Source organism: Mesorhizobium sp. C268A, from assembly GCF_040324475.1.
Classification (GTDB): Bacteria; Pseudomonadota; Alphaproteobacteria; order Rhizobiales; family Rhizobiaceae; genus Mesorhizobium.
The window spans coordinates 1,238,115-1,468,800 of sequence record NZ_JAMYVX010000001.1 but is presented as its reverse complement, the minus strand read 5'-3'; the positions used below and the strand labels follow the sequence as shown (position 1 = coordinate 1,468,800).

Below are 230,686 nucleotides of genomic sequence, written 5' to 3'. Positions count from 1 at the left end.
CGCTCGCCGGGCGTGCGTCGGTGCTCGCCAAGGCCGATCTTACGACCGAAGCAGTGGGCGAGTTTCCGGAACTGCAAGGCGCCATGGGGCGCAAATACGCGCTGCTGCAGGGCGAGCATCCGTCCGTGGCCGCGGCGATCGAGGAACACTACAAACCGCAAGGTCCGTCGGATAGCGTGCCGACCAATCCGGTGTCGATTGCCGTCGCGCTGGCCGACAAAATCGATACGCTGGTCGGCTTCTGGGCAATAGATGAAAAGCCGACGGGATCAAAAGACCCCTATGCGCTGCGCCGGGCGGCGTTGGGCGTGGTTAGAATATTGATTGAGAATCGTATCCGGTTGGCGCTGACACCCATCTTTGGGAGCGCTTACGAGTGGGCGAACTATCTCGATAAGAATGCTGCTTCAACGCTGGAAGTGAGGGCGGAGCAGATTTATCGCTCCGACCTCCTCGCCTTCTTCCACGATCGCCTGAAGGTCTATCTCCGCGACCAGGGCGCCCGCCATGATCTCATCGACGCGGTGATCACTCCGCAGTCGGACGACCTCCTGCAGATCGTCCGCCGCGTCGAAGCGTTGGGCTCCTTCCTCGACACCGAGAATGGCAAGAACCTGCTCGCCGGCACCAAGCGCGCGGCCAACATTCTGGCCGCCGAGGAGAAGAAGAAAACGCTCGTCGCCGAGACTGTTGAGCCGGCGCTGTTTCGCGAGGAGGCCGAGAAATCGCTGTTTGCAGCGGTGAATCAGGCGGAGAGAGAAGCCGGCGAAGCGATTCAAAACGAAGACTTTTCCGCCGCCATGCTGGCCCTTAGCGTGTTGCGTGAACCGGTTGATTCATTCTTTGAACGCGTTCTCGTGAATGATGAGGACCAGGCCGTGCGCGCCAACCGCCTGGCGCTGCTCGCTCGCATCCGCACGGCCACCGATCAGGTCGCGGATTTTTCCAGAATAGCTGGCTAAGGGACGGACAAGCCCGAACACGGGCGGCGTTCACACGCCGCCCGTCTTGTTTTCAGTCCTCCCGAGGCTGACTCCGTCAGTCCTCCAAAATGCTGACATGCACGCTGTCTGAATAGACGTCGACCTGGATCAGCGGCTCGCCATTGACGATGGCGTTCCGTGTCGAGGAGCTCATCGCGCCACCGCGCTTCAGCATGCGTTCCAGATACGCGCGATCATCGTTGCTGCGGAACCAGTCATCGCCCTGGTCGTCGGCATCGCGTCGGTGGAACTTGTGCCAGTTGGCGCGGTCCTGCCGCACCATCTGTGCTGCGCTGCTCAGCTCATAGCCGTCGCTGGCATGGTGGTCGCGATCGGAAATGCGCGCGACGTAGGACCCTAGCTCGTCACCGGCCTGCGCGCCGCCGACACCTATAGGTGACGCCAGCAACAGGCCGGCAATAGTCAAAGATTTCGTCATGTTCATGATAACCCCTCGCTCTCCTAGAACCCGGCGCGCTCATGCCAAACCCGATTGGCGAAATTGGGGCCGCCGCCGCCAAGCCGATGGTGCGCCGGGGCGTCGATCGGCGTCAAGCGGCATGGATCGGCCGACTGTCTTGGCCGACTGTTTTGGCTGAATGGCCTACTCGGCTTTGCCGACGCCCTCGATCGGCTGCTGCGGTGTTGTTGCCGGCTGCGGCGCTGCCGGTTGCGACTCGGGCTTGCCGTTCGATGCCGTTGCAGTTCCGGCTGGTGCGGTCTCTGCTGTCGGCTCAGTTGCCGGCGCCGCGGCGCTCGCCCTGGCCGGAGCCGGCGCGGCGAAGGCGCCGCCGACGACGCCGCCGCGAATGATCATCGGGTCCTGGCCGTGCCTAGGCTTTTCGGGGATCGCCGCGACCTTTTCATAAGTCACATCGGGCTGGGCATCGCCGAGTGCGACGATCGATGGCGACGAGGCGATCCTGACCGGTCCGGATCCGCCAACCTTGATGACCGATGGCGTCGAGGTCGAGACGCCGAGAAAGACGATCGACGAGGCGTGCGCCCCACCGGTCATCGCCGCCAGGGTGAAACCAAGCGCTCCAAGCACACGCATCGACATCGAAACCGTCCCCTTGCCCAACAAGCCGCCAGCCCTAACCCAAGTAGCCTAACCCCAGTGGATTGATGCCGGCTTGCAGGGAAACATAGCATTTTAGGCATTGATAATTCGCCAACGCCGGCTTGCCCGAAAACCACTGCCGTATTAGAGCAATTCCAGGAAAAGTGAGTAGCGGTTTTCCGTCCGGAATTGCGCAAAAACAAATACTTAGAGCGTTTCAGCGAACCGCTGAACCGCTCTAATGCATGTCGCTCAAAAGTGGCCCCGGTTTTGAGAGAACGACATGCATCAAAACAAAGACCTAAAGCGCGTCGCATGAATCGGTTCAGCGCGACGCGATTTAGGGGGTGCCTGTGAGGTGAAGCGAGTGGCTGAGATACTATCCGTCGGCGAAGCGATGGAGCAGGCGTTGGCGCTGCTCGAGGGCGGTGACGTCGTCGCCATCCCGACGGAGACCGTCTATGGACTGGCCAGCGACGCGACCAATGGCGTCGGCGTCGCCCGCATTTTCGAAGCCAAGGGCCGGCCGCGCTTCAACCCGCTGATCGCCCATGTCGCCGATCTCGCGATGGCCGAGCGCATTGCGATCTTCGACCCGCTTTCGAAGCGGCTGGCCGAGGCGTTCTGGCCGGGGCCGCTGACGCTGGTGCTGCCGCTCCGACCCGGCAACGGCATCCATCCGCTGGTCACCGCCGGGCTCGATACGATCGCGCTGCGCATGCCGAGGGGCTTCGGCGGCGAGCTGATCGCCAGGCTCGGCCGGCCGCTGGCCGCGCCCAGCGCGAACTCTTCGGGCAAGATAAGCGCCACGACAGCGCAAGCCGTGGCGGCCGATCTCGGCGCCAAAATCCGGCTGGTGGTCGATGGCGGCGCCACCCCGGTCGGGCTGGAATCGACCATCGTCAAGGTCGAAGGCAACAGCGTGCGGCTGCTGAGGCCAGGCGGCATCGCTGCCGCCGATATCGAGGCCGTCACCGGCATTAAGCTGCAGCGCGGCGCGACAGCCGGCATCGAGGCGCCCGGCATGCTGGCGTCGCATTATGCGCCGCGCGCATCGGTGCGGCTCGATGCACAGAGTGTGGCTGAAGGCGAGGCCTTGCTGGCCTTTGGTGGCGACCGCGCCGAAGGCTGGCAAGCGGCGGCCGCCTTGCGCAACCTGTCTGCGTCAGGCGATTTGCGCGAAGCCGCAAGCAATCTGTTCGCGTATTTGCAGGAACTCGACCGCAGCGGTGCGGCGACGATCGCCGTCGAGCCGATCCCGTTCGACGGGCTCGGCGAGGCGATCAACGATCGGCTGTTTCGTGCCGCTGCCCCCCGTGACAAGCTCGATTGAGCGCCATAGTTTGCGCCCATGAACGACTCCCCCTTCGACCTCGATCCCGCTCTCATCGCCCGCTTCGCGGCAATCGTCGGCGACAAATATGCGCTGCGCGACCAGGCCGATATTGCGCCGTATCTGACCGAGCGGCGCGGCCTATGGCACGGCAGGACCGCCTTGGTGCTGCGTCCCGGCAGCGTCGACGAGGTCAGCCGGATCATGCGGCTGGCGAGCGAGACGGGAACGCCGGTCGTGCCGCAAAGCGGCAACACCGGGCTGGTCGGCGCCCAGGTGCCGGATGCCTCCGGCCGCGAGATCGTGCTGTCGCTGTCGCGGCTGAACCGCATTCGCGAGATCGACGTCTTCTCGAACACGGTGACCGTCGAAGCCGGCGTCATCCTGCAGACGCTGCAGGAAGCCGCCGACGCCGCCGACCGGCTGTTTCCGCTGTCGCTTGCCGCGCAGGGCTCCTGCCAGATCGGCGGCAATCTCTCGTCCAATGCCGGCGGCACCGGCGTGCTTGCCTATGGTAATGCGCGCGAACTCTGCCTTGGTGTCGAAGTCGTGCTGCCGACCGGCGAGGTGTTCGACGATCTGCGCAAACTGAAGAAGGACAACACCGGTTACGATCTGAAGAACCTGTTCGTCGGCGCCGAAGGCACGCTCGGCATCATCACCGCGGCGGTGCTGAAGCTGTTTCCCAAGCCCAAGGGGCGCGAAGTCGCCTTTGCCGGCCTGTCGTCGCCGGAAGCAGCCCTTTCGCTGTTCAGCTTGGCGATGGACCGGGCAGGGGCCGCACTCACCGCCTTCGAACTGATCGGCCAGCGCCCTTATGATTTCACGCTGCGCCATGCGCAGGGCGTCACGCGGCCGCTGGCGCAGGATTGGCCATGGTATGTGTTGATGCAGGTGTCGTCGGGCCGTTCGGCCGAGGACGCCAGGGGGCTGATCGAAGAAGTGCTGTCGGCAGGCCTCCAGCAAGGCATCGTCGGCGACGCGGTGATCGCGGCCAGCCTGGCGCAGGGCGACGCGTTCTGGAACTTCCGCGAGGTGCTGCCGGATTCGCAAAAGCCCGAAGGCGCTTCGATCAAGCATGATATTTCGGTACCGGTGGCATCCATCCCGGCGTTTATCGAAAAGGCGGCCGGTGCAGTGGCTTCGGTCAGTCCGCAGGCGCGCGTGGTCTGCTTCGGCCATATGGGCGACGGCAATCTCCACTACAACATCTCCCGGCCGGAGGGCGGTGACGACGAAGCGTTTCTCGGCCTCTACCACGCCATGAACCATGCCGTGCACGATGTCGTGCGCTCCTTCCACGGCTCGATCTCGGCCGAGCACGGCATCGGCCAGTTGAAGCGCGACGAGCTGATCGCCACCGCGCCGCCAATGGCGATCGAGCTGATGCGCCGGGTGAAGGCCGTCTTCGATCCGGCCGGCATCATGAATCCCGGTAAGGTTATCTGATCCTTTCAACATTTTGTGGCTGGTCTCATTCCGATAACCATCGCCTGAGATCAGCAAAATTTAACTGACTTTCTTAAGCCGGGCGGCAGAAGCTCGCGCTAATGTTTCACACAACGAGGCCGGGAAAACCGGCCCGGAGAGACCCGCAAAACGGCTCTCAGGAGAAACACAGGAAGGCAGCAGATGAACAGTGTATTGAAGCCCGTCTGGGCCGGGCGCAACATGCGCCTCGACCCATTCCGCCTGCCGCAAGTGGTGAGCTATGCCACGCGCGACGACTATGGCGACGTTACCTTCACCATCGACCAGCGCGGCGCCGTCATCCGCCGCACGCTCGAGATGAGCGGCGTGCCGGCGATCATCGCGCTGCCCGCCAACGCGTTTCGCGGCGTCGCCGCCCGCGCGATGGAGGATGCGCAAGGCAATGTCACGGTAACCCTCGAACTCCTGCACAACGACCCGATGCTGTCGGTGCCGCTGCTGGTGGCCGACGATCTCGACGACGTCGCCGCCGACTGGCGCGCCTGGGCCGATGCTTACCGGCTGCAGATGCTGCTGATCGAATCCGACGGCATTGCCCGCACGCTTGAGGAATCGCTCGGCGCCGCCATCAAGGCGCTGCCGGCCAAGGATCGCCGCAAGGGCCGGGTCTCGACCACGCGCCGCCCGCGCTTCCTCGCCCGCCGCAGGGCCGGCAATCTCGGGCTGAGACTGGTGATCGACGGCCAGGAGATTATTTCGAGAGAGTAGCTTGACCGGCGATTGGCGAAACCGCCGACGACAGCCTTCTTCTCCCCGTCACTATACGGGGGTTGAGGAGCGGTCCGCGTAGCGGACGAAAAGCCAATTGCTTGGCTTTTCGAGTGACCAACGCCCGGCAGGGCGATGAGGGGCGGCGCTGACCGAGGCATTTCTCGCAATATCGCCGCTGTGCATCTCACCTCAACTGCAAAGATTGGCGCTGCCCCTCATCCGGCTGCCGCCACCTTTTCCCCGTGTAGTGACGGGGAGAAGGAGATTAAACCAGCGGCTTTAGCGCCACCCACAGCGCACCGCCGATCAGGCCGATGAAGATCAACCAGCCGACCTGGTTGTTGGATTTGAACAGCCGCAGGCATTGATCGGGATCGTCGATATCCAGAACCGCTATCTGCCGCGCCATATGGGCGCCGGCGGCGATCAGCCCGGCCAGCGCCACCACCGGCGCCTGCGCCGAGGCGAAGGCGATTGCGAAGCAGACCAGCGTGCCGCCATAAAGCCCGACCAGCCAGGTCTTGGTGTTGTCGCCGAACAGCCGCGCCGTCGAGCGCACGCCGACGATGGCGTCGTCTTCCTTGTCCTGATGTGCATAGATGGTGTCGTAGCCGATCACCCACAGGATCGAGCCGATATAGAGCATGACGGCCGGGCCATCGAGATCGCCGAACTCGACCGCCCAGCCCATCAGCGCACCCCAGGAGAAGGCGAGCCCGAGCACCAATTGCGGCCAGTTGGTGAAGCGCTTCATGAAGGGATAGACGGCAACGATGACCAGCGAGACGATGCCGAGCGGAATGGCGAAGTCGTTGAACTGCAACAGCACGACCAGCCCCAGCAACGCCTGGATGACCAGGAATATCCAGGCTTGGCGGCGCGTCACCTTGCCGGCCGGCAGCGGCCGCGAGCGCGTGCGCTCGACCTTGTTGTCGATGTCCTGGTCGACAATGTCGTTATAGGTGCAGCCGGCGCCACGCATGGCGACGGCGCCGACAAAGAACAGGAACAGGAACCACGGCGACGGCAGTAATGTCAGCAACGGGTCTGCCGGGCGGGGATAGGCGCTGGCCGCAAGCGCTGCCGACCACCAGCAGGGCCACAGCAGCAATTGCCAGCCGATCGGCCGGTCCCAGCGCGCAAGCTGCGCGTAAGGCCACAGCCAGCGCGGCAATATCTTGTAGACCCAATGGCCGCTCGGCGCGTCGGCGACGCGGCCCTGTGCGGCTTTCGACTGGATGGTTTCCATCGTGCTGGAGTGGCAGCAGCGGCGTGCCCCGTCAAGCGGCCGCATTGTCGCTCAGGCGGTGAAAATATCGTGGCTGGCAAACCATTCCTTCGCCACCTCCGTGAAGGCCAGCGCCGCCTTCGACAGCCTTTGCCTTGTGTCATGGGTGAGGATGATGCGCTGCATAGGCAGCGGATCGGACAGCGGCTTGCAGACCAGCGGCAGCCCGTCATAACTCCTGTCGCCATAAGGCCTGGTGTAGCTCACCGCGACGCCGAAGCCGTTGGCGACCATGCTGCGCTGCAGTTCGAACGAACTCGCCGTCGATTGCGAGACCGGCGACAGGCCGCGGCTGAGGAACAGGTCCAGCATATGCTGCCAGCTGTGCGGCTGGTCGGTGGTGATCAAGGGATGGGTCGCCAGCTCCGCCAGGCTGACGCTGGCCTGGCTGGCCAGCGCGTGGCCTTGCGGCAGAAGCGCGTGTGGCCGCAGCTCATGCAGCAGGATGCGGGCGAAGTGCGAGGGCAGGCCGAGATCGTAGGTCAGGCCGAGATCGATTGCCGCATCGCCGAGCCGCCGGCCGAGCGTCTCGAAGGTCTCGTCGCGGACCACCACGGTGACCGCCGGGCAGCGTTGCGAAAAAGCGCGGATCAGCGCCGGCGCGAAATAAGGCGCCAGATCCTCGAAACAGCCGAGCACAAGTTCGCCCCCGACATCGGCGTCGCGCGTCCCGAGCCCAACCAGTTCGTCCGCTTCGGCCAGCACCTGCTTTGCCTTCGCCACCGCGCTGCGGCCGAACGAGGTCAGCGCGATGCCGCTGCCGCGCTGGCGCACGAACAGTTTCTGGCCGAGCGTCGCTTCGACATTGTCGATCGCCACCGAGATCGAGGGCTGCGAGACGTTCAGCATCCGGGCGGCCACGGTGACGCTGCCGTGACGGGCAACAGTGACGAGGTAGCGCAACTGGGTGAGGGTCAGGTTCATAGGGTAAAGCTATAAGAGGGATGAGAAGTTATTATTTTACGCGATGTGCGGCGGCCGCGATAGTCGGTCATCGAAACAGGAGAGACATGACATGGCCGCCAGACATATCGATGCCGCAGCGATTGCCGACTACCAGCGCGACGGCGCGGTCTGCATACGCGGCGCCTTCAAGGACTGGGTCGGCACCATCGCCGCCGGCATCGAGCGCAACATGCAAAACCGCAGCGCCGCGGCGTCGGACATCGCCAACGGCAAGGGCAGCTTCTTCGACGATTACTGCAACTGGGAGCGCATTCCCGAATTCGTCGACGTGGTGCGCAATTCCCCGGCCGCGGAACTCGCGGCAGCGGCGATGCAGTCGCGCAGCGCCCAGTTCTTCCACGACCATGTGCTGGTCAAGGAACCGGGCACGCAAAAGCCGACGCCCTGGCACCAGGACATCCCGTATTACTTCGTCGATGGCACCCAGACCGTCAGCTTCTGGATCCCGATCGATCCGGTCAAGGAAGCGACGCTGCGGCTGATCGCCGGCTCGCACAAATGGGACAAGATGATCCTGCCGGTGCGCTGGCTCGATGACAGCAATTTCTATGCCGGCGAGGGCGACTACCTCCCCGTGCCGGATCCAGACAAGGACCCGTCGCTGAAGGTGCTCGAATGGGAGATGGAGCCGGGCGACGCCATCCTGTTCGACTTCCGCACCGCGCATGGTGCGCGCGGCAATCCGACCGCGGCGCGTCGCCGGGCGCTGTCGCTGCGCTGGGTCGGCGACGATGCGCGCTATGTCGAGCGCCCCGGCCGTACCTCGCCGCCCTATCCCGGCCATGACATGAAGCCCGGCCAGAAACTGCGCGAGGACTGGTTCCCGGTCGTCTTCCAGAGCTGATACCGGCCGGGGACGCCGTGCTCTCGGCGCGACGTTCCCGTGCGCAACCGGTATGGCGCAAGGTAAAACTCTTGACCCGCGCCGCCCGGGGCAATAGCGCAGTCCCTGTCGTGAAATGACAAGGGACATCGGCATGCGCGTTTTGTTGATCGGCTCCGGCGGCCGCGAACATGCCCTGGCCTGGAAGATCGCGGCCTCGCCGCTTTTGACCAGGCTCTATGCCGCGCCCGGCAATCCGGGCATCGCCCACGAGGCCGAACTGGTCAAGCTCGACATCGCCGACCATGCCGCTGTTGCCAGCTTCTGCAAGGACAACGCGATCGACCTCGTCGTCGTCGGGCCGGAAGGCCCGCTGGTCGCCGGCATTGCCGATGACCTGCGCGGCGAAGGCATCCGCGTCTTCGGACCGTCGAAGCGCGCCGCAAGGCTCGAAGGCTCGAAAGGTTTTACCAAGGACCTCTGCGCCAAATACGATATCCCGACCGCTGCCTATGGCCGCTTCACCGATCTGACCGCGGCAAAGGCCTACGTCGAAAAGATGGGAGCGCCGATCGTCATCAAGGCCGATGGGCTCGCTGCCGGCAAGGGCGTCACCATCGCCATGACGCTGGACGAGGCGCGCGCCGCCCTCGATGCTTGTTTCGACGGCGCATTCGGTGACGCCGGCGCTGAGGTCGTGGTCGAGGAATTCATGACCGGCGAGGAGGCGAGTTTCTTCTGCCTGTGCGACGGCACGACCGCACTTCCCTTTGGCACCGCGCAGGACCACAAGCGCGTCGGCGATGGCGATACCGGCCCCAACACCGGCGGCATGGGCGCCTATTCGCCGGCGCCGGTGATGAGCCCCGAAATTGTCGAGCGCACCATGCGCGAGATCGTCGAGCCGACCATGCGCGGCATGGCCGAGCTTGGCGCGCCGTTCGCCGGTATTCTGTTTGCCGGGCTGATGATCACCGACAAGGGGCCGAAGCTGATCGAATACAATACCCGCTTCGGCGATCCCGAGTGTCAGGTGCTGATGATGCGGCTGAAGGACGATCTGCTGGTGCTGCTCAACGCCGCCGTCGACGGCCAGTTGGCGCACAGTTCGATCCGCTGGCGCGACGATGCCGCGCTGACCGTGGTGATGGCGGCACAGGGCTATCCCGGGACGCCGGAAAAAGGCTCGGTCATCCGCGGGCTGGAAGAGGCGGCCGGCGATGGTGTTGAGATTTTCCACGCCGGCACCGCCATCAATGGCGGCGCGCTGGTCGCCAATGGCGGCCGCGTGCTCAACGTCACCGCGTCAGGCAAGACGGTCGGCGAAGCGCAGAGCCGCGCCTACGCCGCGCTCGACCGCATCGACTGGCCGCGAGGCTTCTGCCGCCGCGACATAGGCTGGCAGGCGGTGGCGCGGGAGAAAGCCAGCGCCACCTGAGCCTCAGCGCTCGCGAACGAGTTCCGTCGAAGCGGTGCTGACCGGGTCGGCGGCCTGCGAGAAGGCGGCCTCGAGCAGAGCCTCCGAACGATACGCAGTCCGCTTCCAGGCGACATACTCGGCAATGCCGAAGCGCGCGCGGCGCGGCACCGTCTTGACCACCGGCATGCGGAAGGCGGCGCGGAATGTCTGCCAGCGCGCGCCGAGCACCGCCACCATCTCCTCGACCGTCGGTGGCGTCGCCACATCGGCGTATGTGATGGTGACTTTGCCGGCGAGCCCGGCCGCGCGCGACACCGGCACCGGTATCGAGGCGAGGTAGTCGGGCGGCACGTCGATCAGGCCGCCGAAGGGCCATTGCTGGCGCAGTGCCGCCGCGTCCATCGGCGCGACGTTGACGTCGATGTCGTTGGGCGTGCCGGCGACGCGGTAGGGGCAGCGCAGGCGCCCGCAATTGGCCTGCGCCGAGAACTGCCACAGCGCATAGCCCTGCCAGTTGCCCATCGGAAAATGCACGTCGATGTCGGGCTTGTAGCGCGCATACCAGAGCGGCAGCCGCGACAGCAGACGGTATCGATAGCGGTTGTCGGCGATGTACTGGGCGGTCTTGCCGTTGGTGTAGAGGATCGGGAAACGGCCGAGCCGCCGGTGCACCTGGCGCACGAATTCCTCGGCATCCTCGAGCGACATCCATTGCGAGGGGTCGTTGCCTTCGAGATCGAGGGCGAGCAGATCGTCAGGGGCTGGCTCGGCGAAATCGATGAAACTGTTGGCCTGCTCGAGCGGATTGCCGGGGCGGGCAAGATGATACGCGCCCCATTTCAGGCCGAGCGCCTTGGCCACCACCTTGCGCGTCTGAAACAGCTCGCGCGTCACCGCAAAGCGTTTCCACAATGTCTTGCAGAGTTTGACCGCAGGCTCGTCGCCGTAGCAGAAATAGGGCGGCGGCAGCCCGTCGGAGGCCTTGTTGATGAAGCCGACAATGCGCTTGTCGGTGGCAAGCTGCGCCCAGTCGATGGAATTGTATTCATAGGCGTCGACCACCAGCGCGCGGTCGCCATCCCGCCAAGGCTCGGAAAAGTCCGAGGCTGTAGCCGCTGACGTCAGCGCCATTATCGCCGCGAGAGCGATCGCTGAGCGGCGAAGAAGATGCGCCGGCGTTTTCAAACAGGGGATCCCCGCTGACCAAACACCGATGGTGGACCGGTATGGTTAAGGAAGTGCTTTCGGGCAGGAGTCCTGTCGCTCTCGCGATTTCGTCATTCTATGGCGAAGCAAGGAGCGAAGCGACGCGGCGCGGACCATAGTATGCATTCCGCGACTTCGAAGCGTTGCCACGGCGCGGAATTCTGCACCGTTGCGCCCCTAGCGCGAGGTCGCGACATGGTACTCGGCGTCCGCTACGCTCCCGCTCCACCTGTGGACGACGAAGTTCGATGAAAATCCGCGTGACAAAGTTTGACGTTTACGTAAAAAGAAGGTCGGAGGCCGCCCAGAGGCGGATGGTTTTGCATCGGCCCGGGTCCTAGGATCGAGCGATCGGAGCAGCGGAGGAGAAGCGGCATGTACAAGGCCCCGGTCGACGACATTTCGTTCACGCTCAAGCATGTCGCCGGGCTCAAGCCGGCACTCGACAGCGGCGCGTTCGGGGACCTCGGCGAAGACCTTGTCGACGCCATCCTGGGCGAGGCCGGCCGCTTCGCCAGCGAGGAGGTGGCGCCGCTCTACAAGATCGGCGACCAGCACGGTGCGGTGCTGAAGGATGCAGCCGTGACCATGCCGCCCGGTTGGAAGGCGCTTTACCGCAGCTGGATCGACGGCGGCTGGAACGCGCTGTCGGGACCGGAAGAATTCGGTGGCCAGGGCCTGCCGACCATGCTCGGCGTTGCCGCGCTCGAAATGTGGAACTCCGCCGCCATGGCCTTCGGCATCGGCCCGACGCTGACCATGGGCGCGGTCGAGGCGCTCGACAAGCATGCTTCCCAGGCGCTCAAAGCAAGGTATCTGGCGAAGCTCGTTTCCGGCGAATGGATGGGGACGATGAACCTGACCGAGCCGCAGGCCGGTTCCGATCTCGCCGCTCTGCGCACCCGCGCCGAGCCTGCCGGCGACGGCACCTACCGCATCTTCGGCCAGAAGATCTTCATCACCTATGGCGAGCACGATTTCACCGACAACATCGTCCATCTGGTGCTGGCGCGGCTGCCCGATGCGCCGGCCGGCACGCGCGGCATTTCGTTGTTTTTTGTGCCGAAATTCCTGGTCAATGATGACGGCTCGCTCGGCGCCCGCAACGACGTCTTCTGTTCGGGCCTCGAGCACAAGCTCGGCATCCATGCCTCGCCGACCTGCACCATGATCTATGGCGACGGGTTCCAGGGTGCTGCGCCCGGCGCCATCGGTTGGCTGATCGGCGAGGAGAACAAGGGGCTCGCCTGCATGTTCACCATGATGAACAACGCGAGGCTTTGCGTCGGCATGCAGGGCGTGGCAGTGGCCGAAGCCGCGACGCAGAAGGCGATCGCCTATGCCAATGAGCGCCGCCAGGGCAAGGCATCGGACTTTTCAGGCGCCGGGATGGCGCCGATCGTCCATCACCCCGACGTGCAGCGCAATCTCTTGACCATGAAGGCTTTGACCCAGATCGCCCGCGCCATCTCGTATTCCTGCGCCCATGCCATCGACCTCGCGCGAGTCTCGCCCGGCGATCAGGCCGCGCATTGGCGCGACCGCGCCAATCTCCTGACGCCGCTGGCCAAGGCCTTTTCCACCGATATAGGCGTCGACGTTGCGTCGCTGGGTGTCCAGGTCCACGGCGGCACGGGCTTCATCGAGGAGACGGGCGCGGCCGCGCTCTATCGCGACGCTCGCATCGCGCCGATCTATGAAGGCACCAACGGCATCCAGGCGATCGACCTTGTAGTCCGCAAATTGCCGCTTGCCGGCGGCGAGCATGTGCATGGCTATATCGCCGAATTGAAGGCCATCGCCGACGAGGTGCGGACCTCGAGCCTGCAGGGCTTCGGCCGCACCGCCGAAGCGCTTGACCAGGCGTTCGACGATCTCACCGAGGCGACGCGCTTCCTGCAGAAGCTGCTGGCCGACGGCCGTCTGGACGAAGCGCAAGCCGGTGCGACCCCCTATCTCAGGCTGATCTCGCTTGCTGCCGGCGGCGCTTATCTGGCGCGTGGCGGACTTGCCCAGCAGAGCCGCATCGCCCTTTGCCGCTTTTTCGCCGAAAACCTGCTCGGCGAAGTCAGCGCCTTGAAGGAACGCGTCATCGATGGCGCCGAGAGCCTCGCTACCGCCGGCAAGGCGCTGATAACGGCCTGAATACCAGAGCGCTCACCAGGGAAGAATGACCGTGACAGACCATATTCTCGTCGAGCGCCAGGGCGCCATCCAGATCATCCGCATGAACCGTCCCGACAAGAAGAACGCACTGACGCGCACCATGTACGCGACAATGTCCAAGGCGCTGGCCGATGGCGATGCCGATCCGGCGGTTCGCGTCCATGTCTTCCTCGGTGTTTCAGGCGCCTTCTCTTCCGGCAACGATCTCGCCGATTTCCTGGTCATCGCCACCGGCGGTGAGGGCGGCAACGAGGTCTGGGACTTCCTGATGGCGCTGGCCAAAACGGAGAAGCCGATGGTCTCCGGCGTCGACGGCATTGCGGTCGGCATCGGCACCACGCTCAATTTGCATTGCGACCTGACTTTCGCCACGCCGCGCACGGTGTTCCGCACACCCTTCGTCGACCTCGGCCTGGTGCCGGAGGCGGGCTCCAGCCTGCTGGCGCCGCTCATCCTCGGCAAGCAGGGCGCCTTCGCCCTGCTTGGGCTCGGCGAAGGTTTTTCCGCCGAGCGCGCCAAGGCCGCCGGCCTGATCTATGAAGTGGTCGAGGAGGACGGGCTAGAAGCCGCGGTACTCGCAGCGGCCGGCGAGATCGCCGCCAAGCCGCCGCAGGCGCTGAAGATCGCGCGTGACCTGATGCGCGCCCCGCGCCACGAGCTTGTCGCCCGCATCAAGGTGGAGAGCGAGCATTTCTCCGAGCGGCTGAAGTCCGACGAAGCGCGCGCCGCGTTGACGGCCTTCATGACGCGCAAGAAGGCCTGAACCTCTCCTCAGGGATAAAGCCGTGTCTTGTCCCAGCCGCCTTCGGCGTTGCGCGAAAAGACCAGCCGATCGTGCAGCCGGAATGGCCGGTCGTGCCAGAACTCGATCGCCTGCGGCACGATGCGGAAGCCCGACCAGTGCTTGGGCCGCGGGATTTCGCCGATAGGGTAGCGCGCCGTGTATTCGGCCACCGCCTTCTCCAGGGCAAAGCGGCTTTCCAGCGGCCGCGACTGTTTCGAAGCCCATGCGCCGATCCGGCTGCCGCGCGGCCGCGTCGCGTAATAGGCGTCGGCTTCAGCGTCGCTGACGATCTCCACCGGACCGCGTATGCGCACCTGGCGGCGCAGCGATTTCCAGTGGAAGCACATCGCCGCCTTCATGCTGCCAAGAATCTCGCGGCCCTTGGCGCTCTCGAAATTCGTGTAGAAGACAAAGCCGCTTTCATCGAAACCCTTGAGCAGCACCATCCGCACATCCGGCATGCCGTCGGCATCGACGGTTGCAAGTGCTACGCCGTTGGCGTCGTTGATTTCGCTTTTCTTGGCGTCCTCCAGCCACTCAGCAAAGAGCCGGAACGGCTCGGCGGCTTCGGTAAAGTCACTACTTGTTAACTCAGTGTCACTCATAGTTTTTCTCAAATTGTCTCGAGCTTCAGGAGGTTGCCGATTGTCGCGTATCGCGCAAGCTTTTGACAGCGGGCAATGGAGCGTTATCGCTTCGGCCAGTTCGAAAGCCGTGATCGTGATTATCGCACTGCCGCTTGCCGCCTGCGGCGCCGGCGGCTTCAGCCTGGAAAAGGCCGAGGTCGACCGTTCCATCGTCACCTCAAGCGCGCCGGCGAGGGTGACATCGACGGACGCCGACAGCGCTTCCGACCAGACCACGATCGGCAATGCGGTGTCTTCGGCCGACATCGAGGAGCTTCGCGGCCAGGCCGTGCCGTGGGCGAATGCCGACACCGGCTCGCGGGGCTCCATCACCGAACTCGCCGAAGTGCAGGACAACGGCCAGGCCTGCCGCAGCTTTACCGCCTCGCGCGAAAGCTTCGACGGCGTCGCTTTGTTCAAGGGGCAATTGTGCATCGCCGCGGCCGGCGGCTGGCACATGCAGGACTTCAAACCGCTCTGATTTTCGAGGTTTGCGGGCATCGCAATTTCAACCCTCGATAAGCCTGCGCGCCACTGGAATTTCTTCCTATGGGAGCGCATATAAGGGCCAACGTGGATTTAACTCATTTTCCAGGGCAGGACGCATGCGCGACCCCTATGAGGTGCTGGGCGTTGCCAAGAACGCATCGGCCAAGGACATAAAATCGGCTTACCGCAAGCTCGCCAAGAAGTATCATCCGGACCAGAATCCGAATGATCCCAAGGCCAAGGACCGTTTTGCCGCCGCCAATCAGGCCTATGAGGTCGTCGGCGACGAGAAGAACCGTGCGGCCTTCGACCGCGGCGAGATCGACGCCGACGGCAAGCCGAAATTCCAGGGCTTCGAGGGCGCAGCCGGCGGCGGCGATCCGTTCGGTGGCTTCCGCCGCCAGCAGGGCGCCGGCGGCTCGCGCTTCGAATTCCGATCGGGGCGTCCGGGCGGCGATCCGTTCGACGGCAACAGCGACATTTTCAGCCAGATCTTCGGCGACGCCTTTTCCGGCGCGCGCGGCGCCGGAACAGGCGACCGCCGCCAGCAGGCGACCGCCGCCGATCTGAACGTCACGCTCGACGTCACCATCGAGGAGATAGCGACCGCCGAAAAGGTGACGGCGATGTTTCCCGACGGCCGCAAGATTGCGGTCAAGCTGCCGGTCTATGTCGAGGACGGACAGACCATCCGGCTGAAGGGCCAGGGCGAGCAGGGGCCGGGACAGCCGGGCGATGCGCTGGTCAAGATCCGTATCCGCAGGCACCCGCGCTACCGCATCGAGGGCCGTGACCTGCATGCCGATCTGGAGGTAGCGTTGGCCGACGCGGTGCTGGGCGCCAAGGTGCCGGTCGACACGCCGACCGGCAGGCTGGCGGTCAACATTCCGGCTTGGTCGAGCTCCGATAAGGTGCTGCGCCTGAAGGGCAGGGGCTTGCCGGAAAAGGCGGGTGGCCATGGCGATCTCTACGCCCATGTCCGCATCATGCTGCCGGAAGGCGGCGACAGCGAACTCGAAGCGCTGATGCGCAGCCGCAAAGGCTGACGCGGCCCGACTTGGCTGGCTAGCTGCCGGGCGCTGCTTCCTCCATCCGCCGGATGGTTTCGCCGAAGCGGCGCAACGCCTGCCGCACCGGGACATGCGGGCTCTCGATCTCAAGCAGGATCATCGTCTCGCTGCCGAGGAATGCGGCGCTGACCAGGCTGGTTACTTCGGCGGCGGAGAATGGCCCGAGGCCGCCGAACCGACGCTCCGCCTCTTGCGCCAGTCCGTCCAGCAGTTCGAACCAGCCGCGCAGGTCGCGGCGCACCGCCTTGGCGATCTCGGGGCTCGACAGGCTTGCCGCGATCATCTCGTGCAGGATCCGGACATAGCCGGACGCCAGATCATCGTCGAGGAAATCGCAAGCGCGCTCCCAGCGTTGCCACAGCGGCATCGGTGCCGCAAAGGTCTCCGCCTGGCGCTTCAGCAGGCCCTCGTTTAGATGGTCCAGCAGGGCCAGGAACAGCCGTTCCTTGGAGCCGAAATGGTAATGGATCTGGCTGAGCGGAACGCCGGCGATCTCGGCAACGCGGCGCGTCGACAGATCGGCATAACCGCCTCGATGGAGGCATAACTCGGCGGCCGAAATCAGTTCGGCGCGCGTGTCGCGCTTTTGCTTGTTCTGCGGCGGGGTAACGGCTTCGGCAGCGTCCGTCATGCGGCGTGGCTGCCGCTGTTAGCGGTGCAATCTGGGCGGATCATAGCTTCTCCTGTCCGGGGCTGGACGTCCCTCCACTCTATCTCGGTCGAGCGACCGATCAAGTTGACTCGCTAGAAAATTTATGGTTTTTGACGCTGAATTCGGTCGACCGACCGAATCCTGATGCTTGCATGGAGGGGCAGTCATGGCGGGCGTAATAACCCTTATCTACGGCGTTGCCGCATACCTGATTTTTCTCGGTTCGTTTCTCTATGCGGTCGGTTTCGTCGGCAACCTGGTCGTGCCGAAATCCATCGATTCCGGCGTCGCTGGAAGTCCGGTCGAAGCCGTCATCGTCAATGCGCTGCTGCTCGGCCTTTTCGCCGCCCAGCACAGCATCATGGCGCGGCCGGTTTTCAAGCGCTGGTGGACACGGATTGTCCCGCACGCGGCCGAACGCAGCACCTATGTGCTTTTGGCCAGCCTCATCCTGCTGCTGCTCTACTGGCAATGGCGGCCCATCCCCGGTCTCGTCTGGACGGTCGAGAACCCGGTCTGGGTCGCCGTCATCCATGGCGTGTTCTGGCTCGGCTGGGCGGTATTGTTGACCAGCACCTTTCTGATCAACCATTTCGAACTGTTCGGCCTGCGCCAGGTTCTCGCGGCTTTGCGCAAGAGCGAACCGGCGCCGCCCGTGTTCAGGACGCCGCTGTTCTACAAATGGGTCCGGCACCCGCTCTATGTCGGCTTTCTCCTGGCCTTCTGGGCGACGCCGTCCATGACATGGGGCCATCTTCTGTTCGCGGCGGGTAGCACCGGCTACATCCTGCTCGGCATCTTCCTCGAGGAACGCGATCTCGTCGCGATGTTCGGTGACCAGTACCGCCTCTACCGCAAGCAGGTGGGAATGCTTATTCCCTGGCGCAAAATGGCTGGATAGGGCCGATGCGTTGCCGACCAGCCGATTCGGCTGGTCGGCCGGGCCTGGGCCATCAAGGCGCGCTGGCCGCAGTGAGGCGTTCAAATCTCACAACAACGTTATTATCCCCCATTCGTTGTCACGCCGAGTGTCTGAATTGAACGCGCGCCCCGTCTGCGCTTGATGCGCCTTTCTGCCTGTGCGATAGGCACTCCAAAGCAGAAAATCTTTCGGAGAGCGCTGACATGGCGGGTGGACAGGGCCTTATGGCCGGCAAGCGCGGCCTTATACTGGGCGTCGCCAACAACAGATCGATTGCCTACGGCATCGCCAAGGCCTGCGTCGACCATGGCGCCGAGATCGCGCTGACCTATCAGGGCGAGGCGTTCAAGAAGCGCGTCGAGCCGCTGGCTGCGGAATTGGGCGCCTTTGTCGCCGGTCATTGCGATGTCACTGATCCGGCGAGCCTCGACGAGGTGTTTGCCAATGTCGCCAGGCATTGGGGCGGCAAGCTCGACTTCCTCGTCCATGCCATCGCCTTTTCCGACAAGGACGAGCTGACCGGACGCTATGTCGAGACGACGCGCGACAATTTCCTGCGCACCATGGACATTTCGGTCTATTCCTTCACCACCATCGCCAAGCGCGCCGAAGCGCTGATGACCGACGGCGGCTCGCTGCTGACGCTGACATATTACGGCGCCGAAAAGGTCATGCCGCATTACAACGTCATGGGTGTCGCCAAGGCCGCGCTCGAAGCCAGCGTGCGCTATCTCGCCGTCGACCTCGGCGGCAAGAAGATCCGCGTCAACGCCATCTCGGCCGGGCCGATCAAGACCTTGGCTGCTTCGGGCATCGGCGACTTCCGCTACATCCTCAAGTGGAACGAATACAATTCGCCGCTGAAGCAGACCGTCACCCAGGAAGAAGTCGGCGATTCCGCCGTCTATTTCCTGTCGGACCTGTCGCGTGGCGTCACCGGCGAGGTGCACCATGTCGATTCCGGCTATCACGTCGTCGGCATGAAGGCGGTCGACGCGCCGGATATTTCGACCGTCAAGGAATAGTTCTGCCGCGGTTTCCGCCCGCCTGTCCTGATTTCCGGAAGACCTGATGGTTCCGCTCGTCTACATCGTGCGCCATGGCCAGACGCAGTGGAATGCCGAGTCGCGGCTGCAGGGCCAGGCCGACACCGATCTCAACGCGCTCGGCCGCGAGCAGGCGACCCGCAATGGACGGCGGCTGGCCGAACTGATCCAGAACCCTGAGGATTTCGACTTTGTCGCCAGCCCGATGAAGCGGACGCGCGAGACGATGCAGCGGCTGCGCTTGGCGATGCAGCTCGATCCCGATGGCTACCGCACCGACCCGCGTCTGGTCGAGGTGCACTTTGGCGACTGGCAGGGCTTTACCTATGCCGAACTCGATGCGCGGATGCCGGGCTCGGCGAAGGCGCGACGACGCAACAAATGGAATTTCCAGCCGCCGGGCGAGGGCGCCGAAAGCTACCAGATGCTGCTCGAACGGGTGAAGCCGTGGTTCGACGCGCTCGACCACCAGACGGTCTGCGTCACGCATGGTGGCGTCGTGCGGACCCTGTTTCGGATGGTCAAGGGTGTTTCCGAACACGAAGCGGCAAACCTGGAAGTGCGGCAGGACCGGGTGCTCAGGCTGCAGGACGGGCGTCTGGATTGGCTTTAGGTTCGAGCAGATAAACAGGACGACTGTCCTGTTTATCCGTGCAGGGCTCCGCCGAGCGGCAAGACCCTGTTCGGCGTCGGTCTTATTCGGTGTCGGGCAGTTCCATGTCGGTGACGACGTTCTCGCCATTCGTCACGTCATAGGCAATCACGACATCCATGCCCGGCTTCAGCGAATCGAGATCGGTCTCGGCGTTGAGCTTGAAGGACTTGCCGTCCTCCAGCGTCAGCGTCAGTGCGTCCTTGTCGACCTTCTTGATCAGGCCTTCGGTCTGGCCGGCATAGGCGGCGGTGGAAATCAGCAACATGGCGGCAGCAGCGCCAATCAGGGTACGCATCGTCGTCCTCTTTGTCATTGCGCCTGCACGGATGGCGGCGAGCTTTCAACGGGCGGATGGAAGAGAGCAGAAACCAACCGAATGTGTCAAAACTAAAACCGCCGGATCACAGTTTGACCGCTGTGGAAAACGCCAATAGAACGCACCTTTGATCCGGTCCGCTGCCGGGCAGGGCTAAAATTCATGTCTCACAACACGTTCGGCCATCTCTTCCGCGTCACCACCTGGGGCGAAAGCCATGGCCCGTCGCTCGGCTGTGTCGTCGACGGCTGCCCGCCCGGCATCCGCTTCACACGGGCCGAAATTCAGGCCGAACTCGACAAGCGCCGCCCCGGCCAGTCACGTTTTGTGACGCAGCGCCGCGAACCGGACGAGGTGAAGGTGCTGTCCGGCTTCATCCTCGACGAGGACGGCGAGTCGATGATCACCACCGGCACGCCCGTCTCGATGCTGATCGAGAATGTCGACCAGCGCTCCAAGGACTATGGCGAGATCGCCCGCCAGTACCGTCCCGGCCACGCCGACTACACCTATGACGTCAAATACGGCCTGCGCGACCATCGCGGCGGCGGCCGTTCTTCGGCCCGCGAGACCGCCGCTCGCGTGGCGGCCGGCGCCTTGGCGCGCAAGGTGGTGCCCGGAATGGTGGTGCGCGGCGCGCTGGTCTCGATGGGCGAAAAATCGATCGACCGCGCCAACTGGAACTGGAATTTCATCGGTGACGCCGAAAACCCGTTCTTCACCCCCGATCCGGCCTCGGTTCCGGTCTTCACCAGCTATCTCGACGGCATCCGCAAATCCGGCTCCTCGGTGGGCGCGGTTATTGAAATCATCGCCGACGGCGTGCCAGCCGGCCTTGGCGCGCCGATCTATGCCAAGCTCGACCAGGACATCGCGTCCGGCCTGATGTCGATCAACGCCGTCAAGGGCGTCGAGATCGGCAACGGTTTCGAAGCCGCGCGCATCACCGGCGAACAGAATGCCGACGAGATGCGCATCGGCAATGACGGCAAGCCGGTCTTCCTGTCCAACAATGCCGGCGGCATTCTGGGCGGCATCTCGACCGGCCAGGCGATCGTCGCCCGCTTCGCCGTCAAGCCGACCTCGTCGATCCTGACGCCGCGAAAATCCATCGACAAGGACGGCAACGACGTCGACGTCATGACCAAGGGCCGCCACGACCCCTGCGTCGGCATCCGCGCCGTGCCGATCGGCGAAGCCATGGTTGCCTGCGCCATCGCCGACCATTATCTGCGGCACCGGGGACAGACAGGCCGGGGATTAGGCAGTAGGGATTAGGCAATAAGCCAGCCCGTACTTCCTTCCCTAACTCCTACTGCCCAACCCCTATTCCCTGCGAGCGAAGCGAGCCAATGCCATACGATCAGAAGAAAATCGTCGAAGCCATCCGCGCCTTCGAGCGCGGCGAGATCGTCGTCGTCATGGACGATGACGGGCGTGAGAACGAGGGCGACCTGATCGTTGCCGCCGTGCATTGCAGCCCGGAGAAAATGGCCTTCATCATCCGTCACACCTCCGGCATCGTCTGCACGCCGATGCCGCGCGAGGAGGCCAAGCGGCTCAATCTGCAGCCAATGGTCGCCGACAATGATTCCGCCCACACCACGGCCTTTACCGTCAGCGTCGATTTCAAGCATGGCACCACCACCGGCATTTCGGCCGAGGACCGCACGCTGACCGTGCGCAACCTGGCCAACGGCAATGTCGGCGGTTCGGATTTCGTTCGCCCCGGCCACATCTTCCCGCTGATCGCTAGGGAAGGCGGCGTGCTGATGCGTTCGGGCCATACCGAAGCCGCGGTCGATCTCTGCAAGCTTGCCGGCCTGCCGCCGGTTGGCGTGATCTCGGAGTTGGTCAATGACGACGGCACCGTCAAGCGCGGCCCGCAGGTGGCGAGCTTTGCCGAGGAACATGGCCTCAAGCAGGTTTCGGTCGCCGACCTCATCGCCTACCGGCAGCGCAAGGAAACGCTGGTCGAACGCGTCGCCTGCTCCGAAATCGACACACTCGGCGGCAAGGCACAGGTCTTCACCTACACGCTGCCCTGGGATTCCATGCACCATGTCGCGGTCGTTTTCGGCGACATCCGTGACGGCGAGGACGTGCCGGTGCGGCTGCATTCGGAGGATGTGGTGACCGACGTGTTCGGCACCAGCCACCGGCTCGACGCCATTATGAAGGCGATGGGCGAACGCAAGCGCGGCGTCATCGTTTACCTCCGAGAGGGTTCGGTCGGCGTCGCCCATCAGGAGCGCAACCGGCCGATGAGTGCCGACCGTGAGGACCACGAAGAGGCCCGCCGCCGTGAGAACGAGTGGCGAGAAATCGGCCTCGGCGCGCAGATTCTCAAGGATCTCGGCATCTCCTCGATCAATTTGATCGCCTCGCGCGAACGCCACTATGTCGGGCTTGAGGGCTTTGGCATTCATATCGCCAAGACCGAGATTTTCTAGGGGACAGGGGGCGGTCGGATGAGCTTCGAGGCCTATCTCAATTGCTTTGAAGATGGCGAAGAGAGCTACTTCCCCACATCGATCGTCGAGGATGCCTTCGCGCCGTTCGTCACCAGGCGTGAACCTGAATTCACCTGCTGGGTCGTCGCCTATGACGATGCGTCGTCGGCCGACCTCTATCTCAATTTCGACCCCGGCGATGCCTCGCGATGTTCAGGCTTCACCGTCGCGCGGCCGCCCGACGATCCGCGCCTCTACGAAGCGCTGTGGAAAATCCTGCGTGTCACCAGCTCGGTCGTGTATTGCGCCGGAGAATGTCCGCCGATGGTCGGGCGCGCTGAAACAATACCCCATCTGAACCCGGATATGGTCGAGACACTGGGAAGTCCCGTCGTCGTTGTTGATGGGGACGAGATTCGCAACAGGTTTGAACACTCCTAGGAAGCCCGGCTTCTTCAAGGTGAACGGCGTCCGTTCCGTGAGCTGAACCGGACGCTTGTGCTCCTATTCCGCGGGAACGGCGGCCGCGTCGCATCCGTCCAGCTCGCATTCATGGGTGGCCAGGCTGCGCTGGCCGGCGAGCACCGTGACCAGTGCGATAGTGCCGGCCGCCACCGAGACCCAGAACCCGTTCTGAGCTCCAAAGGCGTCCACGACGGCGCCGGCGGCAAACGAGCCCAGCGCCATGCCGATGCCAATCCCGGTCATCACCCAGGTGATCCCCTCGGTCAGCATCGCTTCCGGCACGTGCCGCTCGATCAGGCCGAAGGCGGTGATGAAGGTCGGCGAAATCGCCACGCCGCTGATGAACACGGCCAGCGCCAAGAGCGGCACGGTGCCGGCCGTTAGGGGCAGCAATGTGCCGAGCGCGACAAGAGCGACCGCGATGGCCAGTTGGCGCTGCAACGGTGCTTTCAGATTGAGCGCGCCGACAACGAGGCCGAGCACGAACGATCCCAGCGCATAGACCCCGATAACGAGGCTGGCGGCGCCCGGTTGGCCGAGTTCCTTGGTGATCGCCACCGTGCTCACTTCCGTCGTCGCGAAGGTGGTGCCGACGAAGATCAGGGCGAAGGTGATGATCTGCACTGGGCGCAGCCGGATTGCCGAGCCGCTTGTGACACGATCCACCGGCCGCACTTGCGGCTCGGTCGAGCGCTGCAGGATGAAAGCTGTCGAGCCGATGGCGAGGAACAGCGTGCTCACCAGAACACCAGCTTCGGGGAAGAGGGCGGCGCTCAAGCCCACCGACAGCGATGCGCCTGCGATGTAGACGAGTTCGTCCGCAGCCGACTCGAAGGCGAAAGCGGTGTTCATCTGCGGCCGGCCGCGGAAAATCTCGGTCCAACGCGCGCGCACCATGGCCGGCATGCTGGGCATGGCGGCAGCCGCCAATGCCGACACGAACAATGTCCATAGCGGCCAGTCCTGATTGGCTGCCGCAATCAGCACCGCAAAGGCGATCACGGTGACAATGGTGGTGGGAACAACGATACGCGTCTGGCCGAGCCGGTCGACCAGCCTTGAGATTTGCGGCGCCACGAAAGCATTGCTCAGCGCGAAGGTCGCCGCGACGGCGCCGGCCAGCCAGTATTCGCCATGCGTTTGCGACAGCATCGCCACGAGTCCGATCGGCGCCATGGCGATCGGCAGGCGCGCCAGGAAGCCGGCGCTGGCAAAGCCCTTGGCTCCGGGGGCACGAAAGATTTCGGCGTAGGGGTTTTGCATTGCGGGCTCCTCGACAAAGGCCAATTCAACAATTACATACGATGCGTATGATTGTAAGATAGTGCATACGCGGCGTATGTCAATTGGCATACGATGCGTATGTGAATAAGGCCAGAACCATGCACAGACCCCGCAAGGAGATGATCGCCGAAACGCGCGCCAAGCTGATCACGGCGGCCCGCCATGCCTTCGGTACGATCGGCTATGCCGAGGCGTCGATGGACGATTTCACCGCCTCGGCCGGGCTGACGCGCGGCGCGCTCTACCATCATTTCGGCGACAAGAAGGGGCTGCTGCAGGCGGTCATCGCCGAAATCGATGGCGAGATGGCGGTTCGCATAAATGAGATCGCGTCGAAAGCGCCGACCCGCTGGCAGCATTTCGTCGACGAATGCACGACCTATATCGAAATGGCGCTGGAGCCCGAAATCCAGCGCATCATGTTCAGGGATGGCCCGGCCGTGCTGGGGGATCCGGCGCAATGGCCGAATGCCAATGCCTGCGTCGGTTCAATGACCGATCATCTGACCGCTCTGCAGCAGGAGGGGGTGGTCGTCCCCGGTGTCGACCCCGAAACCGCCGCGCGGCTGATCAACGGCGCCAGCAGCCAGGCGGCGCAGCGCATCGCCAATTCGAGCGACCCCGAAGCGACGTCGAAGACCGTGGTGGCGGCCTTCAAACAGTTGCTCGAAGGGTTGCTGAAGAAGCAGGGTCCTCAGCCGGTCTGAAATCTCACCGCCGAGACCCGGCATTTTGGCAGTGGATCAGTTTGAGATTGCGGACATCGTTGCGCTGATCGAGGCGAAGGAAGCTGAGAAGCCGATGGTGCGGGCACCTATAGAAAGCGTGGAGAATTGCCCCTATGAGAGCACAATACAAGGGTCACCGAGTTGTAGAGACCAAAGCTGGCACATTCGCCCTTGACACGTGGAAGCCGCGCGATCCCACCGACTTTTCCATTACTATAGATTTCTACGCGGGCCCAGAAGGAGATGCGAGCGCCGACGCATTTACGGCGACAGTCTGCTCTCCGAACTATTTTCTTCGCTCGCAAAGCGGCAACGTGTTTTCTGGAGACAGCGTAATTTTCATGCTCAGATTCGACTACGCTGAACTGGAAAAGTTTCTCATAGATCGTTGCGCAGCTACCGAGGGCGATACATGGGACGCGATAGCTGCGCAACTAACGAGGCTGGGACGCTGGGAGTTCGACTATCACCTTCAGATTTCAAACTGACCCACGACTCGGGATTTGCCGATGTTGACAATTCCAGGCCCGGGATCATCCTCGCCGTCCATTCTCTGAGGGGAGATTCGGGCGCATGTGGGATTTCGAAATCGGCAGGTCGGTGTCCATCATGATCAGGACATGGCCGTTCATCGTCTTTCGCATGATCGTCTATTTCGGCATCACGCTGGCTTATATCGTGGCGACCGGCAGCGGCGCCTCGGTCGGCTATGGCGTCGGCCACATCTCCACCGATCCCGACGGGCCGCTGTCCTTTGCACTCTGGGGCGGCATCGTCGGCATTGGCGTCGTTTCGATCGCGCTTTACTGGATCCGCGAATACATCCTCTACGTCGTCAAAGCCGGCCATATCGCCGTCATGGTCCATCTGATCGACGGTAGGGACGTTCCCAATGGCCAGGACCAGATCGCCTACGCCAAGGATGTTGTGAAGGAGCGTTTCGCCGAGGCCAACATCCTTTTCGTGCTCGACCAGCTGGTCAAGGGCGCCATCCGCGCCATCACCGGCCTGATCGGCGGCATCGCCGCCTTCCTGCCCATTCCGGGCCTCGGCGGCCTGGTCGCTTTCATCAACACAGTCATCCGCCTGTCGCTGACCTATGTCGACGAGATCATCCTCGGCTACAACATCCGCATCAACTCGTCCTCGCCCTTCGAGACGGCGCGGCAAGGCGTCGTGCTCTATGCCCAGAACGGCAAGACCATGGTCAAGAACGCCGTCTGGCTGGCGGTGATCATGTGGGGCGTGTCCTTCGTCATCTTCCTGCTGATGCTGGCGCCGGCCGCCGCCATCATGTGGTTCATCCCGGGGCAGCTCGGCGGCTGGGCCTTCGTGCTGGCGATCCTGCTGGCCTGGGCCTTCAAGGCGGCATTCATCGAACCCTTCGCCATCGCCTGCCTGATGCAGGTCTATTTTAGGACGATTGAAGGCCAGGTGCCGAACGCCGAATGGGACCAGCGGCTGGCCGAGGCGTCGTCCAAGTTCCGGGAGCTCAGGGACAAGGCGCTGGCCTCATTCGGCGGCTCGCGCTGGACGCAGCCGAGCACCTAAACCCTGTTGAACGTCGGGGCGGCGCGGCGTCAAACCATGGTCAAAGCGGCCGGGCGCGCCTATATCGGGTCATGGTCACAAGGCTCTACACCCATCCGATCTTCCTCGAACATCTGACGCCGCCCGGTCATCCGGAGCGACCCGACCGCTTGCGCGCCATCGAGCGCGTGCTCGATGACGAGGCCTTTGCGGCGCTCGATCGGGTCACGGCGCCGCAAGGCGACGAGGCGACGATCCTCTATGCCCACCCTGAGGATTTCGTGGCTCGGGTCCGCGCCGCGATCCCTGAAAGCGGCATTGCCCCGATCGACGCCGACACCAGCGCCAGCCCGAAAAGCTGGCAGGCGGTGGTGACCGCCATCGGCGCGGCCAATGCCGCCGTAGACGATGTCTTCGAGGGCCGTGTCGCCAACGCCTTCGTCGCCGCGCGTCCGCCCGGCCACCATGCCGAAAAGACCACGGCGATGGGCTTTTGCCTGTTCAACACCGCGGCCATCGCCGCGCGTTATGCGCAGAAGAAACACGGCGCTGAGCGCGTCGCCATCGTCGACTGGGACGTCCATCACGGCAACGGCACGCAGGACATCTTCTGGGACGATCCGTCGGTGCTCTATTGTTCGACGCACCAGATGCCGCTCTATCCCGGCACGGGGGCCAAGACCGAAACCGGCGCCGGTAACATCGTCAACGCGCCGCTGGCGCCACAGACCGGCTCAGAGGTCTTTCGCGATGCCTTGCTGTCGCGCGTCCTGCCGGCGCTCGACAATTTCGCGCCCGATCTGATCATCATTTCCGCCGGTTTCGACGCCCACCATCGCGATCCGCTGGCCGAGATCAACCTCAACGAGGGCGATTTCGACTGGGCGACCGGCCAACTGCTGGAGCGCGCCGGGCGCCACAGCGGCAACCGGCTCGTCAGCCTGCTCGAGGGCGGCTACGATCTGCAAGGACTGGCATTTTCGGTGGCCGCCCATGTCGGGCGGCTGATGAAGGGGTAAAGTATGGCTGGCGAAGCAAATGAAGACGTCAAGGCGATGAGCTTCGAGCAGGCACTCGACGCGCTGGAGAAGATCGTCGATGATCTCGAACGCGGCGACGTGCCGCTCGACCAGTCGATCAAGATCTATGAGCGCGGCGAGGCGCTGAAGGCCCATTGCGACCGGCTGCTGAAGGCGGCCGAAGACAAGGTCGAGAAGATCAGGCTGTCGCGTGATGGCAAACCGGTGGGAACGGAGCCGCTCGACGCGGAGTAGTGGAATGGGGCGGGCATAAAGCAGATAGGAGTTCAAGCATGTGCAGAAACATCAAGACCCTGTTCAATTTCGAGCCGCCGGCGACCCATGACGAGATCCGCGACGCCGCCCTTCAATTCGTGCGCAAACTGAGCGGAACGACGCGCCCCTCGCAGCGCAACCAGGCAGCCTTCGACCGCGCCGTCGAGGCGATCGCCGAATCGGCGCATGAATTGCTGCATTCGCTGGAAACCACGCATCATCCGCGCAATCGCGAAGAGGTGGCGGCCAAGGCAAAAGCCAAATCGGCGCTCCGCTTCGCCTGAAGACATCCAGATGAGTTTCTTCCCCGGCAAGGACCCTGAGCCTGGCGATGCCTTCGCCAGCGACCAGATCGAGCTCATGGTCATTCCAAACGCCAAGGACATTGGCGGCTTCCAGGTTCGCCGCGCTCTGCCGACGGCAAAGCGGCGGCTGGTTGGTCCCTTCATCTTCTTCGACCGCATGGGGCCGGCCATCTTGCGCGCCGGGCAGGCGATGGATGTGCGCCCGCACCCGCATATCGGGCTTTCCACCGTCACCTATCTGTTCGACGGCAATATCAGGCACCGCGATTCGCTCGGCACCGAGATGGTCATCCAGCCCGGCGACGTGAATTTGATGACCGCCGGCCGCGGCATTGTCCATTCCGAGCGCACGCCCGAAGAACTGCGCGGCGCGCCGATGTCGGTCTCCGGCCTGCAGACATGGCTGGCTTTGCCCGACGGCAAGGAGGAAGTGGCGCCGGTGTTCGAGAACACGGCCGCGCTCCTTCTGCCCGAGATCGACGCCGAAGGTGTTTCCGGCCGCGTGGTGATCGGCGATTTCCAGGGACTGCGCTCGCCGGTAAGAGCCGACACCGAGACGCTCTACGCCGATCTGAGGCTGGCGCCCGGCGCCAGCGTCAAAATTCCCGCCGACGCCGAGGAACGCGCCATCTACACGCTGGACGGCGATGTCTCAATCTCGGGCGACCGTTTTCCGGCCGAACGGCTGCTGGTGTTCCGGCCTGGCGACGAGATCGTCGTGTCGTCCGAGCGCGGCGCCCATTTCATGCTCTTCGGCGGCGCTTCGCTCGGCTCTCCGCGCCACATCTGGTGGAACTTCGTCTCGTCGTCGAAGGAACGCATCGAACAGGCCAAGCAGGAATGGAAGACGGGCCGCTTCGATATCGTTCCTGGAGATGAGGAAGAGTTCATTCCGTTACCGGACAATTAACGTCAGCATCACCCGCGTCACTGACACGCATTTACATTCGGGCGACGCAGGCATATTTCGCCATGATCGACGCGCATCATAGCTGAGCAGGCCCTTAACAGTGAACGCAACGCTGCATACGCCGCTTCTCGACAAGGTCCGCATTCCAGCCGACCTGAAGAAGCTTGACGAAAGCGAGCTGCCGCAGCTGGCCTCGGAGCTGCGCGCCGAGCTGATCGATGCCGTCTCGCATACGGGCGGGCATCTCGGCGCTGGCCTCGGTGTCGTCGAACTGACGGTGGCGCTGCACTATGTCTTCAACACGCCGGAAGACCGCGTGATCTGGGATGTCGGCCACCAGGCCTATCCACACAAGATCCTGACCGGCCGCCGCGACCGCATCCGAACGCTCAGGCAAGAAGGCGGCCTGTCTGGCTTCACCCGTCGCGCCGAGAGCGAATACGACCCGTTCGGCGCCGCGCACTCCTCGACCTCCATTTCCGCTGGCCTCGGCATGGCCATGGCGCGCGACCTCTCCGGCGGCCACAACAATGTCATTGCCGTCATTGGCGACGGCGCCATGTCTGCCGGCATGGCCTATGAAGCCATGAACAATGCCGGCGCGCTCGATGCTCGCCTGATCGTCATTCTCAACGACAACGACATGTCGATCGCGCCGCCGACCGGCGCCATGAGCGCCTATCTGGCGCGGCTTGCCTCTGGCAAGACCTATCTTGGCCTGCGCGACTTCGGCAAGAAACTGACCTCCTATCTCGGCAAGCGTGCCGATCGCGCCATCAAGCGGGCGGTCGAGCATGCGCGCGGCTACGTCACCGGCGGCACGCTGTTCGAGGAGCTTGGCTTCTACCATATCGGCCCGATCGACGGCCACAATCTCGAGCATCTGATCCCGGTGCTGAAGAACGTCCGCGACCATGCCGACGGTCCGGTGCTGATCCATGTCGTGACCCAGAAGGGCAAGGGCTACGCGCCGGCCGAGGCTGCGGCCGACAAATATCATGGCGTGAACAAGTTCGACGTCATCACCGGCGCGCAGACCAAGGCCCCGGCCAATGCGCCGGCCTACACCAAGGTGTTTGCCGAAAGCCTGGTCCAGGAAGCCCGCCTGGACGAACGTATCGTCGCCGTCACCGCCGCCATGCCGAACGGCACCGGCCTCGATTTGTTCGGCGAAGCGTTTCCGACCCGGACCTTCGATGTCGGCATTGCCGAGCAACATGCCGTGACCTTCGCCGCCGGCCTCGCCAGCGAGGGCTACAAGCCCTTCGCCGCCATCTATTCGACCTTCCTGCAGCGCGCCTACGATCAGGTCGTCCATGATGTGGCGATCCAGAAACTGCCGGTGCGTTTCCCGATCGACCGCGCCGGTTTCGTCGGCGCCGACGGCGCCACTCATTGCGGCGCCTTCGACACCACCTTCCTGGCGACGCTGCCGGGCTTCGTGGTGATGGCGGCCGCCGACGAGGCGGAGCTTCGCCACATGGTGCGCACCGCCGCCTATTATGACGAAGGCCCGATCGCCTTCCGCTATCCGCGCGGCAATGGCGTCGGCGTCGACATGCCGGAGCGCGGCTCGGTGCTCGAAATTGGCAAGGGCCGCATCGTCAGGGAAGGCACCAAGGTGGCGCTTCTGTCCTTTGGCACAAGACTGCAGGACTGTCTGCTGGCGGCCGAGGAACTCGGCGCGGCAGGGCTTTCGACGACGGTTGCGGACGCCCGTTTCGCCAAGCCGCTGGACGAGGATTTGATCCGCCGTCTCGCCCGCTCGCACGAAGTGCTGGTGACGGTGGAAGAGGGCGCTGTCGGCGGTTTCGCCAGCCACGTGCTGCAGTTCCTCGCCCATGAAGGCTTGCTGGAAAGCGGTCTGAAAGTTCGGCCGCTTGTGCTGCCGGACGAGTTCACCGACCACGCCAAGCCGGAAAAAATGTATGCCGATGCCGGGCTTGACGCGGCCGGCATCGTGCGCACCGTGTTCGTCGCGCTCGGCCATTCCGCGCGCGCGCAGCGCGCCTGAATCAAACCTCACGCAGCTGAAGCAGGTGCCTGTGCAAGCCTGACACTTTGTTAACGCTTCTCTTTGGCGTTTCGCTCACCGTCTCTTTTGGCCGTTTTTCAACGCCGCCCTGCTAGAACTGCCTCCAGGCAGGGAGTTAAAAACAATGCGAACGCTTCTGTGCGGCGCGGCCCTTTTGGCCGTCATCGCCGCGCCGGCCATGGCCGAGACGCGCTATGACCGCAAGCTCGAACAGGCGGTGGCAGGCATCGTCGCCCGCAAGATGGGCGATATCAGGGGCGCTTTTTCCTACAAGCAGGTTCCGCAGCTTGTCGTCGTGCCGGACGCACCAGTCGTTGCTGTCGAGCGCCCGCGCAAGCAGGCTTCAGATGACGGAAGCGACGGCCTGATGCCGGCCGTTGAACGGCAGGTCTCACGCACGATCTTCTAAAACCACATATCGCGCACGCAGCGCCCATCGCGCGGCAGGTCGTCATAAGTGTCCAGCCCGTCGAAATGGTCGATCGGCAGGTCGGCGACCGCCTCCGGCGGTGCCAGCCTGACATTGACGGCGATCCGCGTGCGGCCGCTGTCGCTGCGGCGCAAACCGCGCCAGGCAAGCACACAGGCACATGTCGGGCAAAACAGTATTTCCAGCGACGGCGTCTCCTTGCCAGCGCGGGTGTAGGACTGCACAGGCCCCACAAGCCGGATACGCTCGTCGACAAAGTCATAGGCCCAGAGTGTGCCATAGCGGCGGCAAAGCGTGCAATTGCAGGCCGTGATCGGGCCGGGATCGCCTTCCAGGGTCCAGTGGGCGGCGCCGCAATGGCAGGTTCCCGTCAGCATTCGTCTTCCTCCGCATTGCCTGAGCCTCTACATCTTGCCGGACTGGCTGCGCTATTCAACCGGGCGGACTGGCTTGCGGCCCGGGTCTCGACGTCCTCCTATGCCAATGTCCTTGCCTTCGCGGCCGGCTTTCGCCATGAAGGCCGATGAACTCCCCTCTGCCAGCCAGCACACGCCAGCGGCTCGACGAATTGCTCGTCCAGCGCGGCCTGTTTGCGAGCCGCTCGCGCGCCCGCGACGCGGTCGAGCGCGGCACCGTGACGGTCGACGGCGTGGTCGCCCGCAAGCCCGGCCGGACGGTTCTGCCGCACTGTCTCATCGTCATCGACGACCCGGCGCAGGGTTATGTCTCACGCGCGGCGCTGAAGCTGATCGCCGGGCTCGACCATTTCAGTCTCGATCCCGCGGGCAGTGAAGCCCTCGATATCGGCGCCTCGACAGGCGGCTTCACGCAGGTGCTGCTCGAACGCGGCGCGGCCCATGTCACTGCCATCGATGTCGGCCACGGCCAGATGCATCCCGACATTGCGGGCGACCCGCGCGTGACGGTTATCGAGGGCCTCAACGCTCGCGAGCTCGCGGCTGCCGATCTCGGCGGCCGTATCCCCGATTTCATCGTCTCCGACGTCAGCTTCATCTCGTTGAAACTGGCGATGCCACCGGCGTTGGCATTGGCACGGGACGGCGCTCGTGCGGTGTTTCTGGTCAAGCCGCAATTCGAGGCCGGCCGCGAGGCGATCGGCAAGGGCGGTCTTTTGAAAGACCCTTATGACGCCGCCCGTGTGGCCGGCTTGCTGCAGGAATGGCTCGAAGGCGTCCCTGGCTGGCGTACATTGGGCTTGCACATGTCGCCGATCGAAGGCGGGGACGGCAACCGCGAATTCCTGCTTGCCGGGATCAAGGATGCCGGGATCAAGGATGCCGGGACCAAGGATGCCGGGATCAAGGACCGATGAGCACGGGCTTCACCATCAAGAGACTGGGTTCGCAGGGCGACGGCGTCGCCGAGACGGAAACCGGCGAGCTGTTCATTCCCTTCACCCTGCCCGGCGAGACCGTCACCGCCGCGCGCGAGAGGGATCGCGCCATGCTGATGGCGGTATTGGAGACGTCGCCGCTGCGTATCGATCCGGCCTGCCGGCATTTCACCGAATGTGGCGGCTGCGCCGTCCAGCATCTGCAAGCCGACGCTTACCAGCAATGGAAACGCGACAAGGTCGTGCACGCTTTGAAAGGCATTGCCGGCGACATCGGCGCCCTGGTGCCGTGTGCGCCACACACACGCCGCCGCGTCGTGCTTGCCGCCAGGCGCGCCGACACAGGCATGCTGCTTGGCTTCCATCGCCATCTTTCGCCGGAAATCATCCCCATCGAGGAATGTCCGATCTCGCTGCCGGAGATCGTTGCCGCGCTCGATCGCTTGAGGTCGGTCGCCGACCTGGTTTGTGCCACCACCAAATCGTTCCGGATGGCGGTCACTGTGACGGGCTCGGGGCTTGACGTCGCTGTCTATGAGTCGGGCAAGCTGGGCGAGAACCAGCGCCGGGTCGCCTCCAACTTCATCATGGCCAATGGCTTTGCCCGGCTTTCGATCGACGACGAGATCGTCATCGAGCCGAAAAAGCCGGTGGTCATGTTCGGCACCGTCGCTGTCGCCATACCGCCTGGCGCCTTCCTGCAGGCAACGCAAGCCGCCGAGCAGACGATGGCCGATCTCGTTGGCGGACATCTGAAGCGGGCCAGGAAAGTCGCGGATCTTTTCGCCGGCTGCGGCAGCTTTGCGCTTCGGCTGGCGGCCAAATCCGAAGTCCACGCGGTCGAAGGCGACGCGGCAGCCCTTTCGGCGCTCGACCGCGGATCGCGCTTCGCCACCGGCCTGAAGCGGGTAACCGGCGAACGCCGCGACCTGTTCCGGCGGCCGCTGACGTTCAAGGAGCTGAATGCTTTCGATGGCGTCGTCTTCGACCCGCCGCGCGCCGGTGCCGAGGACCAGTCGAAGCAGATCGCCCGCTCGGATGTGCCGTTCGTCGCCGCCGTCTCCTGCAATCCGGTGACGCTGGCACGCGACCTGCGCATCCTGATTGACGGCGGCTACATCTTGAAGAGCGTCACGCCCATCGACCAGTTCCTGTGGTCGCCGCATGTCGAGGCCGTGGCGCTGCTGGAGAAGCCGAAACGGCGACGTTAATCCGCCGATTTTCACAAGGCCGTGCTTGAGTTTGCCGCCCCCCGCAAGACGTAGCCGGCTGGTAAACTAGCCTTCGCGAACGCTTTCGTACCCGGCCGCTTGTGCGGCCTTGATGAACTTACGGTCGAAGGACACAAATGCTGAGCAGTGCGAGGACTTGCCCAGATGGAGCGCATCGGCGAAATCCATTCCCGTCTCGGCTAGATCGACCGCGGAAGAGACGATCGCAGCATCCTCTATCTCGACAGTGGGAAGCCCGCCGAACACCCGCAGTGCATTGACGATCGAGGCCTGATCATAACCATAGCCGCTGCGCAGCACCCACTCAGCCTCCAGGATCACCGTGACGGCGACGAAAACGGGCTGACCGTCGATCAGCCGCCGGGCTCGCGGGGACTGCTCGGGATCGTCGTTCGTCAGATACCTGACGACAACGTTGGTATCAATCGCGAGCATGGCGCCGCCGTGCTTCAGCAAGGACGGCCGCGTCCATCTCCTCCAAGGTCTTCGGTCTGCCACTGTGCGGCAGGACACCAAAGACATCTTCTGGTCGTGTCGGGGCAAAGGCAGGCGCCGGTCTCAAAAGTACACCGTCCGGTGTGTCTTCGACCTGCAGGCGCGTGCCCGCGCCCCAGTCCCTCCGTTTGCGGATAGCGCTGGGCAGGATGACTTGTCCCTTGGTCGAGACGGTCGTTATAAGCTTTTCTATTGCACCCATTGCGGTATTACCCTTGTGTAAGACAAAGGTAAGATATCCCTGTGAGGGGAACTATTCAAGCCCGCCGACGTCTCCTCGCTCAAACCCTGGTGCCGCCGACGGTCATCTGGTTCATCCTGAGATGCGGCTGGCCGACGCCGACCGGCACGCCTTGTCCGGCCTTGCCGCACATGCCGATGCCGGTGTCGAGTTTCATGTCGTTGCCGATCATCGAAACGCGGTGCATGGCGTCCGGTCCGTTGCCGATCAGCATGGCGCCCTTGATCGGCTGCGTCACCTTGCCGTTTTCGATCATGTAGGCCTCGGTGCAGCCGAACACGAACTTGCCCGAGGTGATGTCGACCTGGCCGCCGCCGAAGGATACGGCATAGATGCCGTTCTTGACCGAGGCGATGATCTCGTCCGGCTCCATGTCGCCTGCCGTCATATAGGTGTTGGTCATGCGCGGCATCGGCTGGTGCGCATAGCCTTCGCGCCGGCCGTTTCCCGTGGCTTTCATGCCCATCAGCCGGGCGTTCTGGCGGTCCTGCATGTAGCCGACAAGCTTGCCGTCCTCGATCAGCACATTGCGGGCCGAAGGCGTGCCTTCATCGTCGACGGTCAGCGAACCCCGCCGCTCGGGCATGGTGCCGTCATCGACCACGGTAACGCCCTTGGCGGCGACCTGCTGGCCGAGCAGGCCGGCAAAGGCGGAGGTCTTCTTGCGGTTGAAGTCGCCCTCCAGCCCGTGGCCGACGGCTTCGTGCAGCATCACGCCCGGCCAGCCGCTGGACAAAACGATGTCGAACGTTCCGGCCGGCGCGGGAATGGCTTCGAGATTGACCAGCGCCTGCCTGAGCGCCTCCCTGGCCGCCTGCTTCCAGGCGTCCTCGACCAGGAACTCGCCGAACGCCTTGCGCCCGCCCATGCCATAGGAGCCGCTTTCCTGGCGGTCGCCGTCGCCGACGACGACGGAAACGTTGATGCGGACCAGCGGGCGGATGTCGCGCACGATCTGGCCGTCGGCGCGCACGATCTCGACATGCTGCCAGGACGCCGCGAGCGAGGCCGTCACCTGGCGCACGCGCGGATCCTCGGCACGCAGCCATGCGTCGATTTCCTGCAACAGCTTGGCCTTGACCTCGAAGGAGGGCGAGGGGATCGGGTTCTCCTCGCCATAGAGATGGCGGTTGGTGCGCGCGGGCGCCGCGGCAAGCGTGCCGGAATAGCCGCCCTTGACGGTCGAGACAGCGTCCGCCGCGCGCAGCAGCGACGCCTCGGAAAGATCGCTGGAATGGGCGTAGCCGCTGGCCTCGCCGGCCACGGCGCGCAGGCCAAAACCCTGGTCGGTGTTGAAATTGGCGGTCTTCAGCCGGCCATTGTCGAACATCAGCGCTTCGCTCTCGCTGTATTCGAGGAACAGTTCGCCGTCATCGGCGCCGTTCAGTGTGTCGGCGACGATCCGCTTGATGCGATCATCTGAAATGTCGAATTGGCCGGTCAGGCTGTTCATGGCAGGTCCGCTCACAGGAGGAATGGTGTTGCCACGATGTAGGCGCGAAGACGCGCCTGCACAATCCGCAATGACGATCCGCAGCCGGTAGGAGCGGGTAGCCCCGCCCCTGAACATGACGTCCATCTTGAAGTTCGACCCGTCACCCGAAAAGGCCTTCACCCAGCGATATTTCTTGTTCCATTCATTGGCCTGGTCGGCCGTGAAGGGGTCGGTATAGCCCGAGGAGAACTGGATCGACTTGCACTTCTCATGGTTTTCGCAGCCATAGAAGTAGATGACATATTTCATGCCCTGAAGCCGGCCCGAGACCATCGGATCGCCCCGTCGTCCTTGTCCATCTTGGCCGAGCCATAGCCTTTCGCAAGCTCGAAAATGACGGCCGGATCGGGCGCCGTGATGATTTCGGAATCCTCGGCAAAGGCGACGGAAACGGCGCCGGTCAGGATTAGACCGGTCGACAAAAGCAAAGAACAAGCACGCATGATGACCCCCACAGCCAAAGATCAAACCCGTGGGAATTGTGAGGAAAGACGGTTTCGCAAGCATCAAGCTCAGGGCAGGGCGGCAAAACCGTCGGCGAAGCCCTTGAGGTCGACGGGGATGCCGATGCCTTCTTCCGGCGTCTGGAAGACGATGAAGGTGGCCGACGTCCCGGTCTTCAGCGTATCGAGCAGCGGCTTTTCGAGAATGACCTCGGCATAGCAGCCGTCTTGGAAGCAGCGCACGAAATAGGCGCGGCCAATATCCTTGCCGTCGACATTGAGGCCCAGGCCATTGGGCAGCAGAACGCCGAGCGGGGCCAGCACGCGCAGGATCTCGGCCTTGTTGTCGGCGGTGCGCAGGACGACGACGGACAGTCCCATTTCCGGGCGATCCTCGGCAACGACGTTCTGCATCATCACGCATTGTTCCGAGGTGGCGCCGGCCGGCGTGTCGCAGATGATCGACCACGCGCCATGCGTTGACTTGACCGTGCCGCTGGGCTGCGCTGCATTGGCGACGCCGGTTGCGGACGAGCCGATACCGATCAGGGCGGCGAGAAAAACGACCTTCGCCCCGCTTCTCGAAAGCCAAGCGCTTTTCGAATGCCAGGCGCTCTTCGAATGCCAGGCGTTTCTCGAAAGCCAAGAGGTCATGACGGCTCCATTGCGAATCACGGCACTTTAAGCCGCGCCAAGGCCAAGTAAAGGATAGGGCGACCGCCGGTCAGCCCCGGCAGGCGCAATAATGAGCTTTTCCCTAGCAAATTCGCCCGAATTGCGACCGTCGGGCGCATTCCGGACACAAGCCCGCATAGCCTGTCTGTCGACGACCCGCGCGGGCCACGAGGCCGTCGAAACAGCGCGGCAGCACTTGCGCGCAAAAATGCCGCACGGTTTCGCCCGCTCCTTTCTTGCGGAGGGAAATAGAGTATGGTTTGAACCACCCTTGGGACTGTCCGGGATTCCCATCCCGGCATTGTTCGATATTCTTGCGTCGCGATCGCGAGGAACCGGGAGATGAAGAGGGCGATGAGAAAATTCCCAGCAAGCGCCAAATTGATGGCAACGGCAGGCGCCGCCGCCGCATTTTTCGCCGGTGCCTCCGCCCATGCGGCCCAGCCGCAGCCGTGGGAGATGACTTTTCAGCCGCCGGCGACAGACATGATGCGGCAGATCGAGTGGTTCGGGAACTACACGATGTGGTTCGTCGTCCCGATCACTGCTTTGGTTCTGGCGCTTCTCGCCTGGTGCATCTTCAGGTTCCGCGCCAGCAAAAACCCGGTTCCGTCCAAGACCAGCCACAACACGCTGATCGAGATCATCTGGACAGTCGGGCCGGTCGTCGTCCTGCTGTTCATCGCCATTCCCTCGTTCCAGTTGCTGACGGCGCAGTACACGCCGCCGGAAGAGGCCAAGCTGACCGTCAAGGTAACGGGCAATCAGTGGAACTGGGACTATGAGTACCAGACCGAGAACACGCTCTCCTTCAACTCGGCCATTCTGCAGGACGCCGACCGCGCCGCGATCGGCAAGGAAGACCGCAAGGTCTATCCGCGCCTGCTGGCGGTCGACAACGAGCTGGTCGTGCCGGTCAACACCATGACGCGCGTCCTGGTTACCGCAGCCGACGTGATCCATTCCTTTGCCGTTCCGGCCTTCGGCATCAAGATGGACGCGGTTCCCGGCCGCACCAACGAGACGTGGTTCAAGGCGGAAAAGGAAGGCATCTATTACGGCCAGTGCTCGCAGCTCTGCGGCAAGGACCATGCCTTCATGCCGATCGCCGTCCGCGTCGTATCCGATGCGCAGTACAAGACCTGGCTGGCAGCAGCCAAGACCGACCTCCCCGGCGCCAACAAGGCGCTGATGGCCGAGGTCGACGGTACCAACAAGGTAGCGGCCGCCGGCAATTGATGCCGCGGGTTAGCAAGAATTAGGGAACGGAGCCGACCATGGCAGAAGCTGCAGCTCACGACGACCACGACCACAAGCCCTATCATGGCTGGGTCCGGTGGGTGTACTCCACCAACCACAAGGACATCGGCACGCTCTACCTGATCTTCGCGATCTTCGCGGGCATCGTCGGCGGCGCGCTTTCGGTCGTCATCCGCATGGAGCTGCAGGAGCCGGGCATCCAGATCTTCACCGGTCTGGCGCAGATGGTCTATGGCATGAACGGCGATGCCGCCATCGACGGCGGCAAGAGCATGTACAACGCCTTCGGCACCGCGCACGCGCTGATCATGATCTTCTTCATGGTCATGCCGGCGCTGATCGGCGGCTTCGCCAACTGGATGGTGCCGATCATGATCGGCGCGCCTGACATGGCCTTCCCGCGCATGAACAACATCTCGTTCTGGCTGCTGCCGCCGGCCTTCCTGCTGCTCATCGCTTCGGCTTTCATGCCGAGCGCGCCCGGCGCCTATGGCGTTGGCGGCGGCTGGACGCTCTATCCGCCGCTGTCGACCTCCGGCCAGCCCGGGCCGGCCATGGATCTGGCGATCCTGTCGATCCACATTGCCGGCGCGTCCTCGATCCTCGGCGCCATCAACTTCATCACCACCATTTTCAACATGCGCGCGCCGGGCATGACGCTGCACAAAATGCCGCTATTTGCCTGGTCGGTTCTGATCACCGCCTTCCTGCTGCTCTTGTCGCTTCCGGTTCTGGCCGGTGGCATCACCATGCTGCTTACCGACCGCAATTTCGGCACCACCTTCTTCGCCCCGGATGGCGGCGGCGATCCGATCCTGTTCCAGCATCTGTTCTGGTTCTTTGGTCACCCCGAAGTGTACATCCTGATCCTGCCGGGCTTCGGCATCATCAGCCACATCGTCTCGACCTTCTCGAAGAAGCCGGTGTTCGGCTATCTCGGCATGGCCTACGCCATGGTCGCGATCGGCGCCGTCGGCTTCATCGTCTGGGCGCACCACATGTACACGACCGGCCTGTCGCTCGACACGCAGCGCTACTTCGTCTTCGCCACCATGGTCATCGCCGTACCGACAGGCGTGAAGATCTTCTCCTGGATCGCGACGATGTGGGGCGGCTCGATCTCGTTCAAGACGCCGATGCTGTGGGCGCTGGGCTTCATCTTCCTGTTCACGGTCGGCGGCGTCACCGGCGTCCAGCTCGCCAATGCGGGCCTCGACCGCTCGCTGCATGACACCTATTTCGTCATTGCCCACTTCCACTATGTGCTGTCGCTGGGTGCGGTCTTCGCCATCTTCGCCGGCTGGTACTACTGGTTCCCCAAGATGACCGGCTACATGTACTCGCCGGTGATCGCCAACACCCACTTCTGGGTCACCTTCGTCGGCGTCAATTTGATCTTCTTCCCGCAGCATTTCCTCGGCCTGGCCGGCATGCCGCGCCGCACCATCGACTATCCCGACGCGTTCGCCGGCTGGAACATGGTGTCGTCCTACGGCTCCTATATATCGGCCGTCGGCGTGGTGATCTTCCTCTATGGCGTGTTCGAGGCCTTCCAGAAGAAGCGCGTCGCCGGCGCCAATCCGTGGGGCGAGGGTGCAACGACGCTCGAATGGCAGCTGCCTTCGCCGCCGCCCTTCCACCAGTGGGAACAGCTGCCGAAGATCAAGTAAGGCAGCCCGAATACGAAACCGCCGGCCCGCCGGCGGTTTCGGCCAACGGAATGATTGGACTTATGTACGCATGGCCCTTGTCGACGACCCAATGATTGACGAAGCGGGCTTTCGCATGTCGGAAGCCACGTCGGGCGATTTCTTCGCCCTGCTGAAGCCGCGCGTCATGTCGCTGGTGGTGTTCACGGCCTTTGTCGGCATGGTCGCTGCACCCGTGACCATCAACCCGCTGCTGGCGGTGATCGCCATCCTGGCCATTGCCATCGGCGCCGGCGCCTCTGGTGCGCTCAACATGTGGTACGACGCCGACATCGACGCAGTAATGAGCCGGACCGCCGGCCGCCCGGTACCCTCCGGCCGCATCCTGCCCGGCGAAGCCCTGAGCTTCGGCCTTGTGCTTTCGGTGCTGTCGGTGATGACGCTGGGCGTGCTGGTCAACTGGCTGTCGGCGGCGCTGCTTGCCTTCACCATCTTCTTCTACGCCGTCGTCTACACGATGTGGCTGAAGCGCTCGACGCCGCAGAACATCGTCATCGGCGGCGCCGCCGGCGCCATCCCGCCGGTCATCGGCTGGGCCGCGGTGACCGGAACGGTGAGCCTGGAAAGCCTCGTCCTGTTCCTGATCATCTTCCTGTGGACGCCGCCGCACTTCTGGGCGCTGGCGCTGTTCAAGTCCGACGACTACGCCAAGGCTGGCATCCCGATGATGCCGAACGTTGCCGGCCAGGCCTCGACCCGCCGCCAGATCTTTGCCTACGCCCTGATCCTGGCGCCGATCGGCGTGCTGCCCTGGTTGCTCGGTTTCACCACCGCCATCTATGGTGTCGCATCAGTGGCTCTCGGCGCCGGCTTCGTCTGGTATGCCTGGAAAGTGCTGTGCATGACCGATAGCGACCGCGTCATGAAGCCGGCCAAGGCTCTGTTCGCCTATTCGCTGCTCTACCTCTTCGCCATCTTCGCCATCTATCTTGCCGACTGTGTCGTCGGTCGCGCTTTGGCCATCGGTGGAGCATGACCATGATCGACAAGAAGCTTGAACTGGTCACGCTGACCGAAAGCCAGAAGAAGGCGCGGCGCAACCGTTCGGCGGCGATCGGCGTCGCGCTGGCGATTCTGGTCGTCATCTTCTACGTCGCGACCATCGTGAAATTCGGCCATACCGGATGAGGCCGATGATGACCCGCCAGACCGTGACCGATCCCAGGAAGAAGAACACCAACCGCGTCGTCGCCGCCGTCTGCGTCGCCTTCTTCGGCGGCATGATCGGCATGGCCTACGCCGCGGTGCCGCTCTACAAGATGTTCTGCCAGGCCACCGGCTATGGCGGCACGACGCAGCGCGCCGAAAAGCAATATGCCGGCCGCATCCTCGACCGCGACATCACCGTGCGCTTCGACGCCAACACCAACGGCATTCCGTGGCAGTTCCAGCCGGTCGCCCGTTCGGTCACCATCAAGATCGGCGAGACCACGCAGGCGCATTACAGCGCCACCAACAAGTTCGACCGCGCCGTTACCGGCCGCGCCACCTTCAACGTGCAGCCGGAACTGGCAGGCCCCTACTTCAACAAGGTCGAGTGTTTCTGCTTCACCGACACGACGCTGAAGCCCGGCGAGACGCTGGACATGCCGGTCGTGTTCTATGTGGATCCCGATATCGTCAACGTGCCGGAACTGAAGGACTTGAAGACGATCACCCTGTCCTACACGATGTTCCCGGTCCAAAAGAACAAGCCGGTGGCGTCATCGACGCCGGACAGCAGCAGCAAAGTTTCAGATACCGAAGCAAATCTCGGGGGTTGATATGGCAGACGCGCACGCAAAACCACAACACGACTACCATCTCGTCAACCCGAGCCCGTGGCCCTTCCTGGGGTCGATCGGCGCGCTGGTGACTGCAGTCGGCGGCGTCGCCCTGATGCAGTATCTCAAGAACGGCGATTTTCCGATTTTCGGCCACAACATCGCGAACCCATGGCTGTTCTTCATCGGCCTGGTCATCGTCCTCTACACGATGTTTGCCTGGTGGTCGGACACCATCAAGGAAGCGCATGAGGGCCACCACACGCGCGTCGTGTCGCTGCATCTGCGCTACGGCATGATCATGTTCATCGCTTCGGAAGTGATGTTCTTCGTTGCCTGGTTCTGGGCCTATTTCGATGCCAGCCTGTTTCCGAGCGAAGTGCAGAATTACGCCCGCACCGCTTTCACTGGCGGCGTCTGGCCGCCGAAGGGTCTCGAAGTCCTCGATCCCTTCCATCTGCCGCTCTACAACACCATCATCCTGCTTCTGTCGGGCACCACGGTGACATGGGCGCACCATTCGCTCATCCATGGCGACCGCAAGGGCCTGATCAACGGCCTGGTGCTGACCGTCGGCCTCGGCATGCTGTTCACCATGGTGCAGGCCTACGAGTACATGCACGCTCCGTTCGGCTTCAAGGATTCCATCTACGGCGCCACCTTCTTCATGGCGACCGGCTTCCATGGCTTCCACGTCATCATCGGCACCATCTTCCTGCTGGTCTGCCTGATCCGCGCCTGGAAAGGCGACTTCACGCCCAAGCAGCATTTCGGCTTCGAGGCGGCTGCCTGGTACTGGCACTTCGTCGACGTGGTCTGGCTGTTCCTGTTCGCATCGATCTACGTCTGGGGATCGGTCGGCGCGGTGATCGAAGGCCACTGACGGCTTTCACCGAACCGACAAATCAGAAGGGCGGTCGCGGCAACGCGGTCGCCTTTCTTCTTTTCGGCGCCCCATCAATGGCCAACGGATTCGGCTGGTCGGGCTGGCTGCTTCAATTGGTCGACTGGACCGATGGCTGCATTGGGGTTACCGACTGCGACATGGACGAAATCTGGACTATGGTGCCGGATGGAACGCTGATCGAAATCGAGCCGTAAAGCATGACTATCCATGAGTGAAGATAGGGCGATCTGGCCACCCATTGAGCCGATCTCGGCCGGCCTGCACGGACGCTGCCCGCGCTGCGGCGAAGGACGGCTGTTTTCCGGCTTCCTCACCGTCGGCAAGCGCTGCAACAATTGCGGCCTCGACTATTCCTACGCCGATGCCGGCGACGGCCCGGCGGTGTTCGTCATCCTGATCATCGGCTTCATCGTCGTGGGGCTGGCGCTGTGGGTGGAGGTCACGCTGAGCCCGCCGCTCTGGCTGCATTTCATCATCTGGATACCGCTGGCCGTGGGACTGTGCCTGACGGCGCTGAGGTTGATCAAGGGGGTGCTGCTGACGCTTCAATACGCCAACAAGGCGGCCGAAGGCCGCCTGGACCAGGGGCAATGAGCGAGGCGCTGACCAAGCCCGCCGGCCGCTCGCGGCCGAAGACGGCATTGCTGCTCGGCCTCGGCCTGGTGGTGTTCGTCATCCTGCTCGGGCTTGGCACATGGCAGGTGCAGCGCCTGTACTGGAAGGAAGCCCTTCTGCAGACCATCGACCAGCGCACCCATTCAGCGCCGCAGCCGCTGGCGGACGTCGAGAAGGAATTCGCCGCCACCGGTGATGTCGACTACACGCCGGTCACCGTCAGCGGGACGTTCCTGCACTCCGGCGAGCGGCATTTCTACGCCACATGGGACGGCGACGCCGGCTTCAACGTCTATACCCCGCTGGCCCTCGACGATGGCCGCTATGTCCTGATCAACCGCGGCTTCGTTCCCTATGATGTCAAGGATGCCGCCAAGCGCCCGCAAGGGCAGGTGACCGGCAAGGTCACGGTCACCGGCCTGGCGCGCAACCCGCTGCCGGCCAAGCCGTCGATGATGCTGCCCGACAATGACGTGGCCAAGAACATCTTCTATTGGAAGGATCGTGACGTCATGGCGGCGAGTGCCGGCCTGCCGGCCGGTGCCGTGCTGGTGCCGATCTTCATCGACGCCGACAAGACGCCGAACCCGGGCGGGCTGCCGGTCGGCGGCGTCACCATCATCGACCTGCCGAATTCTCATCTGCAATATGCCTTCACCTGGTATGGCCTGGCGGCGGCTCTTGCCGCGGTTCTGATCATCAGGCTGCGCCGTCCGGCAAAGACTGAATGATCCAGAGCATGATCCCGAAAAGTGGGAACCGGTTTCGGACAAGATCATGCTCCAACAAAGAGTTAGATCAGGTTGACCATTCAACCTGATCCAACTGCCCTTGACAGGGCAGGGGTGCACACCTCATTTCGCCAAACGATACGATCAACCGATCTGGAATCATGCTGCAGACCGCCACAAAACCACCGCTGACGATCCGGCTCTGCCAGCCGCGCGGCTTTTGCGCCGGTGTCGACCGCGCGATCCAGATCGTCGTGCTGGCGTTGAAGAAATACGGCGCGCCGGTCTATGTCCGCCACGAGATCGTGCACAACCGCTATGTCGTCGAGGGCCTGCAAAGCCTTGGCGCGGTTTTCATCGAGGAACTCTCGGAAATCCCGGCCGAGCACCGCAAGTCGCCGGTTGTCTTCTCAGCCCACGGCGTGCCGAAATCGGTGCCGGCCGACGCCAAGGCACGCGAGCTCTTCTATCTCGACGCCACCTGCCCGCTGGTGTCCAAGGTGCACAAGCAGGCGATGCGCCATCAGCGGCTCGGCCGCCATGTGCTTCTGATCGGCCATGCCGGCCATCCCGAAGTGATCGGCACCATGGGCCAACTGGCTGAAGGCGCCGTCACGCTGATCGAGACCGAAGCCGACGCTGGGACCTTTGCCCCCGCCGACCCGGAAGCGCTCGGCTTCGTAAGCCAGACAACGTTGTCGGTCGAAGACACTGCCGGCATATTGCGGGTGCTGCAGGAGCGCTTCCCGCAACTGCATGCACCGGCCGCCGAATCGATCTGCTACGCCACCACCAACCGCCAGGAAGCGGTCAAGGAAACCGCCGCCGGCGCCGATCTCTATCTGATCGTCGGTGCGCCCAATTCCTCCAATTCGCGCCGTCTTGTCGAAGTGGCGGAGCGCGCCGGCGCCACCATGTCGCTTCTCGTACAGCGCGCCGCCGAAATTCCGTGGAATGACATCACGAATATCTCGACGCTCGGCCTGTCTGCCGGCGCGTCGGCGCCGGAGATCATCGTCGACGAGATCATCGACGCCTTCCGCCAGCGCTTCGAGGTGAACATCGACCTGGCGATCACGGCCACCGAAACGGAGGATTTTCCAGTCATGCGGGTTCTGCGCGATGTCGAACTGACGCGGGCCGACATGGCCTTCGTCAACGGAGCCGCGTGAACAGCCCATGGCGGTCTACACCGACGTCAATGAGGGCGAACTCGGCGCGTTCCTGAGGGCATATCCAGTCGGCGAACTCTTGTCCTACAAGGGTATCGCCGAAGGCACGGAGAATTCGAATTTCCTGCTGCACACCTCAAGCGGCTCTTACATACTGACGCTCTACGAGAAGCGCGTCGACAAGGCCGACCTGCCGTTCTTCCTCGGCCTGATGGGCCATCTCGCCCGCAAAGGCATTTCCTGCCCGCTGCCGGTGACCGCGCATGACGGCACCGTCATCGGCACGCTGGCCGGCCGTCCCGCGGTCATCATCACCTTCCTCGAAGGCCTGTCGCTGCGGCGGCCGACAGCGGCGCATTGCGCCGAGGTCGGCAAGGCGCTCGCCGCCCTGCATTTGGCCGGGCAGGATTTTGCGATGACGCGTGACAACGCACTGGCCATCGAGGGCTGGCGCAAATTGTGGAACGCCTCGCGCGACCGAGCCGACGAGGTCGAGCCGGGACTGGCGGCCGAGGTCGACGCCGATTTCGCGGATTTCGAACGCCATTGGCCGCAGGGCCTTCCTGCCGGCATCATCCATGCCGATCTGTTTCCCGACAATGTCTTCTTCCTCGGCGAGAAACTGTCCGGCCTCATCGACTTCTATTTCGCCTGCCACGACCTCTACGCCTATGATGTCGCCACCTGTCTCAACGCCTGGTGTTTCGAGAAGGATTTCTCCTTCAACCTGACCAAAGGCACGGCGCTGCTGGCCGGCTATCAGAGCGTGCGGCCTTTGAGCGATGGCGAGAAAGCAGCGCTGCCGATGCTTTCGCGCGGTTCGGCGCTGCGCTTCATGCTGACCCGGCTCTATGACTGGCTGACGGTTCCAGAGGGCGGGCTGGTCATGAAGCGCGATCCGACCGAATATATCCGCCGCATGCGCTTCCACCGCGCGATCAGGTCGCCTTCGGAATACGGACTGACATGACCAAGCAGGTTGAAATCTTCACCGACGGCGCCTGCTCGGGCAATCCCGGTCCCGGCGGCTGGGGCGCCATCCTGCGCTTCAACGGCAAGACCAGGGAATTGTCGGGCGGCGAGGCCGAGACGACCAATAACCGTATGGAGCTGCTGGCCGCCATCTCGGCGCTGAATGCGCTGAAGGAGCCGTGCGCCGTCGAGCTTCACACCGACAGCAAATATGTCATGGACGGTATCTCCAAATGGATCCACGGCTGGAAGAAAAACGGCTGGAAGACCGCTGACAAGAAGCCGGTCAAGAACGGTGAACTGTGGCAGGCGCTGGATGAGGCCAATCGGCGCCACAAGGTGACCTGGAACTGGGTCAAGGGCCATGCCGGCCACACCGAGAACGAACGCGCCGACGAACTCGCAAGGGAAGGTATGGCGCCGTTCAAGAGGGGCTCAGCCAAACCTGCGGCGCCGAAAGTGGCGCTGAAGCCGGCGGCATCCGAGAAGCAGCCGGCGCCACGGGCACGGCGCTCGACCCAAAGCTATTGAGCTCAAGCTATCGGCAGGGGATCTCACTCATGCCGATCGTATACTACATCACCCATCCCCAGGTTCAGATCGATGCCAACGTTCCCGTGCCGCACTGGGGGCTATCCGAGATCGGACGAGCGCGAGCATCAGCCATGCTCGATCAGCCATGGGTCGGATCGATCCGCCGTGTCGTCTCGTCGGCCGAGCGCAAGGCGATCGAAACCGCCGAGATTCTTGGCAAACACCTCGGCCTCGCGGTCGAGGTGAGGGAGCGCATGCATGAGAACGATCGGTCGGCAACCGGCTTCCTGCCGCCGCCGGAGTTCGAGGCGGTCGCCGACCAGTTCTTCGCCGACCCGCACAAAAGCATCCGCGGCTGGGAGCGGGCCATCGATGCCCAGCAACGCATTGTCAGCGAGGTCGAAACGGTGCTGGGTGCTGCCGATGGCGGCGACATTGCCTTCGTCGGCCATGGCGGCGTCGGAACATTGCTGCTGCTCTCGCTCAGCGGCCGCGCAATCAGCCGCGCGGCGGACCAGCCGGCCGGCGGTGGTAATTACTTCGCCTATGATGTCGGCACGCGCCGCGTCGTCCACGGATGGCGGCCGATAGACAGTCTGGCGCCGCGCTAAAGCGGATGTCAGGAGATCATCGATACCGTAGCCGCGATGAAGCCGCGCGCGACCAGCGGATAGAACCCGTCCTCAGCGGATCAGCAGGGCCGTGCCGTAGAGGCCGAGCGCGAACACCGTGTGCGAGATCACGTTGAAGGCGCGGATCTGTATCGCGTTGGGGCGCTTTGAGGCGGCCCAGCCGGCGCCCATGCCGGGCGCCAGCAGGAACCAGCCGGCGCCGATGGTGACCATGCCGAGGATGAAGGCCGGCAGGAAGGTCGGCGCGTCCAGCCATGCCCTGCCCACCAGCGCCACCAGGATGAAGCCGTAGACGATGCCGGTAACATAGTGGAAAGCCCAGCCCAGCGCCTGCTCATGCGCATAGGGTGCGGCTTGGGCGATATCGTCGTGGAAAACCTTGCCTTCCCTAAGGTGCCAGACCCAGCGGCCGGGCGGCCCCCAGTTCGGCCGCGGCTGGCTGAGCGCCAGATGCAGGAACAGCGCCCAAAGATCCATCAGCACCGTGGCGCCGATGCCAATCGCAATGCTGCGCCAGATGATGTCAAACATCGTCGATGTCCCCCAAAGCAGGCAATCCGGCTGGAAGCGCGTGGTCGTCAGGCCATGGCGCTCATGAGCCGAGGCGGCCGCCGCGGTTTAGAGCTGGCTCAGAATGTGAGCGGCACCCGATGTGTCGACTCCTGGCTTGGTCTCGACATTGAGCGCCGTGACCTTGCCGTTGTCGACGATCATCGAGAAGCGCTTCGAGCGCAATCCCATGCCGCCGCTGGAATAGTCGGAGTCGAGGCCGATCGACTTGGCGAAGTCGCCATTGCCGTCGGCGAGATAGAGGATCTTGCCTTGACCGCCGGTGAAATTGGCCCAGGCGCCCATGACATGGACATCGTTGACGGACACGACGGCGATGGTGTCGACGCCGCGGGCCAGGATGGCATCGTGGTTCTCGAGATAGCCCGGCAGATGATTGTTGCTGCAGGTCGGCGTGAAGGCGCCTGGAACACCGAACAGCACGACCTTCTTGCCCGCGAAAATCTCGGCCGAGGTGATCACCTTGGCGCCGTCGGCGGTCATTTCCTTGAAGGTCGCATCGGGCAGTTTGTCGCCAACGGCAATCGTCATGATGGTCCTCGTGTGAAAAGCAGGGAAGGTTTCTTGCGATAGCGAAATCGGCCATCTCCCGCAACCGCCGACAAGGCCTGGATCAAGGGAAAGCCTGGATCGGGTCGGTATCAGGGAAACGGCAGAACGCCCTCGACCGCGCCTTCGGCACTTGTCAGGGTGTAATACAACCCGCCATCGGTCGGTGTCGTCGACGGCCGGTCGAGGATCGGAATGGTAAACACAAGCCGGCCGTCCTTCTCGTTGCGCGCAGGCGCCCCGAACATATAGTCGCGACCCCCGGCGACGAATAAATCCGCCGCCTCCGGATCGCCGGGAAAAGTCGCCTCGACGATCAGCGTCTCATGGTCGCCCGGCAGCACCTTGATCCCGAAATCGGGCTTGGCAGGCGCGGGCAAGGTGGCGAGTGCCGCCTTCACCAGCGCCGCATCCTCGGCATTGTCGGGATCGGCGGCGGGATCGACGCTCAGTCGCGTCTGCACCGGAATACAGATCGTCTCGCAGATGCCGAGAAAGATGTCGGCATCGATGACGGCCGCATCCCCAGGCGACGACAAAGTGAATGTCACCGGCAGCGAGACCGGATGGTTGTAGCCGGCCCATTTGCCGTAGCCGTCGTCATGGCGTTGCGGCGGCGGGAAGGAAAACGCCGCATCGGTGATGTTGGTGCTGGCCGAAACGTCGATCTGCGGCGGCACGCCGGCGTCGCCCGGATCACGCCAATAGGTCTTCCAGCCGGGCTTGAGCGCGATGTCGAGCACGCCATGGATGCGGCCTGCCTCGTCGGCCTTGCCTGATGTCACCAGCCGCACCTTGCCCCCTTCGCTGTTGTACCAGTCGGAAGACGAGGCGGCGGCGGGAATAGCTGCTCCGCATCCGATGGCGGCGCCGAGCAGCAGGATTTTCAAGCTTTGCATGGCGTTGATTTGATCGTCAGTTCATGGCCGCGCAATGTTTTCATGGCGCTCTGCGTATCATATTTGCGTGACCTTCGGGCAAGGAACAGTTGGATTCAAGCAATCGGCCGAGCAAAGTTCGCAGTCAAGATTCCGTTGTTCCAACCGTTGGGCTTTGGCCGAATCGCACGCGGCGCATCTTTTCGGCGTCCCGGAAACGCGTTACGCTCCCGTCCATGGACTTGTTGCGCCACAAAAAGACGGCCGGTGGACGCGGCTTTCTTGACGACCAGTTTCTGATTGCCATGCCCGGCATGAAGGACGATCGCTTCACGCGCTCGGTCATCTACATCTGTGCGCACAGCGATGAAGGCGCCATGGGCCTGATCATCAACCAGACGCAGCAGATGCTGTTTCCCGATCTTCTGGTGCAGCTCGGCATCATGAACGAGCAGGAGGCGATCAGGCTGCCGGCGCAGGCTCGCGACTTCGTCGTGCGCAATGGCGGCCCCGTCGACCGCAGCCGCGGCTTCGTCCTGCACTCGGGCGACTACCGGGTGGAATCCTCGCTCACCGTCTCCGACGATATCTGCCTGACCGCGACGGTCGACATATTGCGCGCCATCTCGTCCGGCCGCGGCCCGCGGCGCGCATTGATGGCGCTCGGCTATTCCGGCTGGGGCGCCGGCCAGCTGGAAACCGAGATCGCCGAGAATGGCTGGCTGACCTGTCCGGCGACGCCCGAGCTTCTGTTCGACGCCGACATCGAGCGCAAATACGACCGCATCCTGGCATCGATCGGGATTGATCTGGCGCATCTGAGCCTGGCCGCGGGGCACGCCTGAGGCCTCGCATTTGCCGACGTTCCGCCGAACCTTCGCGACTAGCCGAAGCCGCCCGCCACTTTCGTCATCCTAGGGTCTGCGCTGCGTCGCTGCGCTCCTTGCTTCGCCCCAGGATGACGAAGGCGCGGTCGCTTCAGCTAATTTTAGGGGTTCATTCCAATGTAACCACGCGCCTGCACGACGCATGCCTCACCCATCACGCCTGCGTCATCGGGTACTGCTCTTTCAACGCCTTCAGCACCTGGTCGCCTGGCATCGGCGCGCCGAACATGAAGCTTTGCACATATTCGCAGCCCATCTGGCGCAGTTCCAGCGCATCGCTTTCGTCGGAGATGCCCTCGGCCACCACCGACAGGCCGAGTTCATGCGCCATGTTGACCATGGATTTGAGCAGCACCGCCCGCTTCGGCGTCGCGTCGTCGACGAAGCTCTTGTCGATCTTGATGGTGTCGAAGGGGAAGCGGGTCAGATAGGCGAGCGAGGAATAGCCGGTGCCGAAATCGTCCAGCGACAGGCCGATGCCGAGCTGTTTGAGCTTGGTCAGCACATGCGAGGTTTGCTCTGGATTGTCCATGACCAGCGATTCGGTAAGTTCGAGCCGGAAGCAGCGCGGCTTCAGATTGGCGCGCGCGATGACCGAGCGGACATCGCTGACCAGGTCGCGGCGGATCAGCTGGCGGCTGGACAGATTGACCGACACCGACAGCGGCGTGTCGCCGATCTGCTTTTGCCAGCCGGCGAGGTCCTCGGCCGCCTGCTGCATGGCAAACAGCCCAAGCTGCACGATCAGGCCGCAGCTTTCGGCGACCGGAATGAAATCGCCCGGCGGGATCATGCCGCGGCGCGGATGGTCCCAACGCAGCAGCGCTTCGAAGCCGGCAATGCTGCCATCCTCCAGCCGCACGATCGGCTGGTAGGCAAGGGTGAATTCGCGCCGCTCGATGGCGCGGCGCAGATCGGATTCGAATTGCAGCCGGTCGGTGCCGACGGTGCGGAAGGCCGGCCGGAACGGTTCGATCCTGTCGCCGCCGAAGCGCTTGGCCTGGTGCATGGCAAGCTCGGCGTCCTTGACCATGTCTTCTGCCGAAGTCTGCGCCGAGGTCCAGGTGATCAGGCCGATCGAGGCAGTCAGCACGATCTCGCGCTTGGCGAAGGTGATCGGGTTGTTGATGGCGTGCTTGATGGCGTCTGCCACCGCCGCGATGCGGGAGGGTTCCTGTTCGGAGAGCAGCATCAGGGCGAACTGGTCACCGGCAAAGCGCGACAGCGAATCCTTCGGTTTCAACAGCCGGTGCAAGCGGCGCGCAATGGTGAGCAGGATGGTGTCGCCGGCCGAGATGCCAAGCCCGTCATTGACCTGCTTGAAACGGTCGATGTCGATGACGAAGACGGTGGGGCGCACCTTCTCTTCGGTACGCGCGATCGAGATGATGGCTTCCAGCCGGTTCATCAGAAGTTCGCGGTTGGGCAGGCCGGTCAGATTGTCGTGAACGGCATCGTGCAGCAGCCTTTCCTCGGACTTTTTCTGCTCGGTAACGTCGACCATGGTGCCGACGCAGCGAATCACTTCGCCATCCGAGCCGATCACCGGCCGCGCCCGAAGCAAGAACCAGTGGTAGTGCCCGTCGGCGCCGCGCAGGCGGAAATTCTGCGAGACCCGGCCGCGCCGATGTTCGAGCACCACGTCGAGCGTGGTGCGGAACGTGTCGCGGTCGTCGGCATGCAGCACCGGCAGCCAGTTGCGGGCCGCACCCCCCAGGCTGTTGGGCGCCAGGCCAAGCTGGATGCTGACGTCGGGCTTGGTGACGACGCGGTCGCGCAGCACGTCCCAGTCCCACACCGTGTCGCCGGAACCGGCGACGGCCAGCGCCTGGCGCTCGAGATCGGAGAACAGGCCCTGATGCAGCGCGCCGCCGGCAAAGGCATGCTGCATGACGGTGAAGCCGATCAAAAGGATGATCAGGATCAGCCCGCCGCCCAATGCCGGCTGGGCGATGTCGTTGTCGAGCATGCCGGTGATCGCCATCCACGACCCGCACAGCCATAGCAGCACCATCACCCAACTGGGCACCAGCATGATCGCACGGTCGTAACCACGAAGACCGAGCAGGATGATGAGGCCGAGCCCGGTCAGCGCGGTGGCGGCAAAGGACAGCCGGGCAATACCGGCGGCGACGGCCGGATCGATGATGGCCACACCCGCGATCAGCACCAGGCCGAGAATCCAGACCAGCGCGCCATAGCTGAAATGGCCGTGCCATCGGTTGAGGTTGAGATAGGCGAACAGGAACACCACGAAGGTCGCCGCAAGCGCCACCTCCGTTCCCGCCCGCCACATCTGCTCGTTCCCGGGCGATATCTCTATGATCTTGTTTAGAAAGCCGAAATCGACGCAGATATAGGCAAGTACCGCCCACGCAAGTGCGGCTGTCGCCGGAAACATCGAGGTTCCCTTGACCACGAACAGAATTGTCAGGAACAGCGCCAGAAGGCCGGCAATGCCGATGACGATGCCGCGGAACAGCGTATAGGAATTGACCGAGTCCTTGTAGGCTTCCGGCTCCCATAGATAGACCTGCGGCAGCTTCGGCGAGGCGAGTTCGGCGATGAAGGTGATCACCGTTCCCGGGTTCAGCGTCACCCGGAACACGTCGGCGTCGGAGCTTGACTGGCGGTCGAGCGCGAAGCCCTCGCTGGGTGTGATCGCGGCGATGCGGGTGGCGCCGAGATCGGGCCAGAAGATGCCGGAATTCACCAGCCTGAAATGCGGCGCCACGATCAGCCGGTCGAGCTGCTGGTCGGTGGTGTTGGCGAGCGCGAACACCGCCCAGTCGCCGCTCGAGCGCGCGTCATTGGCCTCGACCTCGATGCGCCGCACGATGCCGTCGGGACCGGGCGCGGTCGACACCTGGAAGTTTTCGCCCTGATTGACGTAGATCTGGACGGCGCGCGACAGGTCGAGCGCGACATCGTCGCGGGCAATCTTGATCGGTTCGACGGCGAAGGCCGGGAGCGCCGCGCAAAGCGTGACGACAGCCGCCAGAAAAAAGGCCAACAGCGACCCGTTTCGCAGGAAATTCGTCAAAAATCAGTCCTTCGTTCCAGCGCCCGGCGGATCGTCCGCGATCCGGGCGTAGAGGTAGTGGTCCTGCCAGATGCCGTTGATCCTGAGGTAGGATCGCAGAAGTCCTTCGCGCCGGAATCCGGCTTTTTCAAGCACGCGGATCGACCGGACATTGTCGGGAATACAGGCAGCTTCGATCCGGTGCAACCTCAGCGTATCGAAGGCGAAGCGGCAGACCACCTTGACCGCGTCGGTCATCAGGCCGCGGCCGCCGAACCGCTCCCCGATCCAGTAGCCGACATGGCCGCTTTGCGAGACGCCGTGGCGGATATTGCCGAGCGTAATGCCGCCTGCAAGCTTGCCGCTCGCCTTCTCGAAGATGAAGAAGGCGATGGCGGTTCCCTGCGCATAGTCTTCGCGGTAGCGGCCGATGCGCAGCCGCCAGGCGGTGCGGTCGAGTTCATCGGGCGTCCAGCGCGGCTCCCACGGTTCGAGGAAGGCACGGCTTTCGCCGCGCACCGCCGACCATTCGCGATAGTCGTTGGTGTAGGGCACGCGCAGCATGACCCGGTCGCCTTTCAGTGCCGGCAGGTCACGGCGAAAGAAAGGGAGCGCGAACACCGGCGCTTGAAGGCTTAGACGGCGAGCTTGCGGGCCGTGGTGTGCGTGCCCGCAAGCGAATCGAGAATCGCCTCATAGGGCGCGAGCGTACCCACCGGTCCAACCGCAGTCAGCGTCGGCTTGGTCGAAAACAGCCGTGACGACAGGTCGGTCAGCCGCTCGACGGTCAGCGCCGACAGCCGTTCCATCAACTCCTCCTTGGCGATCGGCCGGCCGAACAGAAGCAACTGCCTGGCGATCTGCGAGGCGCGGCTGGCCGGGCTTTCAGCCGACATGATCAGGCCGGCGCGGTATTGCGCGCGGGCGCGGTCGAGCTCTTCCTGAAGGATATTCTCGCCGGCCTTCTGCAGCTCGTCGATAATGACCGGAACCAGTTCGGCAATGTCGCTCTGCCCGGTCGCGGCATGAACGCCGAAGATGCCGGTATCGGAAAAACCCCAGTGGAAGGCATAGACCGAATAGCACAGGCCACGCTTTTCGCGGACCTCCTGGAACAGCCGGGACGACATGCCGCCGCCGAGGATCATCGACAGCACCTGCGAAGCGTAGAAATCGCGCACATGATAGGCTCGGCCTTCGAAGCCGAGCACGATCTGCGCGTCCATCAGGTCGCGATCTTCGCGGAAATCGCCTCCGACATACTGCGCATATTGGGGCATCGTGCTGTCGGACTTGCTGCGGAAACCGCCGAGCTGTTTTTCGACCTCGCGCACGAAATTGTCATGCTTGATGTCGCCGGCCGCCACGATCACCATCTTCTCGGCGCCATACTGGCGCTCGATGAAATCATGCAGCTGTTTGGAGGTGAAGGATTTGACGGTTTCCGGCGTGCCGAGGATCGAGCGGCCGATCGTCTGGTGGCGGAAGGCGGTCTCGGTGAAACGGTCGAAGACGATGTCGTCGGGCGTGTCGTGCGCGGCGCCGATCTCCTGCAGGATCACATGCTGCTCGCGCTCCAGTTCCTCCGGGTCGAATTCGGACTCCTGCAGGATATCGGCAAGGATATCCACCGCCAGCGGCACATCGTCGGACAGCACCCTGGCGTAATAGGACGTCGTCTCGACTGATGTGGCGGCATTGATCTCGCCGCCGACATCCTCGATTTCCGAGGCGATCTCGAAGGCCGTCCGCCTTTTCGTACCCTTGAAGGCCATATGCTCGAGCAGATGGGCCATTCCGTGCTCGTCGTCACGCTCATTGCGGGCGCCGGACTTGACCCAGGCGCCAAGGGCAACGGATTCGAGGCTTGGAAGGGTTTCGGTGGCGACTGTCAGGCCGTTCGACAGACGGCTTACCTCAACACCCATATAGCAAGTACTCCCTAACGCGCTGCCCTTGAGTGGCTGCTCACGTAATCTTCCACCATTTTCAGGTCGGATGGAAGTACCGTGTACTTTTCGTCGGCTGACATCAAGGACCCCAGCCATGCCGGCAGGGCCGGCGACACGCCGCAGGCGGCTTCGACCGCGGCCGGGAACTTGGCCGGGTGCGCCGTGCCCAGCACCACCATCGGCACTGCACCCTCAGCCTTGCCGGCGGCGACATGCACGGCCGCGGCCGTGTGCGGATCGAGCAGATAATTGCTGGATTCGAGCGTTGAACGGATGGTGGCGGCAACCTCGTCCATATCAGCGCGTCCGGCGTCGAATTCGGACCGCATCCGGTCGATTTCTGCGGTTTCGATGGTGAAGGCGCCGGATTGCTTGAGGCCGGCCATGTAACGCCGCACCGTCTCTGCGTTACGGTCGCAGGCCTCGAACAGCAGTCGCTCGAAGTTCGACGATACCTGGATGTCCATCGATGGCGACGTCGTCGCAAACACACCCTTGGTGCGGTATTCACCGGTCGCGAAAGTGCGCGCCAATATGTCGTTGTCGTTGGTGGCGACGATCAGCCGCTCGATCGGCAGGCCCATCTTCTTGGCGGCGTAACCGGCGAAAATATCGCCGAAATTGCCGGTCGGCACGGTAAAGGAGACCGGCCTGTCCGGCGCGCCGAGCGAAAGCGCCGAGGAAAAATAATAGACGATCTGGGCCATGATGCGGGCCCAGTTGATCGAATTGACGCCCGACAGCGACACGCGATCACGAAAACGATGATCGTTGAACATATCCTTCAGCAGGCCCTGGCAATCGTCGAAATTGCCTTCGATCGCCAGCGCCTGGACGTTGGCGGCAGTCGATGTCGTCATCTGCCGCTGCTGCACCGGCGAGACGCGGCCATGCGGGAACATCACGAAAATGTCAGTTCGGTCGCGGCCGGCGAAGGCATCGATGGCGGCGCCGCCAGTGTCACCCGAGGTCGCGCCGACGATGGTGGCGCGCTGGCCACGCTCAGTCAGTACATGGTCCATCAGCCGGGCAAGCAGCTGCATGGCAACGTCCTTGAAGGCCAGCGTCGGACCGTGGAAGAGCTCGAGGATGAACGTGTTGGCGCCGGTCTGCACCAGCGGGCAGACGGCCCGGTGGCGGAAGTTGGCATAGGCTTCTCGCACCAGGCGCTCGAAGACGGGTGCGGCGATCTCGCCGCCGAGGAAGGGCGTCAGCACGCGGATGGCGAGGTCCGCATAGGGCAGGCCGCGCATGGCGCGGATCTCGGCTGCCGAAAACTGCGGCCATGTCTGCGGCACATAAAGCCCGCCGTCGCGGGCCAGCCCCGCCAGCACCGCATCGGCAAATCCAAGCACGGGCGCATCCCCGCGGGTACTCACATAGCGCATCGTCAAAGGTCCATTGCTGCCGCCGGTTTCATCCACGGCAATTGGTTAATTTTCCGAGCCGCCTCAGTCGCATTTTTGCCGTGGCGTTGCTATACGTCACCAACTTTGCGAGAGGGAAGTGCAGTTTCATGGCGTTTCATAAGTTCAACCGTCGCTTTGTCGCGGGTCTGGCGCTAACCGGCTTTATGCTTGCCGCCGCCGGTTGCCAATCGAGCGACAATGGCATCCTCAATCTCGGTTTCGGCAAGAAGACCGACCCGAATGCGCCAATACCGCCTCAGGATCCCAAGGTTCTCGCCAGCCAGTTGCAGGCCTACTGCCCGAAAGTGACGGTGCGTGACGGCACCGCATACTTCAATACCTACGCCAAGGGCGCGCCGCAGCCGAAAAAGAAAAAGGCTGATGCAACACAGGATGCCGAGGCCGCTGCCGCCGCGCAGACGGCGCCTGACGGCTCCATCGTCGATCCGAACAAGGATCCGGCCAAGATCATCTACCAGGCCTCGATCAGCGATGTGAGCCGCGATTGCAGCCGTGCCAACGGCCAGTTGACGATGAAGGTTGGCGTTGCCGGCAAGATCGTGCCGGGACCGCTGTTCGCCCCCGGCACCATCACCATGCCGATCCGCATTGCCGTCATGCACGGCCCCGACGTACTTTATTCGCAGATCCACCCCTATCAGATCCAGGTCAGCGATCCCTCGACCGCCACCCAGTTCGTGTTCACCGATCCCAACGTCGTCGTGCCCGAACCCTCCGCCCGGGATTACACTGTCTATGCCGGCTATGACGACACCGCGCCGGCGGCGGCGGACAAGAAGTCCGGCAAGAAAAAGAAGCGCGCTCCCGCGACGAACTAAGCGCCTGGGCGCCGTCGCTGCTGCGACGGTGCCGGTCAACTCTTTGAAAGATCCAAACGATCCGATCGTAATCCTGCAGGCGTGCGCCTGCGGCAGGTCGCGTCTGCGCTTTAATCTCGATCCATTCCGCCAGCGCACTTGACTCATCCATATCCCGGCGGTTATACGTCAACCAATAGCTCGCAGGTTATTGATCCCGATGCCGGACGCCCACGATACTTTGTTCAGAACGCTTGCCGACCCGACCCGGCGGGCCATCTTCGAGCGCTTGTGCCGCCAAGGTGAGCAGACCGTGGGGGCGCTGACGGCGCAGTCCGGGGTCTCGCAACCGGCGGTGTCGAAGCATCTCGGCGTCCTGAAGCTGGCCGGCCTGGTGCGTGACCGCCACGCCGGACGCCAGACCCACTACAGCGCGCAGCCCGAGGCACTTGGCCCGCTGACCGACTGGACAGTTCAAATGACTGGATTCTGGGAGAGCCGCTTCGATGATCTCGAGAGCCTGCTGAAAAGGATGGACCAGTGAGCAATCTCGAGCTGCGCACCGTCGTCGTCGAACGTGAAATATCCTGGCCGGCGGAGAAGATCTGGCGCGCGTTGACGCAGCCGCATCTGATTGAGGAATGGCTCATGAAGAACGATTTCAAGCCTGTCGTCGGCCACAGCTTCAATCTTCGCGGCGACTGGGGCGGCGTGCTCGACTGCGAGGTGCTGGCCATCGAGCAAAACAGGACGCTGTCCTACAGCTGGGATTTTGCGCATGAGGATGCCGCCTACAATCTGACGAGCGTGGTGACGTTCACGCTCACACCCACGAGCTCGGGAACCCATCTGCGCGTCGAGCAGTCGGGCTTCCATCCGAGCCAGAAGCAGGCCTATGGCGGCGCCAGGGCCGGGTGGCAGCAATTCCTCACCAAGCTGGAGCAGGTCCTGGCGAAGCCGGATTGAAGCCTGCCGGTACCATGCCCTGATCGCGGGGCACCGAATGCAAAAAGGAGTAAATCGATGAAGATCAAGCTGACCAGCGTCTATGTGGACAACCAGGACAACGCACTGCGCTTCTACACCGACGTGCTGGGCTTTGCCGTGAAGGCCGACTTCAGCAATGGGCCTTTTCGTTGGCTGACCGTCATCTCACCCGATGAGCCCGATGGAGCCGAGCTACAGCTGGCGCTCAACGACAACCCGGCCGCCAAGGCCTACCAGCAGGCCATCTTCAAGCAGGGGCAGCCCGCGCTCATGCTGTTCACCGACGACGTCAAGGGTGATTACGAGCGCATCAAGGGACGCGGCGGTGCGTTCGCCATGGCGCCGACAGAAGTGACCGGCTCGACTATCGCCCAGCTCAACGACAGCTGCGGCAATCTCATCCAGATCACCCAACTGGCGCGTTGGTAGGCGCTGGTTTCAAGAGGAAGTTGCAATGAACTTGAGCAAATGGATACGTCAAACCCATCGTTGGCTGTCGATCATCTTCACGCTGACCGTGGCAGCCAATTTCATCACCATGGCGTTCGGGCAACCTCCGGCCTGGGTGGTCTATTCGCCGCTGCTGCCGCTATTCCTGCTGCTGTTCAGCGGCCTCTACATGTTCGTGCTGCCTTACGTCGCGAGATCGCGTGGCGAGCAGGGCGCGCAAGGGTAGGACATGGCCAAGGCGCCGGGAAAATCGAAGGTCGCAAAACCGGCCCCAGACAAGCCGGAAAAGCCGGTCCTGCTTTCGGGCGGCAACCCGCAGATCCCGAAGGCCTATGGGGACGCTCCGGTGCAGGCATATATTGCTGCCATGCCGGGCTGGAAAAGCGATGTCGGGCGCTGGATCGACGCACTTATCGTCAGCGCCGTCCCCGGCGTCTGCAAGGCGGTGAAGTGGAACTCACCGTTCTATGGCATCGAGGGCGAGGGTTGGTTCCTCAGCCTGCATTGCTTCACCAGATACGTCAAAGTCGCCTACTTTCGCGGCACGTCGCTCGATCCTGTGCCTCCCGGCGGTTCCAGGCAAAAGGAAGTGCGCTATCTCGACATCCATGAAGGCGAAGAGATCGACGAAGCCCGCTTCGCCTCCTGGGTGAAGCAGGCCAGCCGATTGCCCGGCGAGAAGATGTGAACGGAGGCAGACCATGAAGATCAGCATATCGAGCAAGGATGAGGGAGGCGCCTCTGCCTCCGAGCGGATAGATGCCCGAATCCGGGAGCTGGACGATTGGCGGGGCAAGACGTTGGCCAGCCTGCGCAAGACCATCCTCGACGCCGACCCGGAAATCATCGAGGAGTGGAAGTGGATGGGCAGCCCGGTATGGTCACGCGACGGCATGATCGCCGTCGGCAACGCTCACAAGGACAAGGTGAAGCTGACCTTTTCTCACGGCGCCAGCCTGTCGGATCCCGACAGGCTGTTCAACAACGGGCTCAACGGCAAGGTGTGGCGCGCCATCGATGTGTCGGAGGGCGACGTGATCGATGCGGATGCGCTGAAAGCGCTCGTCCGCGCCGCGATTGCCTACAACAGGGCTAAGAAGAAACCGGCCAGGTCGGCCAAAGCCAAGGACTGATCGGTTCAGGCGTCCGACCACTCCGACAGAGCGGCAATCACACTTTTCAGTTCGGCCCAGCGGCGGATGACGGTTTCGGCTCCGGCTTCGGTCAGCACATCGGCATGGCCGGGATAGCTGTGCGCGGCGCCGGTGAAGCCGATCACGCGCATGCCGGCGGCCCTGGCGCCGGTGACGCCGTGCACCGAATCCTCGATGACGAAGGTGTTTGCCGGATTGGCGTTGAGTTGCTCCGCCGCGATCAGGAACACATCCGGCGCGGGCTTGGTTTTCTTGCTTGGTATTTCCAGCGCTGAAAAAATCCGGCCGGCGAAGAACGGCAGCAGGCCCACTTTCTCCAGCATGAACTCGATCCGCTCGGAGCGTGAGTTCGAGCAGACGCAGCGCGGCGCGGTCACCGCCGCGACCGCCTCGCGCACGCCGTCGATGGCGCGCACGTCGCTGCGCAGTTTGCGGTCGACCAGCTCTTCGGCGCGGTCGATCATCGAGGCCTGGAACGGGATCGCGGACTTCGCCTCGACCCGCATCATGATGTCCTTGAAGGTCAGTCCGGCATAGGTTTCGGCGTATTCCTCAGCCGAGATTTCATATCCGGCCAAGGTCAGCAATTCGGCCTCGACGCGGGCTGCGATGATTTCGGAATCGACGAGCACGCCGTCGCAATCGAAGATGACAAGTTCTGGCTGGGGCATGGCAATCCGAACGAGGGAGGGTGATGGAGGCCCGGCAAGGCTCAAGCGGCGCGACATACACCAACGGGCCGGGCTGCGCAAATTGACGACGTCAGGGCTGCCTGGACCGTTGCGTCCTTCACCGAATATTTACGCTGATCGGTAACCATAACGGGGAGTAAACAGTAACGCGTGCCTTGGGTGTAAAAATGTCTGCCGTGCGTCTTCTCGCCGACCTCTCCCACGCCCCCCAGCAATCCGAGTGGCTGGACACGATCCTCAAGGGCGATTGTGTCGCCGCGCTCGACCGGCTGCCGGAAAAATCCATCGACGTCATCTTCGCCGATCCGCCTTACAATCTGCAGCTCGACGGCGATTTGCACCGGCCCGACCAGTCCAAGGTTGACGCCGTCGACGATGATTGGGACCAGTTCGAGAGTTTCGAGGCCTATGACGCCTTCACCCGCGCCTGGCTCCTGGCGGCACGCCGCGTGCTGAAGCCCAATGGCACCATCTGGGTCATCGGCTCCTACCACAACATCTTCCGCGTCGGCGCCAAGATGCAGGATCTCGGCTTCTGGATCCTCAACGATGTCGTCTGGCGCAAGACCAACCCAATGCCGAACTTCCGCGGCCGCCGCTTCCAGAACGCGCATGAGACCATGATCTGGGCCTCGCGCGACCAGAAGGGCAAGGGCTATACCTTCAATTACGAAGCCATGAAGGCATCGAACGACGACATCCAGATGCGCTCCGACTGGCTGTTCCCGATCTGCACTGGCGGCGAGCGGCTGAAGAACGACAATGGCGACAAGCTGCATCCGACGCAGAAGCCGGAAGCGCTGCTCGCCCGCATCATGATGGCCTCAACCAAGCCGGGCGACATCGTGCTCGACCCGTTTTTCGGCTCCGGCACCACCGGCGCCGTGGCCAAGCGGCTTGGCCGTCACTTCGTCGGCATCGAGCGCGAACAGGCCTATATCGACGCCGCCAACGAGCGCATCGATGCGGTGCGGCCGCTGGAAAGCGCCGATCTCGCCGTGCTCACCGGCAAGCGCGCCGAGCCGCGCGTCGCCTTTGTCAGCCTCATCGATACCGGGCTTATGCAGCCCGGCGCTACGCTTTACGATGCCAAGAAGCGCTGGTCGGCCAAGGTACGCGCCGACGGCACGGTGGCGATCGGCGACAGCGCCGGCTCGATCCACAAGATCGGCGCCGAAGTGCAGGGCCTGGACGCCTGCAACGGCTGGACCTTCTGGCACTATGAGCGCTCGGGCGGCCTGACCCCGATCGACGAACTGCGCCGCATCGCCAGGCTCGGCATGGAGCGGGCAGGGGCTTGATCTCAGGGTGTAAAGTCGTAGAGCGCTACCTTCCGGCCTCTGCGCGGCTCATACCGCGATGCCATACCGCTCAAGGTCCGCCTTGAGCGTTTTTGCATCTGTGAACAGCACAGCATTCCAGCCGGCCACCCTGGCGCCATCGATATTTCTGGGGCTGTCGTCGATGAACAGCGTGGCTGACGGTTCGAGACCGAACGCGGCGACGTGATGGTCGTAGATGGCGCGGTCGGGCTTGATCTCACGGATATCGGCCGACACGGTCACGCCGCGCGGGCGGCTAAGGAAATCGAAGCGCAGTCGTGCCTCGGCAAGTGTGTCGGCGGCGAAGTTCGTCAGCATGGTCACGTCGTGGCCGCTCTCGATCAGGCCGAGCATGATGGCGACGCTGTCCTCATAGGCATGCGGCACCATGTCGTTCCAATAGCGTCGGAAATTGCGAATGTTTTCAGCGTGATCCGGGTAATCCGCGATCAGCAGCGCTTCCGCCTCTTCCCACGTCCGGCCACGGTCCTGCTCGATGTTCCAGTCATGCGTGCAGACATTGTCGAAGAACCACTTGCGCTCTTCGGCATCGGGAATGAGGCGGCTGAACGGAATGTTCGGATCGTAGTGGAGCAAGACGCGGCCGATGTCGAACACGATATGGCGGATTTCAGTCATTTCTGGCCTTTCAAAGCGAATGCTAGTCAATCGGGCGGTGTTTTTTGGTTGCGCCCGGTATCGCTGCTTCGATGACCTTTTTCATGACCGTCGGCAGCGCTTCTCCGGAAATGTCATGGGCCAGCGACCAGAAATGCCCTTCCGGCGCATCACTTTTCACTTGAGCGTGAAAGACTTCGAGCTCGAGCGCGAAATGGGTGAAGACATGCGCGATCTCTCCAGCGCGCCGCCAGTCGGCAGGGAAGGGCGCTGCCTCCGAAGTGGTTGCACCGTCGATCCGCGCTGTCCAACCTGTGGTCGGCACCTCGGTCATGCCGCCGAGCAGGCCCTTGTCAGGCCGCTTGCGCAACAGGATGGCGCCGTCGCCGCGCTCGGCGACGAAGGCGGCACCCCGCCTGAGTGGTTTGTCGACCTTGGGCAGGCGGACCGGAAAGCGCTCGGGGTCGCCGGACAGGATGGCGCTGCAATCCTCGCGCACCGGGCACAGCATGCAGCGCGGCCGTCTTGGCGTGCAGATCGTGGCGCCAAGGTCCATCATTGCCTGGGCGAAGTCGCCCGGCCTTGTCTGCGGAACCAGTCTTTCGACGAGCGCGCGGATTTCAGGCTTTGCCTCGCTGAGCGGCGTTGCGATCGAATAGAGCCGCGAGATGACACGTTCGACATTGCCGTCGACGACCGCCGCCGGACGGTCGAAGGCGATCGCCGCGATCGCCGCCGCCGTATAGGCGCCGATCCCCGGCAATTCCCTCAATCCCGTTTCGTTGTCGGGAAAACGGCCGCCCTGGCTCGCAACCAGATCGGCGCAGGCCTTGAGGTTGCGCGCCCGTGAATAATAGCCGAGCCCGGCCCAGGCCTTCATCACATCCTCGGCCGGCGCAGCCGCCAGCGCCTTCACATCAGGCCATTTCTCGACAAAGGCGCGAAAATAGGATTTTACCGCTTCGACCGTGGTCTGCTGCAGCATCACTTCCGAAAGCCAGATGCGATAGGGGTCCGGCCGTGCACCGCCGGCCGCGGCGTGCGGCGTGATCCGCCACGGCAGTTCGCGATGGTGCGCGTCGTACCAGGCAAGCAGACGCGCGGCGATCTCTCCCGATAGAGTTGGTCCGGATGCGGCCTTGCGGGTCTGTTCGTGCAGTGCCATTGATCGCGGGCTGGCTCTAGGCTGGTGAGGAGCGTGGCTGGAGAACGTACATGGCAGGGAGAACGCCTTACGGCAATCCCGTTCCGGTGAGCGATCTCGCGACCGCGATCCTCGACCCCGTGCTGCGCAAGCGGGCCGGCATTTCGATCGGGCTGGTGCAGTCATGGGAAGAGATCGCCGGCCCCAGGCTCGCCGGCCATTCGCGCCCCGAAAAAATCCAGTGGCCGCGCCGCATGCATGAGGACGATCCGTTCGAGCCGGCGGTGCTGGTCATCGCCTGCGAGGGCATGGCCGCGCTGCACCTACAGCACGAGACCGGCGAGATCATCAACCGCGTCAATGCCTTTCTCGGCTTCAACGCGATCGGCAGGATCCGGATCGTGCAAAAGCCGGTGCTGAGGGACAAAGCCCGGCCGAAACCGACGCCGAGAGCACTGACTTCCGTCGAAAAGGCCAAATTGTCCGATACCGTCGGCAAGATCGAGGATGAAGGCTTGCGCGCCTCGCTGGAGCGTCTTGGCGCCACAATTCTTGGCCAAAGGAAGCGGCCAAGGTAATCAACCGGTAATCAGTCGGTCATGAACGCGTCATCTATCTCGCGCATTCGTGATCCTGCATGTAGAGTTTGGCGATTGGAATGGGGACGGCGATGCCTTAATTCCCGCCAACTCTCGCCTTTTCTAGCCTTTGCGTTGCAAAATCAAACCACAGTCAGGTGATTCGCATGAACCGTAGCTTGTCCCGCAGAAACCTCCTGTCTTCGCTGGCCGTCATTCCGGCAGTGGCTATGCTCGCCGCATGCAGCGATTCAGGCGAGGATGCCAAAGCAGCGGATGTGAAGCCTGCGGCTCCCGCGCCTGCTTCGACGCCTGCCACTCCGGCCGCCGTCAAGGTCCCGGAGTCTTCCGGCAATGTCGACATGGCCGAACTGCTGAAGCCCGGCGCTTTGCCCGACAAGCAGCTCGGCAAGGATGACGCCAAGGTCACCATCGTCGAATATGCCTCGATGACCTGCCCGCATTGTGCGCATTTCGCCGCGACCACCTTCCCTGAGTTGAAGACCAAATACATCGACACCGGCAAGGCGCGTTACATCCTGCGCGAATTCCCGTTCGATCCGAGCGCCGAGGCCGGTTTCATGCTGGCGCGGTGTTCGAAGGACAATTATTTCCCGATGGTCGACGTGCTGTTCAAGCAGCAGGCCAACTGGGTCGGCGTCAACAATACCAAGGATGCGCTGCTGCAGATCTCCAAGCTCGCCGGTTTTACACAGGAGTCCTTCGAGGCCTGCTTGACGGACCAGAAACTTCTGGACGATGTGAGATCGGTCCAGAAGCGCGGCGCCGATGAATTCAAGGTCGACTCGACGCCGACCTTCTTCATCAACGGGAAAACCTACAAAGGTGCGATGTCGATTGAGGAAATATCGGCCATCATCGACCCTCTGCTCTGACGTCCAGGCGGCGCCGGAGCGACTGCGCTTCGGCGTCAGCGCACCTTTGTGCCTTCCAGGCAGGCGCGAATGAAGTTTTCGCGCCTTCGCCTCCTCGGCTTCAAGTCCTTCGTCGAACCCGGCGAGTTCGTCATCGAACGCGGCCTGACCGGCATTGTCGGGCCGAATGGCTGCGGCAAGTCGAACCTTGTCGAGGCGATGCGCTGGGTGATGGGCGAAAGCTCATACAAGAACATGCGCGCGTCCGGCATGGACGACGTGATCTTTTCCGGCTCGGGAACGCGCCCGGCCCGCAACACCGCCGAAGTCACGCTGTTCCTCGACAATAGCGACCGGACCGCGCCCGCCGCCTTCAACGACGCCGATGAATTGCAAGTGTCGCGCCGAATCGAGCGCGAAGCCGGCTCGCTCTACCGCATCAACGGCAAGGAAGCCCGCGCCAAGGACGTGCAGCTTCTGTTCGCCGACCAGTCGACCGGCGCGCGCTCGCCATCCATGGTCGGACAGGGCCGCATCGGCGAACTGATCCAGGCCAAGCCGCAGGCGCGCCGCGCGCTGCTCGAAGAAGCCGCCGGCATTTCCGGCCTGCACACGCGCCGTCACGAGGCCGAGCTTCGGCTGAAGGCGGCCGAACAGAATCTGGAACGGCTGGACGATGTCGTCGGCGAACTGGAGAGCCAGATCGAAAGCCTTAAGCGCCAGGCGCGCCAGGCATCGCGCTTCAAGAACCTGTCGGCCGATATCCGCAAGGCGGAAGCCACGCTCTTGCATCTGCGCTGGACGCTGGCCAAGACCCAGGAGGGCGATGCGCGGTCGGCGCTGGCGGTTGCCACAGCTCTGGTCGGCGACCGCGCCGCCGCCCAGATGGCTGCCGCCCGGGAGCAAGGCATCGGCGCCCACCGGCTGCCGGACCTGCGTGACGCCGAGGCCGCGGCTGCCGCCGCCTTCCAGCGCCTGTCGATCGCCAAGGCGCAGATCGAGGAGGAGGCGGGCCGCATCCGCGCCCGCCAGGCCGAACTTGAGCGCCGGCTGCAGCAGCTCGACGGCGACATCGCGCGCGAAGAGCGCATGGTGCGCGACAATGCGGATATTCTTGAGCGCCTGCGCGAGGAAGAAGCCACGCTCAATTCCGAAAATGCCGGCGCCGCCGAGCGCGAGGCCACGACGCGGGCCGCTTTCGAGCAGGCCGGCGCAACGCTGTCGCAGAGCGAAGCCAAGCTCGCTGCGCTAACCGCCGAACGCGCCGAGGCCGCCGCCGCGCGCAATCAGATCGAACGCACGCTGCGCGAAAACGCCGAACGCCGCGATCGCTTTGCCCGCCATCTGGCCGATGTCGACCGCGAATTGTCCGAGATTATGTCGAAGGTTGCGGGCTTGCCCGATCCCGCCGAGAAGCGCGCTCTGGTCGAGGACGCGCTCGCCCGGTTGGAGGAGGCCGAGGCCGGCGCCATTGCTGCCGAACAGGCGGTCGCCGAGGCGCGCGCCACCGAGAGTGCCGCCCGTCCGCCGCTGCAGGATGCCAGGGCCGAACTCGCCGGCATCGAGACCGAAGCCCGCACGCTGGCCAAGATCCTCAATGCCGCCAGCGGCGATCTTTTCCCGTCGGTGCTGGAGCAACTCAGCGTCGAACGCGGCTATGAGACGGCCCTTGGTGCTGCGCTTGGCGAGGATCTCGACGTGCCGCTCGACCGCAGCGCGCCGGTGCACTGGGGCGAAAGCCAGGTTCAACCAGGCGATGCGGCCTTGCCGGAAGGCCTCAAGAGCCTCGCCAGCGTGGTGCGCGCGCCTTCGCAGCTTGCCCGCCGGTTGGCGCAGATCGGCATCGTCGATGCCGCCGACGGCAAACGCCTGCAGACGCTGCTTGCCCCCGGCCAGCGGCTGGTCAGCCGTGACGGCGCGCTGTGGCGCTGGGACGGGCTGACCGCCAGCGCCGATGCACCGACCGCGGCCGCGCAAAGGCTGGCGCAGAAGAACCGGCTGGCCGAGCTCGATGCCGAGGCGGTGCAGGCGACGCAGATCATGCGCGAGGCAGAGGCTGCCCTTGCCCAGGCCGAACATGCACTCCGCCAGGCGAGTGAGGCCGAACGCAATGCCCGCCAGGCCGGGCGCGATGCCCAGCACGGCCTGGACGCCGCCCGCAGCGCGCTGGCCGAGGCCGAAAAGGCCGGTGGCGAGCTGGCAAGCCGCCGCGCCGCCCTGGACGAGGCGCGCGCACGAATCGTCGACAGCCATGAAGAAACGGCCGCCGCCTTCGCCGAGGCCGAAATGCTGCTGCAGGACGCCCCCGATCTCGGCGACCTGCAATTGCAGCTTGAACAATCCGCCGCCAATGTCGGCAGGGACCGCGCAACCTTGGCCGACGCGCGCGCCGTCCATGAAGGCCTGCGCCGCGAAGCCGAGGCGCGCACGCGCCGGCTCGACGCCATCGGCGCCGAGCGCAGCAACTGGTTGCAGCGGGCCGAAAACGCCTCGACGCAGATTGCCTCGCTGGGCGAGCGCAGGGCCGAGGCCGAGGCCGAGCGCGAAACGCTGGCCGACGCCCCCGACGAGATCGACGCCAGGCGGCGCGCGCTGCTGTCGCAGCTGACCGAGGCCGAGACCTTGCGCAAGGCGGCCGCCGACCGTTTGCAGGAGGCCGAGAACAAGCAGGCCGAGCTGGACAAGGCCGCCACTGCGGCCATCCAGTCGCTGGCCGATTCCCGCGAAACCCGCGTCCGCGCCGAAGAGCGATTGACCGCCGCCGATGAGCGCCGGCTCGAGGTCGAGGCGCGCATCCAGGAAACGCTGAACACGCCGCCGCATCTGGTCATTCGCCATACTGGCCTGGAAGCCGACAGCCCGATGCCGGAAATGGCCGAGATCGAGCGCCAGCTCGACCGGCTGAAGGTTGAGCGCGAGCGGCTCGGCGCCGTCAATCTGCGCGCCGAGGAAGAGCAGAAGGAATTGTCGGACCGGCTGGAGACCATCGTCTCCGAGCGCGAGGACATCATCGAGGCGATCCGCAAGCTCAGGCAAGCGATCCAGAGCCTGAACCGCGAAGGCCGCGAACGGCTGCTTGCCGCTTTCGAGGTGGTCAACGGCCATTTCCAGCGGCTGTTCTCGCATCTGTTCGGTGGCGGCACGGCCGAACTGCAGCTGATCGAATCCGACGACCCGCTCGAAGCCGGGCTCGAAATCCTGGCACGTCCGCCCGGCAAGAAGCCGCAGACCATGACGCTGCTGTCCGGCGGCGAGCAGGCACTGACGGCGATGTCGCTGATATTTGCCGTGTTCCTGACCAATCCGGCGCCGATCTGCGTGCTCGACGAAGTCGACGCGCCGCTCGACGATCACAATGTCGAGCGCTTCTGCAACCTTATGGACGAAATGGCCGCGACCACCGAGACGCGCTTCGTCATCATCACCCACAACCCGATCACGATGGCGCGCATGAACCGCCTGTTCGGCGTGACCATGGCCGAGCAGGGCGTCAGCCAACTGGTCTCGGTCGATCTGCAGGCCGCCGAGGCGATGCGCGAGGCGAGCTGACGCAGCATGCTTTGTTGATTTCGTCGGCGATGGCCTCGATCCGACTGTTGCAACAGGACCGTCGCCCTTGCGACCTGCTTGCGACGCGCATTCTGTAAGGTTCGAAGAGAAGGAATTTAAGCGCCACCTGAGAGCGAACGCCAAAGCCCACATGCAAAGCGCCGGCCAACGCGAAAGCGATGCCTACAAGGCGCAGATGGCAATAGGCTCCGACAGCAATTCAGCTGCCACGTTTATCGGAAGCCCAGGAAGCTCAGTATCGCAATCACGATAACGACTGCTCCGATGAGCCAGATTATGTTGTTCACCGTATCTCTCCCGAACTAGTTGCTGGGAGTGAACTCGTAAGAGCCTACTAATGTTCCCGCATTTTCTGCGTCGAAACAAAATGGCGGCCATCGCTTCGTCGATTGCCAGACCAAGGTCCGAACAGGGTATGACTGAAGTCCTGACGTCGGAGCCATAGGCCCGAAGGCGGGCAACCTATGCCCTCCCGATACATTGGAACCCGGCTGCCGAGCATGAGTCCCTTCATCGGTGGTCAATCGGGTGCCCGCCATTCCTGAGAGGTTAGCGGGCACCCGATCGTCGTGACACCGCCAAGCGGTGTTCGTTCAATAGAGAGGCTGACAGTGACCTTTGTCCAGAGATCAGTGCGTGACGGCGCAACCCGACCCGCAAACGACAACGACAGTCCTGCGGAAGTTTCTTCCGTTCTTGACCTCATACCATCGGCTGACGACGACAAGGTCGCTGAGCTTGTCAGGCGAACAGAGCGCCTGGCAATCGCAGTGGTTATCGGAATCGCGGTTCTGCTGATCTTGGCGCCGGTGGTTTACCTTGCACTTTCTTACGGGATCTGAGACGGCCCGACCTATGGGATCTGAAATGGCCTGATTGGTCTCGTAAATCTCACAAATTGTGCCGACGGTCTTCCTCGCAAGACGGGTGTTTTCCGTCACAGATCAGGAGATCGAACGCGACGACATAGAAGGGTCCTGTGCAGCGCTCCTTTGTCGAGTGGCGTAACCCTGGTGGTCGGCTTGAAAGAGCGCCTTTACCAGAAGTTGCCAACAGGAGCTGCTGTCGCAACTTCTTCTTTCGATACGCCGTGTTGCACGGGAGCAGCCGTCACTGATCGCGCCCGTGGACCGACGACGCTACTCGGAACCAAAGGGATGGGACGCGGTTATCCCCGCGAAGGGATAATTAGCAGGTGGAGATATTACAATGAAAACAATGATCGTGAGCGCCTTGGCGCTGTTCATTGCCATGCCGACGATAGCTCCGGCAGCCGAAGCTGACGTGGTCATCACGACCCACCATCGACATCATCACAGGAGCGTAAAGGTCATCAATGACCAGGGTCAACGCCTTCATCACCGCAGACACGGCACGGTTGCCTTCTACGACCACGGCCGCAGACATCATCGCCGGGATACGGTCATCGTGACCGGCTCGATCGAGCGCAGCCATCATCGCTATTATCGACATCATCGGCATCATCCCGTCGTCATCCAGGACGACAACGATTACTGATCCTCTCCGCACGGCCCCGGGTCTGTCAACGGAGTCGGGGTCGCGTGGGAGTCAGATAGCTCCTGACGGCAGCCATCGATAAGGTCGGTAAATCATTGATTCCAAAGGCATGTGATTTGGCTGGGGCGCCAGGATCCTCATTCTGCATTGCCGTGTCCAAATTTATGAGTAATAGCAGATACTTAGCTCAGAGTTCCCCTTGCAGTCAAGAATCATTTGGAGCACCTATGTGGTGTCAGCTTGGCGCCAGGCTGCCGCTGACTCAGTCTTGTTTCTAGCTAGGAACTGCTGTGGGGCTCGGCTCACGGAACGACACCTCTCTGGCAAGCGTGCCAATCTTAGCTGTGCATGGTGGTGTTGTTGTTGAGGATGGCCATTTCAGGTCTCCGTGAGTTAGAAGCCCGGACCATTCCGGCGCTTGTACTGACTGAAGCCCACCATCCTGGCGGGCTGGAGAAGTCGAGGCTTTTGGTTGCCCTGCTGCCACCAACCAATGCGTCGTTGCGGAATGAAGTCCACTCGAAAGTTTCCGAACATAGCGGCAGCTTTGCGCTACAGCGGTCTCCCACGCGGACGTGTTGACTGTGACGATTGACCTCAAACCGTGACCTCCAAGGCCCCTGCGCTTGGCACGAGATCCCACAAGAGCAACTCCGATCAGAGCTGCTCGCCGCAGCCTCCTGCCGCGTTCTGACAGCGATCATTCGTGCAGATCACTGCAAGCTTAACTTAGTTCTGCTTTACGCTAGACAGTTTGCGGTGCCAGTTCTATCGACCACAAAGTCGCAAAAGGTGGACTGCTTTTCGAGAGGACCAAGACTGTGGACAAGATGGAGTGGGCGCTCTGGGGCCTTGAATATATGGCAAAGGCGCGTAGCGCCATCCATGATGACTTCAACGAAGCGATGGGCGAGTTGCGAGGTTACACCGGCGCTCATCGAGCCAGTTGGTACAGCAGCTGCAAGAATATCATCACCACCCTCTACCACTTCTCCATGGAGTTTGTGGGAGACACCCATATCCCCAGCGAGCGGTTCGCCTCGCCGGAGGTCTTCGAAAACGAGCTCACCAACTATCGGGCCTGGGTCCAAACGATGGCGGAAGAACTCGACCGCGAGGATCAAAAGTACCAAGCCGACAACAAGGTGGATGGGCCCCCTTTCCTCGTTACAGTCGCTCGGCGTCAGGTGGGCAGCACAGCGGCTGCCATAGACTACGTCGCGTCGAAGAAGTCGCAAACACCATCCGCAAACCCTATGGAAGCAGATGTCGACCTGGTGCTCGGTCTGGCCCGACGTTTCCACGAGTCAGTTCTCAGCCTAAAGGACCATCCCCATAATGGTACGGTCTTCATCATTAAGGACGAGTGGGATTGCCAGTATCTTTTCCAGGCTATCCTTGCCGCCTACATTCCGGACGTCCGCAACGAGGAATGGAATCCCTCTGTCGCCGGGTCGTCGGCGCGATGCGAATTCTACCTCAAACCCCTGCGCGCGCTGGTTGAGCTGAAGTACGTCCGTAAGGCTACCGACGCCAAAAAGATAAAGTCCGAACTTGCGACGGACTTCCTTGACTATGGCAAGAATCCACAAGTCGACCATGTCATCTGCTTGGTCTACGACCCTGGACACGCCCTAAAGAACCCGGCCGCGGTTCAAGCGGATCTCTCGGGTCCGAAGCATGGGCTCGCACGGGTTGATGTCGTGATCTCGCCGCCGCGCAGCTGACAGTCTTCAGCAGGGTGTCAACCGAGTGATGGAGGGCTGACCATGAAACGCTGTACCGCGGAGTATGTCACTGCCCTCTCGGTAGGTGTGTTGGGCATGCGTGCGGCGACCGGATGCGTCTGACAAATTGGCTTCGGAATTGCGTTTGTAATCAGTGTCGATCTGGGGTGGCGGGCCTGATAGGGATCGTCAATTCTCACATGAATATAGAGGGTAATCTGCGATCCGCGCTTTGCCAGCGTACGCGATGGACGTAGCGTACGCCGAGCGTGATCCTCCTGAGCCGGGTTTTGATTTGCCATTGTGGTCAGGGTCTGGCTGCCTTTCCCATTGCCTTCGCTCAGATCTCGGATTCAAGTCGGTTTGCGAGGCTCCTGTCCGTTTTCATCATGTCCTCGTCTATTTTCTTGTCGTCACTGGTGCCAAGGCTTCCCGAAATCAGGCGGGCCGCGAAATCCGCTTCAGCCTCGGCACGAAGTCGCGCAAGTCACTGTGCGTATGCGACTGTGCGTTGGGTTGGCTCGCCACGGGCGATCTGCGCCTCGACGAGAGTCAGGCCAAGGACGATACGCAGCTCTGGCTCGGCGGCGTTTGACCGCGCGAGTCGCAGGCTATCCAATGCCCGGACGAAGTCCAGTCGGGGCATGGCCGCGAGCTGGCCAACGCCAACCGCCTGCTCGACGCTGCGGTCACGGGCGTCTCGCGGAAATGATCCCAGCCGATTGATCAAGGTCTCGGTAGTGGCGGCAGGGGCAATCGACTCTGCCTGGTGCATAAGCGCCGGCACAATGTCAGCTCTTAGCGCCGGATCGACTACGTGATGGCGAAGGAACGCGATGTCGCGTGCGGGGAGTTCCCTTGTCCGACCGATCTGCGCCAACGCGACGATCCAGGGGCCGGGCCCAACGATGATGGCAATGCCAGGAAACGCCTGGGTGGAGGAACCAGAACCGCCTGTGTAAGGCTCGGCCTTGAAGGCTTGAGCCTCCACCTTTTCCAGTGTGCCCGGGGGATCAAGCCGGAGACTGCCCAGCGCCGCGAACATTTCCGCCGTGGACATCGACATTTCCGTGACGTTTGCGGCGGCACGCTCGATGAGGGCGAACGCAACTTGCCTATCCCCTTCGGGGACGTGGCTCATGGCGTGCGCCAGGACACGGGCCAGTTCGCTATCTTCGAAGTCGAACTCTGATTTCGCCACGCTTTGGCGCGCCGCGACAAGCAACGTATCGACCAACTGCGGCGATAGTGCGCGAGCGTCGGCGGCGAGGATCAGGAAGTGGGTGAAATAGCTATTCTGAGGATTCGCGGATTTGGCGAAAATATCAGCCACTGCGTCGACCAACTGCTTGGCCTGCGGGCTGGCGTCCAGGCTTGCGACGATCGTCTGAAATGCCGCACCCTGAGCCGGATCGTCGGGCTCGCCATGAAACTGCCCCAGCGCCTTAGTGCCAAGCGCGATGCGGTCGGCGCTGTCCAGATCAACCCTGCTCAAGGCGAGGCCAAGAACATCGCCATAGCCCATGTCGGCCAGACCCTGGATGAGGAGGCGATCCTGCGGCTCGAGCGGCGCCAGCCCGCGATCGGTGCGCGCCCGGGTGATGATGCCGAGAACATCCGCGACGCTGTCGCGAACCCTCACTCGTGCGTCTCGACCGCGCTGCGCGTCGGTATTATAGGTAAGCCATTCCTGCGTAACCTTAGAGAAGCCTACATACGCTGGGAACGCGGCGATCGGATCCAGGTCCGCGCCGTAGCCGAGGGCGCGCGCGTAACTCTGCATCGACTCGGCCGTCAGATCCAAAATCTGGAAATCCATACTGTTGATGGGGAATGGTGTCGGCTGCGGCGAAATCCGGTCTTGGCCTGGAATGTGCTTCAGAACGTCTGAAGGCGCGTCGGATTGGGAATCTGCCAAGGCCATCCAGGCCGACTGCTCCACCGCGGCCGGCCCAGGATCTTCGCCCAGGGGTGGGACCGGTATTCCGACAAGTGCGGCGTAGCGGGCCGCCGCTGCCGGCTCGAGGCCGGCTGCAACGGCGTCAAACCAGCCGCGATAGCCTTCTGAGGCTACGTGCGTCCAAATACCGGTCGTATAGCCTGACTGCAAAGGGGCGGCTGCCGCAGCGTTTGCCGATATCTCGGCGATGTCGATCCCGGTGTCGACCCGATTCAGTGGCAGGAGTTTAAGCACCGGTTGCAGCCACCGGGTGCCGTGAAGGACGATGAAGGTACCGCTTTGGCCCGGTTCTACGTAGTAGAGAAGCGTGTAGGCGACCAGGATCATGGCGACGCCCGCGACCGCGAGCCCGGTAGCGAGCTGCCGCAGCCGCCTGAGGGCAGTGCCGAGAGGGGTCCGTTCCCGCAGCCCTCGCGCCAGGCTGGACACCGGCAAGCTCACGGCAGAGATTGAGACACCGCCCTTGACGGGTTCCTGATGGGCTCCACCCTTGTGATCGAGCACATAGAGCGGCACCTGTTCGCACAAAACGGGAAAGAGCTCTGAGTCAACATCCAGCCGGTCCTTGCGGCCGCCTAGTTGAACAGCATTGCCGGTCTTGAGGAGATCAAGCAGATGCGCCGTGAAGACGCCGTGTCCAATCTCATCGTCCTCCCACGTGAGCTGCCGCTCGCGGGAGGAGGCGATGTAGAGACGTGCGGCGCTGTCACCCAAGGCTGAGAAATAGTGCATCTTGCGAACGATGCCCTCGGCGAAGCAACAATCCAGGATCAGGATCGATCTTTCCGCGCGGACCGAGCCAATGCAGCTGTCGAGCGCTGTCGCGTCGAACAACGCCAAGCCTTGTCCATTTGGCTGAACCATGAATCCGGCGTTGGATTCATCGACCAGGCCGTGGCCAGAAAGAAACACGAAGCAGAGCTCAAGGCGACCGAGGGCCGCCAAGCTGTCGAAAGCTTGCCTAATTGCATCCGCAGTCGCCCCGGCCTCCGGAACCCTGGCGACCCTGAGGTCGCCAGGGCGCGGCCAGCAGGTGGTCAGATAGCGCTCAACCTCATCTGCATCGGCCGGCGCATATTTGAGCGGTGGAAGTGTGGTTCCGGCACCCGCTCGGTAGGCGCCAATGCCGACGATCACCGCGCCGATCACTGCGGTGCTACCAGGTGAAGAAGTTACGGATGCTGGCGCTGGGTTTGACCACGACGTTCTTGGCGCCTGCAGCTTGCGGCACGCTGGTCACCAGCTTTTGCAGGATCAGCGGCGTGGAGATACCGACGTGAAAGGCGATTATGCCTTCCGCGTGGCCACCAAAATAGAGCCAAGCAACGAACCCGCCGGCAATGGTCATGGCGACGGTGACGGCCCAGTAGAACGGGCTGCTTCCGTAGGTAGGCAGCTGAGCAGCCTCGCGCAAATTCCACCAATGCAGCAATTCCGCGATGACTCCGCCGGCGCAACCAATGCCAAATACGGTCCAGTCCCCATCGATGACCATCTATCCCCCCTTTGCTCGACTGTCGTCATAGTGCCATAATTTTACAGTTCAGCGCTAGTATCTGATTAAGAAAATCCACCTGCCTAAAGAACGCACGCCGCCCTGGAAAGTTCGAAAAGCGTCATTGCTAACACGGCAGTTTTGCGCGATTATAGCAACAAGGCGGGGAGGGCTTAATAGCCAAGTAAATAATAGGTAAGGGACGCTCTCATAATGTTGTGAGCGCAGCCTTTCGCTTGAGCAGTCGGTGCATGCAAAGAGGAATTGGCATCCTTGCCGGCTCCTCTTGCAGAGCCATCGGGGCAGGACCTGACACTGTGCTGGTTATGTGAGGGACCAACCGGTTCCAGGCTTGAGGGGAATTGGAACGGTCTTCCGATGGAACGGCGGATGGAGGGGAAACATGACAACTCCGGTGAGATGGCCAGTTCTCGATGACGACACGTTACGTCGCTTCGTGATCCAGACGTTTGGTCACGCGCGACGAACTCAGGATAGCCCCATAGCTCCGGATGTCTGGATTGCGCTCATCCGTCGTGCCGAACGCGTTGCAAAGGCGCGTCATGCGGACAAATCACTGCCCGACGACAAGGTCGACATCCTTATTACGCCATGGCGAGGCGCCTCACCGGGGGAAATAGCATCTTATTTGCGCGAGGCACCTCGTGACCGCCATGATATTCACGTCGAAATGGTCGCCCTAAACAGCGGGTTTGTCGTCGCGGCTGTCGATCTTGGTACGGTCATCCAGCTCGTCATACCCATGACGGATTGGTGGCAAGGTCTGTCGGAGCGGTTCTGGACCAACTTGACCGACTACAAATCCTATTCGGATCTAGAAAAATCTGGCGACCCATTGTCCAGGATCCTTAGCAAGTGCCGCAACGACGGCATTCAATATTTCCGGCTGGCAGCAGTCGCCGGCTTCGCTCAGGCTTTGAAGGGAGCCAACGCTGCCGATGCGAGAAAGCTGATCGGCATCATCCGAAAATTCGCGGCGTTGTCGAGACACGGGGGGGCGAGTGAGTTTGAAAATCTCGGTCAGGATCGTTTCGATTTCGCCAGCGTAAAAGAGCCCATGGCCGAGGATCTCATGAGCCTGATCTGGCCGTTTGAGTATGCCTTCGCTGCACCGCTGAGCGGCCGCGCTCAACTACGAGATGACCGCGATTTCGAGTCGTTGTCGCCGTCGAGCGAAAGCCTCAGCCGGAAAGTCAAAAAGGTTTTGAGAGAACCCCAGGTTTACGCCGTCAATCTCAATCGCCCCGCCGCGCCGATGCTGTTCGACTCGAGACGAACTGTAAAGGCGGATGCGGCGCAGAGATTGTTTGAGATCGACACCAGCGCCATGACTTACGCGGTTATCGATGGTGGCATAGATGCGCTTCATCCAGCGTTTCTCAATTGGAACGACCCAGACCTCGAAAAAGGCATTGCGGACGCCAAAGCTAAGGATGCGGTTGAAGAATTTATTCCGACGATCGATCAAACGTGTGGTCCATCCGAGAAGTATGAAAGGCTTAAGCGCTCGCGGATCATCAAGACATACGATTTCACACGTCTGAGGGTCATCCAGAATGCGGCCTATATGCCAAATAACCCCAATCTGCCGCCCGACATCCTCGCGATCCTGAACAATCCGGCATTTGCAGATAATATTGACCATCTACGCAAGCGGGGTGACTTCGCCAGGGATCTCGACTGGGCGATCATCGAACCGTTGATCGAAATTCCACACGATACTGCTGAGGCCTACAAGGTGCCGTTGAGCAGTCATGGTACGCATGTCGCGGGCATCCTAGCCGCGAGACTCGAGAAACCCGAAGACATCAGAACGCCGCTGATTGGCATGTGCCCTGACCTTAGGATTTTGGACCTTCGGGTATTTGACGACGAGGGGCGTAGCGAGGAATTCACCATTCTGAGCGCTGTCGAATTTGTGGGATGGCTGAACCGGAACCGGGACTATCCGGTCGTACATGGCGCCAACCTGTCTCTGGCGTTGCGCCACTACGTCGACAGCTATGCTTGCGGACGGACGCCCATTTGCGAAGCATGTAACCGGCTGGCCGATTCCGGCACTGTGGTCGTGGTAGCGGCTGGCAACACCGGATTCGACAGCGAAGCCAAGCAACAAAGCATGGGTCGTGGATATCGCCAGATAACCATTACTGATCCTGGCAATGCCGACGGCGTGATCACCGTCGGCTCGACCCATCGACGCGATCCGCATGCTTACGGCGTCAGCTATTTTTCAAGCCGCGGACCGACCGGGGACGGTCGCCGCAAGCCTGATCTCGTCGCACCGGGTGAAAAGATCACCTCCAGCGTCCCTGGGGGTAAGACTGAGAGCATGGACGGCACCTCGATGGCAGCTCCGCATGTCAGCGGGGCTGCAGTACTGCTGATGGCACGAAATCCGGAACTCATAGGCCGGCCAGCGCGAATCAAAGAGATACTGATGCGCACGGCAACTGATCTCGGTCGGGAGCGCGACTTCCAAGGCGCTGGGCTGGTCGACGTCCTGCGCGCTCTCCAGTCCATCTGAAAAGGGAAACGCCAAATGGTCATTTTCGAAGCACTCAACGCCCTCTATGGCGACTGCCTGATCTTGCGTTACGACGATCCCAAAAAAGCGAAGCGTGTATGGATTATCGACGGGGGTCCGCGCAACACAGCTGTTGGCGGCAAGACGGTGTCCGTCTGGAAAGATGTTCTTTTGCCACGTCTGCAGCAGATCAGCTCCACCAAGCCCTTCACTGTCGACCTCGGTATGGTTAGTCACATTGACGACGACCATATCAACGGGATTGAAAGGCTTACCGATGAACTCGTACATGCCTTGCCCCACCCTGGGGACGTGGCGTTTCGCCGCTTTTGGTTCAACTCGTTCGACGAAATAGTTGGACCCGCGCCGGCCGGGCAGGTTGAGTCAAGCGGTGCGCTTGCGTTGCAGCTTTCCACTGCGGCGGCAGGCTTATTTCCGGGGGGCGCGTTCAGCCCTGACGGGGAGGCTGTCATCCAGAGTATTCCCCAGGGCAACAAGCTGGCAGCTAGTCTGCGTTCGCTCAAACTGCAGGGCAACGATCCCCTTGGTGGGTTGATCGCTGCGCGTGCGGGACAGATCGGGATCGACATCGACGGGGCGACTGTCACGATCATCGGCCCGCTTCAGAACCGGCTAGATGCTCTGCGCGATGCATGGCGCAAGGCTCTCGAGGCGACCACCGAGTCGGCGCGAGTTGCCGCGCTTCAAGGGCTTTTCGCGACACAATTGGATATCTCTGTTCCCAACCTGTCCTCGATCGTTGTTCTCGTCGAAGTCTCCGGAAAAAGCCTGTTGCTGACAGGCGACGCACGCGGCGATGACATTGTGTCCGGATGGAAGCAACTCAACCTGCCGGATTCGGCTCGAAAGCTCGATCTGATAAAAATGCCGCATCACGGCAGTTTCGCGAATAGCCCGCAGGAGTTCCTACAATTCTTCGAAGCGGAGCATTATGTCTTTTCAGCTGACGGGCACTATGAAAATCCGGATCCACCGGTTGTAGAAGGTCTAATCAGTATTCATTCGAAGCGTAGCGTTGTGCTCTATTTCACAAATTCGAATATCACCTGGAAGAAGCCCTACAAACTCGCAAAAGGTGGTGCAAAAGTATCAACCCTAACTGACCTGCTTGTCGAGCTTCAAGCTGCATATCCCGGTCCCTGGAAGTGGCAATTTAGGCCATCTAACAGTCTTTCCGTCGAGATTCCGATCGAGTAACGCGATAATCGATGCGCGCTGTGGACTTAGGCATGCGAGCGTCGTTTGGCGGCCATTTACCGGCGCCCAGGCGGCCAAGATCATGCACTCACAGATCGCTCGGCATGTACCGTCCTTCGCGCCGGTCTTGCGAACGTTCGCGACGGAGGCAATGAGCCCGGGCCACCGGAATGGCAATCGGCACGGCGGTGGTAGCGCGTCCGTGCGGCGCGGGCGCACAAACGAAGCGCGGAGGCTCGGGCGTGTCGCATTGGCTTGTGGCCAGAGAGGGGCAGCGCCCCTTGGCTCCCTGGGGCACGCGCACCTCTAGGAATGCAGTTTAGGGCAGCCCGAAACACCATAGTTGTGAAAGGGTATCGCTCTAGTCACAGCGACAATTTCATGTCATGCTATCCTAGAAATAGATTGAATATAGCGCGCTAGCACTTGCAGCATGACATATGCCAGTGTCTGCCGGAGTGCCCAGAAAATACATCCTAGTTTTCTCGTGCAGATGGAGGCGCATTGTGAACAAGTCGTGGTTCGTATCCAACGCTTTTTCACGGGTTGTATATTCGGCTGCCGTGCTTGCGTTCCTTTGCACCTCGGCACATACCCAACAAGATGACCCCGTTGCTTATGTTGGGCATGGCGGGTTTTTCAATAGTCAAGGTCACCAGATATACATCACGAAGTCCTTCATCGATGAGAGCTTGCGCTATTACGAGGAACAGCTGACCAAGATCGCTGGCAGCGATACCGTTGCAAAAATCCAAACATTAAAGAATGAAGTCGACAATATCCCTGCCTCGACACCCCAGGACAAACTGTTACTGCGTACTGCATTCTTGTCATCAATTGCTTCAGCATTGAGCGGTACGGATGCCAAGAAAATAAGAGTCAAATTGCAAGCGTTGAGCGACGCTATGGCCGTCATCGTCCCGGACGCGGATCTGCGTGACGCCAATAAGGGGGTTCTGCCGCCAGTCAGGAGGTTTGTGCCGGACAAGGCTGTCGGCGACTTCCTGAAGCGTCAAGCGCTGCTGTCAAGTCCGATTTCCGGCTTCTCCATAAGCGCGAGTTCTGGTCAAAAGTATCTGGACGAATGTAGTGCCAATGGCGTGCCCATACCTCCTCCTATTGGGAAAATAGATCCGGATGGCAAGATCGGGTGGAAAAGCTTGGGCTTTATACCACCCAATTTACAGTTTATCGTGGGAACGCCGGCAGAGGTGCGGGTTTATAGCGCTGGCAATCCGGAAGGAATGTGCTTTGCGCTTCCGCGCTATAGGGACGATAGCCTCCAAGAGATCATCTTGGACGGTGCAATCTGTATGGGGCAGTTGTCGTCCAAGGTATGCATTTGGGACAACCAAATGCCCATGCTCGACGAGAGCGGAAATACCATCGTACGCGGATTTCCGTTCTCGACTACGGATATGATCCCGATAGGCGTTCCGGATTTGGCCGTGGATCCCCAGGGACGGTTTCAGGCAGGTGGTGCAGAGATTGAGTTCGGCACCGGCGGTACATGCACAAGTTGCCACGCCGGCGAGAACCCTTTTATTGTCCATCCCAAGGTAGATCTCGGTGGAGGTTTGCTTATGGGACGGCTCAACAAGCCTCCGCTCAATCTGCCAACGTTTTCCACCAACCGGTACGATCCCTTGGTTGGTGCGTCGTGGCCCCAGAACAGCGTCTCGATGGCTGCAGCAAAAGTTCCGGGCGATTGTTCCGGCTGCCACGAAAAGGACGGGGCAGCGGGTCGATTGCCTCTGTTGTCCCTTGAGCTAAATGAATACTGCGGAATTCTGAAACTCGCCATTGAGAAGACAATGCCTCCGTCGGCACCGGGTAGTCTGAAAGATTCACCAGATGTTGTCCAACTCCTAAAGCACTGTGACCTCCCGCCGGATACGGCTAATGCGGATCCCACACCGTAAATACCGTGTCATTACGTGCTGAGGGTTGCCTCTTGCGGGATAAACGCCATGGGGCTTAAGGGGGGCTCTTCGACGAGTCGGTGCCCCCGGGGCAATGCCGGAGGCCGTTGCCGTTAATACGATAAGGGCCGCGGCTTTCAGGGGCACCGGCAGGTGGCGCTGTCCTCGGCGGCGGCCTGAATGCATCAACGTCAAAGACCGGCCAATCCTCACATTCACCAGCCACCTGCTGCTCAGCCAGTAAGGCGATGCTCGACTGGGCGCCCATCGCATGGACCCTCGCCAACCTGTGGGACGCGATGCTGGATGCCGGCGACACGACCAGCGATGTGTGTTTCCGGGCGAAAAAGGGCGAGGCAATTCCTTTGAGATCAGCATAACCGCAGTCGAGGATGCCAAGGGCGACATTTCCATCCGGCTTGCCCCCGCGACCCTGAACGCGAACGGCGAGCTGAAAAGCATCAGGGGCAACACCATTGCGGTGACGTTCGTCCCGCACAACTTCGCGAAGCCGTTTCCGCGCCGCCCGCCGGCACCCAAGCCCGGCGACCCCGATGACCAAAACATTTACCGCCGCGGGGCTCAGAAGAGCGGTTAGCCGCCCCGACCACCTCGACGACATTCATTCAAGTTTGCCGGGCGAGAAGACGATCACCGTGCCCGCTCGTAGTTGGGCGTTCTAGCCGATTTCCGGTTCTCCCTCAGGACGCGCATGAGCACGTCTGCTTTTTGGGATGATGGTCTGGTTATCAAACATCTGCGATGAGGCGCAAAGCTCCGAAATCACTTGGTATGAGCGAGGCCCGGAACGTTACGCGACTGTCGATGGATCGATCGGCCGGAGGGTGGCCACGGTGACATGGGGCCAGCTCAGCCCATTAAAGTCCAGGATCACGCGCTGCGTGTACTGTAGCTGCAACAGAGGCTTGCCATCCTTGTCGGCGCCCCTCTCGATCCAGAAGACCGCGCTAACGCGGGGTGTGTTGGCATTGGGTCCGCCGGCGGGCGGCACACCCTTGCCGGCCAGGAAGGCAATATTGGCGGTGCCGCCGCCGACATCCGGCACGGAGCCTGGCAATGTCGAGTCGCTCGACAGGACCAGAACCACGGTTTCGGTAATGGTTTGATCCGCCAACACGTCGGTCAGGAAAAGGTTTGGGTTGTCGAGGTGGGCCTGATCTAGCTCGGCCACCCGCGTCAGATCAGTTCGCGAGTCCGTCGGCGTCGACAGATCCTGCTCGGCAAACGGGAGCAAGTCAGTGACGCCGTCATCGACGCTTCCGATCCGGAATGGCACGATAGAGGTCGGTTCGATCCTCGGCTCCGGTGCGGTGAACGAACGACCCTGCATGTTGATCGTGGTGCCGTGTGGAATAGAACCCATGCGCACTACGGTTTCAGATTCCCCGGGATTTTCTGTCTCGGGCACGTTGTTAAACACGCCGGGTTCGAAATGCTGACCAGTGTTGTCGAAACTATCATTGATCGTCTGCAAATAAGCTACCCCACCCAGGAATATATCTTTCTGCAGCAACCCTCTGTTGGCGATGCCCGTCGGACCGCTTATGTCGGTAAAGGACAGCGTCTCGTCGGTCATGTTTAGCTGCAGAAAGTGCGGCTGGTTGCCAAAGCCGGGGGTCACGTCGGGCTTGTTCGGCCGCCAGATCATGTTGAACCCCGGTCCCTTCCAAGTACGCTGGGCGTTTCCTGCTGGTTCGTCGCCACACAGTTCTCGCAGCAGGCCCAGGAAGTCGACTTCCGATATCGCTTTGGCAGTGGTCTTGGGTACTGCAGGCGCGCCGGAGTGCTTCTGATTGAACTTGAAATCCGTCTGTATGGGCATCTCAACTCCTCATGACACAGCAGGCCAATTTTTTCATAAAGCAGCTTCAGTAGTCGCCTTGTAGACCACTATAGGCTTGGTCAACTTTAATCGAAATGGACCGCTTTTCCCCTAGCGGTAGTCCATAAAATGACAGTAGATTTACGGTACGTCAACAAGATCTCATAAATATTTATCGCGTCGTGCCGATGCTCTATGAGCAGCGCGAAAATCTTCATCTCTATTATGTAATGCAAACCCATAAGTTATTGAAATTGTTTGTTTGATGACCCGAAAATGAGTCGCAGGGTGGTTATGAATCGACAGTTTATTTGACTTGTTTCTGAAGCGGCTGGAGACGCCAACCTGAACACGTGCCGGCAGATAGCGGTCCCGGTTCGCCAAGTCGCTGAAGTCGCTGAAGTCGCAGATGCCGTTGAGCTCCGGTAAGTTCAATCGACGTGCGGTTGCCGAGCTTGTTCACGGCTTCCAGCGGGTGTCTGCGCGCCGCCGGCGAGAGGGCAGCTGAATGTAACTGTCTATATATGCAATTATAAGAATCATATTAGTAACTTAGCTACATAGAATATGCTGAGCGATCTCGCGACTAGCACTCTAGACACAACGTTTGCTTTTGGCGGTAGGGCATTCCGCTGCTTGAGCCGTCGCAACAGAGGATCGGCTCTTCGGCGGCGATCATGACGAGCCAGATGGGTCAGCCTTAGGGGCCGCCGCGTCGGAACGATCGAATTAATACGCGTCGTGGATGCTCCATCACGCCATCTCAAAGAATAATTGACCTCCTTTTTTTAGTGTGATTTGCTAGATTCAAATACTTTGGTGCCTTAAGGGGGCGCAGAGGCTTGTTTGCCGAGCTGTTACAAGGAGAGCCCACCGACACGAGAGCGACAACGATGCATTGTTTCGGTGAGTTGTCGCTTCAGATGTGTATGTATGTGGCGTCAAAAGTTTTGAAGTGGCCAAGAGACTAGGGTAAGAAAGCTGGCGCAGATGCGCTGCATGGGAGGGTGGCATGTCTGAAGATATCAAGCTCGAGTCCTATTCCATTTCGGAGCTGAGAGAAGAACTTCGTTCGCGAGAAATCTTTGCGAAGCTTGCTCCCGGCGCGCAACCAGACGCAAAGGACGGAGCTACCAAATCGGTGCTAGCTTCTGCAGACTCCAAGGCCGTCGTCGCGACACTGTCCGCGAAGCAGAAGGGCATATATGGCGTCGATGACCGCAAGGACTACTATGAGTTTGTCGATGACCTCGAACGCACGCTTGCCGAAAGCGTGGCGGCGTTGTTTAGGGATGCCGGCGTAACATCCAATGGAGACGGGACGTCCAGTCTGTTTACTATTCCTCTTTCCCGATCACAGGGGGTCTGCGGCGGAGAGCGTTTCGCAGAACAGCCAACGGGAGCATTCTGTACGGGATTTCTCGTGGCACCGGACGTGATGGCCACTGCGGGACATTGCATCAACGAGGCGAACGTCGGCACAGTAAGGTTCGTTTTCGGGTTCCGGATGACCGACGCGAACAACACGACGCTGAACATTCCCGACAAGGATATTTACTCCGGCAAGGAAATGATCGGCTGGATGCTCAATACGGGCTCCGGCGAAGACTGGGCGCTTGTTCGGTTGGATCGGGCCGTTCCGGATCGCGCCGTGCTGGGGCTCCGTACGTCGGGGCGCATCGCTGACGACGCGCCTGTGTTCGTGATGGGACATCCATCGGGCCTGCCGCTGAAGTACGCTGATGGTTCGAACGTGCGCGACAACACAGCGCTTACCTACTTCATAGCGAATCTGGATACGTACGGAGGCAACTCGGGTTCGCCTGTTTTCGGCGCCGATGGTGTCGTCGAGGGGATCTTGGTTCGCGGCGGCACAGATTACGTGGCCAACGGGAACTGCTTCGTGTCGCTGGTTTGCCCGACGAGCGGCTGCCGCGGCGAGGATTGTACGAGAATTACCGAGATCGCCGAGGCGTTGTCGGCCTGAGAATCGCGGCTCGACGGCCCAAACTTCAGAGCCCAGTTCAGATCGATTTCCGCGGCGATCCGAAGGATCGTGCGTATGGGAGGGTGTCAATGACGAACGATATCAGGCGTCTCTTCATAACTCCTCCCATGGTGGTCGCCCGCCTTGGCAGCAGTACCTCTGCCGTGGAGGCCTATGCCTGGGCGGATGTGGACGTGCCCCGATACGACGGCAAGACTACGCTCGTTCCTGAGTGGACGCTCGCGGTCGAACCTGACGGCAGTCTTAGACCTTACATGCCGACGGATATCAGTTTTCGCGACGGCGACCGCATCCGGCCAGTCGCTCCTTTCTTTGAGATTTGGTCGAGCACTGGCGCAGAGGGTTCGGCACCGGACACCTGGGTCGATGCACCGCTCTCGGAGAAAATGCTCGGCGACAACGGATTTCAGCTGGCGGACGTCGTTCTAAGTGTCTCGGCCGCCAACCGTAAGGCCGCGAGGCGCGCGGGAAATCCGGCGCTTGTGTTCGGAACCAATACTCCGATGGAACTGACGGGCGCCGATCACGGCAAGCACTTCATCGAAGGACGCTCGCCTCCGTCCACCCGGCCGATGATTCCCGAAAACAAAAGCATTCCATTGGGCCATGTGCAGTTTCTCAGGGCCACGGGGAATGCGGAAGGACACCCTTGGTTCGGCGACGTCGACTTAGAGACGCTGAGGTTCCGCTTTTGGCCCGCGACGGGCAAATTCTACGGTCCGCCGCAGGCCGCCGAGACCCGGCCCGAACTTGGCCGTGATCAGCCTGCGGTTCGCAAGGAGAATGCGTTCCTGGACGATCAAGCGGGTTGGTACGGTGCGTCTACGCTCCCGATCGTGGCTCCTCCTGACACTTACGACTCGATCGACTCGAACACCGGATCCACTGGACCGTCGCTGGGAGTCGTGGACGACACCTGCGAGGTTCACTTCGAAGTACGGCTTGCTGGAGAAGCCGGGGAAAACATTCGGCCGGGACGTGCGGCTGCATTCGTGGCGCCGCCGGATTTCGCGCCGGACCGCAGGCCCTTTCTTTCGGTCGCCGACGAGTTCAACGACCGCTCGGGAGATTGGAAACGACGAAACGACGATATCAACGGGGAGGAACTGGACGCCTGGATCGAGGATTTCTTCGAACGCGTCTACGAAACCGTCTCTCTTTTCAATCTGGACGACTACGTCCTCAGACGAGCGATCGAGATACCGACGGCGGATCTGAAGCCCGACGACCTGGACAAGGGAAATCGGCCGAGACCGGAGTTTGCGCTCGGGGGAAGAGACCCGTTGCGCAATCCGATCTTTTCCCTCCCCGGTTCCACGCAGCAGCTGCCCCTGCCGCTCACCAGTCACGCCAGAATGCGGCATCGTGACCTGGCCGACCTTCAAGGCCTGGAAAGGCTTGTCGGCTCGACGCCAAATCGCATTCTCGACTTGGTGAGACCTCCGTTTTTCATCGGACCGGACGAGAGCCGGGGCGCTTCGTCCATGCAGATGCCTCCCTTTATGCGGCAGTCGAATGCAGAGCCGCTGACCGTCGTAGGCTGGCAGCATGAGCTCTTGAAGAAATGGGTCGCCTATACGCGGACCAAGCCCAAGGGCGTTCCGGCGCCCGTCACGGAGATCTCGGAGAAATCAGCGCGTCGGAAGGAGGCAGTTCTGGCATCGCTTGAAGGCGGCAAGAAGAAGGGATCACCTAGATGAAGATGCATGCCCAGGCAATTTCCGGCGGCCCCGATTACATGCGGTTCCGGTCGTCGGTCGGAGACCACATCCTGGTGGTCCCTTACTCGCGCTTGTTCGACGTGCCTCCGGAGCTGTCCGCTTCCTGGGATCGCGATGCGGAAGGAATCGACGATGTCGTGTCCGCGATGGGGGAGACAACGCCCCTCGAAGAAGAATTGTCGACGATCCCTTTGCCCGAGCCGCAAAGCATATCCCTGAACGTCTCGTCCTCGTGCAATCTGTCATGCGGCTACTGTTATGCAGACCGAGGAGGGTTTTCGGGCAAGCAGACCTCCAGGATGGATGCGGAAACGGCATTCCGGGCGATCGACGGACTTTTTTCACGCGCCGTCCACGACGCCCCGGTCACCATCGGATTTCTGGGCGGCGAGCCGCTGATGAACCGGAAGCTCGTACGCGATGCAGTGCAATACGCTTCGTTCATCGGCGCGAGCCGTGGTCTGGATGTGCGCTTTTCGATTACCACTAACGGTACATTGGTGACGGACGAGGATGTGGCGATGTTCAGATCTCACAGGTTCGCCGTCACGGTCAGCGTCGACGGGGACCGCGAGCGCCACGACGCGCAACGGCCCGACCCCCGCGGCCGTGGTTCCCACGAGATCCTGGAGCGGAAACTGGCGCCACTTCTCGACAAGCCGGGTCTGGCTCAAGTCGCTGCACGGATGTCGGTTCGCCGGAACGGAACCGATCTGCAGAGCCAGTTCGATTCGGTGTTGGGAATCGGCTTCAAGGAGGTCGGAATATCGCCGTTGCGAAAGACTGCGGACGACAGCGGTTTCGGAGATGCCGACTATGTGGCTTACCTGTCAGATCTCGCTGGCGTTGCTTCAGGCGAGGTGGTTAGAGCGAAGGCCGGAATGCCGATCAGACTGACCAATCTGGTGATCGCTTTGAGGCAGATCCACCGGGGTTGGGCTTCGCCCTTCTCCTGCGGCGCCGGAGGCGGGTATTTCTCTGTAGGTGCCGACGGCAAGTGGTATGCATGTCATCGCGCCATAGGCGACGACGAGTTCGAGCTGGGCGATTCGTCCGGCATCGACCGAGATCGTAGAGCCGGATTTCTTTCGGCGCGTCATGTCCATAATCAGACCGATTGTCGAAGCTGCTGGGCTCGATACCTCTGTTCCGGCGGATGCCATCAGGAAGCGAGCACGCGAACAGTCGCAAGCTGTGACTTCGTGCGCGATTGGCTGACCTTCTGTCTCAAGACGTACTGCGAACTGACCGCCGCTCCTTACACTCGTTTCGAGCCCGCCTCTATTGGCGTAGTGGAGATCTGAATGTCATTCGACGAAGGCAAACTGCTCCCAAGAAATGTCACCGCACATCGGCGGCTCTCGAATCCCGCTACGGGAAAGCATCGAATAGCCGGAAATCCCGCCTCGTCGCGGCTCGAGTCCGGCGTCGGCAACTGTTATCCCGGGCTCGAATGCGATGTGCGAAATCTGGAGCGACGCTTTGTCCCTTTCATGGAGATGGACGCAGTGGCGGTGGTACGCGAAATTCGCCTGGTGAGTGTTGATCTCGGCGCGGCACTCCAGGCGGCACGTGCGGGCGAGATAACGCGCGAGGATTTCGAAGTGTACCAGACACTTTCCGACGACCTGGGGGATGGCGCGGCTGCTGTTGTCAGCAGGCTGGAGGGATCATTCGGGGTACTGGGGGAGTTGGCGTTCGACCTTTCCCAGCTGAATGACAAGAGCAACGGACCGAACAGAAGGCCTCCCGACAGCTGGACCGCGGTCCGGATGCTGACCGAGGGAGCGCCTCTGAAGGTCTCGTTCACGCGGGGCGACGGAACGGGGGTTACGCTTAATACGAAGCGGGAAAGATACCTCGACGACGAAGGCGCGTTGTCATCGATATTCCTGCCGGGCGAGATGAGCCAGTCGCTCTGTAGCCCGTGGACGCACGATTTCCGGGATTGCGGCTGTCATTATTGGGCAAGCAATCATCCAGATATCGTCCAGCCCGTCTATCCCGCCGGAGGGTCTGGTGCGCAGGACCAGAAGTGGACCGTTTCCGTGCCTTGGCAAAGGGCGGATCGCGTGGTCCGCGACGAACCGCCCCCATCGGCGGGCCCGTTCAGGCCCGATGGCGCGCTCGACCATCACGAGATCAACCACCGTTGGGAGGAATTGCATTTTGTCATCAACACGCGCGAGACGACCTCGCCGTTCCGCCCAGGAGTCGTGCATGGAGCTCCGCTTCCGAATAGAGCCGTGCTACTCAGGCACCTGCGGTACGCCGCCGGCGTCGAACTTGCGGTGGCTCACGAGTATCTAGCGGCCGCGTTCTCGTTCAAGCCTGACGGCGATCCGTCGCTCGCCGGAGACGACGCTCTCGCAGACAGCATACGGGCTGCTCGAGCGGAGATCATGCGTATCGCGATCGGGGAGATGAGACATACGCGGGCCGTCAACGACGTCATCCGCGCCATCAGTCCGCCCGGGGCTTTCAAGCCTGCGCTACAGGTCGCCGATGCGCTGCCGCGTCCCGGGGGCGGTCACCGCCCGGTGGTCCCAAGAGTAGCGTCCCGGGCCGCGATAGACGACTTTATCGATATCGAAGCGCCTTCGGCCGGAGTGGACGGCTTATATATGGACATTCTCGCGACACTGGAAAATCCGCCTTCGGACATGCCGGAGGGCGTCGCGAAGGAATGGGCCGAAGCCGTCAGCTCAATAATCGCGGAAGGCGAAGACCACTTCCAGACTTTTCTCGATATCAGGGAATGGCTGGGCGCTTACCAGGAGGCCAAGTACCTCAGGGACCCCGCGGCCACGCAACCTGATGCTGCTCAGCCTGACCATGTCGCTCTGCAAGCCGCGTATCTCGGCGTGCTCGACGACCTCCACACGGGCTATACGAAAGGTCGCTTCCAGGGTGCTACGGAGATCAACGAAGCGCGCCGGGATATGGTCGGCGCAGGCCTCAGTTCGTTGGCATCGGCTGTCGCGGCGGGGGGCTTCATCGTGGTATTCAACGTCGTAGCGGATCCGCGGTTCGCACCGATCTCGCCTCCATGAGCGGGTGACATGGGCACAGCTCGCAAACTGCTTGTGTTGGGCGGCGGGCCGGTAGGCCTGATGGCCACTATCTGCGCTCGTCGGAACGGAATGGAGGCGGAGGTCCGCAGCTCCGTCTGGCCGTCGCAGGGGGATGCAGCGACGCTCGAAAGCGTTCCGTCGCAGACCATGGCGTTGCTTGTCGAAACCGGCGTCTTCCCACGCTCTGTAGGAGTGGACAAGGTATTTACCGAACAGATGCGCCAATGGAACCGGATCGGCCCTTCGCGGAAGATGACGACGGGGCGCGTTCACCTAAGCCGTCCGGAACTCGATATTGCGCTTCTCGAACTAGCAGAAAGTCTCGGGGTCGTACTCACGACGGAACGGGTCGATCGGAATACAGCGCTGGAACACGCAGAAGACGGAGAGACGGTCTTCGACGCCTCGGGGCGGAGCAGCGTCACCGCTTCGGCTGTCAGCAAGCCGCGCAGACCGATCGTGGGTCGCCAATGGCTCTTTGAGACAAACGAGGCGACGGTCGCCACTTTCGGGATCGGCGCGGGGAAAGGCGGATACTTCTACCGCATGGGCAATGCCCATCGGATCTGCCTAGGCGTCGTCGGCAACGGTGCGTTGATGCGCAGCGCCTGGCCGGAAGTTCGCGCCGAAGTGGCCGAGACCGCGGCATGGCTTGTCCACGACCTGCCTGCGGAGTTCGCTGAAATCGGGCGCTCCGGAGCCACGACGATGCAATGGTCGAACGGCCGTCGGGAACCGCTGCAGATCGGCGATGCCGTCATGGCACAGGACGCATTGTCGTCCCAGGGGCTTGCGGTCGGGCTGGTTGACGCGGTCCAGTCAGTGCTTGCCCATCTCGGCCGCCCGGCGACTGCTTTGCCCGCTGACCGCAGCCGAACGATTTCCAGCGGGCGTTCGCTCGTCGCGGAGATCGTAGCGATGTCATCCTTTGCGGGCGATCCGCTCTGGGTCGAATACCTCGAGTTCTTGGACGGCGACGAATGGAAGATCGGTAATCCGACGCGGACCGGTATGAGTGCGGTCTACCCGGGATAAGGCCTTGGCCTGGCCAGCTAGTAGTCTCGGATTCGCGGTCGGTTGCGCCGCTGGGACGCGACGGGCCGGGAGCCCACGGCGATATCAGATAGGGGAGTAGGAAATGGCACCGGTTCACAAGGCGATAGTTTCCAACAATCTAGCCCTTCGGGCCAAATATGGCGCGGCAGGTGCCGCCGCCATCTACATCGCCTTGGGTCGAATGGTCGCTCATGACGCGACGCGGGGACTTACGACGCAAGTCTTTGATATAGACAACCTGGCCCACATGACGGTGGTGCATGGCAAACCGGTCATCGGTCCCAAAGACGAGCGGGGAGCGAAAGAGGCCGTCGATGCCATTCACGGATCTCTCGCGTGCGATTACATCATGCTTCTCGACGGTCCGGACATCATTCCACATATCGAACTCAATCCCATTTCCGGCATCATGGACCGCGACAGAACGATCCCGAGCGACCTGCCGTACGCGTCGCCCAGCCCTTTCAGCAAAGTCGCCGCCAACTTTCTGAACGTGACAAGGGTGGTCGGCCGACTTCCCGCATGTGTCGGCGAAATGAACCATTTGATCCTTGTCGGCCTGATCGACAAATGCATCGCTCACGCGCCTTTGCCCTCACAGACCTTCAGTCCTTTTTTCTCGATAAGTGCAGACATATGGCAGATATCCACCCAACTTAGCCTGAACGCCGTTTTCGGCAGCGCCGCTGGCCTGTACCTGTCCGGACCCAGCGGTCATAACCTTATCGATCCGTCGCTCGTCAGCAAAGCGCACTTCATCAACTGCCATGGAAACTCCGGCGACTTCCGTTTCTACGGCGAAGATGCTGCCGGCGCATTCAGCGATGCGATGGATTCCAGCAAGATACCCCCGGGCGCTATCAGCCCCGGCGCCGTCGCAGCCGCTGAATGCTGTTACGGCGCTCAACTCTACAATTATCTTCTTCTCGGAAGAGCGAAACCGATCTGCATGGATTACATGATGCAGGGGGCCGCTTCCTTTCTCGGTTCGACAAACGTGTCCTACGGGCCCGCTTCGTCGAACGGGCAGGCCGATCTGATTTGCCAGGTCTTTATCCAACGGGTGCTCGGCGGCGCGTCTTCGGGGCGAGCCCTGCTGCAGGCTCGCCAGAATTTCATCCTGACACAAGTGATGTCCATTGCCACCAATCTCAAGACGATCGCACAGTTCCTGCTGCTGGGTGATCCTTCGATATGCCCGGCGACAGCCGAAAAAGCACTGGTGGACGGGGGCGTGGCGGTTCCGAAAACGATGGCCATTCCGGCAGACGAAGCGAGCGAAAGGAAATCGCGCCGGATCGCGCTCGCCAGTCAGGGAGAGTCGATCGCTTCGGCCGCGACCCGCCCCGGAAGACGGTTGAGCGGTTCGTCGCCAGCGGTAGCCCGCTTCACGGAGATCGCGCGCGCACAAGGCATGTCCAATGTCGAGGTCTTCAGCGTCACCGGGGGGCCTGCCTTCCAGGCAGCAAAAGCGGCTATGAAAGGCGACCGTAGAGTCGTCGTGGCGACGAAGGAGACGGTTCACGATGTGAAAGACAAGTTGGACCGAAATTTCGTTACCTATCGCGTGCTCATCGGGCATATAATCGACGACGGCCTATTCAACGTCGAAGAATGCGAAAGCAGGTAGCGATATGAATTTCGAACGCGTGACGATCACTGGGAAAGTGACTTCGGAGCGTACCGATATCGGCTCGAAGAGCGAACGCGACGCCGTCGTTCTGGAGACCGACGAGGGTCAAAAGTTTGTGCTCCAGAGGCAAACCGGGCCTTCTTACGGAGACCACGCACTGGATAAGCTGGTGGGAGAAAAGATTACTACGAATGGCTTCGCCGATGGTGACACGCTTATCATGGAGGATTGGGAGGTGTCGCGTTAGGCCACGTGTCGTCCTAGCTCGAAGCTGGGCGCACTTACGAAGTCGGTCCCGCAATAAGCTTTCGCAGTTCTGCGATACCTGGCGCAAACGCGCAGACTGCGCCGGTGGCATGCACCCAATTGCTGTCAAGCAACGTTCGCACGTGACCTTGATCCGCAACTTTCTCACCAAAGCACGGCCCGGCGCTACACGCACGCCGACCAGAGGATCTATTCTCGGCGACCGCAGCGGAGCGAACGTGGCGTTGTCGTGTAGGAACGGATCGTCGCGCGGATTCACCTTGCGGATATGCGCGAAGTAAGAACAGGAATAGCCTTCTTGATCGCCCGGGCCAGGTCGTTGCTGGCGTAAAGTGGCAACTGGTATTGATGGGCTGCTGCAATTGGATCTACGATGGCGTGACCTTCAACCTCCTTCGCCACACAGGTGGCCGGGGATCGGGTGTGTTGCCTGGCCCCAACCATTAACCGTGAGGCCACTGCCAACAGCAGCTATCATCATCTTACATCAGACAATCGTCTCCTGAGCAGCGGGCGGCAGAGTTGTGAAGACGCAGTTGCCCTTTGCTCCTACTGTGCATAGAAGCCATTTGTGTTGGGGCAAATGTATGAAAATCTGAGTGCGGGGCGCGTGCGGTGGGATCAAAATTCGAAAAACTAAATAAATTGCGAGAGTCTCTGCTGGACGCAAATCACGATTTCCGCGCTACTACCCAATTGTTCAATAGCCTGGATGTCGCGAAAATTGATCGCGAAATGGCTCTCGCAGGTCGTGGAACGCAGCGGGGAGAGGCGAACCAACCTCCGAAGGCGGCCAAGACTTTCGACGATGTTGAGCACATGGTGATCGAGAGGGTCGAGGACGAAAAGAAGGCCGCACACCACACCCTCGAGGACAGCCTACAGCTTCTGTCCGGACGACTGGCTGGCCTCGACTTTGAAGAGCAGTTTGGTCTGATCCGTCAGGCGAACGCCGCCAGTGTTTCCGATTTCAAGGCCTCGATCGCGGTGGGCCTGGACGAACTTCACGGCCTGCGCAAATCGCTCAACGATGCGGAGAAGGAACACGACTGGTTCAAACAGAAGCACGGGCTTGTCCGCGCTGTGAGGGTTCAGCACGGCGCGGCCCATGTTTTCCGAGTCTCCCTGCTAATCTTCCTGTTCCTCATCGAAACGGCGATGAACGGAAACTTCCTTTCGAAAGGAAATGAACAGGGGTTCTTTGGCGGGCTCCTCGAAGCCGCCGCGTTCTCGTTTTTGAACATCGGCGCCGCTCTGCTTTTCGCAATATTCTGTGCACGCCTGGTGACCCACAGATCGTTTTTCGTCAAGCTGATCGGCGCGCTGTCGATAGTGGCCTATATCGGCTTGGCATTGACCATAAACTTGGCGCTTGCGCACTACCGCGAGGTTAGCGGGTCCTTTGTGGACGGAGCTGGCGTCGAGGTCGTGCGCAGCATGCTCGCCAATCCGGCTGGCCTTATGGACGTGAAATCCTGGCTTCTGTTCGGCATCGGTCTCATGTTTTCGATTTTTGCATTTATCGACGGCTGGTTCGTTCTCGACCCATACCCAGGCTATGCGGGTGTCGAAAACAGATTGGTCGCTCGCAGGGAAGACTACATCGAGCGCAAGAGCGAGCTCATCGAGGCTCTGCAAGAGGTGCGCGATGAGCACAACGAGAAGGTGGAGGACATCGTCAAGCGGCTGGGGAGCAGACGCAGGGAGCATCGGGCGATCATCGATCATCGGTCGAGGCTGCTGACGCTCTTTGTGCAGCATCAAGACCAGCTGGAGCGAGCCTGCAACCAGCTTCTCGCAAAGTACAGGGAGGCCAATATCCAGGCCCGCACAGAGCCAGCGCCAAAACATTTTGCCACGCCCTACAGACTCGAGCGCATAAAACCCCTGATATCGTCCGACGATGAATGGAGCGAGAAGGACCTAGGCGCCTCAATTCGTGACGCGCAGGAAGAACTCAACGCTCAGGTGCGGCTCATCGGGCTGGAATGCGAGCGGGGGATCGAACAGTACCGAGATCTCGACAAGCTTCATCCGGACAGCGTGAATGGCTAGGCGGGGCCGCAGAAGAAAGAATGGCAGTGGCGGCACCATTGTGGCAGCAGTTGGATTGGCCGTGCTGTCGGCTGCGATGCTGGCCGGTTTTGTTTGGATGTGGTCGAGATCCGGGAAGGACCAAATCGACGCCAGCACGAATTGCCCGTTGGGCGGTCCTGTAAGCCTGACGGCGGTCTTGATCGACGCCACCGACCCGATTTCGCCAATAACCATGGCCGATTTGAAGAATGAATTCCGTAAGACCATTGGGCGCGTCGAGCCCGGCGGCTATCTGAGGATATTGACGCTGGGCCCGACCCCCGGCGACCTGACTGTCATGTTTGATGGATGCAACCCGGGCGATGGCTCGACGGTCGACAGCTGGACGAACAATCCGTCCCGGCGGCAGAAGAAATGGGAAAATGCATTCGAGGACCCTCTGACGAAGCTTCCCGACCAGATTCCCAATGGAGAATCCGCTAGCCAATCTCCAATCATGGCCGGAATTCAGAAAATAAAACTGTCATTATTCGATAGCGGTTTGGCGAAAGAGAAGACCGCAAAGCGAATAATAGTCGTGTCGGATATGATTGAACATACGGCGCTGTACTCACAATATCGTTCGGGTCTCGATTATCAGAAGTACCTTGATAGTTCGGCTGACAGGACCTACGGGACATCGCTTGATGGCGTGGGGGTTACGATACTCTATGTCGATAGGGCGAAGAAGCCATTTGGCTCTTTCGAACATGCAGAGTTCTGGACCCGGTGGGTTCAAGGTCATCATGGCGAGTTTGAGAAGCTGGTAGGGTTGGAGGGGTTAAACTGATGGCCAAGAAGCGAGGGGAGTCCTTCTTGGGACATCCGAGCCTGCCCCTTGTCGTCTTTGCGACACTAACCCTGGGCGGCTGTGTGTTCATCGCAATAGCCAAGCTGTCGGGCGTAGACCCGATAATGGCGGCGAGCGCACCGGTATGCCTGATGCTCATCTATCTTGCCGCGTCCGTCTTCACCGGCAAGCTGCGGCTCCACGATGAGCAGACTGGCGACAATCTCTACTACATGGGTTTCCTGTTTACGTTGACGAGTCTCGGCGTATCGCTGTTTCAGTTTGGTTCCGAAGGATCCACCGACACAATCGTGAGGAACTTTGGTATCGCGGTGACGTCGACGATCACGGGCATTGCTCTGCGGATCTTTTACAATCAGATGCGCCGCGATCCTGCCGACATCGAACGGACGGCCAGGCACGAACTCGCGGATATGACGCGTCGTGTAAGAGCTGAGATGGAAAGTGTAACCAGGGAATTCGCTGACTTTCGCCGCGTCAGCAATCAGATGTTGGAGGAGGGTTTTGCCGAAATTGCCGTTCAAGCGGAGCGGAACGGAGAGCACATAAGATCGGCGCTGGATAAAATCGCGATGGAATCGATCAAACCGGTTCAGGAAGCCTCGGGAAAGCTCAGCACCGCTTTGAGCGACAATTTTGGGCAGATCGAAAGTCAGTTCTCGTCGATCGCACAGCGGGTCGAGGCGGCAGCCGATCTGCTCGACAAAGCCAACAGCTCAATGTCGTCTTCAGTTGGTAGACTGGGTGAACAGGCCGACAGCGTAGCCACCAAGTTGGAAAAGGTTGTCGTCCCTGATGAGGTCCTTAAGAACGATCTGGCGCCGATGGTAAAACTCCTTGGCAGCGCTGTCGCTCAGTATGCTGTCAAAACAGAGACGGCTTCGCAGGAACAGCAAGCCCGCATGGCTGGCATCGTCGATGCTGTGGCAAAAGTGGCGGCAGGTGTGGAAAGGGCTGTGGCAGCCGCGGAGCAAACAGCGGAGAGCGTCCAAGCGCAACAGCGCTTGACCCAGGCGCTTGCTGCAGTGGTGCAAAAGCAAAGCAAGGACACCGGAGACCTTGTCGCAACCCTGGCAGGAAGAACCCTTCACGCGCCGAAGCCTGCCCCCCCTCTCAACGCACCTATCGCGATAGAACAGCCGCGGACAGATATGGCCGCAAATGACACCGTCGAGAGCGCACCGATCAAGGTCGAGCCTGAGCCCCAACCAGACGCTTTCCAATCTCTGGGAAGCGAGCCTCCTGCAGAACGAACGGAACCGCCTAAGCGAACCAGTTGGTGGGGCAGGTGAGTGACGCTGGCGGGACTTCGGTCGCCTTCGAGCGCAAGGGTTACGGCCGCGGTTTGATACTGGGCCTAACCATGGCCGAGACAATGCTCCTTTTGGTGTTCTGCCTGCTGCTTGCTGCCGGTGCCATCATTGGCAAAAAGCAGAAGGAGACCGATGAGGCGGTGAGAGCAGCTCAATCAAGCAAGGAAAATGCGCAAAAGCTCGATGCTGAAAACAAGCGGCTTCTGGCTCAGATAAAAGCGGTGTTTCAGCCCGCGAGCGGACGAGCCCTTCCCGACGAAGAATGGCGCGAGCTGGTCCTGGCCAAGGATGCTGTTAAGTCGGTCAGGGAAGCAGGGATTTCCCTGGAGGAGGCCGTGCGAAATGCCCCTGTCGCGAAGGTCCTTGCGGACAACGACATAAGCGTTGATCAGGCCAAGGCCATGGTAGATGCGGCGAAGGTCTTGAAAGAATTTGGTTACATTGGCACCGACAAAGGGCTGCAGGATCCTGACTGATGCGCTCAAGAAGGCTGCAAAGCCGGCGCAGGCAGCAAAACCTCACGATTGGCCGCCGATCATTAGTCTCAGCGAACTGGATGGCTATAATTTCGATACCGGAAGCGCAGAGCTCTCGGATCCGTTCAAAACAAAGTTGCGCGATCTTTCAAAGACAATCGCGGGCATTGCAACGTCGTACGGTGTCGACGTGATTGAGGTCATCGGACACACGGATGAGCAGGCAATGGCGGGCGAATTCTCCAACATGGACAAGGGGCTCCAACCGGTTTTGTCGGGCAAAGTGGAAATTGGCTCGCTCCATCCAGCAGACAATGCCGGCCTTGGGCTGGCGCGAGCGATTTCCGTGACGAGCATCCTCAGCGACATGCCCGAATTGAAGGGGTTCACGATTCTGCCGATGTCCGGCGGTCAGCTCATATTGCCCGGCGATCATCTCACTGACGGAGCGCAGATGGGCGATGTGAGGGCTCGAAGACGCATTGAGATTAGGGTGAGGCAGCGGTCCAAATTGGCGCCCGTTGGTGGCGCCAAGCCATGAATGGCGATGGAACACTGGCGCTTTAGCCGGTACGGCAGTTGAGTTGGGGGGATTGGCGCATGGGGTTTTACGTTCGAAAATCGATCAGTGCGGGACCATTCCGCTTTAACTTCTCGTCCGGCGGGGTAGGCGCTTCCGTCGGCGTGAAGGGCCTCCGCATCGGCACTGGGCCACGAGGCCACTATATCCACGCGGGCGTCGGTGGTCTCTATTATCGAGGCACCTTAGGCAAGGCCGGCGCGAAGAAGGTAGCCCAGCTCTCTCAAAACCCGCCTGCACCGCAACCCCGTCCACAATCCTCGCCCCCGGAATACGTCTCTGACGGCGTCGTGATGAGAGAAATCGAGTCCCGCGATGTGGTGGAGATGCGGGACGAGACATTTGCCAGTGTGCTCGATGAAATCAATGCGCGGCAATCGCAGACGCGGCTGTCGGTAGCGCTCGCGGTTCTGTTCGGGATAGGAGGCTTCCTCGTGGGAACCAAGCTCGGAGGTGCCGCACCGGTTCTGGGCATAGGTGCCTTTGTGCCGGGTATGCTTCTTGGCAAATGGTTTGACAGCTACAGCCGGGTGAGCGTCCTCTACTATGATCTGGAGCAAGACGCGGAGGCTGCCTACGGGCGACTTGTCACCGCCTTCGATACCCTCACTCGCTGCGCAGGAAAATGGCATGTCGCTGCTGGTGGCAAAATAGAGGACCTGACGGCTTGGAAGCGCAACGCCGGCGCGACGATGCTGGTCGACAAAAAGTCGACGACGCTCGAGAGCACATTGCCGAAGGTTGTTCGCAGCAACGTGACGCCACCTTCGCTCCATGTCGGCCGGCAAATCCTTTACTTCATGCCTGACCTAGTCCTGGTGAAGGACGGAAACCGATACGGCGCCGTTGGATATGGAGATCTTCGGACGCAATTTGCTCCGACCAATTTTATCGAGACCGGCAAAGTTCCATCTGATGCTGAGATCGTGAGCTACACCTGGGCTCATCCCAACAAAAACGGCGGGCCCGACAAACGCTTCAAGGATAATCGGCAGATCCCTGTCTGCCTCTACGAAGCCTTGCGGCTTTCTAGCTCGTCCGGACTTAACGAGCTGGTGGAATTTTCCAAGACAAACGTCAGTCAGCCATTTTGCCAGGCTCTATCGGCGCTCGCGCAATTGCATCGAAGCTCCGGCCGCCAATCCATATCGCTAAATGCGCATTCAAGGGAGTGATGGTCGGCGATGGCTCAAAGCACGGCAGGTCAGCAAACGCCTTCGCACGGGATCCCATCGCTATCTCGATCCAGCTTGCTCCCCCATGAGCAGTTGTCGAGATACCAACGCGCTTCTTCGCAGGATGAAATCTGCGTGCAAAAGCGGCGAGGTTGGCATGAGTAGCTCTGTGCTACTTGGCGACGGCTGATAAGTCCAAGTGGGCTTTTGGTTGGGTTCGAAGCTTCGGCATGCTTTTCGCGCCAATCCCAAGGGTTGTCGAAAGTCCCAATCCAGATTCCAACCTTAGCAGTTTCAGCATTAGCTTGCTGTTGCGCATAGGCGCCGTGGCTATAGCGGGGCCAGTCCAAGGCTCGGCCATGTTCGACCATCCAGGACGCGACGCTGACACCGTCCGCGCGCCGGCAATCACCGACGAAGCGACGGTACCGATCCCATGAAACAAATGTGCAGTGGACAGGCCGCGAAGCCGCAAGGAAATTCGCCAGTGCTTCGGCGGCCTGGCGCCCGCAGGGGTATTGATGTCCGCTTGCGTCATTGCAGTATTGGCGGCTTTCGGGTGCATCGATGCCGTTGAAGCGGATACGCTGCCCGTGGATCTCTATCGTGTCTCCATCAACCACCGATGCTATGCCGACGATCGGCGCCGGTGTCGACCCGGTCGAGTTTGCTATATCGAGACCATCTAACTGGTCGCCCGGGCCCGTAAAATAGTGCGCGACGTAAGCAGCCAAGGCTACCACGATCATCAGGATCAGGCGCAACGGCACCCTTGAAAAGAAACGTCTGCGAACGGTTGTTCCCTTGCCGCGTCTGGGTCGCGCGCTGCGACGATGAGAATAGCGATCGCTATTCAATTTCTGATCCTTTGTGAAACGCTGGCCGCATGATTTCTAACGTGCCTTTCCCCTCTTTGCGGGCGCTTTCTTCGGCGCCGCCGCTTTGCGACCGAGGCCCATCGACTTTGCTAACTTAGAGCGAGTCGCCGAATAGTTAGGCGCCACCATGGGGTAATCTTTTGGCAGGTCCCATTTTTGACGATAGGCATCGGGTGTCAGGCCAAAATGTGTGCTCAGATGTCTCTTAAGTGACCTGAATCTTTTGCCGTCTTCGAGGCAGATGATGTAGTCCGGCGTGACCGAGCGCTTGGGGTTGGCTGCAGGAACCTGGGTCGGCTTTTCCGGTTCAACTGGCTGACCGATGCGCGTCAAGGATGAATTTATGCTCGCAATGAGGTCGGGCAGGGCAGAGACAGGCACTGGATTTTTGCTTACGTAGGCCGCAACGATGTCGGCGGTAAGCTCGATCAGTGTGCCGGGGGTATTTTGGATTTCGTCAGCCAATTCATAGCTCCGTAATTTGTCAATATAACACCCCTCTATTACTTATCCGTCGAAAAAACCAGCCGCCTCCAACGAATGAAAGCCCTCCGCATTCAGTGCATCGTCTTCATGGACTACCTGAAGCACTTAAGACGCTAAGGACGCCAGTGGTAGCCACCCTTTTCTTGAACCCGGTTGACGACAGGAAGCGTGCCGCGACCAAGGGCAATCAATCCATGCAACACGCGGTGGCGAGGTTCGCCCAATGTTTGAGAGGCGCTTTCTCTGTATGACCGAGAAAGCGGCTTGAGCGTAGCCGATGGATGGATTTAGAGTTGGAGAGAGCAAGGATCGCAGCTATGACATTTTCGAAAGATCCGCCCAAGGGTAAGCCAAAGGGCGGTGTTGCTGACGGGAAAGGTAAGGGATCGGACCGAGCCCCAACTGCAGGGGCCGTGCGATACCGCAACGGATTCTCCATGTCGGACAAAGACATGATCGACGCAGCTATCTATGGCAGCAGGGAGAGAGAACCCTCGTCAGATAGTGATTAACTAGGTGGTCTGGGCCAGAGCATAATAACTTTTCGCCCATATCGAATGTCACAATACTAAACGTTTTACCGCGTTGACCGCAGTCGTTTGAAGTTGAAAACGGCTGTTTTTTCTTGCGCGACCTCTTACGCAGGCTCTAAGTGGTCCGCCTTGTAAGGGGTGTAAGTGTTGGACGTTAAACAGTCAGTCTTCCAAAGCGATCTCCCTCTAAAGGAGAAGCTCGAGCGCGCCAGGATGGAGTTGCTCGATCTTTCCGCCCGAAATCGACTTTTGAATGTGCCGCGGTTTTCCAAGAGCGCGAAGACGATCGACATCGTCGACGAGAAGTCGTCCGAAATCTATCGATTGCTGGTGACCGAAGGAAAAGCTTTTACCTTCCTGGCCGGCAAGCCCGATAGGCCGAAAGCAGGCCACGACGGAAGCAGCCCCACAGACGAGGAAATCGACTATTCCCCCGTCGCTCTCGCTCAGCCTGAGGACGAGGAAGTCGACAATAGAGGGGTATCCGCGCGACACTCAGACACCAAGCTGCAGACGCGGATGACCCCAACTGGGCTGCAGCGGCGGCTCCTTGATCTCTACCATGATGCCCGCACACTCGAGGAAGAGCAGGGCGTCAATATCCTCTTTCTGGCCCTTGGAATGCTGAAGTGGATTGACCCGAACAACAAAGAAAACATCCGTCAGGCTCCGCTCATTTTGGTGCCGGTTCGGCTTGAGCGAGGGGCCGCTGGAGAAAAATTCCGGCTGCGAGCTCGGCCGGAAGATCTTACCGCAAACCTCTCCTTGGAACTCTATCTCGACCGTATACACAAGCTCGCTCTGCCGCGTTTTGAGGTGGGAGACGACTTCGATGTCTCGGCCTATCTCGATGCCGTTGCCGATGCCGTGGCGACCAAAGAGGGTTGGGAGGTGCTTGCCGACGATATGGTGCTCGGCTTCTTCTCGTTTGCGAAGTTCTTGATGTACCGTGACTTGGATCCGGATCTCTGGCCGGATGGCACAAAGATTATCGAACAACCCAAGATCCGCTCGCTTCTTTCAGACGGTTTCGAAACACGCGATCCGCTGATGTCGGACGACATTGCGATTGATCCGCATATCGCGCCCGCCGAAATGTTGCATATCGTCGACAGTGACAGTTCTCAGACACTGGCGATCCATGACGTCAGGAAAGGTCGCGACCTCGTTATCCAGGGTCCGCCCGGGACAGGAAATCGCAAACAATCGCAAACATTATCGGGTCGGCCATTGCCGACGGAAAGACCGTGCTTTTCGTGGCCGAAAAAATGGCCGCACTCGAGGTCGTGAAGCGACGGCTTGACACGGCTGGGGTGGGGGACGCCTGCCTCGAGCTCCATAGCAACAAGGCGAACAAGCGCATGATGCTGGAGGAGTTGCGGCGCACCTGGCAACTCGGCTCGCCTCGGGGACAGCTTCCTTCTTCGCTGACTGAGCGCTTGCTGGAGGCTCGCGATAAACTCAATGCACATGCTGCACGAATGCATGTTGCGTTTGGAACGTCCGAACTCACTCCGTACCAGGTTCTTGGCCAGCTAACCCGACTAAGGCAGAGTGGACAAAAACCAGTTGATATTGAACTTGAGGATGCCACCACTTGGACGAACGACGGTGTTTCGCAACGTCGAAAGCTGCTCGATGAGGTCTCTCAGCGGATCAACGAGATCGGCTTGCCGATCCACCACCCATGGCGGGGAGTTGGCCTGGATGTCGTTCTTCCAACGACCATTGAGAGGCTCGTCGCACGCATTGCGTCGTTGCTGGATCAAGCCAAGGCTCTGCACGCCAAATTGGTCGATATTGCTGAGCGGATCGAGGCCGAGCCCCCGCAAGTTCTCAGCGACAGCGGCGAGATAGAAGATCGCGCGGAACTTCTCGCTTCCGCACCTGGGCTTCCTGCTGAGGCGCTAGTCTCGCCGGTGTGGGATGAACGTCCAAAAGACATTTCATCGCTTCTGTGGACAGGAACGGATTTCGCGCGCAAGTCCGAGGAACTGTCGGAGCAGTTGGCGACGACTGCTGTCGACACGCCAATGGAAGGTCTCGAGACAGAGCTTGCAAAGCTTCCCTCGGAATTTCCGAAAGATGGTTTCCATCGTGCGCGACAGCTGACCGTGCTGCTCCCACGCTTGACGGAAGAAGCTGAGCGCCTGAATCAGGAACTCGGATCGGCGATATTACCAGACACGCTTGCGGGACTTCTCAGGCTAGTGGTCACCGGCGAGAGAGTTGCGGCAGCCCCCGATGCAAGCCCTGAGGCATTCGCAGCCACAGTTTGGGACTCCGGGCTTGAACAGGCAGGCGACCTTGCCGACAGCGTAGCGACGCTTGAGGCTGCCAAAGCCGACCTTCAGGGCAAGGTTGTTGACGCCGCGTGGAGCACCGAGGTGGCCGCGGCACGGCAAGCGCTCGCCACACACACCGGGATATTAAAAGCTTTGAACGGCGACTACCGTCGCGCCACTGCACTTGTGCGGACTATTGTGGTCGACCCTAGTGCGCCTGCGACGCAGATAGTGGGTCTCCTCGACCTTTTGATGAAGGGCCAGGCGGCCGCAGTAAGAGTCCGCGAAGGCGACTCCTTTGGCCGCTCCGCCTTCGGGGCAGATTGGCGTGGGGAGCGATCGGCTTCCGCGCCACTGCTGGCGCTAGTGGAGTGGATGCGCACTTTACGAGGGCTAGGCTCGGAACCTCGGATTATCGCCGGCCGGATGGCGGAACGCTCCGAGGCCGGTGCGCGTGCAGCGCGAGTTCGCAAGGTTATCGAAATCGGTCGGCCGATTATCGAAGGTTTCTGGAACGATCTCGGCCATCTCGCGTCATCCATGCTAGGTGATGTGGCTTCCGCTGAGCGGGCCTCACTGCAACTGATGGAAGCGAAGGCGAGCACTGTAGCTCAAGCCGATGATGCGTCACGACAGGTTCTGACTGACGTTCCGGATCTGATCACTGAGCGGGTGGAGCTACTGCGCCGACTAGGCAGACTACAAGCGCTTGCTCAAGAGATCGATGCCGGGGAAAGCCTTGGTAGGTTCGCATTCGGCTCGTCGTGGTTCGGTCGAGGATCGGATTGGGCCGCTCTCACGCAAGCCGAGCTTTGGCTGAGAGAAAATGGCTCAATCCGACATTTGGCTGCGCGGTTACCTGAAAGAAAAGAGATCGCAAACTCGGCTCGTTCAGCACGGGAAGCGACCCAGGCGGCAGCGCAGGAATTGAAGGCGCTTTCAAGCGATTTGAAGGCCGATGCTCCCTCGTTGTTTGGAGTAGACGATTTTCCAGACATCGCGATAGGTGAGGTCGTTTCTCGACTACAGGGTTGGCTCGATCATCAGGAGCAGCTCTCGAAATGGGTTGCCTATGAAGAGCGATCCGAAACAGCTCGCAAGGCTGGAGTGGGACAGTTGATAGACGGTCTAGCCAACGGCCAGATTACAACAGGATCGGCACGATCAGTTTTTGACATGGCCTACTACGAACGAATGTTTCTGGCGATGGCGACCGATGAGCCGGAGCTGGCAAGGTTCGACGGGGAACTGCATTCCAGGGCTGTACGTGACTTCGCAGATCTGGACCGCCAGCGCATCAAGGCCGGCGCCATCGAAGTGGTGACGGCCCATCACCGGAAAATTCCTTCAAGAGACGGCGGAGCTGGACCTGTCGGACTGCTTCGTTCTGAGATGGCGCGCAGACGAGGCCACATGCCCATTCGGCAATTGATGCAGAAGGCAGGGCCCGCCATTCAGGCACTCAAGCCAGTGTTCATGATGAGCCCGCTTTCGGTGGCGCAATTCCTGTCGCCCGGCCGGATGTCCTTCGATCTGCTCGTGATGGACGAGGCATCTCAGATCCAGCCTGTGGACGCGCTTGGCTCGATCGCCAGGGCCAATCAGGTGGTCGTCGTTGGCGACGAACGCCAACTGCCACCCACGACATTCTTCGCGAAGATGACAGGCTCGCAGTCTGACGATGACGAGGGCGAGGGCGCGCAGGTCGCCGACATTGAAAGCATCCTTGGACTGTTCACGGCCCGCGGCTTGCCGCAGCGTATGCTCCGCTGGCACTACCGTAGCCGTCACCAATCTCTAATCGCCGTATCGAACAGCCAGTTCTACGAGAACCGGCTTTTCATCGTTCCAAGCCCCTATACCCAAGAGGCGGGCATGGGGTTGCGGTTTCATCATGTGCCGGAGGGGGTCTTCGATTCCGGCGGAACAGGAACCAATCCGGTAGAGGCGAGAGCAGTAGCCGAAGCAATCATCCGTCATGCGAAGGTGAACCCGCAAGAGACTCTAGGCGTTGCAACATTTTCGGTTAGCCAACGCCGCGCGATCCAGGATGAACTCGAAGCGCTGCGGCGATTAAATCCCGATACGGAGGAGTTCTTCCACGCTCATCCCAGCGAGCCATTCTTCGTCAAGAACCTCGAGAATGTTCAAGGCGATGAGCGCGACGTGATCATGATCTCAGTGGGGTATGCCAAGAATGCGCAGGGATACATGGCCATGCGTTTCGGCCCTCTTGGTGCGGAAGGCGGCGAGCGTCGGCTCAACGTACTCATAAGCCGCGCCAAGCGCAGCTGTGAGGTATTTGCGTCCATCACAGACGAGGACATCGACCTGGAGCGTGGCAAAGGGAAAGGCATCTTCGCCTTCAAGCTCTTCTTGCACTACGCGAGAACAGGGCGAATTTCGCTTGCCCAAGCCACGGTTCGCGAAATGGATTCAATCTTTGAAGAACAGGTAGCCAAGGCACTGATCGAAAAGGGTTATCAGGTTCATGCTCAGGTGGGCATTGCCGGCTTCTTCATTGACCTCGCGGTTGCGGATCCAGAGAGGCCGGGCCGCTATATACTCGGCATTGAATGCGATGGCGCAGAATATCATTCATCTCGCTCGGCCAGGGATCGTGACCGGCTTCGGCAGTCTGTTCTGGAAGACCATGGTTGGATCATTCATCGCATCTGGAGCGCTGACTGGTTCCAACGACCTCGTGAACAGCTAGAGCGAACGATCTTAGCGATAGAGGCTGCGAGAAAAGAACTCGATGAGCGAGCCGAATTGGGGGTTCAGAGAAATCGTGCTGTTGCTGTGCAGGTTGTTACGGTCGACCGAGGGAACGTCACGGAAATCGGTCTCGAAAGCACAAACGGAACCGAGACACCCAATCGAGCCTACGAGGAGACTCAACTAAGGCGACCGGGACTGTTCGAACTCCACGAGACGCCCAGCGGAATCATGGCCGGACTGGTCGAGCAGGTCGTGGCTACCGAAACACCGATCCATCTCGACGAAATAGTTTCGCGTATTCGGGACGCCTGGGGTCTGCAGCGGGCCGGTGGCAGGATTCAGGATGCAATCGAGCGAGGGGTAAGCATGGCACAGAGAGGTGGTGCAGTAGCCCGTCGAGGCAACTTCTGCTTCAAGCCAGGTGCTCCTGTTCGTCTCAGGGATCGCAGTGGGGTTTTCTCCGCTGGATTGCGCAAGCCCGAAATGATTGCGCAGGACGAAGTCGCCCAAGGCGCCATGGAAGTCGTGAAATCCAACCTCGGTGCGACAGAAGAAGAGATCGCCACAGGCGTTGCGAGGATGCTGGGCTTCAAAGCCACAAGCGCACAATTGAGGCAGTTGATTTCAGCTGGGGTCGCCGATTTGGTTGCCAGGGGATTGTTACGGTCCCAAGACGGCTTGTTGGTGGCCGGCGAATCCGCGAGCGAGAAACTAGCTGAAGTGTAACGGGGCGCTGCAGCGCCCTCGTTGCAATTTCTGTCGAAGCTCGGAACACCTCTTTCCCCGGCGGAGGCCGAATGGCATTTCGATTCGTACACACGGCCGATATTCATCTCGACTCGCCGCTTCGTTCGCTGGCGATGCGAAATCCCGATCTTGCCGGGCTCGTGGGCGACGCCAGCCGCCAGGCATTCGTTTCGATAGTGGATCTCTGCCTTGAGGAACGTGTGGACGCGTTGGTCATTGCTGGCGACCTATACGATGGCGATCAGACCTCGATGAAAACTGCGCGGTTCCTGGCAGCGCAGATGACACGCCTGCACCAGGCCGGCATCAGGGTTTTCAAGATCCGCGGCAATCATGACGCCCTGTCGCGGATTTCCAAACAGCTGGTGTTTCCCGACACCGTTACCATCTTTGGCGGTCGTGCTCAGTCGGTATTGCAGACAGCCGGCGGACTTGACGTCGTTTTCCATGGTTTGAGCTTTGCAAACCCTAAGGCGCCGGACAGCCTGCTGACCAAATACCCGGCGGCTCGTGAAGGGGCCGTCAACATAGGCATCATGCATACCAGTCTGGCGGGATCGCCCGGTCACGACGCTTACGCGCCCTGCAGCATCGCTGACTTGCACGCCCACGGTTTTGACTATTGGGGGCTTGGCCACATTCATGTTCGTCAAGTCTATTCCGGGGCAAGCACGGTGGTGATGCCGGGAATACCGCAGGGGAGGGATATTAACGAGGCCGGTGAGAAATCGGTCACCCTGGTGACGGTGCGCGACGACCGTTCGGTGGAGATCGAGGAAAGGCCGACCAGCGTTGCGCAGTTCGAGCGGGTCAGCGTCGACCTTACCGGAGCAGTGGAGTGGCCCGAGGCAGTCGCGCGTGTTCGCTACGCACTCGAGGAGATGCGGGCCGCCGTCCGCTCGCGTCATGCTGTGGCCCGCATTGGCCTGACAGGAACGTCACCATTGTTATGGGCGCTGATCCGCGACAGGGACCTCCTTCTTGCCGAAGCCGAACAGGCTGCGGAACTGCTAGGCCATACGTGGGTAGAGAAGCTCGAGCTTGACCTCGCGCCTCCTCGGGCGGAGACCGCCGAGGATATTGCTGATCCGATTTTCGAACTCGAGCAATCCATGCGCGCCGATGCCACCTCGGAGGCTTTCCGCGCCGAGGCGAGGGCGTTCGTCCAAAAGATGGTCGCTGACCTGCCGGCCGACGGACGCGATTTTGCGGGGAAGGACGAAGCCGGGCTGGAACGGTTCCTCGATGAGGTGCTTTCCAAGGGCGCGGACTTGGTGACTGCCCGCCTTAAGTCTGGTGGATCGTCATGAGGCTGCGGCGCCTTGACCTCATTCGCTATGGAAAGTTCACCGATGGTACGATCGACTTCGGACCCAAACCGGAATCTGGACCCGACCTGCATATCGTGTTCGGCCTGAATGAGGCCGGCAAATCGACGGCGCTTTCCGCCTATCTAGACTTGCTGTTCGGCATCGAGGAACGAAGCCGCTACAACTTCCTGCACGAATACAGTGCCATGCGGATCGGCGGGGTGCTGGAACTGGCCGGCTCCGAGCACACGTTCACGCGTACGAAACAGCGTACTAATTCGCTACTGAACGCAACGGGTCAACCTGTGAGCGACGTGGCAATCACGGCGCATCTCGCCGGTCTGTCGCGTGACGCCTACACGACGATGTTTTCACTCGACGACGAGACTCTGGAAGCGGGTGGGAAGTCGATCCTGGAGTCGCGGGGCGACCTCGGCAAGCTCCTCTTCACGGCCAGCGCCGGTCTTGGGAACGCAAGTGATACGTTGAACGCCCTCGAGGCCGAAGCAGACACACTGTATCGAAAGCAGGCGCATGGCACCGAACTGGCGCTGCTGAAGAAGCGCCTTGTTGACGTGAAGTCGCGCAGGGATGCGATCGACACCCTTGCATCAACCTATGAGGGCCTGGAGGCCGAACGTCTCGACGCAGCGCAGCAGTACGACGGGACCATCAGCGACCGAGCGGTGCTGGCGACCAGGCTGGATGCCATTGCTCGCTACGTGCGGACGGCGCCGATGCTGGCGGATATCCGGCGCAAGATTGCCCGGCTGAATCAACTGCCGGACATCGCCTCCCCAGCCCGCACATGGACGGGTAGTGTCACCGAACTGATCGATGACGATGCCAGCCTCAGAACGCGGCTGTCCGCAAACATCGACGAGGTCGAGCGCCTGACGGCAAAAGTCACCGCGGTCGATGAGGACGAACGGATTCTGTCGATTTCCGAACGCATTCGCGGGCTGGCGGAGAGCAAGGTGCGTCATACCTCGGCTGGCTTTGACTTGCCCACGCGCAGAATGGAGCTGCGGATCCTCAACAACACCGTGGCAAGCTGCCTTGCCGCCTTGGGCCGATCTTCCGAGCCGGACCCTGCCGCACTGCTTCTGCCTGCCGTCACCGTTGGCGTCGTTCGCGCCATGGTCGAGCAAAGGTCCGGGATTGCTACTGGGGTGCGCGCCGCTCGGGACGAGGCCGCGGCAGCAGTCGATGCGCTGCAGACCGCAAGGCAACGGGTCGGCGAGGAAAGGGCGGTGCCCGAACCCGCCAGGGCAAGGCTGGGCTCGGCTTTGTCGAAAGCGCGAGCAAGCGGACACTTGGCAGAGATCAGGGCGGCTCGCGAGGCGCAAGATGCGGGAACAATTCGATGGGAGGCGTCGCTCGCTCGCTTGCGTCCATGGAGCGGAGATGCCCTTGCTCTCGCCAACGTCGCGGTTCCGAGCGCAGGGCACATTGCCGCCTGGAAGACAGTAGCGTCAGAGCGGGCCAGGAGCACCGCCGTACTTGCCGAACGCCTTGCCGAATACGAGGGCAACCATGAGATGCTCGCCGCACGATTGGATGCCCTTCGTGCCTCGGTCGACGTTGTCGACGATGAAGCGGCTGCCGCCCTCCGCCGTGTCCGCGATGATGCGTGGGCAACGCACCGCGCAGCGCTGACCGGCGAAACCGCTGATGATTTTTCCGTTGCATTAGCGCGCGATGACATTGCCAGCGCAGGCCGGCTGGCCGGCGCGGCTGATCTGGCCGAGATCCGGGCAACCGCTCGCGACCTGGCCGAGGCTGCGGCCAACCTGTCACGCAACCGCATGCAACGCACTCAGCTCGACAAAGACGTGGACACCCAATTGTTGGAAATTCGCTCGGCGACCAGAGAGCTGCTTGGAGACGACGTCGAAGCATCGCCTGAGCGCCTGATCGAAAGGATCGAGGATCAGATCAGGGTGCGTAGCGATGCGCTCGCTGCCTGGGAACAGATCGAACTTGCCCGCAGGAAGGCGGAGCGAGCCGCTGACGCGGGTGAGCAGATGCGCTTGGAAATGAGAGGAGCACTGGAAAGCGTCGGCATAGCATCAGCGCCCAGCGACACCCTCGAAGCAATCATGGCCATCGCCGACCTGTTTCTCGATCGGCAGCGCAAGGTGGATGCAGAATATGCCGAGGCGCTCAGAATGGTGAGCTCCAAAGAAGAGAATCTAGCGGCCCGACGGGTTGCCGTAGGTGTAGCGGAGCGTCGCGAGGAGGAATGGCTGGCCGGCATTACCGAAGCGCTCAAGGGAACGTGGCTCGAAAGCGGGCTCTCCGCATCCGGCGTCGGCACTGTGCTCGATCAATTGGCCGAACTGTCAAGAACTCTGCAGGAACGGGACGCCCTGCAGCTGCGTATCGACAAGATGGAGGCCGACAGGGCGAATTTTCTGGTCGAGGTCATCGCCGTTGCGGCTGAAGCCGTCGAGCCAACGAAGGATGGCGAGCCGGAGCAGTTGGCCATCCGCCTTGCCGAGCGCCTGGAGCGCGCCGAGCGGACACGCGAAACGAAGGCAAGCCTCGGCAACGACCTGAAGCGTCTGAAGGAGACGCGCGACATCCTCGACAACGAGATTTCGGCACACGAACGCCGCAAGAGCGAAGTGCTGGGCGTCTTTGGCGTCGCCACCCTGTCCGAGGTAGTCGAACGCGACGAGCTGCTGCGTGAGCGGGATGGCTTGCGCACTACCGTCGCCGAACTTGAGGAACGGATAGTGGCGGAACTCGCGGTCGACGGGTTCGAGCAGGCACGCTCGATCTTGGACGCGATCGATTTCGACAGCCTCGTGGTCGAGAAGGCGGAGGGCGAGCAGCGGCTTCGCCAGTTCGATGAAATCATCCAGCAACAGCTGATCCGGCAGACGCGCGCGGCCGATAGGCTGGACGCCATCGGCGGCGATAGCGAGGTCGCACGCCTGGATGCCGAACGGCGCACAACTCTGCTGGAAATCGAGGAGAAGGCCGTTCGTTACATCGAGCTGAAGCTTGGCATCATGTCGGCTGGAAATGCCTTGCGGATCTACCGTGAGAGCCATCGCTCCGGGATGATGGCGCGCGCATCAGACGCGTTCAAGCTAATGACGCGTGGCCAGTATTCGGGGCTGACAGCCCAGCCCGCAAAAGGCGGCGAGGTGCTCATCGCTGTGCAGGGTGACGGGCAATCCAAGGTCACCGACGCGCTTTCAAAGGGCGCGCGCTTTCAGCTCTACCTAGCGCTAAGGCTCGCCGGCTATTACGAGTTCGCACAATTCCGGCCCTCGGTGCCCTTCATTGCCGACGACATCATGGAAACCTTCGACCATATTCGATCGGAGGAGGTTTTCAGATTGTTTGGAGAGATGGCGAACAAAGGTCAGGTGATCTACCTGACGCACCATAAGCACCTATGTGAAATCGCCAAGGCAGTTGTGCCGGGGGCCGTCATTCATCAGCTTAATTAGGAATTTGTATTTCCTTCAAAACCACCGTTTTCAACCAATCAACTTTCTGACCACCTGAACTGACGGTCGAGTGCAAGGTGAATTTCGGCCCCGAGCGGTCTGCAAAGCAGGACGTGGAATTCGACGTTATGTTCCTCCCTGCTTCGCAACCGGATTGCCAAGCAGTTGGTCCAACTTGATCCGGAGGCGATCTTGCCGAGCGGTATAAAAGGCCTCGAAACCTTCAAGATCGGCTGGCACGCTGCCGAGCTCGTGATTGGTGCAATAGTGCTGCTGGCCCACAGCATCAGGCAAGTGCGCGGTGAGCCACGCAGCCGGTAGGGTTGCGCGCTTCTCATTATTGATCGCCCCATCAAGGAGCTGAAGGTTCGGTAGCATATCGGCGTGGCGGGCCATGATCTCGGCCTGCGCCTCGCCGAATCCTTGGCGTTGCAGCTTGGCAGCCGTGAATCGGGAGATCGGAAACACGTGATCGAGGTGGAACTGATTGCGAAGGTCGACGAACGGGAACAGGAGCGAGAGCAGCGGGAATGTTCGCTTGTCGCCGTACTCAAGATGGAGCAGATCTTCGATCTCAGCTGGTTCAAAGGCGAGTGACTTACCGCGCTGGCTCATCACTTGCCGAAGTTGATCCACCGGGAAAGCTTGTCCACCACTGGATTGGATCACCTCCCTGAGAGCCGTGAGCAAGGTATCGAGGCCACTTCCCCAAATGCCGGAAGCTTTCACAATTGATCTTGCCAACCAGCCTCTGATTGCATTCCGATCGTCGGCGTACTGGCTGTGGGTCACATAGTTTGAGGGCGCGCCACGCTTGTAAAGATAATATGCGATGGGGAGGAGAGAGCTGTCCGCCTTAAGCGTCTGCCCATTCAGCCCGAAACTGGCGGCAAGCTCTACCGTGCGGACCAGCGCACTACGGATGGCAAGCCAATTAGACTCGAGCGCGAGCATGTTGGCGGTGGTGAAATTCTCGACCTTGAAGCCGACGGAAGCGATATCGGCGAGCATGAGGCCGGCTTTCAGAACAAAGTCCTGGCTGAGCGCAAATCCCGTCCCAATCCTATTGAGCTCATCCACCAACTTGTGAATTTCGGCCCTGGCGTCGACCTGCTTCCATTGGGCGACTGCAATACTAAGCAGCAGGTCAGAATACGACAGGATCGTCCCGCCAGAATTCAAACGGATGAAGATGTTAAGAACTCGCTCCAGGTCCTGGGTTTCTTCTTCGTAGTAGTTGATCAGGTTGTAGGAATTCACCACTCGGTGGAGGCGATCCAATATTTCGTAAGCGCCTTCTAATGGATCGCCATCGATGCCGCGCTTCCGCAACGCGGAGAGCATCGACGGTCCATCCTTCATGCCGAGGATTTCAGGCACTGGAAACCAATGCGCGGATTCGTCCCGCGCTGCCTGCGCATCGTCGAGAAACTTGAATCTATACCGAGCCCCGTCCTCGTCGGGTGAAGGCGGAGATAGCAAATCAAGACGGAGCGTCCGGACAGGAAACGCGTCCGGATTGGTCCACCATTTGTTTGGCTGCTTGATCGCCATCGATCCGCGCAGGCCGATGTTCAGCGCAGTTAGTCGTTGTTGTCCATCCAATACCGCCGTAACGGTTTAATGGAAAAGCTTTGGTAGTTCAGGACAGTGTGCGGCGTCTCGCTGATGATAGTTCAGCACGAAGTCATAGAACTTGAACTTGGAACTGGTGGCGGCTTCTACTTTCCAAAATAGAAAGGTACCGAAGGGATAGCCCTGCATGAGACTATCGAAAAGCCGTTCAATCTGTTCTGGTTTCCAGACGAATTCACGCTGAATGGCTGGAAGAACGTAACTCTTCGTCTGAATTCGAGTGAGTGCTTCGGCAATTGTTCCCCCTGGCTTATACAACGGCTACCCCTCCATGTTGGTATAGTGCCTACTTGGTTCGAATCTTCCGGTCAATGAGAGACAAGAGGATTGTTCAACCATTGATTCGATTACTGAATTGGAGAGTCAGCCCAATGCCGAGCGTCTGCTGTGCGCCGCATTGCGGTCATTGCCGTCATAACGGCCGCTGCCCAGAAGCGGACATGAGCGAGGCAGAGCACCTTCGCGCCAGAACCGGACATTTCCCGGCTATGCGCGCTTCACTATCTTAAAAGTTCGGAATTGGTTGTTTTGGCGCTTTAGCACGATTACAGGATTGAGTTGCAAAAGTTCGAAGTTGCTGTAAGCGAAGCTGTACGGGCTGACGTGATACAATCAGCCTTTCAGCGCCGCAGCACCTTACGAACCGAAGGGCTGCACCCGAAACTACCCTGGGGGGCTAATCGGCTGGCGGGTTGGGCGTTGGTAGACGGACGCTGCCAAGCATGGCGGCTAACGGTTGTCGATTTTCAGGGTGAACATCGGCGGCGCGTCCTTACTCGCAGAATGCTCAACGTCCTGCCGATCCCTCCAGTTCGGAAGCGGTTCTTCATATTGAAGATGTAAGTGGTGGCGTTAAAGTCCTTGCCCATGAAGATGCCGCGTTTGCCAGCTTGTGCTTACCAGGCCTCGGCAAGCTGCCGACCTTCCTTTACGGCTTGCGAAAATTCCGGCTCACGCTCCTGCAAATCGTCCCATAATCCGTTGCTCATGGCGCGGGAGGGCTCGATGGCCAGAGCCACTTTGACCTCCGCATCGCACCCACCTTCGTTATAGATGGCATGCATGATGTCCCGCCAGTTTGGGGCTAAATCGTCAAGGGTAACCAGCGGGCGGCCTACAGAGGTATTCACCCTTATACCCTACGGCATAACAATGAGCCCGCCAACATTTACGTTTGACACCAATAAGGAATAGCGAGACGCTAAACCGCTGAATCAATCGAAAGAGAATACTTTGGGTTTCTTACTAATCGTCGGCGCCATTATCTTTGGCGTGGCCAACATGGGTTTCAACTAGGCCAGGGTCAACCCGAATGCCGAGCACTTCCTCGATTCCAAGTCTACCGCGGTGCAATAGCGCATTTGCGAAATGAAAAGGCCTTTGCGGGGGCCTTTTGTTATGGCGGTTATTGTATTCTACCAGAGCCACTCCCAGTATCGCGCAGGGCAAGTAGGCGCGGATGTTTTTGAATGACCAGTTGGCCAACGACGTACATGCTGGCGGCGAAGGTGGCGCGGCGCCGCCCGATGCCTTCCGGAAGCTTTACGATTGACGGGACCAACGACTACTTCAGCGTCCGACTTATCGACCCCGGTACCAAGCAGCGGTTCATCTCGCTGGGAGCCGTTCCTCAGGGCCTGAAGGGGCTCTGGTTCAACGGCCACAACGAGCCCGGCCTTGAGTGCGTCGTGCTGAAGCGCAACCTGCCTCACTTTGGGTTCCAGGGCGACCATTACTATCGCGGCTCTACTATCCGCACGAACAGCCCTCTGGAATACATCTGGAATTGGTTGTCGAACTACGCCTTGCGCCATGAATGGTGGGATCGGTGGACGCAGGGCCGGTTCAACAAGCGCGGGCTGACACGTCAAGACCGGATGCAAGTGCTACGCCTCTTCGTGAACGAGACGGCCAAGAGTGATGCTTTCAACGTGAGCATTTTTGGTTTGATGGAGCTACTTTATAGCCGTCGGTGGTTTCGCCATCCCGAAGGGGATGCGACCAATAATTACTATGAGCTGGTGCTGAAATCACTGGCGCATTCGGGTGACCTCACGGCCAGTGACCATGGAATGAGCTATGCGCTGAATCCGCAGGGCATCACAACCGTAGCCTCCTATGAGTTGGAGGAACGGCGACACAACGACAGCATCGTTCAGCAGAGCCGCATCGGCAAGCTGACCTGGGTGCTGATCGGTGTTGGGCTCTTGCAGGCGGCAGCAACCTTTTTCGCTCCGCACTGAGCGTTACGCGAGGGAGGTGGCCCGCCGCCGATAGTGCAGCGAGAGGACGACAGGATTAAACTCCGTCACCCGCAGGCAGGAGGTCACGCAAAAACCCTGTCAGTTCGGCGTCAACTTCGCCATCGCGGTAAACGTCACACCCAGTGATACGGTGATTCGGCATGTCGATTATGAGGTGAACGCCAACCTCGTAACCATAATGGTACTCAGGGTTGGAGCTATCACGGAGTGTCATCAAACTGAGTTTGGTGATGTCGTTCGCCCAATGCACGCTCTTTGTGCCAAACCGCTTAGCTTCAATGATAAGCAGATTCTCTTCGGTATGGTAATGATGAACGATGATGTCAGGCTTGACGAGCTTGAGCTGCTCTTCACCCGCGGCATCATCCCACGCAATTTTCTTCTGAACTTGCTCGCGCCTGCTCCATTCGGCACTGACGTCCCAATCTGGAAAGCGTTCGACCATCAGCGCCGAAAGGTGCGTGGTTAGCGAATCCTCGTGCGGATTGGCCTTCGCCAGGTTGTTGTTGGCGCACATTTCGCACACGGCGTCGGCGAACTGCAAAAGGGTGTCATAATTGTCAGCCATAGGCCTACTTACTACGGTGCAATTATCTGACGAGCGGCCACTGCAACGTCCTTGCCCGCCGGCATTTGGCTAGTTCGCATAGCTGAAGGGAACACCTACAGGCAGTCCATCGGGCCGCGTTTTTGTCGGCAGGGCGTTTGCGGGTAGTCGCCTACAAGTATAGGCTCCACCGCTTCAATCAGGCAACGAATATCCACCAGGGGGGCGGAGATGGCTACAGGCCTTGAAAACGAACAGAAGCGTCCGCAGCGAGGCTTAACCGGGATAGCTTTCGCTTTGGGGTTCATGACTCTTGGTGTCGTCTTTGCCTGCAGCTCGACTCTATGGGTGGCGCGTGAGCCAGGCAGCAGAGGGCAGATCATCGCACTTCTCGATCGGGCGCTTACCGCAGCTGAGAAGAGTCAGGAGATGATAAGTCTGATCAACGCCCAGAACGACAGCCTGATCAATAACATAACGGATATATCGAAAAAGGTGTCTTCGCTGACCGTGGATGACAAGCAGAAGCAGGATATCCTCGCTGATCTGGCAGCCACCGTATCTAAGGTTCAGGAGTTGAACAAAGGGCCGAAAGAATTCCTTGAAAATCACGACCTTACGTTCAATGCGCCCGCTGTCCCGTTCACGTTTATATCGACGGCCGAGGCTGCCACGACAAACAAGGTGAAGAATCCACCAGCCCCACCGCTTACGCTCCTGGACCAGATCAATGATCCCTCGCACCGCATGCTCTTTGTGATCATGGGCGCGCTGCTTGTCGGCGGGATATTCACGATCCTCCACGCCATCAGCGGGGTCCCGGCGAAGCAGAAGTTCTATCAGACCGTCATTATCAACGTGGGGACGTTCCTGGCGGGCCTTGGCGGTGGCGCGTTCATCGCAGGATAGGTTTTAGCTAGTTTGAACACGCTAAGCGGTAACCATCAGAACAGGTTCTTTTTACGCCCGTCTTCAATCAATCCGAGCGTTTCTGCGGTCGCTGTTCGCATCAAAGCTACGGCCTTTTCAGACTCGTCCACTCGGGCCTCGATACCGCTGAGGTCGCTTGTCCCCAATATCGCCCGACTTGCCGTCCCGTCGCGAATGAGCGCCTTCAACTGGTCCGTAACCACTTGCAAGTCATCGCCTACCGTTGTGGCGCGCAAACTACTGTCCTCAATGGTCCGCACATAGCGGGCGATGGAAACCGTCCTGATCAAAGAGTATGCGCCGAAGAGAATTACGGCGAAGGAAACGAACGGCCACAGCGCGTTCGTCAACATCCCGTACAGGCTCACGCCTTCTACCGTATTTGTAGAAAACTGGTAGGCGCTCCACAACATGCTCCCGATATAGGTGAGACCAAGCGCGGCGGCGCCAAGGACCGAGATTACGCCACCCCCGACAACCACCTCCATTACCGAAGTGCTCGCGCACCTTCTCCAAACCCAGAATGTCCACGGCAGCCTCCTCTATCGAGACAAGATATAGTCACTATTGAAGGGCAAAAAAGATCGGGCAGGTGGGACGCCGCCTGCCTCGCTAGAAGCAGGCGGCCCTGAAGTGTTTTTAGCCTCCTGTTGCCGCATTGAACACGACAGACAGAAGGCTAGACAGAACCGTCACGAGGACGATTTGCATACCTGGACTTAGCTTCGGGAAGAAAATCAGCGACCAGGATATTGCAGCTGAAAGAGCAATCAGAAGCGGGGGTGAAGTAGCATTGTAAGCTCCGTAGGGGCGGAGCGAGTGCTGGCGTTGCGCGCGAGGACCCGCTCAACCCAATTGAGGTTGATGCAGTCCTCGGCGGCTTCCCCGTTGGTCACCCTTATGGGTGTCTCGTGCTGCCGAAGTTCATTTGCCAAAACGTGTCCAGAATTCAATCGATCCAGGTCCACTTTTGGCGAATGACTCGCATAGGACGACGCATAGAGCCTTATCGGGATACGGGGCGACCCGGGCTCGCAGTCTTTCTGTAGCGAGAAATCGTGGAGTTCAGGTAGGTATGGGCGAAATCACTTTCAAGCTGTGCAGCACACCTCCAGCTCTTTTTTCTCACCAGCGCCTACAGTGCTGGCGATGAGCCACAGGACGGCCAGAGCGATCCCGGTGGCGAGCAGCACGAAGCTGCCCAGGATAACGGCGTCGTTCATTTCGCACCCCCGCGCACTTTGGTTCGACGTTGGGTTGATACCCGGACCAGAAATGCAAGCGGTGAGTAAAGACTACTCGACGAACGAAAACAAGAATCCAGGGCCGTGGGACACCTACGCAAAGCCGAATCCGTTCGACAACTGCTGGTACTCATTGCCCGTCTTTAGAAAGCTTTGGCCAGAGTACGGCGATCTCTCCGATGACGCATTGGTTCAGAGTCTTTACGCTAAAATCGGGCGCAATCTGGAGACTATCGATCCGCTGGCCGCGACAAAAAGATTTGGGTTGTTGGGAGTCCTACCGCCTGCCGTGTTTTCTTTTTGGGCCTTCTAATCGTTTGGGTGGTCTCCGGCTTCGTTCGATCAAAAGACCACGGCGCACTTTGAACACTCAATAAGCAAGCCGCGGGTGCGCTGAAGCAACTCCGCTTCGGTCCCATAAATCGCCTCGAACGATTTCTGACCCTTGTGGATCGCGTGGCCCAACGGCAGCGGGGATTGCGCCGAGTGGTGCGCGAAACACAGCGGAATCGCCTGGGAATGGTCTGCACGTTGCCCCATCCCCTGACCGGCACGGGGATGATGAATTTCGGCTGGGGAGCAACACCGCTCACCGATATCTGGAAACACTAGCACGCAGCCTAAGGCGGCTACGCGGGAGAGGTAGGCACGGTCGGCGGCATTCACCCCTAGAGTCTGACAGAGCTGTGAGTAGCTGCCAAGCAAATGGTGCTGTGCTTCGTCTCTATGCTAAAACGTTCTTTGGGTTTCCGGGGGAATCATGGCCGACCAGCTGCACATCCGCAAAATAATGGAAGAATTGGTCGCCGGACGCATGCGGGTGCCGAACTTTCAGCGAGGATTTGTCTGGGACCCGGAGCGCGTAGCCTACCTCATGGATAGCATTTACAAGGGCTATCCCTTCGGCTCTATCCTGCTATGGCGGACCAAACAGGAGCTAACCCACGAGCGGGACTTGGGACCGTTCAAGCTACCACAGAATGATCCGACCTATCCCACCGACTACATTCTGGACGGCCAGCAGCGCATCACTTCGATATTCGGGGTCTTTCAGACCGACATCAAGCTGGAGAAGCGGCCCTTGTGGTCGAACATTTATTACGACCTGGACGCTACCTTTAACGCGCAAGATTCCCTGTTCATGGCGCTGCCAGACGAGGATGTGGATGAGGGGCGGCACTTCCCCATCAAGTGCCTCTTTGACCCGGTGGCTTATCGCCGGGAGACCGACGGTTATAACCCTGACCAGATTGCCGTCATCGACAACCTGCAATCCAAATTCAAGGAAGCGTTGATACCGGTCCAGACCATCGACACCGAGGACAAGACCGCCGTCGCCATCGTGTTCGAGCGGGTGAACCAACGCGGTGTTGAGCTGGACACGGTTCAGCTCCTCAGCGCTTGGACGTGGAGCGGTGATTTTGACCTAAATCAAAAGTTCGAGGAGTTGGCCCAGGAGCTTGCCCCGTTCGGTTTCAAGGACATGGGTGCCGACAAGGACCTGTTGCTGCGGTGTTGCAGCGCGATCCTCGCCAACGATCCGTCGATCGAGGCGCTGATCGGATTGAACGGCAAGCAGGTGCGCGAATCCTTCGACCTGGTGACCACCGGCATCAAGGGTGCCATCGACTTTCTGCGCAAGAACCTTGGTGTCGCCAGTCTCAGCAACCTACCGTACGACAACCTGCTTGTGCCCCTGTCCGTGTTCTTCTCCGGGGAGCCGAAGCGGCAACACCAGATGACGGATGCCCAGCGCCAGCAGATCCTCAAGTGGTTTTGGCGCACCTGCTTTGGTCGCCGGCTAAACAGCCAGCCCATCAAGACGCTGCGCGAGGACGTGCTGGCGTTTGAAAACCTTAGGACCGGCGCCCTCAAGGTCCTCAACACGCCTCCGGTTCACCTGGACCACGAATTCTTCCTGAAAATCATCTTTAGGTTGAATTCGGTGTTTTCCAAAACCTTCATCCTCATGCTGGCCCAGCACGAGCCACGCTCATTCGTCAGTGGCAATAAAATCACCCTGTCAGCCGTGCTGAAGGAATACAACCGCAACGAATTCCATCACATCTACCCGCGCAACTTCATCAAATCGACGATGCCGATAGAGGATGATTCCGAGGAGTCTTGCCTCGCCAACATGTGCTTCCTGTCACGGTCGGACAACAACGCCATATCCGGGGCGGCGCCCAGCGAATATCGGTCCAAGATGCCGGACAACGTGGAATCCATCCTGAAGAGCAACCTCATCCCGGCTTCCATCTTCAAGGACATGTACCCACTGTTTCTCATGCACCGCGCTGCGCTGCTCTACAGCGCTGCCAATGTGTTGCTTGAGGAAGAGGACAGCGTGTTCAGCTAGGCTCAGTTTCGCTCGAGGACGCCCACCAGCACCTTGTTGCCCGTCTTGTTGCCACATCGCAAAGCATCTTGCCGCTCAGGTTGTGCTGGTACTGGTTGCCGTACTGGCGCATCACCTTCGCCGTATCCAGTCAGCCGATATGGCCGCATTTCGCGCATTTGGCGCCCAGCACTTCCCACTCCCTCAGGCCCTTCACGGTCGTGTAAACGCCGGTCGCGGCCTCATACTCATGGTGGCGCACGGGAGGGATGGGAGCGACTAAATCAATACCGCGCCGGTGTCTCATGGGGCTTGCTCAGCTTTCAGGATAGGAATATGTTCCCGTTTCGTTCCGCCAGAGTCAACGGCGCTCACCATCAAATTTTATTTTGAAGCTCCCAGGCCGTTTGGTTGCCCCGGATGATGAGAGCGCCGAAATGGCAGACCATTCGGGACACGGGCAGGCAGCAGTTCCGATTGAACGGGTATCGAGTTTTGCTTACCCGCGCACGCGCCGGCTGCGTCATTTATGTTCCTCGGGGCAATGCAGAAGATCCCACACGTTCACCGCGAGAGCTCGACGGCATTTCCGAGGTGCTCCTTGCTGCTGGCTGTAATCGCCTCTGAAGACATCGCCGAGCCGGGGCGCCAACTCCCAGCAAACTCCTTCGCGAGGGATTGCGGCGATAGAGGCCGGCCAGAGTCGTTGAAGCGCTCGTTAGTGTAAAATACGATTTTCACACTATTGGACATGCCCAACGAGTTTTCGACGTAGCTCATGGGCAACAGCGGAGCGGCCGCTCCTGGACATCATCATGCTGTAAGCTGCCAGTCCGCTATCGGCCCATTTCCGTCTCTCCGGTGATGTCATGGAAGGGCAAAAAGTCCTTCGGCTGGCCAGTAGCTTGGGATCCCCGCTGAAATGCTTGATCTGGGAGCAACCCACCAATGCGACGAGGGCCCCGAGCGCGGGACCTGTTAGCCTTCGAACCGGCTCGCGCTAGTTTTCAATGAAATCTGATATCACGAGCGTTTGAAGCTCGTGGATAAATGAAGTGGATGAATTTGCGCGAACTCTGGTTTTCGGAAGTAGTTCGCTAAATTTATCAATGCCTCTTTCTTGGATAGGTGGTGCGCCGTCTTTGGTAATTCTGCCCGTTGTGGGATAGAAATTATAGGGACCCACCTTGAGTTGATAGGCAGATTTCCTCGCTAGTTTATGGCCCTTAGCAGCGAGATGCTCGATGGCGAGCCTCATCTCCATCGTGTCGTCGGGCCGGTGAAGTGTATTGCCCAATATTCTGCTCCATTGCTGGTTGAGTGATGGTTTCTGGGATGGAAGGTGAGAGAGAGATGGTGGTGGATTGACTGATGGGATCTTTGAGAGAGTGATAGAGGGAAGTGCTATAATTTAGTGTCCGGAACACGGGTTAAGCACCTTATTCGACGCCAAGTGGTGGAGCGATCTTGGCATAGCGAATGTTTAGCGATCTGTGACGCGCTCGCCTTCGTACTGGATTATCGCAACAGCTCTGAACGGGGCGAGTCCGTAAGCGACGCTGCAAGCTGCGGCTGGAAACCTGTTGAAGCTCAGTCCCGTGGCTCAGACGGTATGGTAACTTATGCGTTCGACACCCTGATGATCTTGGTATGGACCCGAGCTGTAGCGAAAGTATCTGCAGGGAGGATTTCGAGCGTCTCAGCTTGCGGGTGGTCGAACGTAATAGGCACCAGCGCAACAAGCACCGCGGGATGCTCGTGGCCGCCACGGCCCAGAAGCGACAGAGCGGCCGCGAGGTGTCTATGGACCTCACTGAAAGGCGGGTTCATGATGATGCGCGGGTATTCGACACGCTGTGTGACTTCAGCCGCCCATTCCAGAAAACACCGGTTGATCACTGGACCGAATTTGTGCAGTCCGCTGGCAAGTTGTAGGTGGCGTTCAACCTGGGTGAGCTCGTGCCGACTATGACCGGAGGCAAGCAGCGCTTTCGTGAGTTGCCCCGTGCCGGCACTGGGTTCAAGCGTGAGGAAATCGCCTGGCGGTCCCAAGTAAGCAACCATTCGGGCCGCCACGTCGTCGGGCGTCAGATGGCATTCGGTGGCCTTGTCCACGAAGACGGGTTCCGCAACCTGGACGGGTTCTAACTTGTCAAAGCCGGTGCGTCTTCTGACGGGAATTCGCAGGGGCTTGTCGGAGCGAGTATAGACAGCGCGTTTCATTGCGCCTCCGAATCTTGTGCGAGCGCAATGCTTTCAGGCAGCGGATGGGCCTTGGCGTCGGTCAAGAAGACGGCGACAAAACGGGCCAAATAGCGCGGTCCGTCATGCTTCGGATTAATGCAGATCCGAAACCGGAATCCGCCACAAAGCGAGAGCCGTCGTCCACGTTGTTCGCAATGGAAACGCGCATATTCTGACTTGGTCATTTCGACAACGGGGAACGTTTCGATCTGATCGCGGTGGTAGCGATGCCGCGACTGCAGTTCCTGCGTCCGGAGATTTAGTGTGGGCGGCAGGGCATCCCTGTCTTCCGGCACCTCGTATCCAACAGCCTGCATAAGGTCGCGCCATTCGTCGGCAGACAACGACAGCTTTATATCGTTGGCGAGGTGCAGGGGTAACGTCACTTCGCCTTCGATCACGAAGGTGTCGGAACCGACAGCCGATGCCCGCGGCTTATGCGAGCCATGCTCGCGCGCGAAGGCCTGGAGGATTACGGGTGTTAGTTCGCCTAGATACCGGCGCACCGGCCCGAGCAATTCACGCTCGTAGCTCAATCGGTTAAGGGCGTGTTCGATATAGCGGCGTCGTGTGTCACTGCAGATAGCCTTGTTTGCAGCGTCAATGCATTGTTGGCGCGCCGCCTGCGGCGAGATTTCACCTTTCTCGACCTTTCCCCACAGATCCCAAGGTGCCAACGCGCCGGTTGCAATGCTTCGCCCGATCGCGATTTTTATCGCCTCGTCCTGGCTGATCTTCTCCCAGACGGCGATTGTCATGTGCGCGTGATTGATCTCGCGTTGGATATCGCGCAGTTCGGCCAACAACGTTTTGATGCGGTTTGCTCGCACGCGCGGGTCATTTTTGTAGTTGGCATGCAACTGCACGCTGTCAGCGCGATATAGCCAGTAATTCGCGGCCTTCTGTGCATTGTTGGCATTTGTCATTGCTGAGTGAAGGCGTTCTTGCGTCTTTCGGGCTTTCCGCTCCGAATGATGGCCCACCAGAATGGGCTGGCCGAAAGCAAACGCCTCTGAGAGCTCATTGGCGGCGCGCTGGAAGGCATTGGCCTGTCGGTGGCGCTTGTTGGCAAGTTCGTCGAGCCGATCGGCTTTGGCTTGAGCACGCTCAGCCAGCGTCATTTCCTCCGGTTCGATCTCGCCAGCTAACTCGATGGCTAGATCTTCGCGGCTCGGCGACCATTTTGGGGCCACAAATAGCCCTTGTTTGGGCGCCCAGACGAACCCATCATTTTTGACGCGCTGGTAAGTCTCGTTATCAAGGCGAGCGGCTGGGTAGAGCCGAAGCTTGTTGTCTTCCGGGCTGTAGGTGGCGCTAATCATCATGGTCGACAGCTCCTCTTCGCGCTTGGAGTTTGTTCGCTGAGCCGGTGGTCGGCTGCCGTTCCTTAAACCGGCAACGGACGAGTTCTGCTGCTGGTCAGCGAGTACGATCGGTGAGAGGTCTTGTTCGTTCCAGCGGCAGCGATGTTGCTGCGTGCAGTCGCCTCGGGAGCGGCTTAGATGCGCGCGATGGTCAGCAAGCCATCGGCTAGGCGGATCGCAGGCAAATGAGCTCGCCCTGTATAGGCAAGTTGGTGATGTGGGGTCAGGACGGGCTTCTGGCTTGACGAAGCAGTGCGCTGAGACGTGGAATGCCAAGACGTAGGTAACCGGCGTGATGAAGGCAGGTTGAGCGCATAAGCGCTACTGCGTCGAGAAATTCAACGAGCTGAACATGAGCGTTGCCTGTTGGCAGGTGGAATAAAGTCCGTTTGGGTCGGCCAGCAGATAATCCTTCACTCGCGTGTCGTTGGTGACTTGTCCCACCCCCGTTACGATAGTTTGCATCGCTTCCTCGGAAAGCATCCCAACTTGCACTTGTGCGCGGCTGACGAGATCAAGCCTGCGCCGCGCTTCGTCGGCTTGTCCGGAGAAGTCATCCCATCTCTCCTCGCATAAATCCAAGGCGAGTATCTGTATCAGGTAGTATCTGTAAATTTGAGGATAGCTTTCCAAGTCGGACGCCGTGAACCGAGTCTGCGGACTGAACATGGCCGGATTGTTGCGAATCAAGACTTCCACGTCAGGATCCAAATTAGGAGGGGCGTCTTGTTCTTGATCTTGCGAAAAAGCGGGCGCGATCAGCGCGGGCAAGGCCGGGAACCCTACAAGGACGGCAATCACTGAGGCAGTTCGGACAGACTTCGAGAACGCGGCGCAAAACAGCTTCAAAATTTTAGCCATGGTCTGGTTTCCAATGATCATGAAGGGAGCAGTGAGGGCTTAATTAGATGCCTATAGCCAGTGGTTTTAAGGACATCAAGATGCGCCTTTATTCTTATGAAGGGACGTCAGCTTTTGGCTTGGAACTTGCGCCAGATGCGCGTTGCCAGGCAGTTGTCGCAGGAGCGCTTGGCGGCTGATGCCGAGATCGATCGAGCCTATTTGGGCGGCATCGAGCGACAGACTGAAAATCCATCGCTCGACGTGTTGGACCGCCTGGCTCATACGCTGGATATTGGGCTGGCTGAGCTTTTCAGGCAGCCAGAACCCGGCGAGGAACCGCCGAAGCCCTTACGAAGCGGCCGCCGCCCTAGGAGCACTTGAGCGCCGTTTAGAAGCGGCCGGTGCTTTGACCTTGGCACCGGGTGATGGGTCGGACTTGCGACGGTCGAAGGCGGTGCCCGAAGGTGTCGTAACGAGCGACTCCATCACGTGGCGGACAACGCGATGAAAATCGCAATATCGACTCCAGAGTGCCGACGCATACTCTGTTGCACCGTTGTCCGCGATCGCTCGCACAACAGTCTCGAGAGTGAATGCCTGGAAGCCGACGCGCGGCGCGTCCATTACCATGTGGCGTGTCGCCCGTGGCGTCCTGCAGTTCGGCCGCGTACATCGTATTAGATGCGACGGCGCGTCGGTTCAGTCGCGGCACGATGGTGATGAACTTGCCGCGTGAGGCCAGCCCCTTGTCGACCATAAGTTGCGCCATCACGTGTTCGCGGCGAAGCTGTTCGAAGCCTGAGCGTCTGAGAATCGCGTCTTCAGGGTCTATGAACAGGCCGCAGTCGCGCGTCGTCTCGTCGTAGCGGTCTCGGTGTCGTGCCGGGGTTGCCAGCATCTCCTCGACGTATTTGACCTCGACCGCGACGAGGCCTGGTTCACCGTCGGGCGTAACGATATCCACCAGAACATCGAATGCGGTGCCGTCTCCGAAATAGTTGTCTTGGAACCGGCCAGGGCTGTGTTCAAATCGGACACGCGTGACGCTTTCGACGAAGCCGGGCAGGAGGCCGCGCCAAACTGCGGTGGCCAAGTTTAGGTCATATGCCATCGGCGCCCAGAGGTTGATGGTGAGGCACTGCGACGAAAGCAGGTTAGTCCATAGGCGCTCCTCGTCCCAAACAGATCCCGGTTCTCGGAACAGCAGCTCGGCCTTGGCCAGTGCCGTGACGCCGTGATCCATGAAGTTGGCTCCGGCACGGGCGGCTGGCCCTGAAATTCGCGAGCCGAGTTTGATGCGTCGTGTTTCGCCTCGTGGGCCGACAATGAAGGCGCCGATGGGGATTTTTCGTTCCTCGCGCCACAGGGTGCTGAGCAGCCTTGCGGCAGCGCCAAAGCGAGCGTCGGTGGCGATGAAGGCGTTGTTGGCCCGCAGCACGAATTCCGGAATGAGGGGGGCGTGCACGAGAGGCCGTTCAAATACTGAGCGGGCTCGGTCGGAGTCGGCAGCGGTGTGGTCCGACCTTGTTACAGTAAGCGTATTTTCCATCATTGGCTCCTGTCATTGACGCTGCAAGGTTCAATGAACGGGGCCAGCGATTTGCAGGGAGAGGACCGAGCAAGATCGAGGGAGTCAAAACACTTCTTGAGTTAAATCTGCCCCGGCTCTGGCAGCTAAGAGGTGTAGGGGAAGGTGGTGTAGGGGAAGGTGGTGTAGGGGAAGGTGGTGTAGGGGAAGGTGGTGTAGGGGAAGGTGGTGTAGGGGAAGGTGGTGTAGGGGAAGGTGGTGTAGGGGAAGGTGGTCTGGAGATGGTGTTGGTTTATAGTATGTAGTGGTTTGACCACGCCTGCCACAGCGCTTGATGCGTCACGGGTACAGCGATGCGAGACCGGTTAAGTCCGGAAGTGTTTCAAGCCGAACATCCGTCGCGAGCTTGTCGTCACGCAACCCCATGAAGCTGGCACCACGCACGCAGCCTTTTGAACTGAACTCCAAGAATTCTATCTCGGCGACCAGTTCCGGCCGCAAGAACCACACGCCGTCGCTGTTATCAGTTCGGGATGGCATAGCGCCAACTGATAAAGCCGCTTGTGCGAAAAGCTTGGCAAATTGCTCGCGCTGCTTTCTAGAAAAACCGCTGCCAACACTGCCGCGGAGTGTCAAGTCCCCATTGTCTATCGTTGCCAGAACGATCGACTTGACGTGAGCGGTTGTTTGATCAGGTCGCCAGCCGGCAATAATGAATTCTTGGCGGCGCGTAAACTTGAATTTCCGCCAGGTCGGGGACCGCACGCCTGGCTGATACGGCGCGTGGCCATCCTTTGCCATTACGCCCTCCCACCCCCCAATTCGCAGAGACTCGGACAGAGCTTGGCCATCGCTCGTGTGTTCCACCAGATTGACGTGCTCGATGTCCAACGCGGAGACCACATCACGGAGCAGTTGCTTTCGAGCGAACAGGGGGAGGGCAGTTAGTCTGTTGCCAGAGCTAGCGATAAGATCGAACGCGAAAAATGACAGCTGAGCGTTGCGGTCTGAGAGACTTTTGCAAAGCAGGCCGAAATCGGGCCGACCGTTGGGATCGAGCACACAGATCTCGCCGTCCAAGACGCAGTCGTGCTGATGTGCTACCTCGGCGGGCAGCGAACGGCCCAAACGGTCCGTCCAATCGATACCATTGCGGGTGAAGACCTGTAGTTTGCCCTCCCGAACCACAAGCTGACACCGGTATCCATCGTATTTTGGCTCGAAAAGCCAATTCGGCGCAGAGGGCAGGATACTCGCAGCTGTTGCGAGTTGGCACGGCGTGAAATCAGGCATTGGATACCTCTGAATTGTCTCTCAGGATGTTCAAGGGTCCTCGGTGTTTGTTGCCGACATGGTGCAGGGCGTCCCACAGTGAGCGTGTGGCAACGGGCTTTGCGCGGTGCCTGTCACTCCACTCTGTCGATGTCGGCGAGCACGTCATCCGTCATCTTCACAGCAGCATCGAACGCGGCTTGGTCGCTGTCGTCATCCCGAACGGCAACGGCCCTAAGTGCCCGCAATGCCTTCTCCAGGTCGGAAGCTTTCCAGATGGCGCCTTCTGTGCACTCGATCAGGCGGCCATAGCCGTCTGTCTCTCGGTCGTCGTCGCCGGCGCTATCGGCCATCAAGGTGCGTACCATAGCCTCGGCGTCATCCGCGTTCGCCGCCCGCACCGTTGCGGCATAGTCGCCTTGCTCGAGGTCATTGTCGGACCACGCGATGAGCACTGAAAAGGATTTCAAGCTCTCCGCCATATTCATGCCTCCTCATCTTCCAGATGGTCAGACGAAACCGGGCTGTAGTTAGCCCCGCATCCTGGGCATTCATCGTCGCACTGACAGTCCCATTCGTCGGACCAATCCGCGTCGCACCGATCGCAACGGTAGTGGTTGAGGAAACGCGCCATCAGTGCACCGCGTTTCTGGCTTCGTCGTAGCCGGCAGGGCCTGCCGATTTGCCATCGACGTCCCGCACCAAGCTGGGCGCCGGCATCTCACTCTTGGCGCCTCGCGATGTGACCTCGAAAAGCCACTCGACAGCCCGAGAGGCCTGAGCCGCGGCGACGAAGATTGCGCGCGGGTCTTCCCGTAAAAGGGGCAACCAGCTGGCAACATACGCAGCATGATTGGGGTGAGGTGTGCTGGCCAATCCAAGCCCGGCCAGAAGGAACGCGGACCCGAGTTCGGCAATCAGTTCCTCGGCAGCATATGCTTGCTTCCCGAACCGTCCCGAGAGATCGCGCCATAACCTTGGTTTTGCGCCGGTCCAGTGCACGAGTTCGTGCCCCAACGTGGCGGCAAATCCTTCGGCCGTCTTGAAATGCTCTCGCTGCGGGAGATGAATTTCGTCGAGTGTTGGACTGTAGAACGCCTGGCTGCCGCCGAAGCGGACGACAGCCCCGGTCATAGCGACAAAGTCGTCGAAGTTTTCCGTCGTCCAGGTTTCACCGGTTGTCGGCTCGAGCCCACGAGACACACCGTCGACCTGGTCGGCATTAAATACGACGGAAGCGCGCATAATGTATCGGCGGTCTGCCGTTGCGTCTCCGTTTTCAGCTGCCGCACCGTCTTTGTGACCATTGGTCTCTTTGTAGAAGAAGACGAGGCTGCCCTTTTCGCCACGTCGCACTTGAGTGCCCTGGGCGTGCCACTGCCGATAGGTTGCCCACCGATTATCGGTAAAACCAAGGCGTTGGGCAGCGCACCAGAGGTTCAAGATGTTGATTCCGCGATATCGTTGCCCAGTCTTGCCGTTTGTAGGCACGCTTCCAGCCGATCGATGCCAGGGACAGACCCAGGCATGCGCCTTGGTATGATCGAGTTGCGCCAGCAGCGCTTCGGTCACTTGTCGGTGGATGCTTCCCCTCATGATCAACTCTCCAATAACTTTCGTTGGCGAGAGATTCGATCATGCGCCCCCACAGTTGCTTCTAAGGCAGACGGCAATCGAGCCGCGCGAAAACGGTTGACGGCACCGGCAGCTTATGAAAACATATGTTTTGACCGAACGAGCAGATGGCGTCAGATATGGTGGAAGGCGACAACCAAAAATGGCGCCGCGTCTTTCGCTCGGCCGGCGCCGACTCGGATCTCCGCACGCTTGCCGAAGATATTCGGTTCAAGCATCGAGAGCGTTTGATCTCATTGGCGCTACAAGACATGGCCCCGGTCGAAGGGCTTAGTGCAACAATGCGGGAGAGCCTTTCAGCCGAGATTTTGACAAAAAAATCGACCCGCCAATTCGTCGGCCTCGCCGTCGGTGCGCTGATGGCCGAACAGGGGTTCGAACCCGCTGGCATAAAGCGCATCAAAGGGGATGCTGTATTTTCGTCGGGCACCCTGTTCCGACGGGGTCAAAGCTCCGCGACCGCGAGCGGATCGCCGCAGTTTTTGGAGCGCCTAGTCTCGGTGCTGACGACTGAAGAGAAGGATCTCCTCCGCGCAATTCTTTCCCGTCAGAAAGATTGAGCGTCGACCTAGCCGCGGCGTGCGCAACGACTGCAATTATGGAACTTCAACAACCAAAAACGAGGTGACTATGGAAAAACTGAGAGCGGCAGCCGAAATCGCTGCCATGATAGCTGCAGACGCGCCACCCGAGATTCGGACGCCTACCACAATGCAGGTGATCTTGCCTTTCGTGGCTGAGTGTCTTCCCGACGATCAGATTCCAGATGACTGTGATCTGGAGGCGCTGGCGTTGCCGATTGCGATCCTGAGTTGGCAACGACTCGTGGTCGATCTCCCAGGATGTTGCGGCGACGACGATGCTGACTGTGACGATGCCCAAGCCTATCTGCGCGGGTGCGCCGCGGTGGTGTTCCAAACCTATTCATTCAAGCGACTGTCAAAGATGGCGCCGAACGACATCTTAGCGGAGGTCCCAATCGCGGAAACTGAACTGCCTGACCAAGAACAAGTAGGCGTCGACGCAGAGGCGGTGATGGTTGACGAGTTCTACAAGCGTGCGGGCGACAATCCTTTTGTGACCCTCCTACGCTCCGATGATCTAGGCCGCTGCCTCGCGGACGGGGCGGCGGAGAACCTGCTGCCATCGAATCTGCCTGCCGAGTCCGTGTTGTTCGTGGATGAGATGTCCGATCCTCCTTTTGGGAAGATTCGGTTACCTACCTTGTCGGAGCTGGAAAAGATCACGGATCTTGAGGAGCGCGCATGGGCGATACATGCCGTGCGATTGAATGCCACATGCGAGCGTTCGCAGGCATTGATTGAGTCCGTCATAGATGCCGGTGTCGTAGGCCTCATGGTGCAAGCTGGTTTCTCTGCGGTAGATGACGAGGCCGACGAACCCCGGCACCGATTTTACAGCCGACGCCGCTCATCCGCTTTGTCCAATGGCAACCTTTTTGTTGAGTGAGAGATATGGCTGAATACCCAAAACGTTCACAATTCGACAGTTACGAAGAATACGCCCAGGCATTTCACGAATGGGGTGGCCCGCGGCCAGGGCAAAAATACCGTTTCCCGCAGGGCATGGGAACTTATTGCGACTTGATGAACGCCATCTATGGGGAGACGGCAGAGGAACTGGCGAAATCTGATTCATACCAAGCAGGACTCGAGCAGAATCGCCGTCCCAACGTGTTCGTCAACAAGTACGACGACTAAATACCGGTACACTCCTAGTGAGTTTGATCGATGAAAAGGGCTTCGCGGCCCAGTACGCTGGGGCGGATTTCGCGGCACATCTCGGCCTTTGGCTGGATACCACAGTCACCATCAGCTGGAAGCTTATGGGCATCGTCACCGAGGTGGCGATGCTCAATGCTTTTTCGCGTTTCCTTTCCTGCATTCGCAACTGGATGTCAGAGAGGAAGATCCCGATCGCCTACACTTACTGCCACGAAGTTGGGGCACGTGTTGGACTTCACTCCCATGTTTCCGTATTCATTCCGGGGCGGTCGACATCTCGCCCACTTCGATCGGAATTCCGGGCATGGGCCCGTGACTGGGTAAAGCGGCAAACAAATATGAGGATCGGCAGGGTCGTGCGTGTTAGAGGACCCTCCATCGAGACGCCCTGGTTGCACTGGCTGGCTTTTAACTATCAGATGAAGGGTTACGACCGCAGCGCGGTCGTCTGTTCCGAACGTCACGCCGTGGATCGGCATCAAGTTCTTTTAGGAGACCTTGTCGCCTTTCGCTGGCGCAACCCAGGTGTCATACTAAGTCAGCGTTGTGGCCATGCCCGAGGCTTGGGGAGCCGTTGGCGCATCGCAGGCATCCATCCCGAATTGCAGAGCCCTGTTCGATCAACAGCTAGGGTGGTTGACCCGTTCGCTGATGAACACATCCCATGTCCATCGCCAACGCGGATCGTCGAACCTCACCGATCGTTCAGATCGAAGTACGAAGATGGCGCCCGTGATGTTTGGAGTCTCTATGGCGACGACTTTTGCGAGCGAGTCCTTGGGATCAAAAATCCGCGGACATTGGTGCTGAACGTGTGCGACGCGTCGTTCAATATCGACGAGGTTCTTAATAACCTGGGTATCTAGGGTAGGCGCCCGTCACATACGCGTCCCAGAGTCTTCCCCAAAAATGTCTGCGTTCTCACCAAGGACGCAGACGGCACGCTTTTTTGGTCAAAATTTCATTTTAAGATCAGATAGTTATCCCAACCAAAATCGCCGCCGTGTCACTAGACGGCGATTTCCCGGAAAATCTCTGAGAAATGTCAAAACCGTCTGTGGCCCGGACGCTTGGAGGCCAAGTAAACGCGCATACGGACCGTCGGGCGCGCCGGGGGCAAAAACCGTGTTTAAGGGCCGCCGAGCTAGGTTTGTAGTTAGGTTGGTAGCCTTTGAGGAAACACGTAGGTCCAAAAGCAGCTATGGCTATTCGACGACCGTCTGCCGCGGCATCTCCGTCAGCTTTGCGCTTAATTTCGGCCGTTCAGGTCTGTAGCGTCGTCTCCTGAAAGCCGACTTCGTTCATGAAGACATCGGAGACTTCGTTGAGGATCAAATCGGGCGTCCATCCAATCGCTTCCGTGCTTCGTGAGCGGACCTCCCTGTAGGTGCCCGCGCGGTATCTTCGCGCTAAGGGATGGGACGCAGCTGTCGGCGCTGCCGCCTAAGACGAGGTCGCCCGTCGCGCCGCGCGTCGGCGGGCGGCCCGGTTGCGGCGAGGCAGCCGCTGGCGTTGCGGAGCCTGGTTTCTGAACCTGTTGTCGATCTGCTCAAGCGTTTCCTTGGCCGTGTAAGCCTGGATTTCGACCAGCTGCTCGAAAAGCTCCAGCCCTACCTCGCGGGTATCGTCGCCAATGCGGTGAAGCGTAATCGCAAGGTCAACCAGCTCGGAAGCGGAGCCCGCTATCCCTGTCTGGATGTCCCCGAGTTCGTCACGCCAGGTCTCGATCAGTCTCCTGGCGATCTTCGCCACGAGGAGAGCGCAATGGGGGAGAAGTGTCTGGAGGCGATCCACGACGAACGTCGCGTTGATTTTCGGAGCGCCTTCAAGGTTGGCCTCAATGGCAGTGAGCAACGCGACCCAGCTCGGATCGGGCGTGATCTCGTCTACGAGCCGGAACACGTCGAAAAGGTTGTTCCAGGCAACGCCGCTTATCTGGGGGATTACGCGAACGAGTAGCTCAGACGCGCGCTCCCGACACTCAAGATCCGGAAACAGGTTGACGGCGGCATTGATGGCTCCAAGCCGTGTCGAGTCCGTACCCGGTCCAAAGACGACCTGCTCCAGCAATGGCTTCGTCCAGGGCAGCTTCGGTTGCAGGAACGCAATCAAGGGCGTCAGCTCACCTGCAAGCTGCTCGAAATACTCGTCGCCGGAGGCGGCCCACTTCTCCAGGTAAGAACGCACGAAACCGGCATGCCGCCAGTGAAGGTAGGCGAACAGAATGGCAAGCTCGGTAGTCCTCAGCAGAGCCGGGTAGCGTTTGAAGACGGTGTCCAGGAGCCCCTCAAGCTCTTCCCTATTGGTCGGCTTAAGGTAGCGTAACCAATGAAGGATGGCCCTCCATACCCGATCGTCTTCTCCGCGCTCGCTGGCGCGTGTCAGTACGGCCAGGACGCGGTCGTGCTGCCCTGCCAGCAGCAGGGCATGGACTAGAACATCCAGCTTGGGAAAGCTTCCAGCGGGAAGTGTAAAGGCGGAGCCCATTCCCCAGAGGATGCTTTGCTCCCGCCTTCCTGCGTCCTTCTCGCTGGCCTTCTCCTCTCCCGTGTCGAGGAGTTCTTGATCCTGATCGTCGCTCCGATCTTCCTTAGGCTGCGCTGTAGCGGTGTCTGGAGCGGCAGGCTCATTAAGCCACTTCTCAATGATGTCGAGGGTTTCCGGTGAGACCGCAATCTCCCGGCGGACCAATCGGCTGACGGCCTCGGACGCCGAGTTCTGAAACTCATCGCCGGTGAATCCACGCCCGTCGAGTTCGGCCATGAGATTCATCACAAGCTGAGGATCACCCGCTTCGGCGATGGCCTCCAGCGCGTAGCCTGCTGCGCGGGTCCCAAAGCTCGGCTCGAACTTGCGTATGAGCGTAGCGGCCCGCTGGGGGTCGGTCTTTGCAAACTCCGCGAAGGCCCGCGACAGCTGTATGTTGCCGCCCTCCATCATGCGGTTGGGATGGTCCCACTCATACTTGTCCGGCAACTGGCGGAAAGCGTTGAGAACTTCGTCGTTCTGCGCCTTTGCGAGCTGCTCCGCCGAAATGGGCGAACCTATCCACGACGGCCCATAATGCCGTATTCCCTCGTCCGAACCGGGGAAGCGGCGGCGTTCTTCCATCACAAGGCGGCGGGTCGCTCCCGGCAAGCGTTCGGAAGGCAGTGCCGATAAGAGGCCCAGCTTTATGCGACGAACCCTGTCGCTGAAAAGTTTGCGGCCTTTGACGTCCAGATCGGGATAAGCTGTCGGTGCGTAAGCGTTGACGGCGGCGACAAAGGCTTCGACATCCGCGTCGGACCAGTGAAGGCTCGCCTCCGCGATGAGGCGCTTTGTTGTCCCAGAAGGGTCTTCGTGGTTTCCGAGCCTAAATCGTCTCGGATCGCCCTGAAGGAAACGATACGCGACTTGCGCATACTGATCCGGGTAGAGCGATAGTACATGCGCGAACAGCCGCTGGGCAGGATTGAATTCATCTCCTTCATGCTCTGACAGCCATTGAAGAAAGTTCTTTTCGTCGTTGAGGGCAAGGGTCTCCAACGCAACGCGAATGGCGCTGAGTATGGGGGGGTCAGAACGCCCTTGACTCCGCTCTTCCTCTTCGAATTTGAAATCGAGCGTGTGCTGCAGCGGATAGGAGAGGCTGTGTTCCTCGCTGTCAAGATCGCGAAGCGCGACCATCGCTTCGGTCAGCCAAGGCCACAGGGCTCCAAGGAACAGCGCGGGATTTTCCTTTCCAAGTGCCTCCAGGGTGTCCCAGGCTTTCGCCTGCTCGACGACACTTTTGATCGGCTCTCTGGGAGACGAGGATATGCGCGAAGTCCAGGAGCCGTCGCCGTCCTCTTTGGGAGCGGACGCTATCCTTCTGGCCGACTCCTGTTTTGCCGACTGAAGCTCCTGGTCGAGCTTTGCGAGCAGAAGCTGAACCGCAACCTCCGGCTGGCTTACGCCGATTGTGGAGATAATAAATTCGAGGCTATGCGCGTGCATTGCGGTACGCGCAATCAGCGCCCTCGCCATCTCGACCATGCCCGGCGTCCACACCCGCGCCTGACCCAGGGCAGCCCAGGTGAAGCCATCCCAGCCCGGCAACGCCGACCAGTTCTCGGCGATCAGCCTCTCGACCTCGCGGGCAGCAAATACCCAAGCGCGATTGAGAACGCCCAGAGCCAGGGTGGCTTCCTTGTCGTCGTTCATCGCACGGACAATCTCAGTGTGTTTGTACCGCTCAAACCATCCGTGACTTCCTGCCATTGCCATGAAAGCCGTTGGTCGCCTGTCCGACGCAAGCGCTTCGTCGAACATGCGTGCCTCCACGCCGTCCGGCGTCGGCTGCTGACCGAGGAATTCAACGAGAAGTGTCCGGAGATGAAGCCGCAAATCCTGGGTATGGAAGAGCGATTGCATCTCCACGCCGTAGGCAGTCGGATCGACCTCCCTAAGATAGGTCAGGGCGGACCACAATTTCGGCCGCACGAACAGCGAAGTCTGCCGGGCGATTGTGAACTCCGATAGCCGTCCTTGGCTGCGGGTGAAGGATCGTGCGAGGGCATGTTCGAACATGGTCTGGTGGGAAAAGCCTATCTTGCTTCCGGCCTGGCCCAGGTCTGAGAGCATTCCCGCCCTCACGAGATAGGTTATGTCCTCCGAGTGCTGGTCAAATCGCGCGGCGGGGAGCCACAGGATTTCCTTCTCCGCCATCTGGTCTGCGATGTCGGTGACGAGCTTCGCAAGCCGCGACCCGCTGGGCTGCCTCGTTATCGTCTCCGCCCACATCTGGTCCAGCATGAGCTGGTACTTGCGGAAGGGCTCGCTGCTCCTCTCCTCCAGCTTCAGGAACGTTTTCAGCGCCTGGGGCGACCGTAGAACTTCCTGCGCGTCGGCAGGCCAGCCTGCGGGTTCGAATCCATGGCGCTCCAGCACAGGAACGACCTCGGACCAGGGCGGCAGGTCCAAGTGAATTGTTTCGGCCGTGATGGTCTTGAGACGGACGTCGTGCTCGTACTCGAACTCGCGAGCCGACAGGACAACGTGCACGTTTGTCAGGCCGCTGACGCGCCGGACCAGGCTCAGCAGTACACTCAGCCGACCAGTCTTTATGTCCGTGTAGCCTGCGAGCGCATCGAGCTGGTCGATCATAAGAACGACCGGTCGCAACTGACTTATCCGCCAGAGCATCGCGCTGGGACGAATGGTAAGTCCAAGCCACTCGGCGAGATCGTCTTCGGTTTCGATTGCCGAGTCGAGCAGGTCGGCCTTGATGGCCAGAACCCTGATGCCATCTTTTATGAGCGCGTTGGCTACTTCGGCGAGCAGCGCTGACTTGCCGGAACCCGGAAGCCCAAGGACGGCCTGCGTCGTGGTCTCCTGCCCCGCGATAGTCTCGAGAATCTGGTCCTTCTCCGGGCGGCTGAAGTGGGTACCGTCCGGAAGTGTCTGCGACCACTCGAGCAGGTCGCGCGGGACACGGCCTAGTTCGTCGTCCCTCATCTGCACTTGCCGGAAGGACTGCTCGTCTACAACACTTGTTAGAACAGCGTTGTGCTCCTGGAGCAGCAACGCCTTTGTTTCGGGTGTGTCGATCTTTGCCTTGTCGTCGCTAGTCGCGCGAATGAGCATCAGGAAAGAACCGCGCTCGGTCGAGACAAGTTCGATCCCGGCATTGCCGGTTATGTGCCTGAGAGATTCGATGATCGCGTCCACCTTCTGAACGTGGAAGTCGTCCGCATCGCCTTCGAAATTCAGAACAATGACGCGCGTCTGAACCTTCTTCGCCTTTGGAAGGGCGAGTGCTTCACCCGGCTCAGCGGTCGATACCTCGCTCTCGCGTTTCCGAATGGCGCGCTCGGCATTTCTTCTCTCAACCTCCGGCTCCCAGTTCGCCTTGTTGTACCTCAGCATCTCCGGCGTGATCGAAAGCGTGAGCTGTGTGGGCGAACGATGCGCTTGGTCGTGGCAGGTCGGGCAGAGGACAATCAGATTGTCGTAGCTGTTGTCCTGTGAGGTCGAATATTCCTCGATGTGATGAACGATGAAGGACTGACCTTTGTCGCCCTTGCAGCAGTTGCAGAGGTAGTTGCTGTTTTCGAGAAGCGAGAGCAGTAACGCCTCATCAATTGGCTGACGTACTACGGCGGCCTTGAGTGCCTTGGCTTCCTCCCCCGTGAAGCCTTTGTCTTTGATGTCCTTCTGACTGGCTGTCCTGACTTTCGTGATCGTAAGCCCAGCCGTCACCGCGCGTTGTCCCAGCTCCTGTGACACGCCGTATTGCAGAAACTTGACTAGATTCGTCTCAAGCCTTGGGGCCACAAAACCTCTCAGCGGGGTGCGCCAGATACGCTCTGCAAGTGGGCAAAAAACAGGGATTGCAGCTTATGTAACAGACCTAGGTGCGGGAATACGGTGAGAGCCAACGTATCGGAGTTATCCCGCGAATTCTGTAGTGCCGGGAGTGCAGATCGGCAACGCTGCACCGCCCAATCGTTGATAGGCGCTATGCAGCGGGGCTAATCTCATAAGCTACTTGCATTTCTGATCGATCTGAGACCCGCCGCGAGCAAAACTTGAATGTCTGCTATTCGTTAAATCGTCGCCCGAACCTACCGGTCTGCAAGCGGCCCCCTAGCGGTCATTCGGTCCAATCGCCTCAGGATAGGTATGGCTCACGCGACCGACATGTTTTTAGCGTCTCACGACAGCCGTGCTTCCCCTGACAATCAGCCTGATGGCCAGTTCCCGTTGTCTGAGATGCAGTCGCTGCGATGGTGAGGCCAGGATGTAGTCGGCGGCAATCCGGCCCATGTCGCGCGCGGGCACCTCCAGTGTGGTCAGTTCGGGCGAGGTCAATTCTGCAATCTCCAGATTGTCGAATCCGACGACCGAAACCTCCTGCGGGACTGCGATGCCTTCGGCGTGGCAGTACTTGATGGCGCCGGCGGCAAGGATATCACTGCCGCAAAATACCGCGGTTGGTCTTCGGGGGTCTTCCATCAGCCGCCGCATGCAGGTGCGGCCGTCATCCAGCCTGTAGGCTCCCTCGACGACCGGAACCATGCCTTGATCGATGCCGGATCGTTCGAGTTCGTTCAAGAAACCGTCGCGGCGGCCTGCCGCGCGATCATTGTCCTGGGTGATGCCGGCGATCATTGCGAATTTGGTGTGCCCGAGGTCGAGCAAGTAACGGGCGGCGGTTCGCCCTGCCTTTTCGTTGTCGAACCCCACGGCCGCACCTGCCGCCGTCGCCGTCGCCGTGTAGGTGTAGACATAGTTGATGCGCTTCTGTTCGAACATGGCCAGAGTGGCTGGCCGGTGCGTTGACCCGACAAGCACCACTGATTCGACCCCGCGCTCGACCAGCAGACGTGCCTGCTCGTATTCAAGTTCGATATCGTAGCCCGAGGTGTTGATGATGAGCGAAACGTCTTTTTCGGAAAGCCGCGCCTGAAGTCCATCGACCATCGTGGCATAGATAGCGTGGTCCAATGTGGGGATGATCGCGCCGACCAACCTTGTCCGGGTCGACCGCAGCGCCCTGGCGGAACCATTGGGCACATAGCCGAGATCGCGCGCCGCCCGGACAACACGATCCCGCACGACCTCGTTCACGTTGGGATTGCCGTTGAGCACGCGGGAGACGGTGGCCGGCGAACAGTTCGCAAGCTTGGCCACGTCAATCAACTTTGCGCCGCCATCCTCGATATCCATTGAGCCTCGAATCCGATGGTTTTCGAGAAACCGTTTTCCAGATGACACATTTCTTTTCTGAAGGCTACACCATCCTTCTTTTAGAAAGCCTTTCAAATTGGGCTTGACAGCTATGAGAAAAGGCGTGAAAACGATTTCACAAATGCGCAACTCATAGCGCAGAACCAAGGGATGAGAAATGCTCAGCGGCATCAAAGTCGTCAGCTTCTGCCATTTTCTGCAGGGTCCTGCAGGCGCCCAATATCTCGCAGACATGGGTGCGGATGTCATCAAGGTTGAACCCATCGACGGAGCTCATGAACGTCGCTGGTCGGGGGCGGACGTCTATGTGGAAGGGATCAGCGGCTTCTATCTCTGCGCCAACCGCAACAAGCGCTCCATCGGCATTGATCTGAAGAGCACCGAAGGCAAGCAAGTCGCCCGGCGCCTGATCGCCGGCGCCGATGTGGTGATGGAGAATTTCCGGCCCGGCGTATTCGCCAAGCTCGGCTTTGACGATGATGCGCTCCGGGACATCAATCCCAATTTGATTTTCGCGTCGGCGAGCGGTTTTGGCGCAACTGGCCCGATGGCGATGAAACCCGGCCAGGATCTTCTCGCCCAGGCGCGCTCCGGTCTGATGACTGTCACCGGAACGCCGGAACGTGGCCCCACGCCGGTCGGTGCGGCGATCGTCGACCAACATGGCGGGGCACTTCTGGCGATCGGCATTCTGGGTGCATTGGTGCGCCGCTTGCGGGATGGCAAGGGGACGCGCGTCGAGGCAAGCCTGATCAACTCGGCAATCGACCTGCAGGGCGAGGCGCTGGTCAATTACTTCGCCGGCGGCTTCAGCCGCGAGGTGCTCAACCGCGAGGCGAATCTGGCGACATGGTTCCATGCCGCGCCCTACGGTGTCTATCCTGCCTCCGACGGCCATGTGGTGGTGTCGCTGTGCGATGCTTCCGTGTTGGCCGAAGCGCTCGACAGCGACGGTCTGCGCGAGGTAGTCGGTGTCGACCGCTACGTCGAACGCGACGACTATGCTCGCCGGCTGGCCAGTGCCACGGCCCGGTTCGCGGTGGCCGACCTCGCCGAGCGCTTTGACCGCCATGGCATCTGGTGGGCGCCCATCAATTACTATGACGATCTGCTGGCCGACGCGCAACTCAGCCACGCGCAAGTGTTTCGGCAGGTGAACGTGCGTGGCCGAACGATCCACCTGGTCAACCATCCCAACCGCTACGACGGCGAGGTGCCCGCGTTGAGATACCTCGCTTTGGAGATCGGCGAGCACACGCACGAGATCCTGGACGAGCTTGGCTATGCCGATGTTGAGGTCCAGCGCCTGCTGGCGTCAAAGGCCGTGGTCGCATCCCGCGAAAAGGACGACGCAGTGGCAAGGAAGGCTTCGTGATGCTGGAACAGGTTTCCCCGGCTGCAATCGGCGTTGCTATGCCCGAGCACGCAGCCTCCATCAACCGCGGACTTGCCATTGTGACGGGTGGCCGTCGCGGCATCGGCCGAGCCATCTGTTGTGAACTCGCGCAGGCAGGTTTCGACGTCGCTGTCATCGACATCGTGGACGATGAGAATGCCAGCGAGACCGTCGATCTTGTCCGCAGACACGGGCGAAATGGTGCCTTTTATCGCAAGGACATATCCGAGACCTCGGACAATGCGGCGTTCATAGAGCGTATCGAAGCCGATCTGGGGGGAACCACCTGCCTGGTCAACAACGCCGGCGTCCAGGTTTCCGTGCGCGGTGATCTTCTCGATGTTACCGAGGAGAGCTTCGACCGGCTGGTCGGCATCAACTTGCGCGGCACGTTCTTCTTCACCCAGGCCGTAGCGCGGGCGATGATTTCCCGGCCGCAGGCCCGGCTCGAACGGTCGGTGGTGACGATCACCTCTGCTAACGCGGGCTTGGTCTCGCCGGAAAAGGGGCCGTACTGTATATCCAAGGCCGGACTGTCGATGGCTTCCCAGCAATTTGCCATTCGCCTGGCGGATGCAGGCATCCGGGTGCACGAGATTCGCCCAGGCCTGATCCAGACCGACATGACCGCTGACGTCTATGAGAAATATTCCGCGCAGGTCGAAGCCGGACAACTCTCGGCAATCAGACGGTGGGGGCAGCCTGAAGACATTGCCCGCGGGGTGGCGACGCTGGCCGTCGGCGGCATGCCATTCAGCACCGGGGACATCTACCACATCGGCGGCGGCATGCAGATGCATCGCCTGTGAGCTTTTTTTGAGAAACCGTGAAAACGATTTCTCGGTTTGGGAGACGACGTGATGAAGGACGCAGTTCTCGAAATGCGCGGCATCCACAAGCGCTTTCCGGGTGTGTATGCGCTGAACAATGTCAGCTTCGCCGTGCGCAAGGGAAGCGTGCATGGCGTTATCGGTGAAAACGGCGCCGGCAAGTCGACATTGATGCGCGTCCTGTCTGGCGCGTTCCTGGCCAACGAGGGTGAAGTGGCCATCGACGGAGATGTGGTGGCGGCGCCGACGCCTGAGCGGATGCTTGAGCTCGGAATCGCGGTCATCTATCAAGAGCTCGCCCAGGCTCCGCATCTCACAGTGGCTGAAAACATCTTTCTCGGCCGCCTGCCGAAAACGCGTCTGGGCACGATCGACTGGCGCCGGGCGAAAGGCGCAGCTCAAGATGTGCTCGACAGGCTTGGCTTCCGTGTCGATCCGGCAGCGCGCATCGACACGATCAGTGTCGCGCAGCGCCAGATGGTCGAGATAGCCAAGGCGATTGCCCGCGAGGCTCGCATCGTGGTGCTCGATGAGCCGTCCGCTGTTCTCGGCGACTCCGAGCTTGAACATCTTTTCAAGACGATCCGGCGGCTGAGCAGCGAGCACGGCGTCTCGTTCATCTACATCACCCATCGCCTCAAGGAGCTCTATGAGATTTGCGACGAGGTCACCGTGCTTCGGGATGGCCAGGTCGTTGCCTCGATGCCGCTTGGCCAGACGACCACGGCCGATCTCATCCGCCATATGGTCGGGCGCGAACTCAAGGACGTATTTCCACCGCGCTCGCGGCCCGGCGACGAGATCCGCTTAGACGTACGCAACCTATCGCGGAACGGCGTGCTGAAGGATATCTCCTTCAATGTCAGGCGCGGCGAAATCGTCGGCATCTGCGGTCTTGCCGGAGCGGGCCGGACCGAGGTGCTGCGCGCTATCGCCGGCGCCGATCCGATCGACGGCGGCGAGATCAGGATCGACGGCCAAGTGGTCGCTATCGACGGGCCGCGTCGGGCACTTGCACATGGCGTCGGCCTGCTGCCCGAGGATCGCAAGACAGAGGGGCTGTTCCTCGACCAGTCGGTGGCATTTAACGTCACCGTTTCCCAGATGACGCCGTTGACCCGCAGTGGCCTGATCAGTGGCCGTCGCGAGCACGAGGCTGTCTCCCTGTTCATCCAGCAGATGCGCATCAAGACGCCTAGCCCCAGCACCAAGGTCCGCACGTTGTCGGGCGGCAATCAGCAGAAATGTGGCATCGCCCGGCAACTGCATGCGGGGACGGAAATTCTGCTGGTCGACGAACCGACGCGCGGCGTCGACGTGGCGGCGAAGCGAGAAATCTACGACCTGCTCGCCGAACTGACATCAAAGCGCGGCGCAAGCGTCGTGATGGTCTCGTCCGAATTGCCGGAAATCCTTGGCCTCTGCAATCGCATTATCGTCATGCGCGAGGGCGCCATTTCGGCGATTCTCGATGGCGAGGGCGCGACCGAGGAAGCGATCATGGCCCATGCGGTTTGGCAGTGAGGAACGATATGGCTATGCGCAGCTACCAACAATTCATCGGCGGGCGGTTTGTCGACGGTTCAGGCTCCGGCTCAATCGAGCGCCGGTCGCCGGCCACAGGTGACCTGGTCGCCCGCTATTGCGATGGCACGCCCGAGGATGTCGATCTTGCCGTCGAGGCGGCGCGCATCGCATTTGAGGAAGGGCCGTGGCCGCGTATGAGCGGCATGGAGCGCGCCGAGGTCCTGAACCGTCTTGCCGATCTGATCCGCACCAACCGCGACCGGCTGGTCAGGATTGAGGTCGAGGAGGTCGGCAAGCCAGTTCGTTTTGCGCGCGGCGATATTGATGGTGCAGCCGGCCTGACACGCTATGCAGCTTCGCTGGCCATGCAGATGGCTGGCCTGACCTATACGAACATTGGCGATGGCAAGACGGCGCTGATCAGCCGCGAAGCGGTGGGCGTCGTGGCCCTGGTCACACCATGGAATTTCCCGGCGCTGATCCTGTCGCAGAAAGTCCCGTTTGCGCTCGCCGCCGGCTGCACTGTGGTGCTGAAACCATCGGAGTTCACTTCCGGATCAGCCTTCGAGATCGCCGCGCTTGCGGCGGAAGCCGGCGTCCCGGCCGGCGCCTTCAACGTCGTCAGTGGCTATGGCGCAACCGCTGGCGACCACCTGACCGGGCATCCGGGCATCGACTTCGTTTCCTTCACCGGTTCGACGCGCACCGGCAGCCGTGTCGTCGGCAACACGTCCCGTCACTTGGTCAAATCTTCGGTCGAACTCGGCGGAAAGTCGGCCAATATCGTCTTTGCCGATGCGGATCTGGAAGCCGCGGCGGACGGCGCGCTGATGGGCGTGTTCTTCAACAATGGCGAGTGCTGCGTTTCGGGTTCGCGGCTGTTCGTGCAGTCGTCCATCGCTGACGATTTCATCGCCAAGGTGATCGCGCGCTCCCGCAAGATGAAGGTTGGCGATCCGTTTGACGACGACACGGATATCGGCGCGCTGATCGATCACAACCATCTGGCCAAGGTGGCCGGCTTCGTCAAAAGCGGGGTCGAGGACGGCGCCGAACTGGTGCTCGGTGGCAGCGTCACGACAAAGGCGGCCGGTCATTTTCACGAAGCGACCATTTTCGACCGGGTCGAGCCGCATATGACCATTTTTCGCGAAGAGATCTTCGGCCCGGTGCTTAGCGTCACCCGGTTCGATGCGGTGGATGACGCGGTGCGATTGGCCAACGACACTGCCTATGGCCTGTCGAACTACATCTGGTCGAAGAATATCGACACGGTTCTGACCGTCGCCAAGCGCCTGAAAAGCGGCTGGGTGCAGGCCAACACAATCATCGACGGCGCCCCGCAGCTACCTCTCACCGGCGTAAAGGGATCCGGATTCGGCTACGAGATGGGCCAGGCCGGCTTTGAAGAGTTCACTCAGCTCAAGACGCTGCTCATCCAGACCGGGCCGCGCGCTCCGGTCTTTCCAGTCTGAGGCGGGCGATGACCATTCCGCGCCTTATCGTCACCGATGTCGACCGCACCTTGCTGACGCACGACCATGCGTTGCCGAAGCGTGTGGCGGACGCTCTGCGCGGGGCGCGAGAGGCGGGCATCACGATCATTCTGGCAACGGCGCGCTCGCCGCTCGGGGTGAAGCCCTATGCGGAGAAGCTTGGGATTGCAGGCCTCGCCATCTGCTTCAACGGCGGCTGGATCGGCGACGTTTCGACCGGCGTTGCGCTGTCCGATCAGCGGATCGGTCGCACCGATGCGCTGCACACCATGGCCACGGCGCAAGCGGCGGGCGTTCGACCGATGTGGTTCACCGGCCACGACATTCACGCGCTTGCCCAAGACCCGACCATCGCACGCGAAGCCGGCGTGACCAAAGAGCCTTTGATCGTGGCGAAGACGCTGGAAGACCTGCCGGGCGAACCCGGCAAGATCATGTGTGTCGCCGCGCAGCCCTCCGACCGTGAAGCCTTTGGAGCTCTCCGCGTGCAACTCGGCGCGTGCCTTTCGGTATCGGGATCGCATCCACGTCTGCTCGAGATCGGTCCGCCCGGTATCTCCAAGAAGACCGCCATCGCGACCGTTGCGGCCGAGCTCGGAATGGCGGCGCAGGACTGCGCGGCCGCCGGCGACGCCGAGAATGATCTCGACATGCTGGCCTGGGCAGGAACGGCGGTGACGGTCGGCAACGCTGTGCCGGAAGCCAAGCGGGTCGCGCATTTCGTTGGACCGTCTTGCGACGAGGGCGGGCTGGCCGACGCGGTGGCCTGGCTGCTGCATCGGCAATCGACCCTCGCAATGGCAGACGAAACGGGAGGAAGGAATGGCTGAGATGACAACGGGACAAGGATTGGCGTCGATCCGGCCGGGGTCGGTGGGTCGGTTGCGAGGCTGGGCGCAAAGCCTTGGCCTGCTCTGGGTCCTGATCATGTTGTGCGCCTTCGCGGTGTATCTGTCGCCGAGCTTCATCCAGACCGGCAACATGTTGAATGTCGGCCGCCAGATGGCGCTGTTTGGCATCGTCAGCGTCGGCATGACCTTCGTCATTCTGACCCGCGGCATCGATCTTTCTGTGGGTTCCATCGTCGGCGTCGTCGCGGTTGCAACCGCGCTGATGCTTTCATCTGGCGTTCCAATCCCGTTGGCGATGATCGCGGCGCTGGGGATGGGAGCCGTGTTCGGCGCCATCAATGGAGCTGGCGTCGTTTTCTTCGGCATGCCGCCCTTCATCATGACCCTCGGCACGCTGGTGATGGGGCGCGGCATTGCCATGACTATCGCCAACGGCGAGCCGAAGACGCTTGGCGATGCTTCGGATGCTTTCTCCTATCTGGGCAGCGGTTTTCTCTTCGGCATTCCCGTACCGATCTGGATCTTCGTCGCCATAGCCGCCGCGGCTTTCGTCGTCCTGCGACATACGCCTTTCGGTCGCCAGATCTACGCGGTCGGTTCAAACACCGAGGCAGCGCGGCTTGCCGGCATCAACGTGCCGCGCGTGCTGATGTCGGTCTATGCCATCTCAGGCGTGCTGTCGGCGCTGACCGCCCTGGTTTTCGTCTCGCGGCTGACCGTTGGTGAGCCCACCGCCGGCACCAATCTCGAACTCGAGGCGATCTCGATCGTCGTCATCGGCGGCACCAGCCTGTTTGGCGGCGAAGGCGGCGTCATCGGCACCGTGATCGGCGCCGCAATCATTGCCGTCATGGCTAATATATTGAATTTGCTTGGAATATCGCCATTCACGCAACAGATCGTGAAGGGCGCCATCATCATCGCTGCGGTGATGTTCGAGGTCTACCGTCACAAAAGACGGTCCTGACATCCATGCGCGGCGGCACTTGCCAGACGGGCTGGCCGTCGCGCTTTGGAGCCTGAAATGAAAAACAATGGAGGAGTGAAAAATGACCAGTCGCAGACATTTCCTACGCACCACGGCCCTTGCCGCCACCCTGGTACTGGGCGCCATGATGCCGGGCGCGGTCTTGGCTCAGGACAAGATCAAGATCGGCTTCAGCCAAGGCACCATGAATCATCCTTGGCGCGTCGCCATGGTGGAGGGCAACAAGAAGTACGCGGCCGAGCATTATCCGGATATCGATCTTATCGTCACTGACGGCAACAACGATGCTTCCAAGCAGGTGGCAGACGTCGAAAGCCTGATCGCGCAAGGCATCAAAGTGCTTATGATCTCGCCGCTGACGGAGCAGGCACTGACGCCAGTCGTCAAGGAAGCAATGGACGCCGGGATCAAGGTTGTGACTCTCGACCGCAAGGTCAACACGCCCGTCACCGTCCATGTCGGCGGCGAGAACCTGCCGCTCGGCGTCGGCGCGGGCGAGTTCCTTGCGAAGAAATTGAATGGCAAAGGCAACATCATCGAGTTGCAGGGGACGGCGGGGGCATCGGCCACCATCGATCGCAACAAGGGGTTTGCGGAAGCGATCGCAAAGCACCCGGACATGAAGGTGGTCGCATCGCAGAACTGTGACTACACCCGCGACAAGGCGGTGAAGTTCATGGAAGACATGGTGCAGCGGTTTGGTCCCGGCCAGATCCAGGCGGTGTACGCGCACAATGACGAGATGGCACTCGGCGCGATCCAGGTGCTGGAGGCCGCCGGCCGGCTCAATGAAGTGGCGGTGGTCGGTATCGACGGCCAGGAGACTGCTTTCGAGGCAGTCAAACAGGGCAAGCTCGCCGCAACCTTCGTTTATCCGTTCGTGGCGCCGGAAGGGATCGAGACCGCCTACAAGGTGGCCAAGGGTGAAGAGGTCCCGGAGACGATCACCTTGCCAACGGTCTCAGTGACCCCGGACAATATCGCCGACATGATCGGCAAGGGCTTCTAAGTCCTCCCTGCGCAGCGGGACGCCGCACTGGCGCGGCGTCCCGAAATTTCAAATAGGAACTGGATGATGAGCGACAAGAAACCGTTTGCTGCCAATGGCGTCATTCCCGCCTGCCTGATGCCGTTCACCGCCGATCTGGCTGTCGATGAGAGCGCCTACCGCAAGCACCTCGCTGACGTCTCCTCGGTCGAAGGCATTTCCGGCATCACCATCAATGGTCATGCGGCCGAAGTGCACGCGCTCACCATCGACGAGCAATACCACGCGATCGTGGTAACCAAGGATGTGTTGCAGGATCAGGTTCCGACCATTGTCGGAGTGTATACAAACTCCAGCCTCGAGGCCGCGCGCATCGCTGCTTATGCTCAGCGGGAGGGCGCCGACGCGCTCCTGGTTTTCCCACCAGACTTCATGACGCTCGGTGGGCACCTGCGACCAGAGATGATCGTCGAGCATCTGAAGCGCATCACCGATGCGTCCGACCTTCCCATCATCCTGTTCCAGTATCCGCTGGCATCGAACCTTGCCTACCCGCTACAGACATTGCTCGACCTCTGCCGTCGTTTTCCCTCGATCGTCGCGATCAAGGACCAGTGCGGCGATGGCAATTTGCATGAACGACAGATCCGCGAATTGAAAGCTCTCGACCGTCCGGTCAACACCCTCACCACCCACAGCGCCTGGCTACTCGGCTCTCTGGCGCTTGGCTGCGACGGGCTCTTGTCGGGCGCCGGCAGCGTCATCGCCAGCCTTCAGGTTGCGCTGTTTCGCGCCGTGCAGGCGAACGATCTCAAGACTGCCAAGGCGATCAATGACCGCATCTATCCCACGGTACGGGCCTTTTATGACGCGCCGCTTCTCGATATGCACAATCGCATGAAAGAGGCGCTGGTGCTGCTCGGGCGACTGGACGAAGCTCATGTCCGGCCTCCATTGATGAAGCCAAATCCCGCCGAGATCGAGAAGATCCGGGGACTGCTGGCTGCTGCCGGATTGAGCGCGGAGACGCTTTACAGGAAGGTCGCCTGATCGATGATGGACCGCCTAGTTCAGGCAGTGGAACCGGCGCCCGGCATCCGACTGCTGACGCTCAACCGGCCGGACAAGTTGAACGCCTTGTCCAAAGCGCTGCTAGCCGAATTGAGCCAACTGCTGGCTGGCTATGACGCCGATCCAGAGGTCGGCTGCGTGGTGCTAACGGGTGCCGGTCGCGCCTTTGCGGCGGGCGCCGACATTTCTGACATGCTGGAACGCGGCGTCGCCTCCTATACCGATCCAGAGCGGCTGGCATGCTGGCGCGCCATTGAGGGCTTCTCCAAGCCGATTATCGCCGCCGTGAACGGCTATGCGCTGGGCGGCGGGCTGGAGCTTGCGCTGCTGTGCGACATCATCATTGCCTCGCAGGCAGCTCAATTCGCGACGCCTGAAATCAAGATTGGCTCGTTTCCCGGCGATGGCGGCACGCAGCGTCTGCCACGCCTCGTCGGCAAATCCTTTGCCATGCAGATGGTGCTGACCGGCGACATGGTCGATGCGACGCTCGCCGAGCGCAAAGGACTGGTCAGTGAAGTCGTGGCGGCCGACAGGCTCCTGTCGAGGGCGCTGGAGATCGCCGCTGCGATCGCCGCCAAGTCGGTTGCCATCACGCCCTATGCCAAGAAGGCCGTTCTGGCGGCATTCGAAACCGAACTGCAAAGCGGGCTAGAGATTGAGCACCGGCTGACCGTCGAGGCGTTCGGCAAGGAGGACCGGATTGAAGGGCTGCGATCCTTTGCCGAGAAACGGGCGCCGGCCTTCAGGGGCAAATAGGACTGAGGCGCAAGGTCGGCGGCCGGGTTTCGTCGCACCGACGGGAAGGTGCCTTCGGGCGCGAGTGGAGGCAGAATTATGTGGGATTACATCATTGTCGGCGCGGGCTCGGCCGGTTGCGTGCTTGCAAACCGCCTGTCCGAGGATCCTGACGTCAAGGTCCTGCTGCTGGAGGCTGGCAGCCGGGATTGGAATCCGATGATCCATATTCCTGGCGGCATCGGCAAGCTGTTCGGGCCAGGCGTAAACTGGCGGTTCCACACGGTGCCGCAGAAGAACCTCGACAACCGCTCCATCTGGTATCCGCAAGGCAAGACGCTTGGTGGCTCGAGCTCGATCAACGCGATGATCTACATCAGATGCCAAAAGGAGGACTACGACAATTGGGCAGCACTCGGAAACGACGGCTGGGCTTATGAGGATGTCTTGCCCTATTTCCGTAAATCCGAGGACAATGATCGGCTCGCCAATCGCTATCACGGGCAGGGCGGTCCGCTCGCAGTTTCGGATCAGGTCGGCCCGCACCCATTGACCCGGGCCTTTATCCGCGCCGTGCAACAATATGGCCTGCCGTTCAATCCCGACTTCAACGGCGACACCATGTATGGCGCCGGCTTCTACCAGGTCACCTGTCGCGATGGCCGCCGCCGCTCGTCCGCCGTCTCCTATCTGCATCCCGTCAGCAGACGGCCCAATTTGACGGTCAGGACCCATGCCCGGGTTACAAGGATCGTTGTCGAGAACGGCCGCGCCGTCGGCGTCGAGCTTTCCGAGGGCAAAACGCGGAAGGTGCTGCGGGCCGAAAGCGAGGTGATCGTATCGGCAGGAGCCATCAACTCGCCGCGCCTGCTGATGCTGTCCGGTATCGGACCGGCCGACGAGTTGAAAGCTCTAGGGATCGCGCCGATCGCCGATCTCAGCGGTGTGGGTCGGAATCTCCAGGACCATCTCTGCACCAACGTCCATCTGACGCTCAAGGACCCGATCAGCTATGACGGCCAAGATCGCTATCCCAAGGCGCTCCTGCACGGCATTCGCTGGCTGCTCTATCGCAATGGCCCTGCCGCCTCGGTCATTGTCGAGGGCGGTGGCTTTTTCCAAAGTGAGGGAGCGAAGCGGCCCGACCTTCAGATTCACATCGCGCCAGCGTTGGTGGTGCGCGGCGGCCAGACGCGACTGGATGGGCATGGTTTCACCATCAACTCGACATTCCTTCGACCACGTAGCATCGGCTCGGTGAAGCTCCGCTCGTCGAACCCCGCCGACGAGCCGCTGGTTGACCCCAACTATCTTTCTGACCCATACGATCGCGGCATGGCATTGAAATCAGTACGGATCATCCGGGACGTGCTGGCGCAAAGCGAAATCGGCAAGTTCGTCAAGGTCGAGCGGCTGCCTGGGCCGGCTGCGAAGACCGACGAGGAATTGATGGCCTACATCAGGCAATATGCCTGCTGCGACTATCACCCTGTTGGCACCTGCAAGATGGGCGTCGACGAGACCGCAGTCGTCGATCCCGAACTGCGTGTGCGGGGAGTCGACGGACTGCGGGTGATCGACTCATCGATCATGCCGGTGCTGATCAGCGGCAACACCAATGGACCGACGATGATGATCGGCGAAAAAGGCGCCGATCTGGTGAAGGGCGTCCGGTCTGGTCGCTCCGCACAAGCGATCGCGGCAGTCGCGTAAGTTTCTGGAGACCGGACCGATGCAATTCCTCGTCTTGTCTCGGCGCCGGACCGACCAATTCAGCGAAGCGGATTTCGAACAGCTGGTACCCAGCGAGGGGGCACAGGCCCGCCATCTCTATAGCATCGGCTTCACGCGCCAGATCTGGCATCGCGGTGACATGCCCGGTGCGTGCCAGATCGTCGAGGCGAGGGACGAGATCGAGGTTCGCGAGAAGCTGGCGACGTTGCCGCTGGCGAGGGCGGGGATGCTTGACTTCGAAATCGTCCCGCTGAAACCCTACGCTGGTTTCAATCTGCCATGAGGCCCACTGTTGTCCCTATGCAGTCGCACCGAGGTCCGATTATGGCGCGACGCGTCAGCAACGTCGTTGCGGCTGAGATGGGGTCGCCAGCGAAATGGCGCCTTTCCCGCTAGTTAATTCTGGAACCGGACCGTCTGCTTTCGGCCCCAAAGCGGCAGATGGCCCTTCCGGATGCTAAGCAAGGTCGGTCGGCCTGTGCTTCCGCTTTTTCAGCACCAGCAACCGGCACGATGTATTGAATGAGTGGCCTAATCCTATCAGCTGGGGTCACGGGTTCTTGCTGATGATCGGGGTCGCCTCCGATACCTCAATTGTGGACGAACGAACGGTTTCACATTCGCTCGAGCTTGAAGCGAAGCTAGTACATCGACGCCGATGTCGATCGCATCGATAGCCATCTGAAGTTGTCTTAGGGCAGACGCTTTGACGTATCTGCTCGTCTCTCCGGGCGTGGAGTGACCTGTTACATGGTCCAGAACGGCGCGCTCGATACCAGCTTGGTGCATCAAAGTGCTGGCTGTATGTCGAAAGCTGTGGAAATCCAGCCCCTTCCGGTAGACACCTATGTCGCGCCGATAGCGTGTGAACCACTTTGAAAATGAATGACCCAGACGATTGTCCGCTCCGCCGGGCTTCAAGTTCGTAAAGAGCCTCGTCTGTCGTGCTTTGCGACAGTGGTCCACGTACTCCAAAAAGCCAATCCGGATAAGCGCAGAGTGGAGCGGCACCTGACGCGCAGCGTTCGCATTTTTCAACATCCGCGGAGGGTTGTCATTGATGTCGAAATATACGATGCCATCGGATTCCCTAACGTCATCGACATGAAGCTGCGCAATCTCTTCTTGCCGCATTCCCGAAAAAAGGGCGATCAAGGGAAGCCAGTAGCGCTCATCCTTAAGGACCAGAGAACCTGGCTCGGCTCGGCGAGCTTCCGACTTGCAGCCCGTATAAATTGGTGACGTGAATAGCACCTTCAGCTCCGGCGCCGTCCACATGTCCCGCTGTTCCGAAGCCTTTTTCGACGCTGCGAAGCGGAATCCACTGAAAATGTTTTGCTCGACCGATCCAGCTGACAGCACGGCAGCCCACAGGCCGCTTAGGACAGAAAAATGCCGTTTGACTGTACGCTGCGTTAGCAGCTGCACGTCTCTGGCAGTCGCTTGTGCTGCGGCAATCTTCAGAATCCCGTCTACCGTCTGACCCCGATAGGCAGGAGCTTTCGAATAGTCCCAGGGCAACCGTTGGACTTTCTTGCGAAACTCGTCGGCATCAGCGCGGGTGTAGGCCTGGAGAGGACGATCACCACAAATCTCTGCAAACAACCGATAGGTCGCTCGCGCCTGCGAGGCAGTCTGTTGATCCCAGTTTTTGATCGCAATTTGGTCCGAACGAAAAGCCTCAGCGATCTCTGAGAAGGTCGGGCCGATATTCGGCGCCTTCTGAACAAGAGTCGGGAGGGGCACTGTCTGCTGGGAAAGTCCTCCGCCGGTGCTCCCATCGAGAGCAGTTCTAACCAACTTGTCCTTTGATTCGTAGTTGTAGTCGCCTTCTTGCCGGGCGCGCAGCTCGCCAATGATGTCGATGCTCGCGCGTAAAATCGCCTGTCGGATTTGGTTGTATTCGCCTGGGCCAAGGTCGGCTTGAGACAAATTTCGGCGAGCCATCACGACTTGGGCGGCGGGATTGGCCTTTTCGAAGTCGTCCTTGCGTAGGGCGTCGCGCTGTTCCGCGAGCGATTGATCGAGATATTCCGACCGCGCTCGGTGATCCTCTTCGGACCACTGTTGCTCGGGAAAGAGCCGCCTGTGGTCATCAATGGTCAGAGTGAGCTCATAAAACTCTTTAACCAACCCGGCGATTTCATCGGATGAGAGCATGGTGGCGGCTGCGAAAAGTCCCTCGGAATGCCTGTAAAGCAGATCGGCGCGCATTCTGGCAGAGGCAATCGTATTTGTGGACAGGCTGCGTACCAGCTCGGAGCGTCCGATGCGCAGACGCAGGATCATTGGCACGACCCTGCGAAAATGAAAGACGCCACCGCGCCGTATTACATTGAGTAGGCGGCGTCCTCGACCGCTTTTGTAGCAGTCATTTGTAGCAACCCTCGATGCTGCTTCTCCACCTGCGGAAGAAAGTGAGCTAGAACAGTCATTTAGGGTTTTTTTGGCTGGGGCGCCAGGATTCGAACCTGGGAATGTCGGTACCAAAAACCGATGCCTTACCACTTGGCGACGCCCCAGCAAGCGAGCTTTGCCCGTTGCGCGCGGCCTTATAGGACGAGCGGCACGAAAGCTCAATGCCGAGTTGGCCACTGTGCAAAACTGATCCACCGCTTGGCGCGGGGGCGCGCTATTCGCTCCAGACCGCCAACTCGTTGCCAGCGGGATCGGTGAAATGGAACCGCCTGCCGCCCGGGAACGAGAATATCGGCTTGACGATCGTGCCGCCGGCGCTTTCGACAACGTCGAGCGTTGCTTCCAGATCCTGCGAATAGAGCACCGGCAATGGTTTCGCCGGCGCCTCCGCCGCATCGGCCTGGAAGCCGCCATCGAGCCCTTCGCCGAAGGCCGAATAGGTCGGCCCGTAATCGGTGAACGACCACGAGAAGGCGGCGCTGTAGAAAGCCTTGACGCTGTCCAGCGTCGCGCCGGTCGCGGGCAGTTCGAGATAGTCGAGTTTTCCGTTGAGTTTCATCACGCTGCTCCCAACTTGTTCCCTATATGTTCTATATCCTGGGCAGCGATCCGGCAAGTCTTTTCGACGCAGCTTTTGCTTAATCGATTGTAGTCGCCGGGCTTCGCTGCCACACCTTGCCTTTCGCACTGCAGCATAATAACGCTCGGGTCGGAACGCGGGGGAACCGGGTCTTGGCCCCGGTGTTCTATCTTCCGAGGACTTGGAGGGCGAGCATGACCAAATGGGTCTACACCTTCGGCGATGGCGCCGCGGAGGGACGTGCGGGCGACCGCAACCTTCTCGGCGGCAAAGGCGCCAATCTGGCCGAGATGTGCAGTCTTGGCCTGCCCGTGCCGCCGGGCTTCACCCTCACCACCGAAGTCTGCAACGCCTATTACGCCAACGGCAACAGCTATCCGGCCGCGTTGCAGGCCGATGTCGTCAAGGCGCTGGACCATATCGGGCAGCTGACGGGGCGCCGTTTCGGCGATCCGTCGAAGCTGCTTCTGGTCTCGGTCCGCTCCGGGGCCAGGGCCTCGATGCCGGGCATGATGGACACCGTGCTCAATCTCGGCCTCAATGACGAGACGGTCGAGGCGTTGGCAGCCGATTCCGGCGATGCCCGCTTTGCCTATGACAGCTACCGCCGCTTCATTCAGATGTATTCCGATGTCGTCATGGGTCTCGACCACGAAGTGTTCGAGGAAATCCTGGAGGACCAGAAGGCGAGCCTCGGCCACGAGCTCGACACCGAACTGACAGCGCAGGAATGGCAGAGCGTCATCGCCCTTTACAAGGCCAAGGTCGAGGAGGAACTCGACAAGCCGTTTCCGCAGGACCCGCACGAGCAGCTGTGGGGGGCGATCGGCGCGGTATTTTCCAGCTGGATGAACAACCGCGCCATCACCTACCGGCGCCTACACGACATCCCGGAAAGCTGGGGCACGGCGGTCAATGTCCAGGCCATGGTATTCGGCAACATGGGCGAGACGTCGGCCACCGGCGTCGCCTTCACGCGCAACCCCTCGACCGGCGAAAAGATGCTCTATGGCGAATTCCTGGTGAACGCGCAGGGCGAGGATGTCGTAGCCGGCATCCGCACGCCGCAAAACATCACCGAGGCGGCGCGCATCGCCGCCGGCTCCGACAAGCCGTCGCTGCAGAAACTGATGCCGGACGCGTTCCGGTCCTTCGTCGACATCTCCGACCGCCTGGAACAGCACTACCGCGACATGCAGGATCTCGAATTCACCATCGAGCGCGGCAAATTGTGGATGCTGCAGACGCGTTCCGGCAAGCGCACCGCCAAGGCGGCGCTGAAGATTGCCGTCGAAATGGCGCGCGACAAGCTGATCACGACGGAGGAGGCGGTCGCCCGCATCGATCCCGCCTCGCTCGATCAGCTGTTGCATCCTACCATCGACCCCAAGGCCGCGCGCGATGTCATCGGCGTCGGCCTGCCGGCTTCTCCGGGCGCCGCGACCGGCGAGATCGTCTTCTCGTCCGCCGATGCCGAGGATCTGAAGACGCAAGGTCGCAAGGCAATCCTGGTGCGCATCGAAACCAGCCCCGAAGACATTCACGGCATGCATGCTTCAGAAGGCATCCTGACCACGCGCGGCGGCATGACCAGCCACGCCGCCGTGGTCGCGCGCGGCATGGGCAAGCCTTGCGTTTCGGGCGCCGGCTCGCTGCGTGTCGACTACAAGGCCGGCACGCTGATGTCGATGGGCCAGACCTTCCGCAAGGGCGACATCATCACCATCGATGGTAGCAACGGCCAGGTGCTGAAGGGCGCCGTGTCGATGCTGCAGCCGGAACTGTCGGGCGATTTCGCCGCCATCATGGAATGGGCCGATGCGGTGCGCCGCATGAAGGTGCGCACCAATGCCGAGACGCCGCTCGATGCGCGCATGGCGCGCTCCTTCGGCGCCGAAGGCATCGGTCTCTGCCGCACCGAGCACATGTTCTTCGACGGCGAGCGTATCGTCGCCATGCGCGAGATGATCCTGGCCGATACCGAGAAGGACCGCCGCACCGCACTTGCCAAGCTGTTGCCGATGCAGCGCTCGGATTTCCTCGAACTGTTCGAGATCATGGCCGGCCTGCCGGTGACGATCCGGCTGCTCGATCCGCCGCTGCACGAATTCCTGCCCAAGACGGAAGCGGAGGTGGCGGAGGTCGCCGCCGCCATGAACGTCTCGCCCGACAAGCTCAGGCAGCGCACCGAAGCCTTGCACGAGTTCAACCCGATGCTCGGCCATCGCGGCTGCCGTCTCGCCGTCTCCTATCCCGAGATCGCCGAGATGCAGGCGCGCGCCATTTTCGAGGCAGCCGTCGAGGCCGGCAAGAAAGCCGGCGCGCTGGTCGTTCCCGAGATCATGGTGCCGCTGGTCGGCCTGGTGAAGGAGCTCGACTACGTCAAGGCGCGCATCGATGCGGTCGCCAAGGCTGTCATGGACGAGACCGGCGTCAAGATCGACTATCTCACCGGCACGATGATCGAGCTTCCGCGCGCGGCGATCCGCGCCCACGTCATCGCCGCTACGGCCGAGTTCTTCTCCTTCGGCACCAACGATCTCACCCAGACCACCTTCGGCATCTCGCGCGACGATGCGGCATCCTTCCTCGAGACCTATCGGCAGAAAGGTATCATCGAGCAGGACCCGTTCGTCTCGCTCGACATCGAGGGCGTCGGCGAACTGGTGCGCATGGCTGCCGAGAAGGGCAGGGCGACGCGGCCCGACATCAAGCTCGGCATATGCGGCGAACATGGCGGCGATCCGGCCTCGATCCGCTTCTGCGAAGAGGTCGGCCTCGACTATGTGTCGTGCTCGCCCTACCGGGTGCCGATCGCAAGATTGGCCGCAGCCCAAGCCGCGGTGCAGATTCCCAAAACAGCAGTGCCGCGCCCCAAAAAGAGCGCCGCGGCATCCTGATTTCGACATAGTCCTTTCGGTATCGATGAAACGGCCACCCCTGGGTGGCCGTTTGGCGCTAAGCTTACGATTTTGTAAGCAAATTCACGCTGATGTGCGCGGCTCAACACGCAATCCCGACATCGTTTCCGCCCAATTTCACGGCCCCCCAACCCGCCCGGTGCCGAGAAAAAGATGTTACAGATTTCGCCCAGACCCTTCCGCTCGATCCTGATTATCCAGACCAAGTTCATCGGCGATGTTGTTCTGTCCTCCACGCTCGCCAAGAACCTGCAGCTCGAATATCCCGGTGTCAGGATCGTCTTTCTCTGCGAGGCGCGCCTGGCCAGTTTTGTGACCGCCCACGGCATCGCCTCGGAAGTCGTGACCTTCCGCCGCGCCGCCATGCGCGGCACCCCGCTGGAGCGTGGACGCGAACTCTATTCGATGATCAGCCAGCTGCGCCAATTCCGTTTCGACCTGACCATCGACCTGACCGATTCAAAGACATCGCGGCTCATCGTCAGGTTCCTCAACGCCAGCACCCGCATCGGCTACAATCCTCCGGAAAGGCCGCTGCGCTGGCATGAGCGCCAGCCCGCCAATGTCTTTGCCGAGCCATTCGGTTTTGGCGAACGTCACTATCTCTACCGCTACCTTTCGCCGCTCGAGCCGCTCGGCGTCGGCCTGCGCGTGCGCGTGCCGTCGATTCGGCCATTGCCGATGGAGACGGCGAGGGCCCAGGCATTGTTGGACAAACACCATCTGCGGCCAAATGGCTTTGTCGCGGTGCATGCCGGCGCAAGTTTTCACGGCCGGCGCTGGCAGCATGAACGCTTTGCCGCCGTGATCGACACGATTTCGCGCGAAACCGGACTGGATTTCGTACTCGTCGGCGGCCCTGACGAGCGCAAGCCGGCCGAGCAGATCCTCGCCAGTGCCGCGTCGATCGTCAACCTCGTCGGCGCGCTGTCGCTGGAAACGCTGCTGGCGGTGTTGCAGCAGGCGCGGCTGTTTGTCGGCAATGAGAGCGGCCCCATGCACATGGCGGCAGCGGCCGGAACGCCGGTTGTCGGCCTTTTCGGCCTGACCAGCCCGGCCGTCTGGGGACCGGTCGGCGTGCCCAGCCTCGCCTTGCAGCCATCCATGCCGTGCAATTGCGTGGCAGGCAGCCTGTGCAATCCGCTCGATCCCAGCAAGGCCTGCTGTGTCTGGCGCCTCGAGGTCGAACTGGTCGTCGCGGCCGTGCGCGAAGTCCTGTCACGCACGCATGTGGAACTGGAACACGCCGTCTGACGGTGCGCGGCGGTCACATTGTCGGGATATCAGCTTTCTCACGGCCACTATCCCGATTTCCGCCTTGTTGCGGGTCCTGCGATGCGGCTATGACAGCGCCGATTCTCAGACAAGACAGGCATCCCTTGCAAAAGCTGTTTTGCGCCTTGGCGCTATCTATCCTGGCCGTGTCGTCGGCCCAGGCCGCGCCGCTTGTCGAGCCGACGCTGCATCTGAAGGCTGAGGATGGTGGCAGTGGCAATGTCGGCCGCGTCGCGCTTACGCTCGACGCCTGTGGCGGCCAGACCGATACGAGGATCCTGTCGGCGCTGGTGGAGAACCGGATTCCGGCGACGATCTTCGTCACCGGCATCTGGCTGAAGCGCAACGCCGCCGTCGTCGAGATCATGCGCGCGCATCCGGACCTGTTCGAACTGGAAAACCATGGCGGCCATCACATCCCGGCCGTCGACACGCCGCGCAAGATCTATGGCATCCGCAGCGCCGGCAGCCCGGAAGCGGTGCGGGCCGAAGTCGAATCGGGCGCTGCCGCTCTCGCTGGCACCGGCGAGCCGGCGCCGAAATGGTTTCGCGGCGCGACCGCCGAATACAGCCCGTCGGCTATCGCCATGATCCGCAAGCTTGGCTTCAAGGTCGCCGGCTTTTCGATCAACGGCGATGGCGGCTCGTTGCTCGGCGCAAAAGAAACTGCCCGGCGCATCGCCGCCGCCAAGGATGGCGATGTCATCATCGCCCACATCAACCAGCCGACCCACGCCGCCGGTGAGGGCGTCGTGCAAGGTCTGCTCGCGCTGAAGGCCAAGGGGCTGACGTTCGTGCGGCTGGATGACGCGGACGGTGTCGGCAACGACGGGACGACTGATTAGGCTTAGGCGGCGGCAGGCAGTTTCATCGCCTTTGGACTGACGTCGCCGACGTTTGAGATTAGCCGAGGCCTCTAAACTTCGTCATCCCAGGATGAAACAGGAGCGAAGCTCCATCGCGAAGACCCTGGGATGACGAAGCGAGCAACGGCGGCTTGAGTCGCTTGCTCAGGCCGGTGCTGCTTCGATAGTGACCCTGTTGGGATAAAACGCGCCTTGGTCGCGAATCTCAGCCATTTCGTCGAAGGGCTGCTCATAGCCCCACATCGCGTCCTTGCCGGTCTCACCGGCCGGCAGCACGCTCCAGTAGCTGGCGTCGCCCTTGTAGGGGCAGTGGGTCGACAGGGTGGTTTTGCCGAGCTGGGTGAAGTCGATGTCTTCGAAGGGGATGTAGAATGCCTGGGGGTAGGGCGGTTCGGACAGAAGCTTCGCCCGCGTCGATGAGGCGATCACCGTATCGCCGGCACGCACGACCACGGTACCGCGATAGGGTTCGACGGTGATAACCTTGCCGGGATTGCTCTGAAAGCCGGGGGCGCGGGGTTGGCGATCTGGTCCATGCGGGGTTCTCCTTGTTCGATTGGGAGCACAGTCCGATTGAGAGAGTGCGGGGTTGCTTCCCATGTCCCTAAAATGTGTCTGGAGAACTCGTTGCGCAAGCCTTCGCCAGTAGGCCAGAGCTGGCCTTCCGATCACTAAAAACGATCCCGCGTGGAATGCTCAGGCTGCGGTCTTGAACACGTCCATGAGGCCGGCATAGGCCGCGGCAATACCGGCTACCGGGTTGGTGCTTCTTGACGTCGTCTCGACCTTCAGCGGGCCGCCGCCGGTCGGCAAGGTGAGCAGCAGGAACTGGCGATTGCCGCCGTCGCCGATCGATGCGGCGGCGACATGCTGGCCTTCGCCTTCGTTCTGGACGCACATTTTGAACAGCAGCGTGCCGCCGACCGCTTCCAGGGCGCCGCCGACCACCTCGACAAATTCGTCTTCGGAGACCTTTTTGGCCTCCGGCACGAGATCGGCCAGACTTGCGGCAAGCGTGTCTTCAAGCTCTTTGTCGTCGAGTTGAATATCGTCCAACTGCACGTCTTGGGCCCCGCTGTCATCCAGCTGCCTGTCGTCGATCTGCCTGTCGTCGATCTGCTTGTCGTCGATCTGCTTGTCGTCGAGCTGCGTGTCCATGCGAACCTCTTTCAGTCGCCAATCCGCACCCCTACCCCGTTAACGAACTTTAACGTCGACGATGGCCGGATTGTGGCGGTTTTCTCCGCCTTTCGATCACTGCTTGCTTCAGCCGTTAACGGTTGGAGACGTCACGACTGGACAATCCTTCCGTTCGTCCCACAATGGAACAAAAGACGGGAAAAACGAGGAAGCAATGGGAGGAACCAGATGCTCGGACTGATGCAGGAATGGCCGCTGCTCTGCCACAAGCTGATCGACAATGCCGAGCGGCAGCACGGGACACGCGAGATCGTCTCTCGCTCGATCGAAGGTCCGGTGGTGCGCACGACCTATGCCGAGATCCATCGGCGCGCGCTGAAGGTCGCCCAAAGGCTCGAACGCGATGGCTTTGTGCTCGGCGACCGCATCGCGACCCTGGCCTGGAACACGGCGCGCCACATAGAGGCCTGGTACGGCATCATGGGCATCGGCGCCATCTACCATACGCTTAACCCGCGTTTGTTCCCCGAGCAGATCGTCTGGATCATGAACAATGCGCAGGATAAAGGGATCTTCGTCGACCTGACCTTCATGCCGCTGCTGGAAAAGATCGCCGGCGCGGTCAAATCGCTGAAAAAGGTGATCGTCCTGACCGACAAGGCGCATCTGCCTGAAACGACGCTGCCGAATGTGGTTGCCTATGAGGACTGGTTGAACGAGGCCGATGGCGACTTCGCCTGGAAGGTTTTCGGTGAAAACACCGCAGCCGGCATGTGCTACACCTCCGGGACGACGGGCGATCCCAAAGGCGTGCTCTACAGCCACCGCTCGAATGTGCTGCATGCCATGATCGCCGCCATGCCCGACGCCATGGGCCTCTCCGCGCGGGACACGATCCTCCCCGTCGTGCCAATGTTTCATGCCAATGCCTGGGGCCTTGGCCAGAGCGCGCCGATGATCGGCGCCAAGCTGGTCATGCCCGGTTGCAAGATGGACGGCGCCTCGATCTACGAGCTGCTCGACACCGAGAAAGTGACCTTCAGCGCCGCCGTGCCGACCGTCTGGATGATGCTGCTGCAGCATCTCGAAGAGACCGGCAAGAAGCTTCCCCATCTCAGCAAAGTCGTCATCGGCGGCTCGTCCTGTCCGCGCGCCATCACCAGGAAATTCCAGGACAATTACGGCGTCGAAGTCATCCATGCCTGGGGCATGACCGAAATGTCGCCGCTCGGCACGCTGTGCACCATGAAGCCGCAATATCAAGCGCTCGAGGGCGAGGCCCGGCTCGATATCCAGGGCAAGCAGGGCTACCCGCCCTTCGGCGTCGAGATGAAGGTGACGGACGATGACGACAAGGAACTGCCCTGGGACGGCAAGACCTTCGGCCGGCTGAAGGTGCGCGGTCCAGCCGTCGCCAGCGCCTATTATGGCGGCGTCGGCGCCGAGCAGTTCGACAAGGACGGCTGGTTCGACACTGGCGATGTCGCCCATATCGATTCCGGCGGCTACATGCAGATCACCGATCGCGCCAAGGACGTGATCAAGTCGGGCGGCGAGTGGATATCGACCATCGACCTGGAAAACCTCGCCGTCGGCCATCCCGATGTCGCCGAGGCCGCGGCGATCGGCGTCCATCATTCGAAATGGGGCGAGCGGCCGTTGCTGGTCGTGGTCGCCAAACCCGGCAAGGAGCCGAGCAAGGCCGATATACTGGCGTTCATGGACGGCAAGGTGGCGAAATGGTGGATGCCCGACGACGTCGCTTTCATCAGTGAAATCCCGCACACCGCCACCGGCAAGATCCAGAAGATCACCTTGCGCAAGCAGTTCAGCGACTACCGCCTGCCGACGGATTGACCGGGACCGTGCGTTTCCTTGACCTTCAAGCTACCGGCGGCAAAAACGTTAGGGCAGGGGATGTTCAATTTGAGCATCCTTTGCTCTAAGCGTCTGTGCGGGTTGGGGCGGTGCTGAAGACAATGGAAATTGACGAGCGGCAGACATCGAAGGCGGCCGGCTGGTCGCGGCGCACGGGCGCTTTTGCCCTGGTCCTGCTGCTGACCGTGCTGGCCGGCCATCATTTCGAACTGGTCGAAACGCCGGCCTTCCTGTGGGTGCTGGCGATCGTCGCCTTGCTTGCCGCGTTCGCTTTGCTGTTTGCCGGCCTCGCTTTGTCCCGGCTGTGGCATTTCGGTGACCGTGGCGGCCGCGACCTCTCGGTCGGCGCCCTGCTGGCGCTGCTGGTCCTGACGCCCTACGGCTTTGCCACCTATTTGGCGGCGACCACGCCGCCCCTGAGGGACATCACGACGGACCTCGACAATCCGCCAGTGCTCGACACTAGCGACCGCACCAAGGACATGAACGTGCTCGCGCTGCCAACGCCGGGCGAAGCGCGCCTGCAGGCCGACGCCTATCCGCTGGTCACCGGGCATAGCTACAATCTGCCTTTCGAAACCGTCGTCGACGCCGTTGAAACCGTGCTCGACCGCCGCGATTGGCAACTTACTGCGCCATATCCGGTGACGGACGGTCAGGACGAGGTGACGATATCGGCCGTTGCCCGGAGCTTCGTGGTCGGCCTGCCCGCCGACGTCGCCATCCGGGTCAGCAATGACGGCGACACGATCGTGGTCGACATGCGCTCAGCCTCCCGCTACGGCCGCTACGACCTCGGCGACAATGCGGCGCGCATCGTCGGGTTCCTCGCCGAACTCGACCAGGAGGTTGCAGGGCAGGTGGGTGCCGCGCCGGCTGAATAGTTCTCTACCCCACCGGCACAAAAACGCCGTCGATGGCCGGGTCACCCTGGGTAGCAACCAGGCCGCGCGCCACCAGGTCTTCGAGATGGGCAAGCACCGACAGGCCGGCGGCGCCATGCAGGCGCGGGTCGGTGTCCCGGTAGATAGCCTTGACCATGTCCGGGATCGTCCGGTCGCTGTCGCGGATCCGCTCGAGGATCGCCCGTTCGCGCATCTTGCGATGGGTCTTGAGGCCGCGCATGAAGCTGCGCGGCGCGGTCACCGGGCCGCCATGGCCGGGCAGCAGCAGGCGATCGCCGCGCGCGATCAGCCTGTCGAGCGAGGCCATGTAGTCGGCCATCGCTCCGTCCGGCGGCGCCACGATCGATGTAGCCCACGCCATCACATGGTCGGCTGAAAACAGGATGCCGGTGCCTTCGAGCGCAAATGCCGCGTGATTGGCGGTGTGGCCCGGCGTCAGCACCGTCCGGATCGTCCAGTCATCGCCCTCGACCAGCGCATTGTCGGGCAACGCGATCTCCGGGACGAAAACCGTGTCGGCGCTGGCGTCGAGCGGGTTGATCTCGCCGATCCGCAGCGGCCTTGCCGGGCGGTGCGGGCCTTCGGCCAGTACAATAGCGCCGGTGTGCGCTTTCAGCCGGGCTGCCAGCGGAGAATGGTCGCGATGCGTGTGGCTGACGAAGATATGGCTGACCGGCCGGTTTGCGATCACCTTGAGCAGCGTCTGGAAATGCGCCTCGTCATCGGGGCCGGGATCGATCACCGCCAGCGTATCGCGCCCGACGATGTAGCTGTTGGTGCCGTGAAAGGTGAACGGGCTGGGGTTTTTGGCGGTGACGCGCAAGACGTCCGGCGCAACGGTGACGCCCTCGCCATAGGCCGGATCGAAGCTGGTGTCGAATTTGAGCGCCATGGCGGTGTCGTTGAATCTCTGTTCAGGAAGACGGCAAAACTGATTGCCGCATAACACGGAAGCCAATATAGAAAAACGCAAGGCCGCGATCTGCGGCAATCCGGATTGGGGAAGACCATGGCACTTGCAACGACGATGCGCCCGCTTGTTTCTCTCGCTTTGCCCCAGGAGGGCGCGCAGCGCCTGGCAACCCAGCTTTTGCTGGCGATCGCCGGAACGCTGCTTTTGACCCTGTCGGCCAAGACGAAAGTCGTGCTCGGGCCGGTCGACATCTCGATGCAGACGCTGGCCGTCCTGCTGATCGCCACCGCATTTGGCCTGCGGCTTGGCGTCGCTACCCTGCTTCTCTACATGGCCGAAGGCGCCATGGGCTTCCCGGTCTTCCAGAGCACGCCTGAAAAGGGCATCGGCATCGCCTACATGATCGGCGGCACCGGCGGTTATCTCGCCGGCTTCATCGTCATGGCAGCCATTGTCGGCTGGGCCGCCGACCGCGGCTGGGACCGCCACCCGATCAAGTTGTTCAACGCCATGCTGGTCGCCGAAGTCGTCATGATGGCCATGGGCTTTGCCTGGCTGGCCACCCTCATCGGCGCGGAAAAGGCGTGGCAGTTCGGCGTTTTGCCGTTCGTCCTCGGCGACCTGATCAAGGTTGCGCTCGCCGCCAGCCTGGTGCCGGCGGTATGGTCGCTGCTGCCCAAGCAGCCCTGAAACCGGACAAATGAATGAGCCGGCGGGTCCAAGGCCCGCCGGCTTTTGTTGTCACGCGTCCGCCAGCCGATGGTGCAAGCCGGTTGCCAAATCGCCACGCCAATTTGCATCGTCAGCTTGTGGCTGGTAGATCAAATTGCCGCGAGACGGCAGATGCAGAGCAATTCTGGCGCCGATCCACGGCCGAGATTGAATTGACAAGCCATTGCGCGAAACCTAAGCACGAGCAACTTGATTTCAGGGCGGGGGCCGGCAATTCAAGGAGAGCTTGTGAAAGGAATAATCCTTGCGGGAGGCAGCGGGACGCGTCTTTATCCCCTAACATTAGCGATCTCTAAGCAAGTCCTGCCGATATACGACAAGCCGATGATTTTTTATCCGCTGAGCGTCTTGATGCTCGCCGGTATCCGCCAGATTTTGATCATTTCGACACCTCGCGACTTGCCGGTGTTTCGGGAGTTGCTGGGCGACGGTTCGGAATTCGGGGTCGAATTCTCCTATGCCGAGCAGGCGCAGCCTAACGGGCTTGCCGAGGCCTTCATCATCGGCCGCGACTTCATCGGCAAGGATAATGTGTCGATGATCCTCGGCGACAACATCTATTTCGGCGAGGGCCTGTCGCAGCTCTGCCGCGCTGCCGCGCAGCGCCAAAGCGGCGCGTCGGTGTTCGCCTACCATGTCGAGGACCCGCAGCGCTACGGCGTGGTGTCGTTCGACAAGCTCAGCGGCACGGCTTTGACGATCGAGGAGAAGCCGCGGGAGCCGAAGTCCAACTGGGCGGTCACCGGCCTCTATTTCTACGATAACGAGGTCGTCGACATCGCTTCGACGATCAAGCCCTCGGCGCGTGGCGAACTCGAGATCACGGCGGTCAACAACATCTACCTCGAGCGTGGGCAGCTGCATGTGCATCAGCTCGGCCGCGGCTATGCCTGGCTCGACACCGGAACGCATGACAGCCTGCATGAAGCCTCTTCCTTCGTGCGCACCATCGAGCACCGCCAGGGCATCAAGGTTGCCTGTCCTGAAGAAATCGCTTTCGAGCAGGGGTGGCTGACCGCCGACAAGGTGCTTGAACGCGCGACCCGCCTGGGCAAGAACGAATACGCCGCCTACCTGCGCCGGCGTGTCATCGAACTGACGGAGAACTAGAATGCTCGAAATCAGGCAGCTCGGTTTGGACGGCGTACTGGAGATCGTCCCGAAGCGGCACGGCGATGCGCGCGGTTATTTCATCGAAACCTGGAATGCCGAGGCCTTTGCCGAGGCCGGCATCGATCTGCGTTTCGTCCAGGACAATCATTCCTATTCGGCTGCCGCAGGTGTCGTGCGGGGGCTTCACTATCAGCTGCCCCCACGCGCGCAGGACAAGTTGCTGCGTGTGATCAGAGGCAAGATCCTCGACGTCGCGGTCGACATCCGCCGCAGCTCGAAAACCTTCGGAAAATGGGTCGCGCTCGAGATATCGGCCGAGAAAGGCAACCAGATCCTGGTGCCGAAGGGTTTCGCGCACGGTTTCGTCACGCTCGTGCCGGACACCGAGGTTCTGTATAAGGTCACCGACACCTATTCGCCGGCGCATGATCGATCGATCCGTTTCGACGATCCTGATATCGGCATCGATTGGCCGTCGCCGGCCGGCGCCTTCGAGCTCTCGGCCAAGGACCTCAAGGCGCCGACGCTTGCCACGGCCGAGGTGTTCGCATGACGCGCGACGATATGAGGAGAGCGTCATGAATTTTCTGGTGACAGGCGGTGCCGGCTTCATCGGCTCGGCGGTGTGCCGGCATTTGTGCGCCAATCCGGCCTACCATGTGACCAATCTCGACAAGCTCACCTATGCCGGCAATCTCGCCTCGTTGCGCATGATCGAGAATGCGCGCAACTACAAATTTGCGCAGGCCGACATCTGTGACGAGCGGGCGGTTCTCGACATCCTCCACCGCGACGAGATCGACGTCGTCATGAACCTCGCCGCCGAAAGCCATGTCGACCGCTCGATCGACGGACCCGACGCCTTCATCGAGACCAACATCGTCGGCACCTACCGGGTGCTGAATTCTGCGCTCGAATATTGGCGCGGCCTTGGCGAGGACAGGAAAGCCCGCTTCCGCTTCCACCATGTCTCGACCGATGAGGTGTTCGGCGATCTGCCCCTCGACGGCGGCATGTTCGTCGAGGAAACGCCTTACGCGCCGTCCTCGCCCTATTCCGCCTCCAAGGCGGCGTCCGACCATCTGGTGCGGGCCTGGCACGAGACCTACGGCCTGCCGGTCGTGCTCTCCAACTGTTCGAACAATTACGGGCCCTATCACTTTCCCGAAAAGCTGATCCCTCTGGTCATTCTCAATGCGCTCGAAGAAAAATCGCTGCCGGTCTACGGCGCCGGCGCCAATGTGCGCGACTGGCTGTTCGTCGAGGATCATGCGCGCGCCCTGGAACTGGTCGCCACCAAGGGTCAGCCGGGCGAAAGCTACAATGTCGGCGGCAATTCCGAACGCACCAATCTTGGCGTCGTCGAGACGATCTGCGACCTGCTCGACATCAGGCGTCCGCGCGGCGGCGGCAGGAGCTACCGCGATTTGATCAGCTTCGTCACCGATCGCCCTGGCCACGACCGCCGCTATGCCATCGATGCCTCCAAGATCAGCAGGGATCTCGGCTGGGCGCCGGCGGAGAGTTTCGACAGCGGCCTGGCAAGGACGGTCGACTGGTTCCTCGACAACAAATGGTGGTGGGGGCCGATCCGCGAGCAGCGCTATGGCGGCGAGCGGCTGGGCAGGAAAGGGGAACTGTTGGATCGACGAGAGCCAAGTGATCTGCGTCGATCGTCCCCCACATTTGGAAAATTGGGTTGATGAACTGCTGACAGCTTTGGATACAATCTGGTTTGCGGGATGGGTTCATGACCCTTTCGTAAGGCGCAGAATTTCTCTACAAGGCCACGCACCTAGTCTGCTGAACATTGGGCAATGCATTTTATGGAACGATTCTGTCGGCATGACGCCAATTGTTTCGACCGGACGCTAAGGGAAAATTGGCCGGACGCCGATCACTTTGTTGATCGGTTCGCACTAGTACCCTCTTAAGAAGGATATAAAAGTATGGCGAAGGTGCTCGTAACTGGCGGTAGCGGGATGCTCGGTGGTTACGTGTCCAAGGCATTGGAGCACGCTTCTCATGTCGTAGTCTTGGCGGATCGTGCAAAATTTGATCTAGCTGATCCCGATGCAGCTTACGACTACGTCCTGGCAGAAAAGCCGGCCGCGATTTTGCATTTGGCAGCCGAGACAAATGTGGATTTATGCGAATTAAATCCGCAACAAGCCGGCATACGAAACCACCTATCGACCGCCAGCATTGCAAAGGCTGCGGAAAAATCCGGCGCCTGGATGTTGTACGTTTCAACATCCAACGTGTTTGGAGAGCGGGGCAGCTTCGAACACAACGAATTGGATCTGCCGTCGCCTGTAAATTACTATGGTCGTTCAAAGCTGATGGGCGAATACGCGGTCCGACAACACTGCCCATTGAATCACTTGATTGTGCGCGCAGGTTGGATGATCGGGGGTGGCGCAAGCGGCGATCATAAATTTGTCGGAAAGCTTATACAGCAAATCAGGGAAGGAGCCGTTTCGCTTCGGGCGGTAGGTGATAAATTTGGGTCGATTACCCGGGCGTCCCTACTTAGTGATTTCATCGTCTGGGCGCTGGAGTCACGTTGTACCGGCACTTTGCATTATACAAGCAAGGGTACGGTAACTCGATTCAATATCGCTCAAATGATCGGTGAAATCATCGGTAAGGATGTAGTTATAACATCTGTGAAGTCTTCGGATTTTCCTCTCTCGGCCCCCCGGCCATTTTCAGAAGGAATGAGTTCGATATATACGCCACTCTTGACGGCAGCACCCCAGCCAGGCAATTGGCGCGACGATTTGGCCAGCTACGTCGCCACCTTCCTTGATTAATGCGAGACATCATGCTTCTAAAACTGCGCCTGTTTCTTGCTTACGCCCGCCAGTATGGCTGGAGTAATGCAATTATATTCTCACTGTTCAAGATATTTCCGAGGAAATTTGTTCTGCTCTCCCGAAAGCTCGGCGGAGCATCCAGCAGCGTTTCCCCCCTTGTTGCTGCTTTGGATTATCGGGCCTCGTTTGATTCGGTTTATGACTACGTTCCTTGGACGAAGTTTGGAGGCGCGGAGAAGGCTGCGAAGCCGAGAAGCGACAAGCCGGTGTTTGTCTGGTTCGTGCCCGATTGGTCGAACGTTTGGGGCGGAGGCCATTTCACGCTATTTCGCTTCGCGCATCATTTTTCGAGTTTCGGGTGCCACAACATCATCTACATTTATAACAACGAGCGCCATAGTAATCCAAAGGCCCTTCAGGCTGAACTCAATGAAGTCTTCGAAAATTGCACGTTGGAGGTGATAACAGACCCGAAGAATTTGCCGAAGGCCTATGTAGCATTAGCAACGACATGGCAATCGGCGTACCATGTCCGGGCATTTCCTTTCGCTCTGAACAAATTCTACTTCATGCAGGACTATGAAAGCCAATTCTATGCATATGGGACGGCATCAATGCAGGCCAATGCCACATATACCTTCGGGTTTAGAGGCATCACGGGGGGCGGCTGGCTGAAAAGCCGTTACGAAGCCCATGCTGGGAAGGGAACCGCGCAGAACTATAGATTTGCAGCTGATAAGACCATTTTTTTTCCTGCAGATCCCGGTGGGAAAGTCCGATCGAAGGTCAAACGCCTATTCTTCTACGGGCGCCCCTCGACAGAAAGGCGCTGTTTCGAGCTTGGCATGGTTGCCTTGAAAAAAATTGCAGATCACTATCCCGATGTCGAGATTGTAATCGCCGGCTTAGATCTTGCGATGGAGCCGCCTTTCAAGGCTACGCTACTTGGCAATATGACCCTTGCGAAGACGGGGGAACTTTACCGAACGTGTGATTTGGGTATGGCCTTCTCTGCGACCAACCTGTCCTATCTGCCAGTTGAGCTCATGCAATCTGGCGTTCCAGTAATTTCGAACAACGGCAATCACATTGAATGGCACTGCGAGCATGGCAAGAATGCTTACCTTGTGGATCCTGCCCCACAGGCGGTACTTGATGCTTTTGCCGCCCTTTATGATAGCCGACAGCTTCGCCAGAAGTTGGCCGATGGCGGTCTTAAGACGATGGAGCCCATCACATGGGATGACGAAATGACCAAGATCTATGAGTACGTAACGGCGCATTCCGTTGCCAGGTGAGTGGCTTATGAATACTGGCAATTTAACCGCTGAGCTTGTCGCACTCAGACGACGATTGCCCCTTGCGATCAGTCTCGCAGTGAGCGAGACAAAAGCACGCTATCGGCGAAGCGTACTAGGCCCATGGTGGTTGACTCTCGGTGCGGGAATAGGCGTTCTAGGTCTGGGGATCGTTTGGAGCGCCCTTTTGAACCAGGCGCCAAGCGAACTGATGCCCCGCTTGGCTATCGGGCTCGTTTTGTGGCAATTCATTTCTGGTAGCCTGGTAGAGGCCTCGAGTGTTTTCATAAGACAGGCGCAGATAATTAGAAATTACAATTTGCCGCTTATAATGCATCCGCTCCAGCTTGTGATGCGCCAGCTAATAACTTTGGCCCACAATATTGCAATTGTGCTCCTCATGATTGTATGTTTTCCTCATGCGTTTTCGTTCTATGGGTTGGTTGGAATTTTGGGTTTGATCATCGTAACTGCCAACCTATTATTTATTGTTATAATAATAGGCGTTGCCGGTACAAGGTTTCGGGACTTGGATCCACTGGTTCAATCGCTTATGCCTCTTCTCTTCTTTGTAACACCAGTCATCTACGAACCAAAGAATTTGGGGATCAGCCAATTTGTGATCTGGTTAAACCCTTTTACTTATTTTATGGAAATTGTCCGGGCACCTTTCTTTGGAAAAATACCATGCCTTTGGGTCTATGGAGTGTCGTTTGTTAGCATGGTCGTTTGTGGCATCGTAGCCATTTCGTTGTTGAGTGGCCGAGGACGGCGTCTGGCGTTCTGGCTCTGAGAATGGCAAAGTTAGAGTTTGATCGCGTAACCGTTCGCTATCCCATTTACAATGCTCGTTCGATGTCAGTGCGTAATCATTTGGTGCGCTTGGGTACCGGTGGACGCATAGGTGCCGAAGCTGGGAATGTTGTAACAGTCACCGCGCTAGACGACGTATCTTTTAGCCTGAGCGATGGTGACTGCGTTGGCCTTGTTGGACACAACGGCGCGGGCAAGAGCACCCTACTGAGAACAATGGCGGGAATATATGTCCCCCTCCACGGCAAAATTGTCCGGGAGGGATCGATCGGAACGGTATTCGAGCTTGGCGCCGGAATGGATCCTGAACTTTCAGGATACGACAACGTCACCAGAGTCATGATGTTGCTGGGTCGAACCAAGAGGGATGCAAGGGAAATCTATGAAGAGATCGCCCAATTTACAGAACTCGGCGACTATCTTGACTTGCCTGTCCGGACTTATTCGGCGGGGATGATGACTCGTTTGATGTTTGCCGTTTCGACCATGTATGCTCCGTCGATCCTACTGATCGATGAGGTGTTTGGAACGGGAGATGCCGAGTTCCAGGAGAAAGCAAAACGACGTATAGAAACTATGATTGATGCCGCAAAAGTTTTGGTATTTGCCTCTCACAACACCGAGCTTATCAAACGATTTTGCAACAGGATTTTCAAACTCGACCACGGCTCTGTTGCTGAAGTGCCCCTTACGGAGCTCTAAGATTACAGTAGCTATTGGATCGCCGGTCGAACAGCATCCAGCGCTGCGTGGCTGAGGCGACTGGCGCGTCACCACTACTGCCGGCTCCGTACCCTCGGCAATCGCACCATCAACGCGGCTTAAGAATCACCGTAGGACTCCAGTATCCTTCTTGCGTCCGCATGAGGGCGACCGAATTCTCTCATGATCAAACGAAACTGCGCCTCGGAGAATGTGAATGTGCCTTCGTAACGCAGCGTGGGCTCGCGCACATCTCGCCGGTGGGAAAAATGCTCTGTTTCCGGGATGTGATCGTTGACCCAAGAAATGGCGGGCGAGAGCCTTTCCCAAAGCTCTGACTGGCGTTCTACGGACGGTCTCAGATCGTCAGCCCTCACCAGGGGCAATTCGTTGCAAAGGAAGTCAGACAGAAGGTGGCCTGACGGACCCAGTTCAACGTTGAGCATCCGCTGGGCTTCTAGCTCGGGGAACGTCATTGATCGATTAATGACTGATACTGGAGGGAGCGGCAGAGTGCCTGGGACAATGCCTAACCAACGCTCAGTCTTCTGGAGGACTGCGTCCGAGCACGCGGAATAGTTGAATACAGTGAGCACGACCTTCGGGATGGAATTAAGAAACTCAATTACTCGTTTCACTTCTGAAGGCATGCTCTCGTGTTCAAAGAACATTGCGATGTCGCCAGTGTAGCCGTCTCGCTTGACCGCCTGCTGATATTTCGAACATGCGTAATCCACTGGATCTCGTATGAATAGGAGCACTTCGATCTGGCAAAAGTAGTTTGCAAAGCCTCCGAAGTATCGCTGAAACTCATGTCCAAGCAGTTCGGTAAACAGGAGCTCACTGCTGTACAAGTCCGCCGGCGCAGTTGGCGGCCGGTTGTCCAAGACGAGCTGCCGAAGCAGCATGCCATTTCCTGATGATATTTTTCCTTCCGACGCCCGACCTGAAAAATCCGGATGTCGATAGGTGATTCCCGAGGCTTCTAGGGCAGCCACGCCTAAAGCGAGGCTCGACTGGATATAGCTGGAGCCCGTCTTGTAGTGACCAATATGAAGTAACAAACGAGACATTCGAAAGCCGACACTCCTACTTCACATATTCGGTGTCGGGAGATTTGCGGAGCAGGATGCGGGCTAGTACCGCATCCTTGCGCGCGCTGACGAGTTCACTGTTGATCAGGTTTCGCCCGGAATCTATCGGCTGGGCCTCGACGTGAATATTGAAGAATTTGATCGCAGCTACCCTCGCTCTGGCGTACATTTTTAGTGCGACTCGGCTTTTTCTTAAAAGTCTCCTGACTGGCCCCTTGGCAGGGTTGATAAGGAGGTGCTCACCGGTCGATACTGTCGCCCGGCTCATATTCGAGGTCGGGAGCTGGGACATCTGTTTAAGGTACGCCACGGTTTCGTGACACGCACAATCTGCGTAAGGCGACTTGTCGTTATCCAGTTCCTTCAAGAGATTATCGTAGGTGATTTCGCCGTCGGAAAACAGAACCGCAGCCGCAAAGCGGGGATAGAGTTCAATGGCCTTAACTAAGTATCTTGGTAGATTGATTTCGATATCCATTCCTGTTGCATAGTTATAGAACGCATCGTTGCATAGTGGCCCGTTCCAAACGTCGTCGCTTGCAGAAATGTAATCCTTGTAGAGGAATGTTAATATCTTATCCCAAACTATGCCGCCCTTCTTGATCCGCAATGAATACGGCTCGAAGGCAAGATCTACGTTCCCCGCCGCCTTCAGCTTGGACATGTAGAATTCATGTGCGCTGATCATGTCCTTGAAGTGTGCACGAGAGCGCCTGACGCCACTGAAATGGATGAAAGCGACCGGTTGGTCCAGGGTATCTATGTAGAATGCGTCCCCATATTTAATCACCGAGTAATGCTCCGCGTTCCATGGGGCAAGGTTGTACGTGGGGAGCCGAAGGATGTGAAAGCCCTCGAAGTACACCGGCAGGAATTCCAGCCATCGCTGGTCAACGAAAAGTCCGTTCTTCTGGTCCGCAACACATTGCCATTTCAATTTCTCGCGCCACCAAGCGACCATACGGATGGCCTCGGGCGTGTGGTTCAGGGCGAGGAAGCCGAGATTGAAAATTCCTACTTGCAGGAAGATCTTGTCACCGCCCGCAATAGCGGCGTTCATAGGAGATATCGAGCGTAACGCGTGGGGAGTCACGATGCCGTTCGCGCCGCCGGAGAGGAGGTCATCGACCTCGGTCATTCTCCGAAAAATATAGAGGTCTGGGTCAACATAAATAACGCGACCGTACTCTCGATCGAACAATGCCTGGAAGCAGTGAGGGCGAAGGCTTGTTGCCAACTCAACGTTCAAATAGAAACACAACCTTTGCTCCAGGTCGTCGGCCTCGACGATGTCTCCGACATAGATAACTTGAATGCCGTTATCGAGTTCTTGCGGCTCCCCCGTTCCGACCATGAAGAGAAAGAGGTCGGCTTCCGGATAGTGGTGACGAACGCTCGAGAAGAGCACGGACGTCATGTCCACATAGCTTGGATCGGAAATCGAGAAGAAGGCCAGCCTTTCGGTCACTGCTTATCCATCGTCCTTACGTCACTGCACCGTGAGTTTCTAATGCGTTGTCTATTGTGACGACGATGGGGACGGGATTGACGTAGCCTGCCCGCCTGAGAAGGCCAACAATCCAGCTAGAAAGCCGAGTACCTAAAGCGATTGATGGTCGCTCGATGTATTTCTCAGCGCATGCAGAAATCGGCAATGAGATTAAAATAACTATTAAACCAAATATGATGCCTTTTGATAGCATGTGAATGCCTGGTTCGGCGTAAATAGATGAGTACAAAGCCATAGATATTCTAAGAATAATGACGTTCCATAAATATAAGCTGAAGCTTATCCGGCCAAAGAATTGGGATGTGGGGGAGGATAGGAAGCTTTTCAAGCTGCTGGCACCTCCATGATATAAGGCAGAAACAAAGATGAAGCCCAAAAACCCTTGGACGAAAGAGCGACCAACCCATTGTTCTGCAAGGAACGTAGGCAGGAAAAGAAATACTATCATGGCTAAATATATATTTGAAATACGACCTGTTAATTCACCGACCTTAGAATTTACGGCGTAGCCAAAAGCAATATATATTAAAGAGAATAGGGTCATAAATCCATGCGTCGAGGTTGGAATAAAGTGAGCTGCAATGGAAATCGTAATAATGAAAACTATACCCCACTTAGTTCCGTATAGATGAGATATAAAAGCTGATATCGTAAGCGGGATTATGGCAAGTATCTCAACTTGCAATGTCCAAATTGCGCCCTGCAGGTTTGTGTTCGTCAGCAATGAGTTTGATATTACGTCATTCAGATCGAATACGCCAAACAAGGAAGGGCGCACGGAGGAAAGAACAATTAATATTCCGGCAGACCACCACAGGCACGAGATATTACTCGGGTAGATGCGCAGAAGTCTTTTTACCGGAAATGAAATTACCGTCTCCCACGCCGGAGAACTTGCAAATGACCTTCCCAGCGACCTTCCCAAGACGAGCCCGCTCAAGACGAAAAAGAGGATGACGGCGCTCTCGCCGCTTAGGAGCGTCATGACAATTTTAGCATATACCCAGCGGGCAGAGGTGGCTTCGAAGAAAGTGGCGGGATACACATCTCGAAGTAGATTGGGATTCATCCATCCAATGGTGTGATGCAATATCACAACGCAGGCAGCCCAGCCTCGAAGGCCATCTAACGCGGTCGATCGAGAGAGTTGTCCCATCAAGAGCATCATACCAATATAAATTATCACGGTAGAACGAAAAATATCGTTATTTCTATGCGAATACCCAGGCGGGTAGCATCAGAAAAACCGACGAGTCGCTACGTCCATTACCAGATCAATGAACCTCTGTTCAATGAAAAATGCATCATGGCATTTATCACCGTGACGGTGTGCGAATTTCTCTCAACCAGAGATTGTTACTATGTAGACTGCGTCGAATATCTTGCAACGGGCCTCTGTCAGTGGCTGCTACCACGCAGTCAGCCGGCCAGTGCAAACAATCACTAGGAGGCTGTGAGCGAACCAGTGAATCTGACCCCAGGCCTCTTCCAACCTTTTCGTCTCGCCGTAATGTGGCTGGAGCGCCCATCGCTTCGGCAGGACCACCCTCGAAAAGAGTGCCTCTTTGAGCACCCGATTCACCAATCGGCCGCGTCGCCAAAAAAATATCTGGCGATGACCGTGACTCCGCGCTATGCGATACGGGCAGCGGGGGATGGGGATTGGCACTCTAAACAGGTGGTCGGTGACGAATGATATTCGCCCTCGCACTACGTTAGTGTCCAAGTCCTTGCGCCTGGAGTTCAGTACTACCCAATGACATCCTATGTAGAGGTCGTGTCCGGACTTCGGCCGAAGATGCGGCGCGCCATTATAATGATCCAGGATCTGGTCATGGTCCTGGTCGCGGTGGCGCTGAGTCTGGGGCTTTCTCAGTCGAGACTTTCATTCGACGCGCTCTCCACGGCCGGCCTGGCGTGCTGGGCAAGTATTGTTTTTCTCAGCCATATGCTGTTTCGCTATTGCGGCCTCTACAACACCGTGTGGCGTTTCGCCTCCACGCCGGACTTCTTCAACATCCTGAAGAGCTGCGCCATCCTGACCGTCACGCTCTATGTCGTCTCGCTGGCGGTTCGATCGTTTCAGCCGGTGACCGGCCTCAACGAGCGCCAGTTCATCGTCTTTTTCCTCGTCTCCTTCACCATCATATCGGCGCCTCGGCTCTATTACCGCTTCCTGCGCGACGGGGCGAGCTGGCGAATCCTGAGCCGCAACGCAAACAATGCGGCGATCAAACAAGCGCTGTTCGTCGGCAGGCTTGGCGAAGCAGACGTCATCATCCGCTTCACACGCACGGCCGAGCCGGCCGAATATTCCATCGCCGGCATCATGGCCATCGAGAACGGCGCGCCGTTGGGCACGCAGATACAGGGCGTTCCGGTGGTGGCCGTGCGGCCCCGCCTGGTCGAGGTCCTCGAAGAATATGCAAGAGGCACCAAAAGCCTCGACATGCTGATTTTCGGCAATGGCACCGAACGCGAGATCGAGGAATATTCGGAACTGGTCCGTGTCGCCCGTCACAGCGGTATCGCCGTTGTCCAATTCTCCGGCGTTTCGGAGCTCGGCCAAGGCGGAAAGCTGGTACTCGACGCTGTCGAGATGGAAACCATCCTGCGCCGCTCCACAGTTGCTTCCGATATGGAGCGGATCGGCGGCTTTATCGGTGGCAAGCGCGTCCTGGTCACCGGCGGCGCCGGCTCAATCGGTCGCATCCTGGTCAAGCGGTCGCTGGAACTTGGCGCCGAGGCGGTTCTGGTCGCCGATATCTCGGAGTTCGGTATTTTCCAGCTCGACCAGCAGGTTGACGAAAAGGACCATGTCCGGCTCAAGAGCCGCATCGTCGATGTCACAGACCGGCGCCAGATCACCCGCGTCGTCAGCGATTTCAAGCCCGACATCATCTTCCATGCCGCCGCGCTCAAACATGTGCCGCTGCTCGAGGAAAATTGGGAATCGGCGATCCAGACCAACATTTTGGGCACCCTCGTCTGCGCCGAGGTTGCCGCCAAATGCGGGGTGCCGCAGTTCCTGCTGATTTCCAGCGATAAGGCGGTCGATCCGACCTCGGTGCTCGGTATGACGAAACGCGCCGCCGAGCAGATCGTCTCTTCGCTGCACGAAACGCACGCCACCGGGCCCAGCGGCCGTCGCTCCGGCACCAAGTTCATCGCCGTGCGGTTCGGCAATGTCTTCGGCTCCAATGGCTCGGTCGCCACCATCTTCCAGGCGCAGATCGAGGCCGGCGGTCCGGTCACCATCACCGATCGCCGCATGACCCGCTACTTCATGACGGTGGCCGAAGCCGTCGACCTCGTCATCATGTCGGCGGCCGACGCCGAGCGGCGCCAGGGCAAGGACGACTACGCCATCTACATGCTCGACATGGGCAAGCCGGTGCCGATCCTCGAAGTCGCTGAAACCATGATCCGCATGGCCGGCAAAAGCCCCTACACCGACATTCCGATCCGTTTCACCGGGATCAGGCCGGGCGAGAAGCTTCACGAGGTGCTGCATGGCGGCAATGAGGAGATCGTCGCGCTGGATATCCCCAAGATCTTCGGCCTCAGGACCGATGTCGTGGGATGGCCCAAGGTCCAGGCGGCGCTGACATTGCTGCAGGCGGCCATGCGCGATCAGGACAAGGCCTCGGCGCTCGCCGTCATGGCCGGCCTCTATCAGGCGGAAGAGCCTCCAAGTGACGCACGCCGGGAAACCGTTGCGAAAACAGTCGGGCAAGCTGGTTAGAGCAATTCCAGGAAAAGTGTGGAGCGGTTTTCAGTCCGGGATTGCGTCAAAACAAAGAGCCTGTCCTGATCGACCGGGATTGGCTATTGAAACCGATCCGATGGCCGTTCCCAGGCGTTTGCAGATGATTTTGAACCAGTGAGCAGACAAGATCAGCGCGTGGCCGTGCTGCTGGGCACCAAAGATGGCGCGGCTTTCCTTGACGAGCAGCTCGCGTCGCTGGCTGCGCAATCGCATCCTGTTGTCGACCTCTGGGTTTCCGACGACGGTTCGACAGACGGCACTTCGGCCATTATCGGCGCCTGGCAGAGCCGCTGGTCCAAGGGCCGGTTGACCCTGTCGAATGGTCCTCGCCAAGGCTTTGCCGCCAATTTCCGCGCGATGATCATCGATCCGCGCATCGAGGCCGACTACTACGCCTTCTGCGACCAGGACGACATCTGGGAGCCGGACAGGCTGGAGAGCGCCATTGCCTGGATGCAAGGGCACGACGCCGGAACGCCGCTGCTGTTTTGCTCCAGAACCGCAACCATGTCCGAAACCGGAGCAGCGCAAGGGTATTCGCCGCTGTTCCAGCATCCACCCGCATTTCGCAATGCGCTTGTGCAAAGCATTGCCGGCGGCAACACGATGATGATCAACCGCGCCGCGCGAAAGTTGCTGGCAAAGGCATCGGCAAGGACCGAGTTCGTCAGCCATGACTGGTGGACCTATCTGATCGTCACGGCTGCCGGCGGCATTGTCCGCTATGACCCGCGACCGCTGGTGCGCTACCGCCAGCATGAGGCAAACTTGGTCGGCGCCAACGTGTCGTGGAAGGCGAGGCTGTCGCGGCTGGGGCGCCTGTTCAGGGGCGAGTTCGCCGTCTGGACCGATCACAATCTGAGCGGCCTGGCGGTCAATCGCGACATCCTCTCGAGGGATGCCGCCGCCTGTCTCGGCCTGTTCATCAGGGCACGAAAGGGCGGTATCCTGCGACGCCTGCACCTTCTCAGGAAAAGCGGCGTCTACCGGCAGACGCTGGCTGGGACGCTTGGGCTCTATCTGGCGTTCATCTGGCGGCGGATCTAGAGCATGCAGACACGGCCATGAAGGGACCCAAGCGAGCTTTCGACCTGGCGGTGGCGGCGCTGCTGCTGCCACTGGCCTCGCCTTTCGTCCTGCTTGCCATGCTGGCAATCAGGACGACGTCGCCTGGACCGGCACTCTTCTCTCAAACCCGTGTCGGCCAGCACGGGGTGCCGTTTGCCTGCCACAAGCTGCGCACGATGGTTGTGGGAACGCCGTCTCTGCCCTCGCATCAGGCGCCGGCAATTTCCGTCACTGCCGTCGGCAAGGTGCTGCGGAAATTCAAGATCGACGAGCTGCCGCAGCTCTGGAACGTGCTCAAGGGCGAGATGAGCCTGGTTGGGCCGCGTCCATGCCTGCCCACGCAAACCGAATTGATCGAACGCCGCAGGCAATTGGGTGTGCTTGCCGCACTTCCGGGCATTACCGGGCTGGCACAGATGAAAGGCATCGACATGTCGGATCCGAAACTCTGCGCCGAAACGGATGCCGAATATCTCAGGGGAGCCTCGATCGGACTCGACGTCAAAATCCTGCTTGGCACAATCTACCGGACCTGACGGGCCTGTCGTGCAAGTTCCTCAATCCGGCCGAGCGTGTCGGTTTCCGGCATCCAGCCTTCCGAGATCAGCAGTGACGGGTCGCAAATCTGTGTCGCCATGGAAGCGTCGTACGCTGCTTTTCTGCCAAGCAGTGTGGCGAACATCCTGAATGGCCAGGCCGGCACAGGAACGAGCCGGGTCGGAACGTCGTATCCGTGCCTGAATGCAGTCAAGATTTCGAACATCGCAACGGGGGAAGCATCGCCCAGGACATAGGTCGGGCGCGGTGGCGTGGGACGAGTCAAAAGATGCGCCACGGCGCCAGCCACCGCGTCGCGCGATATCAGCGAACGAACTGCGGTGAAAGCGCCTAAGGGCAATGGTAAGGCAATGGCGGCAGCCCGCATCATTTCACGCAGGTTTCCCTTCATGCCTTCGCCATAGACCGGCGGCAGGCGCAGCGCCGTGGCATCGGAGGGCCTGGACGCATAGGCTTCCAGTGTCTTGATCTCGCCTTCGCGTTTCGAGCGCCCGTAGGCGCATTGTGGGGCAGGGAGCGTCGCCTCGCTGATCGTTCCGCTGAAACCGGGACCGGCTACTGCCCGGATCGACGACAGATAGATGAAGCGCCCGCTTGTCCGCGAGGCGGCCGCGCGCGCCAGCTGTGCGGTCAGTGTCGCGTTGACGGCCATGAAGTCGGCTTCGCTCGCCTTGCGGTCATTGTTGAGCGCCGCACAGTGGACGACATGGGTGACATCTCGCATCAGCGCCTGGAATGCCTGGGCCGGCGCCTCGAAGTCCGGCAACAAAACCGCATCGCTCACGGGATCGAGCCGTTCCGGATGGCGCGATGCCATGCGCACCTCGAACCCGGCTTCGCGAAGCTGATTGACCACCTGCCTGCCGATGAAACCCGTCGCGCCTGTGACCAGCACTTTCACGGCCGGCTTGCCTGGGGCGCCGGGGCCGGTTGTTCCGGCAGCATTTGTTGCCGGCCCGATGCAAGATATGTCCCGGACACCAGAAACACCATCAGTGTGGCATCGAGGATGTCGTGGCCGACCAGGATGCCGGTCAGGCCGCTGATGAGATAGGTGATCACGGTGACGACAATCATCGTGGCGCCGAACCGCTCGATCGCGTCCGTGCTGGTGCGCAGCACGATGGCCGCGTTTCTCGCGGCAACGACGAACACAGCCGCGAGCGTTACGGCTCCAAGCAGGCCGGCCTCCACCAATGCGGTCAGGAAGCCGTTGTGAAAATGGCTGAATCCCGTCGACGGCATGTGGAACTGATTGTGGAATCCATCCTTTATCAGCTCGCGGCTTGCACCAATGCCGTGACCGAAAATCGGCATGTCGTGGAAGGCGCTCAGCCCAATCTGCCAAAGTGCTGCGCGCAAGCCGAGCGCGGTCGTGTGGTCGCCCTTCGTGGCGAGCCCATCCCAATCGCTGAACAGGAAGGCCGCGCGCTCGGAAATGATGGGGAGACCGATGACAGCGATGACGATGCCGATCGCGCCCGCGATCAGCAAAAGCCGAATGGCGTTTCTGTTGTTGAGCTTGCGACGGTTGATCAGCAGGACCGCGATGCCGGCCACCAGCATCGCCAGCCAGATGATCCGCGATCCCGAATAGACAATGGCGACCGCGCCGGCCAGTGTCGCGCAGGCCAGCAAAGCCCTGTTCTTTTCGACACCCGATAAGGCGCCTGTCAGGCACATCATCATGCTGAGGCAGGCGACGGTCGCGAACACGATCGGATTGCCGGCGCCGCCTTCGGCCCGTATGCCCAGCCAGTAATATTGCACGACCGCCAGCAGCACGGCGCCAAAACAGGCGGCGGCGCTCGCCAGCACGACGATGCGCGTCAGCGTGGTTTTCTCGGTAATGCTCCAGGTCGCGTATGAGACAGGGAAAAACAGGAAGGTGATCAGCCCTGCCAGATGCGGCGCATCCCTGGCGATCGAATTGTTGACGATGGAGGCGAGCACGCTTGCTGCACAATAGGCATAGATGGCCACCGTCATCGCGGTCATCGGCCGGTCAATGTTGAAACGCCGTCTTTTCAACGCAAGCAGAAGCACCGACCACAGGCCGCCACCATTGAATAAAAAGCTGACCGCCGATCCCAGCACCGGCGGGAAAAAGAAGCACAGAATGGAGAAGGTGATGTTGATCCGTGACGGCGAAACGTGCTGCTTGATGGCGGAGATCGGGGTCAATGCTCTGGTTCACAATGCGCTGGGTCGCGTGGCGACGGACAATGTTTGGCGCGGCATTTGCGGCATGCCGCCCGGCGCAGGTTCAGGAGCCGGTATAGCGGCTGGGTGCGGTTTTCGAAAGTGCGACGAGGTCGGGCCGGCGTTTCTTTCGGTCCAGGCAAGATTTTTCCCGGCCTTTGAAGGCTATCGCTCCGTCGGGCAGGAATTTCCGGATTCTGGGCTTTTCATGGAAAATTCGTTGCCGATCGGTGTGGCCGCCGCCCTTTCCAGCGTTGTTATATCAGGTGGCGATCTGCTAGAACGCCGGCACGAACCGATAGTGTCCAGCAGTGAAGCTTGAACCGGGCGGCTGAAAAGGACGCCCGATCCATCTGATGCAAGGTCTGGATTGCACGAGAGAACGCTCACAGTCCATGAACATCGCGCTTACGCATCTGCAGCGGCTCGAGGCCGAGTCCATCCACATCTTCCGTGAGGTTGCGGCCTCCTTCTCCAAGCCGGTGATGCTCTATTCCGTCGGCAAGGATTCCTCCGTGCTGATGCATCTGGCGATGAAGGCCTTCTATCCGGCCAAGCCGCCTTTCCCCTTCCTGCATGTCGACACCACCTGGAAGTTCCGCGAGATGATCGCCTTTCGCGACCAGATGGCGCAGAAGCTCGGCTTCGACCTGCTGGTCCACGTCAATGAAGACGGCGTGCGCGACGGTATCAACCCCTTTGACCATGGCTCGAACACCCACACCCATGTGATGAAGACGGTGGCGTTGCGCCAGGCGCTCGACAAATACGGCTTTGACGCTGCCTTCGGCGGGGCGCGGCGCGACGAGGAGAAGTCGCGCGCCAAGGAGCGCATCTTTTCCTTCCGCAACGCCCAGCATGTCTGGGACCCGAAGAACCAGCGGCCGGAGATGTGGAAGATCTTCAACACCCGCATCGCGCCGGGCGAATCGATCCGCGTGTTTCCGCTGTCGAATTGGACCGAGCTCGATATCTGGCAGTACATTCTGCAGGAAAACATCCCGATCGTGCCGCTCTATTTCGCCAAGGAGCGGCCGGTGGTCGAACGCGACGGCATGCTGATCATGAAGGATGACGATCGCATGCAATTGCGCCCCGGTGAGACGGTGGAGAGCCGCATGGTGCGTTTCCGCACGCTTGGCTGTTATCCGCTGACCGGCGCCATCGAATCCGACGCCGACACGCTCGAAGCCATCGTCGGCGAGATGCTGACGGCGCGCACCTCCGAGCGCCAGGGCCGCCTCATCGACCGCGATGAAGCCGGCTCGATGGAAAAGAAGAAGCGCGAGGGGTATTTCTGAGCATGCGCCATATCCTGGCCAAGAGCCTCGCCCCGACCGACGGCGTGCGCGAATACATGGCGGCGCAGGAGAAGAAGTCGCTGCTGCGCTTCCTCACCTGCGGCTCGGTCGACGACGGCAAGTCGACGCTGATCGGCCGTCTTCTGTCCGACACAAAGCAGATCTTCGAGGACCAGCTCGCCGCACTCGAGCGCGATTCCCGCAAGCACGGCACCACTGGCGACGACATCGACTTCGCGCTTCTGGTCGACGGCCTCGAGGCCGAGCGCGAGCAAGGCATCACCATCGACGTCGCCTACCGCTTCTTCGCCACGCCCAAGCGCAAGTTCATCGTCGCCGACACCCCCGGCCATGAACAGTACACCCGCAACATGGCGACCGGCGCATCGACTGCCGATCTCGCCATCGTGCTGATCGATGCGCGCCAGGGTGTGCTGCGCCAGACCCGGCGCCACTCGATCATCGCTTCGCTGCTCGGCATCCGCCATATCGTGCTTGCCGTCAACAAGATCGACCTCGTCGATTTCGACCAGGCGGTGTTCGACCGTATCGTCGAGGATTACCGGCAGTTCTCGCACGAGCTCGGCTTCCAGACGATCGTGCCGATCCCGATGTCGGCCCGCTATGGCGACAATGTCACCAGCCGCTCCGGCAAGACGGCGTGGTATTCCGGCCCGTCGCTGATCGAGCATCTCGAAACCATATCGGTCGACGAGGCCGCGGTCGAACTGCCGTTCCGGTTTCCGGTGCAGTATGTCAACCGGCCCAATCTCGACTTCCGCGGCTTTGCCGGCACCATCGCGTCCGGCTCCGTCGCGCAGGGCGACGAGGTGGTGGTCGCCAAATCCGGCAAGGCCTCGCGGGTCAAGCGCATCGTCGCGCAAGGCGGCGATCTTGCCCAGGCGGTGGCCGGCCAGGCCATCACCCTTGTGCTCGATGACGAGGTCGAGGTCTCCAGAGGCAACATGCTGGTGTCGCCGGCGGCACGGCCGCAGGTCGCCGACCAGTTCGCCGCCAACATCGTCTGGTTCGACGAGGCAGCGCTGCTGCCGGGACGCTCCTATATACTGCGCACCGAGACCGACCAGACCAGCGCCACCGTCACCGACCTGAAATACCGCGTCAACGTCAACGACTTCGCTCGCGAGGCGGCGAAGTCGCTCGAGATGAACGAAGTCGGCATCTGCAATATCTCGACTCGGGCGCCGATCGCCTTCGACACCTTCGCCGACAACCGCGATACCGGCGCCTTCATCCTGATCGACCGCATCACCAATGCCACGGTCGGCGCCGGCATGATCCTGCATTCCTTGCGCCGCGCCGAAAACATCCATTGGCAGTCGCTCGATGTCGGCAAGCGCGGCCGCTCCGACCTCAAGAGCCAGCGCCCCGCCGTATTCTGGTTCACCGGTCTTTCCGGCTCGGGCAAGTCGACCATCGCCAATCTGCTTGAGAAGAAGCTGTTCGCTTCGGGGCGTCACACCTACATTCTCGACGGCGACAATGTCCGCCACGGCCTCAACCGCGATCTCGGCTTCACCGACGCCGATCGGGTCGAAAACATCCGCCGTGTCGCCGAAGTGGCAAAGCTGATGGCCGATGCCGGGCTGATCGTCATCGTCTCCTTCATTTCCCCCTTCAGCGCCGAGCGGCGCATGGCCAGGGAGTTGATGGCCGACGGCGAGTTCGTCGAAGTGTTCGTCGATACGCCGTTCGAGGAATGCGCCCGACGCGACCCGAAAGGCCTTTACGCACGGGCGCTGAATGGCGAGATCAAGAACTTCACCGGCGTCGATTCCCCGTATGAAGCTCCCGAAAATCCCGAAATCCATCTCAAGACACTCGGCAAGACGGCCGAGGAGATGGTAGAGGCTCTGGAACACTGGCTGAATGAGCGCGACATTGCCGAAGACCAATATGACAGCGGCGGCGGCATCTGACGACGAAGTGATGCTCGACGTGTTCGAGCGCCTGGCGCTCGAAGCCGGACGCGAGGTGATGCGGGTCTTCAAGGCCGGCTGCGCGGTCGACAGCAAGTCGGACTCCTCGCCGGTCACGGAAGCCGACCGCGAGAGCGAGACGATCATCCTCGCCGGCCTGCGTGCGGCCTATCCCGATATTCCCTGCGTGGCCGAGGAAGAGGTCGCCGAAGGCATTGTGCCGCCCGATCTGGATGGCGCCTTCTTCCTGATCGATCCGCTCGATGGAACGAAGGAATTCGTCAACCGCCGGACCGATTTCACCGTCAACATCGCGCTTGTCCGGCACGGCGTGCCGGAGATCGGCGTCGTCTTCGCACCGTGCAGCGGGCGGTTCTTCTCTGGACGGCCGGGCTGGGCCGAAGCAATCGAGGTCGATGGCGACTTCCGTATCGTCGGCCGCCGGCGGATTTCGGTCAGGAGGGCGGTCACGCCGCTGGCGGTCGTTGCCAGCCGCTCGCACAACACCCCGGAGACCGAAGCCTTCATCAAGGATCTCGGCGCCGCCGAGATCGTCTCGGTCGGCTCATCGCTGAAATTCTGCCTGCTCGCCGCAGCCGAAGCCGACATCTATCCGCGCTTCGGCCGCACCATGGAATGGGACACGGCGGCCGGCGACGCCGTACTGCGCGCCGCCGGCGGCATGACGCGCACGCTGGACGGCGAGCCGCTCACCTATGGCAAGCGCAAACAGAGCGACGACGAGGATTTCGCCAACCCGCATTTTATTGCGAGCGGGAAGGCGGCGGACGCGGCGTAACTTACGCCGCCGCTACATGCGCCGAGTTCGAGCCAATGTAGTTGCGGATCGTCTCGATGATGCGGTCCTGGTCGGCTTCGCTGAGATAGGGATGCATCGGCAGGCACAGGATGCGCTTCGGCAGTTCCTCCGAAACCGCAAGCCCGGTCGGCGTGCGCGGATAGTCGCGATAGGCGACCTGCTCGTGCAGCGGCTTCACATAATAGATCACCGAAGGGATGCCCTTTTCGCCGAGATGCGCCCTCAACCCGTCGCGCTTCGGCGTCTCGACGGCGTATTGCGCCCAGGCCGAGCGGCCACCGCCCAGATTGCGTGACGTCTTGACGATGTCGCCGAGACCTTCGGCGTAGCGCTTGGCCACCACCTGGCGGGCGACCATCTCGTCTTCGAGGATGGCGAGTTTCTCGATCAGGATCGCCGCCTGGATCGTGTCGAGGCGTGAATTGATGCCGACGCGGACATTGTCATACTGCGTCTCGCCCTTACCGTGGAACGCAAACGAGCGCAGCTGGTCGGCCAGCGCGTCGTCATTGGTGAACATCGCGCCGCCATCGCCGTAGCAGCCCAGCGGCTTGGCCGGATAGAAGCTGGTCGAGCCGACATGGCCGAAGGCGCCGCACATTGTGCCGTCGGCCGAACCGCCGATCGACTGCGCCGCATCCTCGATCACCAGCAGCCCTTCGCGCTTGGCAATCGCCATGATCGCCTCGTAGTCGGCGGCAAGCCCGAACAGGTCGACGGGAACAATCGCCTTCGGCTTCAGCCGGCCTTCCTTCTTGATCATGGCGATCGCCGCCTCGAGGCTGGCGATGTCGATGTTGTAGGTCTCGGCGTCGACATCGACGAAAACCGGTTCGGCCTTGGCAAGCGCCACCACTTCCGCCGTCGCGGCAAAGGTGAAGCTCGGCACGAACACCGCGTCGCCGGGGCCGATACCGGCGGCAAACAGCGGCAACAGCAGAGCGTCGGTGCCGTTGGCGCAGGCCACGACATGCTTGGTGCCGATATAGGCTGCGAGCTTGTTTTCGAATTCGGTGACTTGCGGTCCGAGGATATAGCGGCCTTCCTCGACGACATTGTCGATCGCGGCCTTCAGCCGGTCGCGGATACGTTCGCGCTGCGCGCCAAGATCGATGAACTGCATGTCGGCCTCAAAAACGGTGTGGTGCGGGCTGCCCCGGGGACAATGACACGCACAGAAACAACAACTTAACCGGGCCGCTGGTACCAGAGTTGGGCCGGTCTAGAAAGCCGGACCGGCCGCGGGACGGGTTGTCTAGGTGTCGCAGCCTGTTACTTCAGGCTTTCCCTGCATTGCCGCAAGATGCCGGAAATCCGGGCTTCGCCGCCTATTAATCCGGCCAATTCAGTGCGTCTTTCCGGCTCGCGGAAACATAAAGTGATCGGCTGCTTGCAGCGGCTGGCGGCGGACTAAGCGTGGATCAGGCGATTTCGTGCCGCCAGGGCGGGTTGGCGCCGGCCCGCGACACGGTCACCGCCGCCGCTTTGGCGCCGAGCGCCAGCGCCTGACGGATGGCGTCCTCCGAAAGGCCGCCGATCCCGGCCTTGGTGAGCAGGCCTTGCTCGTGCAGCGAGGCCAGAATGCCGGCATTGAAAGTGTCGCCGGCGCCGACCGTGTCGACCACCTCCACCTTATGCGGCATCACCGTGACCTTGTGTTCCCTGCTGTAGCCGACGGCACCTTCGCTGCCGTGGGTAACGACGATCAGCTTCGGGCCGCGATCCAGCCAGTTGCGGATGACGTCCTCATGCGAGCCGGCCTCGCCGAACCAGTGCAGATCTTCATCCGATAGCTTCACGATGTCGGCCATCGCCATCATCGAGCGGATGCGCCGGAGGTGCTTGGCTTTGTCGGGGATGAAGTTCGGCCGGATGTTGGGGTCGAGCATCATGACGCGGCGTTCGTGCTCGCGTTTCATGAATTCTTCGTAGGCAGCACCCGCCGGGTCCGAAATCAGGCTGATGGCGCCAAACAGCATGGCTTCGATCTCGGCGCCCAGTTTCGGCAGATCCTCTGTCGTCAGCATGCGCCCGGCGGTGTTTTCGTCGTAGAAAGTGTAGGTCGCCTGGCCGTTGGTGAGCCGCACGAAGGCGAGCGTGGTCGGGCGAGGGGAGGTGTGCGCATAGGTGGAGCTGACCTTGCTTGCGCCGAGCGCCTCGCGGAACTGGCCGCCGAACAGATCCGACGACAGGCCGGAAAAGAAGCCGGCGGGCGCGCCGAGGCGGCCAAGCGCGATCGCCGTGTTGAACACCGCGCCGCCGACATAGGGCGCAAAGGCCGGCTCGCCCTGTGTCGTGGTGCGCGGCAGCATGTCGATCAGGGCTTCGCCGCAGCAGAGGATCATGATTTCTTGTTCTCCGGCGGATAGATCACGCCCTTGCGGATGATGATGTTGGCGTAGAGCCGGGGTTCGCTGGTCCCGACGATCGCATATGCCGACCGGACGCGTGCATAGAAGTCGGCGCCCGCCAGCGCAACCACCTTGCGGCCCGGCGCGCGCCTGGTGCAGATCGTTTCGATTTCATGGTGGACCGGATCGGCGACCGAGGGATCGCCTTTTACCGAGGCACGAAACAGCGCTTCCGGCACGAAGTCGTCCACCGGCAGCACGCTCAAAATGGCGTCAAGCACCGGTATGAGGTGAAGACCGTCGGCGCGGATCAGCCGGTTTGCCTGTTCTTCCGCCGGATAGTTGCCGTCGACGAGCGCGATCTCGTCGCCATGGCCCATGGCGCGCAATGTCGCCAGAAGCTCCGGACCGAGCAGCGACGGAATACCGATCAGCATTCAGATGCTCCTGGAAATCGTGGTCGAACCGATGAGGAAGCGTTCGGACAGCGGCAGGCTGGCGCCGCCCAGCGCGCGGGCATGGATGCCGACGGTGCCTTCGCGCACCACCGGAAGCTTCAGCCCTTCGCCATCGATCGTACCGATCGCCTGCCTGATCGCATCGACGAGCCGGCGCCGGACAGCGAGCGGCATCCAGCCGTCGATCACCGCGGCCTCGAAATCGATCACCGAGGACGCCGCGACAATGGCGTAGGCAAGCGCCTGCGAGGCGGTGGCAATCCAGTCGTCCAGATCGGCGCCGATCTCGCCCCATTCCTGCGGCGAGGTCCAGAGATAGGAGCCGTCAATGCCGCGTGCGTTAAGCGCCTTTTCCAGCATGGCGATCGAGGCGACGTCGATGAGCTGCGTCGGCTTGCCGTCTGGTCCCGGCACCGGCATCGAACCCAGCGCCCCGGCATTTCCGGTTGGCCCGCCGAACAGCCGGCCGTTGAGCACGATGCCGCCGCCGGCAAAGGCGCCGATATAGAAATAGACGAAGTCGCGCGCCCCGCCGGTCTGGCCGAACACCAGTTCGGCGCCGCAGGCGGAGGTGGCGTCATTCTGCAGATAGACCGGGAATTCGCACTGCGCCTGGATGTCGGCACGGATGTCGCGATGGCGCCATTCGTCCATGATGTCGCGCGGCGCGCCGGCGGTGTCGGCCCAGTTCCACAGTTCGAACGGCATGGCGATGCCGAGCCCGGCAATGCGCTTGTCCTGCGCAGGTGTCAGTTCGGCGCGCATCGTCTTCATGCCTTCGGTGACGAACTCAACCGTCTCGCGCGGCGCCGGATAGCGGTAGGAGTGCTGCAGCATGGAACGCACAGTTCCGAGGAAATCGATCAGCACCAGTTCGGCGCTGCGGCGGCCGATCTTGAGGCCGATGAAGAAGGCGCCTTCGGGGTTCAGCGCCATCGGGATGGAGGGCTGGCCGATCTTGCCGCGCAACGGCGCCTGGCGCAGCAGCAGGCTGTCTTCCTCCAGTTCGCGCATGATGACCGAGACGGTCTGCGCTGAAAGCCCGGTCATGCGCGCAATGTCTGATTTGGCCAAGCTGCCATGCTGGCGAACCAACGACAGCACCAGCCGCTCATTGTGGTCGCGCATGCCGCTCTGGTTGGTGCCACGGTGGAGACGGCTGGCGGCCGCCTCGGGCGAACCGTGCCTCGCAATGCCGGTCTCCACCCTTGTTCCTTCCCTTGGTTTATTCTTACTGCTTTTGCGGCAGAATGAGTGAACCGCGCAAAGCTGTCAATAATAAATAAGAGTGATTTAATTATTGACAGGCGGCTCCCGCTGGTGTCATTTGAGGGCGCGTCCACACTGGGAGAACTTCAGTGGATGCGCTCGAGATGCCGGTTGGCGGCATCCGCATGGTTCCATGGGAGGAAGATCGTGACCAAAGCTTTATTGAAGTCCACCGTGTTCGCCGCGGCGGGCCTCGGCCTGATGGCGTTTGCTTCGACAGCATCGGCCGCCGGCGTCGGCGCCTGCCTGATCACCAAGACCGACACCAACCCCTTCTTCGTCAAGATGAAGGAGGGCGCGACCGCCAAGGCCAAGGAACTTGGCGTCGACCTCAAGACCTATGCCGGCAAGATCGACGGCGATAGCGAGAGCCAGGTGGCGGCGATCGAAAGCTGCATCGCCGACGGCGCCAAGGGCATCCTGATCACCGCGTCCGACACCAAGGGCATTGTGCCGACGGTGAAGAAGGCGCGTGACGCCGGCCTGCTGGTGATCGCGCTCGATACCCCGCTGGACCCGATCGATGCCGCCGACGCGACCTTCGCGACGGACAATCTGGAAGCCGGCAAGCTGATCGGCGCCTGGGCAGCCGCGACCCTCGGCGACAAGGCCAAGGACGCCAAGATCGGCTTCCTCGACCTGACCCCCTCACAGCCGACCGTGGATGTGCTGCGCGACCAGGGCTTCATGATGGGCTTCGGCATCGACGTGAAGGATCCCAACAAGATCGGCGATGAGGACGATGCCCGCATCGTCGGCCACGACGTCACCAACGGCAATGAAGAAGGCGGCCGCAAGGCGATGGAAAACCTTCTGCAGAAGGACAACTCCATCACCGTCATCCACACCATCAACGAGCCCGCCGCTGTCGGCGCCTACCAGGCGCTCAAGGCGGTCGGTCTCGAAAGCCAGGTGCTGATCGTCTCGGTCGATGGCGGCTGCCCCGGCGTGAAGTCGGTGACCGAAGGCGTCATTGGCGCCACCTCGCAGCAATACCCGCTGCAGATGGCGGCACTCGGCATCGAGGCGATCGCCGCCTTCGCCAAGGACGGCGCCAAGCCGAAGCCGACCGAAGGCAAGAACTTCTTCGACACCGGCGTCAACCTCGTCACCGACAAGCCGGCCAATGGCGTGAAGTCGATCGACACCAAGGAAGGCCTCGCCAAGTGCTGGGGCTGATGGCTGTCTGACAGCCAGCGACAAGCTGACGGCCGGGGGCTTGATCCCCGGCCGCTTCGGGTGGACGATGCGTCACGCGAATAATCCCGGCAGCAGACCGGACAGGCGCGAGCGGGTATCGGCATGGAGCTGAAGCCCAGGGGAGGAAACATGGCTCAAGCACAGGAATTCGAGAAGGTTCTCTCGAGCAGCGACACAAGCGTTGCCGCCTTTGACGAGCACAAATCGGCCGTCAAGCGCATCCAGCATTTCCTGCACTCCACGCCGGCGGCGGTGCCGCTGATTGTGCTGGTCCTGTCGATCGTAATTTTCGGCATCGCCATTGGCGGGCGTTTCTTCTCATCCTATACGCTGACGCTGATCCTGCAGCAGATCGCCATCGTCGGCATCCTCGGTGCCGCGCAGACACTGGTCATCCTGACCGCCGGCATCGACCTGTCGATCGGCGTGATCATGGTGATTTCGGCCGTGATCATGGGCAATTGCGCGGTCAGCTACGGCATGCCGGCCGTGCTCGCAGTGCCCATCGGGCTTGCCGCCGGCGCAGCCTGCGGCCTGCTTAACGGTTTGCTGGTCGCCTACATGAAGCTGCCGCCGTTCATCGTCACGCTCGGCACCTGGAACATCGTCATGGCGACCAACTTCATCTATTCGGCCAACGAGACGATCCGCGATACCGACGTCGACGCCCAGGCGCCGCTGCTGCATCTCTTTGCCCTGAGTTTCAAGATCGGCACGGCGGTGCTGACACTGGGCGTCATCGCCACGGTCGTGCTCGTTTTGATCCTCTGGTACGTGCTCAATCACACCGCCTGGGGCCGCCATGTCTACGCCGTTGGCGATGATCAGGAGGCGGCGAAGCTGTCTGGTATCCAGACCAAGAAAGTGTTGATGACGGTCTACACCCTTGCCGGGTTGATCGCCGCTTTCGCTGCCTGGGTTTCCATCGGCCGCAACGGCTCGATCTCGCCGTCAGCCGCCGTCACCGACTACAACCTGCAGGCGATCACCGCGACGGTGATCGGCGGCATTTCACTGTTCGGCGGGCGCGGCTCAATTCTGGGCACGCTTTTCGGCGCGATGATCGTCGGCGTCGTCTCGATGGGCCTCAACATGCTGGGCGCCGATCCGCAATGGAAGGTGCTGCTCACCGGTGTGCTGATCATCGGCGCCGTGGCGATCGACCAATGGATCAGAAAGGTTTCGGCATGACCGTGGAACCCATCCTCACCGCGCGTGGCCTGATCAAGCGCTATGGCCGCGTCACCGCCCTCGATAATGCCGACTTCGACCTCTACCCAGGCGAAATCCTGGCCGTCATCGGAGACAATGGCGCCGGCAAATCATCGCTGATCAAGGCGATTTCCGGCGCCGCCGTGCCCGACGAAGGCGAGATCCGTCTTGAAGGCAAAGCTGTCGCTTTCAAATCGCCCATGGAGGCGCGCGAGGCGGGCATCGAGACGGTCTACCAAAACCTGGCTTTGTCGCCGGCTCTGTCGATCGCCGACAACATGTTCCTCGGCCGCGAGATCCGCAAACCCGGCTTCCTCGGCGACTGGCTTCGTATGCTCGACCGGCCCGCAATGGAAAAGCGCGCCCGCGACAAGCTGACCGAGCTTGGGCTGATGACCATCCAGAACATCAGCCAGGCGGTGGAAACGCTGTCGGGTGGCCAGCGTCAGGGCGTGGCGGTGGCGCGCGCCGCCGCTTTCGGCAGCCGTGTGGTGATCATGGATGAGCCGACCGCGGCACTCGGCGTCAAGGAGAGCCGCCGCGTGCTGGAACTGATCCTCGACGTCAAGAAGCGAGGCCTGCCGATCGTGCTGATCTCGCACAACATGCCGCATGTCTTCGAGGTTGCCGACCGCATCCATATCCATCGGCTGGGTCGCCGCCTCTGCGTCATCGATCCCAAGCAATATACCATGTCCGACGCCGTCGCCTTCATGACGGGAGCGAAGGTTCCGCCGGAGGCTGCACTTGCTGCCTGATCCGCTCGACGGATAAATTGCCGCAGGGGAACTGGCGGCATGCTGGTCTAAATCGATTGAACGTATGTTGCGATGCACTAGGATAGGCTGGGACTGAGAGCGAAAGCCGGTATGATCGCAGCACGATCACGAGAGGCAGTATGACGCGAACAATGACAGCCAAAGCCCCCGATCTCGAAATACCCGATCCCAAGACGCTGGCCGACGAAGTCTTGCTGGCTCTCAAATACCGGGTCGGCAAAGGCACCTCCGTTGCCACGCAATATGATTGGCTGACAGCCTCGATCAAGGTCGTGCGCGACCGCATCGTCGATCACTGGATGCAGGCGACGCAGGAGGCCTACGCCCAGCAGGAAAAGCGCGTCTATTACCTGTCGCTCGAATTCCTCATCGGCCGGCTGATGCGCGATGCCTTCTCCAATCTCGGCCTGATGGACAATATGCGAGAAGCGCTCAAGTCGCTGGGCGTCGACCTCGACCTCATCGCCGGGCTCGAACCGGATGCAGCGCTCGGCAATGGCGGTCTTGGCCGGCTCGCCGCCTGCTTCATGGAAAGCATGGCGACCGTCGACATTCCCGCGCATGGCTACGGCATTCGCTACGCCAACGGCATGTTCCGCCAGGAGATCCATGATGGCTGGCAGGTCGAACTGCCCGAAACCTGGCTCGACCACGGCAACCCATGGGAGTTCGAGCGCCGCGAACGCGCCTTCGAGGTCGGCTTCGGCGGCTCGGTGGAATCGATCACCTCCAAGGATGGCCGGCTCGAACGTCACGTCTGGAAGCCGACCGAGCATGTCCAGGCCGTCGCCTACGACACCCCGGTGGTCGGCTGGCGCGCTAACCGCGTCAACACGCTGCGGCTTTGGTCCGGCATGCCGATCGATCCGATCCTGCTCGACAAGTTCAACGCCGGCGACCACATCGGCGCGCTGGCCGAAAGCAACAAGGCCGATGCCTTGTCGCGTGTGCTTTACCCCGCAGATTCCCACAAGGCCGGCCAGGAACTGCGGCTGCGGCAGGAATATTTCTTCTCCACCGCGTCGCTGCAGGACATCGTCCAGCGCCATCTCAGCCAGTATGGCGATCTCGCCTCGCTGCCCGACAAGGCGGCGATCCATCTCAACGACACCCATCCGGCGATCGCCGTGCCGGAGCTGATGCGCCTGCTGATGGACGTCCATGGCATGGATTTCGACCAGGCCTGGGATATTACCAAGCGCACCTTCGGCTACACCAACCACACGCTGCTACCGGAGGCGCTGGAAAGCTGGCCGGTGCCGCTGTTCGAACGGCTTTTGCCGCGCCATATGCAGATCGTCTACGCCATCAATGCGCAGGTTTTGCTTGAGGCCCGCGCCACCAACCAGTTTTCCAATGAGCAGATCAGCCGCATCTCGCTGATCCAGGAAAATGGCGACCGCCGCGTGCGCATGGGTAACCTGGCCTTTGTCGGCTCGCACTCGATCAATGGCGTGTCGGCGTTGCACACCGAGCTGATGAAGGAGACGGTGTTTGCCGATCTCCACAAGCTCTATCCCGATCGCATCAACAACAAGACCAACGGAATCACGCCACGCCGCTGGCTGATCCAGTGCAATCCAGGCCTCACCGCGCTCGCCCGCGCGGCGATCGGGGACCGTTTCCTCGACGACATCGACGCCATCAAGGGGCTCGAAGCCTTTGCCGGTGACGCCGCCTTCCGCGACAAGTTCGCCGCCGTCAAGCGCTCCAACAAGATCAAGCTCGCCAATCTGGTCGCCGACCGGCTCGGCATCAAGCTCGACCCGTCGGCGCTGTTCGACATCCAGGTCAAGCGCATCCACGAATACAAGCGCCAGCTGCTCAACATCCTGGAAGCGATCGCGCTCTACGACCAGATCCGCTCGCATCCCGAACAGGACTGGATGCCGCGCGTCAAATTCTTCGGCGGCAAAGCGGCGCCCAGCTACCACAATGCCAAGCTGATCATCAAACTGGCCAACGACGTTGCCAAGGTCATCAACAGCGACCCGTCGGTGCGCGGCCTGCTGAAAGTGGTGTTCGTGCCGAACTACAATGTCAGCCTGGCTGAGGTGATGATGCCGGCCGCCGACCTGTCCGAGCAGATTTCGACTGCCGGCATGGAGGCGTCGGGCACCGGCAACATGAAGTTCGCGCTGAACGGCGCCTTGACCATAGGCACGCTCGACGGCGCCAATGTCGAGATCAAGGAATGCGTCGGCGACGACAACATCTTCATCTTCGGCCTGAGCACGGCGGAAGTCGCCGAGCGGCGCAGCAATGGCTACAACCCGCGCGCCGTGATCGAGGGCTCCCCTGAATTGGCGCAGGCTGTTGCCGCAGTATCGTCGGGCGTGTTCTCGCCCGACCAGCCGGATCGCTACCGCGAGCTGGTCGACGGTCTCTACAACAGCGATTGGTTCATGGTGGCGGCGGATTTCGACGCCTATGCCGCCGCCCAGCGCGATGTCGACGCCGTCTGGCGCAACAGCCCCGATTGGTACGCGCGCGCTATCCGCAACGTTGCCCGCGTCGGCTGGTTCTCTTCCGATCGCACGATCCGCCAATATGCGAAAGAAATCTGGAACGTGCCCGCCTGATATGATTGCATGAGGCCCACGACAATGGGTCTTGTGCACAAGAACTGGTTCCCAGGGAGGGACACCGCCTGATGAAGAAACCGCGCGCGACCGCGACGACGAGCGGGTCGGACGGGCTGGCGTCAGCCGGCGATGTCGCCGCAATTGTTGCAGGCACGCATGGCGATCCTTTTGCAATCCTGGGCGTGCATGATGCCGGCAAGAGCCTGGTTGCCCGCTGCTTCGTCCCCAATGCCGAGTTCGTCACCGCATACACGCTGGCCGGCAAGAACGCCGGCGAACTCACGCGGCGCGACGACGCCGGTTTCTTCGAAGGCAGACTGTCGATCAAGAAGCGCCAGCCGCTGCGGTATCACGCCAAAAATGCCGGCGGCGACTGGTGGCTGACCGATCCCTATTCCTTCGGCCCGGTACTCGGCCCGATGGATGATTATTACATCGCCCAAGGGTCGCATCTCAGGCTGTTCGACAAGCTCGGCGCCCATCTCCTCGACCATGAAGGCGCGTCGGGCGTCCATTTCGCGGTCTGGGCGCCCAATGCAAGGCGCGTCTCCGTGGTCGGCGACTTCAACGAATGGGACGGCCGCCGCCATACGATGCGCGACCGCCGCGACACCGGCATCTGGGAACTGTTCATTCCCGATATCGGCGCCGGCCACCCCTATAAATACGAGATCATTGCCCCGGACGGCGTGCGCCTGCCGCTCAAGGCCGATCCGTTCGCCTTCAAGTCGGAATTGCGCCCGGCCACAGCCTCAGTGACGGCGGTGCCGCCGGCGCATGAATGGGGCGACGAGGCGCATCGCGCTTACTGGCGAAAGGCCGATCCCCGGCGCGAAGCCATATCGATCTACGAGGTCCATGCCGGTTCGTGGCAGCAGCACGATGATGGCAGCTTCCTGTCATGGGACGAACTCGCCAACCAGCTGATCCCCTATGCTGTCGAGACCGGCTTCACCCACATCGAGTTCCTGCCGATCTCCGAACATCCCTATGACCCGTCATGGGGTTATCAGACAACCGGACTTTATGCCCCCTCAGCGCGCTTCGGCGACCCCGACGGCTTCGCCCGTTTCGTCGACGGTGCGCACCGCGCCGGCGTCGGTGTCATCCTCGACTGGGTGCCGGCGCATTTCCCGGTCGACGCGCATGGCCTGGCCAATTTCGACGGCACAGCACTTTATGAGCATGCCGATCCGCGCAAGGGTTTTCATCCCGACTGGAACACCGCGATCTACAATTTCGGCCGCCGCGAGGTGGTGTCGTTCCTGGTCAACAATGCGCTGTTCTGGGCCGAGAAATACCATGTCGACGGTTTGCGCGTCGATGCGGTGGCCTCGATGCTCTACCTCGATTATTCGCGCAAGGCCGGCGAATGGATCCCCAACGAGAAGGGCGGCCGCGAAAACCTCGAAGCAGTCTCCTTCCTGCAGAAGATGAACAAGGAGGTCTACGGCCACCATCCCGGCGTGATGACCATCGCCGAGGAATCGACCTCATGGCCGAAGGTCTCGGCGCCGGTGCATGAAGGCGGACTGGGCTTCGGCTTCAAATGGAACATGGGCTTCATGCACGACACGCTGGAGTATTTCGCCAAGGAGCCGATCTTCCGCAAACATCACCACAACGACCTGACCTTCGGCCTGACCTACGCCTTTTCCGAGAATTTCGTGCTGCCGCTGTCCCATGACGAGGTCGTGCACGGCAAGGGCACGCTGCTCGGCAAGATGGCCGGCGACGACTGGCAGAAGTTCGCGACTTTGCGCGCCTTTTACGCCTTCATGTGGGGCTATCCCGGCAAGAAGCTGTTGTTCATGGGCCAGGAATTCGCCCAGCACCGCGAGTGGAGCGAGGCGCGCGCGCTCGACTGGAACCTGCTCGACTTCCACCCGCATCGCGGCGTCTGGCAGACGGTGCGCGACCTAAACTATCTCTATCGCTCGCGCCCAGCGCTGCATGCACGCGACTGCGAGCCGGACGGCTTCTCCTGGCTGATCGTCGACGACAAGGAAAATTCGGTCTTCGCCTGGCTGCGCAGCGCGCCCGGCGGCAACCCGATCGCCGTCATTTCCAACTTCACGCCAGTGCCGCGCGACAATTATCGCGTGCCATTGCCCAAGGTCGGCAAATGGCGCGAAATCATCAACACCGACGCTTCGGACTACGGTGGTTCGGGCAAGGGCAATGGCGGTGTGGTCGAAGCCAGGGCGGAAGGAGGAGGCATTTCGGCAACGATGCTTTTGCCGCCGCTGTCGACGATCATGCTTGAACTCGTTGCGGACTAGGTCCGTCAACTCGTTTCGGATTAGGTCCGTCGACTCGTTGCGGACCGGGCGATGCTCCAGACTGGTAATTTGGGAGGGTAAAAATGGCAGACTTGAAGAGAACCCAGCCGCTGGCGCGCGATGCCATGGCCTATGTGCTGGCCGGCGGCCGCGGCAGCCGGCTCAAGGAATTGACCGACCGCAGGGCCAAGCCGGCTGTCTATTTCGGCGGCAAGACGCGCATCATCGATTTCGCGCTGTCCAATGCGCTGAATTCCGGCATCCGCCGCCTCGGTGTCGCCACCCAGTACAAGGCGCATTCGCTGATCCGCCACCTGCAGCGCGGCTGGAACTTCCTGCGGCCGGAGCGAAACGAAAGCTTCGACATCCTGCCGGCCAGCCAGCGTGTCTCGGAAACGCAGTGGTATGAAGGCACCGCCGACGCCGTCTACCAGAACATCGATATTATCGAAGCCTATGGCCCCGAATACATGGTCATCCTCGCCGGCGACCACATCTACAAGATGGACTACGAGCTGATGCTGCGTCAGCACGTCGACGCCAATGCCGACGTCACCGTCGGTTGCCTCGAAGTGCCGCGCATGGAAGCGACCGGCTTCGGTGTCATGCATGTCGACGGCAAGGACAACATCATCGCGTTCGTCGAAAAGCCCGCCGACCCGCCCGGCATTCCCGACAAGCCGGAATTCGCGCTGGCTTCGATGGGCATCTATGTCTTCAAGACCAAGTTCCTGATGGAGCAGCTGCGCCGCGATGCCGCCGAGCCGGGTTCAAGCCGCGACTTCGGCAAGGACATCATCCCCTACATCGTCCAGCACGGTAAGGCGATCGCGCATCGCTTCGCCAAATCCTGCGTGCGCTCGACGGCCGAGAACGAGGCCTATTGGCGCGATGTCGGCACGGTCGACGCCTACTGGGAAGCCAATATCGACCTGACCGACATTACCCCCGAACTCGACCTCTACGACCGTGACTGGCCGATCTGGACCTATGCCGAATTGAAGCCGCCGGCAAAGTTCGTGCATGACGAGGATGGCCGGCGCGGTTCGGCCGTCTCCTCGCTCGTCTCAGGCGATTGCATCGTCTCGGGTGCTTCGCTGAAGCGCAGCCTGATCTTCACCGGCGCGCGCATCAACTCCTATTCGACGCTGGAAGAGGTCGTCATGCTGCCCGACGTTCATGTCGGCCGGAACGCAAAGTTGAAGCGCGTCGTCATCGACCACGGTGTAAGGATACCGGAAGGGCTGGTGGTTGGCGAAGACCCTGTTCTCGACGCCAAGCGTTTCCGGGTTTCGGAAAAGGGCATCTGCCTGGTCACGCAGGACATGATCGACAAGCTGAAGCTGTAAGACGGGGTACCATAAACGCATGCAGGTTCTGTCGGTCACGCCCGAGATATTCCCGCTGATCAAGACCGGCGGACTTGCCGACGTGACCGGCGCATTGCCGATCGCGCTGGCCGCCAAGGGCGTGACCATGCGCACGCTCATCCCCGGCTTTCCCCAGGTGATGGACGCCTTCAAGAAAAAGAAGGCTGTCTACCAATACCCGCTGCTGCAGGGCGGCAAGGCTTCGGTCCATGCCGTCAAGATCGCCGGGCTCGACCTGTTCGTGCTCGACGCGCCGCATCTCTACGACCGTCCCGGCGGCCCTTACGGCAATGCGGCCGGCGCCGATTGGCCCGACAATTGGCGGCGTTTTGCTGCGCTGAGCCAGGTCGGTGGCGATATCGCCGGCGGCGCCATTTCCGGCTACCAGCCGGATCTCGTCCACGCCCATGACTGGCAGTCGGCGATGACGCTGGCCTATATGCGCTACGGCAAGGCGGTCGGCGTGCCGTCGCTGATCACGGTTCACAACCTTGCCTTCCAGGGTCAGTTCGGCGCCGGCATTTTTGGCGAGCTCGGCTTGCCGGCCGCGGCGATGGCGCTCGACGGCGTAGAATACTATGGCGGCGTCGGCTTCCTCAAGGCCGGCCTGCAGGCGGCCTGGGCGATCACCACGGTGAGCCCCACCTATGCCCAGGAAATCCGCTCGCCGGAATTCGGCATGGGCCTCGACGGCCTGATCAACATGCGCTCTTCCGACCTCTACGGCATCGTCAACGGCATCGACACCGACATCTGGAACCCGGAGACCGACAAGCATCTGGTGTCGGCCTACTCCGCCGCGACGCTCAAGGCTCGGCTTCCCAACCGGGCGGTTGTCGAGGACCGCTTCAGCCTCGAGCGCGACGACAGTCCGATCGTCTGCGTCGTCAGCCGGCTGACCTGGCAGAAGGGCATGGACATACTGGCGGCTGTGGTCGACGGCGTCGTCGCCACCGGCGCGCGGCTGGCGATCCTCGGCTCAGGCGACGCCGGCCTGGAAGGCGCGCTGCTGGCTGCCACCGCCCGCCATCGCGGCCGTGTCGGCGTCGTCGTCGGCTATGACGAGGGGCTTTCCCACACCATGCAGGGCGGCTGCGACGCCATCGTCATCCCGTCGCGCTTCGAGCCTTGCGGGCTGACCCAGCTTTACGGCCTGCGCTATGGCTGCGTGCCGGTCGTCGCCCGCACCGGCGGCCTTGCCGACACCATCATCGACGCCAATGAAGCAGCGATCTCGGCCGGTGTCGCCACCGGCTTCCAGTTCGCGCCCAATAGTGGCGGCGCCATGCTGCACGCCATCCGCCGGCTGGTCGATGCGCATTCGAGCCCGGCCGTCTGGGAACAGATCCAGCGCCAGGGCATGAAGGCCGATGTCTCCTGGGACAAGAGCGCCGACAAATACGTTGAACTCTACCGCCTGCTGCTTTCGAAAAGGGTTGCCTGAAGCATGATCCGGACCGTCGCCACCAAACCCTATCTCGACCAGAAACCCGGCACGTCCGGCCTGCGCAAGAAGGTGCCTGTCTTTCAGCAGGAGCACTATGCCGAGAACTTCATCCAGTCGATCTTCGACGCGCTGGAGGGCTTTGAGGGCAAGACGCTGGTGATCGGCGGCGACGGCCGCTTCTACAACCGCGAGGTCATCCAGAAGGCCATCGCCATGGCGGCGGCCAACGGCTTCGGCAAGGTGATGGTCGGGCAGGGCGGCATATTGTCGACGCCGGCGGCGTCGCATGTCATCCGCAAATACAAGACCTTCGGCGGCATCATCCTGTCGGCCAGTCACAATCCGGGCGGCCCGCACGAGGATTTCGGCATCAAGTACAATGCCGGCAATGGCGGCCCGGCGCCGGAAAAGCTGACCGACGCGATCTTCGAAAAGACCAAGACGATTTCGAGCTTCAAGACCGCCGACATCGACCAGATCGACATCGACAAGATCGGCACGGTGACCGCCGGCGGCATGGCAGTCGAGATTATCGACCCGGTCACCGACTATGCCGAATTGATGGAGAGCCTGTTCGACTTCGACGCCATCCGCGCCAATTTCAAATACGGCTTCCGCATGCGCTTCGACGCCATGCATGCGGTCACCGGCCCGTATGCCAAGGAAATCCTCGAGCGCCGGCTCGGCGCGGAGAATGGCACCTGCCGCAACTACAAGCCGCTGCCGGATTTTGGCGGCCATCACCCGGATCCGAACCTGGTCCACGCCAAGCATCTCTATGACGAGATGATGGGACCGGATGCGCCCGATTTCGGCGCCGCTTCCGACGGCGACGGTGACCGCAATCTCATCATCGGCAAGGGCATTTTCGTCACCCCGTCGGATTCGGTGGCCATGCTTGCCGCCAATGCGCAATTGGCGCCGGGCTACAAGGACGGCCTCAAAGGCATCGCCCGCTCGATGCCGACCAGCGGCGCTGCCGACCGCGTCGCCGAACAGCTCGGCATCGGCATCTACGAAACGCCGACCGGTTGGAAGTTCTTCGGCAATCTGCTCGATGCCGGCATGGCAACGATCTGCGGCGAGGAAAGCGCCGGCACCGGCTCGAACCATGTCCGTGAAAAGGACGGGCTGTGGGCGGTGCTGTTGTGGCTGAACATCCTGGCCGTGCGCGGCGAAAGCTGCAAAGACGTCGTCACCGAACATTGGGCGACCTACGGCCGCAATTACTATTCACGTCATGACTATGAGGAGGTCGAAACCGGGCGCGCCAACGCCCTGGTCGACGAGTTGCGCGCCAAGCTCGCTTCGCTGCCCGGCACCAGCGTGCGCGGACTGAAGATCGCCAATGCCGACGACTTCGCCTATCACGATCCCGTCGACGGTTCGGTGAGCAAGAACCAGGGCATCCGCATCCTGTTCGAAGGCGGCTCGCGTGTCGTGTTTCGTTTGTCCGGCACCGGCACGTCGGGTGCTACGCTGCGCGTCTACATCGAGCGCTACGAGCCGGACAAAGCGCGGCATGATCTCGACACGCAAGAGGCGCTCGCCGACCTGATCGCGGCTGCCGATGATATCGCCGGGATCAAGAGCCACACCGGGCGCAACAAGCCGAGCGTGATTACTTGAGGGTGGTGACGTCTTTACCCTCCCCCTTGTGGGGAGGGTCGATCCGCGCAGCGGATCGGGTTGGGGGTGCTCGTAAAGCGCTTTCCCCGCGCCGACCCCCACCCCGCTCACTTCGTTCGCGACCCTCCCCACAAGGGGGAGGGTGGAGGATGCGCCGATGACCCAGCTCGGCGCAACCGTCACTCCCGAAGGCATCCGCTTCGCCGCCTGGTCGTCGTCCGCGCGGCGGCTCTGGGTGTCGATCTTCGACGACACTGGCGCTCGCGAAACCGACCGGCTCGAACTCCAGCCGGAAGGCGAGGGCGTCCATGCGCTGTTCGTCGCCGGCCTTGCCGCAGGTACGTGCTACGGCTTTCGCGCCGACGGCGAATATGCGCCGGAGCGCGGGCTGTGGTTCGATCCCGACAAGCTGCTCACCGATCCCTACGCCGTCGAGATCGACCGGCCCTACCAGCATCATTGGCGGCTTGCCGCCCGGCGCAACGAAGGCGCCGACACCGCGCCACTGATGCCGAAGACCATCGCGCGGGCTCAACCGAAGCCGCTGCCGGCCAAGCCGCCTTTGTTCCAGCCAGGCGGCCTGATCTACGAACTCAACGTCCGCTCCTTCACCAGGCTGCATCCGGACGTGCCCGAAGCGCAGCGCGGCACCATTGCAGCCCTTGCCCATCCGGCTATCGTCGAACATCTCAAGAAGATCGGCGTCTCCGCCGTTGAGCTGATGCCCGTGACGGCATGGGTCGATGAGCGCCATTTGCCGCCGCTGGGCCTCAGCAATGCCTGGGGCTACAACCCAGTTACCTTCATGGCGCTCGACCCGCGCCTGGCGCCCGGCGGCATCGCCGAGTTGCGCGATACTGTGGGGGTGCTGCGCAGGGTTGGCATTGGCACCATCCTCGATCTCGTCTTCAATCATACCGGCGAAAGTGACCGGCTCGGGCCGACGCTGTCGCTGCGCGGCCTCGACAATCAAGCCTACTACCGCAGCGAGCAGGACGGCAGGTTGGCCAACGATACCGGCACCGGCAATACCATTGCCTGCGACCATCCGGTCGTTCGCGACATGGTACTCGACACGCTGCGCCATTTCGTCCGCCATGCCGGCGTCGACGGTTTCCGCTTCGACTTGGCGCCGGTCCTCGGCCGCGTCGATGGCGTATTCGATCCGGCGGCCCCGTTGCTCGAGACCATCGCTGGCGATCCTCTGCTTGCCGATAGGGTGCTGATCGCCGAGCCGTGGGACATCGGCCCGAATGGCTATCAGCTCGGCAATTTCCGGCCGCCTTACCTCGAATGGAACGACCGCTACCGCGACGACGTCAGGCGCTTCTGGCGCGGCGATGCCGGCGCGGTCGGTGCGCTGGCGACAAGGCTCGCCGGCTCCTCCGATGTGTTCGGCAGGGAGGGCCAATCCGCCAGCCGCACGGTCAACTTCATCGCCGCGCACGATGGCATGACGCTGGCCGATATCGTCGCTTATGAAGCCAAGCACAACCAAGCCAATGGCGAGAAGAACCGCGACGGCCACAATGAGAACCTGTCCTGGAACAACGGCGTCGAGGGCGAAACCTCGGACAAGGCGATTGCCGAGGCCCGTTCCCATGATCGCTTCGCGCTGCTCGCCACTCTGTTTGCCTCGCGCGGCACCATCATGCTGACGGCGGGCGATGAATTCGGCCGCACGCAAGGGGGCAACAACAACGCCTATGCGCAGGACAACGCCATCACCTGGCTCGACTGGGCCGGGCGCGACGTCGGGCTGGAAGCCCATGTGTCGGCGCTCGCAGCTCTGCGCGGCGCGGTGCCGGCGCTTTCCGATACGCGCTTCCTGACCGGAGAGCCGCCGGACGGTTCTGATGTGCCCGACGTCGCCTGGCTGACCGAGACCGGCGCGCCGCTCGGCGAAGCCGACTGGAACGATGGCTCGCGCCATCGCCTCGTCATGCTGCTCGGCGATGGCGAGGAAGGCCGCCTGGCTGTGATCGTCAATGGCGATCGCCGCCAATGCGTCTTCACGCTGCCCGCGCGGCAAGGGTTTGAATGGCAGCCGGCTGTTGAAGCGCAAGCGGTCGACCTCGCGTGGCCGCTGCCCGGCCGCAGTGTCAGTTTCATGATCGAGCGCCGGACCGCAAAGGCCCGCGCCAGGAAGGGTCCGTGATGGCCGACGACAATGCCCAGCCGGGACCCGAACAGAGCGCCGACTGGTGGCGCGGCTGCGTCATCTACCAGATCTATCCTCGCTCCTTCCAGGACACCACCGGCGACGGCAGCGGCGACCTCTCAGGCATCACCTCACGGCTGGCGTACGTCGCCTCGCTCGGCGTCGACGCCGTCTGGCTGTCGCCCTTCTTCAAATCGCCAATGGCCGATATGGGCTACGACGTCTCCGACTATCAGGCGGTCGATCCGATGTTCGGCACGCTCGACGACTTTGACGCGCTGGTTGCCGAGGCGCACAGGCTCGGCCTGAAGGTGATCATCGATCAGGTGTTGTCGCACTCCTCCGACAAGCACGAATGGTTTGTAGAGAGCCGTGCCAGCAAGGATAATCCCAAGGCTGACTGGTATGTCTGGGCCGACACCAGGCCGGACGGCAACGCGCCCAACAACTGGCTGTCGGTCTTCGGCGGCCCGGCCTGGGAGTGGGACGCGACCCGCCGGCAATACTACATGCACAATTTCCTCGCCTCGCAGCCGGACCTCAACTTCCACAATCCTGAGGTTCAAGACGCGTTGTTGCAGACGGTGCGGTTCTGGCTCGAGCGCGGCGTCGACGGCTTCCGCCTGGATACGGTCAACTACTATGTCCACGACCGCTGGCTGCGCAGCAATCCGCCGCTGGCGTCGAGCGTCGCCGGCACCAATGGCGAAACCAACACCTATCTCTTCCAGGAGCATCTGTTCGACAAGACGCAACCGGAAAACCTCGGTTTCCTCAGGCGCTTCCGCGCTTTGCTCGACGAATATGACGGCCGCGCCAGTGTCGGCGAGGTCGGCGACGAAGGCCGTTCGCTGCAGACGCTGGCCGCCTACACATCCGGCGGCGACAAGCTCAACATGTGCTACACCTTCGACCTGCTCGGTCAGCAATTCTCAGCCGCCCATGTGCGCGGCTGCGTCGAGGCCTTCGAGGCAGCTGTCGCCGACGGCTGGGTCTGCTGGGCGTTCTCCAACCACGATGTCGTGCGCCATGTCAGCCGCTGGACGCGGCCGGGCGGCGATCCAGATGCGGTGGCGACATTCGCTATCGCTTTGCTCTCCTGCCTGCGGGGCTCGATCTGTCTCTACCAAGGCGAAGAGCTTGGGCTGGAGGAGGCGGAACTGACCTTCGAGGATCTGCGCGATCCCGTCGGCATCCGTTTCTGGCCGGGGGTAAAGGGCAGGGACGGCTGCCGCACACCGATGGTCTGGGAAGCGGGCGCCGACAATGCCGGTTTTTCCTCGGGAAAACCCTGGCTGCCGGTGCCGGAAAGCCACCGCGCTCGGGCGGTCGATATCCAGAACGCCGACGACAAGTCCGTGCTCGCCGGCTACCGGACGATGCTCGCCTTGCGCAAGGCGCATCTGGCGCTGGTCAAGGGCCCGATCCGCTTTCTCGATACCGACGGCGATGTCCTTGCCTTCATCCGGCAGGGCGAGGACGCGATATTGCTCTGCGTCTTCAATTTCGCCGACAAGCCGGCCGACTGGCGGCTGCCGCCGGATCTCCAGCCTGTCGAGACGATCGCTCTGGGTGGCGGTGCCGTCCTGCAGGAGGAGGGGCTGTTGCTGCCGGCCCTGGGCTGGTTTGTCGGCAAGGTAGGCTGATCTTCAGGGACGCCGTCCGGCGTCAACAAAGATCGTGTCCGCATGCAACCGTGCCGAGTGATCCGTGCAACGCCACCGGCGCCATGTTTTTCATTTTCGGGCTTCTTCGGTACTTTCGTCGAGCTTGGCCACGAACGGCATTCCTGGAATGTTTCCAGATGGTTGCGCCAATTACAACTGCTGAGGGCAAAACGCAAAATTACAGGACAACCGCGAGCTGCACCCAATTGAACCTGGTAATATAGATTAGCTATGGCTGGTTTAGGGTGAGGATGCTCACTTAGCGTCAAGCAAGACTCGGTTGAAATAATATTTCCGTCTGTCTAGTCTCCTGCCACCAGCTGCCGGGACGGGAACCGGCGGCGCGCTCGAAGGGGCCAGAAATCGGTTCCGGGGCGTCAACACTCGTAAGGCGCAGCCGATGGGCAGCGCCACAGGGAGAGACTTCATGCTGAAAAATATGCTGAAGGCGACGCTTGTCGCCGCGACCATGACCTTTGCCGCAGGCACGTTCCTGACGCCGGCCCTTGCCGAGACCGTCTATAACAGAGGCAGCGCCGCCGAAGCGGAGACGGTCGATCCGCACAAGACCTCGACCGTCTACGAAGCCGATATCATACGCGACCTGTTCCAGGGACTGGTCATGCACGATCAGAAGACGAACCTCATCCCGGGCGCCGCCGAAAGCTGGACGGTATCGGATGACGGCACCGTCTACACCTTCAAGCTGCGCAAGGACGGCTTGTGGTCGGATGGCAGCCCGGTGACGGCCGAGGACTTCGTCTATTCCTTCCGTCGGCTTGAGGATCCGGCGACCGCCGCCGAATACGCTTCCATGCTCTATCCCGTGAAGAACGCCGAGGAAGTCAACACCAAGAAAGGCAAGCCCGAGGACATGGGCGTCAAGGCGATCGACACCAACACCCTGGAGGTGACGCTGAAGGCGCCGACGCCATACTTCCTCGAGATGCTGACCCACCAGGCTACCTATCCGGTCAACAAGGCCTCGATCGACAAGCTCGGCGCCGACTGGATCAAGGCGGGCAATCTCGTTTCGAACGGCGCCTATACGCTGGCCGAGTGGATTCCCAACGACCACATGAAGCTGGTCAAAAATCCGAAATTCTGGGATGCCGCGACCGTCAAGATGGACGTCGTCAACTACATCCCGACCGAAGACCGCTCATCGGCGATGAAGCGCTTCGAGGCCGGCGAACTCGACAGCTACGGCGACTTGCCGACCGAACAGCTCGCTGACCTCAAGACCAAGTTCGGCGATCAGGTCCGTGTCGGACCGTATCTCGGCACCTACTATTACGCGATCAAGACCGACAAGGCACCGTGGGACAATGTCGAGCTGCGCAACGCCATCTCGATGGCGATCGACCGCGACTTCCTGGCCGAAAAGGTCTGGCAGAATTCCATGCTGCCTGGCTATTCGATGGTGCCTCCGGGCATCGCCGGCTACACGCCGGCAATGGCCAAATACGCCGACATGCCGCAGATCGACCGCGAGGACGCCGCCAAGAAGATCCTTGAGAAACTCGGCTATACGCCCGAGCATCCGCTGAAGATGGAGATCCGCTACAACACCTCGGAAAACCACAAGAACACCGCGGTTGCCATCCAGGAACAGTTGAAGCCGCTTGGCGTCGAGATCACGCTGCTCAACACCGATACCAAGACCCACTATTCCTTCCTCGAGCAGAAGGGCAACTACGACGTGGCGCGTGCCGCCTGGATCGCCGACTACAAGGATCCCGAGACCTTCCTCGGCATCACCCGCAAGGCCAGCGGCAACAACTATTCGAGCTACGTCAGCCCGGCATATGAGGCGGCCATGGACAAGGCCGCGGCTGCCGGCGGCAAGCCGGAAGAGCGCATGAAGGACCTCACCGAGGCCGAGCGCATCCTTGTCGATGACGTCGGCAACATTCCGCTTCTCTACTACAGCTTCCACGATATCGTTTCCTCGAAGCTGCATGGCTTCGATGACAATGTGATGGACATCCATCCGTCCCGCTTCGTCTCCAAGGACTGATAATCATCCTTGACTGGACCGCCCCGCCCCCTCCGGGCGGGGCGGACTGGTCGGTCATCGCACCGGTCCGAAAGTCGTGGTCGATTTTCGGCAAGCCCGGTGCGAAGATTTGGCGCCGGAGCGTGGCAATGCGTCTGCATGGACGTATGTCGCTCTGGCCGAAGCGGGGCGCCGATGCTGCGATACATCTTACGGCGGCTTCTGACCGCCATTCCGACGCTGTTCGTCATCGTGACCATGGCGTTCTTCCTGATACGCGTCGCACCGGGCGGCCCTTTCAATCAGGAGCGGGGCCTCAGTCCCGAGATCAGGGCCAATCTGGAAGCACAGTTCGGCCTCGACGATCCGCTCTGGCTGCAATATGCCCACTATCTCGGCAATCTTCTGCGCGGCAATTTCGGGCCGAGCTACAATTTGCCTGACTTCACCGTCACCGAACTGTTTGCCAAGGGGCTGCCGATATCGGTCCAGCTCGGCACCTCGGCGCTGATCCTAGCGCTGCTGCTTGGTTCGGTGCTCGGCACCATCGCCGCGCTCAACCAGAACAAGCTTGGCGACTATACGGTGATTGCGCTGGCGACCGCCGGCAGCACTATCCCCACCTTCGTCATCGCTCCTGTGATTCAGCTGGTGTTCGGATTGACCTGGAAGCTGTTGCCGATCGGCGGCTGGGGTGATGGCGCATTGATCAACAAGATCGGCCCGGTGCTGACGCTGGCCTTGCCGCAGATCGCCATCGTTGCCCGCCTGATGCGCGGGTCGATGATCGAGAGCTTGCGTTCGCATCATATCCGAACGGCGCGTGCGCTCGGCCTCTCCGACTGGTCGGTGGTGGTCAAGCACGCGCTGCGCGGCGCCATCCTGCCGATCGTTTCCTTCACCGGCCCGGCAGCCGCGGCGCTGCTCACCGGTTCGGTCATCGTCGAGACCATCTTCTCCATTCCCGGTGTCGGCCGCTATTTCGTCGATGCCGCGCTCAACCGCGACTACACGCTGGTGATGGGGACCGTGGTGGTGATCGCGCTCTTCACCATCGTCTTCAACCTGATCGTCGACGTCATGTACGCGGTCGTCGACCCGAGGGTACGCTATGACTGAGGGTGCGCTATGACTGACATCACAGCCGCCGCCGCTCCGCCGGCCGTCGTCGGCCGCTCGCTCTGGGGCGACGCATGGGCGCGCCTCAAAGCCAACCGCGCCGCCATGTTCAGCCTCTATTACCTGGCCTTCATTGGCGTCATCAGCATCTTCGGCCCCTGGTTCGTGCCGCATCAGTACACCACCATCTATGCCGACTATGTGCGCACGCCGCCAAGCTTTTCAGCCTATCCGAAGCCCGACATGATCGAGACGGCGCTCAAGGATGCCATCAAGCGCATGCGCGTCGACATCAAGGAGTGGAAACTGGACGGCAGTCGCGTCACCGTCACCGTCACCTCGACCAAACCGATCGACGACCGCAACATCCGCTATCTTGACCGCTCCGATGCCTTCGACGATACCAAGATAGAGAGCAAATCGGCCGACGGGCTCGAATTGACTATGACTGCGTCGGTCAAACAGCAGTACTTCCTGTTCGGCACCGACAACACCGGTCGCGATCTTCTCTCGCGAACGCTGATGGCAGGGCGCATCTCGCTGGCCATCGGCCTGCTTGCCGGCATTGTCGCCGTGGTCATCGGCGTCCTCTACGGGGCGGCGGCCGGCTTTTCCGGCGGGAAGATCGACGAGGTGATGATGCGCATCGTCGACGTGCTCTATTCCTTGCCCTTCATTTTCTTTGTCATCATGCTGGTGGTGTTCTTCGGCCGCAATTTCGTGCTGATGTTCCTGGCGGTCGGGGCGGTGCTGTGGCTCGACATGGCGCGCATCGTGCGCGGCCAGGCGCTGTCGATCCGGCGGCAGGAGTATGTCCAGGCGGCCGAAGCCATGGGCGTCGGCCAGCGCGGCATCCTGCTGCGCCATGTCATCCCCAATCTGCTCGGACCAGTGGTGATCTACATGACGCTGCTGGTGCCGCAGGTCATCATCCTGGAAAGTTTCCTGTCCTTCCTCGGCCTTGGCGTGCAGGAGCCGATGACCAGCTGGGGCGTGCTCATCTCGGTCGGCGCCAAGAACATTGGCACCGCCAACTGGCTGCTTTTGTTCCCCGCCTTCTTCCTCGTGTCGACGCTGTTTGCGCTGAACTTCGTCGGCGACGGCCTGCGCGATGCGCTCGATCCGAGAGACCGATAATATGGGGACCAAATAAAATGGGGACCGTTGCGATGGAAACGCCCGAAACGATCCTCAGCGTCAAGGACCTTCGCGTCCGTTTCCGCACGCTCGACGGCGCGGTCGAAGCGGTCAAGGGCATCAACATCCACGTCAAGGCAGGGGAAACCGTTGCCGTGGTCGGCGAATCCGGATCCGGCAAGAGCCAGACCATGATGGCGGCGATGAGCCTGCTGGCGTCCAATGGCGAGGCGACGGGTCACGTCGATTATCGCGGCCGCAACCTTTTGACCATGAGCAAGCCCGACCTCAACAGGGTGCGCGGCGCCAAGATCAGCATGATCTTCCAGGAGCCGATGACCTCGCTCGATCCACTCTATTCGATCGGCAACCAGCTTATCGAACCGATCCGCAAGCACCGCGGGCTGAACGCAGCCGAGGCACGGAACGAGGCGCTCAAGTTGCTCAGGCTGGTGCATATCCCCGATCCCGAGCGGCGGATGAAATCCTATCCGCACGAAATGTCAGGTGGCCAGCGCCAGCGCGTCATGATCGCCATGGCATTGGCCAACGACCCCGACATCCTGATCGCCGACGAGCCGACGACGGCGCTCGACGTCACCATCCAGGCGCAGATCCTGGTGCTGCTCGCCGAATTGCAGCGCAAGCTCGGCATGGCCATCGTCTTCATCACCCACGACCTCGGCATCGTCCGGCGCTTTGCCGACCGCGTCTATGTCATGCGCTATGGCGAGGTGGTCGAGGAAGGCGAGGCGGAAGCACTTTTCGCCAACCCGCAGCATGCCTATACCAAAATGCTGCTGGCCGCCGAACCGACCGGCACCAAGGCGGCGCCGCCGCCCAGCGCTCCGGTGCTGCTGGAGGGCCGCAATGTCGAAGTGACCTTCAAGATCGGCGGCGGCTTCCTTGCCGGCGAACCGCTGCTGCTACGCGCCGTCGATCACATTTCGATCCGGCTGAAGCGCAACCAGACCATCGGTATCGTCGGCGAGTCCGGTTCGGGAAAATCGACGCTCGGCCGCGCACTTCTGCGCCTGTTGCCCAGCGACGGTGTCATCCGCTTCGGCGACCGCGACATCTCCACCGCCGACCGCCAGGCGATGCGGCCGCTGCGACGTGAGATGCAACTCGTCTTCCAGGATCCGTTCGGCTCGCTGTCGCCGCGCATGACTGTCGGCCAGATCATCACCGAAGGGCTTCTGGTGCATGAGCCGAACCTGTCAGGCAAGCAACGCGATCAGCGCGCCGTCGAGGCCTTGCTCGAGGTCGGCCTCGACCCCAACGCACGCAACCGCTACCCGCACGAATTCTCCGGCGGCCAGCGCCAGCGCATCGCCATCGCGCGTGCCGTGATCCTGAAGCCCAAACTGGTGGTGCTGGACGAGCCGACTTCGGCGCTCGACCGCTCGGTGCAGAAGCAGATCGTCGAATTGCTGCGCAAGCTGCAGGCCGACCACGAACTGTCCTACCTCTTCATCAGCCACGATCTCTCCGTGGTGCGCGCCATGGCCGACTACATCATCGTCATGAGGCAGGGCAAGATCGTCGAGGAAGGCCCGACCGAACAGATATTCAGCAACCCGCAGGCCGCCTACACCCAGACGCTGATGGCTGCGGCGATCGATGTCACGCGCTTCCGGCTGAGTGCTTAAGGCGTGACGTTGAGCAGATAGTCAGGGTAGGGCCAGTAGTTCGCTTAGCCCGCTGACCTGGGACATCTGTTGGCTCTTGTCGCGACAATGGCCTCTTGCCGCTGCTTCAGCAGCTCGATTCTGGCCGTCTCACGCTTGGCCACTGCGCTCTTCACGCGCGTGCCGCCGAGCAGCCAGTTGGGAACGCTGGTGTTGGTGACCCTGCCGCGGGTGATGGCGGTTTGCGAGATGTCGCGCGCGGTATCGCCTACCGCGTTGTTGAGCTCGGCGCATGTCATGCTGTCGTATTTCGCCGGGTTCACCGCGCTGCCCAGCGATGAGCAGCCTGCCGCCAAGGACAAAGCGAGCAGCGCTGACAGCCGGCTTGAAATCAACAAATTCATCTTCCGCAAACCTCGTTCCGGCCGCTGTCTCGGCGGCATTCCTATTATCGAGGTAGCGCGGAAGGTTGTCGCGTCAAAACACCATGCTGACAGCGAACGCCGACGCGGCCGGTTTGCATCAAGCTATCTTGTGGGTCGGGAGAAACGAACACCTAAGTGTCTGTTTTTTCTGGTCGGAGTGGCAGGATTTGAACCTGCGACCCCCTCGTCCCGAACGAGGTGCGCTACCAGGCTGCGCTACACTCCGTGACCAGACCGCGGGCTTATAGCTGCCACATACCGTTCCCGCAAGCGGCAATGGCAGCGCTTCTGTCGCATTTCGTTGGCTTTCGTCGGGCATTGCCGCAAAGCTTGGATTTCCCGCCCGGGATAAACCCCGCTTAAAGCCTTGTGTGCTAGGCAGCAGCCTCGATAAATCGTGTTTTCGCCATCTGGAGCTTTGCTGTCTTGCCCCTGAAAATCGTAGGCGACGCCCGGCCCAACAGCTTCGAATTCGAAACCGAAGCGCTGATCAAGGCGTCCGGCTTTCGCGAATACGACGCGCGCTGGTGGTTTGGCCATGCCGGCTCCGCGCAGCCGCCGGAGCTGAACCTGATCGGCGTCCAGGCGCTGGGCATGGGCCTGGGCACCTTGATCCGCCGTCTTGGCGCCGGGCCCGACATCGTCACCGGGCATGATTTCCGTTCCTATTCGCTTGCCATCAAGCTGGCGCTGGTTTCCGGCCTGATGGCTGCGGGCGCAAAGGTGAAAGACATTGGCCTGGCGCTGTCGCCCATGGCCTATTTCGCCCAGTTCGCGCTCGACGCGCCTTCCGTCGCCATGGTCACGGCATCGCACAACGAGAATGGCTGGACCGGAGTCAAGATGGGTGCGGCGAGGCCGCTCACCTTCGGACCGGAGGAGATGAGCGCCCTGAAACAGATCGTGCTGTCGGGCGATTTCGATCTTGCCGGCGGTGGCTCCTACGAATTCGTCTCCGGTTTTCGCGAGACCTATCTCGACGATCTGGTGAGCGACAAGCGCATCGCGCGAAAGCTGAAAGTCGTGGCCGCTTGCGGCAACGGCACTGCCGGCGCCTTCGCGCCACAGGCGCTGGAGCGCATCGGTTGCGAGGTGATCCCGCTCGATGTCGAGCTCGACCACAGTTTTCCGCGCTATAACCCGAACCCGGAAGACATGCAGATGCTGCATGCCATCAGGGACAAAGTGCTGGAAACAGGTGCCCATGTCGGCCTGGGTTTCGATGGCGACGGCGACCGTTGCGGCGTGGTCGACAATGAGGGCAACGAGATTTTTGCCGACAAGGTCGGCGTCATGCTCGCGCGGGACATATCAACCCAATATCCCGGCTCGACCTTCGTCGTCGACGTCAAGTCGACCGGCCTGTTCAACACCGACAGCGTGCTCCAAGCCAATGGCGCCGTCACCGATTATTGGAAGACCGGTCATTCCTACATAAAGCGCCGCGTCGCCGAGCTTGGCGCCGTCGCCGGCTTCGAGAAGTCGGGCCATTTCTTCTTCAATTCCCCGATCGGCCGCGGCTATGATGACGGTCTCATCACGGCAATAGCCATATGTGAGATGCTCGTCCGCAACCCCACAAGTTCGATGGCCGATCTCTATCGCGCGCTGCCGCTGACCTTCGGCACGCCGACCATGTCGCCGCATTGCGCCGATGACGTGAAATACGGCGTGGTCGATCAGGTGGTGGCGGACTTCCAGGCGATGCAGCGCGCCGGCAAGGCTTTTGCCGGCCAGAAGATCGCCGACCTGATCACCGTCAACGGCGTGCGCATCGTGGCCGAAGATGGCACCTGGGGCCTGGTACGGGCGTCGTCGAACAAGCCGGAGCTTGTCGTGGTTGTCGAAAGCCCGGTATCGTCCGACCGCCGCCGGCAGATGTTCGAGGCCGTCGACGCCGTGCTGCGCCGCAGCCCCGAAGTCGGCGCTTACAACCAGACGTTCTGATTGGACCTTTCATGAGCGAGCGCATCGTCAGTTTTGTCATGAGCGGCGGTGTCGGCTCGCGCCTGTGGCCGCTGTCGCGCCAGGACAACCCGAAACAGTTCCACGATCTCTCCGGCGACGGCTCGATGCTGGCCAAGACCTTGCGCCGGCTGACGGCGCGGCCGGAAGGTGAGACGCCGATCTTCCTGATCGCCGCCGAGCGCCATGCCGAGCGCGTGCATGCCGACCTTGCCGGCCTCGACCTCGCCGGCGGTGGCCCGCTGTTCGAGCCGACCGGGCGCAACACGGCTGCCGCCGTGGCGCTGGCCGCGTTGCGCACATTGTCGGAGTTCGGCGACAGCCTGGTGCTGGTGGTGCCGTCAGACCATGAAATCGCCACGCCCAAGCAGTTCTGGCAGAGCGTCGAGGCTGGCAGCCTGGCAGCCCTTTCCGGCCGTCTGGTGGTGTTCGGCATCAAGCCGACGCAGCCCGAGACCGGCTATGGGTATATCGAAGTCGCAGCCGAAAGCGGCGGCGTCTTCGACGTGTCGCGCTTCGTCGAAAAGCCCGACCTCGCCACCGCGCAGAGCTATCTCAGTGCGGGCACCTTCTACTGGAACACCGGCATTTTCCTGTTTCGCGCCGGCGCCATGCGCGATGCATTTGCGGCCTTCCAGCCCGACATCTGGCAGGCCACCCAAGCGGCCTACAAGGCAGCGACTTCGGATCTGTCCGGCCTCTATATGCCGCTCGACCTCTACGCCGCCATCCCGTCGAACTCGATCGACTACGCCATCATGGAGCGGGCCAAGGACATCGTCATGGTACCGGCCGGCTTTCGCTGGAACGACCTCGGCTCCTGGCAGTCGCTGCTCGATGTCGGCCCTGCTGATGCCAATGGCAATGTCGTCGTCGGCGATGTTGTCGCCATCGATTGCGAGAACTCCTACATCAGAAGCGACGGCCGGCTTTTGTCGGCTATCGGCATGAAGGACGTCGCGATCGTCTCGACGGCGGACGCCACCTTCGTCGCACCGGTCAGCCACAGCCAGCACGTCAAGAAGATCGTCGAGCAGCTGGAGAAATCGGGACGGCTGGAAACCAGGTTTACGCCGGCACACGACCGCGTCATCGAGAGCGGCGCCTGGCGTCGGCGCGTGCATCACTGGCTGTTCGAGGAGACCTTGCCGCTTTGGTCGACTTCAGGCGTCGATGAGCGTCATGGCGGCTTCCACGAGGCGCTCGGCTTCCACGGCGAGGCGCTGTTGAAGCCCAAGCGCATGCGCACGACGGCGAGGCAAGTCTACGCCTTCGCCGTTGCCAAGGCCCGCGGCTGGGACGGTCCAGCCGATCGCCTGATCTCCCATGGCATCGCCTTCATGGCCGGCAAGGGCCGCACGGACCGGGGCGGCTGGGTGCGCACGCTCAATGTCGACGGCTCCGTCGCCGACCCAACCGAGGATGCCTACGACCATTCCTGCGTGCTGCTGGCGCTGGCGCATGCGCATATGTGCGGCAATCCGGATGCGCTGCGGCTGGGCCAGGAGACCTTCGTGTTCCTCGACGCGCATCTCGAGGACAGCCGCATGACCGGTTTCCTCGAGACGTCGGACGGGGAGGGCGAGCGGCGCTCCAACCCGCATATGCATCTGCTCGAGGCCTTCCTCGCCTGGTATGAGGCGACCGGCGACCGCACCTATCTGCGCCGCGCCGCGCGCATCATCGACCTTTTCCGCAGTCATTTCTTCGATGCCGAGAGCTGGACGCTGGGCGAATATTTCGACGCCGGGTGGAAGCCGGCCGCCGGCGAGAAGGGCACATGGACCGAGCCCGGCCATCATTTCGAATGGGCCTCGCTGCTCACCGATTTCGTCGCCCGCAGCGGCCAGGGCGAGTTGAGCAATTTTGCCCGCAAGCTCTACGCCTCGGCCATCGCCAACGGCCTCAACCGCGCCACCGGCCTTGCCTACGGTGCGGTCTCCCGGCAGGGCCTGCCGCTCGACCTCGTATCGCGCAGCTGGCCGCAGGCGGAAGCGATCAAGGCGGCGATTGCGCTGGATGGCTCGGGCGGTCCCGACCTCAAGCCCGAAATCGAGGCGCGCGTCGGCCGGCTATTCCGCTGGCACATCGACCCGGCGCCGCTCGGCCTGTGGATCGACCGCATCGACGAACGCGGCCGCTCCTTGGCATCGGACGTGCCGGCCAGCATCTTCTATCATCTGGTCTGCGCGCTGACGCAGTATCTTGATGGGACAGCGCAGAAGGGGTGAAGCGTTGGAGCTGCCAATCTCCCCCCTTGCGGGGGAGATGCCTGGCAAGGCAGAGGGGGGTGCTGTCCCGCCGACGTCTCAGCTACTCGAAGATCAGACCAAAGGTTGGCGATCCGTCACACCCCCCTCTGGCCTGCCGGCCATCTCCCCCGCAAGGGGGGAGATCAGCTGTCACTTCGCTTTCAATGCCTCAATACGGGCTCGCTACATCCCCGGTCTCGACATACACCGCCTTCAGCTGCGAATAGAGCGCTAAAGCCGCCAGCGAGTTCTCGCGCCCGATGCCGGATTGCTTCACCCCGCCAAACGGAATTTCCACCGGCGTCAGATTGTAGGCGTTTATCCAGCAGGTGCCGGCCTGCAGTTCGGCGATCACCCTATGGGCGCGCTGCAGGTCGCGGGTGAAGACGCCGGCGGCGAGGCCGAATTCGGTGTCGTTGGCGCGGTCGATCACCTCGTCCTCGCCGTCGAACTTCAGCACGCTCATCACCGGCCCGAAAATCTCCTCGCGCGCAATGCGCATCGTATCGGTGACACCGGTGAACACCGTCGGCTCGACAAAGAAGCCGCCATCGAACCCTTGCAGCGACGGCACGTTGCCACCGCAGGCGAGCGTTGCTCCATCCTGCCTGCCGGCCGCGATGTAGGAAACGACCTTCTCCTGCTGCGCCTTGTTGACCAGCGGCCCCATCTGCGTCTCAGGATCGAGCGGATCGCCGATGCGGATCTTTTTCGTCCGCTCGACCAGCCGGTCGACGAAGCGGTCATGGATGCCGCTTTGTACGAAAACACGCGTGCCGTTGGAGCAGATCTGCCCGGTCGAATAGAAATTGCCGAGCATGGCGCCGCCGATGGCGTTTTCGAGATCGGCATCGTCGAACACGATCAGCGGCGACTTGCCGCCGAGTTCCATCGTCGCATGCTTCATCTTCGAACCGGCGAGCGACAGCACCTTGCGGCCGGTCGGCACCGAGCCGGTCACCGAAACCTTGGCAACGACATCGTGGCCGACGAGGCCGGCGCCGACATCGCCATAGCCTTGCACGACGTTGAACAGCCCGTCGGGCAGGCCCGCCTCTGAGTAGATCTCGGCCAGCGCCAGCGCCGACAGCGGCGTGTTTTCCGAAGGCTTGAATACCATGGCGTTGCCCATGGCGAGCGCGGGGGCGGATTTCCAGCCGGCGATCTGGATCGGATAGTTCCAGGCGCCGATGCCGACGCACACACCGAGCGCCTCGCGGCGCGTATAGGCAAAAGGTCCACCAAGATCGATCGCATCGCCGTTGAAGGCGGCAACCGCGCCGCCGAAATATTCGAGGCAGTCGGCGGCCGATAGTGCATCCGCCACCAGCGTCTCCTGGATCGCTTTGCCGGTGTCGAGCGTCTCGATCCGCGCCAGATCGGCGTTGCGCGCGCGCAAAATGTCGGCGGCGCGGCGCAGGATGCGGCCACGCTCGACCGGCTTCATCCGCGCCCAGGCCGGTTGTGCGGCCCGCGCGGCTTCGATGGCGAGCTCCAGCACGTTCGGAGTCGCCGAATGCAAGGTGGCGATGACCTCACCGGTCGCCGGATAGATCACCGGCAGCGGCGCGCCGCCTTCGTCCTCGATGTAGCGGCCGTTGACATAGTGCGATGCCGTTGGCTGGGCGCGCATGCTGTTCTCCAGATGTATTCGCTATTGCGGAGCAGTCCGCCGGACAATGCCCTATCGATCCGCCACCTGCCAGCGCGGATTGATCCAGGGTTCCTGGTTGGACGGCGCCAGTGGCGTGCGGCCGAGAATGTGGTCGGAGGCCTTCTCGCCGGTCATGATCGACGGCGCGTTGAGGTTGCCGTTGGTCACCCGCGGGAAGATCGAGGAGTCGGCGACGCGCAGGCCGTCGACGCCGATGACCCGGCACTCCGGATCGACCACGCTCATGATGTCGTCGGCGCGGCCCATCTTGCAAGTGCCGCACGGGTGGTAGGCACTCTCGGCATGATCGCGGATGAAGGCGTCGAGATCCTCGTCCGACTGGACGTGCGAACCCGGCGAGATTTCCTTGCCGCGAAAGCCGTCAAAAGCCTTCTGGCCGAAGATCTCGCGGGTCAGCCGGATGCAGTGGCGGAACTCGGTCCAGTCGTCTGGATGCGACATGTAGTTGAAGCGGATGACCGGCGTCGCTTTCGGGTCGGGCGAGCGCAGCGTCACCGAACCGCGCGACTTCGACCGCATCGGCCCGACATGCGCCTGGAAGCCATGCGCCTTCGCCGCCGCCTTGCCGTCATAGCGCACCGCCGCCGGGATGAAGTGGTACTGGATATCGGGGTAGTCGACACCGGCCTGCGAGCGTACGAAGGCCGCGGCCTCGAAATGGTTGGTGGCGCCGAGGCCGGTCTTGAAGAACAGCCACTGCGCCCCGATCAGCGTCTTGGAGAATGGGTTGAGAACCGAATTCAGCGTGATCGGCTGGGTCGATTCCTGCTGGATGTAGAGCTCCATATGATCCTGCAGATTGCGGCCGACACCGGGCCGGTCGGCCACGACCTGGATGCCGTTCTCCGTGAGATGCGCGGCCGGGCCGATACCGGATAGCATCAGGATCTTGGGCGAATTGATCGACGATGCGGCGACGATCACCTCACGTCGTGCCTTAACGACCTGAATCTGTTTGTGAGCTTCGATCTCGACTCCGACGGCACGCTGATTCTCGATGATCACCCGGCGGGCGAAGCCTCTGATCACGCTGACATTTTGCCGCTTGAGCGCCGGCTTCAGATAGGCCGACGCAGCCGACCAGCGGCGGCCGCCGCGAATGGTTTGCTCCATCGGTCCGAAGCCTTCCTGCTTCCAGCCATTGTAGTCGTCGGTCAGTTCGAACCCGGCTTGGCGGCCGGCCTCGACAAAGGCGCCGTAGAGCGGATTCTTGCGCGGGCCACGCTGGACGTGCAGCGGGCCGCCGTGGCCGCGCCAGCCGTCCTCGCCGCCGTCACTGTCCTCCATGCGCTTGAAATAGGGCAGCACGTCGGCGAAGCCCCAGCCGGCCGCCCCCTGTTCGGCCCAGTGGTCGAAGTCGCGTGCGTGGCCCCTGACATAGACCATGCCGTTGATCGAGGACGAGCCGCCGATCACCTTGCCGCGTGGCGTCGCCAGCACGCGGCCGCCGAGATGCGGCTCCGGTTCGCTGGCAAAGCCCCAGTCGTAAAGGCTCATGTTGAGCGGGATCGACAGCGCCGACGGCATCTGGATCAGCGGCCCGATATCGGTACCGCCGAACTCGATGACGATCACCGAATGCTTGCCGTCTTCCGACAGTCGGTAGGCCATGGCCGAGCCGGCCGAGCCGGAGCCGATGATGACGAAGTCTGCTTCAAGCATGGTTCACATGCGCCCATCGTTCATATGCGAAATAAAATCGGCGAGCGAGACATTGCCGCCGGTAGCCATGACCAGGACCGTTTTACCCGTCACATCCACCTTGCCGCCGAGAAGCGCCGCCAGAGAGGCGGCGCCCGATGGCTCGAGCACCAGCTTCATCCGTTCGAAGGCGATCTTCATCGCTCGCCTAACCGATTGGTCGTCGACGGTGATGCCGCGCACGCCAGCGGTCTTGACCGCCGCGAACGGCGCGTCGCCCGGCCGCCGCGACATCAGCCCGTCGCAGATCGATTTCGGCGCGATCGGCATGGTCTCGATGGCGCCATGCGCTAGCGATGCACCCATGCCGTTGAAGCCTTCCGGCTCGACGCCGATGATCTCGGTTGCCGGCGACAGATAGTGGAAGGCGAGCGAGATGCCGCCGATCAGTCCGCCGCCGCCGACCGAGCAGAACAGAAGGTCGGCACTGGCGTCCTTTGCCTCGAATTGTTCGAGCGCTTCGAGCCCGGCGCCGGCCTGGCCGGCAACGATCTCCGGATCGTCGAATGGATGCAGCAACGCCAGCCCTTCGGTCTCGGCAATCTCGCAGGCCTTGGCGGCTGCGACCTCTTCACGGGCGCGCTCGCCATGATCGGTCAGCACGACGCGCGCGCCATAGCCTGTGGTCGCATCGCGCTTGGCGGCCGGCGCGTCGATCGGCATGACGATGGTGACGGGAATGCCGAGCGCCTGGCCGGCAGCCGCCAACCCTTGCGCGAAATTGCCGGAGGAGTAGGCGACGACGCCTTTTATGGCCTCATCCGGCGACAGCCGCTTCAACCGCCAATAGGCCCCGCGCACCTTGAACGAGCCGGCCCATTGCAGTGATTCCGGCTTGATAAAGACGCGGGCCGCACCCGTCTCCTTGGCCAAGGCTGTCGATTCCAGCAAAGGCGTGATCTGCGTCGCCTTCGACGTCACGGCATAGGCCTGTCTGAGGTGCTCGAGGGAGGGGACAATTGTCATCATTCGCCTCGCGGAAAGCGTTTCTGTTCCTCGAGATTGTCGAGGTTCATGTGGTTGCGCATGTAGCGTTCCGACGCCTTCTGCAGCGGTTGGAACTCCCAGGGGTAATGCGTGCCGTTGCGTAGCGCCGGATAGACCACCCAGCGCCGCGCCTGGCTGGTACGCACGGCGGCGTCGAAGGCGGCCATGTCCCAGCGCGCTCGTACGGCTCCCGTGAAGGCCGCCACCAGATCGGCATGCGTCGGATCGGTGGCAAGATTGGTGAGTTCTTGCGGATCGGCTTCGAGATCGAACAGAAGCGGCGGATCGATCTCGCAATGGATGAATTTATAGCGGCCGTCGCGGATCGCCACCAACGGCGCGTTGGAGCCTTCGGCGGCATACTCCATCAGAACTGGAGCATCGCGTTTCGTGCCCTCGAGCAGCGGCAGCAGCGACTGGCCGTCGGTCCACGGCGCGATCGCCGAGATGTCGATGCCGGCGAGATCGCACAATGTCGGCGTCACGTCGAGATTGGAAACCGGCGCGTCGATCAGCCCCGCGGCAACGCCCTTGCCGGCGATCATCAGCGGCACCCGTGCCGAGCCCTCGAAAAAGTTCATCTTGAACCACAGGCCGCGCTCGCCAAGCATATCGCCATGGTCGGAGCAGAACAGGATGACCGTGTCGTCCAGCATGCGCGTACGTTCCAGCACTGACATCAACTCGCCGACCTTGTCGTCGAGATAGGAGATGTTGGCGTAGTAGCCGCGCCGCGAGCGGCGGATCTGCTCCGGCGTGATGTTGAAACTGTCGTAGTCGCTGGCGCGGTAAAGCCGCTGCGAATGCGGGTCCTGATCGGCATAGGGGATGAATCCCACCTCCGGTTCGAGCGCCGGACAATCTTCATAGAGATCCCAATATTGCCGCCGTGCGACATAGGGGTCGTGCGGGTGGGTGAAGGAAACCGTCAGGCACCAGGGCCGGCTGGCCGCATCGTCGGAGGTGCGGGCAAGGTCGTAGAGTTTTTGCACCGCGTGGAAGGCGACCTCGTCGTCATACTCCATCTGGTTGGTGATCTCGGCGACGCCGGCGCCGGTCACCGAGCCCAGATTGTGATACCACCAGTCGATGCGTTCGCCGGGCTTGCGGTAGTCCGGCGTCCAGCCGAAATCGGCGGGATAGATATCGGTGGTCAACCGCTCTTCGAAACCATGCAACTGGTCGGGGCCGACGAAATGCATCTTGCCCGACAGGCAGGTGTAATAGCCGGCGGCGCGCAGATGGTGAGCATAGGTCGGAATTGAGGAGGCGAACTCAGCGGCGTTGTCGTAGACTTGGGTGCGCGACGGCAATTGGCCGCTCATGAAGGCGGCGCGCCCCGGCGCGCAAAGCGGCGAGGGCGTATAATTGTTCCGGAAACGTGCCGCGCGCGCGGCCAGCTCCTTGAGATGCGGCGCGTGCAGGAAGTCCGCCGGTCCGTTCGGAAACAGCGTGCCGTTGAGCTGATCGACCATGACGATCAGGATGTTGGGTCGCCTTTGTGTCACTGAGGCTGTCACTGTGTCTGTCGCCCGCCGAGTTTGGTTTCCAGATAGTCCTCGACCAGCGCAATCGCGGTCGCCGCGTCCGGCACGCCGTCCTTCAGCGCCCGCCTGATGTAGAGCCCGTCGATCATCGCCGCGGTCGCTTCCGCCGCGCGGTCGGCTTCGTGCCTGGCCAAGATGCCGGTCAGCCCGCTCATTAGGTTGGAATGCAGCCGCCGCGCATAGACCCTGAGCAGCCGGCGCAAGGCCGATGATTTCTGCGCCTCGACATAGAAGGCGAGCCAGGCCGCGATGGTTTCCGGCTGGAACTGGATGTCGGAGAAGTTGACGGCCACCACGGCCGAAACACGTTCGCGCGGCGAGCCGGCGGATTGCAGCGCGCGCCGCATGTCGATCGTCAGCTCGGCCAGAATATGCCTCATCGTCGCCAGCAGCAGCTCATCCTTGGCGCCGAAATAGTGGTGAGCCAATGCTGACGACACACCGGCGCGCCCCGCTATCTCCGACATGGTCACGTCAAGCGAGCCGCGCTCGCCGATCGCCGAGATCGTCGCGTCGATGAGCGCCTTGCGGCGCAACGGTTCCATTCCGACTTTAGGCATGATGTTCCCGGATTTTGCGGCGGAGATTATTTTTTATTGACGCGTCAATCAACAAAAAACGATCCGATTGGAACCTGCACCAAGCGATTGTCGGCTTGCGGCCCTTTTCGATGCGGGCGGGATTGTTTATATTTGAACAATAAAGGCGAAGTGCGCCATTTGCCCACATGTTAGGCTGGCGCCAAGGATGGAGACCGCCATGACCGCATGCATCGTTGGCTGGGCGCATTCGCGCTTCGGCAAGCTGGAAGGCGAGACGCTGGAAGGCCTGATCACCAAGGTCGCGGTCGACGCGCTCGACCATGCCGGCATCGGCCCGGATGAGGTCGACGAGATCGTGCTCGGCCACTTCAATGCCGGCTTTTCCCCACAGGATTTTACCGCCAGCCTCGTGTTGCAGGCCGACGACCGACTGCGCTTCAAGCCGGCGACGCGGGTCGAGAATGCTTGCGCCACCGGTTCGGCCGCGGTCCGGCAAGGCATCCGCGCCATCGACGCAAACGCTGCCCGCATCGTGCTGGTGGTCGGTGCCGAGCAGATGACGACGACCCCCGGCCCCGAGATCGGCAAGAACCTGCTCAAGGCTTCCTATCTGCCGGAGGAGGGCGACACGCCGGCCGGTTTCGCTGGCGTCTTCGGCAAGATCGCGCAGGCCTATTTCCAGCGTTATGGCGACCAGTCCGACGCGCTGGCGATGATCGCCGCCAAGAACCACAAGAACGGCGTCAACAATCCGTATGCGCAGATGCGCAAGGATTTCGGCTACGAGTTCTGCCGCCAGGAAAGCGAGAAAAACCCGTTCGTGGCCGGTCCGCTGAAGCGCACGGACTGTTCGCTGGTCTCCGACGGTGCTGCCGCCCTTGTGCTGACCGACACCTCGACGGCGTTGATGATGCGCCGCGCCGTCGCCTTCCGCGCCAACGAGCATGTCCAGGATTTCCTGCCGATGTCGAAGCGCGACATCCTGTCTTTCGAAGGCTGCGAGCAGGCCTGGAACCAGGCTTTGAAGAAGGCCGGCGTGACGCTCGACGACCTCTCCTTCGTCGAGACGCATGACTGCTTCACCATTGCCGAACTGATCGAATATGAGGCGATGGGCCTGGCCAAGCCGGGCGAGGGCGCCAGGCTGGCGCTAGACGGCACGACGGCAAAGGACGGCAGGCTGCCGGTCAATCCTTCGGGCGGGCTGAAGGCCAAGGGCCATCCGATCGGCGCCACCGGTGTGTCGATGCATGTGCTGACCGCCATGCAGTTGACCGGCGAGGCAGGCGGCATCCAGGTGCCGGGGGCAACGCTCGGCGGCATCTTCAACATGGGTGGCGCTGCCGTTGCCAACTACGTTTCAATCCTCGACCGGATCAGGTAGAAGCGGCCCGTATTTTTGGGGCGTGGTGATGACAAATCCGGTTCTGGTCGAGGTCTTGCGCGGCGCGATCGTCGAGAGCGCCCATCGCGGCGCTGTCGCAATCTTCGACGGTGACGGCAAGCCTGTCCTGGAGATCGGCCATACGGCGCGGCCGGTGTTTCCGCGCTCGGCGGTCAAGGCGATCCAGGCGCTGCCGCTGGTTGAAACGGGTGCTGCCGATGCGTACGGCTTCGGCGACCGCGAACTGGCGCTGGCCTGCGCTTCGCATTCGGGCGAACCCGCGCATGTCGAACTGGCGCAGGCGATGCTGGCCAAGGCCGGGCTCGACAAGTCGGCGCTGGAATGCGGCGCGCATTGGCCGTCGAGCCACGACGCGACGATCGCACTGGCCCGCACAGGCGTCTCGCCGAACGCACTGCACAACAATTGCTCGGGCAAGCATTCCGGATTTCTCTGCACCTGCGCGCACTCGGGGATTGCCCACCAAGGCTACGTCAAGGCAGGCCATGGTTTGCAGGAGATGGTGCGCGACGCCATGCAGGCGGTGACCGGCGCTGCCCACGATGCGGATCACCGGGCAACCGATGGCTGCTCGATCCCCACCTATGCCGTGCCGCTGAAAAGTTTTGCCCTTGGCTTTGCCCGCATGGCGACGGGCACGAGCTTTGGCCCTGAGCGTGCCAAGGCGGCCAAACGCCTGCTGTCTGCCTGCATGGCCGAGCCTTTCCTGGTCGCCGGCACCGGCAAGGCCGATGTGGCGCTGATGCAGGCCGCGCCCGGCCGCATATTCGTCAAGACGGGCGCCGAGGGTGTCTATTGCGCCGCCGTTCCGGAGCTTGGCCTCGGCATCGCGCTAAAATGTGATGACGGCGCCGGCCGCGCCGCCGAGGTGATGATTGCCGCTGTGCTGGCAAAACTTCTCAGCGCCGACGGCGCACTGGAGGCGAACCTTCTGGAGCGGGCCAATCCGCCGATCGAAAGCCGCATCGGCGCCAAGGTCGGCTCGCTGCGGCCGACGACGGCGCTCAGCTGACCCTGTTTCGCTCAACCGTCAGATGCGCATAGCCGCTTACGCTTGACCGCGCGAGGTCGCCGGTCGCCGGTTCGGCCCAGCGCTGGCCGATGATGGCGCCGTTCTTGGCGCCGTCGATGACGTTGTCGGAAATGATGGCGTTTCCAGCGCCTTCTACCACAGTGACGGCGATGCCGGTTCCGGCCTGACGGATGATGTTTCCCGTCGCCACAACATTGCGCATATAAGCGCCCCAGCCGATCTGCATGCCGTAGAGCGGCGCGTTCTCGATGACATTGCCCGAGACGGTGGTGTCGGCCTCGACGCTGATACCGACGCCGAAGCCCGGCGCGTCGGCGGGGTAGGGGCCGGTGGCCGAGAGGTTGCGCACGATGTTGTTCGAGCAGACACCCATACGGCCGCCGTCGTTGAAATTGACGATCGAGATGCCGTTAGCGGCACCATCGACGATGTTGTTGCCGATGATGGCGCCTTCGAAGGAGAATTCGGAATAGAGCGCCGTTTCGCCCGACCGCGAGCACGTGTTGCCGGTCATCTGCAGATTGCTGGAACTGTTGGCGCGGATCGCCGAGAAGGCGCAGTCCGAGACGAAGTTGCCGGTGAGCGAGACATTGCCGGCACGGAAGGCGTTGATGCCATTGCCGTTCTGCCCGGTGCCGCCGCCGCGCGCGCCGATCCGCTGCACGCGGTTGCCGCTGACGATCGTGCCGTCCTCGGCCTGCTGCCAGCGATGCACAAGAATGCCGCCATTGCCACAGTCGGATACGGTGTTGTCGGATATCGCCAGGCCAGCGGCCTCGACGGAGTAGATGCCGGCGTCCGCAGCCCCCGAAATCTCGGACCGCTCGATGCGGCCCGACGCATGCTCCAGCGCCAGCCCATGCTTGCCGCTGCCGGTGATCGTGCAATTGTCGATGACGAGATGGGCGACGCGGCGCAGGTCGAGCAGGCCTTGCGCATCGTCGGCCAACCCGCCGTTGGCGCCGTCGAAGACCAATGCGGTGAACTCTATATGCTCGGCCTGTTCGGCCGTCAGCAAATGGCCATTGCCGCCATAGAGGATGCGCGAGGCGCCCGGCACGCCCGAAAGCCTGACGCGGGCGGGCAGGGTCAGGTTGGACACGACATAGGTGCCCGGCGGCAGGAACACCGGCGCATTGCGCTGGCTTGCCTCGGCTAGCATCGTGGCGAAGGCCTTGCTCTGGTCGTCCGGTGCGTCCGGCTCCACGCCAAGCTCGGCGGCATTGATCGAGCCAAGCGCTGCCGTCTTCGCCAAGGCGTTGTCCAGCGAAACGCCGAGCACCGCAAAGCCGACAGTCCCCTTGAGAAGCGTTCGTCTGTTCAACATCGGCACAGATCCCTGCGATGAAATGGTTCTTCGCAGGAATTGGGCCAGCCGCATAGGTCTCCGCTCGGCGATAGTCCGACCAAATGACCGGGTCCGCCAAGTGGCTTGTACAGTCGCCGAAGCGGGCCTAAGTTTATCCGATGAGCAGGGCTTTCACCCGCGAGGAAGACAGCGAAAGCGCCATTGCCGGCATCGGCGAGCGGCCGATCAGCCAACACCGCAATCTGGTGACGGAGCGCGGCCTGGCGATGATCGAGGACAATCTGGCCGATCTGCGCGACATTTTGGCGAAAGCCGAGCGAAAAGCCGATCGCGAGCGCATTGCCGTCGTCTCGCGCGACCTGCGCTACTGGACAGCGCGCCGCGAAAGCGCCGAGCTTTCCGTGCCGGAACCGGGCAGCGACCAGGTGCGCTTCGGCATGGGTGTCACGCTGGAAAGCGATGACGGCAAGAAAGTGCACTGGAAGATCGTCGGCGAGGACGAGGCCGACCCCTCAAAGGGCAGCATCTCACACGTCTCGCCAATGGCCGTGGCGCTGTTCGGCAAGAAGGTCGGCGACGTCGCAAGCGTCAACGGCAAGGAATGGGAAATCGTCAAGCTGTCGGACGCCTGACGCCAGCTCACCCTATTTGCACAGCCAGCTTTCGCAACGCGGGCTCATACTTGTCCATGACATCGCGAGCAGCACGCATTTGCCGTTCGACGTCGTCACACGGCACCGGCCTTAGGATGATGCCGTCGTCGGTTTCGATGATCTGGAGTTCATCGCCCACTTGCAGGCCCAAGCTGTCGAGCGTTTCCCGCGGCAGGATTACAACGCCCGATCCGTGCTCAAGTCCGTGAATGATGGTGTTCATAGCTATACCATAGGTTGCGCCCGATATTGTAACGCAACTTTGATAAGCAGTGCAACTGTTTCAATCAGCTCGCCAGCAGCCGGTCCAGCAACCGATCCGCAGCCTCCGGAATAACCGTGCCTGGCGGGAAGATCTCCGCGGCGCCAGCTTCCAGCACCGCGTCATAGTCCTGCGGCGGGATGACGCCGCCGGCGACGATCAGCATGTCGCTGCGGCCGAGCTTCTTCAGCGCGTCGCGTAGTTCGGGGATCAGTGTCAGGTGCCCCGCCGCCAGCGACGAGGCGCCGATGATATGGACGTCCTGCGCCACCGCCAGCCCGGCGATCTCCTCGGGTGTCTGGAACATCGCGCCGACCGTGACGTCGAAGCCGAGATCGGCGAAGGCCGTGGCGATCACCTTCTGGCCACGGTCGTGGCCGTCCTGTCCCATCTTTGCGACCAGGATGCGCGGCTTGCCGCCGGACTTCTTCTCGAAAGCTTCGAGCTTCTCCAGCAATCGGTCGACCGTCAGATTGTCGCCAAGCGCATTGCGATAAACGCCGGAGATCGTTTGCACCGAGGCGACGTGACGGCCAAAGACCTTTTCGAGCGCCAGCGAGATCTCGCCGACCGTTGCATTGGCGCGCGCGGCGCGGATGGCAAATTCCAGCAGGTTTTCGTTACCCTGCGCAGCGCGGGTCAGCGCATCGAGCGCGCTCTCGACCGCGCCGACATTGCGCGTGCCTTTCAGGTTCTGCAGCTTCGACAATTGCCGGGCCTTGACCTCGGCATTGTCGATCTTCAGCACGTCGACCTCGCTATCGTTCTCCGGGCGATGCGCATTGACGCCAATCAGCATCTGTTCGCCGGAATCGATGCGCGCCTGCGTGCGCGCCGCCGCTTCCTCGATGCGCAGTTTTGGAATGCCCTGTTCGGTTGCCGCCGCCATGCCGCCAAGCGCCTCGACCTCTTCGATGTGGGCGAGCGCACGCGCCGCCAGATCATGCGTCAGCCGTTCGATATAGGCCGAGCCGCCCCACGGATCGATGATGCGGGTGGTGCCGGATTCCTTCTGCAGGATCAGCTGCGTGTTGCGGGCGATGCGCGCGGAGTGGTCAGTCGGCAGCGCCATCGCCTCGTCGAACGAGTTGGTGTGCAGCGACTGGGTATGTCCCTGCGTCGCCGCCATCGCCTCGATCATGGTGCGGGTGATGTTGTTGTAGGGGTCCTGCGCCGTCAGCGACCAGCCGGAGGTCTGGCAATGGGTGCGCAGCGACAGCGAGCGTTCATCCTTCGGTGCAAAATTCTTCTGCATCAGGGTCGCCCACAACAGGCGCGCCGCGCGGAGCTTGGCGATCTCCATGAAGAAGTTCATGCCGACCGCCCAGAAGAAGGAAAGCCGCGGGGCGAAACGGTCGATATCGAGCCCGGCGGCGACGCCGGCGCGGGCATATTCGATGCCGTCGGCGATGGTGTAGGCGAGCTCCAGGTCCGCGGTCGCGCCGGCCTCCTGCATGTGATAGCCGGAGATCGAGATCGAATTGAACTTCGGCATGTGCTGGGAGGTATAGGAGAAGATGTCAGACACGATCCGCATCGAGGGCTTCGGCGGATAGATGTAGGTGTTGCGGACCATGAACTCCTTCAGAATGTCGTTCTGAATGGTGCCGGCGAGATCCTTCTGAGCAACGCCCTGTTCTTCGGCCGCGACGATATAGAGCGCCATGATCGGCAGCACCGCGCCGTTCATGGTCATCGACACCGTCATCTCGCCCAGCGGAATGCCGTCGAACAATTGCCGCATGTCGAGGATGGAATCGATGGCCACGCCCGCCATGCCGACATCGCCTGATACACGCGGATGGTCGCTGTCATAGCCGCGATGGGTGGGCAGATCGAAAGCGACCGAAAGGCCCTTTTGGCCGGCGGCGAGATTGCGCCGGTAGAAGGCGTTGGATTCCTCGGCCGTCGAGAAGCCGGCATATTGCCGGATCGTCCACGGCTGCTGGACATACATGGTCGGATAGGGACCGCGCACGAAGGGCGGCATTCCCGGATAGGTGTCGAGATGCGGCAGCCCCTTGAGATCGCCCTGGCCGTAGAGATGCTTGACGGCGATGCCTTCCGGCGTCAGCCGCTGGCCCTTGACCTCGACCGGCGCGCGCCGTGGCGCCGACCAGCCAATATGGCTGAAATCCGGGATCACTGTGCGGCTCCGATTGCCTGGTCGATGCGGACCGGAAACAGCGCCTCGCACACCGCCACGCCCTCTGTGAAAGGCGGCCGCCGCTCAGCCGCTAGCGTCTCGACCGGGGCATCGTTTTTCAGCGGGTAAAGCGTGGTGCCGATGATTACCCGTTCACCCGACCGGTAGGCCTCGGCGCGGCGCTCGGATGCTGCCGTGACGCGCTTCTGGATATGCCCTTGCTGCAGGCTTGCCAGAACGCCGCCTTCCGCTTCGATCCGCTGGAACTCTTCCCACGCCGCTTCGCACAGGCCCAGGGTCAGCGCCTCGACTGCGCCCGACCCCAAGGCTGGGTCGGCGACATGGTCGATATGGCTTTCATTGGCCATGATCAACTGCGCATTGCGGGCGATGCGGCGGGCAAAGCCGGCCGGCAGCCCGTGGGCGATGGTGTGTGGCAGGGTGGAGATCGAGTCCGCGCCGCCTGCTGCCGCTGCAAAGCTGGCAATGGTGGTGCGCAGGATGTTGGTTTCGGCATCCGCCGCCGTCATCATGCGGAACGACGTCTCGGCATGGATGTTGGCTGTCGATGCCGGGATGGAACAGGTTTCCTGGATACGTGCCCACAGCCTGCGCAAGGCCCGGACCTTGGCCATGGACAGGAACTGGTTCTGGTCGACGCTCAGCGCAAAGCCGATATGGGGAGCGGCATAGACAAGCGGCTGGCGCGCATCCTCGAACATCCTGAGGTAGGAGACGGCGGAAGCGAGCATGGTGCCGAGTTCCTGCGCCTCCGTGGCGCCGGCATTGTGGAACACCCGCCCGTCTGCCTCCAGCAGCACACCCGGCACGCCCAGCGAGAAGAAATGCGCCAGCGATTGCGGCATCGATGCCTGCAACGCCTCGATCGACATGCGCAGCCGGCCGGTTCCGGCAAAGATTGCCGCCGGGTCGA

General features: G+C 61.1%; 201 protein-coding genes, 2 tRNA genes and 3 pseudogenes (2 of these 206 only partly in view). 134 read left to right on the top strand and 72 right to left on the bottom strand.

Features of this window, described 5'->3' with window-relative positions; all coding sequences use genetic code 11:
• A protein-coding gene (glyS, locus tag NKL06_RS07360) for a glycine--tRNA ligase subunit beta (protein ID WP_352580096.1) crosses the window boundary here: on the top strand, window positions 1–962 show its 3' portion. 925 nt of this gene lie to the left of the window's left edge; the window shows 962 of its 1,887 coding nt (coding positions 926–1,887); the start codon falls outside the window, past its left edge; the stop codon is at window positions 960–962.
• Between the two features lie 76 nt (window positions 963–1,038).
• Here the strand turns inward: glyS and NKL06_RS07355 are convergent, their stop codons facing one another.
• Both NKL06_RS07355 and NKL06_RS07350 read right to left on the bottom strand, forming a co-directional pair.
• Window positions 1,039–1,422, bottom strand: coding sequence for a hypothetical protein (locus NKL06_RS07355; RefSeq protein ID WP_081732299.1), 384 nt, complete (start codon window positions 1,420–1,422; stop codon window positions 1,039–1,041).
• 165 nt (window positions 1,423–1,587) lie between these two features.
• The gene (locus NKL06_RS07350) at window positions 1,588–2,046 is read right to left on the bottom strand and encodes a hypothetical protein (protein ID WP_023692099.1); all 459 of its coding nucleotides are present in this window, start codon (window positions 2,044–2,046) and stop codon (window positions 1,588–1,590) included.
• A 367-nt stretch (window positions 2,047–2,413) separates the two neighbouring features.
• On the opposite strand from NKL06_RS07350, the gene NKL06_RS07345 reads away from it, so the two are divergent.
• The 3 genes from NKL06_RS07345 to NKL06_RS07335 all read left to right on the top strand — a co-directional run bounded on the left by NKL06_RS07345 (window position 2,414) and on the right by NKL06_RS07335 (window position 5,578).
• Window positions 2,414–3,379, top strand: coding sequence for an L-threonylcarbamoyladenylate synthase (locus NKL06_RS07345; RefSeq protein ID WP_023692098.1), 966 nt, complete (start codon window positions 2,414–2,416; stop codon window positions 3,377–3,379).
• Window positions 3,380–3,397: 18 nt separating this feature from the next.
• Window positions 3,398–4,828 carry an FAD-binding oxidoreductase gene (locus tag NKL06_RS07340; RefSeq protein WP_023692097.1) on the top strand — a complete coding sequence of 477 codons (1,431 nt, stop codon included), beginning with the start codon at window positions 3,398–3,400 and terminating at the stop codon, window positions 4,826–4,828.
• A 183-nt stretch (window positions 4,829–5,011) separates the two neighbouring features.
• Complete coding sequence (locus NKL06_RS07335; RefSeq protein ID WP_023668457.1) at window positions 5,012–5,578, top strand: DUF6101 family protein; 567 nt, start codon at window positions 5,012–5,014, stop codon at window positions 5,576–5,578.
• Between the two features lie 268 nt (window positions 5,579–5,846).
• Here NKL06_RS07335 and ubiA read toward each other — a convergent pair whose 3' ends face one another.
• Both ubiA and NKL06_RS07325 read right to left on the bottom strand, forming a co-directional pair.
• Complete coding sequence (gene ubiA / locus NKL06_RS07330) at window positions 5,847–6,830, bottom strand: 4-hydroxybenzoate octaprenyltransferase (protein WP_023692096.1); 984 nt, start codon at window positions 6,828–6,830, stop codon at window positions 5,847–5,849.
• Window positions 6,831–6,881: 51 nt separating this feature from the next.
• Window positions 6,882–7,793 (bottom strand): LysR family transcriptional regulator, encoded by a 912-nt coding sequence (locus tag NKL06_RS07325; protein ID WP_023687123.1) that lies wholly within the window; start codon window positions 7,791–7,793, stop codon window positions 6,882–6,884.
• A gap of 91 nt (window positions 7,794–7,884) precedes the next feature.
• Here NKL06_RS07325 and NKL06_RS07320 point away from each other — a divergent pair, with 91 nt between their 5' ends.
• Together NKL06_RS07320 and purD are read left to right on the top strand one after the other, a co-directional pair.
• A complete protein-coding gene (locus tag NKL06_RS07320) occupies window positions 7,885–8,679 on the top strand; it encodes a phytanoyl-CoA dioxygenase family protein (protein WP_023692095.1) in 795 nt (264 codons plus the stop codon).
• Window positions 8,680–8,812: 133 nt separating this feature from the next.
• Complete coding sequence (gene purD / locus NKL06_RS07315) at window positions 8,813–10,096, top strand: phosphoribosylamine--glycine ligase (protein ID WP_023692094.1); 1,284 nt, start codon at window positions 8,813–8,815, stop codon at window positions 10,094–10,096.
• Window positions 10,097–10,099: 3 nt separating this feature from the next.
• Here the strand turns inward: purD and NKL06_RS07310 are convergent, their stop codons facing one another.
• Window positions 10,100–11,209 carry a glycoside hydrolase family 25 protein gene (locus tag NKL06_RS07310; protein ID WP_032998893.1) on the bottom strand — a complete coding sequence of 370 codons (1,110 nt, stop codon included), beginning with the start codon at window positions 11,207–11,209 and terminating at the stop codon, window positions 10,100–10,102.
• Window positions 11,210–11,659: 450 nt separating this feature from the next.
• Here NKL06_RS07310 and NKL06_RS07305 point away from each other — a divergent pair, with 450 nt between their 5' ends.
• The gene (locus NKL06_RS07305) at window positions 11,660–13,429 is read left to right on the top strand and encodes an acyl-CoA dehydrogenase family protein (RefSeq protein WP_352580093.1); all 1,770 of its coding nucleotides are present in this window, start codon (window positions 11,660–11,662) and stop codon (window positions 13,427–13,429) included.
• A gap of 31 nt (window positions 13,430–13,460) precedes the next feature.
• Window positions 13,461–14,213, top strand: coding sequence for a crotonase/enoyl-CoA hydratase family protein (locus tag NKL06_RS07300; RefSeq protein ID WP_023692091.1), 753 nt, complete (start codon window positions 13,461–13,463; stop codon window positions 14,211–14,213).
• 8 nt (window positions 14,214–14,221) lie between these two features.
• Here the strand turns inward: NKL06_RS07300 and pdxH are convergent, their stop codons facing one another.
• Complete coding sequence (gene pdxH, locus NKL06_RS07295; protein ID WP_081725434.1) at window positions 14,222–14,851, bottom strand: pyridoxamine 5'-phosphate oxidase; 630 nt, start codon at window positions 14,849–14,851, stop codon at window positions 14,222–14,224.
• Window positions 14,852–14,879: 28 nt separating this feature from the next.
• Between pdxH and NKL06_RS07290 the strand changes: the two genes are divergently transcribed.
• Entirely contained in the window at window positions 14,880–15,341 is a 462-nt protein-coding gene (locus NKL06_RS07290; protein ID WP_023687129.1) for an RT0821/Lpp0805 family surface protein, read from the top strand.
• Window positions 15,342–15,465: 124 nt separating this feature from the next.
• Window positions 15,466–16,395, top strand: coding sequence for a DnaJ C-terminal domain-containing protein (locus tag NKL06_RS07285; RefSeq protein WP_023692090.1), 930 nt, complete (start codon window positions 15,466–15,468; stop codon window positions 16,393–16,395).
• 19 nt (window positions 16,396–16,414) lie between these two features.
• On the opposite strand, the gene NKL06_RS07280 is transcribed toward NKL06_RS07285, so the two are convergent.
• Window positions 16,415–17,050 (bottom strand): TetR/AcrR family transcriptional regulator, encoded by a 636-nt coding sequence (locus NKL06_RS07280; RefSeq protein ID WP_023692089.1) that lies wholly within the window; start codon window positions 17,048–17,050, stop codon window positions 16,415–16,417.
• 187 nt (window positions 17,051–17,237) lie between these two features.
• Here NKL06_RS07280 and mddA point away from each other — a divergent pair, with 187 nt between their 5' ends.
• The 3 genes from mddA (at window position 17,238) to NKL06_RS07265 (ending at window position 19,652) form a co-directional block, all read left to right on the top strand.
• Window positions 17,238–17,972 (top strand): methanethiol S-methyltransferase, encoded by a 735-nt coding sequence (mddA, locus tag NKL06_RS07275; RefSeq protein ID WP_023692088.1) that lies wholly within the window; start codon window positions 17,238–17,240, stop codon window positions 17,970–17,972.
• A 224-nt stretch (window positions 17,973–18,196) separates the two neighbouring features.
• On the top strand, window positions 18,197–19,018 hold the full coding sequence (gene fabI / locus NKL06_RS07270; protein WP_023692087.1) for an enoyl-ACP reductase FabI: 822 nt from the start codon (window positions 18,197–18,199) through the stop codon (window positions 19,016–19,018).
• Window positions 19,019–19,064: 46 nt separating this feature from the next.
• A complete protein-coding gene (locus tag NKL06_RS07265) occupies window positions 19,065–19,652 on the top strand; it encodes a histidine phosphatase family protein (RefSeq protein WP_023692086.1) in 588 nt (195 codons plus the stop codon).
• Between the two features lie 82 nt (window positions 19,653–19,734).
• Here NKL06_RS07265 and NKL06_RS07260 read toward each other — a convergent pair whose 3' ends face one another.
• Window positions 19,735–19,989 (bottom strand): DUF1344 domain-containing protein, encoded by a 255-nt coding sequence (locus NKL06_RS07260; RefSeq protein ID WP_023687135.1) that lies wholly within the window; start codon window positions 19,987–19,989, stop codon window positions 19,735–19,737.
• A gap of 183 nt (window positions 19,990–20,172) precedes the next feature.
• Here NKL06_RS07260 and aroC point away from each other — a divergent pair, with 183 nt between their 5' ends.
• From aroC to NKL06_RS07245, 3 genes are all read left to right on the top strand, one after another.
• Window positions 20,173–21,288 carry a chorismate synthase gene (gene aroC, locus NKL06_RS07255; protein WP_023807497.1) on the top strand — a complete coding sequence of 372 codons (1,116 nt, stop codon included), beginning with the start codon at window positions 20,173–20,175 and terminating at the stop codon, window positions 21,286–21,288.
• A 74-nt stretch (window positions 21,289–21,362) separates the two neighbouring features.
• Complete coding sequence (gene ribB / locus NKL06_RS07250; RefSeq protein ID WP_023685407.1) at window positions 21,363–22,463, top strand: 3,4-dihydroxy-2-butanone-4-phosphate synthase; 1,101 nt, start codon at window positions 21,363–21,365, stop codon at window positions 22,461–22,463.
• Between the two features lie 18 nt (window positions 22,464–22,481).
• Entirely contained in the window at window positions 22,482–22,904 is a 423-nt protein-coding gene (locus tag NKL06_RS07245) for a hypothetical protein (protein WP_023692085.1), read from the top strand.
• 63 nt (window positions 22,905–22,967) lie between these two features.
• Here NKL06_RS07245 and NKL06_RS07240 read toward each other — a convergent pair whose 3' ends face one another.
• Window positions 22,968–24,191 (bottom strand): MFS transporter, encoded by a 1,224-nt coding sequence (locus NKL06_RS07240; RefSeq protein WP_023692084.1) that lies wholly within the window; start codon window positions 24,189–24,191, stop codon window positions 22,968–22,970.
• Between the two features lie 119 nt (window positions 24,192–24,310).
• Here NKL06_RS07240 and NKL06_RS07235 point away from each other — a divergent pair, with 119 nt between their 5' ends.
• From NKL06_RS07235 to NKL06_RS07195, 9 genes are all read left to right on the top strand, one after another.
• On the top strand, window positions 24,311–24,919 hold the full coding sequence (locus NKL06_RS07235) for a TetR/AcrR family transcriptional regulator (RefSeq protein ID WP_023692083.1): 609 nt from the start codon (window positions 24,311–24,313) through the stop codon (window positions 24,917–24,919).
• 134 nt (window positions 24,920–25,053) lie between these two features.
• Entirely contained in the window at window positions 25,054–25,428 is a 375-nt protein-coding gene (locus NKL06_RS07230) for an Imm8 family immunity protein (RefSeq protein ID WP_023692082.1), read from the top strand.
• Window positions 25,429–25,513: 85 nt separating this feature from the next.
• Window positions 25,514–26,491, top strand: coding sequence for a hypothetical protein (locus NKL06_RS07225; RefSeq protein WP_023692081.1), 978 nt, complete (start codon window positions 25,514–25,516; stop codon window positions 26,489–26,491).
• A 71-nt stretch (window positions 26,492–26,562) separates the two neighbouring features.
• Window positions 26,563–27,489, top strand: a complete 927-nt coding sequence (locus tag NKL06_RS07220; protein ID WP_023692080.1) for a histone deacetylase family protein — start codon at window positions 26,563–26,565, stop codon at window positions 27,487–27,489.
• Between the two features lie 3 nt (window positions 27,490–27,492).
• A complete protein-coding gene (locus tag NKL06_RS07215) occupies window positions 27,493–27,744 on the top strand; it encodes an exodeoxyribonuclease VII small subunit (RefSeq protein ID WP_023668433.1) in 252 nt (83 codons plus the stop codon).
• Between the two features lie 38 nt (window positions 27,745–27,782).
• Window positions 27,783–28,049, top strand: a complete 267-nt coding sequence (locus NKL06_RS07210) for a DUF2277 domain-containing protein (protein ID WP_023668432.1) — start codon at window positions 27,783–27,785, stop codon at window positions 28,047–28,049.
• A 10-nt stretch (window positions 28,050–28,059) separates the two neighbouring features.
• A complete protein-coding gene (locus NKL06_RS07205) occupies window positions 28,060–28,980 on the top strand; it encodes a pirin family protein (protein WP_023685413.1) in 921 nt (306 codons plus the stop codon).
• 100 nt (window positions 28,981–29,080) lie between these two features.
• Window positions 29,081–30,994, top strand: coding sequence for a 1-deoxy-D-xylulose-5-phosphate synthase (gene dxs, locus NKL06_RS07200; protein WP_023685414.1), 1,914 nt, complete (start codon window positions 29,081–29,083; stop codon window positions 30,992–30,994).
• A gap of 145 nt (window positions 30,995–31,139) precedes the next feature.
• On the top strand, window positions 31,140–31,424 hold the full coding sequence (locus NKL06_RS07195; protein ID WP_023668429.1) for a hypothetical protein: 285 nt from the start codon (window positions 31,140–31,142) through the stop codon (window positions 31,422–31,424).
• Here NKL06_RS07195 and NKL06_RS07190 read toward each other — a convergent pair.
• Window positions 31,421–31,822, bottom strand: a complete 402-nt coding sequence (locus tag NKL06_RS07190; protein WP_023692079.1) for a GFA family protein — start codon at window positions 31,820–31,822, stop codon at window positions 31,421–31,423. The two genes, NKL06_RS07195 and NKL06_RS07190, sit on opposite strands and share 4 nt — an antisense overlap.
• A 146-nt stretch (window positions 31,823–31,968) precedes the next feature.
• On the opposite strand from NKL06_RS07190, the gene NKL06_RS07185 reads away from it, so the two are divergent.
• Both NKL06_RS07185 and NKL06_RS07180 read left to right on the top strand, forming a co-directional pair.
• Window positions 31,969–32,778, top strand: a complete 810-nt coding sequence (locus NKL06_RS07185) for a TlyA family RNA methyltransferase (RefSeq protein ID WP_023692078.1) — start codon at window positions 31,969–31,971, stop codon at window positions 32,776–32,778.
• A complete protein-coding gene (locus NKL06_RS07180) occupies window positions 32,775–34,010 on the top strand; it encodes a class I SAM-dependent RNA methyltransferase (RefSeq protein WP_023668426.1) in 1,236 nt (411 codons plus the stop codon). The genes NKL06_RS07185 and NKL06_RS07180 overlap by 4 nt, the downstream gene beginning before the upstream one ends.
• A gap of 66 nt (window positions 34,011–34,076) precedes the next feature.
• On the opposite strand, the gene NKL06_RS07175 is transcribed toward NKL06_RS07180, so the two are convergent.
• The 5 genes from NKL06_RS07175 to NKL06_RS07155 all read right to left on the bottom strand — a co-directional run bounded on the left by NKL06_RS07175 (window position 34,077) and on the right by NKL06_RS07155 (window position 37,359).
• On the bottom strand, window positions 34,077–34,466 hold the full coding sequence (locus NKL06_RS07175; RefSeq protein WP_023692077.1) for a type II toxin-antitoxin system VapC family toxin: 390 nt from the start codon (window positions 34,464–34,466) through the stop codon (window positions 34,077–34,079).
• Entirely contained in the window at window positions 34,453–34,728 is a 276-nt protein-coding gene (locus NKL06_RS07170) for an AbrB/MazE/SpoVT family DNA-binding domain-containing protein (protein ID WP_081725433.1), read from the bottom strand. Before NKL06_RS07170 ends, NKL06_RS07175 begins: the two co-directional genes overlap by 14 nt.
• 79 nt (window positions 34,729–34,807) lie before the next feature.
• On the bottom strand, window positions 34,808–36,511 hold the full coding sequence (gene tldD, locus NKL06_RS07165; protein ID WP_245267098.1) for a metalloprotease TldD: 1,704 nt from the start codon (window positions 36,509–36,511) through the stop codon (window positions 34,808–34,810).
• Window positions 36,508–36,705, bottom strand: a complete 198-nt coding sequence (locus NKL06_RS07160; protein ID WP_155923284.1) for a hypothetical protein — start codon at window positions 36,703–36,705, stop codon at window positions 36,508–36,510. Before NKL06_RS07160 ends, tldD begins: the two co-directional genes overlap by 4 nt.
• A gap of 69 nt (window positions 36,706–36,774) precedes the next feature.
• On the bottom strand, window positions 36,775–37,359 hold the full coding sequence (locus NKL06_RS07155) for an invasion associated locus B family protein (RefSeq protein WP_023668422.1): 585 nt from the start codon (window positions 37,357–37,359) through the stop codon (window positions 36,775–36,777).
• Between the two features lie 363 nt (window positions 37,360–37,722).
• On the opposite strand from NKL06_RS07155, the gene coxB reads away from it, so the two are divergent.
• From coxB to NKL06_RS07090, 13 genes are all read left to right on the top strand, one after another.
• A complete protein-coding gene (gene coxB / locus NKL06_RS07150) occupies window positions 37,723–38,619 on the top strand; it encodes a cytochrome c oxidase subunit II (RefSeq protein WP_050485823.1) in 897 nt (298 codons plus the stop codon).
• 38 nt (window positions 38,620–38,657) lie between these two features.
• Window positions 38,658–40,310 (top strand): cytochrome c oxidase subunit I, encoded by a 1,653-nt coding sequence (gene ctaD / locus NKL06_RS07145; protein WP_023668420.1) that lies wholly within the window; start codon window positions 38,658–38,660, stop codon window positions 40,308–40,310.
• 70 nt (window positions 40,311–40,380) lie between these two features.
• The gene (locus tag NKL06_RS07140) at window positions 40,381–41,325 is read left to right on the top strand and encodes a heme o synthase (RefSeq protein WP_023692074.1); all 945 of its coding nucleotides are present in this window, start codon (window positions 40,381–40,383) and stop codon (window positions 41,323–41,325) included.
• A complete protein-coding gene (locus tag NKL06_RS07135; protein WP_023668418.1) occupies window positions 41,322–41,477 on the top strand; it encodes a cytochrome c oxidase system small membrane protein in 156 nt (51 codons plus the stop codon). Before NKL06_RS07140 ends, NKL06_RS07135 begins: the two co-directional genes overlap by 4 nt.
• A gap of 8 nt (window positions 41,478–41,485) precedes the next feature.
• Window positions 41,486–42,112: a cytochrome c oxidase assembly protein gene (locus NKL06_RS07130; RefSeq protein WP_023692073.1), complete on the top strand. Its 627-nt coding sequence runs from the start codon at window positions 41,486–41,488 to the stop codon at window positions 42,110–42,112.
• A 1-nt stretch (window position 42,113) separates the two neighbouring features.
• Window positions 42,114–42,995 carry a cytochrome c oxidase subunit 3 gene (locus tag NKL06_RS07125; protein ID WP_023668416.1) on the top strand — a complete coding sequence of 294 codons (882 nt, stop codon included), beginning with the start codon at window positions 42,114–42,116 and terminating at the stop codon, window positions 42,993–42,995.
• A 77-nt stretch (window positions 42,996–43,072) separates the two neighbouring features.
• A complete protein-coding gene (locus NKL06_RS07120; RefSeq protein ID WP_023668415.1) occupies window positions 43,073–43,213 on the top strand; it encodes a L,D-transpeptidase family protein in 141 nt (46 codons plus the stop codon).
• Window positions 43,214–43,226: 13 nt separating this feature from the next.
• A complete protein-coding gene (locus NKL06_RS07115) occupies window positions 43,227–43,613 on the top strand; it encodes a DUF983 domain-containing protein (RefSeq protein WP_023685423.1) in 387 nt (128 codons plus the stop codon).
• Window positions 43,610–44,365 carry an SURF1 family protein gene (locus tag NKL06_RS07110; protein ID WP_023692072.1) on the top strand — a complete coding sequence of 252 codons (756 nt, stop codon included), beginning with the start codon at window positions 43,610–43,612 and terminating at the stop codon, window positions 44,363–44,365. The genes NKL06_RS07115 and NKL06_RS07110 overlap by 4 nt, the downstream gene beginning before the upstream one ends.
• A gap of 161 nt (window positions 44,366–44,526) precedes the next feature.
• Complete coding sequence (gene ispH / locus NKL06_RS07105) at window positions 44,527–45,537, top strand: 4-hydroxy-3-methylbut-2-enyl diphosphate reductase (protein ID WP_023692071.1); 1,011 nt, start codon at window positions 44,527–44,529, stop codon at window positions 45,535–45,537.
• Window positions 45,538–45,544: 7 nt separating this feature from the next.
• On the top strand, window positions 45,545–46,507 hold the full coding sequence (locus NKL06_RS07100; RefSeq protein WP_023668411.1) for a homoserine kinase: 963 nt from the start codon (window positions 45,545–45,547) through the stop codon (window positions 46,505–46,507).
• Window positions 46,504–47,040 (top strand): ribonuclease HI, encoded by a 537-nt coding sequence (rnhA, locus tag NKL06_RS07095; RefSeq protein ID WP_023692070.1) that lies wholly within the window; start codon window positions 46,504–46,506, stop codon window positions 47,038–47,040. The genes NKL06_RS07100 and rnhA overlap by 4 nt, the downstream gene beginning before the upstream one ends.
• A gap of 29 nt (window positions 47,041–47,069) precedes the next feature.
• Window positions 47,070–47,654, top strand: a complete 585-nt coding sequence (locus NKL06_RS07090; RefSeq protein WP_023692069.1) for a histidine phosphatase family protein — start codon at window positions 47,070–47,072, stop codon at window positions 47,652–47,654.
• A 72-nt stretch (window positions 47,655–47,726) separates the two neighbouring features.
• Here the strand turns inward: NKL06_RS07090 and NKL06_RS07085 are convergent, their stop codons facing one another.
• From NKL06_RS07085 to NKL06_RS07075, 3 genes are all read right to left on the bottom strand, one after another.
• On the bottom strand, window positions 47,727–48,206 hold the full coding sequence (locus tag NKL06_RS07085; protein WP_023692068.1) for a DUF2938 domain-containing protein: 480 nt from the start codon (window positions 48,204–48,206) through the stop codon (window positions 47,727–47,729).
• A gap of 87 nt (window positions 48,207–48,293) precedes the next feature.
• Window positions 48,294–48,776 carry a peroxiredoxin gene (locus NKL06_RS07080; protein ID WP_023668407.1) on the bottom strand — a complete coding sequence of 161 codons (483 nt, stop codon included), beginning with the start codon at window positions 48,774–48,776 and terminating at the stop codon, window positions 48,294–48,296.
• 110 nt (window positions 48,777–48,886) lie between these two features.
• Window positions 48,887–49,693, bottom strand: a complete 807-nt coding sequence (locus NKL06_RS07075; RefSeq protein WP_023692067.1) for a protein-disulfide reductase DsbD domain-containing protein — start codon at window positions 49,691–49,693, stop codon at window positions 48,887–48,889.
• Window positions 49,694–49,908: 215 nt separating this feature from the next.
• Here NKL06_RS07075 and NKL06_RS07070 point away from each other — a divergent pair, with 215 nt between their 5' ends.
• Window positions 49,909–50,517, top strand: a complete 609-nt coding sequence (locus NKL06_RS07070; protein ID WP_023668405.1) for a YqgE/AlgH family protein — start codon at window positions 49,909–49,911, stop codon at window positions 50,515–50,517.
• Window positions 50,518–50,713: 196 nt separating this feature from the next.
• Here NKL06_RS07070 and NKL06_RS07065 read toward each other — a convergent pair whose 3' ends face one another.
• From NKL06_RS07065 to thrC, 4 genes are read right to left on the bottom strand one after another with little or no spacing between them, the layout of a single operon-like run.
• Window positions 50,714–53,602, bottom strand: a complete 2,889-nt coding sequence (locus tag NKL06_RS07065) for an EAL domain-containing protein (protein ID WP_023692066.1) — start codon at window positions 53,600–53,602, stop codon at window positions 50,714–50,716.
• Window positions 53,603–53,605: 3 nt separating this feature from the next.
• A complete protein-coding gene (locus NKL06_RS07060; protein ID WP_023668403.1) occupies window positions 53,606–54,202 on the bottom strand; it encodes a GNAT family N-acetyltransferase in 597 nt (198 codons plus the stop codon).
• Window positions 54,203–54,216: 14 nt separating this feature from the next.
• Window positions 54,217–55,509: a M16 family metallopeptidase gene (locus NKL06_RS07055; protein ID WP_023668402.1), complete on the bottom strand. Its 1,293-nt coding sequence runs from the start codon at window positions 55,507–55,509 to the stop codon at window positions 54,217–54,219.
• Window positions 55,510–55,523: 14 nt separating this feature from the next.
• Complete coding sequence (thrC, locus tag NKL06_RS07050; RefSeq protein ID WP_023692065.1) at window positions 55,524–56,921, bottom strand: threonine synthase; 1,398 nt, start codon at window positions 56,919–56,921, stop codon at window positions 55,524–55,526.
• A gap of 128 nt (window positions 56,922–57,049) precedes the next feature.
• On the opposite strand from thrC, the gene NKL06_RS07045 reads away from it, so the two are divergent.
• The 7 genes from NKL06_RS07045 (at window position 57,050) to NKL06_RS07015 (ending at window position 60,330) form a co-directional block, all read left to right on the top strand.
• Window positions 57,050–57,781 (top strand): hypothetical protein, encoded by a 732-nt coding sequence (locus NKL06_RS07045; RefSeq protein WP_023692064.1) that lies wholly within the window; start codon window positions 57,050–57,052, stop codon window positions 57,779–57,781.
• A 199-nt stretch (window positions 57,782–57,980) separates the two neighbouring features.
• Window positions 57,981–58,304: an ArsR/SmtB family transcription factor gene (locus NKL06_RS07040; protein WP_023692063.1), complete on the top strand. Its 324-nt coding sequence runs from the start codon at window positions 57,981–57,983 to the stop codon at window positions 58,302–58,304.
• On the top strand, window positions 58,301–58,726 hold the full coding sequence (locus NKL06_RS07035; RefSeq protein ID WP_023692062.1) for an SRPBCC family protein: 426 nt from the start codon (window positions 58,301–58,303) through the stop codon (window positions 58,724–58,726). The genes NKL06_RS07040 and NKL06_RS07035 overlap by 4 nt, the downstream gene beginning before the upstream one ends.
• A gap of 57 nt (window positions 58,727–58,783) precedes the next feature.
• A complete protein-coding gene (locus NKL06_RS07030; RefSeq protein ID WP_023692061.1) occupies window positions 58,784–59,176 on the top strand; it encodes a VOC family protein in 393 nt (130 codons plus the stop codon).
• Between the two features lie 25 nt (window positions 59,177–59,201).
• Window positions 59,202–59,423: a hypothetical protein gene (locus tag NKL06_RS07025; RefSeq protein ID WP_023668396.1), complete on the top strand. Its 222-nt coding sequence runs from the start codon at window positions 59,202–59,204 to the stop codon at window positions 59,421–59,423.
• 3 nt (window positions 59,424–59,426) lie between these two features.
• On the top strand, window positions 59,427–59,885 hold the full coding sequence (locus NKL06_RS07020; RefSeq protein ID WP_023692060.1) for a DUF1801 domain-containing protein: 459 nt from the start codon (window positions 59,427–59,429) through the stop codon (window positions 59,883–59,885).
• 13 nt (window positions 59,886–59,898) lie between these two features.
• Window positions 59,899–60,330 (top strand): DUF1801 domain-containing protein, encoded by a 432-nt coding sequence (locus NKL06_RS07015; protein ID WP_023807490.1) that lies wholly within the window; start codon window positions 59,899–59,901, stop codon window positions 60,328–60,330.
• A gap of 5 nt (window positions 60,331–60,335) precedes the next feature.
• Here the strand turns inward: NKL06_RS07015 and NKL06_RS07010 are convergent, their stop codons facing one another.
• Window positions 60,336–61,022: an HAD family hydrolase gene (locus NKL06_RS07010; protein ID WP_023692059.1), complete on the bottom strand. Its 687-nt coding sequence runs from the start codon at window positions 61,020–61,022 to the stop codon at window positions 60,336–60,338.
• 188 nt (window positions 61,023–61,210) lie between these two features.
• Between NKL06_RS07010 and NKL06_RS07005 the strand changes: the two genes are divergently transcribed.
• Window positions 61,211–62,344 carry a site-specific DNA-methyltransferase gene (locus NKL06_RS07005; protein WP_023687165.1) on the top strand — a complete coding sequence of 378 codons (1,134 nt, stop codon included), beginning with the start codon at window positions 61,211–61,213 and terminating at the stop codon, window positions 62,342–62,344.
• A 48-nt stretch (window positions 62,345–62,392) separates the two neighbouring features.
• Here the strand turns inward: NKL06_RS07005 and NKL06_RS07000 are convergent, their stop codons facing one another.
• Both NKL06_RS07000 and mutY read right to left on the bottom strand, forming a co-directional pair.
• The gene (locus NKL06_RS07000; protein WP_023692058.1) at window positions 62,393–63,004 is read right to left on the bottom strand and encodes an HAD family hydrolase; all 612 of its coding nucleotides are present in this window, start codon (window positions 63,002–63,004) and stop codon (window positions 62,393–62,395) included.
• Window positions 63,005–63,026: 22 nt separating this feature from the next.
• Complete coding sequence (mutY, locus tag NKL06_RS06995) at window positions 63,027–64,148, bottom strand: A/G-specific adenine glycosylase (RefSeq protein WP_023692057.1); 1,122 nt, start codon at window positions 64,146–64,148, stop codon at window positions 63,027–63,029.
• Between the two features lie 50 nt (window positions 64,149–64,198).
• On the opposite strand from mutY, the gene NKL06_RS06990 reads away from it, so the two are divergent.
• The 5 genes from NKL06_RS06990 (at window position 64,199) to NKL06_RS06970 (ending at window position 72,395) form a co-directional block, all read left to right on the top strand.
• A complete protein-coding gene (locus NKL06_RS06990; RefSeq protein ID WP_023687168.1) occupies window positions 64,199–64,705 on the top strand; it encodes a DUF721 domain-containing protein in 507 nt (168 codons plus the stop codon).
• Between the two features lie 167 nt (window positions 64,706–64,872).
• Window positions 64,873–65,601, top strand: coding sequence for a DsbA family protein (locus tag NKL06_RS06985; RefSeq protein WP_023692056.1), 729 nt, complete (start codon window positions 64,873–64,875; stop codon window positions 65,599–65,601).
• A gap of 69 nt (window positions 65,602–65,670) precedes the next feature.
• Entirely contained in the window at window positions 65,671–69,129 is a 3,459-nt protein-coding gene (gene smc / locus NKL06_RS06980; RefSeq protein ID WP_286460781.1) for a chromosome segregation protein SMC, read from the top strand.
• A gap of 1,230 nt (window positions 69,130–70,359) precedes the next feature.
• Window positions 70,360–70,668, top strand: a complete 309-nt coding sequence (locus NKL06_RS06975) for a hypothetical protein (RefSeq protein WP_023670691.1) — start codon at window positions 70,360–70,362, stop codon at window positions 70,666–70,668.
• 830 nt (window positions 70,669–71,498) lie between these two features.
• Window positions 71,499–72,395, top strand: a complete 897-nt coding sequence (locus NKL06_RS06970) for a PD-(D/E)XK nuclease domain-containing protein (RefSeq protein ID WP_050587061.1) — start codon at window positions 71,499–71,501, stop codon at window positions 72,393–72,395.
• A 487-nt stretch (window positions 72,396–72,882) separates the two neighbouring features.
• Here the strand turns inward: NKL06_RS06970 and NKL06_RS06965 are convergent, their stop codons facing one another.
• Together NKL06_RS06965 and NKL06_RS06960 are read right to left on the bottom strand one after the other, a co-directional pair.
• Entirely contained in the window at window positions 72,883–75,504 is a 2,622-nt protein-coding gene (locus tag NKL06_RS06965; protein WP_023692672.1) for a caspase family protein, read from the bottom strand.
• Between the two features lie 7 nt (window positions 75,505–75,511).
• Window positions 75,512–75,850 carry a hypothetical protein gene (locus NKL06_RS06960; RefSeq protein WP_023692673.1) on the bottom strand — a complete coding sequence of 113 codons (339 nt, stop codon included), beginning with the start codon at window positions 75,848–75,850 and terminating at the stop codon, window positions 75,512–75,514.
• Between the two features lie 403 nt (window positions 75,851–76,253).
• On the opposite strand from NKL06_RS06960, the gene NKL06_RS06955 reads away from it, so the two are divergent.
• From NKL06_RS06955 to NKL06_RS06940, 4 genes are all read left to right on the top strand, one after another.
• Window positions 76,254–78,398 carry a S8 family peptidase gene (locus NKL06_RS06955; RefSeq protein ID WP_023808237.1) on the top strand — a complete coding sequence of 715 codons (2,145 nt, stop codon included), beginning with the start codon at window positions 76,254–76,256 and terminating at the stop codon, window positions 78,396–78,398.
• A gap of 15 nt (window positions 78,399–78,413) precedes the next feature.
• Window positions 78,414–79,616 (top strand): ComEC/Rec2 family competence protein, encoded by a 1,203-nt coding sequence (locus NKL06_RS06950; protein WP_023692675.1) that lies wholly within the window; start codon window positions 78,414–78,416, stop codon window positions 79,614–79,616.
• Between the two features lie 506 nt (window positions 79,617–80,122).
• Window positions 80,123–81,538, top strand: coding sequence for a hypothetical protein (locus tag NKL06_RS06945; RefSeq protein ID WP_023808238.1), 1,416 nt, complete (start codon window positions 80,123–80,125; stop codon window positions 81,536–81,538).
• A gap of 331 nt (window positions 81,539–81,869) precedes the next feature.
• Complete coding sequence (locus NKL06_RS06940; RefSeq protein ID WP_023692677.1) at window positions 81,870–82,136, top strand: hypothetical protein; 267 nt, start codon at window positions 81,870–81,872, stop codon at window positions 82,134–82,136.
• 213 nt (window positions 82,137–82,349) lie between these two features.
• Here NKL06_RS06940 and NKL06_RS06935 read toward each other — a convergent pair whose 3' ends face one another.
• A complete protein-coding gene (locus tag NKL06_RS06935; RefSeq protein ID WP_023692678.1) occupies window positions 82,350–83,381 on the bottom strand; it encodes a heme-binding protein in 1,032 nt (343 codons plus the stop codon).
• 1,012 nt (window positions 83,382–84,393) lie between these two features.
• Here NKL06_RS06935 and NKL06_RS06930 point away from each other — a divergent pair.
• The 13 genes from NKL06_RS06930 to NKL06_RS06870 all read left to right on the top strand — a co-directional run bounded on the left by NKL06_RS06930 (window position 84,394) and on the right by NKL06_RS06870 (window position 99,571).
• Window positions 84,394–85,368 (top strand): trypsin-like serine peptidase, encoded by a 975-nt coding sequence (locus tag NKL06_RS06930; RefSeq protein WP_023692680.1) that lies wholly within the window; start codon window positions 84,394–84,396, stop codon window positions 85,366–85,368.
• Between the two features lie 89 nt (window positions 85,369–85,457).
• On the top strand, window positions 85,458–87,089 hold the full coding sequence (locus NKL06_RS06925; RefSeq protein ID WP_023692681.1) for a hypothetical protein: 1,632 nt from the start codon (window positions 85,458–85,460) through the stop codon (window positions 87,087–87,089).
• Window positions 87,086–88,414 carry a radical SAM/SPASM domain-containing protein gene (locus NKL06_RS06920; protein ID WP_023692682.1) on the top strand — a complete coding sequence of 443 codons (1,329 nt, stop codon included), beginning with the start codon at window positions 87,086–87,088 and terminating at the stop codon, window positions 88,412–88,414. The genes NKL06_RS06925 and NKL06_RS06920 overlap by 4 nt, the downstream gene beginning before the upstream one ends.
• A complete protein-coding gene (locus tag NKL06_RS06915; RefSeq protein WP_155927448.1) occupies window positions 88,415–90,163 on the top strand; it encodes a ferritin-like domain-containing protein in 1,749 nt (582 codons plus the stop codon). It abuts the gene before it with no gap.
• A 9-nt stretch (window positions 90,164–90,172) separates the two neighbouring features.
• Entirely contained in the window at window positions 90,173–91,219 is a 1,047-nt protein-coding gene (locus tag NKL06_RS06910) for an FAD-dependent monooxygenase family protein (protein WP_023692684.1), read from the top strand.
• 103 nt (window positions 91,220–91,322) lie between these two features.
• The gene (locus NKL06_RS06905) at window positions 91,323–92,870 is read left to right on the top strand and encodes a C25 family cysteine peptidase (protein WP_023808240.1); all 1,548 of its coding nucleotides are present in this window, start codon (window positions 91,323–91,325) and stop codon (window positions 92,868–92,870) included.
• Between the two features lie 4 nt (window positions 92,871–92,874).
• The gene (locus NKL06_RS06900; RefSeq protein WP_023692686.1) at window positions 92,875–93,120 is read left to right on the top strand and encodes a hypothetical protein; all 246 of its coding nucleotides are present in this window, start codon (window positions 92,875–92,877) and stop codon (window positions 93,118–93,120) included.
• A gap of 635 nt (window positions 93,121–93,755) precedes the next feature.
• Window positions 93,756–95,195 carry a hypothetical protein gene (locus NKL06_RS06895; protein WP_023692687.1) on the top strand — a complete coding sequence of 480 codons (1,440 nt, stop codon included), beginning with the start codon at window positions 93,756–93,758 and terminating at the stop codon, window positions 95,193–95,195.
• A complete protein-coding gene (locus tag NKL06_RS06890) occupies window positions 95,188–96,006 on the top strand; it encodes a hypothetical protein (protein ID WP_023692688.1) in 819 nt (272 codons plus the stop codon). Before NKL06_RS06895 ends, NKL06_RS06890 begins: the two co-directional genes overlap by 8 nt.
• Complete coding sequence (locus NKL06_RS06885) at window positions 96,006–97,319, top strand: methyl-accepting chemotaxis protein (protein WP_023692689.1); 1,314 nt, start codon at window positions 96,006–96,008, stop codon at window positions 97,317–97,319. The genes NKL06_RS06890 and NKL06_RS06885 overlap by 1 nt, the downstream gene beginning before the upstream one ends.
• Complete coding sequence (locus tag NKL06_RS06880) at window positions 97,316–97,816, top strand: hypothetical protein (protein ID WP_245267118.1); 501 nt, start codon at window positions 97,316–97,318, stop codon at window positions 97,814–97,816. Before NKL06_RS06885 ends, NKL06_RS06880 begins: the two co-directional genes overlap by 4 nt.
• Entirely contained in the window at window positions 97,782–98,357 is a 576-nt protein-coding gene (locus tag NKL06_RS06875) for an OmpA family protein (RefSeq protein ID WP_050587062.1), read from the top strand. Before NKL06_RS06880 ends, NKL06_RS06875 begins: the two co-directional genes overlap by 35 nt.
• Window positions 98,358–98,416: 59 nt before the next feature.
• On the top strand, window positions 98,417–99,571 hold the full coding sequence (locus NKL06_RS06870) for a DUF4236 domain-containing protein (protein WP_023692690.1): 1,155 nt from the start codon (window positions 98,417–98,419) through the stop codon (window positions 99,569–99,571).
• Between the two features lie 29 nt (window positions 99,572–99,600).
• Here NKL06_RS06870 and NKL06_RS06865 read toward each other — a convergent pair whose 3' ends face one another.
• Together NKL06_RS06865 and NKL06_RS06860 are read right to left on the bottom strand one after the other, a co-directional pair.
• Window positions 99,601–100,428 (bottom strand): thermonuclease family protein, encoded by an 828-nt coding sequence (locus NKL06_RS06865; protein WP_196814152.1) that lies wholly within the window; start codon window positions 100,426–100,428, stop codon window positions 99,601–99,603.
• A gap of 36 nt (window positions 100,429–100,464) precedes the next feature.
• Window positions 100,465–100,914: a Ros/MucR family transcriptional regulator gene (locus tag NKL06_RS06860; RefSeq protein ID WP_031210551.1), complete on the bottom strand. Its 450-nt coding sequence runs from the start codon at window positions 100,912–100,914 to the stop codon at window positions 100,465–100,467.
• A gap of 701 nt (window positions 100,915–101,615) precedes the next feature.
• On the opposite strand from NKL06_RS06860, the gene NKL06_RS06855 reads away from it, so the two are divergent.
• From NKL06_RS06855 to NKL06_RS06840, 4 genes are all read left to right on the top strand, one after another.
• Complete coding sequence (locus tag NKL06_RS06855) at window positions 101,616–102,758, top strand: DUF4011 domain-containing protein (RefSeq protein WP_352580070.1); 1,143 nt, start codon at window positions 101,616–101,618, stop codon at window positions 102,756–102,758.
• Entirely contained in the window at window positions 102,716–107,200 is a 4,485-nt protein-coding gene (locus NKL06_RS06850; RefSeq protein WP_352580068.1) for a DUF3320 domain-containing protein, read from the top strand. The genes NKL06_RS06855 and NKL06_RS06850 overlap by 43 nt, the downstream gene beginning before the upstream one ends.
• Window positions 107,201–107,271: 71 nt before the next feature.
• Window positions 107,272–108,531 (top strand): metallophosphoesterase family protein, encoded by a 1,260-nt coding sequence (locus NKL06_RS06845; RefSeq protein ID WP_023692693.1) that lies wholly within the window; start codon window positions 107,272–107,274, stop codon window positions 108,529–108,531.
• Window positions 108,528–111,998: an ATP-binding protein gene (locus NKL06_RS06840; protein ID WP_023692694.1), complete on the top strand. Its 3,471-nt coding sequence runs from the start codon at window positions 108,528–108,530 to the stop codon at window positions 111,996–111,998. Before NKL06_RS06845 ends, NKL06_RS06840 begins: the two co-directional genes overlap by 4 nt.
• A gap of 126 nt (window positions 111,999–112,124) precedes the next feature.
• On the opposite strand, the pseudogene NKL06_RS06835 reads toward NKL06_RS06840, so the two are convergent.
• Window positions 112,125–113,891, bottom strand: a pseudogene (locus tag NKL06_RS06835) (DUF262 domain-containing protein).
• A gap of 638 nt (window positions 113,892–114,529) precedes the next feature.
• Window positions 114,530–114,697, bottom strand: coding sequence for a hypothetical protein (locus NKL06_RS06830; RefSeq protein WP_023692695.1), 168 nt, complete (start codon window positions 114,695–114,697; stop codon window positions 114,530–114,532).
• 405 nt (window positions 114,698–115,102) lie between these two features.
• On the opposite strand from NKL06_RS06830, the gene NKL06_RS06825 reads away from it, so the two are divergent.
• Window positions 115,103–115,876, top strand: coding sequence for a hypothetical protein (locus NKL06_RS06825; RefSeq protein WP_023692696.1), 774 nt, complete (start codon window positions 115,103–115,105; stop codon window positions 115,874–115,876).
• Window positions 115,877–115,931: 55 nt separating this feature from the next.
• Here the strand turns inward: NKL06_RS06825 and NKL06_RS06820 are convergent, their stop codons facing one another.
• Window positions 115,932–116,465, bottom strand: coding sequence for a hypothetical protein (locus NKL06_RS06820; RefSeq protein ID WP_023692697.1), 534 nt, complete (start codon window positions 116,463–116,465; stop codon window positions 115,932–115,934).
• 210 nt (window positions 116,466–116,675) lie between these two features.
• Between NKL06_RS06820 and NKL06_RS06815 the strand changes: the two genes are divergently transcribed.
• Window positions 116,676–117,353 (top strand): hypothetical protein, encoded by a 678-nt coding sequence (locus NKL06_RS06815; RefSeq protein WP_023692698.1) that lies wholly within the window; start codon window positions 116,676–116,678, stop codon window positions 117,351–117,353.
• A 35-nt stretch (window positions 117,354–117,388) separates the two neighbouring features.
• On the opposite strand, the gene NKL06_RS06810 is transcribed toward NKL06_RS06815, so the two are convergent.
• The 3 genes from NKL06_RS06810 to NKL06_RS06800 all read right to left on the bottom strand — a co-directional run bounded on the left by NKL06_RS06810 (window position 117,389) and on the right by NKL06_RS06800 (window position 119,284).
• On the bottom strand, window positions 117,389–117,862 hold the full coding sequence (locus tag NKL06_RS06810) for a hypothetical protein (RefSeq protein WP_023692699.1): 474 nt from the start codon (window positions 117,860–117,862) through the stop codon (window positions 117,389–117,391).
• A 603-nt stretch (window positions 117,863–118,465) separates the two neighbouring features.
• Window positions 118,466–118,597, bottom strand: coding sequence for a hypothetical protein (locus tag NKL06_RS06805; protein ID WP_023692701.1), 132 nt, complete (start codon window positions 118,595–118,597; stop codon window positions 118,466–118,468).
• Window positions 118,598–118,960: 363 nt separating this feature from the next.
• Window positions 118,961–119,284: a Ref family recombination enhancement nuclease gene (locus tag NKL06_RS06800; protein WP_023692703.1), complete on the bottom strand. Its 324-nt coding sequence runs from the start codon at window positions 119,282–119,284 to the stop codon at window positions 118,961–118,963.
• Window positions 119,285–119,378: 94 nt separating this feature from the next.
• Here NKL06_RS06800 and NKL06_RS06795 point away from each other — a divergent pair, with 94 nt between their 5' ends.
• Both NKL06_RS06795 and NKL06_RS06790 read left to right on the top strand, forming a co-directional pair.
• Window positions 119,379–120,977 carry a DUF262 domain-containing protein gene (locus NKL06_RS06795; protein WP_023692704.1) on the top strand — a complete coding sequence of 533 codons (1,599 nt, stop codon included), beginning with the start codon at window positions 119,379–119,381 and terminating at the stop codon, window positions 120,975–120,977.
• 399 nt (window positions 120,978–121,376) lie between these two features.
• The gene (locus NKL06_RS06790; RefSeq protein WP_155927396.1) at window positions 121,377–121,583 is read left to right on the top strand and encodes a DNA/RNA helicase domain-containing protein; all 207 of its coding nucleotides are present in this window, start codon (window positions 121,377–121,379) and stop codon (window positions 121,581–121,583) included.
• A 993-nt stretch (window positions 121,584–122,576) separates the two neighbouring features.
• On the opposite strand, the gene NKL06_RS06785 is transcribed toward NKL06_RS06790, so the two are convergent.
• The 3 genes from NKL06_RS06785 to NKL06_RS06775 all read right to left on the bottom strand — a co-directional run bounded on the left by NKL06_RS06785 (window position 122,577) and on the right by NKL06_RS06775 (window position 125,425).
• Entirely contained in the window at window positions 122,577–123,179 is a 603-nt protein-coding gene (locus tag NKL06_RS06785; protein ID WP_031210555.1) for an SAM-dependent methyltransferase, read from the bottom strand.
• The gene (locus NKL06_RS06780; protein WP_023692707.1) at window positions 123,176–124,525 is read right to left on the bottom strand and encodes a DUF3560 domain-containing protein; all 1,350 of its coding nucleotides are present in this window, start codon (window positions 124,523–124,525) and stop codon (window positions 123,176–123,178) included. Before NKL06_RS06780 ends, NKL06_RS06785 begins: the two co-directional genes overlap by 4 nt.
• A 360-nt stretch (window positions 124,526–124,885) precedes the next feature.
• The gene (locus NKL06_RS06775; protein ID WP_023808015.1) at window positions 124,886–125,425 is read right to left on the bottom strand and encodes a hypothetical protein; all 540 of its coding nucleotides are present in this window, start codon (window positions 125,423–125,425) and stop codon (window positions 124,886–124,888) included.
• Between the two features lie 96 nt (window positions 125,426–125,521).
• On the opposite strand from NKL06_RS06775, the gene NKL06_RS06770 reads away from it, so the two are divergent.
• A complete protein-coding gene (locus NKL06_RS06770; protein WP_023692709.1) occupies window positions 125,522–125,788 on the top strand; it encodes a helix-turn-helix domain-containing protein in 267 nt (88 codons plus the stop codon).
• Window positions 125,789–125,795: 7 nt separating this feature from the next.
• Here NKL06_RS06770 and NKL06_RS06765 read toward each other — a convergent pair whose 3' ends face one another.
• The 5 genes from NKL06_RS06765 to NKL06_RS06745 all read right to left on the bottom strand — a co-directional run bounded on the left by NKL06_RS06765 (window position 125,796) and on the right by NKL06_RS06745 (window position 129,803).
• The gene (locus NKL06_RS06765) at window positions 125,796–126,956 is read right to left on the bottom strand and encodes a PGN_0703 family putative restriction endonuclease (RefSeq protein WP_156939147.1); all 1,161 of its coding nucleotides are present in this window, start codon (window positions 126,954–126,956) and stop codon (window positions 125,796–125,798) included.
• A 125-nt stretch (window positions 126,957–127,081) separates the two neighbouring features.
• The gene (locus tag NKL06_RS06760) at window positions 127,082–127,252 is read right to left on the bottom strand and encodes a hypothetical protein (RefSeq protein ID WP_352580061.1); all 171 of its coding nucleotides are present in this window, start codon (window positions 127,250–127,252) and stop codon (window positions 127,082–127,084) included.
• Window positions 127,253–127,274: 22 nt separating this feature from the next.
• Window positions 127,275–128,228: a non-homologous end-joining DNA ligase gene (ligD, locus tag NKL06_RS06755; RefSeq protein ID WP_023808018.1), complete on the bottom strand. Its 954-nt coding sequence runs from the start codon at window positions 128,226–128,228 to the stop codon at window positions 127,275–127,277.
• 113 nt (window positions 128,229–128,341) lie between these two features.
• On the bottom strand, window positions 128,342–128,689 hold the full coding sequence (locus NKL06_RS06750) for a hypothetical protein (RefSeq protein ID WP_156939148.1): 348 nt from the start codon (window positions 128,687–128,689) through the stop codon (window positions 128,342–128,344).
• Window positions 128,690–128,840: 151 nt separating this feature from the next.
• The gene (locus NKL06_RS06745) at window positions 128,841–129,803 is read right to left on the bottom strand and encodes an ArdC family protein (RefSeq protein ID WP_023808019.1); all 963 of its coding nucleotides are present in this window, start codon (window positions 129,801–129,803) and stop codon (window positions 128,841–128,843) included.
• Window positions 129,804–129,961: 158 nt separating this feature from the next.
• Between NKL06_RS06745 and NKL06_RS06740 the strand changes: the two genes are divergently transcribed.
• From NKL06_RS06740 to NKL06_RS06725, 4 genes are all read left to right on the top strand, one after another.
• A complete protein-coding gene (locus tag NKL06_RS06740) occupies window positions 129,962–130,402 on the top strand; it encodes a hypothetical protein (protein ID WP_155927398.1) in 441 nt (146 codons plus the stop codon).
• Window positions 130,403–130,472: 70 nt separating this feature from the next.
• On the top strand, window positions 130,473–131,312 hold the full coding sequence (locus tag NKL06_RS06735) for a hypothetical protein (RefSeq protein WP_023692714.1): 840 nt from the start codon (window positions 130,473–130,475) through the stop codon (window positions 131,310–131,312).
• A gap of 5 nt (window positions 131,313–131,317) precedes the next feature.
• Complete coding sequence (locus NKL06_RS06730; protein ID WP_023692715.1) at window positions 131,318–131,563, top strand: hypothetical protein; 246 nt, start codon at window positions 131,318–131,320, stop codon at window positions 131,561–131,563.
• Window positions 131,564–131,580: 17 nt separating this feature from the next.
• Window positions 131,581–132,453: a hypothetical protein gene (locus NKL06_RS06725; protein WP_155927400.1), complete on the top strand. Its 873-nt coding sequence runs from the start codon at window positions 131,581–131,583 to the stop codon at window positions 132,451–132,453.
• Window positions 132,454–133,030: 577 nt separating this feature from the next.
• On the opposite strand, the gene NKL06_RS06720 is transcribed toward NKL06_RS06725, so the two are convergent.
• Entirely contained in the window at window positions 133,031–137,836 is a 4,806-nt protein-coding gene (locus NKL06_RS06720) for an HNH endonuclease (RefSeq protein WP_155927402.1), read from the bottom strand.
• 420 nt (window positions 137,837–138,256) lie between these two features.
• Window positions 138,257–139,471: a LacI family DNA-binding transcriptional regulator gene (locus NKL06_RS06715; RefSeq protein WP_245267121.1), complete on the bottom strand. Its 1,215-nt coding sequence runs from the start codon at window positions 139,469–139,471 to the stop codon at window positions 138,257–138,259.
• Here NKL06_RS06715 and NKL06_RS06710 point away from each other — a divergent pair.
• The 11 genes from NKL06_RS06710 to NKL06_RS06660 all read left to right on the top strand — a co-directional run bounded on the left by NKL06_RS06710 (window position 139,458) and on the right by NKL06_RS06660 (window position 151,202).
• Window positions 139,458–140,675, top strand: a complete 1,218-nt coding sequence (locus tag NKL06_RS06710; protein ID WP_023692718.1) for a CaiB/BaiF CoA transferase family protein — start codon at window positions 139,458–139,460, stop codon at window positions 140,673–140,675. The genes NKL06_RS06715 and NKL06_RS06710 overlap by 14 nt on opposite strands.
• Window positions 140,675–141,505 carry a 3-ketoacyl-ACP reductase gene (locus NKL06_RS06705; protein WP_023692719.1) on the top strand — a complete coding sequence of 277 codons (831 nt, stop codon included), beginning with the start codon at window positions 140,675–140,677 and terminating at the stop codon, window positions 141,503–141,505. The genes NKL06_RS06710 and NKL06_RS06705 overlap by 1 nt, the downstream gene beginning before the upstream one ends.
• Window positions 141,506–141,556: 51 nt before the next feature.
• Window positions 141,557–143,050: a sugar ABC transporter ATP-binding protein gene (locus NKL06_RS06700; RefSeq protein WP_023692720.1), complete on the top strand. Its 1,494-nt coding sequence runs from the start codon at window positions 141,557–141,559 to the stop codon at window positions 143,048–143,050.
• Between the two features lie 14 nt (window positions 143,051–143,064).
• Window positions 143,065–144,528: an aldehyde dehydrogenase family protein gene (locus NKL06_RS06695; protein WP_245267122.1), complete on the top strand. Its 1,464-nt coding sequence runs from the start codon at window positions 143,065–143,067 to the stop codon at window positions 144,526–144,528.
• 8 nt (window positions 144,529–144,536) lie between these two features.
• Window positions 144,537–145,379: a Cof-type HAD-IIB family hydrolase gene (locus tag NKL06_RS06690; RefSeq protein ID WP_023692722.1), complete on the top strand. Its 843-nt coding sequence runs from the start codon at window positions 144,537–144,539 to the stop codon at window positions 145,377–145,379.
• Entirely contained in the window at window positions 145,372–146,367 is a 996-nt protein-coding gene (locus NKL06_RS06685; RefSeq protein WP_023808023.1) for an ABC transporter permease, read from the top strand. The genes NKL06_RS06690 and NKL06_RS06685 overlap by 8 nt, the downstream gene beginning before the upstream one ends.
• Window positions 146,368–146,449: 82 nt before the next feature.
• On the top strand, window positions 146,450–147,397 hold the full coding sequence (locus NKL06_RS06680; RefSeq protein ID WP_023692724.1) for a substrate-binding domain-containing protein: 948 nt from the start codon (window positions 146,450–146,452) through the stop codon (window positions 147,395–147,397).
• 63 nt (window positions 147,398–147,460) lie between these two features.
• A complete protein-coding gene (locus NKL06_RS06675) occupies window positions 147,461–148,426 on the top strand; it encodes a dihydrodipicolinate synthase family protein (protein WP_081725574.1) in 966 nt (321 codons plus the stop codon).
• A 3-nt stretch (window positions 148,427–148,429) separates the two neighbouring features.
• The gene (locus NKL06_RS06670; RefSeq protein WP_023692726.1) at window positions 148,430–149,206 is read left to right on the top strand and encodes an enoyl-CoA hydratase-related protein; all 777 of its coding nucleotides are present in this window, start codon (window positions 148,430–148,432) and stop codon (window positions 149,204–149,206) included.
• Between the two features lie 78 nt (window positions 149,207–149,284).
• Window positions 149,285–150,898: a GMC family oxidoreductase gene (locus NKL06_RS06665; protein ID WP_023692727.1), complete on the top strand. Its 1,614-nt coding sequence runs from the start codon at window positions 149,285–149,287 to the stop codon at window positions 150,896–150,898.
• Between the two features lie 19 nt (window positions 150,899–150,917).
• On the top strand, window positions 150,918–151,202 hold the full coding sequence (locus tag NKL06_RS06660; protein WP_023692728.1) for a muconolactone Delta-isomerase family protein: 285 nt from the start codon (window positions 150,918–150,920) through the stop codon (window positions 151,200–151,202).
• A gap of 257 nt (window positions 151,203–151,459) precedes the next feature.
• Here the strand turns inward: NKL06_RS06660 and NKL06_RS06655 are convergent, their stop codons facing one another.
• From NKL06_RS06655 to NKL06_RS06645, 3 genes are all read right to left on the bottom strand, one after another.
• On the bottom strand, window positions 151,460–153,250 hold the full coding sequence (locus NKL06_RS06655) for a tyrosine-type recombinase/integrase (RefSeq protein WP_502896379.1): 1,791 nt from the start codon (window positions 153,248–153,250) through the stop codon (window positions 151,460–151,462).
• A 116-nt stretch (window positions 153,251–153,366) separates the two neighbouring features.
• A tRNA-Gln gene (locus tag NKL06_RS06650) sits at window positions 153,367–153,441 on the bottom strand.
• Between the two features lie 110 nt (window positions 153,442–153,551).
• Window positions 153,552–153,896, bottom strand: coding sequence for a VOC family protein (locus tag NKL06_RS06645; protein WP_023692730.1), 345 nt, complete (start codon window positions 153,894–153,896; stop codon window positions 153,552–153,554).
• Window positions 153,897–154,111: 215 nt separating this feature from the next.
• On the opposite strand from NKL06_RS06645, the gene ppdK reads away from it, so the two are divergent.
• The 3 genes from ppdK to NKL06_RS06630 all read left to right on the top strand — a co-directional run bounded on the left by ppdK (window position 154,112) and on the right by NKL06_RS06630 (window position 158,958).
• Window positions 154,112–156,817 (top strand): pyruvate, phosphate dikinase, encoded by a 2,706-nt coding sequence (gene ppdK / locus NKL06_RS06640; RefSeq protein WP_023692731.1) that lies wholly within the window; start codon window positions 154,112–154,114, stop codon window positions 156,815–156,817.
• 174 nt (window positions 156,818–156,991) lie between these two features.
• A complete protein-coding gene (locus NKL06_RS06635; RefSeq protein ID WP_023692732.1) occupies window positions 156,992–158,092 on the top strand; it encodes a glycosyltransferase family 9 protein in 1,101 nt (366 codons plus the stop codon).
• An 89-nt stretch (window positions 158,093–158,181) separates the two neighbouring features.
• Window positions 158,182–158,958 (top strand): polysaccharide deacetylase family protein, encoded by a 777-nt coding sequence (locus NKL06_RS06630; protein WP_050587064.1) that lies wholly within the window; start codon window positions 158,182–158,184, stop codon window positions 158,956–158,958.
• 165 nt (window positions 158,959–159,123) lie between these two features.
• Here NKL06_RS06630 and NKL06_RS06625 read toward each other — a convergent pair.
• Both NKL06_RS06625 and NKL06_RS06620 read right to left on the bottom strand, forming a co-directional pair.
• Window positions 159,124–159,515 (bottom strand): annotated as a pseudogene (locus tag NKL06_RS06625) (DUF427 domain-containing protein).
• 160 nt (window positions 159,516–159,675) lie between these two features.
• A complete protein-coding gene (locus NKL06_RS06620; RefSeq protein ID WP_023670697.1) occupies window positions 159,676–160,035 on the bottom strand; it encodes a hypothetical protein in 360 nt (119 codons plus the stop codon).
• 312 nt (window positions 160,036–160,347) lie between these two features.
• On the opposite strand from NKL06_RS06620, the gene NKL06_RS06615 reads away from it, so the two are divergent.
• Window positions 160,348–161,976 carry a fatty-acid--CoA ligase gene (locus NKL06_RS06615; RefSeq protein ID WP_023692734.1) on the top strand — a complete coding sequence of 543 codons (1,629 nt, stop codon included), beginning with the start codon at window positions 160,348–160,350 and terminating at the stop codon, window positions 161,974–161,976.
• Window positions 161,977–162,098: 122 nt separating this feature from the next.
• Window positions 162,099–162,881: a DUF1499 domain-containing protein gene (locus NKL06_RS06610; protein WP_023684603.1), complete on the top strand. Its 783-nt coding sequence runs from the start codon at window positions 162,099–162,101 to the stop codon at window positions 162,879–162,881.
• Window positions 162,882–162,885: 4 nt separating this feature from the next.
• On the opposite strand, the gene NKL06_RS06605 is transcribed toward NKL06_RS06610, so the two are convergent.
• Window positions 162,886–163,794: an MBL fold metallo-hydrolase gene (locus NKL06_RS06605; protein WP_023692735.1), complete on the bottom strand. Its 909-nt coding sequence runs from the start codon at window positions 163,792–163,794 to the stop codon at window positions 162,886–162,888.
• 117 nt (window positions 163,795–163,911) lie between these two features.
• Here NKL06_RS06605 and NKL06_RS06600 point away from each other — a divergent pair, with 117 nt between their 5' ends.
• The 8 genes from NKL06_RS06600 to NKL06_RS06565 all read left to right on the top strand — a co-directional run bounded on the left by NKL06_RS06600 (window position 163,912) and on the right by NKL06_RS06565 (window position 171,292).
• Window positions 163,912–164,505: a biotin transporter BioY gene (locus NKL06_RS06600; protein WP_023692736.1), complete on the top strand. Its 594-nt coding sequence runs from the start codon at window positions 163,912–163,914 to the stop codon at window positions 164,503–164,505.
• Window positions 164,506–164,775: 270 nt separating this feature from the next.
• Window positions 164,776–165,657, top strand: a complete 882-nt coding sequence (gene rfbA, locus NKL06_RS06595) for a glucose-1-phosphate thymidylyltransferase RfbA (protein WP_023692737.1) — start codon at window positions 164,776–164,778, stop codon at window positions 165,655–165,657.
• A 1-nt stretch (window position 165,658) separates the two neighbouring features.
• Complete coding sequence (gene rfbC, locus NKL06_RS06590) at window positions 165,659–166,213, top strand: dTDP-4-dehydrorhamnose 3,5-epimerase (protein ID WP_023692738.1); 555 nt, start codon at window positions 165,659–165,661, stop codon at window positions 166,211–166,213.
• A gap of 25 nt (window positions 166,214–166,238) precedes the next feature.
• Window positions 166,239–167,363: a dTDP-glucose 4,6-dehydratase gene (gene rfbB / locus NKL06_RS06585; RefSeq protein WP_023692739.1), complete on the top strand. Its 1,125-nt coding sequence runs from the start codon at window positions 166,239–166,241 to the stop codon at window positions 167,361–167,363.
• 246 nt (window positions 167,364–167,609) lie between these two features.
• Window positions 167,610–168,476 (top strand): SDR family oxidoreductase, encoded by an 867-nt coding sequence (locus NKL06_RS06580; RefSeq protein WP_023692740.1) that lies wholly within the window; start codon window positions 167,610–167,612, stop codon window positions 168,474–168,476.
• Window positions 168,477–168,487: 11 nt separating this feature from the next.
• On the top strand, window positions 168,488–169,777 hold the full coding sequence (locus tag NKL06_RS06575) for a rhamnosyltransferase WsaF family glycosyltransferase (RefSeq protein ID WP_023808025.1): 1,290 nt from the start codon (window positions 168,488–168,490) through the stop codon (window positions 169,775–169,777).
• A 7-nt stretch (window positions 169,778–169,784) separates the two neighbouring features.
• Window positions 169,785–170,570 (top strand): ABC transporter permease, encoded by a 786-nt coding sequence (locus NKL06_RS06570; RefSeq protein WP_081725575.1) that lies wholly within the window; start codon window positions 169,785–169,787, stop codon window positions 170,568–170,570.
• A gap of 2 nt (window positions 170,571–170,572) precedes the next feature.
• Window positions 170,573–171,292, top strand: a complete 720-nt coding sequence (locus NKL06_RS06565; RefSeq protein ID WP_023692743.1) for an ABC transporter ATP-binding protein — start codon at window positions 170,573–170,575, stop codon at window positions 171,290–171,292.
• A 119-nt stretch (window positions 171,293–171,411) separates the two neighbouring features.
• Here NKL06_RS06565 and NKL06_RS06560 read toward each other — a convergent pair whose 3' ends face one another.
• From NKL06_RS06560 to NKL06_RS06550, 3 genes are read right to left on the bottom strand one after another with little or no spacing between them, the layout of a single operon-like run.
• Window positions 171,412–172,365, bottom strand: a complete 954-nt coding sequence (locus NKL06_RS06560; RefSeq protein WP_155921553.1) for a hypothetical protein — start codon at window positions 172,363–172,365, stop codon at window positions 171,412–171,414.
• A gap of 16 nt (window positions 172,366–172,381) precedes the next feature.
• Entirely contained in the window at window positions 172,382–173,854 is a 1,473-nt protein-coding gene (locus NKL06_RS06555; RefSeq protein ID WP_023692745.1) for a hypothetical protein, read from the bottom strand.
• Window positions 173,855–173,870: 16 nt separating this feature from the next.
• Window positions 173,871–175,052 carry an acyltransferase family protein gene (locus NKL06_RS06550; protein WP_196814131.1) on the bottom strand — a complete coding sequence of 394 codons (1,182 nt, stop codon included), beginning with the start codon at window positions 175,050–175,052 and terminating at the stop codon, window positions 173,871–173,873.
• Between the two features lie 600 nt (window positions 175,053–175,652).
• On the opposite strand from NKL06_RS06550, the gene NKL06_RS06545 reads away from it, so the two are divergent.
• From NKL06_RS06545 to NKL06_RS06535, 3 genes are all read left to right on the top strand, one after another.
• On the top strand, window positions 175,653–177,641 hold the full coding sequence (locus tag NKL06_RS06545) for a nucleoside-diphosphate sugar epimerase/dehydratase (protein WP_031197947.1): 1,989 nt from the start codon (window positions 175,653–175,655) through the stop codon (window positions 177,639–177,641).
• 138 nt (window positions 177,642–177,779) lie between these two features.
• Window positions 177,780–178,712: a glycosyltransferase family 2 protein gene (locus NKL06_RS06540; protein WP_023692749.1), complete on the top strand. Its 933-nt coding sequence runs from the start codon at window positions 177,780–177,782 to the stop codon at window positions 178,710–178,712.
• A gap of 17 nt (window positions 178,713–178,729) precedes the next feature.
• Window positions 178,730–179,269, top strand: coding sequence for a sugar transferase (locus NKL06_RS06535; RefSeq protein ID WP_023692750.1), 540 nt, complete (start codon window positions 178,730–178,732; stop codon window positions 179,267–179,269).
• Here the strand turns inward: NKL06_RS06535 and NKL06_RS06530 are convergent.
• Complete coding sequence (locus tag NKL06_RS06530; RefSeq protein WP_023692751.1) at window positions 179,257–180,192, bottom strand: NAD-dependent epimerase/dehydratase family protein; 936 nt, start codon at window positions 180,190–180,192, stop codon at window positions 179,257–179,259. The two genes, NKL06_RS06535 and NKL06_RS06530, sit on opposite strands and share 13 nt — an antisense overlap.
• The gene (locus NKL06_RS06525) at window positions 180,189–181,289 is read right to left on the bottom strand and encodes an O-antigen ligase family protein (RefSeq protein ID WP_245260540.1); all 1,101 of its coding nucleotides are present in this window, start codon (window positions 181,287–181,289) and stop codon (window positions 180,189–180,191) included. Before NKL06_RS06525 ends, NKL06_RS06530 begins: the two co-directional genes overlap by 4 nt.
• Between NKL06_RS06525 and NKL06_RS06520 the strand changes: the two genes are divergently transcribed.
• The 4 genes from NKL06_RS06520 to cysQ all read left to right on the top strand — a co-directional run bounded on the left by NKL06_RS06520 (window position 181,267) and on the right by cysQ (window position 185,533).
• On the top strand, window positions 181,267–181,815 hold the full coding sequence (locus NKL06_RS06520) for a hypothetical protein (RefSeq protein WP_245260541.1): 549 nt from the start codon (window positions 181,267–181,269) through the stop codon (window positions 181,813–181,815). The genes NKL06_RS06525 and NKL06_RS06520 overlap by 23 nt on opposite strands.
• Before the next feature lie 73 nt (window positions 181,816–181,888).
• Window positions 181,889–182,794, top strand: coding sequence for a sulfate adenylyltransferase subunit CysD (gene cysD, locus NKL06_RS06515; RefSeq protein WP_023692754.1), 906 nt, complete (start codon window positions 181,889–181,891; stop codon window positions 182,792–182,794).
• A gap of 2 nt (window positions 182,795–182,796) precedes the next feature.
• Window positions 182,797–184,734: a sulfate adenylyltransferase subunit CysN gene (gene cysN, locus NKL06_RS06510; RefSeq protein WP_023670718.1), complete on the top strand. Its 1,938-nt coding sequence runs from the start codon at window positions 182,797–182,799 to the stop codon at window positions 184,732–184,734.
• A 10-nt stretch (window positions 184,735–184,744) separates the two neighbouring features.
• Complete coding sequence (cysQ, locus tag NKL06_RS06505; RefSeq protein ID WP_031196090.1) at window positions 184,745–185,533, top strand: 3'(2'),5'-bisphosphate nucleotidase CysQ; 789 nt, start codon at window positions 184,745–184,747, stop codon at window positions 185,531–185,533.
• Window position 185,534: 1 nt separating this feature from the next.
• Here the strand turns inward: cysQ and NKL06_RS06500 are convergent, their stop codons facing one another.
• From NKL06_RS06500 to NKL06_RS06485, 4 genes are all read right to left on the bottom strand, one after another.
• The gene (locus NKL06_RS06500; RefSeq protein WP_023692755.1) at window positions 185,535–186,677 is read right to left on the bottom strand and encodes a DegT/DnrJ/EryC1/StrS family aminotransferase; all 1,143 of its coding nucleotides are present in this window, start codon (window positions 186,675–186,677) and stop codon (window positions 185,535–185,537) included.
• A 298-nt stretch (window positions 186,678–186,975) separates the two neighbouring features.
• Window positions 186,976–187,899, bottom strand: coding sequence for a carbohydrate kinase family protein (locus NKL06_RS06495; RefSeq protein ID WP_023684582.1), 924 nt, complete (start codon window positions 187,897–187,899; stop codon window positions 186,976–186,978).
• Window positions 187,896–188,342, bottom strand: a complete 447-nt coding sequence (locus NKL06_RS06490; RefSeq protein WP_023684581.1) for an RbsD/FucU family protein — start codon at window positions 188,340–188,342, stop codon at window positions 187,896–187,898. The genes NKL06_RS06495 and NKL06_RS06490 overlap by 4 nt, the downstream gene beginning before the upstream one ends.
• A complete protein-coding gene (locus NKL06_RS06485; RefSeq protein ID WP_023692756.1) occupies window positions 188,343–189,569 on the bottom strand; it encodes an ROK family transcriptional regulator in 1,227 nt (408 codons plus the stop codon). It lies immediately after the preceding gene.
• Between the two features lie 264 nt (window positions 189,570–189,833).
• Here NKL06_RS06485 and NKL06_RS06480 point away from each other — a divergent pair, with 264 nt between their 5' ends.
• The 14 genes and pseudogenes from NKL06_RS06480 to NKL06_RS06415 all read left to right on the top strand — a co-directional run bounded on the left by NKL06_RS06480 (window position 189,834) and on the right by NKL06_RS06415 (window position 211,871).
• Window positions 189,834–190,811 (top strand): sugar ABC transporter substrate-binding protein, encoded by a 978-nt coding sequence (locus tag NKL06_RS06480; RefSeq protein ID WP_081725578.1) that lies wholly within the window; start codon window positions 189,834–189,836, stop codon window positions 190,809–190,811.
• A gap of 150 nt (window positions 190,812–190,961) precedes the next feature.
• Entirely contained in the window at window positions 190,962–192,023 is a 1,062-nt protein-coding gene (locus tag NKL06_RS06475) for an ABC transporter permease (protein ID WP_023670725.1), read from the top strand.
• Window positions 192,020–192,802 carry an ATP-binding cassette domain-containing protein gene (locus NKL06_RS06470; protein ID WP_023670726.1) on the top strand — a complete coding sequence of 261 codons (783 nt, stop codon included), beginning with the start codon at window positions 192,020–192,022 and terminating at the stop codon, window positions 192,800–192,802. Before NKL06_RS06475 ends, NKL06_RS06470 begins: the two co-directional genes overlap by 4 nt.
• Before the next feature lie 140 nt (window positions 192,803–192,942).
• On the top strand, window positions 192,943–195,405 hold the full coding sequence (locus tag NKL06_RS06465) for a glycogen/starch/alpha-glucan phosphorylase (RefSeq protein ID WP_023692757.1): 2,463 nt from the start codon (window positions 192,943–192,945) through the stop codon (window positions 195,403–195,405).
• Between the two features lie 71 nt (window positions 195,406–195,476).
• Window positions 195,477–197,690 (top strand): 1,4-alpha-glucan branching protein GlgB, encoded by a 2,214-nt coding sequence (gene glgB / locus NKL06_RS06460; protein WP_023692758.1) that lies wholly within the window; start codon window positions 195,477–195,479, stop codon window positions 197,688–197,690.
• Window positions 197,691–197,773: 83 nt separating this feature from the next.
• Window positions 197,774–199,039: a glucose-1-phosphate adenylyltransferase gene (gene glgC / locus NKL06_RS06455; protein ID WP_023670729.1), complete on the top strand. Its 1,266-nt coding sequence runs from the start codon at window positions 197,774–197,776 to the stop codon at window positions 199,037–199,039.
• A gap of 19 nt (window positions 199,040–199,058) precedes the next feature.
• A complete protein-coding gene (glgA, locus tag NKL06_RS06450) occupies window positions 199,059–200,504 on the top strand; it encodes a glycogen synthase GlgA (RefSeq protein WP_023692759.1) in 1,446 nt (481 codons plus the stop codon).
• 3 nt (window positions 200,505–200,507) lie between these two features.
• Entirely contained in the window at window positions 200,508–202,136 is a 1,629-nt protein-coding gene (locus NKL06_RS06445) for an alpha-D-glucose phosphate-specific phosphoglucomutase (protein WP_023692760.1), read from the top strand.
• 157 nt (window positions 202,137–202,293) lie between these two features.
• Entirely contained in the window at window positions 202,294–204,294 is a 2,001-nt protein-coding gene (gene glgX, locus NKL06_RS06440) for a glycogen debranching protein GlgX (RefSeq protein WP_023692761.1), read from the top strand.
• Complete coding sequence (gene bglA / locus NKL06_RS06435; protein WP_023692762.1) at window positions 204,294–205,943, top strand: beta-galactosidase BglA; 1,650 nt, start codon at window positions 204,294–204,296, stop codon at window positions 205,941–205,943. Before glgX ends, bglA begins: the two co-directional genes overlap by 1 nt.
• Before the next feature lie 421 nt (window positions 205,944–206,364).
• Window positions 206,365–207,732, top strand: a pseudogene (locus NKL06_RS06430) (peptide ABC transporter substrate-binding protein); the annotation flags it as partial.
• A 426-nt stretch (window positions 207,733–208,158) separates the two neighbouring features.
• Complete coding sequence (locus NKL06_RS06425) at window positions 208,159–209,082, top strand: ABC transporter permease subunit (RefSeq protein WP_023684574.1); 924 nt, start codon at window positions 208,159–208,161, stop codon at window positions 209,080–209,082.
• A gap of 9 nt (window positions 209,083–209,091) precedes the next feature.
• A complete protein-coding gene (locus NKL06_RS06420; RefSeq protein ID WP_023670736.1) occupies window positions 209,092–210,219 on the top strand; it encodes an ABC transporter permease in 1,128 nt (375 codons plus the stop codon).
• Between the two features lie 32 nt (window positions 210,220–210,251).
• On the top strand, window positions 210,252–211,871 hold the full coding sequence (locus NKL06_RS06415) for an ABC transporter ATP-binding protein (protein WP_023692764.1): 1,620 nt from the start codon (window positions 210,252–210,254) through the stop codon (window positions 211,869–211,871).
• A gap of 44 nt (window positions 211,872–211,915) precedes the next feature.
• Here NKL06_RS06415 and NKL06_RS06410 read toward each other — a convergent pair whose 3' ends face one another.
• The gene (locus tag NKL06_RS06410) at window positions 211,916–212,254 is read right to left on the bottom strand and encodes a hypothetical protein (RefSeq protein WP_023692765.1); all 339 of its coding nucleotides are present in this window, start codon (window positions 212,252–212,254) and stop codon (window positions 211,916–211,918) included.
• A 170-nt stretch (window positions 212,255–212,424) separates the two neighbouring features.
• Window positions 212,425–212,501: transfer RNA gene (locus tag NKL06_RS06405), tRNA-Pro, on the bottom strand.
• 200 nt (window positions 212,502–212,701) lie between these two features.
• On the opposite strand from NKL06_RS06405, the gene NKL06_RS06400 reads away from it, so the two are divergent.
• The gene (locus NKL06_RS06400) at window positions 212,702–214,222 is read left to right on the top strand and encodes a phosphomannomutase/phosphoglucomutase (RefSeq protein WP_023692766.1); all 1,521 of its coding nucleotides are present in this window, start codon (window positions 212,702–212,704) and stop codon (window positions 214,220–214,222) included.
• An 11-nt stretch (window positions 214,223–214,233) separates the two neighbouring features.
• A complete protein-coding gene (locus NKL06_RS06395) occupies window positions 214,234–216,471 on the top strand; it encodes a mannose-1-phosphate guanylyltransferase/mannose-6-phosphate isomerase (protein ID WP_023692767.1) in 2,238 nt (745 codons plus the stop codon).
• Between the two features lie 190 nt (window positions 216,472–216,661).
• Here NKL06_RS06395 and betB read toward each other — a convergent pair whose 3' ends face one another.
• The 5 genes from betB to betI are packed head-to-tail and all read right to left on the bottom strand — an operon-like array spanning window position 216,662 to window position 222,962.
• The gene (betB, locus tag NKL06_RS06390) at window positions 216,662–218,125 is read right to left on the bottom strand and encodes a betaine-aldehyde dehydrogenase (RefSeq protein WP_023670741.1); all 1,464 of its coding nucleotides are present in this window, start codon (window positions 218,123–218,125) and stop codon (window positions 216,662–216,664) included.
• A gap of 51 nt (window positions 218,126–218,176) precedes the next feature.
• The gene (gene betA, locus NKL06_RS06385) at window positions 218,177–219,829 is read right to left on the bottom strand and encodes a choline dehydrogenase (protein ID WP_023692768.1); all 1,653 of its coding nucleotides are present in this window, start codon (window positions 219,827–219,829) and stop codon (window positions 218,177–218,179) included.
• Window positions 219,830–219,832: 3 nt separating this feature from the next.
• On the bottom strand, window positions 219,833–220,837 hold the full coding sequence (locus NKL06_RS06380) for a threonine/serine dehydratase family protein (RefSeq protein WP_023687208.1): 1,005 nt from the start codon (window positions 220,835–220,837) through the stop codon (window positions 219,833–219,835).
• Window positions 220,834–222,363, bottom strand: a complete 1,530-nt coding sequence (gene betC, locus NKL06_RS06375; RefSeq protein ID WP_023687209.1) for a choline-sulfatase — start codon at window positions 222,361–222,363, stop codon at window positions 220,834–220,836. The genes NKL06_RS06380 and betC overlap by 4 nt, the downstream gene beginning before the upstream one ends.
• A gap of 8 nt (window positions 222,364–222,371) precedes the next feature.
• Window positions 222,372–222,962 carry a choline-binding transcriptional repressor BetI gene (betI, locus tag NKL06_RS06370; RefSeq protein ID WP_023692769.1) on the bottom strand — a complete coding sequence of 197 codons (591 nt, stop codon included), beginning with the start codon at window positions 222,960–222,962 and terminating at the stop codon, window positions 222,372–222,374.
• Window positions 222,963–223,161: 199 nt separating this feature from the next.
• Between betI and NKL06_RS06365 the strand changes: the two genes are divergently transcribed.
• Together NKL06_RS06365 and NKL06_RS06360 are read left to right on the top strand one after the other, a co-directional pair.
• Complete coding sequence (locus NKL06_RS06365; protein WP_023684567.1) at window positions 223,162–224,328, top strand: acetyl-CoA acetyltransferase; 1,167 nt, start codon at window positions 223,162–223,164, stop codon at window positions 224,326–224,328.
• A gap of 28 nt (window positions 224,329–224,356) precedes the next feature.
• Window positions 224,357–225,361, top strand: a complete 1,005-nt coding sequence (locus tag NKL06_RS06360; protein WP_023692770.1) for an asparaginase — start codon at window positions 224,357–224,359, stop codon at window positions 225,359–225,361.
• Here NKL06_RS06360 and NKL06_RS06355 read toward each other — a convergent pair.
• Window positions 225,354–226,709 carry a TIGR03808 family TAT-translocated repetitive protein gene (locus tag NKL06_RS06355; RefSeq protein ID WP_023808040.1) on the bottom strand — a complete coding sequence of 452 codons (1,356 nt, stop codon included), beginning with the start codon at window positions 226,707–226,709 and terminating at the stop codon, window positions 225,354–225,356. The genes NKL06_RS06360 and NKL06_RS06355 overlap by 8 nt on opposite strands.
• Window positions 226,710–226,849: 140 nt before the next feature.
• Here NKL06_RS06355 and greA point away from each other — a divergent pair, with 140 nt between their 5' ends.
• The gene (gene greA, locus NKL06_RS06350; RefSeq protein ID WP_023692771.1) at window positions 226,850–227,323 is read left to right on the top strand and encodes a transcription elongation factor GreA; all 474 of its coding nucleotides are present in this window, start codon (window positions 226,850–226,852) and stop codon (window positions 227,321–227,323) included.
• Window positions 227,324–227,330: 7 nt separating this feature from the next.
• Here greA and NKL06_RS06345 read toward each other — a convergent pair whose 3' ends face one another.
• The 3 genes from NKL06_RS06345 to NKL06_RS06335 all read right to left on the bottom strand — a co-directional run.
• Window positions 227,331–227,567, bottom strand: coding sequence for an AbrB/MazE/SpoVT family DNA-binding domain-containing protein (locus tag NKL06_RS06345; protein ID WP_023692772.1), 237 nt, complete (start codon window positions 227,565–227,567; stop codon window positions 227,331–227,333).
• A gap of 64 nt (window positions 227,568–227,631) precedes the next feature.
• A complete protein-coding gene (gene scpA, locus NKL06_RS06340; protein WP_023692773.1) occupies window positions 227,632–229,752 on the bottom strand; it encodes a methylmalonyl-CoA mutase in 2,121 nt (706 codons plus the stop codon).
• On the bottom strand, window positions 229,749–230,686 hold the 3' portion of the coding sequence (locus NKL06_RS06335; RefSeq protein ID WP_023692774.1) for a methylmalonyl-CoA mutase subunit beta. Its footprint extends 505 nt past the window's final position; 938 of the gene's 1,443 nt are visible here — the last part of the coding sequence; the start codon falls outside the window, past its right edge; it ends in the stop codon at window positions 229,749–229,751. Before NKL06_RS06335 ends, scpA begins: the two co-directional genes overlap by 4 nt.

What these genes read in the sequence shown, in the direction of transcription:
- NKL06_RS07355 (WP_081732299.1), bottom strand. Translation starts at nt 1,422, where the DNA reads ATGACGAAATCTTTGACTATTGCCGGCCTGTTGCTGGCGTCACCTATA.
- NKL06_RS07350 (WP_023692099.1), bottom strand. Translation starts at nt 2,046, where the DNA reads ATGTCGATGCGTGTGCTTGGAGCGCTTGGTTTCACCCTGGCGGCGATG.
- NKL06_RS07340 (WP_023692097.1), top strand. Translation starts at nt 3,398, where the DNA reads ATGAACGACTCCCCCTTCGACCTCGATCCCGCTCTCATCGCCCGCTTC.
- NKL06_RS07335 (WP_023668457.1), top strand. Translation starts at nt 5,012, where the DNA reads ATGAACAGTGTATTGAAGCCCGTCTGGGCCGGGCGCAACATGCGCCTC.
- ubiA (WP_023692096.1), bottom strand. Translation starts at nt 6,830, where the DNA reads ATGGAAACCATCCAGTCGAAAGCCGCACAGGGCCGCGTCGCCGACGCG.
- NKL06_RS07325 (WP_023687123.1), bottom strand. Translation starts at nt 7,793, where the DNA reads ATGAACCTGACCCTCACCCAGTTGCGCTACCTCGTCACTGTTGCCCGT.
- NKL06_RS07320 (WP_023692095.1), top strand. Translation starts at nt 7,885, where the DNA reads ATGGCCGCCAGACATATCGATGCCGCAGCGATTGCCGACTACCAGCGC.
- purD (WP_023692094.1), top strand. Translation starts at nt 8,813, where the DNA reads ATGCGCGTTTTGTTGATCGGCTCCGGCGGCCGCGAACATGCCCTGGCC.
- NKL06_RS07310 (WP_032998893.1), bottom strand. Translation starts at nt 11,209, where the DNA reads ATGGCGCTGACGTCAGCGGCTACAGCCTCGGACTTTTCCGAGCCTTGG.
- NKL06_RS07305 (WP_352580093.1), top strand. Translation starts at nt 11,660, where the DNA reads ATGTACAAGGCCCCGGTCGACGACATTTCGTTCACGCTCAAGCATGTC.
- NKL06_RS07285 (WP_023692090.1), top strand. Translation starts at nt 15,466, where the DNA reads ATGCGCGACCCCTATGAGGTGCTGGGCGTTGCCAAGAACGCATCGGCC.
- NKL06_RS07280 (WP_023692089.1), bottom strand. Translation starts at nt 17,050, where the DNA reads ATGACGGACGCTGCCGAAGCCGTTACCCCGCCGCAGAACAAGCAAAAG.
- mddA (WP_023692088.1), top strand. Translation starts at nt 17,238, where the DNA reads ATGGCGGGCGTAATAACCCTTATCTACGGCGTTGCCGCATACCTGATT.
- fabI (WP_023692087.1), top strand. Translation starts at nt 18,197, where the DNA reads ATGGCGGGTGGACAGGGCCTTATGGCCGGCAAGCGCGGCCTTATACTG.
- NKL06_RS07265 (WP_023692086.1), top strand. Translation starts at nt 19,065, where the DNA reads ATGGTTCCGCTCGTCTACATCGTGCGCCATGGCCAGACGCAGTGGAAT.
- NKL06_RS07260 (WP_023687135.1), bottom strand. Translation starts at nt 19,989, where the DNA reads ATGCGTACCCTGATTGGCGCTGCTGCCGCCATGTTGCTGATTTCCACC.
- aroC (WP_023807497.1), top strand. Translation starts at nt 20,173, where the DNA reads ATGTCTCACAACACGTTCGGCCATCTCTTCCGCGTCACCACCTGGGGC.
- ribB (WP_023685407.1), top strand. Translation starts at nt 21,363, where the DNA reads ATGCCATACGATCAGAAGAAAATCGTCGAAGCCATCCGCGCCTTCGAG.
- NKL06_RS07245 (WP_023692085.1), top strand. Translation starts at nt 22,482, where the DNA reads ATGAGCTTCGAGGCCTATCTCAATTGCTTTGAAGATGGCGAAGAGAGC.
- NKL06_RS07240 (WP_023692084.1), bottom strand. Translation starts at nt 24,191, where the DNA reads ATGCAAAACCCCTACGCCGAAATCTTTCGTGCCCCCGGAGCCAAGGGC.
- NKL06_RS07235 (WP_023692083.1), top strand. Translation starts at nt 24,311, where the DNA reads ATGCACAGACCCCGCAAGGAGATGATCGCCGAAACGCGCGCCAAGCTG.
- NKL06_RS07230 (WP_023692082.1), top strand. Translation starts at nt 25,054, where the DNA reads ATGAGAGCACAATACAAGGGTCACCGAGTTGTAGAGACCAAAGCTGGC.
- NKL06_RS07225 (WP_023692081.1), top strand. Translation starts at nt 25,514, where the DNA reads ATGTGGGATTTCGAAATCGGCAGGTCGGTGTCCATCATGATCAGGACA.
- NKL06_RS07220 (WP_023692080.1), top strand. Translation starts at nt 26,563, where the DNA reads ATGGTCACAAGGCTCTACACCCATCCGATCTTCCTCGAACATCTGACG.
- NKL06_RS07215 (WP_023668433.1), top strand. Translation starts at nt 27,493, where the DNA reads ATGGCTGGCGAAGCAAATGAAGACGTCAAGGCGATGAGCTTCGAGCAG.
- NKL06_RS07210 (WP_023668432.1), top strand. Translation starts at nt 27,783, where the DNA reads ATGTGCAGAAACATCAAGACCCTGTTCAATTTCGAGCCGCCGGCGACC.
- NKL06_RS07205 (WP_023685413.1), top strand. Translation starts at nt 28,060, where the DNA reads ATGAGTTTCTTCCCCGGCAAGGACCCTGAGCCTGGCGATGCCTTCGCC.
- NKL06_RS07195 (WP_023668429.1), top strand. Translation starts at nt 31,140, where the DNA reads ATGCGAACGCTTCTGTGCGGCGCGGCCCTTTTGGCCGTCATCGCCGCG.
- NKL06_RS07190 (WP_023692079.1), bottom strand. Translation starts at nt 31,822, where the DNA reads ATGCTGACGGGAACCTGCCATTGCGGCGCCGCCCACTGGACCCTGGAA.
- NKL06_RS07185 (WP_023692078.1), top strand. Translation starts at nt 31,969, where the DNA reads ATGAACTCCCCTCTGCCAGCCAGCACACGCCAGCGGCTCGACGAATTG.
- NKL06_RS07180 (WP_023668426.1), top strand. Translation starts at nt 32,775, where the DNA reads ATGAGCACGGGCTTCACCATCAAGAGACTGGGTTCGCAGGGCGACGGC.
- NKL06_RS07175 (WP_023692077.1), bottom strand. Translation starts at nt 34,466, where the DNA reads ATGCTCGCGATTGATACCAACGTTGTCGTCAGGTATCTGACGAACGAC.
- NKL06_RS07170 (WP_081725433.1), bottom strand. Translation starts at nt 34,728, where the DNA reads ATGGGTGCAATAGAAAAGCTTATAACGACCGTCTCGACCAAGGGACAA.
- tldD (WP_245267098.1), bottom strand. Translation starts at nt 36,511, where the DNA reads ATGAAATATGTCATCTACTTCTATGGCTGCGAAAACCATGAGAAGTGC.
- NKL06_RS07160 (WP_155923284.1), bottom strand. Translation starts at nt 36,705, where the DNA reads ATGCGTGCTTGTTCTTTGCTTTTGTCGACCGGTCTAATCCTGACCGGC.
- NKL06_RS07155 (WP_023668422.1), bottom strand. Translation starts at nt 37,359, where the DNA reads ATGACCTCTTGGCTTTCGAGAAACGCCTGGCATTCGAAGAGCGCCTGG.
- coxB (WP_050485823.1), top strand. Translation starts at nt 37,723, where the DNA reads ATGAAGAGGGCGATGAGAAAATTCCCAGCAAGCGCCAAATTGATGGCA.
- ctaD (WP_023668420.1), top strand. Translation starts at nt 38,658, where the DNA reads ATGGCAGAAGCTGCAGCTCACGACGACCACGACCACAAGCCCTATCAT.
- NKL06_RS07140 (WP_023692074.1), top strand. Translation starts at nt 40,381, where the DNA reads ATGGCCCTTGTCGACGACCCAATGATTGACGAAGCGGGCTTTCGCATG.
- NKL06_RS07135 (WP_023668418.1), top strand. Translation starts at nt 41,322, where the DNA reads ATGACCATGATCGACAAGAAGCTTGAACTGGTCACGCTGACCGAAAGC.
- NKL06_RS07130 (WP_023692073.1), top strand. Translation starts at nt 41,486, where the DNA reads ATGACCCGCCAGACCGTGACCGATCCCAGGAAGAAGAACACCAACCGC.
- NKL06_RS07125 (WP_023668416.1), top strand. Translation starts at nt 42,114, where the DNA reads ATGGCAGACGCGCACGCAAAACCACAACACGACTACCATCTCGTCAAC.
- NKL06_RS07120 (WP_023668415.1), top strand. Translation starts at nt 43,073, where the DNA reads ATGGCCAACGGATTCGGCTGGTCGGGCTGGCTGCTTCAATTGGTCGAC.
- NKL06_RS07115 (WP_023685423.1), top strand. Translation starts at nt 43,227, where the DNA reads ATGAGTGAAGATAGGGCGATCTGGCCACCCATTGAGCCGATCTCGGCC.
- NKL06_RS07110 (WP_023692072.1), top strand. Translation starts at nt 43,610, where the DNA reads ATGAGCGAGGCGCTGACCAAGCCCGCCGGCCGCTCGCGGCCGAAGACG.
- ispH (WP_023692071.1), top strand. Translation starts at nt 44,527, where the DNA reads ATGCTGCAGACCGCCACAAAACCACCGCTGACGATCCGGCTCTGCCAG.
- NKL06_RS07100 (WP_023668411.1), top strand. Translation starts at nt 45,545, where the DNA reads ATGGCGGTCTACACCGACGTCAATGAGGGCGAACTCGGCGCGTTCCTG.
- rnhA (WP_023692070.1), top strand. Translation starts at nt 46,504, where the DNA reads ATGACCAAGCAGGTTGAAATCTTCACCGACGGCGCCTGCTCGGGCAAT.
- NKL06_RS07090 (WP_023692069.1), top strand. Translation starts at nt 47,070, where the DNA reads ATGCCGATCGTATACTACATCACCCATCCCCAGGTTCAGATCGATGCC.
- NKL06_RS07085 (WP_023692068.1), bottom strand. Translation starts at nt 48,206, where the DNA reads ATGTTTGACATCATCTGGCGCAGCATTGCGATTGGCATCGGCGCCACG.
- NKL06_RS07080 (WP_023668407.1), bottom strand. Translation starts at nt 48,776, where the DNA reads ATGACGATTGCCGTTGGCGACAAACTGCCCGATGCGACCTTCAAGGAA.
- NKL06_RS07075 (WP_023692067.1), bottom strand. Translation starts at nt 49,693, where the DNA reads ATGCAAAGCTTGAAAATCCTGCTGCTCGGCGCCGCCATCGGATGCGGA.
- NKL06_RS07070 (WP_023668405.1), top strand. Translation starts at nt 49,909, where the DNA reads ATGGACTTGTTGCGCCACAAAAAGACGGCCGGTGGACGCGGCTTTCTT.
- NKL06_RS07055 (WP_023668402.1), bottom strand. Translation starts at nt 55,509, where the DNA reads ATGGGTGTTGAGGTAAGCCGTCTGTCGAACGGCCTGACAGTCGCCACC.
- thrC (WP_023692065.1), bottom strand. Translation starts at nt 56,921, where the DNA reads ATGCGCTATGTGAGTACCCGCGGGGATGCGCCCGTGCTTGGATTTGCC.
- NKL06_RS07045 (WP_023692064.1), top strand. Translation starts at nt 57,050, where the DNA reads ATGGCGTTTCATAAGTTCAACCGTCGCTTTGTCGCGGGTCTGGCGCTA.
- NKL06_RS07040 (WP_023692063.1), top strand. Translation starts at nt 57,981, where the DNA reads ATGCCGGACGCCCACGATACTTTGTTCAGAACGCTTGCCGACCCGACC.
- NKL06_RS07030 (WP_023692061.1), top strand. Translation starts at nt 58,784, where the DNA reads ATGAAGATCAAGCTGACCAGCGTCTATGTGGACAACCAGGACAACGCA.
- NKL06_RS07025 (WP_023668396.1), top strand. Translation starts at nt 59,202, where the DNA reads ATGAACTTGAGCAAATGGATACGTCAAACCCATCGTTGGCTGTCGATC.
- NKL06_RS07020 (WP_023692060.1), top strand. Translation starts at nt 59,427, where the DNA reads ATGGCCAAGGCGCCGGGAAAATCGAAGGTCGCAAAACCGGCCCCAGAC.
- NKL06_RS07015 (WP_023807490.1), top strand. Translation starts at nt 59,899, where the DNA reads ATGAAGATCAGCATATCGAGCAAGGATGAGGGAGGCGCCTCTGCCTCC.
- NKL06_RS07010 (WP_023692059.1), bottom strand. Translation starts at nt 61,022, where the DNA reads ATGCCCCAGCCAGAACTTGTCATCTTCGATTGCGACGGCGTGCTCGTC.
- NKL06_RS07005 (WP_023687165.1), top strand. Translation starts at nt 61,211, where the DNA reads ATGTCTGCCGTGCGTCTTCTCGCCGACCTCTCCCACGCCCCCCAGCAA.
- NKL06_RS07000 (WP_023692058.1), bottom strand. Translation starts at nt 63,004, where the DNA reads ATGACTGAAATCCGCCATATCGTGTTCGACATCGGCCGCGTCTTGCTC.
- mutY (WP_023692057.1), bottom strand. Translation starts at nt 64,148, where the DNA reads ATGGCACTGCACGAACAGACCCGCAAGGCCGCATCCGGACCAACTCTA.
- NKL06_RS06990 (WP_023687168.1), top strand. Translation starts at nt 64,199, where the DNA reads ATGGCAGGGAGAACGCCTTACGGCAATCCCGTTCCGGTGAGCGATCTC.
- NKL06_RS06985 (WP_023692056.1), top strand. Translation starts at nt 64,873, where the DNA reads ATGAACCGTAGCTTGTCCCGCAGAAACCTCCTGTCTTCGCTGGCCGTC.
- smc (WP_286460781.1), top strand. Translation starts at nt 65,671, where the DNA reads ATGAAGTTTTCGCGCCTTCGCCTCCTCGGCTTCAAGTCCTTCGTCGAA.
- NKL06_RS06975 (WP_023670691.1), top strand. Translation starts at nt 70,360, where the DNA reads ATGAAAACAATGATCGTGAGCGCCTTGGCGCTGTTCATTGCCATGCCG.
- NKL06_RS06970 (WP_050587061.1), top strand. Translation starts at nt 71,499, where the DNA reads ATGGAGTGGGCGCTCTGGGGCCTTGAATATATGGCAAAGGCGCGTAGC.
- NKL06_RS06960 (WP_023692673.1), bottom strand. Translation starts at nt 75,850, where the DNA reads ATGGTCATCGATGGGGACTGGACCGTATTTGGCATTGGTTGCGCCGGC.
- NKL06_RS06955 (WP_023808237.1), top strand. Translation starts at nt 76,254, where the DNA reads ATGACAACTCCGGTGAGATGGCCAGTTCTCGATGACGACACGTTACGT.
- NKL06_RS06950 (WP_023692675.1), top strand. Translation starts at nt 78,414, where the DNA reads ATGGTCATTTTCGAAGCACTCAACGCCCTCTATGGCGACTGCCTGATC.
- NKL06_RS06935 (WP_023692678.1), bottom strand. Translation starts at nt 83,381, where the DNA reads ATGCCCATACAGACGGATTTCAAGTTCAATCAGAAGCACTCCGGCGCG.
- NKL06_RS06930 (WP_023692680.1), top strand. Translation starts at nt 84,394, where the DNA reads ATGTCTGAAGATATCAAGCTCGAGTCCTATTCCATTTCGGAGCTGAGA.
- NKL06_RS06925 (WP_023692681.1), top strand. Translation starts at nt 85,458, where the DNA reads ATGACGAACGATATCAGGCGTCTCTTCATAACTCCTCCCATGGTGGTC.
- NKL06_RS06920 (WP_023692682.1), top strand. Translation starts at nt 87,086, where the DNA reads ATGAAGATGCATGCCCAGGCAATTTCCGGCGGCCCCGATTACATGCGG.
- NKL06_RS06915 (WP_155927448.1), top strand. Translation starts at nt 88,415, where the DNA reads ATGTCATTCGACGAAGGCAAACTGCTCCCAAGAAATGTCACCGCACAT.
- NKL06_RS06910 (WP_023692684.1), top strand. Translation starts at nt 90,173, where the DNA reads ATGGGCACAGCTCGCAAACTGCTTGTGTTGGGCGGCGGGCCGGTAGGC.
- NKL06_RS06905 (WP_023808240.1), top strand. Translation starts at nt 91,323, where the DNA reads ATGGCACCGGTTCACAAGGCGATAGTTTCCAACAATCTAGCCCTTCGG.
- NKL06_RS06900 (WP_023692686.1), top strand. Translation starts at nt 92,875, where the DNA reads ATGAATTTCGAACGCGTGACGATCACTGGGAAAGTGACTTCGGAGCGT.
- NKL06_RS06890 (WP_023692688.1), top strand. Translation starts at nt 95,188, where the DNA reads ATGGCTAGGCGGGGCCGCAGAAGAAAGAATGGCAGTGGCGGCACCATT.
- NKL06_RS06885 (WP_023692689.1), top strand. Translation starts at nt 96,006, where the DNA reads ATGGCCAAGAAGCGAGGGGAGTCCTTCTTGGGACATCCGAGCCTGCCC.
- NKL06_RS06870 (WP_023692690.1), top strand. Translation starts at nt 98,417, where the DNA reads ATGGGGTTTTACGTTCGAAAATCGATCAGTGCGGGACCATTCCGCTTT.
- NKL06_RS06845 (WP_023692693.1), top strand. Translation starts at nt 107,272, where the DNA reads ATGGCATTTCGATTCGTACACACGGCCGATATTCATCTCGACTCGCCG.
- NKL06_RS06840 (WP_023692694.1), top strand. Translation starts at nt 108,528, where the DNA reads ATGAGGCTGCGGCGCCTTGACCTCATTCGCTATGGAAAGTTCACCGAT.
- NKL06_RS06830 (WP_023692695.1), bottom strand. Translation starts at nt 114,697, where the DNA reads ATGCATGCCATCTATAACGAAGGTGGGTGCGATGCGGAGGTCAAAGTG.
- NKL06_RS06825 (WP_023692696.1), top strand. Translation starts at nt 115,103, where the DNA reads ATGACCAGTTGGCCAACGACGTACATGCTGGCGGCGAAGGTGGCGCGG.
- NKL06_RS06820 (WP_023692697.1), bottom strand. Translation starts at nt 116,465, where the DNA reads ATGGCTGACAATTATGACACCCTTTTGCAGTTCGCCGACGCCGTGTGC.
- NKL06_RS06815 (WP_023692698.1), top strand. Translation starts at nt 116,676, where the DNA reads ATGGCTACAGGCCTTGAAAACGAACAGAAGCGTCCGCAGCGAGGCTTA.
- NKL06_RS06810 (WP_023692699.1), bottom strand. Translation starts at nt 117,862, where the DNA reads ATGGAGGTGGTTGTCGGGGGTGGCGTAATCTCGGTCCTTGGCGCCGCC.
- NKL06_RS06805 (WP_023692701.1), bottom strand. Translation starts at nt 118,597, where the DNA reads ATGAACGACGCCGTTATCCTGGGCAGCTTCGTGCTGCTCGCCACCGGG.
- NKL06_RS06795 (WP_023692704.1), top strand. Translation starts at nt 119,379, where the DNA reads ATGGCCGACCAGCTGCACATCCGCAAAATAATGGAAGAATTGGTCGCC.
- NKL06_RS06790 (WP_155927396.1), top strand. Translation starts at nt 121,377, where the DNA reads ATGATGAGAGCGCCGAAATGGCAGACCATTCGGGACACGGGCAGGCAG.
- NKL06_RS06785 (WP_031210555.1), bottom strand. Translation starts at nt 123,179, where the DNA reads ATGAAACGCGCTGTCTATACTCGCTCCGACAAGCCCCTGCGAATTCCC.
- NKL06_RS06780 (WP_023692707.1), bottom strand. Translation starts at nt 124,525, where the DNA reads ATGATGATTAGCGCCACCTACAGCCCGGAAGACAACAAGCTTCGGCTC.
- NKL06_RS06775 (WP_023808015.1), bottom strand. Translation starts at nt 125,425, where the DNA reads ATGGCTAAAATTTTGAAGCTGTTTTGCGCCGCGTTCTCGAAGTCTGTC.
- NKL06_RS06770 (WP_023692709.1), top strand. Translation starts at nt 125,522, where the DNA reads ATGAAGGGACGTCAGCTTTTGGCTTGGAACTTGCGCCAGATGCGCGTT.
- NKL06_RS06765 (WP_156939147.1), bottom strand. Translation starts at nt 126,956, where the DNA reads ATGGAAAATACGCTTACTGTAACAAGGTCGGACCACACCGCTGCCGAC.
- ligD (WP_023808018.1), bottom strand. Translation starts at nt 128,228, where the DNA reads ATGCCTGATTTCACGCCGTGCCAACTCGCAACAGCTGCGAGTATCCTG.
- NKL06_RS06750 (WP_156939148.1), bottom strand. Translation starts at nt 128,689, where the DNA reads ATGGCGGAGAGCTTGAAATCCTTTTCAGTGCTCATCGCGTGGTCCGAC.
- NKL06_RS06745 (WP_023808019.1), bottom strand. Translation starts at nt 129,803, where the DNA reads ATGAGGGGAAGCATCCACCGACAAGTGACCGAAGCGCTGCTGGCGCAA.
- NKL06_RS06740 (WP_155927398.1), top strand. Translation starts at nt 129,962, where the DNA reads ATGGTGGAAGGCGACAACCAAAAATGGCGCCGCGTCTTTCGCTCGGCC.
- NKL06_RS06735 (WP_023692714.1), top strand. Translation starts at nt 130,473, where the DNA reads ATGGAAAAACTGAGAGCGGCAGCCGAAATCGCTGCCATGATAGCTGCA.
- NKL06_RS06730 (WP_023692715.1), top strand. Translation starts at nt 131,318, where the DNA reads ATGGCTGAATACCCAAAACGTTCACAATTCGACAGTTACGAAGAATAC.
- NKL06_RS06710 (WP_023692718.1), top strand. Translation starts at nt 139,458, where the DNA reads ATGCTCAGCGGCATCAAAGTCGTCAGCTTCTGCCATTTTCTGCAGGGT.
- NKL06_RS06715 (WP_245267121.1), bottom strand. Translation starts at nt 139,471, where the DNA reads ATGCCGCTGAGCATTTCTCATCCCTTGGTTCTGCGCTATGAGTTGCGC.
- NKL06_RS06705 (WP_023692719.1), top strand. Translation starts at nt 140,675, where the DNA reads ATGCTGGAACAGGTTTCCCCGGCTGCAATCGGCGTTGCTATGCCCGAG.
- NKL06_RS06700 (WP_023692720.1), top strand. Translation starts at nt 141,557, where the DNA reads ATGAAGGACGCAGTTCTCGAAATGCGCGGCATCCACAAGCGCTTTCCG.
- NKL06_RS06695 (WP_245267122.1), top strand. Translation starts at nt 143,065, where the DNA reads ATGCGCAGCTACCAACAATTCATCGGCGGGCGGTTTGTCGACGGTTCA.
- NKL06_RS06690 (WP_023692722.1), top strand. Translation starts at nt 144,537, where the DNA reads ATGACCATTCCGCGCCTTATCGTCACCGATGTCGACCGCACCTTGCTG.
- NKL06_RS06685 (WP_023808023.1), top strand. Translation starts at nt 145,372, where the DNA reads ATGGCTGAGATGACAACGGGACAAGGATTGGCGTCGATCCGGCCGGGG.
- NKL06_RS06680 (WP_023692724.1), top strand. Translation starts at nt 146,450, where the DNA reads ATGACCAGTCGCAGACATTTCCTACGCACCACGGCCCTTGCCGCCACC.
- NKL06_RS06675 (WP_081725574.1), top strand. Translation starts at nt 147,461, where the DNA reads ATGATGAGCGACAAGAAACCGTTTGCTGCCAATGGCGTCATTCCCGCC.
- NKL06_RS06670 (WP_023692726.1), top strand. Translation starts at nt 148,430, where the DNA reads ATGATGGACCGCCTAGTTCAGGCAGTGGAACCGGCGCCCGGCATCCGA.
- NKL06_RS06665 (WP_023692727.1), top strand. Translation starts at nt 149,285, where the DNA reads ATGTGGGATTACATCATTGTCGGCGCGGGCTCGGCCGGTTGCGTGCTT.
- NKL06_RS06660 (WP_023692728.1), top strand. Translation starts at nt 150,918, where the DNA reads ATGCAATTCCTCGTCTTGTCTCGGCGCCGGACCGACCAATTCAGCGAA.
- NKL06_RS06645 (WP_023692730.1), bottom strand. Translation starts at nt 153,896, where the DNA reads ATGAAACTCAACGGAAAACTCGACTATCTCGAACTGCCCGCGACCGGC.
- ppdK (WP_023692731.1), top strand. Translation starts at nt 154,112, where the DNA reads ATGACCAAATGGGTCTACACCTTCGGCGATGGCGCCGCGGAGGGACGT.
- NKL06_RS06635 (WP_023692732.1), top strand. Translation starts at nt 156,992, where the DNA reads ATGTTACAGATTTCGCCCAGACCCTTCCGCTCGATCCTGATTATCCAG.
- NKL06_RS06630 (WP_050587064.1), top strand. Translation starts at nt 158,182, where the DNA reads ATGACAGCGCCGATTCTCAGACAAGACAGGCATCCCTTGCAAAAGCTG.
- NKL06_RS06615 (WP_023692734.1), top strand. Translation starts at nt 160,348, where the DNA reads ATGCTCGGACTGATGCAGGAATGGCCGCTGCTCTGCCACAAGCTGATC.
- NKL06_RS06610 (WP_023684603.1), top strand. Translation starts at nt 162,099, where the DNA reads ATGGAAATTGACGAGCGGCAGACATCGAAGGCGGCCGGCTGGTCGCGG.
- NKL06_RS06605 (WP_023692735.1), bottom strand. Translation starts at nt 163,794, where the DNA reads ATGGCGCTCAAATTCGACACCAGCTTCGATCCGGCCTATGGCGAGGGC.
- NKL06_RS06600 (WP_023692736.1), top strand. Translation starts at nt 163,912, where the DNA reads ATGGCACTTGCAACGACGATGCGCCCGCTTGTTTCTCTCGCTTTGCCC.
- rfbC (WP_023692738.1), top strand. Translation starts at nt 165,659, where the DNA reads ATGCTCGAAATCAGGCAGCTCGGTTTGGACGGCGTACTGGAGATCGTC.
- rfbB (WP_023692739.1), top strand. Translation starts at nt 166,239, where the DNA reads ATGAATTTTCTGGTGACAGGCGGTGCCGGCTTCATCGGCTCGGCGGTG.
- NKL06_RS06580 (WP_023692740.1), top strand. Translation starts at nt 167,610, where the DNA reads ATGGCGAAGGTGCTCGTAACTGGCGGTAGCGGGATGCTCGGTGGTTAC.
- NKL06_RS06575 (WP_023808025.1), top strand. Translation starts at nt 168,488, where the DNA reads ATGCTTCTAAAACTGCGCCTGTTTCTTGCTTACGCCCGCCAGTATGGC.
- NKL06_RS06570 (WP_081725575.1), top strand. Translation starts at nt 169,785, where the DNA reads ATGAATACTGGCAATTTAACCGCTGAGCTTGTCGCACTCAGACGACGA.
- NKL06_RS06565 (WP_023692743.1), top strand. Translation starts at nt 170,573, where the DNA reads ATGGCAAAGTTAGAGTTTGATCGCGTAACCGTTCGCTATCCCATTTAC.
- NKL06_RS06560 (WP_155921553.1), bottom strand. Translation starts at nt 172,365, where the DNA reads ATGTCTCGTTTGTTACTTCATATTGGTCACTACAAGACGGGCTCCAGC.
- NKL06_RS06550 (WP_196814131.1), bottom strand. Translation starts at nt 175,052, where the DNA reads ATGGGACAACTCTCTCGATCGACCGCGTTAGATGGCCTTCGAGGCTGG.
- NKL06_RS06545 (WP_031197947.1), top strand. Translation starts at nt 175,653, where the DNA reads ATGACATCCTATGTAGAGGTCGTGTCCGGACTTCGGCCGAAGATGCGG.
- NKL06_RS06535 (WP_023692750.1), top strand. Translation starts at nt 178,730, where the DNA reads ATGAAGGGACCCAAGCGAGCTTTCGACCTGGCGGTGGCGGCGCTGCTG.
- NKL06_RS06520 (WP_245260541.1), top strand. Translation starts at nt 181,267, where the DNA reads ATGGCCACCGTCATCGCGGTCATCGGCCGGTCAATGTTGAAACGCCGT.
- NKL06_RS06525 (WP_245260540.1), bottom strand. Translation starts at nt 181,289, where the DNA reads ATGACCGCGATGACGGTGGCCATCTATGCCTATTGTGCAGCAAGCGTG.
- cysD (WP_023692754.1), top strand. Translation starts at nt 181,889, where the DNA reads ATGAACATCGCGCTTACGCATCTGCAGCGGCTCGAGGCCGAGTCCATC.
- cysN (WP_023670718.1), top strand. Translation starts at nt 182,797, where the DNA reads ATGCGCCATATCCTGGCCAAGAGCCTCGCCCCGACCGACGGCGTGCGC.
- cysQ (WP_031196090.1), top strand. Translation starts at nt 184,745, where the DNA reads ATGCTCGACGTGTTCGAGCGCCTGGCGCTCGAAGCCGGACGCGAGGTG.
- NKL06_RS06500 (WP_023692755.1), bottom strand. Translation starts at nt 186,677, where the DNA reads ATGCAGTTCATCGATCTTGGCGCGCAGCGCGAACGTATCCGCGACCGG.
- NKL06_RS06495 (WP_023684582.1), bottom strand. Translation starts at nt 187,899, where the DNA reads ATGATCCTCTGCTGCGGCGAAGCCCTGATCGACATGCTGCCGCGCACC.
- NKL06_RS06490 (WP_023684581.1), bottom strand. Translation starts at nt 188,342, where the DNA reads ATGCTGATCGGTATTCCGTCGCTGCTCGGTCCGGAGCTTCTGGCGACA.
- NKL06_RS06480 (WP_081725578.1), top strand. Translation starts at nt 189,834, where the DNA reads ATGGCGTTTGCTTCGACAGCATCGGCCGCCGGCGTCGGCGCCTGCCTG.
- NKL06_RS06475 (WP_023670725.1), top strand. Translation starts at nt 190,962, where the DNA reads ATGGCTCAAGCACAGGAATTCGAGAAGGTTCTCTCGAGCAGCGACACA.
- NKL06_RS06470 (WP_023670726.1), top strand. Translation starts at nt 192,020, where the DNA reads ATGACCGTGGAACCCATCCTCACCGCGCGTGGCCTGATCAAGCGCTAT.
- NKL06_RS06465 (WP_023692757.1), top strand. Translation starts at nt 192,943, where the DNA reads ATGACGCGAACAATGACAGCCAAAGCCCCCGATCTCGAAATACCCGAT.
- glgB (WP_023692758.1), top strand. Translation starts at nt 195,477, where the DNA reads ATGAAGAAACCGCGCGCGACCGCGACGACGAGCGGGTCGGACGGGCTG.
- glgC (WP_023670729.1), top strand. Translation starts at nt 197,774, where the DNA reads ATGGCAGACTTGAAGAGAACCCAGCCGCTGGCGCGCGATGCCATGGCC.
- glgA (WP_023692759.1), top strand. Translation starts at nt 199,059, where the DNA reads ATGCAGGTTCTGTCGGTCACGCCCGAGATATTCCCGCTGATCAAGACC.
- NKL06_RS06445 (WP_023692760.1), top strand. Translation starts at nt 200,508, where the DNA reads ATGATCCGGACCGTCGCCACCAAACCCTATCTCGACCAGAAACCCGGC.
- glgX (WP_023692761.1), top strand. Translation starts at nt 202,294, where the DNA reads ATGACCCAGCTCGGCGCAACCGTCACTCCCGAAGGCATCCGCTTCGCC.
- bglA (WP_023692762.1), top strand. Translation starts at nt 204,294, where the DNA reads ATGGCCGACGACAATGCCCAGCCGGGACCCGAACAGAGCGCCGACTGG.
- NKL06_RS06425 (WP_023684574.1), top strand. Translation starts at nt 208,159, where the DNA reads ATGCTGCGATACATCTTACGGCGGCTTCTGACCGCCATTCCGACGCTG.
- NKL06_RS06420 (WP_023670736.1), top strand. Translation starts at nt 209,092, where the DNA reads ATGACTGACATCACAGCCGCCGCCGCTCCGCCGGCCGTCGTCGGCCGC.
- NKL06_RS06415 (WP_023692764.1), top strand. Translation starts at nt 210,252, where the DNA reads ATGGAAACGCCCGAAACGATCCTCAGCGTCAAGGACCTTCGCGTCCGT.
- NKL06_RS06410 (WP_023692765.1), bottom strand. Translation starts at nt 212,254, where the DNA reads ATGAATTTGTTGATTTCAAGCCGGCTGTCAGCGCTGCTCGCTTTGTCC.
- NKL06_RS06395 (WP_023692767.1), top strand. Translation starts at nt 214,234, where the DNA reads ATGAGCGAGCGCATCGTCAGTTTTGTCATGAGCGGCGGTGTCGGCTCG.
- betB (WP_023670741.1), bottom strand. Translation starts at nt 218,125, where the DNA reads ATGCGCGCCCAGCCAACGGCATCGCACTATGTCAACGGCCGCTACATC.
- betA (WP_023692768.1), bottom strand. Translation starts at nt 219,829, where the DNA reads ATGCTTGAAGCAGACTTCGTCATCATCGGCTCCGGCTCGGCCGGCTCG.
- NKL06_RS06380 (WP_023687208.1), bottom strand. Translation starts at nt 220,837, where the DNA reads ATGATGACAATTGTCCCCTCCCTCGAGCACCTCAGACAGGCCTATGCC.
- betI (WP_023692769.1), bottom strand. Translation starts at nt 222,962, where the DNA reads ATGCCTAAAGTCGGAATGGAACCGTTGCGCCGCAAGGCGCTCATCGAC.
- NKL06_RS06365 (WP_023684567.1), top strand. Translation starts at nt 223,162, where the DNA reads ATGACCGCATGCATCGTTGGCTGGGCGCATTCGCGCTTCGGCAAGCTG.
- NKL06_RS06360 (WP_023692770.1), top strand. Translation starts at nt 224,357, where the DNA reads ATGACAAATCCGGTTCTGGTCGAGGTCTTGCGCGGCGCGATCGTCGAG.
- NKL06_RS06355 (WP_023808040.1), bottom strand. Translation starts at nt 226,709, where the DNA reads ATGTTGAACAGACGAACGCTTCTCAAGGGGACTGTCGGCTTTGCGGTG.
- greA (WP_023692771.1), top strand. Translation starts at nt 226,850, where the DNA reads ATGAGCAGGGCTTTCACCCGCGAGGAAGACAGCGAAAGCGCCATTGCC.
- NKL06_RS06345 (WP_023692772.1), bottom strand. Translation starts at nt 227,567, where the DNA reads ATGAACACCATCATTCACGGACTTGAGCACGGATCGGGCGTTGTAATC.